Here is a 205,578-nt window from a genome sequence, read left to right as displayed (position 1 = left end):
GGCATTTATGAGGAGTTGGGCGTCGATGCCAGATAATTTTTTTGAAAAACATGACTTTTCTATCGGCATGTTCGTCGTCGGCATTGCAGTCATCATGTTCATTATGTTTGGTGCAGGGGTTCTATGCCCGCTGGTAATTTTAACGTTACAGACGCTTTGGGGTGAATTTACGCCAGAAGAGTTTGGTCTCCTGTTCGTCTCGAGTGCATTGATAATGACCCTGAGTATTGTTATTCCAAATATATTGATTATACGAGGTAGACCAAAAGCAGTGAAAGTAAACCAGATAAATATCTATTTCCAGCTTGTCTGTTACTCGCTGTTATTATTGACATTTGAACATGAAAATAAGTGGTTTTTCCTCTGTTTTGTGATTTTCCCGCTGTTGGCAAACTGGTTAATGGCATCGGCTAAGTATCAAGCGTTCCTTGCCTATTATGAGGCGATACGCAAAGATCCTGCAGGATTTCGACGAAGCATAGAAAAAATGCATGAGTAGGTTATAACAGTGATGAAATCGCGCCACCCATCTTAAATCACGCTTCGAAAACAATCATCGCCGAGCACTTCCCAAGCACTATGGATGGCTTACCTAGTCTGAAATACGCCATTTTTGAACGAATTAGCTCAATTTATTATCTCAGATGCACTTCTTGACACGTTTGCTGGCTCTCGTTTATGCAATTTTTGCCAGTACAGACGTAGGTAAGCCAAAAGTGCATTATGTTGTTGTTTTATCATGGGTGGCAATTTATTCGGCCAGAAATTTATTCCGGGCCAAAGTAATCATCACCACATGTTTTCTTTATTTTCTCTTGCCATTTAATATATTCATCAGTGAATTCGGTACCGTTATTTTTAAATTTAGGACGGTTCTTGTATAGAGTATCTATATAAATAATACCTCCAACTGTTGACACTGATTTAACAAATACCTTACTCATTCGATCATGGAAAATATGATTAGAGCCAATTCTGCCTAAGTAATGCACGCATGTTAATGAATCTTTCTCTTGCACTGCAGGTACGTTAATTATAGCTGACATTGTTTTATTTCTATAATCAGAGTCTGCTTGTATCATCAATGCCGCAAAAAATGCGTAGATAACAGAGATCGTGAACGCGAATAAAAATTGCAAAAATACTAGAAGGAGCGTTTTCCACCATTTTAAACGAATGTTTTTAACGCTGTTTAGCTTTTTTATAGAATAATGTTTTTTATCCATTTTGATTAAAATGAAAAATATCAAAGAAATTGTTGCTGCTGTAAAGATCGCGAAAGCTACAACATATCTTTGTGAAACAGTGTGCCTAGCAAAATCCGATAGTTCAGCTAACTCAATATAGTTTATGCCGAATTGCTCGTAGAATGATGAAGTTGCGATAACTCCAATACTAGTCAATATAAAACTGGTTATTGTAGAAATCATTACCCAGTGTGTTGATATCCACTCTAAAAAACTTTTTGTGTCTTCTTTGATCATTTATAAATTCGCCAGTGTTTTTTTTTGGGGTTATTGCGTCGTCCAGATGCTCGAGGGCGAAGTGGACATTGCTCTGATGTCGGCGTGTACATGGAATCAGAGTAAGCTTTAAAAAATTGCATTTTTACTCTGCCAATTGCCTGCTTTTACACAATTTCACCAGTGACTCGCCGTCCATGATTTAAACATTAGCGTCCTTGTAGATTCTTCTAAAACATCCATGTTTTAGAAGGTCACTGGTGCAACAATGCTGTATTTAGGACGTAACCGTTGAATTATTGTGCTACTTTAATGGAGTACTATTTATTATTAAATTGTGCAATTCCTTTTATTTTTTCAAGCTGCTCTAACGTTTTACCTAATCCAAGATGAATTGGAGTTTTTTCATCATGCTTCCCATCTAAAGCACTTGAAGCGTTAGCTGCGACAGCATCAATAGCGGCAGAAAGTAATTTTTCCAGTAATTGTTCTTTTTTTCCATCTTGAAGGTTATCAATTTGGTTTTTAAAACTTTGATAAGATTTGGCTAAAGCTTCCTTATGCGCATATTCTTGTTGTAGTCTTTGGGCTTCATTTCTTCGTTTGGATGCAAATAATGCAAGCCACAATACTGGTAAAATTACTGGTAACTTATGAGATAAATTACTAAGTAGGTTACTAATGTTTGTGACATCTACAAACTTAATTAATTCTGGGAAACCGATACTATCTATAGTGGAAATAAACGCTATAACAGCTAGAATTGCAATTGATATATAGAATAACTTTGAGTATTGCTTAATTGGTTCGCTAAAAGACTTTCTCATAGCGCGATAAGCCGTCGCCAAGCCTGCACTAGTGGCCCCTGGTAATAAGTTTTCTATCTGTTCATTAAGTGTTTTATATCTTAATTCCTGTTCTCGCTTGAAATTATCTAAAGCTAATTGACGATTGTTTAATTCTTCTTGTAATCCTCCTACCAATTTACCATCAACATCTTCTTTACCTACAACTCGAAGATGAAATGTTTTCAATTCTTTAAGTTGTTTTTCCGTTTCTGATAGAAGTACTGAAATTTCTTCAGCAGATGACTGTGATGACTCACTAGCTACATTTATTTGATTGGCTATAGAATCGCTACCATTATCTAACAATTTTCGATAATATTCACTGATTTGATCGTATAGATCATTTATGGATGACAATAACGTATTGACTCTTGCCTCTATGGCTATTTCATTTTCATCACCGTAAAAATAACGATTTCTTAACTCTGACATTTCTTGATGAAGATTGTTTATATTATCAAACTTCTCTATTATATTAGTTTTAATTTTTTCTATTTCATTTGACTGATTTTTGAAATTCTGTGAATACTCTAAAGTTTTGTTCTTTAATGACTCAATACTTTCAGATATGAATTTTGTGTATTCTCTAGTCGATTTAGCGGCAGCTTTTACTGCACTATCTGTATGTACTACATATGGACGTATATATGTTAGAAGATTGTCAAGGTGACTGTTGTTGGCATTTCGAATGTGTCCAATATTTCTATTTAATATATAAGAATTTATTTCATTTAAACATGGCTGGCATTGACTTTGGAAGTTTTGCCAAGTCGATACTGGAATAAGATCAGGATCGATAGATGCAATTAAGCTTGATAAAAATGATACGACCTTTTTTAAACGAGCAACTTCCTCAACATTTGTAATAACGGATTCGTCATCAACAGTTAATATTTCAGATTTAGAAATTATATCATTCCAAATAACTTGGAATGGGTGATTTTCAAACTGAGCTTGCCAGCGACTCATGATCAAACTTCCTTAGTGATTATTTTTACATTCTGTTTTAGAAAAAATTTTGCTGATTAGGAGAGAAGTAATAGGTTTTGAATAAAATTTCACTATCATCATTTCCCCACCTCGCTTTTACTTAGGCATCTTTGGGCGACTTGGTAGATGATGGAGTCGACTTGTTGCTGGGTAAGATCTTGAGTTTTCAGTTTCGGGATCGTTCCGACTAATTGTTTGTGGTTCAGCTCTTTATAACAAAGATGCGGGAACGGTGGTTTTGATTGACTCGTGACATACCAGCTGGGGAATACTAGGGCTGGGGTGGCGGCGACGGGGGAGCCTGTGGCTTTGGTTAACCATTGGCTGACCCGTTCTCTTAACAAGAGTACTTGGCGCTGCGCCTGTTCTATGGGTTTGGTTTCTGTCCACGAGGGGAAGTTTAAGCGCCCGTCTTTGCTCCGCGTATACATCACTCCAATCGTGACAAACATGCTGGAGAGGATGATCACTACCGATAAAATATTGTTAGTAAAATCTGCCATTTACATCCTTGCCGTAAAAAGGGGGTCGTTAATTCCATTACTTACACAGGCTTACCCTGCGCTGATTTAGCTGGGTGACAGAGGTGGCTTTTAAGAGGGTGAGGCAGATAACTGATTTGCTTCTTCATCCCTAAATAGCGTGCTCGATAATGATAATTGAGTTCAGATCTGCCCTGCATTTTCCTTAGTGGTCACACTTTAACCCGCTCTGTGCGGTTTAATCAATGCGTTTTATCACAAAACTGATTTTAAAGAATGACTTGTGGCAGGGGCTGTCTGAGTTTAAACGCAGTGTGTTAGTGACTAGATGCTAACGCGATACTGGGGGATTTATAAACAAATTGCTTGCTGCGATAGGGATGATTTGTTATTACTGGCCCATGAACAAAATATACCTAAGCGCAATTAACACCACCACTACCACCACGAGAATTCTCGGGGGGTAGTTTTTTGCGTCTTTAAAAAAACCCTCTGAGCGACATCGCCAGGGGGTTTTTTTATACCTTGGTTTTGTATTTCGCTCAGATTTAACTCAAATTTTACTCAGATTTAGCTCGGGAGAGAATGATGAAAACACATCGCGAAATTGCAGAACAACTTGACCTGTTTCACTCTGAACCACAGGCGCCAGGTATGATTTTTTGGCACCCGAATGGCTGGGCGTTATTCCGAGATATTCAAGAGCACATGAGGCGCGTGTATCGCCGCAATGGTTTTGAGGAGGTGAACACGCCTGTTTTTATGAAGAAGGAGTTATGGCAAACGTCTGGGCATATGGACATGTTTGCAGAGAACATGTTTTTCGGTGGTGGAAAGGAAAACATCGATGAATATGTGTTAAAACCCATGTCTTGTCCTGCCCATATTTTGCTGTTTAAGCGTGGGGTACATAGCCATAGAGATTTGCCACTGCGACTATTTGAGTTTGGCTTGGTTCACCGTAATGAATCCTCTGGCTCGTTAAATGGTTGCCTGCGCGCTCGCCAGTTCACTCAGGATGATGCCCATGTCTTTTGCTGTTGGTCCCAGGCAGAGGAGGAGATATGTGGTTTTCTCCAACGGGCAAAACAGGTTTATGGTGATTACGGCTACCATAATTTAGACGTAAAAATATCGACTAAACCTGAGAAGGCATTAGGCAGCGACGAGCAATGGTGCCGAGCACAAAAGCTATTGGATTCAGCCTGCCAGATTGAGGGCTTTGATGCCGAGTATCAAGCGGGTGAAGGGGCTTTTTATGGTCCTAAAATTGAACTGTCACTGACAGATTCTATGGGGCGACGCTGGTAGTGTGGCACTATCCAGTTTGATTTTAATTTGTCTGAAAGATTCGATGTTCACTACACCAATGAGCAAGGGGAATTCGAACGGCCAGTGATTATGCACCAAGCTATGTATGGCTCTATCGAGCGTTGGCTGGGGATTCTCTTGGAAGTCTCACAGGGTAACCTGCCAGATTGGTTACATCCCGTGCCTGTTGCTATCGCCTCTGTGAATGAGTCAAACAGCCAATTTGTCCGTCAGTTAGCCGCATTATGCTTAGCACGAGACATGCGAGTGTTGGTCGATATCAGTCAAAACTCAGTTGCCCGCAAAATGAAACGCTTTCACAAGCAAAAAGTGCCTTACATCTTAACGGTTGGGGATAAGGAAGAAGCCGAGAAGTGTGTGTCAGTTAAGTGCCGCAAAGACGGCGTTATGACTCACATCCCTCTTGCTGAATTAGCCGACTATCTCGCGGATAAACTAGAGCGCAAGCTATAACCTAAGGAAGATGGTGTTTGTTATCTAAGGCTAGCTAGGGTTCCCATGGCTAGCCTTTTACTTATTTTATGATCCCGCTCTTTGCGCTAAGGCTTACCGATAAAAGGCTTCAACTGTGCCTTTTATTGCCTCAGATGCGGTCCTTGCCACATTTGATAGCACTCGTTCAGACAATGTTAGTCAGTACAGACGAAGGTAAGCCAAAAGTGCATTATGTTGTTGATTTATTAAGGATGGCCATTTATTTATGGCCATTTATTGTTTCGGCACAACTGTCATTCGAACGTCAGGATCCGGCCCCATTTCGCGGGAATAGTCACTTCAAGTTTTCCTTGCTGTGGCTGGAACACCTCCTGACTCATAAGATCCCTCATACCTTTATCTGCCACTGCAGTCAGGGTCGCCAGACGCGCCACATTCGAATTATTCAGCAACACCCAGATGGTCTCCCCCCGATAATGGCGCGCAAATCCGTAGATGCCTTGCTTATCGTCGATTAACAGGCTGGCGAAATCACCCAGCCGCAAAGCTGCATATTGATTTCTGATGGCGATGAGGCGTTTATAGTGTGACAGCAAGTCTTGATCTATTGCGACAGTATCCCACTCATCGACGGCGCGCTCGGTGCCATCGGGCAAGTAACGCTCGGCTTGGTAGCCTATGTCCGGCCAAAGCATGGGTTTGCGGTTGTCGGGATCGTTCCCGCCCCACATACCGACTTCGTCACCGTAATAAATCATAGGTGCACCGACATAGGTCATCTGCAGAATCACAAATAGCTTTTGCAGCCGGATTTCATCGGCATTGGGCTTACGCACTCGGTACTCTGGGTTATTGGCCGCCTGCGACAGGTTAAAATACTTTCCCCAGTCACGGAAATGACCCAGCCCCCGGTTCACTATGTGCGATGCAAGGCGATTGGTGTCATGACTGCCAAACAAATTCTGATTAACATAGGCGACGCCAGCGGGGTAAAGTTCACGCAACTGTTTAAGTTTTGCATCGAATTGGGAAACTGAGATGCTCATCCCGGCGGGATTAAACAGGAACTCGGCCGCGGTGAAGGCGAAGTTATAGTTCATCTCCGCATCAAATTCGTCACCCTGAAAATAGGGGATGACTTTCTCTGGCTTATCGACTAATTCGGCTGTCATATAGGCCTCTGGATTGATGCTTCGGACCAAGGCTCGCCAATCCTTCCAGAATGCATGTTGGACTTCGAAGGCCACATCCAGACGCCAGCCATCTATGCCAAATTGCGTTCCCATGCCTTTGGGATTCATCCAACGCCTGGTGGCATTGAAAATATATTCTTTCGGGCCAGAGACTATGCCATGCTCATCCTCGCGCCACTCCGGCAGTGATTTAACCCCGAACCAGCCCTCGTAATCGAAGCTAGTACCTGCTGTTGCATCATCGAAGCTCTTCACACTGAACCAGTCTTTATAAGCAGAATCCTGCTGTTTGAGCTTGAGATCCTTAAAGGCAAAGCTGTTAACGCCCATATGGTTAAAGACACCATCGAAGATGATCTTCATTTTATACTTATGTGCTTTGTCTATGAGCTGCAGCGCCAGTTCGTCCGCTTTGGTCCATACCCAAGTATTTGGGTCCAGTGGATTTTCCTTTGCCATCAGGGCGCGATCACCTTGAGGGTCTGGGCCGAAGTTGGGGTCGATATGGTGATAGCTGGCGCCGTCATATTTATGCAGCGACGGCGAGTCGAAGACGGGATTGAGGTAAATGGCGGTGATCCCAAGTTCATGCAGATAGCCCAGTTTATCTATCACCCCTTGTAAGTCGCCGCCGTATCTGCGGCGCAATAGGTGTTTCCATAATTCGGTTTCACCGTTGGCCAACTCATAATCTTGTCGTTGGTACCAATCGCTGCCCCATGGATGCATGTGCCACTGTTTGGGTGGTTCGACTGGATCTGCGCCCAGGATATCGGCCAACTCGGGGTTATTGGTGGTGTCGCCATCACGAAAGCGTTCGGGAAATATCTGATACCAGACCACGGATTTGGCCCATTCAGGCACAAACTCGCCGGCTTGGGGGGCCGACTTAGGCATGACGTCATTATTTGTTGATGCCAATACTGAAAACGTTAGCAACAAGCTTAAATAACTGGCTTGCCTCAGGATGTATTGCATATTCATAGGGTTAATCACTCGCAGGCATTCTGCTGCTAGATAAGGACAGTTTACGCGGCTGGGTGTTGAAACATTGCACGCCTGGTCACCCAGGCGCCAAGGTTAAAACCATTATTGGAAATAGGTCTGTGGCAGATCTACGACTCCTGCGGCATCGGCAGATGAGGTCGCGGTACGGTTTGCGCCACCTTCCCATATCACATTGCCCTGATCATCCTTCAAGATATATTTATATTCGAAAGAGGTCGCTTTAGGCACACTCACAGGCAGAAACCAATTGTACCATTCGACGGGATCCGGATTATGGAAGGCATCCACAGCCTTAGCGGGATCCCAACTTCCCAATTCGGGTATGCTGCCGACCAGATAGACTTTTTGTCCTAGGGCCGTGCTTTTTTGCACATGAAAAATCATTTGATTTTGATCATCCGACAGCAGATTAAAGCTGAAGTTGTTGCTGGTAACCCCGGCTTTTTTGACCGTGACTATTTTCTCTCCGCCGGCCATGCCGGGTACTGTGACGTTAATTTCAGTGCCGCTGTTTGAGTTCACTTGCGCCTGCACTGTATCGAAATAAACCTGGACCGCACCGTCAAGACCCGTACCCAAGATGGTCACTTCGTTGCCTGCTCTCCCGGCGACAGACACCATGTCGCCTATGTGTGGGGCCGTGCCGAGATCGGCATTATAGCTCCAGACATTGACCTCCTGCTGGCTTAGTTGGAATGAGGCTATTTTCTGACCGGTCCCGGCGCTGATTACTGTGGCCGAGTCGCCGGACAACTCACCCGCCAACTTATCGGCATAACTGCCTGTGGGCAGACTGGTTGCCAGATCCGGCACTGTGTAGGCGTTGAATGGGCTGCGGTTTATCGCGACGACCACTTCCTTATCGTAAAATTTACGCGATAGGACAAGTACATCGGCTGTGGAATAGAGCACATTGGTTAAGCCATAGGCCAAGGCATCATTTTCCTGCCTCAATGCAGAGAGTTTCTGAATGATTTTATAGGCGGCAGTCGTTTGGCTGAATGGCTTATCGACCTGCAGGAACACCCGGCCACCATTTTCGCTCGCGTCATGGCCGTTAACATATTGTTCGGTACCATAATAAATGTTGGGAACCCCGCGGGAGACGAGTGATGTGGCCAGTGCAACATCCAGGCTGCGGTGATCGCTGTTAATTCTCAGGAATCGTGGCACATCATGGTTATCGATAAAGGTGACTGTCTGATTTTCATAGCGATAGTCATTGGCCGTGTATTGGTAAAAATTTGCCAGGGTGTTCATATCTTCGGAGCCATTGGCAAACACATTGGTCATGGTTCGGAAAAACTCGAAATCGAGATTATTGATGTTGGTCCTCGTTGGAAATGAGGTGTATTCGGCATATTTGGGATCCGGTTTCCCTATGAAAAACTCACCAAAATGCGTCACTGCACCACCCGGGGCGGAATCGATCGCGTCTCTGAAGCCCTTGGCAAAGGCCGGATTCATGTGCAGGGTGGCATCATGGCGATAGCCATCTATGCCTTTGCCCTTCCAAAAAATTGCCGCTTCTTCCAAATATTGTGCCACGGCAGGTAATTCCTGTGTGAAGTCTGCCAGTGAACCCAAGTCCCGATAACGATAGCCGAATCGGCTGCTGTCACTGCCTCTGTCACCTTTACGGTGAAACCAATCAGGATTCAAGGTTCCATTGGGATCGGCAATTAAATTATCGGAAGAGCCGTCATTATTAAGATCGACAGGATCGCCACCGGCGTCAAACACGAAGTGATTGTTGGCATCCCTATCCGGCTCGTATAAACGGCCATTCTCGGGCGTATTTCCATTGGTCGGATTCTGCCAACGACTCGTGTGGTTAGAGACAAAGTCAATCACGACTTTTATTCCATTGGCGTGCAGCGCTTCGACCATATCACTAAAGTCTTGCATAGTGCCGAAGTGCGAGTTGGTGCGATAATAATTGCTCACATGGTAGCCGTGATAACTGGACCAAATGACCTGACTGCCATCCGTCTGGTGATCGATAATGGTCTCATCTCTGTTGGCATAAGGTGCCGATATCCAAACTGCCGTGATTCCCATATTCTTTAAGTAGGGAATTTGGGCCACTATTCCTTTAAAGTCGCCACCTTGATACAGTTTCATGTCACTGCCTGTACCATCGAAGATCTGCGAAGGTGAACCTGCCGGTATGTTGTTTGTTGGGGCGCCGTCATAAAATCTGTCGGTCAGAATTTGGTAAACTGTGTCTTTAGCCGTGATGGGGCCCAGAGATCCGGCCGCATAACTCCCCGAGGCGGTTAGCGTAAATGCAATAAAACTGAACGTCTTCATCGTCCTGAATAAATGTTTGTTCATCATCGTCCCTTATTTTATTTATTGAGTGTCTAATGAGTTGCTATTGGAATACCTAATTAAACAACTCACTTGAACAAAAAATCGGCGGATGAACAAGTTCCTACATACGTATTCAATACTATCTTCAATAATGTCTTCAATTATTTTCAGTCGTTTCAATTTATAGCTTCAATGTTTATATCCGATAATGAATGAGTATGGTTTTCCCAAGAACTGAAGTTAATTGGCTCTTCCTGAATATGGTGGAGTAGGTATAGTTCTAGTCAAATTCCTCTTAAATTTCAATGATGAGTGAAGCTGCTTTATACCAACAAATTTTGGGGCTCACAAAAAGTCAGGGCACATCTTTTTCGATAAAAAGGCTGTATCAATAATAATCACCCTAAACTTCTCAATGAACTAGATATTGCCTCCGATGCTTAGTTGACGTCAGCCAAAGAATTTTGCCGTTAGTATGAGTGCTGACTCTTTAGCGGCGTGAGTTGTGGCTGGTAAGGCGGTGTGTATAGTGCTGCGAATAAGCTCTAGCTGATAGCTGCATTTGGCGTCGAAGCGGATTAATGGCAGTTTGGCGCTTTCGCAGGCTTGCTCGATGAGGAGGTCGCGTTGCTGAGTACGTGTTTGCTTATGGCTTTTATCGTCGAGTTCAATTGCGGCGATAACTTCAAGTGTGTTCTTGTCGCACTTCGGAGTTGAATTCGGGAGTAATCGAAGTGCTTGGCTGAAATTCTATTAAAGGCAATTTGCCAGTGTTTGCGGTTCATGCCTTTTTCTGGGGTGATAACATCTGCGATACGCACTTTGCCCAGTATTCGGAATTGTTCGCCTACAGCTTGATCTAATATCCCGAGAAAGGAGCGTTCAGTATTGGAAAATAGGGCGTCTTGTTTACGGTAGCGATAGTTATTATCTGAAGTTGGGATAAGCAAATTAGTGAAAATGCGTAAGAGTAGCGGCACGAAAATAATAATCGCCAAACCCAGCCCGATAAGTATTAATTGATTCGAATTCATCATTACATCCTTGTTTAGTATTGTCGTTGTGACTTGCTAAGCACCTATCCGTTAGTTGCTAGTACTTTAATGCCAAAAATAATGAGTCGTTGAGAGTAGTGACCACATCTTGTTAGTCACTACATCAACAGTCATACCGATATTATCGGTATGCAGACGTCTTAACGATAAAACGCTTCAACTGTGCCTTTTACTGTCAGCAAAAGAGGTTGGCCGCGGCGGTCCAAGGATTTAGAGGGGACTTTTACCCAACCTTCACTGATGCAATATTCTTCGACATCAAAACGCTCTTTGCCGTTGAGCTTAATACCGATGTCGTGCTCGAAAATCTCTGCCACATGGTGTGGGCTGCGTGGGTTAACGGAAAGGCGATCCGGTAAAGCGGGTAATGATGCTGTATCAGTCATGGTCGTTATCTGCGTTGTTTATAGTTAAAAATCGTGCGCTATTGTAGGCAATACGGCCGCCTTGCTCAAGGGGTGTTGTTGCCTAGCTGTGACGCCTACGTTTCTGGGCCTGACGAACGGCTCGTGGCTTTTAGGCAAAGCCTGTGTCGTCTTTTGCTCACTCGCGCTACGGGGTAAACTTTGGCCGCGAGGCCGATATCTAGTGCTTCACTCCCGATAGTGCACCTCCTTTGATTTGTATCAACACAGGCGCCTGCTAAAGCGGTCACTATATTAGCCAAATTCGATAAATAGCAGCGTAAACCATGACGGATACTAGGTTAGTTGCCCTCTTAAAAATCTGTATTAGCCTTGGGTTGTGCCTGATTGTGCTGGGCATTTATTTGCATAACTTTAATGAGACCGTTGAGGCTATGGGGGTTTCAGGGATTATTCTCAGCGCGTTATGTGTGGCCTTGGGCATGGTGCTATCTTTGCCGACTAAAATGTATCTCACCTTTTTACTGGTTAAGCGTGAGGCAGATAAGCAAAGCAACTCTTCGCATTAGGTCACTACAGGAGCACGATTAGACGGCTGCTAGTTGGGCGGTTTTATCTGCACCTCATAGCTTAAAAATCCCTCTGGTGTTTTTTTAACATAATTAACCCAAGACTAATGGGTGAAAAACACCGATAATTCCCCATTCTCACCCATGATCAATCCCTCAGGTGGTCTATGGGCTGCTCAGACTCGCATATTTAGTGGAAATCATATTCAATGGAAATCAAAGTTAATTTTCTCGACAATCTTAGACTTGAAGCCAAGTTTGATGATTTTACCGTCACCGCCGATCAGCCGATCCGTTATAAAGGTGATGGTTCTGCCCCTGGTCCCTTTGATTATTTCTTAGCGTCGTCAGCCCTGTGTGCGGCCTATTTCGTCAAGGTGTATTGCAACGCCCGTGACATCCCCACGGATAATATTCGCCTGTCGCAGAATAATATTGTCGATCCTGAGGACCGCTATAACCAGATTTTCCAAATCAATGTTGAGTTGCCTAGCGATATTTCGGACAAGGATCGTGAAGGTATTTTGCGCTCCATCGACCGCTGTACTGTGAAAAAAGTGGTACAAACTGGCCCAGAATTTAAGATCCAAATCGTTGAAAACCTCGATTCAGACGCTAATGCCATGCTGATGGGTCATCCCGGCGACGACAGCAGCACCTATATTTTGGGTAAAGATTTACCGCTCGAGCAGACCATAGCCAATATGACGGCCATGCTCGCCGAGCTTGGAATGAAGATTGAGATCTCATCCTGGCGCAACATAGTGCCGAACGTGTGGTCACTGCATATCCGCGACGCCGCTTCCCCCATGTGTTTCACCAATGGTAAAGGCGCAACCAAAGAGAGCGCACTGTGCTCGGCGCTCGGCGAGTTTATCGAGCGGTTAAACAATAACTTCTTCTATAACGATCAGTTCTTTGGGGTTGAGATCGCCAACAGCGAGTTTGTGCATTACCCTAATGAAAAATGGTTTGCCCTAGAGGAAGACGATGCCCTGCCAGCGGGTCTGTTAGACGACTACTGCCTCGAGATTTATAACCCCGATGAGGAGCTGTGCGGCTCGCATCTTATCGACACTAACTCGGGCAATAGTAAACGCGGTATTTGTGCGATCCCTTACACCCGCAAATCCGATGGCGAGACTGTGTACTTTCCATCGAACCTGATTGAAAACCTGTTCTTAAGCAATGGCATGAGTGCGGGCAACAATCTGAAAGAAGCCGAAGTACAGTGTTTATCTGAGATTTTCGAGCGGGCGGTAAAACGCCAAATTATCGAGCAGGAAATCGTCCTGCCGGACGTGCCTATGGCGGTGTTAGAAAAATACCCTAGCATTCTTGCGGGCATTAAAGGCTTAGAGGAGCAGGGCTTCCCCGTGGTAGTGAAAGACGCCTCATTAGGCGGTCAGTTCCCTGTGATGAGTGTGACCCTAATGAACCCGAAAACCGGCGGGGTATTCGCCTCATTCGGTGCCCACCCCAGCTTTGAAGTGGCACTGGAGCGCAGCTTAACTGAGCTGTTGCAAGGTCGCAGCTTCGAAGGTTTAAACGATGTGCCAAAACCGACCTTTAACAGCATGGCGGTGAGTGAGCCTGAAAACTTTGTCGAGCACTTTATCGACTCAACGGGGGTGATCTCCTGGCGCTTCTTTAGCAGCAAGCATGACTATGACTTCTGTGAATGGGATTTCTCCGGCACCAATGAAGAGGAAGCCGAGCGTTTATTCGGCATTTTAGAAGATCTGGGTAAAGAGGTGTATGTCGCCGAGTTTACCGAATTAGGCGCATCGGCTTGCCGTATTTTAGTACCTGATTACTCAGAGGTTTACCCCGTTGAAGACCTGATCTGGGATAACACTAACAAGGCGCTGACTTACCGTGAGGATATTCTGAATCTGCATTCCTTAAGCACTAAACAGTTGGTGAGTTTGGTCAATCGCTTAGAGGAAAGTCAGCTCGATAATTACACCGACATTCGCACCCTGATTGGCATAGTCTTCGATGAAAATACCGTCTGGGGCAAGTTGACGATTATCGAACTTAAGATCCTGATTTATCTAGCACTCAGTGAGCAGGAAGAAGCATTGGAGCTGGTCGGTGAATTCCTGCAATTTAACGACAATACAGTGAAACGCAATCTGTTCTACCAAGCAATGAGCGCCGTGTTAGAAGTGACACTCGATGAAGACCTAGCACTCGAAGACTTTAGCCATAACTTTACCCGTATGTTTGGCGAGGAAGTGATGGAGCAAGTCGTTGGCTCTGTTACGGGTAAAGTACGTTTCAGCGGCCTGACTAAGACCAGTATGCAGCTCGAAGGGATTGAGCCGCACCTGCGCTTAATCGAGAGCTATAAAAAATTGCATCAGGCTCGAAGGGCAAAACTGTAAACTAACGCAGTGGTTTGACTGAAATATTGTACTAAAAGCGGACCTAAGGGTTCGCTTTTTAATGGTTGAGTTTCGAGTACACTGAGAAACTCGTTCCTAGGATGTTATTTCTATTTAGGTTTTTAGTATGAAAACAGCCGATGATTTTATTAAGTTTTTAGAGTTAGAGCAGCATATCGAAGGGGGATATTATCGGTCTTCCTACCGCTCCGCTATGCAGTACGACTCGACTCGTGCCCTCTGGAGCAGCATTTATTTTTTACTGCGAACGGGTGAAGTGTCGCATTTTCATCGACTCACGGCCGACGAGATGTGGTATTTCCACGGGGGGCAATCACTGACTATCTATATGATTTCCCCCGAGGGTGAGCTAACAACGGCGCAATTAGGCTTGGATTTGGCCGCGGGTGAGCGGCCACAGTTTTTAGTGCCTAAGGGCTGTATTTTTGGCTCGGCGATGAATCAACCGGGGTTTTCGCTGGTGGGTTGTATGGTGTCACCCGGTTTTACCTTCGATGACTTTGAGTTATTCAGCCAAGAAAGTTTGTTGGCGCAATATCCCCAGCATAGGGATATTATTCTGCGCCTGAGTAAAAGTGAGCGTGATTAAACTTAATGCAGGTGCGTTAGCTTCGCCCTGCACAGTTGAATTATTAGGCGCACTTTGACAGCGCGGCTAAATGGGGCTTGTCTATTGGCGTTTAACCACGTAAAACAGGCCTTTTAGCGTACCTCTATGTACCAAGTGTTATGGAGTAATTGAATTTGGAACACTTAGTGTGGGAACTCGATCCTGTATTAGTCTCGTTTATGGGGCTCAAAATACATTGGTATGGAGTCTTGTTTGCCGTGGCGATCACCGCCGGTTTTCAGGTGATGAAGCGGATTTATATCAAGGAGGGTCTCGACCTTGAATCCCTTGATAATCTATTGATTTACTGCGTGGTTGGTATCATAGTTGGCGCCAGATTGGCCCACTGTATTTTTTATGATCCCGCTTATTACTTCGCCCATCCGCTTAAGATTTTGGCGATTTGGGAAGGCGGACTCGCCAGCCACGGTGGCGGTTTAGGGGCGATTTTGGCCCTTTACTATTATCAGCGCAAAGTGAAGCTCCCTTTCCTATTTCTATTGGATCGATTGGCGATTGCCACGGCCATTTTTGGCTTTTTTGTGCGTATGGCAAACTTTGCCAACTCAGAGATCTTAGGTGAGCCAACGACTCAGCCGTGGGGAATTATCTTTGCCCGTGTTGATATGTTGCCAAGGCATCCGGCGCAGCTCTATGAGGCTTTTGCCTATTTAGCTATCTTTATTGGCCTGTATGCTATTTATAGTCTTACCCAAGTTAAACAGAAGCATGGCGCAATCTTTGGGCTATTTCTGGTGTCGGTATTTAGTGCGCGCATTGCGATTGAATCGATTAAAGTCAGCCAAGCGGCTTATGCTGAAACCATCTTAAGTGCGGGGCAACTTCTCAGCCTGCCTTTCCTCGCCGTAGGGATAGTCTTGTTATTCTTGGCCTATCGAAACAAACGCGCTTAAGTCTTAGGTAAGTCTTAATACGATTGCTATAAGAGCAAGGCTTTCTATCCAGATAGAAAGCCTTTTTTATTTATACCAATAGTATTAAACGTAAGCCATCAAAGATATCGCTAAGGTGTTTTTACAATATTGGTTATTTGCACCATGGCATCCCGAGCGGAGCGGCTCACTCCTGCGAGTTGGAAGAAACCGTGGATAACGCCTAAATAGCGGCGGCAGTGGGCATTTACGCCGGCATCTAACAGATTGCGAAACAGCTGTTCACCTTCATCGACGAGCGGGTCAAATTCCGCCGTAATGATATGGGTTTCTGGTAGTCCCGCTAAATTATCGCTACGCAGTGGACTGGCTTCGGCATCGGTTCTGGGGTGCCAATCGAGGTACATATCGAACCCTGTAAGCAAAGTATCGCGGGTAATAATGTATTTCTCGCCATTGTCGCTATAGCTCTGGCTTTTGGCGGTCGCGTCGAGCATTGGATAGATAAGCACTTGTTTTTGCGGTAACCATTGCCCTTTGGCTTTTAAACGCAGGCAAGTGACTAGGGCTAAGTGGCCGCCGGCGCTGTCGCCCATCAGGGTAATCTTGTCCTTATCGCCGCCCCATAGGTGGCAATGTTGATGCACCACATTGGCGGCATGGAAGGCGTCATCATGGGCGGCGGGATAAACATGTTCAGGCGCGAGGCGGTAAGTTACCGCTATCACTAATGCGCCCGCATCATTGGCAAGTTTTCGCAGCTGCTGATTGTGGGTCTCAACGCCGCCACTGACAAAACAGCCGCCATGGTAGTAAATTACTACGGGTAAATCCTGTGCTGCCGAAGGTTTGAAGAGCATCAATTCTGCGCCATCGATTGAAACCGGGCGAACTTCAAACACTGCTTCAATCTCGCCCGCTAATACCGTGCTATTGATATATCCTTGGCGCCGTTCTTCTATGGTTTGTTCCCGTACCGATGGGCAACCCGCCGCGATAAACTCGCTGACCAATTGTTTAATTCCGTCTTCTAAATAGAGTTGGGCCATTTTTCCCCCTAAGATCGATGAGTACAGCCAAACTAGGCTATAGAGCGTGAGTAGCCGGAGTGTAGCTAGCATAGGATAAAATGGGTAGCGGTTCGGTTAGGAAATGTTGCTTGGATTCATTATGCCATGGGAGTTATGCCATTAAATGGCTTGCGACTCGGTACATGGCAGCCTTATCAAGGTATAGGGGCACAATGAATACGGTTGCAATAAAGGATTTGCCGATTGAGCAAAATCGCTAAAGGTAACAAAATGATTGATTAAGGCGATAGATCGTCCAGTGGCGTCGTTACTCTCTTCCCTAAGGTAGGATTTTCCGTGGTCAAAGCTCCTAAAACATTGCAACAACGGATGGGCATAGTCGCCCTGACTTGGCCGATTTTTATCGAAACTCTGCTGCAATCCTTACTGGGGATCAGCGACATTTTTATGCTCAGCCATTATTCCGATAATGCGGTTGCGGCTGTAGGACTCACGACTCAGCTGATGTTCTTTATGATGGTGATGTCCATGATGGTGAGCACAGGTGCGAGCATTTTGATCAGCCAAAATAACGGTGCTGGGCGAGCACAGCAGGCCGTCGATATCGGGGTGGCAAGTGTCGCATTGAGCTTAGGGCTCGCCTTGATCATGGGCGTCTCTATGTTCTTCGGCGCTAAGGGGATTATCGGCCTGTTTGCACTTGAACACGATGTGGCAGGTTTTGGATATGACTACTTAGTGATTTGCGGCAGTTTAAGTATAGGGCTAGTGATGAACATTGCCTTTGCCGCGATCTTGCGTAGCTATGGCTTTACCCGTTCGGCCATGTTAGTCACCTCAAGTACGGGTTTGATGAATGTGATCGGTAACTATATCGCCCTTTATTCTCCCTTTGATTTACCCGTTTATGGGGTGACAGGGGTGGCAGTATCGACTGTGACCAGCCAGATTATCGGTGCCTTGATTATGCTGGCGGTGATCCGCAGTAAACAGATCCCACTGCCGATGCCGCGGCTTAAACTGCTCCCCCGTAGCACCTATTGGAGCGTGATGCGTATCGGCCTGCTCAATGCTGGCGAGATGCTGTCCTACAATGTGGCGCAGATGACCATCATCTACTTTATCAGTCAGATGGGCACCTTATCGCTCACGGCCTACACCTATGGCTTGAACATTAGCCGTTTTATCTATTGTTTTGCGGTGGCGCTCGGGCAGGCGACACAAATTCAGACCGGATACTATGTCGGCAAACAATGGTTCGATGAGATAACGCTACGGGTGCAAAAGTATTGCCTCGTGGGGTTTATCGCCTCACTCGCCATAGTGTTAGCCTTCTATTGGCAGCGATTTACTATTGTGGGTTGGCTAAGTGAAAACGAGGACGTCATCCAACTAACGGCGTTATTGCTGGCGGGTTCTATCGCCCTTGAAACGGGACGGGTGTTTAATCTGGTCATTATTTCGGCGCTCAAAGGCGCCGGGGATGTGGCATTCCCCGTACGGGTAGGCCTCTTTAGTATGTGGGGCATAGGGGTATTATTTGCTTGGCTATTTGGCCTGCACTTAGGCTACGGGGTGCTCGCCGCTTGGCTTGCGGTCGCCGCAGATGAATGGATACGTGGCCTGATTATGGTATATCGCTGGCGCTCGCGCCGCTGGCAGCGCTTTACCCGAATTCCACCAGCGACGGTAGTGTAGTTTTGGGAATGAAGTGCTAGCACGGCCACTATCTAGTGAGTAGCTAGTCGCTGCGCTTTTTGCTCGCGAAGTTTAGCTTTGCTGCAACAGGGTGCGACACAGCTTAATAAAGTCCGATGAGGTGACGATACCGAGCACTTTTTTATCGTCATCGACGACGGGCAAACAGCCGAGTTTGTTTTCAATAAAATATTCCACCACCGCAGTTAAAGGCTCATCGGCGGTTAAGTGCTGGCAGTCTTTATCCATCACAGTGGCGATGGGGGTGTAACGTTCCTTGCGGTCGAGCGCCCCTTGGCCGTATTTGTTTAGCATGGATAAGACGCTGGCGATCATTTTTTTATGGGTGAGTACGCCAACCAGAGTGCCATCGATTTCGGATATCACAGGTAAGTGGCGCACACCGCGGGTTTGCATCAGATGGTGGGCATCTTTAAGGCTGGCGCCATCGCTAATGCAAATCACGCTCTGGCTCATAATATCGCTGACTTTCATCATATAAATTCCTTTCTTGCATCGCTCATCTGCTGGCTAGATTACCGCAATATGGGCAGAACTATTTGAGTCACCCTTGACCTTTTCGATGGTAGCAGTTTCCGATCCAACTGTGCCAGTTCTGGATAAATAAAGTACGCTGTTCAGTATAAGTTTTTGAATTAAAAGAAATCATAAAAGGCTGACAAAGATGTCACAAATATGTAACAGTGATATCTCACAATCTGGGTCTCATTAGACCTCATACCAGTGAAGCGAAATCTAACAAGGGAATAATAATAATGAATCGTACCGTGACTCGTCGTGATTTTTTGGCTATGTCGGCCAAAGGTGTTGGTGTTGCTGTGATCTCCTACGGCCTAATGGGCTGTAGCGACAGTGATGATGTGCAATCTGTGCCAGCGCAATTTTTGCATGGTATTGCCAGTGGCGATCCCGCCCCCGATGCGGTGATCCTCTGGACCCGTGTGACGCCTGAATCCGAGGGCGATGTGAAAGTGAGTTGGCAAGTGGCAACGGATGAGGCGTTTTCACAATTAGTGACTACTGGGGAGATGGTCACTAACGCGAACCGTGATTATACGGTCAAGATCGATGCCCGAGGTTTACGTGCGGGGCAAAGCTATTTCTACCGCTTTATGACGGGCGGTAAAACCTCGGTCGTGGGCAAAACCCGCACTCTACCCGAGGGGGATGTGAGTTCTGTGAAACTGGCCGTGATGTCCTGTGCTAACTTCCCTGCCGGTTATTTTAACGTCTATGAGTTAGCGGCAGCCCAGGATGATTTAGATGCCGTGGTGCACCTCGGGGATTACATCTATGAATATGCCCGCGGCGGCTATGCTAGTGAACATGCCGCTGAGCTTAACCGTGAGGTATTACCCGCCAATGAGTTGCTGAGTTTGAGCGACTATCGTACCCGTTATGGCCAGTACCATGGCGATGCGAGTCTGCAAAAGTTACACGCCAAAGTGCCTTTTATTACCGTATGGGATGACCACGAAGTGGCCAACGATACCTGGCGTGATGGTGCCGAGAACCATAACGAAGGTGAAGGGGATTTTGCGGCACGTAAAGAAGCGGCACTGCAGGCATACTTCGAGTGGCTGCCGATACGTCCATGGCGTGAGGGTAACCATGAGGAGATTTACCGCAGCTTCAGTTACGGTAATCTGGTCGATTTGCATATGCTCGATACCCGTGTATTGGCCCGCGATAAACAGCTCGATTATGCCGAATATATGGATGCCACCACAGGGTCATTCGATGGCGAGCGTTTCCTTGCCGATGTGACTTCGACCTCGCGTACTTTGCTTGGTTTGACCCAGCTATTATGGCTGCAGGGCTCCCTGTTACAGGCAACGGGCAAATGGCAGGTACTAGGACAACAGATTCTAATGGGTAAGATGTCCTTACCGGCGGCCATTGCAACCCAGCAATTGAGCATTCCCCAGTATGCCATGTTAGGGGCATTAGCTCAGTTAGCCGCGCGCGCGGCGGCGGGCGATCCCACCCTTACCGCACAAGAGCTGCAATACCTGCAAGCCAATCAAGCCCTGTTAACGCCGGAGGTCATTGCCCTGCTGCAATTACCTTCAATCCCATACAATTTAGATGCGTGGGATGGTTATGCCTATGAGCGTGAGGTGATTTTAGGCACGGCCAAATCGAAGAATCACAATTTAGTGGTGATCGCGGGTGATACCCATAATGCCTGGGCAAATGAGCTAAATGATGTCAATGGCGACACTGTGGGGGTGGAGTTTGCGACCAGTTCGGTTTCTTCACCCGGGCTCGAATATTACTTAAACCTGCCGGTGGAGCAAATTCCGGCGACAGAAGCGGCGATTGTGGAGTTAGTACCAGATCTTAAGTATGCCAACCTTAAGGATCGCGGCTTTATGACACTCACTTTTACTGCCGATGCCGTGCGCAGCGATTGGCATTATGTGGATACTATTTTATCTCAGGATTTCCAAGCGGCCACTGCCCGGAGTTATAGCGCCATGGCTAAAGCGGGTGAGCATAAAATTACGCCTATCGTCTAATCCATTACTGTGTATTGCTCCTTTTTGGCCACCCTAGGGTGGCCTTTTTTGTTAGTTTTGTCCTTAAAATGCAAAATAAACGGTTGTTACCCCGCAAGTTGTTACTATTACTGCAGCACTGTGGTTTTTTTTGGTATAAAATTCGCTCCCAAAATTCGGCTGCGTCTACACTTGCTAGGACTCTTGTGAAGAGAATGCTGTTCTCATGTTTTGGACGCCGAACAGATCTACTAGGTAAAAGCATTCGCTTTAGTCACCTAAAAATAACTATCACTATGGGGACGGTGTCATGTCAGAAAAGTATTTTGTTACCGCACAGCAACTGCTGGAAGATTCATTTCTATTAGCTTCGCAAGTGTACGAGAGTGGTTTCCGTCCGCAGTTTATCGTCGGAATTTGGCGTGGTGGCGCTCCAATCGGGATCGCGGTGCAAGAGTTTTTCGATTTTAAACAAGTCGAAACCGACCATATTTCCGTGCGCACTTCTTCCTATTACGGTATCGGCACCGATAAACAAAACAAAGAAATCAAAGTGCATGGTTTGCACTATATTGTTGAAAATGCCAATGCCAGTGATGCTCTGTTGATTGTGGATGATGTGTTTGATTCTGGTCGTAGTATCCATGCATTAAAGGAAAAATTAAGCCAACTGATGCGTTTAAATATGCCACAGGATATTCGTATCGCTTGCCCCTACTACAAGCCAAAAAATACCGCAGTGCCTTTAAAGCCTGATTACTATATCCATGCCTCTGAAGATTGGTTAGTGTTCCCCCACGAAGTGACGGGTTTAACCCCTGAAGAAATTGCCGAAGGTAAGGGTGATTTAAAAAATATCCAGCATCTTTTTAAGTAAAAATAAATGCTTAAGAAAAGCGTTAGTGGGGATTCCGCTAACGCTTTTTTGCTTTTAGGGCCTATAAATCCATGCAGTTCGCATAGTAAGTGACAGTGGCGGGCCAGTCGGAGAACACCCCGATTACGCCCACATCCTTAGCCAGTACATCGAGCAATTCAAAGGTATCGCCTTCATTATCTATGGCTTGGGTAATACTTTGATAATAAAAGCCGCCGCCCTGTATTAGTAATCCCGAACGCTCTAACGACCAAGTGATGATCTTAAGCCCTGCGTCTTTGGCGGCTTTAGCGTATTCAGATGGAATGATTTTCTTATCCGCATCTAAGGCGACTAAAACCCAGAGTGGCGGCGCAATAATCTCGACACCTTGGGTCTTTAAATCCGCCATTGATGGTGACCAAGTAGCCGAGTTTTGCGGATCGAAGGCGCTGTTATAATCGTATCTGTCATCGAGAAACACGGCTTGTTTCGCAAACTCAGGCGCGTTGGCGACCCAATATTTGATGTCATCTAAAATAAAGGATTGGGGAAAAACCTGCGAGGCATCGACGCCCGCTGCCGTGTATTCATCCAACATTTTTTGGGCGTAATCCTGCTGAGTAAAGCCATCGAAGGGCATGGCCACGCTGGCGGCCTTTAGCTCCGGCGTCATCTTTACCCCGGCTTTTTTAAACATCTCAATGCTTTCGGCGTGGGTCATTAGGGTGCCGTTAGCGGCATAGAGATCGGTGCGCCACTTGGGCGTGGCATTCATAAATTCCTCAACATTGGTCGCCTTGGGATTTTCACCCTCCATCTTACCCCTTAAGGTTTTAAATTCGGCGAGGGTGATATCGCTGGTGCAGCAAGTTGCAGTGGCGGCGACGCCATTGGCCGCATCGGCGGGGGTAAAGGGCACGGAGCATTTATTGGCAAGTTCGGGAATGGCCAAAATATTGGTCGTGCTGGCGAGATCGCATTGGGAGTGGCGACAGACTAAGGCTTTATCGGCGGTAAAAGTGACATCACACTCGACAATACCCGCGCCAGAGTCGATGGCGGCTTGATAGGATTCCTTCGTGTGTTCAGGGAATTGCATTGGCGCGCCACGGTGGCCGATGGAAAACTCGCTGCGGTAAAAGTTGTCGCTCGCACATTGTTCCAAGCGGGTTTTAAGTGTGCTGTCTTGCATTTGGCGCACGAGAAACAGTGGCCTTTCGCCCACTTGGGCCGGAACAGGGATTGCTGCGGGTGGTGTGACTTCTGGGGTGTTATCGTCACTATTACAACCGGCTAATAAAGCGCTCAAAGCGATTAATAGACAGGGTGGGAACGACAAAATAGGGCGTAGTTTCATCAGATTTACCTTTGACTAATGATATAACTTACTAATATTAATCAAAAACTCTAAAGTGTTAATGTGACTGAATAAGCCTACTTTTATGACATAAACAAGAATATATACCGTCATGGATACGATTATTTTTGACATTAGCTATCGCGCCATATTGGGATAAACTGACATAGGCGGCGAAGTGTTTGGCGGGTGTGATAAAGCGGGTTTAGGCGACTGCAAATGGCGCGGGAGGATCTACTTCCCTAGGCGAGCATGAATATTTTCACTCGAACGATCTTTCTTCGTCGAAATCAAGTAAACTGCGCTCCTTTTGTTTTATGATGAGCGTTTGGTTCGCTTGATAAGACAAACGTGACAAGCATCATTTAGGAAATAGAGCAGAATGAGCAAGGGCAAAAAATACGATTTTCGCGTGACACAGGGCGACAACGGTTGGAAGACGGAAATCACCCGTCGTATGACGTCGACTAAGACGGTAGTGTCGAAAAGCCACGATGGTTTTGCGACCGAGACAGAGGCACAGGCTTGGGGCCAAGCCGAACTGCAAGTGTTTTTAGGCACATTGGCTGAGCGCAACAAGCGTCGCTCAGAAAAACAAGCTAAGGCCAAATTAGCGGCGGCATTAGCGGCAGAAGCGGCAACCGATGCCGATGATTTTGATGATGAAGACGAATTCGACGAAGAATAAGTCGAGAGTGAAATGGCGTATCGGCCATAAGCTGTCAACAAAAAGCGGATCCTATGATCCGCTTTTTTGTTATTTGAACTTAGGACTTAGTTTTTAAACTAGCCTTTTACATTAGCCTTTTAACTTAAAGCTACCCTGCATAATCGCCCAGTGACCGGGGAAGCTGCAGAAGAATTGGTAAGCTTCGGCTGGGCTCATGCCCGCAGTGCTAAAGGTCACTGAGGTTGATTCACCACCACCGACTAAAGTGGTGTGAGCGATAACGCGACTATCATCGGCCTTTACATAGGCGGCATCGGCACCAGCGCTCATTCCATCGGTCGCAACGGCAGACATATCAGCGGCTTTGGTTAATACCCAGTTGTGGCCCATGGCAGCTTTTGGCAGGGTGCCAGCGTGCGTTAGCGTCAGTGTCACTTCTTTACAGCTTGCAGGAACAGACAGCTCTTTAGTGTCAAATTGCATTGCGTCAGTCGCTGCAATCTTGAGTTCACATTCACTAGCACTCGCTTGGCTGGCGACTAATAATCCTAGGCCGAGTAGGCTAGCGCTAGTCATGTTACGGAAAGTGGTGCTTTTCGCTTTCATCTGATACTTCCTTATTTTGAACAAGGGTAGCCGAACCATTTTGGCTCGACCGTGCGCTTACCAGCATAGGTAATCTTTATTAAATGGGAATGAATTCGGTATGTAAATTATGTATATGCAACTTTCGGCTGAAAGCTGCATCGTGTTGTTAGCAGTGAAATATTGCAGATTCTAGATTCTAGACGCTAGGTTTGACAGTTCGTGGCGGTAGGGAATAGCGCGCTGGGCGCCTTCTCGGGTAACGGTAATCGCCGATGCCGCATTGGCAAAGCCGACGGCGGCGGCAATCGATAGGCCTTCACTTAAGCCGACAACCAGCGCACCGTTGAAGGTATCGCCGGCGGCGACCGTGTCTATGGCTTGCACTTCAAGCGCGGGGATTAGCCCGGTAAAGCCTGGGCTGCTAATAAATGCGCCCTTGCTGCCTAAGGTAATCACCACAGTCGTCACGCCCTGTTGATGTAGCCATTGGGCGGCGAGTTCGGCATCTTCTTCATTATTGACCTCTATGCCCGATAACGCTTCGGCTTCGGTTTCATTGGGAGTAATAATATCCACCCACTTGAGGTAATCCAGCTCCTGAGTGGCCGCCGGTGCGGGATTAAGCACGGTTGTGATACCAAGGCGTTTGGCCATTTGCAGCGCATGGTTGACTGTCTCAGTTGGTGTTTCGAGTTGGATCAGCAAAAACTGTGCATTGGCAAACAGAGCGTAATGTTTTTCTAACTCGGCAGGCGTGAGATGGGCATTGGCACCTGCGGCGATCCCGATGGCATTTTCACCATTCTCGGCGACAAAAATCATCGCCGTACCTGTACTCATATTGGCGACTTGAGTGATGCCATCGGCTGGAATTCCATCCTTGAGCCAGCTACTGCGCATTTCATTACCGATACCGTCTTGGCCTAAATGGCAAATAAAATCCACGCGAGAAGCGGGAAGACACAGGCGGGCGCAGGCGACAGCCTGATTGGCACCCTTGCCACCATGTTCTAACCGATAGCTTCGGCTTTTTAAGGTTTGTCCGGGAACGGGCAAATACTCAAAATTCATCACATGATCGGCATTCGCACTGCCTATAACGAGAATATGGCTCATGGAAGGTTCACCTTAGTGTCATCTGCGGTTGAGATACGTTGGCGTGTAGGCGGCTAAGCTGTCAACCAACAAGTCAACAAAGCCTTGTCTATTGAGTCCAAGCAGCACAGTCGCATTAGCGGGTTTGCCCGTAAGTTGATAGCGATCGACGACCGTCATCCCCAGCGTTAACTCGCTCTGGGTCTCAATCCCTACCCAGCAATCTTGGGCTTCAAACAGTTCAGGTTTGAGTAGCCAAGCAATAGTGCAAGGGTCGTGCAGCGGTGCACCTATAAATCCCCATTTGGGGGCCCTATGGTAAATCATAAAGAAATCCAGCAATTCGGCGACACACTTAGCCACTGGGTTGGGAATAGCGCGAATACGCTCGATATCTTCATCCATGATTTGCGCTTGATGGGTGACATCGAGACCGCACATGGTAATAGGTATGCCGGATTTAAACACGATATCGGCGGCTTCTGGGTCGACAAAAATATTAAACTCGGCGGCAGGTGTCCAATTGCCGACACCGGCTGCGCCGCCCATCAGTACAATTCGCTCGATGTTGGCGTGTAATGCGTGGTGGCTTGCAAGTAAGAGCGCGATATTGGTGAGCGGCCCCGTGGGGACCAGTGTCACAGGTTTATCGCTTTGGCGAATTTGCTGCGCCATCAACTCGACGGCATTGAGTGTTTGTGGCTGAAAACTGGGTTGTGGTAGTGCAGGGCCATCGAGCCCGGTTTCACCGTGGACATTGTCGGCAATCATTAATTCCCGAGCTAATGGCTTGGCTGCGCCGCCCGCGACAGGAATATCACTGCGATTTAATAGGGTTAAGATCCGCAGGGCATTATTGAGGGTTTTATCCGGCGTTTGGTTACCGGCGCTAGTGGTCACGGCCAGTGGCATCAGTTCTGGATGGGCGAGGGCTAAAATGAGCGCGATAGCATCGTCATGGCCGGGATCGCAATCCAGAATAATAGGACGAGTCATACTGTTACTCCTTTAAACAGCTAGGATGGCGGCTTAGAATAGCACGCTGGCTATCGGCTGCTAGCCTACGCTTGGTTTTGAGGGCAAAGTGTGAGCTTTTTCTGATTTTTATCAATAGGCTGCTACAATAGCTCCGCTTAAGTTGTTGCTAAGATAAGTGTTCAGCAACGACTGTTTTCAACAATTATCGTTTTCAGCAATGACAGGGAAATAAGTTATGCAGCCTTATTCAATTCCTCGCCCTTTGGCACCAATTCCTCGCCCTTTAGCATTCGTGGCGGCGTTAATCGCCCTGCAATTAACGGCCTGTAGTCAGCCTAAACCCTTAACCGTATTCGAAAATGATAAGGGATCCTTATTGCAGTTTGATAACGGCAAACTGATCCAATTTAAGGAAAATCCGAGCCCACAGTATCGCCATATTCCCTGTGATTTACCCGCAGTCGAGACTGTAGTTACAAACAGTTCCGCCTTTGCGGCGTTAACGCCATCCGGAGAGGTGATCACTTGGGGCGACAGTTATGCTGGCGGTGATAGCCGCGAGGTGACGCAGCAGCTTAAGCAAGTTAAGCAAATTGTCCCGGTTAAGGACGGGTTTGCCGCGCTGCGTCAGGATGGCACTGTGGTGTACTGGGGCAATGCTGGGAAATTTAGCCTAGATAAAGCTCTGCAAGAGCGAATGACCAATATTACCAAACTATTTGCTAACCAGGAGGCCATTGCCGCCCTCGATGCTAACGGCAAGGTGCACACTTGGGGTTATGGCCCCTACGGCGGCAATAGCTTGCATGTGCAGGACCAATTGGTGGATGTGGTCGATATCTTCGCTAGGGGGCGCAGTTTTGTCGCCCTCAAAAAAGAGGGGAGCGCCGTGATTTGGGGGCAGGTTGAAGGCTCGACCAATATGAAGAAGTTGCTCCCGCAGCTCAAGGATGTGGTGCAGATCGAATATTTCCAAAACACCTATGCCGCCTTAAAAAAGGACGGCACTGTGGTGAGTTGGGGTTGGCGCAGTGATGCTTATCCGATCCGCAGCGCCTTAAAGGATGTGGCGAGTATTACTGCAAACAATTGTGCCTTCGCGATTTTAAGCCCCAAGGGAGATGCGCATTTTTGGGGCGATGGTATTAACTGTGGTGTCGATTGGATTAAAAAAACCGATATCACAGGGGTAAAGGAGATTATCAGCATTGGCTCAGGATTTTTATTACTGCGCGATAAAACCGTGCCGCAAATTGTGGCCGACGACACTGACTACGCTTATATGTTTGGCTTTCACTATGCCCAAGCAATCCTTGATAAATATTGGCAGGAAGGCAGCGTAATTACTCGAGGGCCAGCCTCCTTTGTGTTTACGCGTCCCGATGGCAAAGTGGTGCCCGTCGGTTATCGAGCAAACCGTGAAAATGTGGAGCAGTTGATTGCACGTATTCCGCGCCTCACTTGGTTAGGTCGCGGAGATGAGGGTTATGTTGGCATCAGTGAAAAGAGCGAATGGGTCTCTTGGTCGATGGATCTGGCGATGTTCGATAAGTCACCCGTACAACCTGCGGACTCCTTAGTGATTAAGCCGCTGGATTTTTCCCCCGCTGCCCAGTGTGAAACCCCAGAGCAACGTCAGGCGATTTTGAGCAAGGAAAGGCCACAGCGCAAAGTGACTTGGTCATTTGATTAAGGCATATTGTAGCTGGGCAAATTTACCGTCACCGCGTGGGTAAATGGCATATTCCCCTATTATTACTGGTGTCGCGGTGATTATTGCTGTTAAAGTTGTATTTAACCTGTGTTTTAACTATTTTCCCGTTAGATTCTTGGCTAGAATGCAGGGTGTCTTCTATTCAATTTCATAATTCGCTTAGGTTTAGCGATACAAGGATGATAAATATGAAATTAGCATTGAGTGCTCGGGTAGGTGTAATTCAAGGCATAAGTGTATTGCTGCTCTGTGGTTTAATGGGATCTGAGTCCGTACAAGCGACCTTAGATAAGCCCAGAGGCGAGGATTATGCCTCCCACAGCCACGTATTGCCGGTATTTGGTCAGCAGTTAGGATTTAATCTCCCCAGTGGTTGGAAGCAAGCCCACCATGAAGAGCGTGATGGCGTGTTTATGGCGGAATTTGTGCCTGAGCTGGAAGCGCTCAACCAATGGAGCACGCTGTTTTGTGTGCAGGGCTTTAAGGGCATGGCCGAAAGCGCCAGCCCCAAGCAGTTTTTAGATGCGATGGCCGAGGCTTATCAAGCCACCTGTGACGGTGAGGTGGTTTATCAAAAACTGGGTGATACTCAAGTGGATGGTCACGAAGGCTTTCAGGCCATTCTCGGGTGCACCACAATGCCGCATGTCCATGGCGCGACCCAGTTTAATCCGAGTGCCTTTACCTCAAATCCCCAGGGTGAAATTGGTTATTACACTGTAGTAAGTGGTAACAAAGACTTGTATTTACTGCATAAATCGATGCGTGGCGATGTTTTTTCTGCGGATAAACCACCGTTGCAGGCGGCCAATAGTGCAGACTTTATCTCCACCCTCGGGCCCTTTTCACTGAAGTAGCGGATGGCTTGAGTACGAGAGTCATGGACTTTCATCCGTATAGACGTCTATAATGCGCGCGCTCAGTACCTAATGGTGCTGAGCAACACCGCTCTTCAAAGTATGCTTATCTAGCTTGATTGGAGAGTGGGAGCAGATTCTTAGTCAACCTTCTGAGGTGCTTGCGTGCTAAGGCCGCGAGATAATCGGGAAGCCAGTGGAATTCTGGCACTGCCCCCGCAACGGTAAAAGGTGAGAAACGGCCGCATTCAATAGCTATGTTCACGATGAACCCAGTATACAGAGTGTGTAAAGGTCAGTTTCGCGTTCGTCCCTAAATAAGGATGGATATAGCCTAAGTCCGGAGACCGGCCCTAAAGGTGTTTTTGAGATTTCGGTGGGCAGATCTCAAAATGCGATAGTAGTGTCCGTATTTATACTGGAGCAACGGTATCGTGGCGCCAATGCCCCGTTTTCCTTCTGGAGTTAAAGGTAAAATGGGAACACATCCAACCAAAATTGCGCTGCTGATCGGCAGCCTCTGCAGTTTTTCTATTATCGCGCCCGCCGTGGCCGCCGATGAAACTCGCGCCGCTAACGTCGATGAGCATATTGTCGTGATTGGTCGCGCTGATAAGACCCCCTTAAATATTGCCGCCAATGTGAATGTGATTGATGCCGCCGCGATTGAAATGAGTGGCGCCACCAGTGTGACCGATGTTTTACGTGGTCAAAGCGGGATCCAAATTTCCGATAATAATATCGGCACTAGCTTTGCGATGCGTGGTTTTAGTGCTAGCACTGCCGTTAATAACACCTTGATTTTGCTCGATGGTCGCCGTTTAAATAATATCGATATCGCCGCCCCTAGCCTGAATGCGATCCCCTTAAATCTTGTTGAACGTATCGAGATTTTATCCGGCAGTGCGGGTGTGCTCTACGGCGATCAGGCTGTGGGTGGGGTGATCAACATTGTGACTAAATCACCTGAGAATACCGGCGGCAGTGTGCAATTATCCGGTGGTAGCTTTGATACCTACGAAGGCCGCGGCGATGTGTCCGGCGCTTTCAACAAGGATTGGCGTTATTTCTTGACCGGTAGCTACAACCAAGGTGACAACTATCGCCAGCATAATGCCAACGAAACGGGTTCAATTTTAGGACGCATTCAATATAAAACCGCGACTGACTCGTTTTTTGTTGAAACCAGCTATTACGACGATGACCGTGAAAATCCGGGCTCACTGACAGTCGATCAATTCAAACAAGACCCACGTCAGTCTTCCAAGAAAAGCGAATATGTCCATGAGATGACGACTGCGGCGCGCAGCGGTTATCAGCATCAGCTTAACCAGAACTGGGCGTTAGCGGCGGATCTGGATTACAGCGATACCTTAGTCAGTTCGCTTAATTGGGGGGCGGGTAGCCATAACACTCGCTCGCTGTTGATGTTTAGTCCCAAAGCTTTAGCTAATTACAACACTCGCCAAGGCGAGCTAAACCTAGTGACAGGGCTAGATATCAGTCGTGGTAAGGCCGATTACGATTCTATGGCACGTAGCAACGTGCAGGACATGCAGAGTGCTTACCTGCAAGCCACAGTGCCATTAAGCCATACCTTAAGTTATGTGGTGGGCGGACGTTATGCGCGGGTGACCGACGAGTTAGTCGATGGCAATGTCTATCCTAATGGCATAGATCTAGATGAAGACGCCACCGCATTCGAGTTTGGCCTAAACTATCGCCCGAGCGCGGAGCACAGGTTTTATCTGCGCGGCGATGAAAACTTCCGTTTTGCTAAGGTCGATGAGCAGGCCTACACATCGAAGGATGTTTTTGGCCTAAAGCCGCAGACGGGCCGCTCCTATGAGGCGGGTTGGGATTGGACGGCCGCGAGCCAAAGCCTGCGCGTGAGCTTATATCGCCTCGATTTAGAAGATGAAATAGTCTTCGATCCGAGCGCCGAAAAGCCTGAACTTGGCAGTTTCCAAGGGGCGAACGTGAATGCCGATGCCTCACGCCGTTATGGTGCGAGCGCCGATTGGGATTGGCAGGTGACTCAAGCGCTTCAGTTAGGGCTGGAATATAACTATATCGATGCCGAATTTACCGACGGGGTGAATGAGGGCAAAGCGCTGTCTTGGGTGGCGGAGCATACGGGACGCGGTTATGTCAGTATGGATTTTGCCGAGCATTTCCAAGTGTTTGCCGAAGCTATCTACACCGGCGAGCGTTTTGTCGAAGGCGATAACGGCAATGAAGGCGATAAACTGCCGAGCTATGTGCTAGGTAATCTTGCCCTTAACTATAACCGTGATGCTTGGCTTGCAAGCCTGCGTATCGATAACCTATTCGATAAGGATTATGTCAGTGCCGGCTATTATGCTGGTGGAATATATGATGGCTATTATTCTGGCCGAGGCCGTGATATTCGCTTTACGGTAGGTTACCGTTTCTAAGCTTGAGACTGATATTTAACCTTTGAAAGCCAGACTGAGTCTGGCTTTGTTATTTCTGGTGCCTGCCACAGAGAAAAATCAACATTCAGGGTGTATTTTTTGTCACTTAACCCTATATTTATGAGGGGAAAGCCACAGCTTGTGCTGTGAATCCCCCGCTCTTAAGGATTGTCACAACTATTCTGCGACTTAGGGCTGAAATTCTTTGTAGTTTGGGTATGATGTGAGCGGTGTTCTAATCATCTTATAGCTAATTAACAGGTGTAAAGTGTCTTATGACAGATCTTGAGCAACAGGTTTTTACTCAAGTGAGAGCCATCATAGCGAATGAAGAGCAAGTGATTGGTCGTCGTGGAATTTTGATCCCACTCAAAAAGGCGATCCTTGCCGAAGGCGATATTCGTAATGTGATCGATATTGTGTCGAGCGATCCCGCATTGTCGGCGCATATGTTGATGCGTAGCAATTCGGCTCAGGCCTCAGGCGTAGTGAACCCTAAATCACGTTCCTTAAAAGATGCCTTAATCCGTTTAGGCCAAGTGAATATTTATCGTTATGCCTTTACCTTCTATTTGAAAGAACGCCTCGATGAATTACCCCAACCCTATAAAAAATTGGTGCAAGGTTATTGGAAATTAACCGAAAATATTGCCGCCGATGCGGTCGATAGTTTAGTTGATATGCAGGGTATGGATGTCGATCCCGATGAAGTGCAAACCTTAGCACTCTTTAGCGTGTTCGGCCAAATGATTGCCTTAACGGCCTTTGCCTATCTGAATGCCAGTTCGGAGGAGTCGTTCCCGTTAAGTGTGATTAAGTCTTTGATTGATAATCAGCAGCAAACCTTAACCATAGAGGCTTTTGAGGCCTTAGATTTAGATCAGGATCTGCGCCAAGAGTTTATGATCGCCCATAATCTGCGCCAGACCCGCAATCCTAATTCGCCGGGGTTAATACTGCGCCGTGTATTGTCAATGCGCGGTTTATTGCTTAATCCGCTGTAAGTTCTTCTGATAAAAACAAAGCCTGCGATTGCAGGCTTTTTTATCAGAATGTCAAAAACTTAATTGGACTTTTGCTGGCGAGCTAAGCCTTCACTCGCAACTAGTTGCAGCCAGTTTTGCACTAGGTTGGAATTGGCACTGTTGCGACGATAGGCGCCAAATAAGGGGCGCTTTAAGCCTTCTTGCCCGAGTTTTACCGCGGTGAGGCTTAAGCCATGCCCTTCATTTATCGACCAATTAGGCAGTGCGGCGATACCGTCCTTACAGGCGATACGTTGCAGTAACATCATGGTCAAGTCACAGGTTTTTTGCTCTCCGGCTTCTACACCTGCGGGTTCTAAGAAGTGGCGGTAAATATCTAAACGCGCCAAGGGCACCGGGTAGCTGATAATGGGTAAACGCGCTAACTGCTTGGGCGTGACATAGGCTTCTTTGGCTAAGGGATGATCCTTGGCAACCACTAACTTCACTTCAAAATCAAACAAATGCTGATAGGCGAGCGAATGCCCCGGCACGGGATCTGAGGTGAGCACTATATCGAGTTCGCCCATCTCTAAGGCATTGAGCGAATCGAACAGATGACGGCTTGACAGATCTAACTCGGCCTGCGGATGATCTTGCCTAAATTGCTCCATCACTGGCATTAACCAGCGAAAACAGCTGTGACATTCAATCCCCACTCTGAGTTGATTGGTTTCTGTCTCCAGGCCATTTTTCAGATCCGTTTCGGTTTCTAACACCTTAGGCAGGATCTCTTCGGCGAGGTGTAACAGCCTCGCGCCTTCCTGGGTAAAGGAGAGGGGTTTGCTTTTACGCACAAAAATAGGCGAGTTGATTCGTTGCTCTAACTCCTTAATTTGATGGGAGAGAGCCGATTGAGTGACAAAACGTTTTTTGGCTGCGCCCGCTAAGCTGCCACTTTCCTTCAGGGCCATTAAGGTTCGCAGATGTCTTAGTTCGATCATGATCACTCCAAGTGAATTTCGCTCATGTTGTGCTTGAAATCAATTCGGTTGCTGGCATAGAGACTATCACAATAAACTTCTAGACGTCCAGACGCCCATTGTGATTTGTCCAGACTTAAATGCGAAAAGTTGCCCAGAAAACACTATCTGGTGGGTGCTAGTGCCGAATATGGCTTATCTCAAATAAAGGAAGATATGGTATGCAATTAAACAGTCTTGGTTTTCCCCGTATCGGGCGTCGTCGTGAACTGAAATTTGCCCTTGAAAAATACTGGCGTGGTGAGAGCACTCAAGCCGAGCTGCATGAGGTGGCCAAGGAGTTGCGTCGTACCCATTGGCAATGGCAAGTGGCCGCAGGTATTGAGCAGGTGCCAGTTGGGGATTTTGCCTTTTACGATCAAGTGTTGACCCTGAGTGCGACCCTGAATGCTATTCCTGATCGTCACCGTGGTGAGGGCGATGTCGACCTTGATACCTTATTCCGCGTTGCCCGTGGCCGTGCGCCAAGTGGCACCGATGCGCCAGCCTCGGAAATGACTAAGTATTTCAACACCAACTATCACTACTTAGTGCCAGAGCTTAAGCAAGACCAAGTGTTCTCTATCGCCTATGAGCAGTTCTTTGATGAAGTCAGCGAGGCGCAGGCGCTGGGTTATCGGGCCAAACCCGTATTGTTAGGCCCTGTGAGTTACTTGTATCTGGCCAAAACCGTGGGTCAGGATTTCGATAAACTCAGCCTATTGCCTAATCTGTTAAAAGCCTATGCCGAGATTCTTGCGCGTTTTGCCGCGCAGGGCGTGACTTGGGTGCAACTTGAAGAGCCGATTCTGGCACTCGAATTAGCCGCCGATTGGCAAGCGGCGATTAGCAAAGCTTATCAGTCACTTAAAGCGACTCAAGTGAAGATTCTACTCACGAGTTACTATGGCAGCATCAGCCATCATCAGGCGCTGGTATCCGCTCTACCGGTTGCGGGTCTGCATTTAGATTTAGTAACTGCACCCGAGCAATTGGCCTTGTTTGCCAATGCCTTAAGGCAAGATCAAATACTGTCCGTCGGTGTGGTCAATGGTCGCAATGTGTGGGCGGCGGAGGTGGATCAAATCGTTGAGCGTATCGGCAGTGTCGCTAGAGACTTATGCTCACAAGACGGATCGCGCCTATGGATTGGCACCTCATGCTCACTGCTTCACAGCCCTGTGGATTTAGAGGTGGAGACAACGCTCGCTCCGGCGCTGCGCCAGCAGCTCGCGTTTGCTAAGCAAAAGCTGCTAGAACTGGCCAATGTGCGTCAATTATTGCAGGCCCCTGAGTCTGTTGCGGCCAAAGCGATAGTGCAAACCTGTGTGGCTCGCCGTGAGGCCAAGGCGCTGGCGGCGGATAACAAGGTGATTGCCCGTGTTGCCGCGCTGACTCCAGTGGATTATGAGCGTGTGAGCGAATTTACTGAGCGCCAAGCGGTGCAGCAGCGCAAATATCGTTTGCCATTGCTGCCGACCACGACCATTGGTTCGTTTCCGCAAACGCCAGCTATCCGTGGCTTACGTAGCCGCTGGCGCAAAGGTGAACTTAACGATGCCCAATATACCGAGCAGTTGCAGCAAGTGACCCGGGATACCATAGACCGTCAGCTTAAACTCGGTATCGATGTACTAGTGCACGGTGAGGCCGAACGTAATGACATGGTGGAATACTTCGGCGAGCAGCTCGAAGGCGTGGGCTTTACCAAAAATGGTTGGGTGCAGAGTTATGGTTCTCGCTGCGTTAAGCCACCATTGATTTATGGTGATGTGAGCCGCCCGAAAGCCATGACGGTTGATTGGGCCGAATTCGCCCAGAGCCTGACGGACAAACCCGTCAAAGGTATGTTAACGGGTCCGGTGACGATTCTGCATTGGTCATTCGCCCGTGAAGATATCGGCCGCGATACCATAGCTACCCAATTAGCGCTGGCAATTCGTGATGAAGTGGTGGATTTACAGAATGCGGGCATTGGTATTATTCAAATCGATGAACCCGCCTTCCGTGAAGGGTTGCCATTAAAACAAAGCGAGTGGCAAGCGTACTTAAACTGGGCAGTGAATGCCTTTAAACTGAGTGCGGCGGGTGTTGTGGATGAAACCCAAATCCACACCCATATGTGCTACAGCGAGTTTAACGACACGATTGCGGCCATTGCCGCCATGGATGCGGATGTGATCACCATTGAGACCTCGCGTTCACGGATGGAACTGCTCAATGCCTTTGAAGATTTTGAATATCCAAATGAAATTGGCCCAGGCGTTTACGATATCCACTCGCCAAATACGCCAAGTGTTGAGGCCATGGTGCAGCTTATCGAAAAAGCCGCGCAAAAAGTGCCAGTGCGTCAGCTATGGGTTAACCCCGACTGTGGCCTTAAGACCCGCACTTGGGATGAGGTAGAACCCGCATTGAAAAACATGGTCGATGCTACCCGCGAACTGCGCCGTCGCTTAGGCTAATCAATAGGTTAATATTCAGATGGTAAGCTTGGTTTGATGACATCAGTAACGTATGCCGATCAGGCATACGTTTTTTGAGTTGATCCACTCTATATATCTAAACTACCTAAACATTCAGGATGTTGCGGAAATTTAATGCACTTTAGGCAAGGCGGCTATTTTACTTTACTCACGAAAAAAATTTATCTCATCTCCTTTCATTATCTGATTTGTCTACTAGGCTATTGGATGCAAGGACGCAAAACTTGCATCACGCTTGCTTGACCGCTGAGTGTGGTCAAGTAATAAATGTTTGATTAAGGAGAATTAACATGAGTGAAATCATAGATGTCATCATAAATGTCGATACTGATAACTTGATGAAAGCATACCCAAACCCAAGCACTAACCCCTCGGCCCCCACGGCAGTAGGCCATAATTTTGCTTATATGATAGCCCCTACAGCGTATGTTAAAAGCGGTCAGGCCACGGGGGATCTTTCTCTCTCTGCGGATGTCGGTGATACCATTCGCTGGCGTATGAACTCCATGTCTGGCAATACCAGTTACTCTGCCGACCTCATGAATTTACAACGCTTCAGCGGTTCGCAAGTGACATCGGCGGTAGAGGGGCGATTGAGTGAGCCCCAAACACCGATTCCCGAAGGTGCGCTGGGTAATATTTTGCTACCTCCTACATACATATGCACACCTCAGTATGATTTCTACCTATCGGCCGATGTGGTGACCTCTGGAACTGAGAATTACAACGTGTCCTTTGCTGTGCTTTACTACCATAGCGGTAGCTTAAATACCTTAGGTTACTTCGTCTGGGATCCAACAATCACAGCCTCATAAGCCTGTTATTGTATGAAAACTTGCGCTCCCCATCATGGGGAGCGCATTTTTTATGCGTTGATTTATGTATCCCTTGGTAATCTCTTCTTTGTTTAAAGGAACAATTAATTATTCGATTAATTAAACACCATCTCGGGCACATGCTCAGGCACCACAAGTTCACCTGCGGTGAGTTTAATGATCTCCTCTACACTCACGCCGGGCGCGCGTTCGAGCAGATGAAATTTTCCCGTTTTAATCTCGATAAAGGCTAGATCCGTCAGCACTTTTTTAATGCAGCCCTTACCCGTTAACGGCAGGGTACACTCGGTTAATAGCTTAGACTCACCGTGTTTTGAGGCATGGGTCATAGTGACGATAATATTGTCGGCACCGGCGACAAGATCCATGGCACCGCCCATGCCCTTAATCAGTTTTCCCGGGATCATATAGGAGGCGATATTGCCCTGAGTGTCGACCTCAAAGGCGCCTAATACGGTCAAATCCACATGGCCGCCGCGGATCATCGCAAAGGATTCGGCGGAGTCGAATACCGCCGCCCCCGTCGCCATAGTCACGGTTTGTTTACCGGCATTGATTAAGTCGGCATCGACCTCTTCCATCGTCGGAAAAGGTCCCATCCCTAGGAGGCCGTTTTCCGATTGCAGCATCACTTCAATGCCTTCGGGAATGTAGTTGGCCACCAGTGTGGGGATGCCGATGCCAAGATTCACGTAGTAGCCATCCTTGAGTTCTTGGGCGACGCGCTGGGCGAGTTGTTCTCTTGAAAGTGCCATAACCAAATCCTATTTGCTGGAGGAAGGGCGGGTAGTCAGTTGCTCGATACGTTTCTCGAAGCTGCCTTGGATAAGGCGGTCGACATAGATACCGGGCGTATGGATTTCATCGGGATCTAATTGACCCGGCTCGACAATTTCCTCCACTTCCACCACAGTTATCTTGCCCGCGGTGGCGGCAAGTGGGTTGAAGTTTCGAGCCGTTTTTCTAAAGACTAAATTGCCGAAGGTGTCGGCCTTCCAGGCTTTGACTAGGGCAAAGTCGCCTGTAATGGATTCTTCGAGGATGTAATGGCGGTCATTAAATTCTTTGACTTCCTTGCCAATCGCCACATCCGTGCCATAGCCGGTGGCGGTATAAAAAGCCGGAATACCTGCACCCGCCGCGCGCATTTTTTCCGCTAGTGTGCCCTGTGGCGTGAGTTCCACTTCCAGTTCGCCAGACATCATCTGCGCCTCGAAGTTGGCATTCTCACCCACGTAGGAGGCGATCATTTTTTTGATCTGTTTATCGAGCAGTAAGATCCCAAGCCCGTATTCCGTGGTGCCGCAGTTATTGGAGACGACGGTTAGGTTTTTGGTGCCCTTGTGTTTGATTTCTTTGATTAGATTTTCAGGAATACCGCAAAGGCCAAAGCCGCCCGCAATCACAGTCATCCCATCTTCGAGTCCCGCTAACGCATCGCTGTAGCTGGTAACCACCTTATTCAATCCAGACATGGAGTGCTCTCTTACGCTTGCTGAAAGTGTGGCGCTTACTATTACCCAATTTTTCGGGCGCTCCTATGGTACTAAGGTGCCAAATAAAACTGCGGCCAATTGCCATATTCTAATGGCATTGAGTCTGGGGCATTAAGGATATGCGCCTCGCCATGCCTGTGTTCAAGGCATGGATAAAGGACAGCGACTGGATTTTAAAGCATCGGGAGACAAGCAATATGGCGGTTGAACACTCAGGGTTAAAGGGTAAAGTGGGGCTGATCACCGGCTCCACCAGTGGCATTGGCTTAGCGACGGCCCATGTGTTGGCGGAGCAAGGTTGTCATCTGATCCTGCATGGCTTAATGCCAGAGGCTGAGGGACAACGTCTCGCGGCTGAGTTTGTTAAGCAATATCACATTCACACCTTCTTCAGTAATGCCGATCTGCGGGATCCTGAGAGCATCCATGCTTTTATGGATGCGGGGGTTAAGGCATTGGGCAGTATTGATATTTTGGTGAATAACGCCGGCATCCAGCACACCGAAAATGTCGCTCATTTCCCTATTGATAAATGGAACGACATTATTGCCATTAACCTGTCCTCCGCGTTTCATACCATTCAACAAGCCGTGCCTGCGATGGCCGAAAAGCGTTGGGGCCGGATTATCAATATCGCCTCGGTGCATGGTTTAGTGGCTTCGGTTAACAAAGCGGCCTATTGTGCGGCCAAGCATGGGATCGTCGGCTTAACCAAAGTGGTCGCTATCGAATGCGCCGAGCAGGGGATTACTGTCAATGCTATTTGCCCTGGGTGGGTGGATACGCCGCTGATCAACAAGCAGATTGAAGCCATCGCCAGCAATAAGGGCTTAAGTTACGACGAGGCTAAATATCAGTTAGTGACAGCCAAACAACCTTTGCCTGAGATGCTCGATCCGCGGCAGATTGGCGAGTTTGTGCTGTTTCTATGTAGCAATGCGGCGCGGGGCATTACGGGCGCATCGCTGGCAATGGACGGAGCTTGGACGGCGCAATAATATTGCCACCAGTGGGTTAGCTTTATATTAGCTTCTACTTCTAAAGACCCATATCCGTTTTTTGGGGATTCACCTAGGGTTAGTTTGATGTCTATTTTCAAACAAAAACAACCTTAAAGGTGATAACAATGAAATGGAACAAATCGTGTCTCGTCGCCCAATTTCTACTCCTTGTGATTGGGCTTTTTTCCTCCCTGACGTACGCCGGAAGTTGGCAACAAAATGTGGCCATTGGTGGTTTCAATAATGTGCATATCTATACCCCAGATACCGAGTCTAAGGTGGGCGATGGCAAAGCATTGATGTTAGTGCTGCATGGTTGCGTGCAACCCATCAACAATTATCTGACGGCAAACCTTGAACAGGCCGCCGAAGCCCATGGTATGGTGATCGCCGTACCCGATGCGATGAATAAGGCGGGCTATAGCTGTTGGTCCTATTGGCAGGGCACCATTAATCGGACATCGGGGGATTATAAAAATCTGATTAATTTGGCTAATGCGCTCTCTGGCGATCCCAGTCGTCATATCGACCCGACTCAGGTCTATATTGCGGGTCTCTCCTCGGGAGCGGCAATGGCGATGCAAACTGCCTGCGTGGCGCCCGATGTGTTTGCTGGGGTGGCATCGAGCGCGGGCCCAAGCATAGGGACGAGTTCGAATGGGGCGATCTCAACCTGTGAAACCGTATCTACATCGACCTTTAAATCACGCTGCGAATCCTATGCGGGCAGCTATAGGAGTCATTTTGCAACTCAGTTAGCCGTGATTGGCCATGGTAAGGCCGATACCACGGTCAACACTTGCTATAACCAGCAGAATGCCGATGGTTTTGCCACTGTCTATGGGGTGACTAAGTTAAGCGGCACCAATGCCTTGTCCGAGGGGGCGGGACACACGGCATCGGAAACCCTGTGGAGCAACAAACGTGTGGCTATGTTGTGGTTCGACGGCCTAGATCATTCATGGTCTGGAGGAACGGGCGCGTCGGGGGATTATGTGGCCGACGATAGCATTAACTTTGCCACTTATCTGGGGGAATTCTTCGCCGACAACAACATGAGGGTGAACCGCAATGCCTTGCCAACCCTAGCCAATGTGGCTGGCGTGGATAGCGCAGGCGTGCTGGCGATATCTGGGGTTGCCAGCGATAGCGACGGCAGTGTGGCACAGGTCACTGTGGGTATTTATTTGCTCGATGGTGCGGCTCAAACCTTTATCGGCAGCGTGAATACCACAAGCTTAGGTAGCGACGGCAGTTTTCAGTTATCGAGCCAAAGTTTAAGTGATGGTCTGTACAAGGTTGTCGTACAGGCGAGTGATGATCTGGCGGCAGTGAGTGTGCCTTTGGAACTGACGGTGCGTGTCGGCCCTGAGCCAGCCAATGTGGCGCCGCAGCTGAGTAATATTCAGGTGAGTGTCTCTGGCCAATGCGCGTCGGTGACGGGCTCGGTTGTCGATGCAAACCAAAATTTAGCCTCGGTGACCGTTGGTTTTAGTTCTGGTCAGCAAGTCAGCGCGAGCATTAATGGCACTCAATATTCGGCGCAGGGCTGCAGTTTACCGGGTGGTGCAAACCTTGCGACCGTGGTTGCTATGGATAGCACGCAACTCTCCAGCCAAGATAGCATTAACTTTACTATCGATGCGGGCGTGACGGGGGATTACAACACCCACATTAATCTTGGTCATATCACTTGGGGCGTGGGTTATTCAGCCTGTTATCTCGCCTTTGGTACGGGTCAATTCACTATGCGTGAATATGCGGTGGGCACATCCCAATGTCAGTGGGTGGCCGATGGTAATACAAGCTGTGCAGGGCCGCAGCAGGCGTGCTCTGGTAGTTCTGGCGGAACAACCGAGCCTGTAGATGCCGACAATGATGGTATTAACGACAGTGTCGATAACTGCCCAAATGTGGCCAATGCGGATCAGGCCGATAACGATGGTGATGGTATAGGTAATGCCTGCGATACCACACCGAATGGCGACACTTACACATGTACCCAAGTGACTGCAAGTAACTATGCCCATGTGGTTGCCGGCCGAGCAACAGCCAGTGGTGGTTATGCCTACGCTCTGGGTTCCGGCCAATTAATGGGACTCTATAACACTTTCTATAGCAGTGTGCTTGCCAATACCGCGGCGAATTACTATGTCGTTGGCAGTTGTCCTAATTAGGTTACCCGTTAGTGGGGCAAGTGAGTTTAGTCATACCGTTTTATCAGGCTTGAATGACAAAACGAACTCGATAGTGGTAAGCCCCTAGAACAGTATTATTAATCAAAAAAATAAAGCACCTACGGGGAAGTATTTTGCAGTAGGTGCTTTGATAGAGGGTAAGTGTGTTAGCGAGTGAACTATTTAGCTGTGACGGGAATAGACTCTGCTAAAAACATAGCAATCATCCGATAGGTTGCCAGACATTCTTCAGTCACTAAATCCTGCAGTAGCATATAGGCGTGGATCATATTCTCAAATTGATGGTGCAGAACCTGCACACCTGCGGCGCTTAAGGCATTAGCATAGGCAATACCTTCATCACGCAGCGGATCGCAGCCTGCGGTAACAATCAAGGTACTCGGCAGCTTTGCGTTTATTTCGCCATGCAATGGTGAGGCCGCTTTAACTAGCTTGGCATCATTGGCCGCCGCTTGAAAATACTGCTCGAAGTACCATTGTACCCTTGGGGTTTCGAGTAAAAAGCCTGCGCCATTACTCTGGTAGGAGGCGCTTGCCATAGTGTAATCCACACTCGGGTAAACCAAGATTTGCTTGGCTATCTTAAGTGTGCTGTCCGTTAAGCTACGTTGGCTGAGACTGGTGCACAGCGCGCCGCCGGCACTGTCTCCCATAATGTTTACACCTTCCTGATACTGTACCCCATCGAGCACGCTTTGATAGTGACGCAGGGCATATTCGCAGTCCTCAAGCCCAGCAGGATAGGGATATTCGGGCGCGAGGCGATATTCCACGCTAATCACGACACACTGGCCGATACTGGCAAGGTGTCGACAGATAGGATCATAGAGTTCTACGCTGCCGCACATATGGCCGCCGCCGTGAAGATGTAACACCACGGGCAGGGCTTGTGTTGGCGCCGGGCTATAGACACGGCAGCCGATTTCCCTATCGCCAAGTTGCCAGGCTTTATCGGCAATATAACTTACTTCTGGTTTGGCACTCATCAGCGCGGCGAGCTTATTCAGATTCTCCCGCAGCAACTGCGGGCTATATTGAATATTTTGCTGTTTAGCGAGGGCGATGTTTTGGTTCGCTAACGTCAGAAAATCCGTCAGTTTTGCTGAAGCGGTACCGCGGGGGGAGACTTGCATGCTTACTCCTTAGCTTGTCCAGTTTCTGGGAGGAAATAGCTGCCAACAAACACTGTGGCGCTTAACAGGGTGATCAACACAAAGGAGGCGAAGTAACTGCCTTGGTTAATATCCACGAGCTTGCCAAACAGCCACAGCACTAAGGTGGAGATCAAATAGCTGATTGACCAAAACAAACTGAAAATCACCGTGATTTTTTGACTCGTCATCTTAGGCAATTCATGGGGAATAGAGATGAGGGCGGTCACGGGTAAAAAGATACAAAAGCCCAAGACTATGGCACACAGGGTTTGAAACCAGGATACGCTACCAAAGGATAGCCCTAACACGGTTAAGAAAATTAGCAGGCCGCTTAGGCGAATGATCGGCAGTCGTAGGGGCTGTTTACGGCTGTAGAGAATGCCCGCTATGGTGCCAATAATCCCAAAGCCAATCACCCATTTACTTTGGCTGATACCCGCTTGGGGATAAAAAGTGAATAGGCAAATGTAAAAAGACAATAATCCTGAGTAAGTTAAGGCGTAGGCCCAGTTAAAACTGTCCTTTAAACCATCGAGATAAGTGTAAATGGCTTGCTCATTCGCCTTACTGCTATTGCTGCTTTGAACATGGTCAAACTGCACCAGTAACCACAGTAGGGCCAACACTAGACTGACCAATGAGAAGAGCAACAGGCTTTGCTGCCAGCCGCCACTAATGGCATTGATGCTCGGCATGCCCCACAGCACCATTGCCGTGCCCACATTAAAGGCAACGGCATTTAAGCCATTGATCACCGGGCGCTCTTCGGGGGCGAACCAGTGCATTACAATCGGGTTAAAGTAGACGATCATAAAGGCGCCACCGAGTCCCATTAAGAAACGACTCAGCAGCAGTAATTCATAGTTAGGGGCGTAGGGCGTCATTATGCCAGTCACAATCAGCAATGCCGCGACTAAAAAGGCATACTTAACCCCACACTTTAAGGTGAGATAAGCCGCGCCAAAGGTGCCGACAATTTTCGCTAAGGTTACTGCACCACTGATTAAACTGGCGGAGGCATAGCTCTCGATATGCATCGAAGCCATGATGTGATTCATACTCGCAGTGCCGCCAACCCATGCCATAGCAAATAATACGTAACTGGTAAAAACCAAGCCTTCTACTAGATATTTATGGGTTATTTTTATCGGCATAGTTGTTTAAAACCTCGAGTCAACAATGGGCGTAGGTTAGCCGATGGCGTGGGATAAATAAGTACTACCTTAGTGCACCGCACCGTTATCAAGTATTTAACAATTTGTTTGTCTAGTGTAGTTTGGCAGGGTGGACAAACCATTTTATTGGGGAATATCTTGTTGGCTTGGTTGTCAATTGACACTTGGTGGATCAGCGTTATCTCGATTACTTATTTGGCAGTGCTGTTTATTGTCGCCCAATGGGGGCAGAATCAAGCAAGAGCGCAATGGCATAAAAGACCTTGGGTGTATAGCTTGTCCTTGGGTGTCTGTTGCACCTCATGGGCTTTTTATGGCACGGTTGGGCAGGCGGCTACCACGGGCGCTTGGTTAGCACCCATCTATATAGGTTCGATTATTTGCCTAGTACTGGCGTGGCCCATGCTGATGCGAACCTTGCAGATCATCAAAAGCCAAAACTTGACCTCTATTGCTGACTTTATTGCCTGCCGCTTCGACCGCTCGCCCAAAATCGCCGCCAGTGTCGCCATGGTCTCTTTATTTGGCACTATTCCCTATATCGCGTTGCAGTTAAGGGCCATCAGCACCAGTTTCGATCTGTTAACTGGGACATTCCAATCTGGGATAAGTACCGCTTTTATCGTTACTATCGTATTGATTATTTTTAGTATTCTATTCGGTACTCGCCAGCTTTCGGCGAGTAAGCACAACCAAGGGCTAGTGTTAGCTATTGCCTTTAGTTCTATCGTTAAATTGTTTGCGCTCACCACAGTAGGGATCTTTGCGACTTTCTATGTGTTTGATGGCTTTAGTGATTTACTCACCCAGGGCCAAGATTTACCGCCAAGCAATGGGGGGAATTCGGTCTATTCTGTGTTGTCGCAAATTCTGCTGGGGGCTATTACCATCTATGCCCTACCGCAGGAATTCCACATGATGATGATTGAAAATCACCATGCTAAGGAGTTAAAAGCCGCCCGTTGGATGGTGCCCCTCTATTTGCTGCTGATTAATACCTTTGTATTGCCGATCGCCCTTGCGGGGCAACTGAGTTTCCCCGGTGGCAGTGTCGATGCCGATACCTATGTGCTGACCTTACCGCTGTTTTATCAGCAGGCTTGGTTAGGGGTTCTGGTTTATATCGGTGGGCTGGCTGCGGCAACGGCCATGGTGATTGTGGCCGCGATTGTACTGAGCACTATGATCTCGACCGAAATCCTGACCCCATTACTGCTCAGATTACCTAAGTTCAGCTCGCAGCAAACACCGCAACTCTCTGGAATATTGTTGAATTTAAGGCGGATATCGATAGCGGCCATTCTGCTATCTGCCTTTGCGTTCGAGCGTTATATCGATCAGCAGAATCACCTGGCCAGTATTGGGCTGTTGTCTTTTGTGCTGTTGTCGCAATTTTTCCCCGCTGCGGTTGGCGCGCTTTACTGGCGCAGGGCAACGACCCAAGGCGCATTTTGGGGCATGCTGATGGGCAGTCTCGTCTGGCTGTATACCTTGCTGCTGCCCGCAACCTTCCCCGATGCGGTTTGGGTGACGCAGGGGCTATGGCATATCCCATGGTTAACGCCGACGGCGCTCTTTGGTCTGAGTGGACTGGATAATATCAGCCATGGCCTGTTTTATAGCCTGCTGGTGAATATGGGTTGCTTTGTACTGATTTCCCTAATGAAAGATCAGAGTGTTGGCGAAGTTCTACAGGCCGATGTGTTTGTTAACCGCAAACAGGTAGCGTTGGAAAGGCACCTATCGGTCGAGGATCTGGCCAGCCTGCTGCATCGTTTTATCAATAAGGAAGAAGCCGATGCCTTGCTCGTGCGCGCTAAAGCCTTAGGCTCAGAATTACAGCTACACGCTCGCCGAGAGGAGCTGGTGGATTACACCCGTCTTAAGTTGTCGGGGATATTAGGCTCAGCCTCGACGCGGATGGTGATGAATGCCGCGTCACGCTCGCAGCAAGTGCCCTTAGAAGATGTGGTCAGCATTGTCGATGAGGCAAACCAGATCTTTGAGTTTAACCGCGAGTTATTGCAATCTGGGGTGGAAAACATCGAGCAGGGCATCAGTGTGGTCGATGCGGATATGCGCCTAGTGGCATGGAACAAACGCTATATTGAATTACTTGATTATCCAAAGAATTATGTCAAAGCCGGCATACCGATAGAGACGTTGCTTAGATTTAATATCGAGCGCGGTATTATTGTGGGGGATGAGGCCCATGAGCTGGTGGAGAAGCGCCTCGCCCATATGCGTAGTGGCAGTCCGCATCATTTTCTGCGTACTATGCTCGATGGCAAAGTGCTGGAGATCCGCGGTCAGGCCATGCCGGGTGGTGGTTTTGTCAGTACCTTTACCGATATCACCGCCCATATTCAGGCCGAAAAAGCCCTGCAACTGGCCAATGAAACCCTCGAAAAACGCGTCGAAAGCCGCACCCGAGAACTCGCTAAAGCTAAGGCCGAGGCCGAGGCTGCTAACAGCAGCAAGACGCGCTTTTTAGCGGCGGCGAGCCACGATTTAATGCAGCCCTTTAATGCCTTAACTCTATTTACTGAAATGCTGAAACAGCGGGTCACTTCCACCGAGCTTAAGGACTTAGCCACCCATATCGAAGCCTCATTAAATGTGGTCGAGAGCCTACTGTCCGACTTAGTGGAAATTTCTCGCCTCGATAGCAGCAATCTTAAAACCGAATTGAGTCAGTTTGCGCTGGATGATTTACTCTCGACCTTAGTCAATGAATTTAAAGCATTATCAACCGAGCAGGGGATAGATTTCTCCTATCAGTTTTCCTCCTGTTTAGTGCAAAGTGATCAGCGTTTGCTGCGGCGCATTATTCAAAACTTTCTCTCCAATGCGTTCCATTATTCCCCAGCGGGGGCGTTGAATCGGCAAACATCGCTGCCAGTGAATGCCAGCGCTGCTTTGCCTAAGTCTTCGATGCCTGCCTTTGTGCCTAAGGTGCTGCTCGGCGTGAGGCGGCTCGAGCAGAGCCTGCTTATTCAAGTATGGGATAATGGCCCCGGGATACCTAAAGATAAGCAGCAGGCAATTTTTGCGGAGTTTGAACGCCTAGAGCTGACACGGGAAATCCCCGGTTTAGGCCTTGGGCTCGCTATTTGCGATCGAATCGCTAAGTTGCTTGGCATAAACATTTATCTGCATTCCGAGGTGGGTGGAGGTACCTGCTTTAGCGTCGAAGTGCCGCGAGTCTCTGCCCTGAAAAAGCCAACTAATGTCGTTAAACTTCGTAGTGAAGAAGAGTCTGTTAGCGATAGCTTTAATATCAGCGTGTTAGTCATAGATAACGATGAGTTGATGCTAAAAGCCATCTCCTCTTTGTTGTTAGGCTGGGGCTGCCATGTACTCACCGCAAGGGATAAAACCAGTGCCGAGCAGCAATTGGCGCAGCAGGTGCAACCAAAACTGATCATTGCCGATTACCATTTGGATAATGATCAAAATGGGGTGGATCTGGTGCAAAGCCTGCTCGACAATCCATTGTTTAACTTACAGCGTCCGGCCTGTATTATTTGCTCGGCGGATCCCTCTGAGTCCGTACGCCAGCATACCAGCAGCGCACAGTTTAGCTTTGTACGTAAACCGGTGAAGGCCATTGCCCTAAAGCGGATAATTAAACAGTTATCTTAAAATAGACAGCTAACGGGGATTAGGCGGTGACGGGTTGATTTTCGTTTGCCGTGAGCATCAATTGCTGGAATACCAATCCCGCCTGAGTGCGGTTGTACACTTCGAGTTTAACCAGTATCGCCGACACATGCTTTTTAACCGTGGTTTCTTTGATATCGAGATCATAGGCGATTTGTTTGTTTAAGCGACCATTGGCAATGCTGGCGAGCACGGTATATTGTTGCGGTGTTAACTGAGCGAGCTGTTTCGCTAAGCGTTGGTACTCGGCGGCGGTTTGCTGATCGGCATTGATGTCCGTGTGTTCTGGCAGCCAGACTTCCCCTTCTAACACTGTGGCAATCGCGGTCGAGATCTGGGTTAAGCTGGCGGATTTAGGGATAAAGGCACTGGCCCCCAAGTTAATTGCCTTACGAATGATCTCTAGCTGATCGTCAGACGAGACCATAATTACCACTATATCGGGAAAATGATTTTGTAGCAGGGTTAAGCCCGTAAAACCATCGTTTCCTGGCATATGCAAGTCGAGAAAAATAATCTCAATGTCAGGATTGTTCTCAACAACTGAAATTAAATCTTGAAAGTTTTCAGCCTCTAATACTTCTACGCTATTTACATTTTTGAGCACAGCCTGAGTTAATGCTGCACGAAATAATGGATGATCATCTGCAATGGCTACTTTTATCTGAGACATAACCTGTTCCCTTAAAATTTCAACCTCAGTTTAATCCTATTAAAAATTAATGCTAGACAATCTTTTTAGATATTTAAACTAATAACCGACTCATGGGAGTCGGTTATTATTGGCGTGATGTGAAATTTTATTCTAGAAATTATAGCCAAGGGTGAGAGAGATTGTCTCTGGATCACCATAATAGCCAATTAATGTATTGTCACCACCTAATCCTGGAATATAGCCACCATTACCATCGGGTGTCACAAAGGCATAGTTACCGACCAGATATTCTTCATCGGTGATGTTTTTCCAATGTAAGCCCGCATTCCAGTGGCCATCATTGCTATACCAGTTCAGTCCGAGGTTGAGTAAACCATAGGCTTCTTGGCTTAAGAGATTATCGACGACGGCTAAGTCATAATCACTGCGGTAGTAGTAGTTGCCGTTGGCGACAAAGCTGCCGATATCCGTGTCGATATTATAGCTAAAACCGATGTTTGCCGTGGTATCTGGGGTATTGGTAATAGTGTAGGTATCGCTGATATCGATACGGTTTCCATCGGCATCGTAGGAAATCACTTCCTCAAAGCTGGCGTCGATTAAGCCTAAGGTGGCGAAGAGATCCAGTGATTCTGTTGCCGCGTATTCCACTTCGAGTTCTAGACCCGTCGCGGTTGATTTACCAATATTACCTAAGCGTTGGTTGAGATCGGCGGCATTTTCGCCGGGTAATACGGTGACAAACTGCCTGTCCTTATGGTTTAGGTAGAAGGCCGTGGCGTTGATACGCAGATTGTCATTCCACTCACTTTTTACACCCAGTTCATAGGAATCAACTGTTTCCGGGTCAACTGCGGGTTCAGGTCCCGTTGCCCTTGGGTTAAAGGTGCCTGACTTAAAGCCCTGTGAGTAGCTAGTAAAGAGCATCATATCATCGGTGAGTTGGTATTCTAAGCCGACCCTTGGGGTGAAACGCGACCAGGTTTCTTCATCATCCAGCACTTTAGGGATGCTCGCGGCGATTTGGTCTTCATCGCGCACAAAACCTGGATACCAGCCGGTTTCTGGATAAATACTGTCGAAAATCACCCCATTATAGACGGTGGCTTCCTTGGTCTCGCGGGTAAAACGCGCTCCTAAGGTTAGGGAGAATTGTTCGGTGATATCGTAGGAACCTTGTACATAGGCCGCATAACTTTCGCTGTTGTTACAGCCGCTGACTTCACGGGTCAGACCGCCATAGGCTTTAAAGGCTTCCTCAAGAATGGCATCGAACACGCCGCAGGAATCACCGGTAAAATAATATAAACCGGAGACGAGTTTGAGATTTTCACCATCGTAATTGGCTTGGAACTCTTGGCTGAATTGCTCATCATCATAAATAGCGGGCACATCAAAAATTCGCAGGCTGGTATTGTCAAAGTCGATGTTGGTTGGCGAATAACTCTCGCGGGATGAGGTGACGGACTTCAGTGTCCAGTAGTCGTTCAGGCCATATTCAATAGTCAATCCCCAACCTTCGGTTTCAACTTTATTCCACGTCGGCATGCTGGTGTAGGAATCATATTTGCTGTCGGGTACGGGGGCATCGGTAAGCAAACTTGGCAGTAAGCGGTAGCCGCCCTTGGCATTAGAATCGTCCTGGGTTTTGTCATAGGTTAAACGCATAAACAGGTCGTCTGTTGGCGTGTATTCTAGACTGATACGGCCAGCCATAACATCTTTGTTATAGTTTTCAGTGTCTTGGTCTGGGAGTGCCGAATCCACGAAATCACCGTAACCATCGCGGTTAAGGCTCGCCAAGGCAAAACCCAAGTAGAGTTTGTTATCGATCAGCGGATATTGGCCTGCAATCTTAAAGTCTTTTTGGGCGTAGCTACCGACGGTGGCATTTAAGCTCAGTTCGGCATCGCCACTCATTTTCTTAGTGACATATTTTACTGCGCCACCAATGGTATTTTTACCATAAAGCGTACCCTGCGGGCCGCGCAGCACTTCGATTCGTTGCACATCGAGGATATCGAGTACCGCGCCCTGTGGACGGGCAATATACACATCGTCGATATAGATGCCGACACCGGGCTCATAGCCCCAGAGTGGATCTTCTTGTCCTACACCGCGAATAAAGGCCGTGAGAGTTGAACTGGTGCCTCGACTGGCTTGCAGCGTAGTATTGGGTGAAAATTGTTGGATCTCAGTGATGACACTGATGCCATTTTCTGCCAAGTCTGCTGCGCTGACCGAGGTCACTGCAACAGGAACATTCTGGAGACTTTCAACCGTTTTACGGGCTGTCACTTCAATGTGTTCTAAGGTGGCTTGCTTCTCCCCTGTGCTATTTTCATCGGCAGCAACAGCATATTGTGTTGTTAATACAGATGAGATAGCTAAAGCAATACAACTCATTTTGATAGTATTCTGTTTCATACAGATTTCCCGTTGTAGTATTTATTTTTAAAGGTTGGTACTTACTACTATTTTTGTTCACCTTGACTCTATAGTAATTATTTAAAATTTAAATCGGTACTATAGTAGTATATGTTTTTAACTCATTGTTTTTATATTTATACTGGTGATTTCAATATCAATATTCAGGGTTTTAATTTTTATATACAACCTATATCCCCCAAATATTAATTATTTCTGACATGCTGCTTATCGGGGATTTCAGTAAGAAATTTCCTTCGATACCGCCATGTTTAATATCTGGGTTGACGGCAATGCCATGCCCCATATTATTTATCTCAACAAAAGAAATAAGACTTTGCCCACTGGCATCTGACCAAGTACTGATCCGATAATCCGCAAACTGTTCAACTTTAGGTGTTTTATTGGCCTGAGTGAGTGTGACCCACTGCGCCGTAAGCTGATGTGAATTTTCAGGATTAACGACGAGATCATTTTTCCCCGTCCACACGATTAACTTGGGCCAATATCTTTGTTCGGGATGGATTTGCTTGGCGAAATTAGCGAGTTCATCAATGGACTCAGACGGACCATTTTTCATGCATGAAATGGCTTTAGTTAAATTATCGGCGCAGGGATAGGGCAATCCCGCAATCACTGCACCAGCGTTGAATAAGTTGGGGTAATTGACGAGTGCGGCGCTGACCATAGCTCCGCCTGCTGAAAGGCCGATCAGGTAGACCCGCTTGGCTCCAGACTGGGATTGTATTGTGGTGATCATATTTTTGATCGACAGCATTTCACCACTATCGTATTGAGTATCTTGGTTTGAGAACCAATTAAAACAGCGTTTTACATTATTTTCGAAGCTTTGCTGTGGCACGAGTATGGCAAATTTTTTCTCAATTGCTAAAGCGGTTAGGCCACTATTATTGGCCAGTTCAACTCCGTCTTGCACACAGCCGTGAAGTAGCACGACAAGGGTGTTCAGCTCAGGAACGACGGCCTTGTGGTTGGGAATAAGATAAGAAGCGCTCAGATTTCCTGGGTTCTCGCCAAATTCTGTAAGGGCTTGATATGAAGTTGTCTCAGCTTGGGTCTGAAGTGAAAATATTGATGCCATGCACATTGAGAAGGCGAGTGCTTTGATGGCTAAGTGTTTATATCTGAGCATAGGGGGCGGATTCCAAGTTCGTCATAGTGAGAACTTGCGTAATTCCCACTCGATTTGCAATGGCACTTTAGATCCACTCTAGGGTTAGTATTTTGTTATACAGTGTCTTAATGGGAGAATTTTTAGGGCAAGCTTGGATTCTGTTCAAATGAATGGGGTGTTATTCAAGCATCCCGCGGTAAGCCTTTCTCGATAATGCGCACTATGCGATCGGTTTTACGGCGGGCTTTTTGTTGTGCGCTTGACTCGCTATCGGTCAGGCGCAATTGCTGGGCTTTGAGCGCCCATTCGATATGCTCACGCACTATCTCATCGATATCTTCGCAGTCATTGCGGGCCTTAAGTGCGGCAACAATGTTTGGATTGGCGGGGGCATTACCGAGTGCAACGGCGATATTTCTCAGCCAGCGCTTATGGCCAATCCGGCGGATGGCACTGCCCTCTGTGTGTTTGAGAAACTCTACTTCACTCCACGCAAAAAGGTTGAGAAGTTCAGGTTGCTGTAACTTAGGACGAATATGGAAGTCGGTTTCTTCCGTAAGTGGCGCTTGGCGATTGATGGGACACACGAGTTGGCAATCATCACAACCGTAGATGCGATTGCCCATCAGTGGCCGCAACTCCTCTGGGATCGCTCCCTGCAGTTCTATGGTGAGATAGGAAATACAACGTCGACCGTCGACCACATAGGGCTCGACAATCGCTCCCGTGGGGCAGGAGGTGATACAGGCGACACAAGTGTTGCAACCTTCTTGGATTGGAATATCCACAGGTAGTGGCAAATTAATCAGTAGCTCACCTAAAAAAAACCAACTGCCCGCGTCGTGGTTGAGTATCAGAGAGTGCTTACCCGTCCAGCCAATGCCGGCTTTTTCGGCTAAGGGTCGCTCGAGTATGGGGGCTGAATCGACAAAGGGACGAAAATCGGCCGCATCGAAACCGAGGTTAATTAATTCGGCGCTGATCTGATCCCCAAGCTTTTTCAGCCGAGCGCGGATTAATTTATGATAGTCGCGCCCCCCCGCGTAACGGGAGATGTAGCCTAGATTGGGGTCGGTGAGATGGGTCGCAAAGCCCGCTTCTGGGGGTAAGTAGTCCATGCGTGCCGTTATCACCCGCACTGTGCCTAGGTGCAATTCTTGCGGTCGCGCGCGCATCATGCCGTGGTTAGCCATATAGGCCATCTCACCGTGATAGCCCTTATCCAACCAAGCTTGGAGCCGGCTTTCTTGCGCTGTAAGGTCGGTGTCACAAATGCCTACCTGCGCAAACCCGAGTGCTTTACCCCATGCCTTTATCTGCAGTGCGAGCGTAGCGAGTTCGCGGGCATTGGGTGGGTTGGATGTGTGGTTGGTAACAATGGACATGAATAAATTGGAAAAATGCGCTAGGTTTGATGACCCTATGATAACAGTTTTCCTCCGTTGAGCACGATTTTCATCTGTCACAGCCAAGATAAACGCCCCTCCTCTGTAGCCATTGGTAGGGTATTGAATCTATGATTAGAGTAATTTCTGTCATTTTGGTAACCCTATGTTGAGAGTGTTGTCCTTAAGATTCGGCTTGTTGGCGATGAGTCTGCTGTGCTTGTTGTCCAGCGGTGAAGGCGTGGCAGCGGAAAAATTGAAATTGGTTACCGAAGTCTGGCCACCCATGAGTTATGAGCAAAATGGCATTCCCCAAGGTTTTGGTGTGGAGTTGGTTAATCAGCTACAGGCTAAATTAGGGCAGCAAGAGAAAATCGATGTACTCCCTTGGGCACGGGCTTATTCGATTGCCAGTGCTTCGCCCAATGTGTTGTTGTTTGCGACATCTATGGGTGATGAGCGTGAGAGGCTATTTGATTTTATTGGGCCTATAGCTACCAGTAAGATTGCTTTGTATGTCAGGGCCGACGATCCGATAACCATTAATCATTTATCTGAGGTTAAGACTGCGGGGATAGTGGGAGTGTACCGTGAGTCCGCTGGTGCCCAGTTATTAGCGTTCTCAGGGATTAATAACCTGCTTGTCGCCAGTTTTCCCCAACAGTCTGCCAAGCAACTATTGTTTTCCAGGGTGCGTTTTTGGTGTCAGGCCGATCTCGCCGTTAAACATCTATTAGAGGAAATAGGGGCTAAGGAGGCAGATGTACAGCAAGTGTATGTGGTTTCCGAAATCAAGCTGTATTTAGCTTTTTCTAGAGGTACTGCGGCCGACATCGTTTTAAGCTGGCAGGCTGAGCTTGAAAAAATGAAGGATTCTGGCGAGTTTAGCCGTTTATATCAACATTGGTTTGGGGCTTTACCACCACCGTTAGAACATCAGATTTTTTGGCATAAAAATACTTAAGCCTTAACTTAAGCACTAGCATTGTCAGGGTCATCGTTCGGCTTATCATCTAAGTCATCGGCTGATTTTATGCAGTTTCTCCCCGCATGCTTAGCCGCATAGAGGGCTTTATCTGCCCGTTTCAGTAAGCTTGCAAAATTTCTATCCTGCGATTTTCCCCCTAGGGTGGCGACCCCGGCGCTCACTGTCAGTGTGAGTTCATGGGGTAATGCTTGATTGCTGAGTTCGGTGATTTTGCTTTGCAATTGATGGGCAAGTTCCCAGGCTCGTTTAGCATCGGTATTGGGAAGTAGGATCAAAAACTCTTCACCACCGATACGACCTAGATGGTCTTTATTTCCCGTTAGGGCTTGGCCTGCATTGGCGATAGTGATCAGCGCACGATCGCCTATTTCATGGCCAAAGTTATCGTTGATTTTCTTGAAATGATCCGCATCGAAAATGATCACCGAGAATGGGTGTTGTTGTCTTAACGCTTGTTGGAAATATTTGGCTGCTTGAGCATAAATATGCCGCCGATTGGGCAATTGGGTTAGGTAATCGGTTAGGGCAATGACTTGCAGCTGGCGATTTCGATTAACCTGCTGATAGGCAAAGATAGAGACTATGGCGAGTATGCAGGCAGTTAGCAGTAAGATGGTGTATTGCAATGACTTATTCTGTTCAAGTAAGGCAAGTTCCTGCTCTTTAAGTGTTTGGTTTTCAATGAGCCTTTCGTTTTCTAATTTTATGCGGCTGGTATCGAATTTAACTTTTAATTCAGTGGTTTGTAAGTCGAGTGAATTACCATCCACTTTTTTAGTGAGCAGCATAAACTCCTGTAAGGCACGGTAGGCTGCGGGTAAATTATCCATGGCGGCATACACATCACTCTTTAACTGCAGGAGCTGAACCAGCCCCCGATCATTTTGAAGAGAACGAAAGGCTTCTTCTCCTTCAACGAGATCGATAAGGGCCTCGTCATAGCGACCCTGCTGAAATTTAATCTCCCCCATAAACAGTTTCATAAAACTGTAGCCAGTGGGTTCTTTTTCGGTGATAACCGTCCCAGCTTCGGCCAAATAACGCTCGGCTTCATCGAGGCGATTGAGCTTAATTAAGCTGTATGCAATATTCGTCGCGGCAATGGCGGCGGCAACCGTCTTTTTATGTTCCTTATAATAGCGGTAACTTATCAGAAATTGCTCTATCGCTTGCTGGTGCTCACCGAGTTCATCTAAGGCTAAGCCAATATCGGAGATGACAAAGATAACTTGGTCTTGGTTGTTGTTTTTTAAATAAATCTTTTTAAGTTTATTGTAATAACGTATGGCACTCTGGGGATCGCCGTAGCGCCTAAAGCTGGTAGCTACATCGGCAAGGTTGAAATTGGCCCAGCCAGTTAAATTCAATGATTCGTACAGATCCTGTGCTGTCACTAGGTCTTCTAAAGCCGAAGAAAAATCGCCAATATAAGAGTATAGGGCGCCACGAAGGCTACGTGAGTCGGCAATCAGTTTTAGATCTTCATGTTCATAGGCACGTTTCACGCTAAGATCGTAGCCTTCCATCGCGCCCTTTATATCGTCATTTAACTGTAAAAACCAAGCATGGCAGAGGGTTAGTTCTGTCACATAGTGAGGGGTAGCGCTTGGGGGAATATGGGCAAGGGCATGGGTCGTATAGGCAAGTGCTAATTTGATCTCCTGCTCAGTTGTAGAGGCCTGATTCCAGCATTTTAATAACTGTAGTTTTTCGGTTCGAATAACATCATCGGTGGGGATCAGTCTGCTTAACAGCGCAATATCCTCTTTGACCGCTTCAGGTGTCATAGTTTCACCTCGGTCATGCTTTGCAAATATTTTATCAACCAGTGTTTCTTCTTCGGCCACAGCAAAGTGTTGCGTAAAGTGTTGTGTAATGAGTAGCAGCAAAAGCAGTGATAAATAGCGCACTGGATGTGACAATGTGAATAATTCCTATCCGTGTTGAAATCAATAGCTAATCATCATCTTAGCATAGTCTTTTTTATTACTGTTGAGATAGATTCAGTACAACTTTGCATTCCCATGACTATCAAGGTATAAACGTCGCCTTGGAATTTACTCGAAAAGGAATCATCGTTGAAAAATTTACTCTGTGCACTGTTAGTCATTTTCAGTGGCACCAGTTGGGCCAGCTCAGATTTAGAAACTTCGGGTGATGTACTGCATTTAATGCTGCCTGCCACGGCGATGGGGGCCACCTTATTCTATGAGGACGGTTACGATGGCAGTTGGCAATTAATACAGGCGGCGGTATCGAGTCGCTTAGTGGTCGAAGGCCTAAAATATGGGGTGAGTAAAGACAGACCCGATGGCAGTGGTGATGACTCTTTTCCATCGGGCCACACCTCGGATAGTTTTATGGCGGCGACCTTTATTCAGCAGCGTTATGGCTGGCAATATGGCTTACCCGCCTATATCGCCGCATCCTACGTGGGCTATACCCGAGTGGCGAGTGACCAACATTATGTAGAAGATGTCCTCGCTGGTGCCGCCATTGGGGCATTAGCGGGTTGGTATTTTACTGACCCCTATAAAGGGATTACAGTGACGCCCTTAGCGGGCAATGGAATTTACGGTGTGTATATTAGTGGCCGGTTCTAGCCACTGTCATTAGCTAAGATTAGAGAGTGTTTATGAGCGAATTATCAGCCGCTTATCGTGAAACTGCCGAGCAGATTTCCCACAATGTTGCTAACAAAGTCTTACCTATGGCGAAATTGCCCGAGGGTTTATTAGCGGCCTATCAAGGGTTATGCGCCGAGCTGTTAGAAGACAGAGAAGCTAAATTTAGCCAAGCTTGGGATGCATTGCCCGCCAGTGCGCGTAATTTAATGTCACAGGCCGAATTCCACGGTTTCTATATTGCCAACGCTTGGTTGCAATTGAGTCGTGTTGCGCAGGAAATTTCCGAGCAGGCGGATACGGACGAGGCGATTAACGAGAAGGAATACAACGGGATATTTGCCCGTTTGGCCGATGAGTCACTCAAGGAAAGTCTGCGTAAATTAAAGAAGGCCCGTACCGATCGTTCTATGCTCAACAGCTTTAAACAAGTGATGGCGCCTTAAGGCAGAAACATCCGGAGTAAGATAGTAAAAGCCCGTCAGTTGACGGGCTTTTTGTTTAGCATTGAAGCTCGGAACTAGAACGACGTGCGCTTATAGCGGCGGTATTCTGGCTTCCAAAAGTTATCTTCAATCGCCTGCTTAAGTAGCTCATCACTTGCGGGTAAGGATAAACCTTGCTCAATCGCCACTTTACCGACGGCAAAGGCAATATGCTTACTGACGGAATGAATATCTTCAAGTTTTGGCAGTAATGGACCGCTGCCGTTAATGGCCAAAGGTGAGCATTCGGCGAGTGCGCGGCTCGAGGCCATTAGCATGGCGTCCGATACGTGGCGCGCACCAGAGGCGAGTACCCCTAGGCCAATACCTGGGAAGATAAAGCTATTGTTACATTGGGCGATTTCATAGGTTTCACCCTCGACAACCACAGGCTCAAATGGGCTACCTGTGGCGACTAAGGCTTGGCCTGAAGTCCAATGTAAAATGTCTTTTGGTGTTGCTTCGACGCGGCTTGTTGGGTTGGACAGCGGGAAAATAATCGGCCGAGCACAGTGGCTGTGCATGGCGCGGATAATTTCCTCGGTGAAGAGTCCTGGCGCACCAGACACACCAATCAGCACTGTGGGTTTAGCATTATTGACTACATCGAGCAGTGAAATATTGTCGCTAAAATTGTTCCAGTTGCTGATGTCGGTACATCTCTGTGCCAATTTTTGCTGGAAGGGCAACAGGTTAGGCATGTTGTCGAGCAGCAGACCCCAACGATCAACCATGCAGACTTGGCTGCGTGCTTGCTCATCGCTGATCCCCTCGGACACCATTTGCGCCACTATGGCTTCGGCGATACCACAACCCGCGCTGCCCGCACCTAAGAAGGCGATACGTTGTTGATTCAGTTCTGTGCCTGCGGCTTTACAGGCGGCGAGTAAAGAACCCACAGTCACTGCGGCAGTGCCTTGAATATCATCATTAAAGCAGCAGTATCTTTCCTTATAACGCTCAAGGATTGGCATCGCATTCTTTTGGGCGAAGTCTTCAAATTGGATCAGGGTATCTGGCCAGCGCACATGCACGGCTTGCATAAAGGCTTCGATAAACTCGGCATATTCTTCGCCGCCAATACGGGGATGACGCCAACCCATGTACATAGGATCTTCCAACAATTGTGGATTGTCGGTACCTACGTCTAAGGTGATGGGGAGGGTGTATGCGGGGCTGATCCCACCGCAGCTGGTATAGAGCGACAACTTACCAATTGGGATCCCCATGCCGCCAATGCCCTGATCGCCTAAACCTAAGATACGTTCACCGTCGGTTACAACGATGATCTTCACTTTTTGGCGAGTCGAGTTGTTGAGGATGTCGTCGATTCTGTCTTTATTCGGGTAGGATATGAACAGACCGCGGTTACGGCGATAGTTTTTCGAGAAGCGCTCACAGGCCAAACCTACCGTCGGGGTGTAGATAATTGGCATCATTTCACTGATGTGATTTTGCACTAAACGATAAAACAGCGTTTCGTTGGTGTCTTGGATATTGCGTAGGTAAATATGCTTGTCGAGATCGTTATTGAAACTTCTGAACTGATCGTAGGCGCGCGATGCTTGTTCTTCAATGGTTTCAATGGCGTAGGGGACTAAGCCTTCGAGGTTAAAGAAAATACGCTCTTCTTCAGAAAATGCACTGCCCTTGTTAATCAATGGGGCTTCAAGAATGGCAGGTCCTGCAAACGGAAGATAGAGGGGGCGTTTATTATCGTCCATGGGTAACCTTTGAGTTATTGTGTAAGTGGTTCGATACGTGCTGTAAGTCACGTAAGGTTATCATGAAATGTGATCTTTGTTGCCCGTGTCGTGAGGTATTTGTGGTTTTTTTTGCACCACAGCCAAGTACCTTTGTTTAAAACGAGATGCAGTAACGCGATTGGCGGTGACCTTTTAGGGTTTTAGGCCGCTTGTGGGCAGAGGATATAAATAAAAAACGCAGCCTAGGCTGCGTTTGATTTTATCGACGAAACTGTGGGTTACACGCCGCGATACTTAAGTGATAAGCCGCGGATAAAGTTACGCAGAATTTGATCGCCACACTCTTTGAAGTTTTTATGATCTGGGTTTCTAAAGAGGGCGCTCAGTTCTGATTTTGACATTTGCACTTCGGCAAGGGCTAGGGTTGCCACTATATCTTCTTCACGCATTTCGAGGGCGACTCTGAGCTTTTTGAAGATTAAGTTGTTATTTAAGCGTGAAACTGGCTTTGGAATTTCAGCCCCTTCACGTAAACCACGCTTCTCTATGATAAGGCCATCTAAAAACTGACATAGTGTCGTGTCGTTGCAAGCCTTATAACCTTCTTCCTCTTCTTTACGCAGAAGATTAATCATCTCTTCGACGGGCACTTCTTTTCCGGCTTTGGCAAAAATTTTAATCATTTTTGCATTGTTGAAATCAAACACGAAGCGCAAACGGCGCAAAATATCATTGTTAATCATGGTCATCTCTTGGCGCGGCTGCGCTGTCTGGTTTAAGAGCCGACATTATATACTCAAAGTAACAGAAAAGCAGGAAAGTCTAGTACGGATGATTTTGCGGCTGTGCGGCATGAGCCCTAGCTGAGAACTCATGCTCAAAAGAGTAGAACTAGACCTTAACTGCTAGATACCAGTAAATAAAAAGCACTGCAAAAATAAGTAAATAACTTAATCCTATCAAGGAAAGGCACTTCATTTTGGTACCATAACGATGGGCTTCAGGCAACTGGGTACTGGTCATTAAGCGATAGTTTAGCCATGCAAATACCACTGTGGTCATAAAGGCTAAAATCATCACAAATTCCAGCAGTGGCAGTAGGGCACCCTTAAAAAACAGGATTAACATTAATCCTAAGGTGCTAACGCTCAGCATGATACCTGTCAGGCGTTTGTCCGATTGCGCATCGGTTACTGTGGATTGAGAGAGTAGTTGCCAACCCATGTTCAAGGTTCTGCTGTAGCCGTCGATAACTGTGACTGTGGTGCTGAAGATACATAAAAACGCAACAATACCAATCAAATAGCGGCTCTCACCGCCCATCACTTGGCTATATAAGTTGATTAATTGATTCGCGAATTTCGCGCCAGAGTCGGAGAAATGTTCACCGCTACCGTGCATCACTAGGGCGCCTAAGGCCAGAAAAACTACGGCCAATAGGGCTGTGACTATATAACCTAAGTTAAAGTCTAATAGGGCCTGTGATGGGGTCACGGCTGAGGTCTTTTGTTTTTCTAATAACCACAGAGAGTTCCAAGCACTGACCTCAATTGGCGCCGGCATCCAGCCCATCATAGCGACTAAGAATCCCATATGAGCCCACTGCCAAGGTGAGGGTGACACGAACTGGCTAGCCAGTGGTTTTACGTGATCAAATGCTAAGGCGACCGCGATTAATGTGGTGAGTGTCAGGGCAAACATGATGATCTTAGTCAGCCTATCCAGCAAAGAATAATGCCCTAAAATTAATAACAACAACGAGCTTATCAGCACTAACAGCGCTAACACATCTATCGGTAAGGGAATAAACTGCGTCAGCATGGCGGCGGTCAGCATGCACACACCCGCCGTACTGGCGATGGAGGCGATCACATTCAGCCCAGTAAATAACCACAGATAGCCTCGGCCTTGCTTGAGATAGCCATGCAGCAAACTTTCTCCCGTGGCGGCGGTGTAATGTGCCCCTGCGGCAAAGAAGGGATACTTCAATAAATTCACCCCTAAAATAACCCAAGCGAGTTGCCAGCCAAATTCGGCCCCTGCACGGGTCGATGCAACTAAGTGGGATGCGCCAATGGCTGCGGCGGCCATAAGAACACCGGGACCCATGGCTCTGATACCGAGTGCAAGCTGTGTGGACCAATTGGCCATGGGAGTGGTTATTGAGGATTGAGTCATGTCGTTATCTAATTTGCCTGTTGAAAATCAATCTTGAAAATTGAATAAGAGAACCTACGTTCATGCTAAGTTAGTGATTCAACATTAAAGATAAAGTGATTGAATTAAAAGTTATTTTATTCAAATTATCCGTTTAATTTTTGGCTGAGTAAGGCTTCAATTCGTTTTAGACTTGCTGCCATCTCGACCACGTTTTGTAATAATGCATTATCGGGTAGCGCCGATGGGTTCATTGGCGACGAGGGTTGGGTAAGGCATTCTTTTTGCGCTAGCACTAAGGTTCTAAACTTCGGCGCATCGACGACACCAACTAAGCTAATCAAGGCTCCCGCTCCCGATTGGCCCGCCGTCTCAACGGTTAGCTTATGCAGGCCCATAAGTCGCATTATGGGGCCTTGGATCAGTGCCATATCGGTAATTTTATCTAAGGGAACCGTATTTTCGGTGCGGGTTAATATTCCCCTGCATACAATAAGCTTATTGTTCGTTAAGCGAGCGCTCATATTACTAATATAACGACGCGTTCCCCATAGTCCGATTGGAAACCATAGTAATAACAAAGGAATACCTATAATGCTTAGGCTGAAATAGGCCGCCCCAGAGAGTAGCCAATACCAGCCTAAATTGGCCTCAAATTCCGCTTCATAAATGATCTTGTCTTCCATAGGTATCTCTTCAGTCCAGCATGCACGCATCGCTATCTTGGAATATCTCACTAGGAAAATACATTGTTTTAATATGTAACAAAAGTTTAACTTTTTTCAGTCCCCCATTGACTTTGGTTGGTAAGTCATTACCTTGGTGTTTGTTAAATTTAGGTTTTAATTAAGTTGCTGTAATTTTAATAAAAACAATGATACTAGGGAATGTATATGAAAAGACCTCAAATTCTACCCAGTGCGTGTGCAATTGCGATTGCCATGGCATTTGCCCCAACCGTTGCCCATGCGGCCGACAATGGTGCAGAAAAAGTTGAACGTATTGAAGTGACGGGTTCGCGGATTAAGCGTACCGATATCGAAGGACCCTCTCCCATTCAATCGATCAGTAAAGATGATATTGCCAATATGGGTTTTGATAACCTACAGCAATTGCTTGAACGTATGCCAGCCAACGGTGCCGGTGCGTTCTCGACCCGTGGTAATAGCCAAGATTCGACCGCTAACGGTGGCGCATCGATCAGCTTACGTGGCTTAGGCCCTGATGCAACACTGGTGCTCATTAACGGCCGCCGTGTGGCGGCGAGCGCTTTTGCCGAAGGTATTACTAATTCCTTCGTCGATATCAACAATATTCCCGTTTCCGCCATTGAACGCATCGATATTCTTAAGGACGGTGCTTCGGCGATTTATGGTTCCGATGCGATTGCGGGTGTGGTTAACATTGTTCTGAAAAAAGACATTGAAGGTATTGAGGTTAACGTCGGCTACGGTGAGACCTCTGGCACGGGTTATGATGAAACCACGGCTAATTTAGTCTGGGGCATAAAGGCAGATAAGGGCAGCGCCTCGGTTATTCTCGATTATTTTAAAAATGATACGCTTTCAGCGACGGACTTAGGGCGTTTTGGCGTTGCAAATCAATCACCTTACGGTGGTGAAGATTTCCGTTCTTCACGCGGTTTTCCTGGTTATTTTTATGTCGATGGCGTGAAAACCATAGATCCTGCTTGTCCTGCTGATAGTGCAACCGCAAGCGGCAGTTGCCTATTTGAATACGGTCCGTACAATCTGGTTGCGCCTGCAGCGGAACGTATCGGCGCTATTGGTCAATTTGAATATCACTTTAATGATGATTTAACCGCTTTCCTCGAACTGGCTGCGCAGCACAACACTTCAATTGCGGGTGGTGCACCAACACCGCTCGATGAGGATGCAGGCTTAACGGTTCCTGGTACTCATCCGAATAACCCTTGGGGCAAAGATATTGAAATCGGTCGCTTCCGTACCGTGGATGCGGGTGCGCGTCGTTGGGATATTGAATCCGATACCCTACGCATAGTGGCTGGTTTACGTGGCACAGTAAAAGAATGGGATTGGGAGGCCACAGTACAACGAGGACGCAGCGAATCGACCCAAACGGGCGATCGTAGCCAAGGTTGGGTGAGAACCGATTATCTTCAGGCGGAAATCGATGCGGGTCGTTACAATCCATTCGGTGGCACTATGAATTCCCAGGAAGTGATTGATGCCATTACTACTAGCCTAGTGCGTCAAGGTTTATCCACCATGACCTCCTATGCGGCAAATATCACAGGCCAAGCTTTCACTCTGGCCGATCGCGATATTATGATGGCGGCTGGGGTGGAATACCGTGAAGAAAGCGTGAGTGATGTGCCCGATGAGCAATTCCAACGCGGGCTGATTTTCGGTACCGAAGCCGTATCTGCCGCTGCATCTCGCGATCAGTATGCGGGTTATGTGGAGTTTTCTATTCCGGTTACCGATAGCTTCGAATTACAACTCGCGGGCCGATATGATCACTACAGTGATTTTGGTTCAACCACAAACCCTAAGGTTGCTTTTCAATGGGGTATTACCGACGAACTCACCACCCGTGGTTCTTGGTCTACGGGATTCCGTGCTCCATCATTGGCGCAAATCGGTTTAGGCCCTTCACGTGAAAGTAGTTTCTTTATCGACACTTACCGCTGCGCTGCCGATGGTGTTGATTGTGAAGCATTGGATTACAACACTGAGTTCCAAGGTAACCCGGATTTAGATGCTGAAGAGTCAGAGACTTGGAACGTCGGTATGATCTGGGCTCCTAGCCAGCAGTTCGATATAGGTTTTGATATCTTCAGTATCACTCAAGATCATAAGATTGATAAGCAGCCATTGGGCGATATCTATACTGCGAACTGTAATGACCAAACCAGCACTGTGTGTGAGCGTTTAACGCCACAAGCGGGTCAAACCTTAGGTCCAATCAGTATTATCCACTCCAGCTTTATTAATTTAAGCTCACAGGATGTGCAGGGTATGGATGTTTCGACCCATTATGGTCTTGAGCTTGATAACTTTGGTGATTTGAAGTTTGGATTAGAATACAGCTACTTACATAATTTCGAGAAAGATGGGCTGGATTACACTGGCGAGTACAAGTTCCCTCAACACCGTTGGTTACTGACCAGTAATTGGATGATGGATAACTTTGCTGCCAACGTAAATTTAAGCTATATCGGCGAATTTGAAGATACACCCGATATTAACTTTGATGGCGTGCTTGACTTTGAAAGCAACACATCACGTACGATTGATGCGCAAATCCTAGTTGATATGTCAGGTAGTTACCGTTTCAATGATATGTTTAAGCTGACATTAGGCGTGAATAACGTATTTGATGAAGAGCCACCGTTTGCGATTGGTGACGGCGATACCGACCTCTATGGTTATGTGATTTCTGTACACAACCCAATGGGACGTTATATCTACACTAAACTGACGATGAACTTCTAATCTAAGGCTAACTTAGCTGACACTATGCTGTGTTACCTAAGAGTGTAGCGAGATCACAACGGCGCCTAGTGCGCCGTTTTTTATGGGAAGATTTGCACTCGTGTGAACTCAGTGTATCTTCGGGTTGACCACTATCAACAATGACTAAAAGGACGTTAATATGATCACTTTATATGGCATGCCCCGCAGCCGTGCATTACGGGTTGCTTGGGTGTTAGAAGAGTTAGGCGCCGAGTGGGCCTTTTCGTTTGTGGATATGAACAAGGGCGAGCACCATAGCGCCGCCTTCTTAGCGCTGAATCCCTGTGCTAAGGTGCCAGTGTTAACGGATGGTGAGTTAGTATTGTCAGAGTCGGCGGCCATTTGCCTGTATCTGGCGGAAAAATTTGGCCAGTTATTACCCCCTGCGGGAAGTGTGGCGTCCGGTCTGCATCATCAATGGGTGAGTTTTATCATCACTGAGCTTGAGCAGCCACTGTGGACCTTAGGTAAGCATAAATTTGCCTTGCCTGAGGCGCAGCGTCATCCGCAGATTATGCCCTGCGCGGTATGGGAATTTAATAAGGCGGCGACCTTGGCCGAAGCTATGTTGCCCGATACCGATTTTTTACTGGGGGACACACTTTCCGTTGCCGATATTTTGCTTGCTCATACATTGCTTTGGGGCACCTTATTCGAGCAACAGATCCCGCCTAAACTTGCGGCTTACCGGGATAGAATTGCTGCTCGTCCTTCTCGTCAATCGGCATTAGCCAAAATGGATGCCGTTGTCGCGGCATCGCAAACCTAAACTGCCTTTGGGGAGTAAAAAATCAAAAGGGCAGAAGTAACACTTCTGCCCTTTTGATTGAACTAAATCTAATTTATAACTGAGTCGCTGCCCATTTAGCGCGGCTTTCACGGCTTTCGCTCAAGCCGTTTTGTTCACGGTAAGCTTTGTAGGCTTCCACATTTAAGGCAACTAGGCTGACGTCCACTTCGAGCACTAGCTTACATTCTTTCTTAATGCGCCATGCTGCGGTGTTGTACAGCTCTGTCAGTGGCAGTGAGCTTAAAAATTCAGGATTATATTGGGTGTAAACGGCTTGGGTTGGATAAACCACAAAGGCCAGATGACGCTTAGGCTCTTTCTTAAACAGGGCTTCGATACCGTCTGTGGTATTGAGCACTTGCATCTCGATAATGTCGTCAATTTCTAATAGCTTCTTCTGTGCAAGCTCTGGCACGGGTGACTCGCCGTTTTCCCAAGACAATACTTCAGTTTCACTGTGATGGGTGAGTTGGCCCACCTGTGCCACACTAAGGCTAAGTGATTGGCGTAGGTAGCTCATTTCGATGGCATTCAAGCCAATATTTTTAGACATAATGCGGTTCTCAAGTTCGATATAAATAAATTTAGTATTTAATTTTTAACCAAATATCTTCGACCCACTCCCAGAAGGATTCCCAATAGATATCGGCAAAGTCGCCATTCTTCCAAAAATGCACTTGGCCATCCTGGTCGATGCAGTAAAAGTCATCGCCTAGCTGACAGATGGCAATCATGTCCCTCGGCATACCAATTGACCAAGCATAGCAGGTCACTTCGGGTAAATAGGTGTGGGAATAGGGATCGGCCACTGTGACGGGTTCGATGGCACCATAAATCACATTGCTGGCATAAAGCAGATATTCCTTTAACTCCCGCGGCAGTGGGATCAGTATTTGTTCCTCCACCTCCACTAACTGCTCGAATGTGGGTAACTCGAGTGGCACAGGCACAGTTTCGCTGCGTTCTTGGAGCTGCTCAATAATATCGTGCATAGGATTTCCTTAAGGGTCGCCTTATGGCGCGGGATTATATAGGGAAACGAGGTTGGATGCGAGGGACGGGTTTTGTGTACCTAACTGGTATGAGCCGTGTTTGGCCTAAGTGTTAATGGTATTGATCTATATCGCTCGGCGGGAATGTTTGCCAATTAAGTAAAAAAAACGCTGGTATCTTTACAGAAAACCAGCGCAAAAGTGGAAGAGAGGATGCGTTAAGCAACTGAGCTGTTAAGCAGGGTTCCGTCTGCGACGCGTTTATAGTTAAGCCACGCTTTATGGTAAAGCTTATGGGACTCTTGGCGCAGTTTAGTTATTTGCGCGGTTTCAAATTCACTTAAATGACGTTGCTGTTTAAGGGCATTGGCTTCAATTTGCTGTACTTGTTCGTAGACTTTATGTTCTGGGCCGCTTTTGATTTCGGCAATCTCCTTAAGGTGTAGTTGCACTTCGGCAATCATGCCGCTTTCAGGCAAACGTAGCAGCAAGTTGAGATCGCGATAGCCCGAGGCTTTTGGCTCGGCGAAACGGTTTTTTTGTTTCACTACCTGCGTTTGCTCACTTAAGGCGTAATAGGCTTGCATCAACTCCGAAATGCTGTCGGCCACAATACTGGCGCGGGCGAGGTCGGTAATTTGGCTGGCATCACCATTAAATTTGCTGGCGACCTTCTCGGCGGCGCGTTGATAACTTTTTACTTCTGGCAGAATCACTTGCACCTGTGAGCGCGCAGCGATCCGCTGCAGTAAACTTCCCAGCTCATATTGAGCCAGTTGGGCACTTGAATATAAGTTGTCTAAACAGCTTGAGGATTGGCGTGGGGTATCGAAGGTTTGAGTATTTAGCGCGTAAAGTCCGTGCAGATCATGGCTTTGTGCCTGTCTTGCGCTATAACTGCCACGTTCAGCTTCAGCATCATTGATATCGAGGGGATTGGCAACTGCGGCGCGGGTCGATAATAAGAGTAGAAAAATAAAAAAGGTACGAAATAACTTATTCATAACGGCCTACTTCCCTATTGAAGTGATACACATCACAGTGACCACCTTAGGCTGCTATGGCTTAATTAGAGCTGAATCGATGATGAAGCTTTATTCATCTTCTGCTTATCTCTTTCGGCCGAGCCAATAAAAATGGCGCCACCCATTACAGGTCGCGCCATTTTGTGGCTCAGCCAAGGTGGCAGAGCGATGACTTAATTTGGCTTACCAAATTTTTACGCGTTTTTCTGGGGCGATATACATAGCATCACCGGGTTTTACATCATAGGTAGTGTAAAACTCTGGCATGTTAGATAACGCACCTAAGGCGCGGAATTCCGCAGGTGAGTGTGGATCGGTCGCTACGCGGTTACGCAGTGCTTCTTCCTTGGCCTTGGCGCGCCAAATTTGGGTGAAGCCGATGAAGAAACGTTGATCGCCAGTCAAACCGTCGATGACTGGTGCTTCTTTACCGTTCAGAGACTTCTTGTATGCGCGGTAAGCGATAGTCACACCCGATAAGTCACCGATGTTCTCACCTAAGGTCAAACCACCATTAACGTGCAAGTCATCAAACACATAGTAACCGTCGTACTGGGCAATAAGTGCTTGGCCGCGGGCAGAAAACTCTTTTAAGTCCTGCGATGTCCACCAGTCACGCATATTGCCTTCGCCATCGAACTTGGCACCTTGGTCGTCGAAACCATGGCCCATCTCATGGCCGATCACGGCGCCAATACCACCGTAGTTCACCGCATCATCCGCTTCCATGTTAAAGAAAGGTGGCTGCAGAATAGCGGCAGGGAACACGATTTCGTTCATGGTTGGGTTGTAGTAAGCGTTGACCGTTTGTGGTGTCATATGCCATTCATCTTTATCGATTGGCGCACCTAGCTTAGCCAGAGACTTAGCATGCTCAACTTCACTGGCACGCATAGCGTTACCGATCAAGTCATCGGCTTTGATGGTTAGCTTGCTGTAATCTTCCCATTTGTTGGGGTAACCAATTTTAGGGTTAAATTTGGCTAACTTATCCGCCGCAGCCACTTTAGTGCTGTCGCTCATCCACGTTAAATCTTTGATACTGTCGCCGTAGGCGCCACGCAGATTTTCAACCAGTGCTTGCATGCGGTCTTTGGCTTCAGGCGTGAAATGACGCTTCACATATACTTTGCCGACGACTTCGCCTAAAACAGCGTTGACAGCGGCTACACCGCGTTTCCAGCGAGGCTCTTGTTCTTCTTGGCCGTTTAAGGTTTTAGCGAAGAAGGCAAAGTTTTCGTTATCGAGTTCTTCGCTTAAGTTGCTGGCGGCGTGGGTCAGTACCTGCCACTGCATGTAGGTCTTCCAGGTAGCGAGATCCGTTGTCTTGAGGATTTCGTTCAGACCTTGGATATAGCTAGGTTGATTAACGATAATATCGGTTTGCTTATCGGCACCTAAAACTGCTAAGTAACCAGCCCAATCGATATCCGGCGCTAAGGTCGGCAGATCTTTTACTTGGTATAGGTTGTATGTCTTAGTGCTGTCGCGGGTTTCTACGACATCCCAGTGCTTAGCGGCAATGGCGGTTTCTAGGGCTAGGATGGCTTCTGCGCTAGCCTTAGGATTAGCAAGGCCAGCTAGGGTAAACATTTTTTCGATGTGGGCGACATAAGCCTTACGAATATTAACGAAGCGCTCTGACTCGTTAAAGTAGTAGTCTTTTTCCGGCAGGCTTAAACCGTATTGCCATAGGTGGGTGGCATAGCGGCTCGAATTCTTGGCATCGATATCGATATAAAATGCCATCGGAGTCCCCGCGCCAGCGATTTGGCTGTGGGCGAAATATTTTACTAACTCATTTTTGTCTTTTAGGGCATTAATGGCATCCAATTCGCCTTGAATTGGGGTCACGCCCAGTTTGTTGAGTGTGGCAGTGTCCATAAATGAGCGATATAAATCGGCCACTTTCTGCTCGTCCGTGCCTTCGGCAAGATTAGGGGTTGCCGCCACTTCTTCAATAATGGCTTTCACATCGTCACGGGATTTTTCACGTAAGTCATAGAAAGCGCCAATACTAGTGCGATCGGCTGGGATCTCGGCCTTCTTCAACCAAGCTCCGTTGACATATTCATAAAAATCGTCCTGTGGACGAATGGATTTATCAAAGTTTGCAAATTCGATACCCGAGCCTAAGGCTTTAGAGACAGCGGCAGCAGTCGCGGTTTTACTGATTTCAGCGGCAGACGTTTTCACTTCGGCGGGTTTGTCATTACAGGCAGCCAGTCCTGCAATAAGTGAGGCACATAGTCCCCCAATGAGTACTTTTCTCATGTCGTTTCCTTCGAGTTTATTATAGTGCCCATAATTGGGGCTTTTGATTGGCAAAAACTGGGATTGCTCCAGGTGCAATGAAATGTATGTTAATGCTTTAATGGGAAGCTAAACAAGGTGATTGCAGTTTTAATCGCGGATTTATCTGCAGTCATATGTAACTAAAGGTTACCAGTTGTCGTATTCACCTCTTCAGTGCCAAAGTTACCGTATGCGAGCCTTTTCAGGTAAGCGAGCACTTAGTTTTATCATTTTATTAATGAGCTTAAATGAGTTGCCTAATGGGCTTTGCTGGATTACCTGCGACCACGGTTTTGGTTGCTACATTTTTTGTGACTAGGGCTCCTGCACCTATGATGGCGTCATCACCAATAGTGACACCTGGCATTATGATAGCGCCACCACCAACCCATACCCGTTTACCGACCTTAATGGTTTTGGCGGTTTCTAACCCTGAACAGCGTAGCTCGGCATCGAGTGGATGACTCGAAGTTGCTGTCAATGCCTAAGGGCTAAATAGGAACACATCTCGCGTTCTGCAGCAATTCTTTGCCCTTTGTTATGCTCGGCCCCATAATACGGCAGTTTTCATTTATCAAGTTGAGTAATAACGTGCGTTTAGACAAATTTATCTGTGAAAGTACCTCACTGACTCGCTCATTAGCGAAAAAAGCCCTACACCGTGGCGACATTACCTGTGATGGCATTGTTGTCAAAGACTCGGGTTTTAAGGTGACCGAGGGCATGCAGATTTGCCTCGAAGGCGAGCCTATTACCTTAGTGGGCGAGCGCTATTTGATGCTGAATAAGCCCGTCGATACTATTTGCTCAACCATAGATGAAACCTATCCCTCTGTCTTGAGTCTGTTGGATTTGGCAAAACCTGAAACACTGCATATTGCTGGCCGTTTAGATGCCGATACTACAGGGTTAGTGCTGATCACCAGTGATGGCCAGTGGTCGCACCGGATCACTTCTCCGAAAAAAGACTGCGGTAAGCGCTATTTAGTGCAATTAGCCGAACCCGTCGATGCGAGCTTAATTGAGGTTTTTGCTGCCGGTGTCGAGCTTAGAAATGAAGAGGGGCTGACCAAACCTGCGGTGCTTGAGATCATTGAACCGCAATGTGTACGCTTAACCATCACCGAAGGCAAATATCACCAAGTGAAGCGCATGTTCGCCGCGGTGGGAAACCATGTCGTTGGCTTACACCGTGAGAGTATTGGGCAAATCGAGTTAGACCCGGATTTAGCCCTAGGTGAGTGGCGTTACTTAACCGCCGAAGAGATCGCTTCAATCTGACGCCATCCATAAAAAATGCCGCCCAAGTTTGGGCGGCATTTTTGTTTCTAGGCCTTGATTAACCTTGCTTTAGGCTCAGGTTACCGCTGACGGTATTCATTCTGACATCCGCACTGCCTGTGCCCGTTTGGAAGCTGAGGGATTCATTTGATACGTATTTTTGCTTTTGTGGTACATCTTGGCTTAGGCCATTGTTAATTTTGCCACCTGGGCCACCGTTTAAATCAAAACTGGCATCAGGCATGGCCGCGAAGGTGACCGTGATATCGCCACTGACACTTTCGAGATTCGCTCTATCGAAGGTTTTTGCCAGTGATACTTGGCTGTCGCCGCTCACGGTTCTGAGTGTGATATCTTTTGCGGCACTAAAGTTGGCGGCCACTTCCCCCGACACTTGTTCGACTTTAACCTTCTCAGCTAGCGTTTGGCTGTTAAGATCGCCACTCACGAGGCGGTACTTGATTTCACCTTTACTTTCAGTGTCGTTAATTTCACCGGATACAGTGTCTAACAGGATTTTGCCAGCTAATCCTTTGGTGGTGATATCCCCGGATACAGAATGCAGCGATGGATTACCGCTAAGATCATCGGCGCTGATATTGCCACTGACGGTATTTAAATCCAGTTCACCTTGCGTCTGGGTTATCTGCAGATTTGCCGAGATAGTGTCGGCACTGAGTTTGACTGTTTTGGGGACCTTAATCGTTAGTTTTGAGCCGTTATTATCGCTACCGTTGTAATGGTTTGGCATTTTATCCTCGATATTCAGGCTATTGCCTTTTTGCTCGAAGATAAAACCTTCGCTCAGCTCATCGAGGGTGCCGGTCACGCTCACCTCATTTTTATCCCAACTTTGGATCTGTACTTCACCACGTTGGATCTTGATTTGCAGTTGAGTCCCACTGCTAATACTCAATTGTTTGTCCACACTCTCGGCGGCAAACGCACTGCCCATTAAACCGAGGTAGAAAGTTGACACTAATAGACTGGTCTTGGTCAGGTTCATGTTGCTCATAGGGTGTTTCCTTGTGTTGAGTTTTTGATGGGAAGTTTTTGGCCTTGCTGTAGCAGTTCGAGTTCACGCTGTTGCACCCAAAGCCAGAGCTGCCATAGTTGTTTATCGGTTGGATTGGCTTGTAATGCTTGGTAAATCTGCTCACCTGCGCGCCTAAGCTCTTCTAATCCTTGTTCTAGCGGGGCACTTAAATGACGGGTCTGCCATATAAGCGCATTGGGGGTGTGTTCGAGTGCATCGACTTGTCCTTGGTGCATAGTGGCAATTTGCGTCAATAGGGTTTGCAAAGCCTTATCGCTGTCCTTTGGCGACTGCTGCGCCGTGTTCTGTGCTGTGGGTGTTATCCCTTGGTATTGGTAGCCGAAAAATACCGCCAATAATATCGTTGCCGCCATCGCCCACTGCGGCCACAGTGGGCGGCCGAGTTTAGGGACATCAGCTTTAGGGCTCAATGGCTTATCCATACGCTTTTCGATCGCCGACCAAAGGTCTCGTTCTGGGGCTAAGTCTCTAGGCGCCTTTGCTACCAATTGCTCGAGTTGTTCTTCACGGGAACGCGGCGTTAACGTCATTACAGCATCTCCTGTAGTAATTGCTTGGCTCTGTGGTATTGCGTCTTACTGGTGCCGACGGCAATGCCGAGTAACTCGGCAATTTCCTCGTGTTGATAGCCTTCTATGGCACAAAGGACGAACACGATACGAGCCCGTTCTGGCAGCCTAAGGATCAATTTATCTAACCCTTGATAGTCTTCATCTGTGCCAGGGAACTCATTGTCGTTTTCCAGCGGTATAAAACGCGCCCAAAAGGATTTTTGCTTGCGAATACTGCTTAGAGCCTGATTTACACAAATACTGTGCAACCAAGTTGAAAACTGGCTATCTCCTCGAAACTGAGGCAACTTTTGCCACACAAGAATAAAACACTCCTGGGTGATTTCTTCAGCCTGGGCCGGCTGGCCACAAAGGCGCAAAGAGAGCGCATAAATACGTTGGTGATGGTTTAAGTACAGTTGCTTAAATGCTGAGCGATTTCCTTGTCCTGCTAAGGTAACAAGATCAAAGTCCGACGCTGTGCTATTGAGTGGGAGTATCCCTGCCGTCACTGTACTTTCCTGTCGTTATGGTTATTTGTTGTAGTTTTGACGCTATGGCAAGGCCAAAAGGTTTGGATCATTTTAAAAAATATTTATTTTGCATCAAATATGAACATTTAATGTACTGGAAAACTTTTGCTGTTAAAGGCCTAACTCCCAGCTATCTTTTTAAGAGACGTTATATTTATTAGGGACTTTCTATGTTAATCCGCTCTAAGTTGTTACTCAGTGCTGCTGTATCCATCACCGCATTGATTGGAATGTTTGGGCTGCAGCTCCATTCCAATTCTGTTAATTCGGAACTCTCCCATGCAGCCCAAAGTGTGCTCGAGTTAGAGCGCAATGTTTTGATGCTGCGTAAAAATGAGAAGGATTTCTTCGCCCGCAAAGATTTACAGTATGTTGAAAAGCATAAGGAAGTACATTCCCAAATCGATAAAATCATTCCGGTATTAGAGCAAACATTTAACAAATATGCCGTCGCTACTGGTTCGCTCGAAAGCTTTGACCGTAATTTAAACCAGTACCAATCTGCTTTTAATGAGGTTGTGAAATTGCAGCAAGAAATAGGGTTAACCCCTAAAACTGGGCTCTATGGCACCCTCAGAACCGCAGTGCATAATGTCGAATCACTGTTGAAGGAGTTCGACCAATTATCCTTAGAAGTCGCAATGCTGCAATTAAGGCGTAATGAAAAGGATTTTATGCTGCGCCGAGAGCTAAGTTATGTCGACACCTTCGATGCCAATATTGCGGTGTTTAATCGCAGTTTGCAGGCATCGAGCCTCGATAGCGGTACCCAAGCGAAAATAGCCACCTTGATAAACCAATATCAAAAGGACTTCAAAAGTTTAGTGAGCAAGGAGCAGCAGCTCGGACTCAGCGAAAAAGAGGGCACTATGGCGCAATTGATCGCGGCCAATGGGTTAACCGAATCGAGTGCCAATGAGCTGCATACCCTTGCGCTTGAAGCCATTGATGGGGCTGAGAGTGACAGTGTCAATATCGGCATTATGGTATTTATACTGATAGCCGTGCTGCTTAGCGTCATAACCTATTTTATTATTCGCAGTATTATCACCCCTGTCGAACGTATCACGCAGATCATTTCTCGCATCGAAGTCAGCAAAGATCTCACCCTAAGATGCGATGCCTCTACTCAGGATGAACTGGGGGAAATTGCACAGCACTTCAATAGTATGGTCGGTAGTTTTCAGCAGCTTATCGAACAAGTGATCGAGTCGGTCGCCACGATTAATACCTCCTGTAAACGTGTCTCAGAAAATGCACTCCAAGCATCCCAAGGGGTAACGCAGCAGCTCAATGAAACCGATATGGTGGCAACGGCGATTACTGAAATGGGCGCGACGATCGATGAAATTGCCAAGACCACTGAGCTTGCCGCCCTCAAGGCGGGCAAAACCCATGACAATGCGCAAATGGGGCAAACTGAGGTTATGCAGACCATTCAGAAAATTGAGCAATTGGCGCAGCAAATTAATGATAGTGCGTCTGTGGTAGATGAACTCGAGCGCGACAGTGAGACTATCGGTAGCGTGCTCGATGTGATCCGTGGCATTGCCGAGCAAACTAATCTCCTGGCACTTAATGCGGCGATTGAAGCGGCGCGTGCCGGTGAACAGGGTCGTGGTTTTGCCGTGGTGGCCGACGAAGTGCGTAACTTAGCGATGCGCACTCAATCGTCAACCCAAGAGATTGCCAATATTATTCAAACACTCCAGAGTCGTACCCGTTCTATCGTGCAATTGATGGATGCGAGTCAAAAGCAAGGATCAGAGAGTGCCGAACAGGCCGCCGCCGCGGGCGCATTACTTAAGCTTATCAATACCGATGTGCGTAATATTATGGATATGAGTACGCAGATCGCCGCCGCCATTGAGGAGCAGAGTATGGTGGCTGCCGAGGTGAATAAGAATGTGGTGGTGATTCGGGATATTGCCCAGGAATCGTCCCAAGCGGCGGACGCCAACGCATCGGCATCGGATGAGCTTAAGGCCCAGGCCGAGTATCTGCATCGTGCTGTCAGTAATTTTAAAATTTAAGTCTTTAAAATCTAAGCTCTTAAAACCTAAGTTTTTAAAATCTAAGCCGCCTTTGGCACAAATAAAAAACGCACTCAATCGAGTGCGTTTTTTTACCACTGCAAGCTAAGCTAATTAGTGGCTAAACATCGCAGAGATAGACTCTTCGTTGCTGACACGGCGAATCGCTTCAGCCAGTACCGCAGACATAGTTAACTGAGTCACTTTAGTTACTTTCAGCATTTCTGGGCTTAAAGGCACAGTGTCGGTGACTATAACTTCATCGATCACTGAGTTTTCGATATTTTCAGCCGCTTTGCCAGAGAACACTGGGTGAGTCGCGTAGGCGAATACGCGGTTTGCACCATGTTCTTTTAGGGCTTCAGCCGCTTTACACAGAGTGCCGCCTGTGTCGATCATATCGTCAACGATAATGCAGTCACGGCCTTGAACATCACCGATAATATGCATAACTTGGGCAACGTTCGCCTGTGGGCGACGTTTATCGATAATGGCCAGATCGGAATCATCTAATAATTTTGCTACTGCGCGAGCGCGAACAACACCACCGATATCCGGTGAAACGACCACAGGGTTATCGAGTTTCTTGGCTAACATATCTTCCAGTAGCACTGGGCTACCGAATACGTTATCCACAGGAACATCGAAGAAACCTTGGATTTGCTCAGCATGCAGGTCACAGGTCAGAACGCGGTCAACACCGACGCTTGACAGGAAATCGGCAACCACTTTGGCGGTAATAGGTACACGGGCGCTACGAACGCGACGGTCTTGACGTGCATAACCAAAGTAAGGGATCACTGCGGTGATACGACCCGCAGATGCACGGCGCAGAGCATCAACCATCACGATGAGTTCCATCAGATTGTCGTTGGTCGGCGCACAGGTGGATTGGATGATGAACACATCGGCTCCACGTACATTTTCGTTAATTTGGACACTGATTTCACCATCGCTGAAACGACCAACCACTGCGTCTCCGAGTTTGCAAAATAGACGATCGGCTATCTTCTTAGCGAGACTGGGGGTGGCGTTCCCAGCAAAGAGCTTGATGTCGGGCACTGTATGAACCTCAGGCGTTTGCTTTATATTTTAGTGGCTAGGGCAACGACGATATAGGGACGGGAGGACCCGAGGCGCTATCGTATATGAGCTACCCTAGAAGAATGTAGTTTATGGATGATTGAGTCGCGTGATGAGCGGCGAAATATTCATCCCTTTTGCAACAAATCCTTGCATATCAGACGGTAATTTCGCCAAGGCTGCGAGAGCTTGTTGCTGTTGTGTAAATTCCCCAAACACGCATGCGCCTGTTCCGGTCATTCTCGACGGCGCATATTCTAGCAGCCAGCCTAAGGCCTTGGCAACTTGAGGGTATTTAGATACGACCAGTTTTTGACAATCATTTGCCCAGGGTTGGCCTAGCAAAGTGTCGATGGCAAGCTTGGGGGTATTACGCGGCAACTGGGGATCTTGGAAGACGGCGGCGGTAGAAACGTGGGCGTCGGGTGCGATGACTAAATACCAAGGCTCACTCGGATTTACCGCTTGTAAGCGTTCACCTACGCCTTCGGCAAAAGCGGCGAAACCATGAATAAAAACAGGAATATCGGCACCAAGTTTCAGTCCAATTTTCGCTAAATCTTCGGTCGATAATTGGGTGTTCCACAGTTTGTTTAAGGCCACTAAGGTGGTCGCCGCATCGGAGGAACCGCCCCCTAAACCACCCCCCATAGGTAGACGCTTATCGAGCCAGATCTCTGCTCCGCCCTTAAAGCCTGTCACTTGTTGCAGTGATTTTGCGGCTCGCAGAATTAAGTTATCGCTATCTGCGACAACAGCCGACATATTGGAGTGCAAAATCAGTTCACGGCTATCGGTCACCTTGAAATCCAACATGTCGCAGCAATCGATAAATTGAAACAAGGTCTGCAATTCATGGTAGCCGTCGCTACGGCGGCCAGTGATGTGTAAAAATAAATTAAGCTTGGCTGGCGCGGGCCAGTGACGGGAAATGGCGTCTGACATGCTAAGGTTTTTCTCCTATCATCACTGCGGGTTTTCCGAGTGCCTGCCATTGATTCAGTTGTAGTTTCAGTTGTAAATCACCGCGTTCAAGCTTGAGTTGATGGGGGACAGTCGTCCCACTTTGGGATTGCCAACGTAAAAATGCGACCTGCCAAGCTGGTGGGGTTTGGGTATTGGTCAGCAGTTTAGGTTTGCCTTGGTTATCGCGTTCGATGAGCTGATCATGCGGGCCAATTTGGCCCGTTATCCATAAAGGTAAATCGTCGAGAGGTAGTGACCAACCACTGACCCGCTCGAGTAGACGCTGGGCGTTATCGTCCTTAAAATCTTTGCCATCAATATGCAAATGGGCCGCGTCTGGAGTTGCCTCTAGGGTTAACACTGTGGTGCCTAGCATGGTCGTGAGGGTTAACTTGTCGCGGGTTTCAGTATGGCGCCAATAAAGGTTGGCGCTGAGCTTGTCATCGGGGGTTTTAATGGCGAGTTTGCCCTGAAGCTCCCAGGCGCTCGCTTGCTTGACATTATTGACTGTGATGGGGCTTAAGTCGTCCAAGGGGGGCCTTGTTTGACAACCAGCTAAAAAGAGTAAGGCACTCAAGGCGATATAAGAGAAAATGGATTTTGTGAGGCGCTTCAAATTATTCATCTATGACTGATATACCAAAGTCCTTATGATACGAGGGCTTGGAAAGAATACCAATGCCATTCGTAAAATTTCCATCGGTGGTCACTTAGGTTTGCCTCGCAAAGACAATCCTTACTTAGCTAGATTGATAGAAAATTTAGGTAAGAAGTTAGACCTTTATTCGGTTTTGTTAAGCGTATTCTGTTTTTAGTTGGGCCAATTCAGTAGAATGCCCTTATTAAGATAGACGCCAAGAATCTAGAAAGAGTCAGATGAGCCTTGTAGCAATCGGTATTAACCATAAAACAGCCACGGTAGACCTGCGTGAGAAAGTTGCCTTCTCTCCGGACAAAATTCATGATGCCATGAAGAGTCTGGCCAGTCGTACACGCTCGGGTGAAGCCGTTATTGTCTCGACCTGTAATCGCACTGAGTTGTATTGCAACAATGGCGATGAGGCCGATATCATCGAGTGGCTTGAACAATATCACGGCCTAGATCATAAAGATGTGGCGCCTTGTCTCTACAATTACCACGGTCAAACTGCGGTCAAGCATTTGATGCGAGTCGCCTCTGGGCTCGACTCATTAATTTTAGGTGAGCCGCAAATTCTGGGGCAGGTGAAGCAAGCCTTCGCTAAAGCCAAAGAAGCTGGCACAGTTGCCTTAACCATAGACCGCTTATTCCAGAATACTTTTTCGGTGGCTAAAAAAGTGCGCACCGAAACGGAAATCGGCGCCGCCGCCGTGTCGGTGGCCTTTGCTGCCGTGAGCATGGCGAAGCATATCTTCTCATCACTGTCGACCACTAAGGTATTGTTGATTGGCGCCGGTGAAACCATCGAACTGGTGGCCAAGCATTTAAAAGACAATGGTGTGCTCTCCATGGTGGTGGCAAACCGTACTCTAGAACGCGCCCAGGGGATGTGTGAAGAATTTGGTGCGACCGCAATTACCTTGGAACAGATACCAGATTTTCTCCCTAAAGCCGATATCGTGATATCCTCTACCGCCAGCCCCTTGCCTATCCTAGGTAAAGGCATGGTCGAAAAAGCGCTAAAGCAGCGTCGCCATCAACCTATGTTATTGGTTGATATAGCAGTTCCCCGGGATATTGAACCGGAAGTCGCCGATTTGGATGACGCGTTTCTGTATACAGTGGACGACCTGCATAGCATTATTGAACAGAATATGGCTTCTCGAAAAGAAGCCGCCGAGCAAGCTGAATTAATTACTGAAGAACAATCTTACCTGTTTATGGATTGGGTGCGTTCTTTAGAGTCGGTCGACAGTATTCGTGAGTATCGCAATCAGAGCATGGCGATAAAAGATGAGTTAGTGGAACGCGCCCTGAATAAATTAGCCCAGGGGGGCGACACTGAGCAGGTATTGATTGAACTAGCCAATCGCCTGACCAACAAACTTATCCACGCACCCACCCAAGCCCTCACGGCGGCGAGCCGTCAGGGGGATTTGAATACACTAGGTCAGTTAAGAACAGCGCTTGGATTAGATAAAAACTAAGGTTAGCGAGTTAAATGAAGGAATCCGTTATCCGCAAGCTGGAAGGCTTGCTCGAGCGCAATGAAGAAGTATTGGCTTTGCTTGGTGATGCGTCGGTTATCGCAGATCAAGACAGGTTTCGCGCATTATCCAAAGAATATTCTCAGCTAGAAGAAGTGGTTGCAGGCTTTAAAGCCTATCAGCAAGCACAGGCCGATCTCGACTCCGCAAAGGAAATGTTGGAAGAAGATGACGCCGAAATGCGCGAGATGGCCCAAGAAGAAATGAAGGCCGCAAAAGCACAGCTTGAGCGACTCGAAGCTGAGCTGCAGATCCTGCTGCTGCCAAAGGATCCCAACGATGATACTAACGCCTTTATCGAAATCCGCGCCGGTGCGGGTGGCGATGAAGCGGCGATTTTTGCGGGCGATTTGTTCCGCATGTATAGCCGTTATGCCGAAGCGAATCGTTGGCAGTTAGAAATCATGAGCAGCAACGAAGGCGAACACGGCGGCTTTAAAGAAATCATCGTTAAAGTCAGCGGTGAAGGTGCCTACGGAAAGCTTAAATTCGAATCCGGTGGTCACCGGGTACAACGTGTGCCAGAAACCGAATCCCAAGGCCGCGTGCATACCTCGGCGGTGACTGTGGTTGTGATGCATGAAGTACCTGAGGCAGAAGCGATTTCTATTAACCCTGCGGATCTGAAGGTCGATACCTTCCGTTCATCGGGCGCCGGTGGTCAGCACGTAAACAAAACTGACTCGGCGATTCGTATTACCCATATTCCGACTGGGATTGTGGTGGAATGCCAAGATCAACGCTCGCAACATAAGAACCGCGCCCAGGCCATGAGCGTTTTGGCCGCCCGTATTCAAGCGGTTGAAGACGAAAAACGCCGTAGCGCCGAAGAATCGACCCGCCGTAGCCTTGTCGCCAGCGGTGATCGCTCCGAGCGCGTGCGCACCTACAACTTTCCCCAAGGCCGGGTGAGTGAACATCGTATCAACTTAACTTTGTATCGCTTAAATGAAGTGATGGAAGGGGACTTAGACGCGATTCTTGCTCCCTTGATGCAAGAGCATCAGGCCGATCTGTTGGCCGCACTGGCTGACGAGCAGGGGTAATTTTGTCACAACAATCTAGCATCGCCGAAGCCCTACAATGGGCTTATGTGCAGTTAGCGCCAACCTCTGAATCCGCCCATTTGGATGCAGAGGTTTTACTCCTGTATAGCCTCAATAAAAGCCGCGCATATTTATATACTTGGCCGGAAAAAGCCTTGACGGTTGAGCAGTGGAAACGCTTCGTACAAATGGTGCAAAAACGCCAAAAAGGCGTACCAGTTGCACATATTGTCGGGGAGCGAGAGTTTTGGTCACTGCCCTTTATCGTGAATGACACGACCTTGATCCCGCGGCCAGACACGGAAATCTTGGTTGAAACCGCGCTAAATCTCCCCCTATCGACCTATGCCAAAGTGCTCGATTTAGGCACAGGCACTGGCGCTATTGCCTTGGCACTGGCGTCTGAACGTGAGTCATGGGAAATCACCGCGGTCGATAAAGTTGATGATGCCGTGGCGCTGGCGATCGCCAACCGCGAAAACTTAAAGTTGCCGCAGGTTGAAATCCTCCAGAGCGATTGGTTTAGTGCAGTAAAGTCGCGGGATTTTGACTTAATCGTCTCAAACCCGCCCTATATCGATGAAGCGGATGAGCATTTGCACCAAGGCGATGTACGCTTCGAGCCACAGAGTGCATTAACCGCCGCCGAGGAAGGCTTTGCCGATCTCTACTATATCGCCAAAACCGCCCGGGATTATTTAAAACCTAACGGTTATATCCTGCTCGAACACGGTTTTGAACAGGCGGTCAAACTCAGGGCAAAGCTTATCGAACTGGGCTATGAGAATGTCGCTACAGTGCGGGATTTTGGTAGCAACGATAGATGCACTATGGGCAAATGGGCGGAGTAATCCGCCCTTGTTTTGAGTGACTATGGCCGCACCATGATCTGTGATTAACCTAGTCTCTTATGTTTATTGAGCCTATGTTTATCCACTATATTTATCGGTCTATTTCCAGCTGCAACGGGTAAGTCGCAGCTGTGTTTTATGAGCCGTCGCTGTCAGCTATACCGCTACTGCGCTGTGGGAGCTTGGTACACTGGCTTGCCATCAAAAATAGTGGTTAATACTTGGGTCTCTGACACATTGTAAACCTGAGTTGGATCGTCGCTTTCAGCCAATTCGACAATGTTGCGGTCGAGGATAATTAAATCGGCTCGCTTGCCCACTTCTATTGAACCGACGATATCATCCTGACGCATAGCCTTGGCACCATTGATGGTATAGGCCGCAATCAACTCATGGACGCTTAATGTTTGATTGGCATTTAAGGCAAAAACATCCTCCCCAACCAGATTATTACGGGTCATGCCTGTGGCTATGTGTGAAAAAGGTACGGGTTCTCTGGTATCCACAGGGGCATCACTGCCTGCGATCAATACCGCCCCGGCATTTTTGGCCGTTTTTGTCGGATAGGTTGCCTGAATATAGTAATTATCCTCCTTGTATAGGGTTTCAGGTTCAAGATTGGGCAGTTCCTCCACGAAGGGGATCACACTGAGATCATAGAAATAATCGGGAATCGCCCAACCATAAGTAAAGGCTAGGTAGATCCCAAGTTCACCTAGGCGCTGTTGATCATCAGGATGAACCACTTGCATATGGGCAATGGTGTGGGGTAGCGAACTATTTTTATTGCTCTTTTTGGCAATTTCAATGGCATCAATGGCCGATCTTACCGCTCCATCGCCAACGGCATGCATATGCACAACAAAGCCTGCGGTATCTAACTTAGTCACAAAGTTATTCAAAAATTCAACCGCCGATACACCTTCCTGATTGAGGGTTAGAGTATCACCGTTGGCGGCGAGCAGATCACCTTGCTTCATAAGGCACTGGGAAGGATGGTAATTATGGATGTCCATAAAGGCATTGATTTCATCTTGCCCATCATAATTGCTGGATTGTTCCCGAACCATTTGGCAGAGCTGACCTTGTAAATCCACATATCCATCGAGGGTGACTTGGCCTTCATCCAGCGTCGATAGGTTCACTATCGGTTGTTTGAAGTGGTCTATCATCACGGATGTCGGCAGTGTAGGAGGCACTTCAATTAGATTACCTTCCTGTACGCCGTCAATCATAATTTTGACCGCATCCGCTTTCATATAGGGATAATTGCCTAAGCTATCCCGAGTGGCTTCAGCCTTGGCGATTAACGCCGAATAATCTACCTTCCCATCATGTACATATCCTTCGGTGCTGTAGGCCTGAGCCGCCGTTAATCTAAAGCTCATTTGGCCACTGTCAGCCAGCGTCTTATACAGGGCTAACTCTGCCTCGCCAACCCAGGCATCTTGCACCGAAGTGATGCCGTATTTATTGAGTTTTTGGGCGATTTTGGGTAACTCTTGCGGATTTTGCTGCAATGGATAGAGAAAACTAGGCACGCCGACTAAGTGAACGGCAGACTCGGTCAGATTCCCATTGGGATTCCCTTCGGCATCAACGCCGACAAAGGGTTTAAATTGGTTAAATTCATTCGCGAGTGTGGTTTTATTGAGGCCCACTACTTTTCCTTGGGCATCTTTCACTTGGGCAAAGGCAAAGGAATTGGCCGCGGCTGAATGACCGTCTGGCCCCGCTAGGTAAACGGGTTGAGTCGTTGAAATAGTATCTAACGCCTTAATTAGGCTTGAATAGTTTGCTGTCGGTTCATTGCCGACATAGGAGTTCCACTGGAGAGCAAAAATGGTTTCTTTGTCATCGTATTGATATTTAACCTGACAGGCGGTTAATGCGGCGACCAGCTTATCGAGATCCATAGACTCAACGCCTAAATCACATACATCGACATCGACAATGCCTGTGGGATGAATATGTGCATCGTGTAGCCCGGGCAACATCATTTTTCTTTCTAAATCGTGTACTTTTGTATTTTCCCCGATAAACTTTTTCGCCCCTTGGGTATTACCAACGTAAATAATTTCACCTTCTTTAATTGCCACCGCTTCGGCAACGGACTGGTGACTATCAACTGTGTAGATATAGCCATTCTGATACACATCATCAGCGGCGATCTCTGTGTCATCGTCACATGCCGTCAGTAAACCTAAGATTGTAACAGCCATGACACTGGTTATTTTTTTCATCCTCGCCTCTCCATTTTTTCAGTAATTACTGAAATAACCTACAAGGTTTTGAATGTTTTTCAAGCTATTTGTTGTTAATATTTTACATTTTCAACATTAACGCTTAATTCTGTTCGATTTTATATACATAAAAGTGACGTCAAATCTTCAAATAAAATATGATAAAGTAGTTTTTTCTTGGAGGGGTTATCTTGATCGAATTAGCAGTTCCAGTGCATTTGCAATTACGCAAGCAGCCTAAGCAAAAACGCACCCAAGCGTTAATAGAACACATAAAAATCTGCACTGAGACCTTAGTGCAAGAGCTGGGTTATCAATCGGTTAACACTAATGCTATTGCTCAGCTTGCTAATATTAACGTCAAATCTCTCTATGAGTTTTTCCCCAATAAAGAATCGATCTTGTATCACATTGCCGATCAGTGGTTATTGTCGTTGCGTGAACTGTGTGTCGAATATGAATCGGAAAAATACTTGGCCTTAGATTGGCGCAGTTATTTTTTTCAACTCCATAAGGCCTGTCGAGCGGATGGCAATTACGAAAAAAATTACAACTCATTGCAGGGTTTATGGGATCTTATGCCTGAATTCATTGCACTAGATGAATTTCATCGCCGGTTCCTGATTGATTTCCACATAAGGCAATTTCGCCGCTTTGGCGCACATCAGTCAGATGAAGTGTTAACGACTTTATGCCATTTCTTGATGGGGATAGAAGATGGACTCGGGCTGATTTTGGCCCATGTGAGCGAGGAACAGGTATCGCAATTATCGCAATTGCATTTCGATACTATCTGCTTCCACCTCGAAAAAATTCTCGAGAATTAAATTGTTGAGTAGAAGTCACTCCCATACCAGTGCTAAATGACGTTTCTCGGGTGTTCCCCGTTAGCGAATCTTGCCACCCTAATGCCTAGGTTTAACAATGGGGCTATGGCTAATTCGCCGTAAAAACGGGTTCTTCACTGTTGGTAATAAGCCTCTATTTGGACAAATTATGTCTCCTTTCGCTTATTGGGGGTGATATTTTTCATGACACCATCCAAGAGATCCATTGGCATAGGAAAGAGTATGGTGGAATTGTTTTCCGCTGCAATTTCGGTCAGTGTCTGCAAATAACGCAGCAGTATGGCGTTGGGCTCAGTGGCGAGCTTGCTCGCCGCCTCGACCAGTTTTTCCGCCGCCTCCATTTCCCCTGAGGCATGGATAACCTTGGCCCGACGTACCCTCTCGGCCTCCGCTTGGCGGGCAATGGCACGGATCATGGTCTCGTTGAGATCGACATGCTTGATCTCGACATTTGAGACTTTAATACCCCAACCATCTGTCCTCGCATCCAAAATCCCCTGAATATCGGCATTGAGCATGTCTCGATTGGCCAGCATCTCATCCAATTCATGTTGCCCTAGCACAGATCTCAAGGTCGTCTGCGCCAGCTGCGAGGTGGCCTGCAGGTAATCTTCAACATTGATGATGGCTTTCTGGGCATCCACAACCCTGAAATAAAGCACGGCGTTGACTTTGACTGACACGTTATCGCGGCTGATTACATCCTGGCTCGGCACATCCATCACCACAGTTCGCAGATCGACTCGGACAATCTGTTGAATAAAAGGGATGACTATGATGAGTCCAGGCCCCTTGACCTTATAGAAACGTCCAAGTAGGAATATCACCCCTCGCTCGTATTCCCTAAGGATGCGAAAGGTGCTGATGAGCAGGACCAAGGTCAATAGAATCAAGGCTCCGAAGAGAAGAGTGCCCGCGTTAGAGATGGGATCCATCATAGGTCTCCTTAGGTTGTTCGGCGGCAACCCTGAGTGTCAGTCCGTCTATCTGGACTACCACCACAGACTCACCCTGTTTCAAAGGCTGCTGACTCACGGCAGCCCAACGTTCTCCGGCGAGTTCGACAAAGCCATGGCCGTCGAAATCATGCTCCACTATGGCGTAGGCACCAATGATGGCTTCTTGACCACTGACTATTCTGTTGCCTTGGGCGCGCCACAGGTAACCCAAGATAACCAGGACAAAGATGCCGGACACAGTTGCTACTCCCGCGATAAGCAAGGGATCGAGTTTTAATTCCGGCTGCTCGGTATCGATAAGGAACACTGAGCCGATAATAAAGGCGACTATGCCGCCAAAACCAAAGATCCCGAAGCTTGGCTGTAGTGATTCGACAACTAGCAGGCCAATGCCGAGCAGGAGCAGGCCTAGGCCAGCATAGTTGAGTGGCAACATCTGGAAAGCATAGAGGGCAATCAACAATGCGATGGCTCCCGCTATTCCGGCAACCCCAATTCCTGGACTGTAAAACTCCAGTAACAGACCGTAGACCCCTATGAGCATTAAGATGTAGGCAATATTGGGATTGGTAATAGTGCCGATGAAACGATTGCGCCAATCCGGCTGACGATAGTCCAGCCGAGTCTGGGCAAGGTGCAGTTGCAGTTGCTGTTCACCTATCTTGACCTTGTAGCCCTCGAGGTGTTTAAGCAATTCCTGAGGGCTGGCGGCAAGCATGTCGATCACTTGTTTTTCCAGCGCCTCCTCTGCCGTTAGCGTCGCCGCTTCTTTCACTGCCAGCTCGGCCCACTGGGCATTGCGACCGCGCAGTTGTGCTAAGGCACGTATGTAGGCAATCGCATCGTTGAGCACTTTCTGCTCCATTGCATCGCTCTTGGGTTTATCTTCTTTACCATCTTTATCCCCTGTCATGCTGATCTTCACTGGAGTGGCCGCACCAAGCGTGGTTGCAGGTGCCATGGCGGCAATATGGCAAGCATAGAGAATATAGGTGCCAGCACTGGCGGCCCGAGCCCCGCTGGGGTAAACCAAGCAGGCGATGGGAATAGTGGAATTCAGGATGCGTTGGTTGATGTCCCTCAAGCTGGAACTGAGTCCACCAGGAGTATCCATGACCAGCATGATGAGGGGGGGCTTAGTCACTTCGTTGGCTCGAGCTATTTCGCGTATAAGGTAATCGCTCAAGGCTGGGCCTATGGCGCCGTTGATTTCGAGTACAGGGATCTGAGTATCAGACTGGTTGGCAGGGGGATCCGCTATCGCTGACCCAGAGATCAGTGTAAGGGAGGACAACATAATAAAGGACAGTACCTTCACGGACAGCCTAGGTAGTAAGCCTCTGAATAACCAAGAACACATGACAATATCTCGCCGCATATACAGCTTAAGTCTAGTCGACTGTCTGTAAGCTTGCGCGATATTCCAGCGATGGCTTGCTATGCTTGGCGCTGTGAGTCAGATGAGCGTTCCGGAGATAACAGGATGATCGACGGAGAATGCCCAAAGCACTGAAGATGGTCACAGGAGGTCAAGATCACAACACTTTTACCATAAAAAATTTGCTGCCAGTTTCGGGGTAGGCTTGCTGTATCCATTGCACATGGTAGCCGTGGCGTTCGTAGAAGGGTTTGGCTTGAAAATCTAAGGTGTCGAGTAGGGCAAATTGGCAGCCACGCGCTTTTGCCTTGAGCTCTGCCTCCAATAATAACCGTGAACCGATTTTTTGCTGCCTTAGGGATTCATCGACCCAAAGATAATCAATCAAAAACCAGTTGCCGAAGGTTTTTCCGCTAATGCCCGCTAGCAGTTTACCCTCTGAGTCCTGCAATTTCAGCCCGAGGTTTTTACGGCTAAGCCCTTGCCATTGTACTTGATTAAAGGCGACGATTTTTTGTCTTACCGCTTCGGCAAAGTCGGTCGATTCATCGTCAATTAGCAGTAAATTCATTATTATTTCCTATCAATTTATGAATTGAATTGAGTGCGTTAATCTACAGCCTTAGGCATTGGTCTGGCGTAACGATTAGGGTAAACTAGCGCCTTTGTCACTGGCCATAAGTATCGCAATGGAAACTTTTTACAGTCTTTATCCTGCTGTTAAGCATCTGCATTTAACCTTAATTGCCCTAAGTGTGCTGTTTTTTATCGTTCGTTTTGTACTGCATTTACGTCAGTCTGCACTGATGGATAAGAAATTGGTCAAGGTCGCTCCCCATGTGATCGACACTTTCTTACTGCTTTCGGGCTTAACTTTATGTTTTATGATCAAGCAATATCCCTTTGTGGATCCTTGGTTGACCGAAAAAATTGGTGCGGTTGTGGCTTATATTGCCCTAGGCGTGATTGCGATAAAAGCGAATAGAAACAAACTTTTCAAAGTATTCGCCTTCCTCGGTGCTATAGGTTGGTTAGTCTACGCGGCTAAATTGGCGCATTTTAAACAAGCGGTATTATTGGGTTAATGGGTAAATACACTCTGCAAGATGGCATTTCATTGCCCGAGTCGGCATTGGATTTAGGTGCTCACCTTGGCTTTTCAAACCTTAAGGCGGCGAAGTGGGCCTGGTTTGAATTGGCGGGAGCCGTATTAAGTCACTACTTGGTTGATCAGCAGCAGCGGCTAAATGCACTATTGCATTGGTTTTATCACGATCTCGGTTTTTGTGTGCGAGACAATTACTTCAGTGTTGAGGCGGCGGACTTAGGTACTTGCCTTATCAGTAAGCAAGGCAATAGCACCACGCTAGCTACGGTATTGATGTTACTCGCAAAACAGCTCGATCTAGAACTGGAGCCGCTGTTATTACCGGGTAATACAGTGCTAAGAAGCAAGATTGCGGGGGAGGTGCGCTATCTCGACCCTTTAACGGGCAATGAACTGACAAAACACCAATTACATGTGTTAGTCCGCGGGGAGTTAGGTAACGCGGCCGAGTTAAAGCCGAGCTATTTAAAGGCGGCATCGGTCAAAAAGCTGATTTCCCGCATGTTGCACGAGCTTAAGGCGGGTTGCATCGTTTCCCATCAATTTGAGGCGGCGATGGAATGTTGTGGTTTGTTATTGCAGTGGCACCCCGATGATGTGCACCTCAATCGAGAGCGCGCTTTTATCGCCCAGCAACTCGGCTGTATCAATGTGGCTGCCGCCGATTTACAGCATTTTGTCGATAATAGCCCGCACGATCCGGTAATCGAAATTGTGAAGATGCAGCTCAAAGAGTTAAACGAGCATGCCGAAATCTATCATTAAAAGCAGAGCCTTTCGGGGCTCTTTCTTATTTATTATTGAATCCAATACAAAAATAACACTGGGCAGATGGGAAGTTTGACTCAGGGCTGCAACATGCAGTGATAACCATAAATACAATAAACTGTACTAAACAGGGAGACATTAGCATGACAGGCACAGCATTAGTTACTAATGACGCGGTGGCGCTCGGGATACTCGCCACAATATTAGGTTTTGTTTTTTATACCAGTAGCAGTCGTCATCCTTTCTGGCAAAAATTTTACCGTTTTATTCCGGCATTATTATTGTGTTATTTCTTGCCGTCACTATTAAATACCTTTGGGGTGATAGATGGCCATACATCGCAGTTGTACTTTGTCGCGTCCCGCTATCTATTGCCCGCTTGTCTAGTTTTACTGATTTTAAGCGTTGATTTAAAAGCTATTTTAGGTCTTGGCCCTAAAGCTGTTGTCATGTTTTTAACGGGAACCATAGGGATAGTTATCGGTGGGCCCATTGCACTGCTTGCTGTGTCATTTATCGAACCTTCTCTTATTGGCGTCGATGGCCCCAATGCGGTGTGGCGCGGCATGACAACGCTGGCGGGAAGCTGGATTGGCGGCGGCGCAAACCAAGCGGCGATGAAAGAAATTTATGAGGTGGGCGGCAATATTTTCTCAGTAATGGTGACAGTCGATGTGATTGTGGCCAATATTTGGATGGCGGTATTGCTGTTTATGGCATCGAAAGCCAAAGAGATAGACGCAAAGACTGGCGCCGATACCTCCGCTATCGAGACTTTAAAAAACAAAGTTGAAAAATATCATGCTGAAAATGCGCGTATTCCTAACCTACGGGACTTAATGCTCATTGTCGCTGTGGGTTTTGGCATTACGGGTGTCGCCCATATTGCCGCGGATTTTCTGGGGCCATTTTTCGAGGCCAACTACCCTTGGACTGAGGATTACAGTTTTACCTCTAAGTTCTTCTGGTTAGTGGTCATAGTGACAACCATAGGGTTAGCCATGTCCTTCAGCCCTGTGCGTCACTTAGAAGCGGCTGGGGCATCGAAGGTGGCATCGGCCTTCCTTTATATTCTGGTGGCAACCATAGGTTTGCATATGGATGTCAGTAAAGTGCTCGACACGCCCTTGTACTTTTTGGTGGGCATTATTTGGATGATAGTGCATGCAGGCTTTATGTTATTGGTGGCTAAACTGATTAAGGCCCCCTTGTTTTATATGGCGGTGGGCAGCCAAGCCAACGTCGGTGGTGCGGCATCGGCACCTGTGGTCGCTGCGGCATTTCACCCCGCATTAGCCCCCGTTGGGGTATTGTTAGCCGTATTTGGTTATGTGCTAGGCACTTATATGGCGTGGATTTGTGGTCAAATTTTACAGTTAGTTGCGGTATAGCCGCCTTAGCTCCTATTCACCGCTGGCAAGGTTCCAGCATTTTAGAGAGAAGTTGCGATGAGTAATAAAATCATAAACTTAGGTTCAATCGAAATTGCAAACGATAAACCTTTTGTGTTGTTTGGTGGCATGAACGTGCTTGAGTCTCGCGATCTCGCTATGTCGATTGCTGAAACCTACGCCGAAGTGACCCAAAAATTGGGGATCCCCTATGTATTTAAGGCATCCTTCGATAAGGCGAATCGCTCTTCTATTAATTCCTACCGTGGTCCAGGCATGGAGGAAGGGTTAAAGATTTTTGAAGAAATCAAGAAAACCTTTAACTTGCCACTGATCACCGATGTGCATGAAACCTATCAGTGTGCCCCCGTTGCCGAAGTGGTCGATATCATTCAGTTGCCAGCCTTCCTTGCCCGTCAAACGGATCTGGTTGTGGCCATGGCGAAGACCGGCGCCATCATTAACGTGAAAAAGCCGCAGTTTTTAGCGCCCCACGAGATGCGCCATATCATTACTAAATTTAATGAAGCGGGTAACGACGAAATCATCCTCTGCGAACGTGGCTCATGTTTTGGCTACAACAACTTAGTCGTCGATATGCTAGGTATGGATGAGATGAAGCAATCTGGCTATCCGGTGATTTTCGATGCGACCCATGCGCTGCAACGTCCCGGTGGCCGTACCGATTCCGCTGGCGGACGTCGTGCACAGGCGACAGAATTAGCCCGCAGTGGTATGGCGCTTGGCCTAGCGGGCCTGTTTATTGAAGCCCACCCCGATCCCGATAATGCTAAGTGTGATGGCCCCTGTGCGCTGCCTTTACATCAGTTAGAAAATTATCTGAAGCAAATGAAAGCGATGGATGATTTGGTTAAATCATTCGAACCCATTGACACTAGTAAGTAAGCATAAAAAAGAGAGGTTGAATAACCTCTCAAAAATAGCAGGGGAGTTTTTAATGCTCGGGCAATAAAGTAAATTGCCAATATTTACGATGAAAAAGACGAAGGATAAGATGTATTTACTTAAATGAGATCTTAAGAATACATCTAAGGTAATACATATAAGTACAGATAAAATGAGAGACCTGTTGATCTCTCATTTTAATATCACCACTACTTTTGGTTTAGTGCGTGTTTTGCTGCATTTGTACCCGCAATTTTGCCAAAAATTACAGTGTCAGCGACGGCATTACCACCTAAGCGATTATATCCATGCACACCACCTGTGACTTCGCCCGCTGCAAATAAGCCAACCAACGGTTTACTTTGAATATTCAGCACCTCGGCTTTGGTATCAATTGCGACACCACCCATAGTATGGTGAATACCGGGAGCCACTTTTACGGCATAAAAAGGGGCCTTTTCTAGTGGTAATGGCATTTGTTCGCGAGCAAAATCTTCATCCTTACCTTGTTTAAAATAGCGATTGTAGTTTGAAATCGTTTTTTCTAATGCGTTTTCTTTCATACCTGTGATTTTTGCAAGTTCAGAAACCGTATTTGCTTTTTCCAGCATATTTAAATGGTCATATCCTTGAACCATTTTTGCTTTTTTATAAAGCTCATTATCGAAGACTAACCAAGCATATTGTTCAGGTTGTTTGAGAATGGCATCGGATGCTTTATCGCGAGTAGTTAATTCGCTGATAAAACGATTGCCATCTTTATTGACCATAATAGCACCTACACCTCGTACGGTTTCCGAGATTAAAATGCGGCTATCTTTTCCCACAGTCGGATGAGCTTGTACCCAATCAATATCTGTCATACTCGCACCGATTGCCTTGGCAAGTTCAATACCATCACCTGTTGAAGTGATATTGTTTGAACTCGTCATACCTTTAAATGTGGGGCGATAAAATGCGACCATTTCTTTGTTAAAACCATATCCTCCCGTCGCAAGAACAACTGATTTTGCTGCAACCATATAATGGCCGGAGTGTTTACCGTGGACGACAACGCCGACAATTTTTTGGTCTTCATCAATAACCAGTTTGACGACTTTAGAGTTGAGTCTTGTATCAACACTTTCATTTACAGATGCTTTTCTAAGTACATCGATAATATGTGGACCAACACTTAAGCCTCCAGATGGTCGATGTGTCCTATCGACTCTAGCGCCGCCTGAACGTTTCAAATCGTCCATGTTTGCGCCCAAAGATTCTAGCCATTTAATGCCATCAGCTGATTGCTCCGCTAATATTTGCACCAATTTAGGATCGTTCGCATACCGTCCGCCTTTCATAGTGTCTTCGACATACCATTCGATTTTATCTTCAACCTTGTGGTCTTTTTGCTGAACAGTACCCACTGCATTATATCCACCAGCGGCGAGCATCGAATTTCCACCACTAAACGGTGCTTTATCAAGCAATATAACGTTGGCACCCGCTTTTTTGGCTGCTATTGCTGCATTAAACCCGGCACTACCGGCCCCAACAACAATCACATCCGTTGTTTCTTTAGGGCCCGCAGCAATTGCTTTATTTATTGCCTCATTATCCCAACCCTTATCCCACGGCTCTTTGGCTTTTGCTTTATTAAAAGGCATGTCGAGCCCTTCAAATGAATGGCATTCGTTACAATATAGCTTTGGTTGTTCATGCCCTTTATGGCAAGAGGTACAGTTAATATCGCCTAAATGTGAAGAGTGTGGATCGATTTCTAGTTTAGGGTTTGCTAGTTTTGCATAATCACCATGACAGGATTTACATTGTTGATTTTCAAAAGTTTCACTATCACTTACCTTGTTAGGTGTTGCATGACAGGTTTTGCAGCCATCGATACTTTTATGAAAAGAGGCTAAATCATTTTTATTATCCGTAGCAGCCCATGATGAAGCCGTTAGAATTGAACATATAAATATGCTCAAATATTTTATTTTCATACATTTCTCCAAGTGTGTCTTTATCAGTTTTATATCATGATAGTTATATTTCATCCTGAAATAGTGATGTTGCGCAATGAATCGATGTTGTTAAATATAATTTAATTGATTTTAAGTTATATTTAACTGTGTGAATTTGTTGGTTAGTTGTGATCTAAGGCTGAGATGTGTTGGATTAAATCACTAATATGGAATTGTTTTTATATTCTAAAAAGGTGATTTCAATGAAAACTGTTAAATATACTTGTCTTGGTGCAATTTTAATTTGTTCTACTCAAGTTGTATCTGAACCACTAGACTTTTATGGGCGATTATGGCTTGGTGTTGCAAACTCAAGTAATGGTCTTTCTGGTAATGAAAAGGTTGATGGTTTTTCCCTTGAAAATTATGCATCGTATTTAGGCGTTAAAGGAGAATATGGTGTATATGATAATTTTAGTTTGCTATATAAATTTGAAGCAGGGATAGAAAGTTTTGATAACGATGATACCAATATTTTTAAACCTAGAAACTCTTACTTAGGTTTTAAAACTAATTATGGGTCAGCTGTGTTCGGACGAAATGATACTGTCTTTAAAAGTGCTGAAGGAAAAGTGGATTTATTTAATATTACATCAAGCGATATGAATATGATCATTGCGGGTAACGATAGATTAGGTGATTCAGTAACATTGAATAGTGCTAAAGTTGCTGGTGTGACCATGGGTGTCAGTTATGTTTTTGATAAAGATTTTAATAAAAAAAATCCAGAACTATCTGAAAAACAAAATAATTATGCAGTTAGCTTAACCTTAGGTGATGCATCACTTAAGAAAAATAATCACTATGTTTCAATTGCTTATGCGGATGGTTTGAATCTGCTAGAGGCAACGAGATTGGTCGGTGGTCTTTCCATTGCATCGGTAAAATTGGGTGCTATGTACCAACATTCAGAATCTAATCTTTATGACAATATTAAAGGAAACTCTTATCTATTAAGTATGAGTGTTCCAATTGATAAATATGATATAAAGCTTCAATATTTAAAAGATGATGCAGGGCTTGGTAAAGTTACAAAAAATGCTGGAGCAGATCTAAAAACGTTGAAAGAAAGTGATGTAAGTCAATATTCGCTAGGTGTTGACTTTAAGGCTCAGAAGGATTTGACATTTGGGGTAGGTATTTCCTATTTTGATGGTGATTATACCGATGCCAAAGGACATACTGAGTTTGACGATACCCTTGTTTTTGTGTCTACAAAATATCTATTTTAATCACTATATAAAGCGGCCTAAATGGCCGCTTTATGAAAATTAGATACTTATCATGTTTACTTGTGAGGGTTTTGAACTATGATACTGCTAATAAATTGATTTTATCCCACGGAGTATATGATGCGGATAACACTAAGGCAGCTAATGATCTTTAAAGCCATACATTCTGAGAGGCAGATCTCAAAAGCGGCAAAAGTGCTTCATATGTCAACTCCTGCAGTAAGTATGGCGCTTAAAGAGTTAGAGAGCTCTTTAGGGTGTAGATTATTTGAGCGTGTTGCTGGTGGTTTGGTTGTGAATGCTCATGGTGAAATCATATTACCCTATGCAAATGAAATGCTCTGTAAAGGAAAGGAATTAGAGAATATATTTTCATTTTCTGAACATGGTATTAAGGGAACTCTAACTATTGGGAGCAGTAAAACTGCGGGTAACTATGTGTTATCTAAAAAAATCCCTTTATTTAAGAGTCAATATCCAGATGTAAAAATAAAACTAGTCATTGATAATAGCTTAGTTATTGAAAAAATGGTTTCAGAAAGGGAGCTTGATTTAGGCTTTATTGATGCAAAACCTGCGAGTAAAAATCTCATTTGTGAGCACTGGTTGCAAGATAATCTTTGTCTTGTGAGTGGTGCAACTCATCCTGCGGCTAGTGATGTAAATACAAAGGCATGGCTTAGTGAACAATTATGGATATTCGACCATGAGGCATCGCTTTCTCGAATTCGTGCAATTCAATTACTAAAAAGTTTAAATATTCATGTTCGTGATGAAATATGCATGTCAACAATAGGAGCAATTAAAAGGGCTATTGGAACTGGTATAGGTTTGAGTGTACTACCTATGTTAGCAATCGATGTTGAATTAGCTAGAGAGGACCTTATTTTATTGTCTGTGGATGGATGGGACTATAAAAGAACTTATTGGTCAATTCAGCGTGAAGGAGAAGAATTGTCTGCATTAAGCATGAGTTTTTTAGCTTTTAGTAAGCAGCAATATAACCCTTTGTGCTAATTATTCTAGTAGGTGAACTAATTTGCTGTCATCAGATCTTGAAATAGGAGTTTTTTTAGCGCTTTTACTATGGGGTGTTTTTTATACACATGCATCATCGATAAGTTTTTTTAAAAAATTTTATAAAATTTTTCCTTTAATGTTAGTATGTTATGCTTTACCTGCTATTTTTAGCTCGTCAAATATTATTAATGCTAGTAATAGTCAACTTAGTGACATGGCAAAAACACACTTTATGCCAAGTTGTTTATTTTTATTGATCTTAAGTACAGATTTTTTCGCTTTAAGCTTAGTAGGCAAAAAACTACTAGGTATGTTTGTGTTAGGCGCTGTGAGTATCTGCATTGGTGGGCCATTGAGTCTATGGCTTGGTTCTATATTTTTTCCGTATGAGCTTGCTTGGCAGGGAGATAATGCTGCATGGAAAGGCATGTCAACCTTGATGGCAAACTGGCTTGGTGGAACAGCTAATCAATTAGCAATAAAAGAAATTCATCATGTTGGTGATGCAATATTTGCAGTAATGATGGCTATTAATATTATTTTTTCCAGTATATGGATGGTTATATTACTTTTTATTGCAGAACGTCAGGATAAAATCGATGATTTTCTTAAAGCTGATAAAAGTTATAGACCGACATTTTGTTCTGATGTTGAGTATAAAGTCATAGATAAATGGGAAAGGTATTATTGGACACTGATATTGGGTTTGACTTTCTTTATGGTGATGTTCTTTAGTAAAGATCTGTCATCCATACTTGCCAACACAACGGCTTACTATTTTCCATATTTGTTCAAATACAATCTTACTTCTGATTTTTTTTGGTCAGTGTTAATAGCTACCTTTTTAGGACTGTTATTCTCTTTAACAAATGCAAGACATGTCTTAGTTAAGGAAACGCGTAAGGTTGCTCTTTTTTTTATCTACATTATGATTATGTTGATGGGGTTGAATTTTGATGTTAGTGCATTGGGTGCTGCTCCTTACTACGTTTGTATAGGACTTATTTGGTTTTCTATACATATTATTATTTTACTGATTTTTACCGTATTTTTTCGTTTACCTATCATGTATTTAGCGGTTGCGAGTCAATGTAATATTGGTGGTGCAGCTTCTGCACCCGTTATCGCTAGTGCTTTTCATCCAAGATTAGCTTCCGCAGCGGTATTGATGGCTGTTTGGGGCTACACTTGGGCTTCTTTATTTGCATGGTATATCGGCTTTTTAATGCAATTCATTCAACCATAATTGATTAAGATAGATTGTTTCTATCCTGATTTTAGTCATGTTGAACGTCTTTAATTTTGTTTTGAACATTTGCAAGATTCACGGTTAAAATACATATTGTTACAACAATTTAATAAGGGATTTGCTAGGATGCTGACCCGTTTAAACTTTATACAAAAAAGCATGCGCCAATTACTCACCACTTTTAGCCTGACATTCAAGCAATGGGGATTATTGCTGTCGCTGCCCATTTTGCTGTCCTTGGGGATAAGTTATGCCATCACTGGCTATGTTGTGCATGATAAAGCGCGGGAAGTGGGAAACTTTAATTTAGAGCGTCTTGATGAGTTGTTACTGCAGTCGGACAGTATTAGTGAATTTGCCATGACCCTCAAGGAGGGCGACTGTGGCAAACTCCGCGAGTATATGAGGTTTAGGCCCTATTACCGTGGCGTACTTTTATTTAACGATAAAACCTTTTATTGCTCTTCTATGACAGGGAATATCGAGTTACCGCTTAATTCACTCTTACCTGAGTATCAACTTAAGGACTCTGCTCGCTATATAGTGCCCGAAACTCCGGCTCGACTAGGGGTCCCTGCCATTATCGTTATCTCTAAGGATGCACAGACGCACCGCGGTGCAATTGTAGTGCTTGAAGGGCAGTATCTTATTGATAGTTTTATTCAACCTGAAGTCTCTCCCCGTCCCGTTGACACTGTCGTGCTTGGTTTGCATGGTGCAACTTTACCCAGTGAAACTCACTTCGGTGAGGGGGAAGTCGTTAGTGTATTGGCCGATGATAAGGAGTTTCTCATTTTATTGGAGATGTCTAATGCATTCTTTTGGCATTTCTTTTGGATTTACTTTGGGATATTACTGCCCATTCTCTTTATCTTCCTCTTGCTGTCTGGGTTACTGCTCTGGCGTAAAAAGAGCCGACATTCATTGGCGGACGATATTCGCAGTGGGATAGAAAATGAAGAGTTCTTCTTAGTTTACCAGCCAGTGATAAGCACTGGGGATGGTAAGGCGAAAGGGGTCGAGGCGTTAGTGCGTTGGCAACATCCACAAATGGGTTTAGTGCGGCCCGATTTGTTTATTCCCATAGCAGAAGATAGTCAACTTATTGTTCCTCTTACGAATTATATATTTGAACGGGCGCTGGTAGATTTTGCCGATATGGAAGTGGAAGCTGGGTTTAGAATTGGCTTCAACGTAGCCCCAGAACATTTTATCCAAAGCGATATTGAAGCTAAGTTTATACACTTGCGTGATTCGCTCGCGCGGATTGGCGTTAAACCTCTGGTTGAAATCACCGAGCGGCAGTTGCTGACAACCGATATTTGTCAACGTATTGAAGGGCTAAGGCAATTGGGGGTTCTAGTGGCAATCGATGACTTTGGGACTGGGCAAACCACTTTATCTTTGCTGCAAACCATGCCGCTAGATTACTTAAAAATTGATAAATGTTTTATCGATACCATAGGGCATGAGTCGGTGACCTCCCATGTGCTCGATACGATTATCGAACTCTCCCATAAGATGAATTATGTTGTGGTGGCCGAAGGGGTCGAGACCCAGGAGCAGGCGGACTATTTAACCCATCGCCAAGTGCATTTTTTACAGGGATATCTCTTTGCTAAACCAATGAAACTAGAAGATTTAAAACTGTGGTTAGTGAAAGATAGGCTCAACTAGTGTGTGCCAATATACAAGAGCATGGGGGCATCTTGGTGCCCCCATGTTTTATTACAGGCTATACCCCGTCTCTTCATGCTCGGATAGGTCTAAGCCGTTGACTTCTTGCTCAGCGCTTACCCTAAGCCCTCCGAGTAGTTTGCGGATAATCACAAACAATAACCAAGTCACTATGGCGGTATAAGTGAAGGTTGCTGCAACCCCTATAATTTGCACGCCAAGTTGGTCAATCATAGTGTCATTCACAGCGGCAAAGCCGTAACCGCTGAAAACGCCTAACTGTGTCGAGCTAAAGACCCCCGCCAATAGTGTGCCCAGTATGCCGCCGACGCCATGGACGGGGAAGACATCTAATGAGTCATCAATTTTAAGTTTCTGTTTGATATAAACCGTTGAATAAAAACACACGATCCCACCCAGTAGCCCTATCACTAGGGCGCCAGCCGGACCAACATAACCCGAGGCTGGGGTGATAGTGCCTAAACCCGCTACCATGCCCGTGACTATGCCAAGGGCACTGGGTTTACCAAATTTAAGCCACTCAATTGCCGCCCACGTCATGGCGCCCATGGAGGCTGCCAGATGAGTCGCAAGAATCGCCATGGCGGCAGTGCCATTGGCCCCGAGTGCACTGCCACCATTAAAACCGAACCAACCGACCCACAGCATGCCTGCACCTGTGACTGTCATGGTCAGGTTGTGGGGCATAATCGCCGAATTTAAAAATCCCTTGCGGGGTCCCAGTACCTTGGCTGCCACTAAAGCCGCAACACCAGCCGTGATATGTACTACGGTTCCGCCAGCAAAGTCATAGAGTCCTAGCTGGGCTAGCCAGCCACCACCCCAAACCCAGTGGGTAATGGGCGCATACACTAATAGTAACCAAGTGCTCGAAAAGAGCAGCACCGCCGAGAACTTCATCCGTTCGGCAAACCCGCCGATGATCAAGGCTGGTGTGATGATGGCAAAGGTCATCTGAAACAGCATAAACAGGGGTTCAGGAATATCACCGCTTAGGCTATCGCGGCCAATCCCTGCCAAGAAGGCTTTGCTGAGGCCACCGATAAAGCCATTACCCGTATCGAAGGCAATGGAATAGCCAACTACAAACCAGAGTACTGAGGCGATAGCGGCAATAGAAAAACACTGCATTAATATAGATAACACGTTCTTACTACGGACGAGTCCACCGTAAAATAGGGCGAGTCCTGGAAGTGTCATCAGTAATACTAGGGCCGAAGAGCTTAAGATCCATGCGGTATTGGCACCATTGACTTGCGCATCATCGGCCAGTGCCGTGGTAGCAAAAGTGCAGATAAGCAGTGTCAGTAGTGCTTTTAAGCCGAGTTTTAGCGGGGATAAACTCATATTGCATCCACTCCTTCTTCCGAGGTGCGGATCCGTATGACTTGCTCGAGGGCCGTCACGAAAATCTTACCATCGCCCACTTTACCCGTATGTGCGGCGGCGATAATGGCTTCAACTACCGCTTCTTCCTGTTCGGCGTGAATGGCAATTTCTAGCTTCATTTTAGGTAAAAAGTCGACGGCATATTCGGCGCCGCGATAGAGTTCAGTGTGACCCTTTTGGCGACCGAAGCCGCGGACTTCGGTGACTGTCATACCATGGACGCCAAGTTGAGTCAGGGCTTCACGTACATCGTCTAATTTGAAGGGCTTAATTATTGCGCTAACCAGTTTCAACATTATTCTCCAACAGACATTAGTCTCAAGTTGAACAGTTCAAGCAGGAATTGGGCCATAACCATAAAGTTTTTATTATCATAGTATTAACATTTTCACGCACCTAAATAGCCTTAGCTTTTGCTTTAAATGAGTGCAATCAGAAGTAGAAGCGCCCTGAATTGGTGCGCTTCGTTGGTGCAATCCTATCGGTTTTGACTTAGGCTAGTGCATTGGCAGAATCATGGGGGGCGGTGTTTAAATATGGGGGGATATTAGTGCGGTTATCGTCAAAATATGTTCAATAGATCTTTGTAAACAATAGATTGGCTATAATATTCCGCGGTGATATTCGGCCTCTAGCTGTTTAACTAATCCCCAGAGTTTTACATTGACTGGCGCACTTAAATTGTGCACTTTCGCTCGCTCACAGATATAGCCATTGATCTGATCTATTTCTGTTCGCCTTTGGTGTGCAATATCTTGGTGCATAGAAGAATAGTTTGTCGCCGTGAGTTCGATAACGCGGTAAACCCTTTCCTGTAAATTGCGTCTATCTAGGCTGATGCCATCATGGGCCGCTACATTCACTAGCTCATCGAGTATGTTGCTAATGGTGTCGCAAAATTCGGGTTGGGCAAGTGCGCCGTTATTGCAGTTATGGATGGCGGTCAAGGGGTTGATGGCGGCATTGACAGCGAGTTTTTGCCACAGGCAAGGAATGATAGCGTCCACCCATTCACTGCCGGGAATGGCATGTAGCAGGGCATGACGGTAATGCTCGTCGAGGGGAAATCCTGCAAAATGACCAAACTGAGTTAGCCCTTGTCCGGTCTGCTGAATCTGCCAAGGGGCTTGGCGTAATACCCCTTGGGAGGTTGTTCCTAGGCTTAGCCCGCTGCCGCCACCCGCTTGTCCATCAATCAGCTGTGCCAAGGCTAAGTGGGGACCCATACCATTATGTAGCAGTAAAATATGGCATTGGCTGGGTAGGTGCTTGAGTAAGGGCGAGAGCGCATCGAGCACTTGATAGGCTTTAACGCAGACAATCAGCAGACGAATATTGTCGAGCGCATCGGCCGCTAAGATAGGCACCGAATAATGAATGGCTTGGGCCTGCTGCTGATCGTCATGTTGATCGCTATGCTGATAGTCATTGGCTGACACTAATGGGCTGCAGCTTAGTAGCTGCTCACTAGAGCCGAGGGCATTGCGGCCGATAAAACCGACCTTCATACCCGCAGCAACCAGTTGGCGACAAATCAGTTGCCCAACGGCACCTGCACCTAAAATGGCAATATCCACAGCATGAGTCATATTTGCAGCCTTAAGATTTCTGTATCAGCGCCAATTTAAAGTGTTTGGATTAATCTTCCCGCAACTGCGCGGCGCGGAAATATTTGCCATAGGCCCAAAGGCAAAAGTAAAACAATGCAATACCCATAAAATCGGCGAGCACATCACCTATGGAAGCACTGCGGTAGGGTAAACGGGATTGTACCAATTCAATCAAGATGGCATAACCTGCAAGCACCAAGGATAACCAATACCAGCGAGGACGAAAGGCCAGGTAGGTGAGGTAAGAGAGGCAGAAGAAGCTGCCAAGATGCCCAACCTTATCGAGATTAGGGATGCTTTGCGAGTAGGTTGGTCTGGAAAACACCAGATAACTGATCACAACAACGGCTACGGCTAAAGCCAGTTTGAATAGGGTGTTTTTAGTTATCACAAATACGGTTTTATTGTCTTCGAGTGGGGCAATAATAGGAAAATGTGCAGTCAAAGTCACCCATAACCCGAGTTTTATCTTGCTAAGACAAAGTTAACCTTCAACTTGTAGTGGGGAGTCGGTAAACTATCGGCATTTATCATCACCTAAGGGGCGGCAACCATGCCTTCATTTGATATTGTGTCCGAAGTGGACGAAGTTGAGTTACGTAATGCGGTCGATAATTCTCGTCGTGAGCTCAGCAGCCGGTTTGATTTTCGCGGTAAAGATGCCAGCATCGAATATAAAGACCATGTGGTAACGCTAACGGCGGAAGACGACTTCCAATGCAAACAGCTAGTGGATATTTTACGCACTCAACTCTGCAAGCGTAATGTCGAACCCTCTGCGATGGATGTGGATGAAAAGTCGGTCCATAGCGGTAAAACCTTCTCCTTGAAGGTGCGTTTTAAGCAGGGTATTGAAACCGACATAGCGAAAAAAGTCGTTAAGATGATTAAAGACAGCAAGCTTAAAGTGCAGTCCTCTATCCAAGGTGACACTGTTCGGGTGACGGGTAAGGCCCGTGACGATTTGCAAGCGGTAATGGCGTTGATGCGTCAGTCCGAATTGGGTCAACCATTTCAATTCAATAACTTCCGCGATTAGTTCTGTTTGATGCTGGCTTAACTCTGGCATACAAATAAAGCCCCCAATGCTTAGCATTGGGGGCTTTTTGTTAGGCATGTGGTGCGTCAGTGACGGGCTAAATCTATGATTTATTAGGGTTGCGCTCTGCATCATCCATTAAAGATGTGCTTGGGTGTGGTGCATATTTATTGACTAAAGTAATCAAAAATAACACGGGAAACCCGATCACGCTGGCGGCGACAAAGAAGTTCACATAACCAAATGCATCGACATAGGCGCCAGAGAATCCGGCAATAAATTTAGGGAACAGTACCATAATCGAAGAGAGCAAAGCATATTGGGTCGCGCTGTAGCCGTTGCTAGTGAGACTCGATAGATAGGCCATAAAGGCAACCGTGGCTATCCCTGCGCTGAAATTATCGACCGAAATAGCAAAGGTTAAGAAGGGCACGTTATAGCCAATCACCGCCTGCCAAGCGAATAACAGATTGGTTACGGCGACCAGTAAAGCGCCGAGGAAGAGGATTTTCATAGTACCAAAGCGGGCTAGCAATACACCGCCGAAGGCGGCGCCGACTAAGGTCATGATCAGGCCGTAGATTTTACTGAGATAGGCAATTTCTTCCTTAGTGAATCCCATGTCCACATAGAAGACGTTCGCCATAATCCCCATCACAATATCCGAGATCCGGTAGCAGGAAATCAGCAAAAGGATGAGGATAGCACTATAGCCATAGCGTTTAAAAAAATCGATAAAGGGCAGCACACTGGCGGTATATATCCATGAAATACTGGCGGCAATAGCTTTGGGGTAGCTGGCGCTTAGACGTTGTTTTAACTCAAGTTCTGTTGCATCGACGGCGCGGGTGTCAACCTTGGGCTCGCGGCTAAAGAGGGTGGTTAATATTCCAATCGACATTAACCCCGCCATCACTAGGTAGGATGTTTGCCATGCGAGCAAGTTGTACTCAGTGTTACCGGGTTCAACCCAGGCCGCTATGGTAAGCGCACCTGCGGTGGCAACTATCATGGCGCTGCGGTAGCCCACTTGATAGGCGGCGGCTAATGCGGCTTGCATCTTCTCTGGGGCGGATTCAATCCGAAAGGCATCGATCACTATATCTTGGGTGGCTGAGGCAAAGGCAACCATAAGTGCGAAAATTGCGAGGCATTCGAGATCTTTTAAGGGGTCGCTAAAGGACATACCTAAAATAGCTCCAACCAGTAATAGCTGAGCCAACAGCATCCAACTGCGTCGTCGCCCTAGAAAGCGAGTTAGCAGTGGCAGAGAGAGCCTATCGACTAAGGGAGACCAAGCCCACTTAAGGCCGTAGGCTAATGTAATCCAGCTGAAATAACCAATAGCGGTGCGATCAACACCCGCCTCACGCAGCCAAAAGGATAGCGTCGAAAAAACTAACATGTACGGTAAACCAGCGGAAAACCCCAGCAATAGCAGAATCAAAACGCGCTTATGGTTGTAAACGCTTAAAGCATTGAGAGTGCGTTGAATAAAAACAGGTGCGGACATAAACATAAGCCGAAGAATCGAATCCGCCTAGCTTACGGGCAAGGTGCTATTGGATTCAAGGGCTAACTTTGGATTCAAGGACTAACTTTGGACTCACAGTAGCTTTTTATCCCTAAACAAACTGAAGACGCTGAAATTTGTATCTTCAGATAGCTTGGGTATAACGCCCCATCATTTTTGGGGCAAATGTCGCCAGAGCTATGCCACTTGGCATAAAAAAGACTCAGCAAGCTGAGTCTTTTTTAGGGTGATGTGATTTGAGTACTAAGGTCGAATACCGATACAACCCGCTGGCATTCGGCCCCCTAAACTGAGGAAATCACAACAGTCATCAATGTGTTTACGCAGATAATGATTGCCGCGGATCATCCAGTCTGGCCACTTGCTAAAACTGTGGAGCACGTGCCAAAACACTTTTTCCGTTTCCGTTTGCGCTTCGCCTGTCGGGACTAGCAGTTGCCATTCCTCTAGGGTATCCCATAGATAGAGCTGGACTTCATGGAAATCGAGTTCGTCGCTCAAAAACGCTTTTCCATACAGCGCAAGTTGGGGCGCCTTATTATCGATGAATTCTACCACAGTCATCGTTGCCTCCTTTCTATTGCTCCTTGAGTATAGGTGTACAATTAGCGCTTTTGCTCGAATTTTTGGGATTATTTTTTCGGGAGTAATTTTGCTGTTTTCAAGATAATGGGGGTGACTGGGACATCGGGCCAATTGAGTTTAGCATTGGTCGCCGTTTCGACCACGGCCATAGCTTCTAATACGGTTTTTCCTTCGATGATTTCACCAAATACAGCGTAACCCCAGCGGCGTTTCGATGGGTCGAGTTTAGTGTTGTCGGCCACGTTGAAATAAAACTGGCGAGTTGCCGAATGGGGTTCATTATCCCGAGCCATGGCAATAGTGCCCATGCTGTTGGTGAGGCCGTTTCCTGATTCGTTGACTATCGGTTTACCGTCTGGCAGCTCTTCATACTTAGGGGTGAGTCCGCCACCTTGCACCACAAAGTCACTGATCACGCGGTGGAAAATGGTGTTGTCGTATTCGCCTTTGACAACGTAAGTCAAAAAGTTATCTACGGTAATGGGCGCGCGGGTTCTATCTAGTTCGACCACTATTTTGCCTAAACTGGTATCAAACTCGACCTGGGGATAGAGAGTGTCGGGCTGAATGTCGATGGCCCAGCCGCTATGACTGGCACATAGGAGAAAGAGTGCAGATATCCAACGAAGCATTTTTATTTCCTTATTAATTACAGAATATTACTGTTATTGCTGTAAAAATTGATTCAGTTCAGGGTCGTTTAAAATTTCCCCTGTGAGCTGGCCGAGAAGCTTATTCATATCCAGTTCTAGGGTGGCAAAATCTGGGGTTAATGGGCCTTTTAACATGCCTTTTGCCTTATAACGTTTAACCAGTTCTTGGGTTGAGTTTTTGGCTTGCACTGCAATTATCACACTGTGTTTTGCCTCATAGCCAAAAGTCTTTTTAGTGACATCCATTTGCAATTCTTCTAATTGAATTTGCACTGAATTCGTCGCACTGGGATCGATTTGGTAACCCGCTTGTGTAAACCCATTGCGGAACACTTCATCGAGCAATAATTTAGGCGGTTCACTCGGACCGACTAAGCGTGTCTTAGTACCTTCTTCGATAAAACGTGCCACATAGTCGATATTGCGGGTATCAATAGTGTCGAGTGACATCAGAATAGGTCTGGATGTTTGTTGATTGATATCGGGCACTTGGGGACTGAAAGCCATATGGGTTGGATTTTGGCTTGCGCAGCCCACGAATAGCAGGGGAAAAGTTAAAGTCAGTAATAGCCGTTTCATGGGTTCTCTCGTGCAAATATAAAGTGGCTACAGCATACCAGAAATCACTTTTGATGCCACGGAGCACTTTCTTGGGAACTTAGGTTCAGTTTCGATACAGGGGGGCTGAGTATTATGAGGGCTTTTATCACTGCATAATTGGGAAGCTAATGATGAGAAAATGCTACTTATTGGGGGTTTTAGCGCTAGGGATGAATGTGGGGATGCTTAGCCTTAATGCCGATGCAAGCGAGTCCCCGCATATTCTGGGTGGGAGTTTAGGTTACGGTAGCCAAGAGTTTGAAACTAAGACTGGTAAATATGATGCAGGTGACACTGTGAATGGCGACTTATATTACCGTTATATGCTCAACGAGAATGTTGGGTTTGAAGCGGGTTATTTAGCCGGTTCCGGTGGGATTGTGAGTGCGATGGTCAGTACTATCAGCGAGATAAAGAACCTGAGTTATAACGGTGTTAGAACCACAGCCTATGGAGAGTATGCGCTGTCCCGCGGTAACAGTCTTTATGCCAAGCTGGGTGCTGCTTACACTCAAGTAAGCTATGAGATAAATAAGCAGGATATGGACTCGGACGATGTCGGCTTTTATGGTGCCGTTGGTTGGCAATATCGATTTAAGTCGGGATTCGGCTTGAATTTAGATTATCAATATATTCCGATGAAAGAGCTAGAGTTGCAGGGGATCAACTTTGGGATGAGCTATCGATTCTGAGCTTAATAGGGCCCAGTGCTTTGCTTTAAGCGCCTTTAAGGCGCGTTTTAGCTTACTTTGTAAGCGTGCGAGAATTAAATGGCATAACGTTCGATAACAAAGTTACAACAATTTGATGTTGCACTCTTTTAATGCAAAGGGGGACAGGTTAGAGTAAAAATTCGACGTTGAATTAGAGAGCATGAATGCTCCACATTACTTTTGCAAGCGCAGGGCGAAGCCATGTTACCTATCACCACTCAAATTGCTCCTGACAGTTTAATCAATCCTAAAGGTGTCCCGCATTTCGGTCATTTCGATGGCATAGTGAAATCCTTAGATGTCGCCCGTTTTGCCTATTTTGACACTATGGATAGACCCGCTTCCGCCTGGGCAAGACGCTTCGACTACAAGCAATTTCAGTTTGTTTCCTTAGTTACCCCGCGATACGTGATTGGCGTAGCGCTGGCCGATATTGCCTATCTCGGCAGCGCTTTTTGCTATGTATACGACATAAAAAACAATCGGTTAATCCAACAGCATTGGTTAAAACCCCTAAGGCTTGGCTATCGGATGACCACTTCTCCCGCTAATGGTAAGAGTCGCATTGGCCGCAAAGGGGCTGGGTTCAGTTTTGAGATAGTCGACGGTGGGTGGCGCTTGCTCCTCGATACTCAGCATATTCAAGCCGACCTTAAGTTGCAGCCAGCGCCACTCAGTTTACCCATGGCGATGTGTAGCCCAACGGGTTACAACGGCTGGACTTATACGCAGAAACACAATGGCTTAACCGTTAAAGGCAGTTTGACCGTTGAACATGAGCCACAGCCACTCAATCAAGCTTTAGCTGGCTATGATTTTTCGGCGGGTTTTATGCGCCGTGATACCAGTTGGCGCTGGGCTTCGATTAACGCCCAAATCGAGGCTGGCATTATGGGGCTTAACCTCGCAGCGGGAGTCAATGAAACTGGCGCCAACGAAAATGTCTTCTGGATTAATGGCGAACGGCATTTGCTTGGGCCAGTCCAGTTTGAATTTGACCGCCATGCCAGTCAAGGGGCTGAAGTGTGGCGTATCTATAGTCATAACGGGCAAGTCGAACTGCAGTTTTCAGCCAGAAACTGCCGTAGCGAAAAACGTAATTTACTGCTACTAAAGAGCAATTTTCGCCAGTATATCGGCCACTTTAGCGGCACTATTATCGATAATCAGGGACGACGCCATTCGTTGAATAATGTGCTTGGCTTAACCGAAGATCATTATGCTCGTTGGTAATAAATCCCGTAGACAATAAATAATAATAAAAATAGGAAAAATCATATGGATATCGCCGCGTTAATTCAGCACCCCGAAGTGCTGTTAATAGTGTTAGCACCGATTTTTTTCGTGTGTATTTTGCTGGAATGGTATTTGGGCGATAGGCAACAAAAGCTACCCCTGAGTGCGGGTTATCGTGGCCCTGAAGTACTCTGTAATTTTAGCCTTGCGGCCATGCACCAAGGCGCCGATCTGCTTACCGGGTTATTGATCGCTAAGCTATATCTCGCGGTCTTTGGTTGGAAACTCTTCGATATTGAAATGGGACTTTTCAGCTTTATTGCCCTAATGGTCGCGCAGGATTTTTGTTATTATTGGTTTCATCGCGCGAGCCACAGAGTGCGTTGGATGTGGGCGGCACACGTCGTCCACCATAGCTCTGAGAATATGAATTTTAGCACTGCGTTTCGCCAGAGTTTAATGTACCCCTTTGCCGGTATGTGGATCTTCTGGTTACCGCTGGTCATAGTCGGTTTCGATCCTAATTGGGTGGTTTTTGTGGTGTTACTCAATCTTGGCTTGCAATTTTTTGTGCATACCCAAGCCGTTAAGTCACTTGGCCCCTTGGAGTGGATCTTCAACACACCCTCCCACCATAGGGTTCACCATGGTCGCAACCCACAATATATCGATAAAAACTATGCGGGGATTTTGATCATTTGGGACAAGCTCTTCGGTACTTTTGAGCCTGAGGTTGACACTGTGATTTACGGTATCACTAAGCCGATCAACAGTTTTAACCCTCTAAAAGTCACTTTTAGCGAATGGCGCGACATGTTCAGTGAGGTGACCACGAAGGGATTAAGCCTTAAGCAGAGATTGCAGATCCTGTTTGCTCCCCCTGCGGCGAGTGCTAAACACGACGACTAAATTCTACTACGCCAAAGTTCAGCCACTAATCGACAATAAATAGTCTAAATGGCTAATAGTGCAAGAGCATTTGCACCGTTAGGCTAGGGTTCTTTTTGGTGATGAGAACAAAAAATGTACAGTGCCGGGCTTTGGTGGTAGTTTTTTGTATAAGTCTCTCGTTTTAGGTGATGGTCGTATGGTGGATGAGCCCCATTTATCCCTAGAGGAATTAGCTTGTTTTAGGGAGTTATTTACCCCTACGCGGCTCGATAGTGAGTTGAGCCAGGATACTTTCCCTCAAGAGCCGATGGTCAACCATGTGTTGACTGTATCGACTGAGGTTCCGCAGGTGATTGCCTCCATTTTAGGTAAGGCCAAATTGACCCTACTCGCTGAAGTTGGCCCCTATAAACTCTGGTTCCCCCTGTGCATGAAAATGGATGATTTTGGACAACTACAACCGACATTAGGTGTGCCAGAAGTGTTAGATGCATCGGGTGTCGAACGTAGCTGGCGTTTAACCCAGGCCGAAGATGTGTGGATATTTGACCATGATCAGGGCGAACAATGGTCCGTGGCATCCCTATCGAGTTCGGGGATGGCTATTCGGGCTAAGTCACAACAACAATTCGCCCAATTGCTCGGGAGTAAAGATTTACAATTACAGCTTCCCGATGGTGAGACCCTGCGAGTGGATATCGAGCCTATCCGCAGTGAGAAGGGGTTAGCCATAGTGAAATTTCAAGCTGAGGCCGAAGAGCGTGAGGCGCTACGTCAGTTCCTGTTTAATCGCCACCGCAGTCAACATGCCAAACTTTACGCCAGTGTACAAGCCAAGTGATTCGACGCTGTTAGAGAAAAATTATTGAATTGTAAAATATCCTCGCGCCCCTACAGATCTTTTCTTATTGAGCCGCTTTTCCGCGATCCTAACCTGCCAATCTCCTCTGTGATGGATTAGAATGGCCTTGAATTCAAAAACATCAGAGCGAGCGGTATGCACGTACATATTTTAGGAATTTGCGGAACCTTCATGGGCGGCTTAGCATTATTAGCTAGGGCAAAAGGGCATAGAGTGACGGGCTCGGATGCCAATGTCTATCCCCCAATGAGTACACAGCTTGAAGAGCAAGGCATTGAACTTATTCAAGGTTTTGACCCAAGCCAATTGGGTGATGCGGGGCACTATCCTGACCTAGTCGTCATTGGTAATGCCATGAGTCGTGGCAATCCCTGTGTCGAAGCCGTACTGAATCTTGGCATTCCTTATACCTCTGGCCCGCAGTTTTTAGCCGACCATATTTTACCTGAACGTTGGGTTTTGGCGGTTGCCGGCACCCATGGTAAGACCTCAACCTCGAGCATGCTCGCTTGGATTTTAGAAGATTGCGGTTATGAACCTGGGTTTTTAATCGGTGGCGTTCCGCAAAATTTCGGGGTTTCGGCCCGTCTAGGTCAATCCGCTTTCTTTGTGGTTGAGGCCGATGAATACGACAGTGCCTTCTTCGATAAGCGTTCCAAATTCGTGCACTATCATCCGCGTACCTTAGCCATTAATAACCTTGAGTTTGACCACGCCGATATTTTTGCCGATCTTGCTGCTATCCAAAAACAGTTTAATCACCTTATCCGCACCGTTCCCGGAGAAGGCAAAATCCTCTGGCCAGCCGATTCCCAAGCGGTAAAACAAACAATCGATATGGGTTGCTGGAGCGAGCAGGAAACCTTCCATGGCGGCGAATCGGCAACGGGTTGGTATGGCAAAGCGCTCAGTGATGATTGCCATCAATTTGAAGTGTTTTTTGATGGCGGATCCCAAGGGGTGCTCGAGTGGGATCTTATCGGGCAGCACAATATCGAAAATGCCATTATGGCCATTGCTGCGGCGCGCCATGTGGGTGTACAGCCGGGTGCTGCGATTGCGGCATTGGCAAAGTTTGTCCCGCCTAAGCGCCGTCTCGAATTGTTAGGGACTGTTAATGGTGTCAGTGTGTACGATGATTTTGCCCACCACCCAACGGCAATCGCAACGACCCTAAAGGGCATGCGTGCTAAGGTTGGTCAGAGCAAAATTACTGTGGTGTTAGAGCCGCGCTCGAATACGATGAAGAGTGGAGTGCATAAAGATACTTTGGCCTATTCTATGATGCAGGCCGATGAAGCCTTTTTATATCAAGCTGATACCATCGACTGGAACATGAAAGAAGCCATGGAAGCCGCGGTGATCCCTGTCACTGTGCTGCACCAGATTGATGATGTGGTCGCTAAAGTTGCGAGTACGGCAAAAGCGGGAGATACCATAGTGGTGATGAGCAACGGCGGGTTTGGTGGCCTACATAAAAAGCTCTTGGCTGCCCTCGAGGTGAGCCCACAATTGATGGAGCAGGTTTAATCCCATGGCCTATGTAAAGTCCGCTAAGGCGATAAGCTTAGCTTGGACAGGTGCCTCAGGCGCCCCCTATGGGTTGAAGCTACTCGAATGCTTATTGGCCTCGGGTTATCAAGTGTTTTTGATGATCTCCAGTGCCGCGCGCGTCGTGCTGGCTACCGAGCACGGGGTGCAGCTCAGCGCCAATAGCGATAAAGCTAAAACGCAATTGCTGGAACTGCTTGCCCAAAGAAATGTGGCGATAGCGGGTGAGCTGGTGGTGCTGGGTAAGGATGAATGGTTTTCACCACCAGCCTCGGGTAGTGCTGCACCTAAGCAAATGGTGATTTGCCCTTGTTCCACCGGGACATTAGCGGCGGTTGCCACGGGAATGAGCAATAATTTGCTCGAGAGGGCGGCGGATGTCGTCATCAAGGAACGTGGACAGCTTATCCTTGTTCCTCGGGAAACTCCCTTTAATTCCATCCATTTAGAGCATATGCTTAACCTTTCTCGCCTAGGCGTCACTATTATGCCTGCCGCGCCAGGTTTTTATCATAATCCCAAATCGGTGGAAGATCTGGTAGACTTCATGGTCGCTCGGATCTTAGATCATTTGGGCGTTGACCATGCATTAACGAGTCGCTGGGGTTACACCAAGATAACTGACCACGACATCGACAATTGAGACGAATATGAAACACACCACCGAAGTGATGATCTCTGCACAGGAGATCAGCCAAAAATTGGATCAAATGGCCGAGCTTATTAATGCCCATTATGCCAACAGCGAACGCCTGCTGATGGTTGGGTTGCTAAAGGGCTCTGTGGTCTTTATGGCGGATTTGTGCCGCCGTATCAAAGGCCATGTTGAAATCGACTTCATGTCGGTTTCCAGTTATGGCAATGCTATGACCAGTTCACGGGATGTGAAAGTGCTGAAAGATGTGCAATCGGATATCGCGGGTCGAGACGTATTGATTGTGGAAGATCTGATTGACTCGGGTAATACATTAAGCAAAGTACGCGAAATGTTGTTGCTACGCGAACCTAAGAGTCTAGCCCTGTGTACGTTGCTCGATAAACCCGAGCGCCGCGAAGTGGATGTTAAAGTAGACTTTATCGGCTTTACCATTCCCGATGAGTTTATTGTTGGTTACGGTATCGATTACGCCGAGCAGTATCGCAATCTGCCTTATATTGCCAAAGTGGTACCGCTCTAATTAAGGCCCCATTCGGTCCTAAACAAAACTCCCGCCCTGTGTGGGAGTTTTGCTTTTATCTATACGGCGGTTTGGGCCGTGACGCTACCAAGGTTCAAGTTGAGCATGTTTAATAAATTTAAGCGCTTACAGTTCAACTGATTAGCCCTAGCTTTGACTTTTAACCCTGTTAACGTATTGCATTTGGTTTTTTTGCCACCATCTTATAACTCTCGCTATTGAAAGATCAGGAATCACTATGGCCAATACAGCCCATGCTCTGGTACTCGAAGGACTTAAAAAAACCTATAAAGGCGGTGTCGAAGCGGTAAAAGGCATCAGTCTTGAGGTTAAACAGGGGGACTTTTTTGCCTTACTCGGCCCGAATGGGGCAGGAAAATCGACCACCATTGGGATTATCAGCTCCTTGGTGCAAAAGACTGAAGGGACGGTAAAAGTCTTTGGTTATGATATTGATAAGCAGCTAGAACACGCCAAGCTTTGCATAGGTTTAGTGCCGCAGGAGTTCAATTTCAACCAGTTTGAAACCGTATTGCAAATTGTGGTGAATCAGGCGGGCTACTATGGTGTGCCAAAAGCTGTGGCCCTCGAGCGTGCCGAAAAATATTTAAGTCAATTGGATCTATGGGAAAAACGCAACAGCCAGTCGCGGGAGTTATCCGGCGGTATGAAACGGCGTTTAATGATTGCCCGCGCCCTGATGCACGAGCCTAAATTACTGATTTTAGATGAGCCTACCGCTGGGGTGGATATAGAACTACGCCGTTCTATGTGGGCGTTTCTCAAGCAAATCAATCAACAGGGCGTGACGATTATCCTCACCACCCATTACCTCGAAGAAGCGGAAATGCTCTGCCGTAACATTGGCATTATCGATAAGGGGATACTGGTTGAGTGCACGAGTATGAAGGCGCTGCTCAGTAAGCTCAATATGGAAACCTTTATCCTCGATCTGCGCCGGGATATACCCGCAGCGCCTGCGCTCAATGGTATGGTCAGCCGTTTAACCGATCCCCATACCTTAGAGGTAGATGTAGCTAAAGAGCATAATCTGAATGATGTTTTTAGCCAGTTAACCGCCGCCAATGTGGAAGTGTTATCGATGCGCAATAAGTCGAATCGTTTAGAAGAACTCTTTGTTGAATTAGTGAAGAAAACGCCGGGGGCCAAGGCATGAAACAGCTCTATTTTATCGCCTTTAAAAGTATTTTAACGAAAGAAATTAATCGGTTTACAAGGATTTGGATCCAAACTTTAGTGCCACCAGCGATTACCATGACCTTGTATTTTTTGATTTTTGGTAATTTGGTAGGCAGCCGAATAGGGGAAATGGGCGGGGTGTCCTACATGGAGTTTATTGCCCCTGGCTTGATTATGATGTCGGTGATCACTAACTCCTACTCTAATGTAGCCAGCTCCTTTTACAGTGCTAAGTTTCAGCGCAACTTAGAAGAGCTTATGGTCGCGCCTGTGCCACATTATGTGATGATTGCGGGCTATGTTGGCGGTGGCGTCGCCCGAGGTTTATGTGTGGGGTTGATAGTGACACTCGTCGCGATGTTCTTTGTCGATATTAGCCTGCATCATGCTGGCTTAGTGGTGATGACTGTGTTTCTAACCTCAGTGCTATTTTCATTGGGGGGTCTTATCAATGCGGTATTTGCTAAAAGTTTTGACGATATCAGCATCATACCGACTTTTGTGCTCACACCATTAACTTACCTTGGCGGCGTGTTTTATTCCCTGTCACTCTTGCCATCCTTCTGGCAGGGCGTTTCATCCCTTAACCCCGTTGTGTATATGATCAACGTATTCCGCTACGGATTTTTAGGGTTTGCCGATATTAGCATTCCCTTATCCATCGCCATTATGGTGGGTTTCTGTGCCGTGCTATGGGGCCTCGCTTATTACCTGATCTCCCGAGGGATAGGATTGCGTACGTAGTTGATTGAAATTAAGATTGGGATTTTTGAAGGGCATAAATTTTTATGCCCTTTTTAATGCCTAAATATTGGTTAATGGATTATTTTACTTCATTTGTTATGGGAACTTGCTAAGGTAAATCTATGACTCAGTTCGTCGTTTTTAAGGATAAAAATATGAGAAATACTTTATATTTGCTTATTGTGAGTTGTTTATTTGGCTGTACTAATGCAAAAAATGACACTGTAGCGAGTGGCAACCTCTTAGATAACAGCGCTAAGGCTGCAGCTTCACCAGTACAAGAGGTTGTATCAAATCCACAGCCAAAGGTTACGCCAACACTCAAAGGTGTTAATCCATCTACTGAGAAAAATAAATTGTATCATTATCAATTTAATGGTCGTCAGTTTACCGCCTCAACGGGGCAATTAGTGAAAGGCGTTGTGGTTTACGATACGCAAATGTCTGTATTTGGAAGGCTAAAAGGCTCGCTGGTGCTTGTTACTCTGTCGCCATTATCAGCATTTTCCTCCGGTTTTAGCATTGATAACATTGCCGAGAATACCTATCGACTGACCCCGCTCGATAGCCATATTGTATTGCTTGATGCGCTTAAGCGTCTGCAAGCTTTTGGTCAGGTTGAATTGGAAATTGATTACAGTCCAACGGATGAAACACCCATTATTTAGTGAGTGACGGACGGGTCACAGATAATAAAAAAGCCGCTTATTGCGGCTTTTTTAATTTTGGTTACTTAATCTTATTATTTACGACGACGTAATGCTGCCAAAGGTAACAAGATAAATGATAACCATCCTAAGCTACCACCGGAAGATTTATGTGGAGTTGGTGGTACGACAGGGTCAGGAATGTTATTAACTTTCACTGAGGTTGTGCTTACAACGTCCGCAGTTCCATCATTTACCGTCAAAGTAAACTCAAGGGTTTCATTTGCACTAACTTGTGGTGCAGTAAAGCTGAGTGAGTTAGTGGCCGCTCCTGTTAGTGTCGCCGCTGTTCCTGAGGTTTGCACCCAAGTGTAAGTGAGTACATCACTGGCGTTGGCATCAATTGCAGTAGCATTGATACTAACAGCTTCACCTTCGTTAACTTCAGTAGCACTAGGCGCTAAAGTCACATTTGGTAAGCGGTTGTCGCACGGATTGACATCGCCAGCGGTCTGTTCATGGAACACACTCGTCACAATATTTGAGAAGGCTATATTATCGACAATCCAACCAAACTCGTTGGTATTTGTATCTGAAACTATGCGGAAGCGGAAGCGAACTTCGTTACCATTTAACTTAGTACCGAAGTTGACGGTTTCTGTGTCACCAGGGAAATCCATAAAGCCAGTAAAGGTCTTACGTCCTGGCAGTAAATCTTCCAGTTCTCCGGTGTAGCCTACCCCTTCAAACACCCCACCCATTTCAGTTACGTCGGCCCAATCGCCACCGTTGACGCTAATTTCGACTACACCACCATCATAATTTTCTTCAATTTCAAAATATTGGAACCAGCTAATTTTGAAATCGCCGCCATAACCAACGGTGACAGGTTTGGTCTCGTAAGCAACATCTGAAGCAAAGCCATTATTCGCAATTCGCAGATACTGTGTATCGACGGGGAAGTACTTCGCATAAGTAGTTTCAAGTTTTGCGGTGCCTTTGGCCATATCGCCGCCGCTGAGCACATTTTCTTTGAAATCGACCAGTCCTGCTTGATCTTCCATATTGCTGACTGACATGTTGCCAGTGAGGGCTTTATCTTTGAAGTCCATATTGACGATAGTGGTAAAGCTGTACTCATCAACCTCGGTACCTTCAGCTAAAGCCGGGAAGGTCAGTTTTAGCTCTATGGTATCGGCAGTTGTGGCTTCATTGAGTGTAAACTCTATGGGTGAACTCGTGGCTTCTGCATATAAGTCAATGGCGCTAAAGGTGATTTTGCCTTCATTAGCCAAGGTGATATCTTGACCACTGACTACCTCGACTTTACCCTCGAGCGCTTCAAATTTCTGAGTACCACGGTTCTTGATTGTGAAACTCAGCGTGCCAGTTTCACCTTTGTCCAAAATACCATCTTTACTACAGTAGCCTACAGTCAGTCCTTCGTAGTCAGCGTTGATAGTATGGTTAGCGACATTGAAAGTGGAAAGTTCAGTTTTATAGGATTCCACTACACCAGTGTGTTTCGCATCATAACGAGCAGGGGACTCGGCTCCCATGCCCATACCACGGCGTGCAAATGCTTTAAGGAATAGTTCATAGTCCTTTGGCTCATTCGCATAGGCAGTAGCTAGCAATGCATCACGGGCTTCGGTATATGTTGGCGCAATTGGCGTCATCTTATAAGCCGCAACCAGATAGTTCATCATCATACTGCGAGCTTCTGCAAAGCTATAACGTTCATCATTGATTAGCGAAACATAACAATCCCACAACATGGCGGCCCATGGCTCACCTGCATCGTGGACTTCGGCATTACCGTACTGATCAGCACTCGTTCCTTTATTTAATTCTACATTACCGAAGGTGAGCGGGTTAATCTCCATATTGGTGCTGTAAGGGTAATTACGAATGCCTTCGTAGAAAGATGCGACATAAGTAATTGCAGCATAAGGCGTTTGGAATAACTCGTTGCCAGGGATGAGTGCATCATCGGCTTCTGAGATAACTAATAATGCATGGAAATCCCCCCAACCTTCGCCCATAGAACGACCTTGTTGGTTGATAAGACCTGAAGAGTTGCCGATTAAACGGTTGCTGATATAGTGGCCCCATTCGTGTGCCACAATCGCATTATCCCAAGAACTGTCTTTGAATGGTTTTGTATTGAACATGGTTACTGTGACAGGTTTTGCTGCATCGAGTTGCGTATAAATCAATGCACCATCATTCTTTGATAAGCCAATGCTTGGGACTTTAACTGTATCGTCACTACCACCCATAGGTGCTGGTTCTACAGTACCTGAGTTGTTAGCAATGAGAACACCAATGGCCCCTGCTTCTTGGGCAAACTTAGCCTTAGCGGTAAACGCACATGTACCCCGGTCGATAATGGCGATCTTGCCTACTAATTCGGCCGCATTTGTTGGCGCGCTACAACCATCATTAACAGGAGCCGTACCATCGACGAAGCGTACTACATTACCACTGATGTTAAATTGACCTTGGCCAAAACTAGCGCGTTGTGTCGAATCGAGTAACCCGATAGTTGCATCAGAGGTCACTGTCACGCCATAGTCTTCACCATTTACAGCATCTTTACTATCCCACAGGTACATTTGCATTCTAGGTGAGCGACCATCGGCTGGCGTGCTCATGTTTGCGTTGTTAAAACCTGAGTTATCTTGGACTTCGGCTTTTATCGCATCACCTTCTTCGCCACCACGATCGTAGTTTTGAGCTTGAGCGTTACCCGCTGCTTCATCAAAACCGTGGTCGTAGAACATGTCATGCAAATAGTTGTTCATATAGAACAAGTTAACGATAGATGCTTTACGGTTGTTAACTGAGCTTTCAACCAGATCCGTGTTGTACTTATAGTCAAAAGTCTTATCACTCGTGATCTCTGCCGTAAAATCACCATTAGTGAAACCATCGGGTGCGAGAGCGTCAACATAGGCAAAAACGTTATTGCCCGATGTTGTCGTGGCATCTTCTGTAAGCCAAGGATCCATAGTGCTGATTGGGCCCGATGTGAGCGTTACCATTGGAGCGTCTAAATACTCAGTCGCATCCACTTGATCGGCGCTGGTCGCAGGGACGACATTGCCATGTGGTCCATCCCAAGGCACACCTTGTTCATCCGCATAAATTCGATAATTGAATGCAGCTTCCTGCGCAGTGAGATTATGTTTAAACAATACTTCATTATTTAAGTCATTAATCACAAAAGAGTAATACTCAGAATCTACACTGCCTGCATCGGCAACTTCGATTTCAACATAATGAGCAGGCACTAATGCGCCTTTTAATTCAAAAAATACAGGCTTGGAACGTGGCTCACCTTTTAGCACTTTTGAGCTATCAGAAGTTGTCACACTGAAAGACTGGTATTTGCCACTTGCTGTTGCTGCACTGATGCTTGCATTTGCAACACCCATGGCTTTTGATGCCGCTTTCACGGCATTTACTGGATCGTTAAATTCAGTTCTAATCCCCTTAAGTTCAGTTGCATTTGCCGCGCTTGAAGGTACAAGATTTCCTGAAGTGGCGACGAGATCAAACTCTCGGTTCATTAGTACGTTAAAGGTATGGTTAAATACCTCCACACCTTGATATTCCTGCTGATATTTTGCAATCATTGCACCGCGACCAGTATCGTGAATACTTGCTAATACTGGCTTTAAGCTGGTGTTTTTGCTTGTAGATAACCCTGCGATTTGATTGAGATAATAATCTGCAGCAAAAGTGAGTTTGTATTTCGCATCAAGGGCACCCATATCCGGTGTCATTTGGCCAGATTTTGCCCACTGGAAAGTGGCAACCCCTGTTTGTTGATCATACTGATCTTTCATGCCGCTGATGGTATTGGTGTTTTTTGATAGTTGAATATTATGTGGAGTAACAGATAGTTGATTAATGTTAAGTGTATTGTTGTTTGCATTGGCCGCACTTGATAGTAGAGCAGCAGATATAGCAATCGATAGTTTTGTCTTCACAACTTCTTCCTTGTCAATAAATGTACGAGCACTTTGTAAATTGCGCCCGTTAATGAATTGTTATAGTAATGCTGCGCTCTATTGGCGTTAGCAATGAAGTTGTAACACAAAAATGCTTTACGGTTAACACTTTTGGTTGAAAAAAGACTTAGGTCGCATTTTTACGGTATTTTGTTCTGATTGTAATAACTTAGCACATTACCATCTAAGGCTTCACCGCCCTGACAATCGGGTTTTGCAGGCTGATGAGTGTTTCAGTCGACTGAATTTCATCGATGGATTGAATGCGATTGATGAGCACGTGCTGCAGGCCATCGATGGATTGGCACATTACCTTTACAAAGATGCTGTAGTTACCTGTGGTGTAATAGGCTTCGACTACTTCTTCGAGGGCATTGAGTTTGGCTATTGCGGCGGGGTAATCTCCCGCGCTTTTTAGATTGATGCCGATAAAGCAACAAACATCATAGCCCAGTGCCTTAGGATTAACTGTGATCTGCGCGCCTGTGATTATGCCCGCTTGTTTCATCTTTTCTACCCGAACATGGATAGTGCCTGCACTCACTGCGAAACGTTTAGCGAGTTCGGCAAAGGGAGTACGCGCATCCTGCATTAGGGCTTCGAGTATATGATTATCCAGCTGATCACGTTGAAATGCGGTTTCCATAAACAAACTCTCTATAACATAATGAATTGTCATAAAGTTACGTTTTTTTATGGGGAATTGCTACTGCTTTTGCGGTTATCAGTTAATTTTAGTGATCATTGTTCGCCCTGTGGCTCACAAAATGGCGCTGCGGCACTAAAAGTCATACTGACGCCCGTGTACGGATGTTTAATCGTGAGTTCTGCAGCATGCAGGAGAAGTCGAGGGGCTAAGGATTTAGCGAGCGGATCGGCATAGAAACCGTCGCCGAGTATTGGGTGCCCAATCGCCATCATATGGACCCTTAATTGGTGTGAACGGCCGGTGATGGGGGTGAGTTTGACTAAGGTTGAGCGCTTGGCGCGGCTTAATACTTCATAGTGCGTCAATGAAGGTTTACCGACCAGATGATCGACCTTCTGTTTAGGGCGATTTGGCCAGTCACAGATCAGCGGGTAATCGACGCTGCCAGTGTGGTGTTTAATGTGGCCAGCCACCCGTGCGATATAGGTTTTGCTGGTTTCTCGGTCGTGGAATTGACGTTTTAGCTCACGCTCGGCACTGCGGATCAGGGCGACGACTATCACGCCCGAAGTCGCCATATCGAGGCGATGAACAATTTGGCAGTGGGGATGCTCGGCTTTTACACGGGCATAGACACTGTCGTAATGGGCGGGATCTCGACCGGGCACCGACAATAATCCCGAGGGTTTATTGATAACGATAATGTCTTTATCTTGATAAAGAATATCGAGCCAAGGTGTAGTCGGTGGTTGGTAAATAAAATCAGTCATCATAGTGCCTATTCGTCAATGCGGGGCAAAGATACCCTGCTAGGCTTGAGGGTGCAAGTGTGTGCCTTGAAAGATGCCTGCTCGAGAGTGAACTAAAGCGCATTAGTTGATGATTTGCTGATAGAGGTGTTTTTCAGTTCTTGCTATACTCCCGTCCTTTTCGTTACCGATTATGTTGAGCCTGTGAAGCCATGAGCCAGCCAGAAATTTACACACCAGAGAATCTTTCTCACGTCCATAACCGCCTTGAGTTATTGGCGCCAGCAAAGAATGCCGATTATGGTATTGAAGCCATTCGCCACGGTGCGGATGCGGTCTATATTGGTGGCCCTGCATTTGGGGCGCGGGCAACGGCTGGCAACAGTGTTGAAGATATCGCTCGCCTGTGTGCCTATGCCCATCAATACCATGCTCAAGTGTTTGTGGCGCTCAATACCATCCTGATGGACGATGAGCTGGATGCGGCCGAAAAACTGATTTGGGCGTTGTACGAAGCCGGTGCAGATGCATTGATTGTGCAGGATATGGGCGTGTTGCAACTCAATTTGCCGCCTATTGCCTTACATGCCAGTACTCAAATGGATAACCGTAATCCTGAAAAAGTCGCCTTCTTAGAGCAAGTTGGCTTCTCCCAGGTGGTGCTCGCCCGTGAGCTTGGCCTAAGCCAAATCCGTGAAGTGGCGGCGCACACCAATATGCAGCTCGAATTTTTTATTCACGGTGCACTTTGTGTGGCGTTTAGTGGTTTGTGTAACTTGAGCCATGCCTTTAGTAATCGCAGTGCTAACCGCGGTGAGTGCTCGCAAATGTGCCGTTTGCCGGGGAATTTAAAAACTCGCTCGGGGGATGTATTAGCGCAGAATGAACACTTATTGTCCCTCAAGGACAATAACCAAACCGATAACCTCGAAGCCTTAATCGATGCGGGTATTCGTTCATTTAAGATTGAAGGCCGCCTCAAGGATTTAAGCTACGTTAAAAACGTCACCGCCCATTATCGTCAAAAGCTCGATGCCATTATCGCGCGCCGCCCCGAGTTTAAGGCGTCATCCCACGGTCGCTGCGAACATACCTTCACCCCAGATCCCGAAAAAACCTTTAACCGTGGCAGCACCGATTATTTTGTCCATGAGCGTAGCCAAGGGATCAAGGATTTTCGCTCGCCAAAATATATTGGCCAAGATGTGGGCCAAGTGGTTGCCATTGGTAAAGATTTTATTCAAGTCAGTTCAAGCCATACATTCAACAATGGCGACGGTTTAGCCTACTTCCCGCCAAATTATGCGATGGCTAAACAATCCGATGATAAACTCCAAGGTCTGCGGGTTAACCGCGCCGAAGGCCATAAACTGCATGTGTTGCAGGTGCCAAAGGATTTAAAAGTCGGTATGACCTTATACCGTAACCACAATCAAGCCTTTGAAACCTTACTCTCTAAGGAATCATCTAAGCGGATTATTGGCGTGGATATGCGCTTAATCGATACCGCAGTTGGGGTAGCGCTGACGCTAACGGATGTGTATGGCTTGAGCGCAACGGTTGAACTTGAAGTTGAAAAGACGCCCGCAACCGATGCCGAAAAAACCTTGCAGACTATCCGTACACAACTTGCAAAATTGGGCAGTACAGACTTTGTTGCCCGCCAAATCAGTATTGAAACCGCTAAGCCATGGTTCTTACCTGCCTCTGTGCTGAATGGTCTGCGCCGTGATGCCGTCGCTGCACTCGAGCTTGCCCGTGTAGCAGGCTATCAACGTCCTAAACCGTGGAAATATAATCAAGATGCGGTCTATCCGGTTAAACATTTGAGTTACTTAGGTAACGTAGCCAATGAAAAGGCCAAGAGTTTTTATCAACGCCACGGTGTGATTGAAATTCAAGATACCTATGAGAAAAATGGTGTCACCGAAGATGTGCCTTTGATGATCACTAAGCACTGCCTGAGATTTAACTTCAATCTTTGTCCTAAGGAAGTGCCGGGTATCAAAGCCGATCCTATGGTGCTCGAAATCGGCAACGATGTGCTTAAGTTGGTCTTTGATTGTCCAAAATGTGAAATGATGGTAGTCGGTGAAAACCGCCAAGTTCGGGGTCAGAAGCATCTCTAAGTAGCGGCTTTATACTCAAGATGAGCTGATACTGAGCGAGTATTTCACGTTAAATCAGCCCGTTAAATCGATCTTTTAAGCCCAGTTTATGTCCGCCCATTAACTTGTGTTGCACAGGGGGTAATGAGCGGATATCTTATTGAAATAAAATTAATAATAGGGGATGTAACTATGGGATTATTAGACGGTTTACTGGGCAATGCCTCCGAGGTGGATTTACAGGAGCTTGCCGAGGAGTTAAGGCCGATTATGGGGATCCAGGAAGAACTCAAACTTGCCTATAAAGTGATCCGCGATCTGTTTATTTTTACCAATAAACGCCTGATCTTAATCGATAAGCAGGGCATGACGGGTAAAAAAGTCACTTATCATTCAGTGCCCTATAAATCTATTACCCATTTTGAAGTGGAAACCACAGGCCATTTCGATATGGATGCCGAGCTTAAAATTTGGATCTCAGGCCAGCGTGAGCCATTAGTCAAAGAGCTTAAACGCGGTACAGATGTGGTCGGCATTCAAAAAACGATCGCCACTTTTGCGCTTTAGTTTTCCGTTTATTGCGTTTCTACAATGATCTAAAGTAAGCCTTATTTTACTGAGGCTTACTTTAATTTTCCGCCCTAAAAACTCAACATTAATTAAACATAATCGAGCTAGAATTAGTGGTATGTTCTATTGGCTCACCTGCCATAGTGTAGGTTTCTGAGAGCTTAAGCTTACCTTGCTCATCATATTGATTATGAATGCCTACCCAGAATTTTTCTTGTCCTTGGATATTCAGATTACCCTCTTCAGCGAGGCGACCATTGGGGTGATAGCGTTTCATTCCATAGAGTTTGCTCGCGGGATCATATTTGAGCTGATAGGACAGAATGGCTGCCTCAGCCTGATCAGATCCATCTTCATTAGCATCAAAGTAGTGACGGCTTTCGATGAGCACACCTTGGTCATCTAGCCAGACTTCGCGGTTCACTTGGCCTTGGGCATTAAACCTCTGCCAATGGCCTATGTCTGTGTAGTTATCGTCAAGGATCTTGAGCGTGCCCGTTTCGAGTATCACGCCTTCCGGGGACAAGGTTTTAGCGCTAAAGATATCACCCAAGGTTCGGGTTAATAACCAACGAATTGCCCCATTTTCATAGTATTCGATACGGGTGTCAGCTATGCCCTCTTGATAATATTCCCTTTGATTATTCTCAAGAATATAACCACAGCGGGTGTTGGAATGGTGCTGATACGAGGTTAGCACGCCCTGCTCATTATAGAAGCTCGACTCCTTAAGATACCCTTGGCCCTCGCGGACTTCATATACCGAAATAGAACGAATAGTGCCGTCTTCATAGAACCAGCGAGCGGTGCCGTCGCGATTGCCCGCCGTGTGGGGCAGATACATTTGAATTTGCTGGTTTTCGTAGTATTCGATAAATGGGGCAATTGAAAGATTGTCTTTATATTGGCCCTCGGCCGAAAGCACTCCGCTCGGGAAGTAGCTTCTAAATTGGCCTTCCCTTAACCCATTTTCTAAGTCAATTTCTAGGGCGAGCTGGCCATTCTCATGGTACCAGAGGGCGGTACCTTGCTCTTTGCCGTTCTCAAAATAATTCTGCTCTTCGAGCTGACCATTAGGGTGCCATTTTAGGCTTTCGCCCTGTAACTTGCCGTTCGCATTAAATGATTCACGCCATGCGGGCTTGCCTGTGTCGTAAAACTCTTCAATGACTTTGCCCGAATGATCGGTAGACATTTTTTGCTTAATGACACCATTAGCATGGTACCAAGTGGCTCGATATTCACGGCCTTGGTCGTAGTGTCTTTCCGCTTCTAGCGAGCCATCCTGATAATATTGTTTTTCGATACCATGGAGCGTATCGGTCAACAAAGGGCGGATAAGCTGCACTTGGCCTGAAGGATAGTAACGGGTTAAGGTGTTGATATAGCGGCCATCGCTGTCAAGTTCTGCGGTTTCTTTGAGCTGACCATCTTCATAGTAGTGGCTGATATACATGCCATTGGGATGGCGGTCTTCCCTTTGATTGATCCTGCCATCATGGTCATACCAAGTTTGCACCCCAAGTTGCTGATCATTGACGAAGTGCCCCTCAAATAACAAAGTACCAAGGGCATCGAACTGGCGGGTCACCCCCTCTCGTTCACCAAAATAGTTTGAGTCAACGGCTTGGGTCAGATCCGGGGCTTGGGTGACAATTCTTAAGATCCTTAGGCCTTGCTCGGTATCAATTTGATGGAAAGTACGATGCAATTTTCCTGTGAGGCTAGCGTAGTCTTGAATATCGCCTTGCACTATATTGTCTGCATCTAGCGTAAAGTGGCTTCTCAATAAAGCCTCTAGATTGTTAAGCTCAACCTGTCGCAGCTCTTTTGTTTGGCCGTTTTGTTTGGGAATGATACTGCAGACTTTTTCCTTGCCGAGCCAAAAGTGTTGTTCGGGGAAAGGAGATGAGTTGTCGATTTCGAGGCGGTCGAATTCGGTATGGTGAAAGTCACAGCATTCATGCGCGTTTTCCCAGCCTAAGAGTTCTATGGCTTGGGGGGTGTCGTAGTGATAAAGCATTATGCCGTGAGTGGCATCCTCTTCCCGCGAGGTTGCGTCAGCCTCTGTTGCATGGATTTTTAAGCTGAAATGACGCTGGAATTGGAGTGCTGCTATCGGCGGTTCTTGCATTAGCGTTTGTGTTTGGCTGAGTGCTTGTGATTCAGTTTGAATCTGAATGTTTTTTGGCTCGTGGTGATTTTCTCGGGAATTAAACAACTTAGCTTTGAGTGCGCGAAACAACGACATCGGGCGAAATCTCCATATCCATATGTAAAACAATAAGCTTATCTGAGGGATACTCACAGTTGGTGAGTTTTCAGTGCGCATATCATAGCGGTTTATGGTTTCATTTCTCAATCTTGTATTCGTTAAAATACCCGAATATATGGGACGGAATGGCCCATAAATTGGAACAAGATAAGGATAAAAAATGGTTCACAATTTTTTTAGTGATATCCCCGTCGATCTTTCTGCGGAGGTATTTGAAAAATTGGCGGTGAGTTCCAATGTGACTATCGAGCGCATTATCTCCCATGGGCAATCGACCCCAGCCGGGCAATGGTACGACCAAACCCAACATGAGTTTGTGATCTTACTTAAGGGGGAGGCGGCCTTAGAATTTGCGCAGGGTGAGCTGGTGATATTAACCCCTGGGGACTACTTAACTATTTTGCCCCATCAAAAACACCGTGTCGCTTCGACTTCGACTCATAGCGAAACCCTCTGGCTCGCGGTATTTTACGATTGATCAGGGCGGCCCTTTGTCCTGTAAGTTAGCTCGTCAACATTAAAATCAAACGGGTCGATATAACTATGGCATTTACACTAGTACGTTATTAAGCACCCTTTGCCAGTTGCCGCCCATAAAGCGGTCGCGGTCGGTGGACTTAAAGCGTGCCTTGGCGAGGGCGTCATCGATACGACTCATTCGGTCGATATGATTTAGCTCGGGGATCACTACGTGTCTTGGTTCTGCATCGAAGCCTAATACTTTTTTGGCCCTTAGGCTGTACCACCATTCTTGATACTCTTTAATGCCCTGGGCGTTATCGTTATTCAGTGCTAACAGATTTTCTTGGCCGCGTAGCGGAAAATCGTTAGCGATGGCGACACTATCCACCCCACCAACCCGGGCGATATATTCTAGTTGTCGAATATAGTCATCGATAGTAGGCACGGGTTTATTGGTCAGCCAAAAGCTCATCATAAATACCCCAAACACCCCACCCGTATTGGCAATGGCGCGGATCACTTCATCGGGTGAACAGCGGGCATGATTGACTATGCCGCGGGCTGCGCCGTGGCTTTGCACTATGGGGGACTGAGTTATTTTCGCCACATCTAAGGCGGTTTGGGCGCTGGAGTGGCTCATATCGACAAGGATATTGGCATGGTTAAGCTTGGCAATCAGTGCTCGTCCGTGGGCGGTGAGTGGGTTATTGAGTCCACCGCTAGCACCACTGTCTAAGGCGCCTCCGGCGAAGGTATTGCCATAGTGGTGAGTGAGTTGCAGTGCCCGTAGCCCCTGCTGATGGAATTCATCGAGGCGTGCCCATTGGTTGGCATCGCTGTCTTCTTCGACACAATCCGCGCCTTGAATTTGAAAAAATACCGCCGTTCGTTGGCTCTCCCGTGCAAGCTGGATATCGCGCCCCGTCAGACCTTGCAGCAAACTATCCGGATGTTCGCTTACCCGTTTGGCGGCCTGCTTAATGCTTTCCATACAGGCCTTATAGGTGCGTTTGTAGTTTTGAGTACCATCGGCCTGTTCTATGGTTTCAATAGCGGAAATATCACAGAGATAGGCATCGAGTTTAGAAGCAGTTACATCACCTAAGTCATCGGGAAGAAACGATAAACCATCGATATAGAGCCGTCTGGGAGCGGCGGCTAAGCTTGGGAAACTGGCCATTTGGCTTAACAGTGTGGCTGCGCCAAGGCCTTTAAGCAGGGTTCGACGTGGGTGATTGACTGCCTTGTTGGGCATGCTCGGTTCCTATCCATTAACGCAAATGTAACTTCTTTATACCCTATAACGGCGGTTGAAGTCTTTGATTAAATCCCTTTTTTGGCTATCTAGGCTGTAAATTTGAATCTCTTCTGGTTATAGGGTGCAGTCTTTGATTGCCCTTGCAAGTGCATTAAGGCCGTTAGTGCGGGACGGGCTCAGTTGGCCTGCTAGCCCCAATTGCGTGAAATAGGCATTGGGGTCAAAATCTTGGATTTCCTGCGCGGTTTTACCTTGATAGGCACCGAGCAATAAGCCAATCAACCCCTTGACGATACGGGCGTCGCTATCGGCTAAATAGTAGTGTTTACCCGCTTGGGCTAAGTGGTAGAGCCAGGCATCACTTTCACAGCCCTGTACCTTTACCGCATCGAGGCGAAACTCAAGGCTTAAGCTAGGTAAATCTTTGCCAAGCAACATAATTTGGCGGTATCTTTCCTGCCAATTTGCCGCCTGTGTGAAGCGTGCGATAAGAGTGCCTGCATCCTGCACTGGATAGTGAAAATCGGCCTCGAGTGGCCTTGGCTGAGTTGTCATAGTGAATCCTGATTTTACGGGCCTGCTGATTTTATGCGTCTGTTGATTTTACGAGCTTAGAGATTGAGCCATAGTCGACTTAGCCATTATCAATCACAGCCATTATCAATCACAGCAATAGCGCTTTTACCGAGGTGAGGGCGCTAATAAAACGGTCGATATCCGCTTTGTTAGTGTAGATGCCAATAGAGGCACGGCAACAGCCCTTAAGGTGTAAGCTTTGCATCAATGGCATGGCGCAGTGGTGACCACAACGGACGGCAACCCCTTGTTGATCTAACAAAATGCCCACATCTTGATGGTGCTCATCGGCGAGGTTAAAGGCGACAACACCGATATTGTCATCGAAGGCGGCGTATAAATGCACCTCACCGAGTGCGCGCAATTGGCTTTGTAAATAGTGAAGTAGTTCGGCCTCATGGGCTCTAACTTGGGGTGTGAGTTCGGTTTGGAGGAAGCGAATCGCGGCGCCTAACCCTATCACTTCGGCAATCGGCGGCGTGCCCGCTTCTAAGCGATTCGGCAGACTGCCAAATTCCGTCGCCTCAAAGCTCACACGTTTGATCATCTCACCGCCCGTGAGTAGGGGCGTGAGACTCTCTAAAACCTCGAAACGGCCATAGAGCACGCCAACGCCAGTTGGACCATACATTTTATGTCCCGAGAAGACGTAAAAATCACAATCGATTTCAGTCACATCGATAGGTATATGGGCGATTGCCTGCGCGCCATCGACTAAGGTGATGGCCCCCTCCGCCTTGGCCAATTGCACTAGTTGTGCCACTGGGTTGACTGTGCCTAGGGCATTGGAAACATGGCACAGGGCAACGACTTTTGGCTTTAAAGCGAGCAAGGCTCGATAGGCGTTGATATCCAAACGGCAGTCTTGCGCGAGTGGAATGGGCTTAATCACCGCGCCGGTGCGTTTGGCCAGTTCCTGCCAGGGCACGATATTGGCGTGGTGGGCGGCGGTGTCGATTAATATCAGATCGCCCGCATTGAGCTGCGCCGTGAGCCCAAAGGCGACTAAGTTGATAGATTCGGTCGTGCCATGGGTGAAAATGATTTCTTCACGGCGTTTTGCCCGTAAAAATTGCTGTAATTGATCGCGCACCTTTTCATAGTTTACCGTCGAGCGCGCCGATAACTGGTGTGCAGCCCTGTGCACATTGGCATTGTCATTAATGTAATACTGCGCCATCGCATCCAATACGCTTTGCGGTTTTTGGCTGGTGGCCGCGGTATCGAGGTAGCAGAGCGGATAGCTATCAAGCATTTGATTCAATACGGGAAATTGCGAGCGGATCTGAGTGTTAAGCACTTCTGCCTGCGATATCGCTGCTCCCTTAGGATCTAAAGCCGCATTGGCAGTAGCTTGGACATTGGCAGGGTTAGGCGTTGGCGCGGCAGATTGAGTCATGGATAAGGCTAAGGGCAATGAAAAGGCCAAGGGATCTTCTGTGATCTTAAATCTGAATGCAAGTGTTAGCGATTTGAGCCATCAGCGGCAACTGGCTGAGATGCTTCATTGTTAAGCGCACAAGGGCCAAATCTATGGATTTTGGCCCTTGATGTTTATTGGAGCTAATGCTTATTTGAACTGATGATTATTGGAGCTAAAGAGAGCCCGTTAAATTATCCCCATGGCTTGACGTGCCTTGGATTTTTATCCTTAGGTTGATGGCCGCGGGCGACATCACCACTGCGCTGTCCATCTTTATGTTCGTGGTTTTTGGGTGTCGAGGCTTTTTGTTGACGTTGGCTATTGTCTTTATTGCCTTCGGCTTTTTGGGCATCACGGCCAGAACCCGCCCTTGGGGCTGGCTTACCCGCACTACGGTGATTGCGACGGCTGGGAATGGTCTTCACTGTGTTACTTTTGCCACTCGCATTTAAGCGTGATTCCGGCAAGGCGTGTACCGGGCTGAAACCTTCCACTATTTCACGCTCGAGTACGCGGTTAATTAAACGCTCGATATCGTTCAGCAGTTTGATTTCTTCACTGCTCACTAATGACACGGCTTGTCCGGAAGCGCCCGCGCGCCCAGTCCGGCCGATACGGTGCACATAATCCTCGGGTACATTGGGTAAGTCGAAGTTAACCACTTGAGGTAACTGATCTATATCTAACCCGCGGGCGGCAATATCGGTCGCGACTAATACGCGAACCTGGCCCGTTTTAAAATCGGCTAAGGCCTTAGTGCGCGCGGTTTGACTCTTGTTACCGTGGATGGCCGCCGCTTTAATACCGGCTTCTTCGAGATTTTTAGCTAAGCGGTTGGCGCCGTGTTTAGTGCGTGAGAATACCAGCACTTGTTGCCAATCGTGCTGTTTAATCAGTTGGATTAATAGCGCCGATTTTTGAGTTTTATCGACGGGGCAAACCCATTGTTTTACCGTAGTGGCCGCCGCGTTACGCGGTGTGACGGATATTTCAACCGGACTATTGACTAAGCCCTTAGCCAACTCACGAATTTCGTCGGAGAAAGTCGCCGAGAACATCAGGTTTTGGCGCTGCTTAGGTAATATGGCGAGGATCTTGCGGATATCACGAATAAAGCCCATATCGAGCATGCGATCCGCTTCATCTAAGACTAAGATCTCAAGCTGGTTGAACTTCACCGCTTTTTGATTGTACAGATCCATCAATCGACCAGGCGTGGCGACCAACACATCGACACCGTGGCGCAGCTTAGCGATTTGTGGATTGATAGGTACACCCCCAAATACGACGGCCGAGCGCAGCGGCAGATATTTGCCATAGGTTTCAACACTTTCAGCAACCTGTGCGGCTAACTCGCGAGTGGGCGTCAGCACTAAGGTGCGTACTTGACCCGCCTGAGCCCTTTGACCTTTGCTGAGTAATTCGAGCAGAGGCAAGGTGAAACCTGCCGTTTTACCTGTTCCTGTTTGGGCGGCCGCCATCACATCTTGGCCTTGAAGCACAGCAGGAATCGCTTGTGCTTGGATGGGCGAAGGTGTGTCGTAGCCCTGTTCGGCGACGGCTTTAAGTATCGGGGCGGATAGGCCCAGGGAGGTAAAACTCATAGATAGGTCTCTTGTGGCAACACTGTGCTGCATTTGTGGTCAATGGCCAGGTACGCTGGCGGGCGTGCAGCTTACAGGATCAGGCCCTTAAGTGCCATCGAATAAAGTTTATCTCCCCAGCTATGGCGTTATCGGCAGTATTAGGGCTGCCTAGGTCTATCCTGTAAATCTGTCACCCTTTAGTGTAGTCGCATTAGTGTAGCGGCATTTAGCGATAGCTAATTTATCTGCCTGTCAGTATCTTGTTCAGGAGTTAGCGAAAGATCACGCTTATGTTGATTTGTTTGCTTTGAAGTTATTGCTCTTGGAGTAAAATAATCAACAGGTTGTAATGGTTTTATCCTTAAGTTGAAAAACAGGCATTAGCTAAGATCCCCATGGAGAGAAAGCGATTTACGCTTGCCTACGGCCCGATTTCTTTTTTAGGATAAAATTTCAAGGGATTATTATGCACCTCATTACAGGTGGATTATGACAGCGATACAGCACATTGAACGCCTTGCACGTGAACGCAGTGAACAGGCCGTTGCCGTTATTAAAAACGTGCAGCAGATGTCAAACATTCCCATGCATGAGATGCAACTTGCCCTCAAGCAACTCTTGAGTTGTGGCCGTATCGCGTTGCATTTTCACCCCGATAGAATCGATAGCCGTGGGCTCACAGTGGCCGAAGGTTTGCTGCGCGATGGCCAGTATCGTAGCCAGTTCGAAACCCATATTTCCAATGGTCAGTTATCGCCTGAATTAGGTGGACCTCGGGATCACTGGGAAAATCAACTGTTTGGAAATGTCTACAAGGGGACTAAGTCGCGGCCTAAGTATGGCGCCTTAGATCTGGGCATGTGGCAGGATGGCCCCGCGCCACGTTTTGGTAGCTGTTATCTACTGACCCATCCCCATGTGATGGCACGCTCGACCTTTACCTATCTCGATTCCTATCGCAATCCCAAGGAAAAGGGCACACTGGCATGCTTCGACGATATTCTCGCCGCGCTGCTGACCGAGAGTTTTGAGCGCCACTATGCTTTGGGTAAAATCGATTTTAAACCGCTGAATATTATCCATTATTTAGGGCATCAGCTTAATGCTTCCGTGCATTCTCGCTTCGAACGCCCCCTATCGAGCAATCTTGACCATTACATTGAGGCGCAGATCCACGGGGATGTTACCCTCGATGAAGATATTGCCATGTTGGTCGCCGACGCCAGTTTTAAGGGCACAGATATTGGTGAAACCCTCGCAAAAATGTGCAGTAGATATGGCATTGAACTGCAATTCCATCAGGGGTTTAGGCTGCATACGGCGCAGATCCCCAGCGATTTTCGCGGGCCGACTATGCCATCTCTGGCGAGCCGGATTGCGATAGACGAGCAGGTGAATGCCTATCACCTTGGTGTGGCGGCAAGGGATCTATATCATTCCCCACAACATTGGCGCGACCGTGGTAACCGTGCTCAGGTGGCCCACGAGCTTAAATTGCTCTGGCATGTGTTAGTGAAATACGGTGCCCAGCCATAAAACGGATTGGTGACTTAAGATCCAGCCCAAGATTGTCCGCATTAAGTGCTATTACCATAGGAATTTATTGATCTTTGTCTCATTTTTGTGAGTCTGTTAGCAAAAGCCTGTGATGGGGTTTCATCTACCTTAGATGCCTGCGATACTGCGTCCCTATCGAAACTTCGAGCCCCTTGCAAGTTTATTGTGTTGAGTGAAGTTCGCGTGCATTTTGACTATCAATTGAGCCATTTTTTGTTGGAGCACCATGGATAAGTCGTTAGAAAAATCCCTTCTTGTGTGGCTTAAGGCGCAAAAAAAAGCCTGCGGCGGGTTCCTTAAATTATCGGTATGCTTGGGGATGCTAAGTGCTATCGCCATGGTGGCGCAGGCCTATATCATTGCTACTATTCTCGATGGTGTGATTCTCGGTAATAAACTTCTCCCCCTTGCAGATGCTGCGCCGTCCGTTGCCATTAATGCCAGCAGTTATATTCCCCATTTTATGGCCTTGATTGGCTTAATCTTGCTGCGATCATTACTTGCCTATGGCCGTGAAAGGGCAAGCTTTGAGGCCGGGAAACGACTACGTGAACATATTCGCAGCCAAGTGTTAGATAAATTGACTCGGCTGGGTCCAGCCTTTATTAAGGGTAAACCCGCGGGCAGTTGGGCCAGTATAGTGCTAGAGCAAGTTGAAGATTTACAAGACTTTTACGCTCGATATTACCCCCAAATCACCCTAGCGGGTTTTATTCCGATTTTGATCCTTGCGGCGGTATTCCCCATTAACTGGGCGGCGGGATTGATCCTGCTGCTGACGGCGCCCCTTATTCCCTTATTTATGATTTTGGTCGGTATGGGGGCAGCCGATGCTAATCGTAAAAACTTCAACGCGTTAGCTAGGTTAAGTGGCCATTTTATGGATAGGTTAAAGGGCTTAAGTACTTTGAAACTATTCCACCGTGGTGATGCCGAGCTTAAGGTGATCGCCGATGCTTCTGAGGAGTTTCGCAGTCGCACTATGGCGGTGCTGCGGATGGCATTTTTAAGTTCGGCGGTGCTGGAGTTTTTTGCGGCCGTATCGATTGCCGTGTTAGCCGTTTACTTTGGATTCAGTTACTTAGGTCACTTAGATTTTGGCTACTACGGCACACATGCTCAACTTGGGCCTAATGCGAATGAGGGATTACCTTTTAGTCTCTTTACTGGGCTATTTATTTTGATTTTAGCCCCGGAGTTTTATCAACCGCTGCGGGATATGGGCGCCCATTATCATGCTAAGGCGCAAGCCATTGGCGCCGCCGAGGCGCTGTTGATACTACTCGAGCACCCTGAGCCTGAAACCGTGGGGATAGTGCAGCTCGGGGCGTTAGACTGCTTGCGTGCAGAGGATCTTGAAGTATTTAGCCTCGATGGCACTCGCCTATTAGGCCCCTTAAGTTTTAGCCTCAAACAGGGCCAGCATTTGGCTTTAGTGGGGCCAAGCGGTGCGGGTAAGAGCAGTTTACTCAACGCCATTTTAGGTTTTTTACCCTACCAAGGCAGCTTACAGATCAACGGCCATGAACTGGCTTCACTCGATTTAGCCCATTGGCGTCGGCAATTGGCCTGGCTCGGGCAAGAGCCGCAATTATTCCATGGCACAGTGCGGGAAAACGTGGCCTTGGCCAATCCTTCAATGACCGATGAGCAAATTTGGCACTGGTTAGAGGCGGCCAATATCAAGGACTTTTTTAAGACGAAGCCACAGGGCTTAGCGTCCGCCGTTGGCGAACAATCCTCAGGGTTATCCGTCGGCCAAGCCCAGCGTATCGCCCTTGCACGGGCTTTGGGGCAGGAGGCGCGTTTATTTGTCCTCGATGAGCCTACCGCCAGCTTAGATAACCAGAGTGAACAACTGGTGAGTTCGGCCCTCAATGCCGCCATGAAGAACAGCATGTGCCTGATGGTTACCCATAGATTAGACTTGTTAGATCAAATGGATAGCATTCTAGTGCTGGATAAGGGCGAGATAGTGCAGCGGGGGGATTTTATGGCCCTATCCAGTAGCCCTGGATTGTTCCACACCATGCTAAGGGAAAATGTGGCATCGGTGGCGGATATTGACCTGCTAGCCCCCTTGCCGGCGGAGGAAGACAGTTTGCCGCACGATGGGACATCAGTTGTGACTCAGTTTGAGCATCGCTCAGATAGCAACGCTTATGGCACAGATAGTGATGGCCGCAAAGGAGAGGCGCAATGAGAGTGTTAATCCCCTTTATCCGTTTGTTCTCCCGCCAATGGCTAATGATGTCCCTAGGGTTAGTGTTAACCCTGATCACCCTGATGGCGGGCATAGGTTTATTGTCACTTTCTGGCTGGTTTCTTTCCGCTACGGCGGTTGCGGGTTTGACAATAGTCACGGCGCAGTCCTTTAACTTTTTCACCCCCGCGGGCGGGGTACGCTTTTTATCTATCGCCCGCACCGCCAGCCGTTATGGCGAGCGTTTAACGACCCACGAGGCGACCTTTAAACTGCTGACCGAGCTGCGGGTCTGGGCGTGGCGAAAGCTTTTTCCCTTAAGTGCTAAGGATTTACAGGGGTTACGCCGCGGGGATATGCTCAATCGGTTAGTGGCCGATATTGATACTCTCGACCATTTGTACCTACGACTGCTGACTCCTATGGCGACATCGCTGTTGATGACGGGGCTGTTGTATCTCTTTCTCGCTTGGTTTGATGCCAAGCTTGCCTTGAGCCTGTGTTTATTCTTAGTCGCCGTTTGGCTAGTGATGCCCTTGCTATTTTATCGTCTCGGCCATGGGCCGAGCCGGACTATGCTCGAAACTAAGCGCCAGTATCGGGTGCTATTATTGGATATCTTGCAAGGCCAAGCCGAACTGAGTTTATTTGGTGCAAATGACAGATATAGGCAAAAACTGAGCGACGCCGAAGTCGCGCTCTATCGCAGCCAAAGTGCAATGGCCAAGATCACCGCGCTGAGCCAAGCCATGCTGATCATTGCCACGGGTTCGGCGCTGATCATTATGCTGTATCTTGCGGCAAATGGGGTGGGTGATGCTAGGCCGCCCGGACCTATGTTTGCCCTTATGGTGTTTGCCGCTATGGCCTGTGTTGAGATGATGATGCCGATTGCGGGGGCATTTCAGCATTTATCGGGTTGTGTGCTTGCGGCAACACGGATTAATGGGATCACAGAACAAGCATCTAGCATCTTATTCTCGGCGGATCATTCCCTTAGGGCGACAACGGGAGCCCTGCAAATCGAAGATATTCATTTTGCTTACAATGAGAATCAAACCGTGCTGCTGGGCTTGTCACTCGAAATAAAGGCGGGGCAGAAGGTTGCGCTGCTTGGTCCTACTGGATGTGGTAAATCGAGTCTATTGGCACTGATTACCCGCGAATGGCAGGCGCAGCGGGGGGAAATTCGCCTCGATGGACAGTTAATCACTGAATACAGCGAGCGCGCGCTGCGGGAGTCTATGGCTGTGGTGAGCCAGCGGATTTATTTGTTTGCTGGCACTCTGAGGGATAATTTGGCCCTCGCACTGCCAGTGGTTCAAGGTCAAAAACGCACCGCCCATGATGCGCGCTTTATGGATGTACTTAAACGCGTGGGATTGGGGGCCTTACTCACGGCTGATAAACCGCTGGATATGTGGATTGGCGAAGGTGGCAGGCAATTATCCGGTGGTGAGCAGCGCCGTATCGGGGTGGCAAGGGCGCTACTGCGTGATGCTCCACTTCTATTGTTAGATGAGCCAACCGAAGGGCTAGATAAACGCACCGAACGGGAAATCTTAAGTTTACTGTTTGAATTTGCTAAGGATAAAACCATGCTTATGATTAGCCACCGTTTAACGGCTATGGCCAAGATGGACCAAATCCATCTGCTCGATGGCGGCAGGATTATGGCATCGGGAAATCATCAGCAGTTACTTCAAGAGTGTCCCGTCTATCAGGTGCTCTATCGTCGCTTGGGCTGAACCTGACTTTAGAAAGAGTGAAAACCTTTGATGAATAACTTAATGCCCACAGAGCTTGCTCCGCAAATTAACGCCCATTTTAACGGTAAGTTTGAGGTGGAGCTTAAATATCGACTCACGGATCGTGAAGCCTTTTGCGCGCGCCTAAGTGCTAAATCCCCCGAGGTGATGCTCGAGGATAACCTTGAGCATGATTGCTATTTCGACTCGCCTTCAGCGTCTTTAACATCTGAACGCAAGAGCTTATGCATCCGTGAGATGCAGCCTTCTGGCATTATGCTGTGGATAGTTAAAGGCCCGGAAAAGGATCGCTGTGAGGCGGTGAATATTAGCGATGCGGCTAAAGCTAAGAGTATGTTGCGTACCTTAGGCTATGAGTGTGTACTCGAGATCAACAAGCGGCGCAGCGTATATTTTCTCGGGGAATTTCATTTAACCTTAGACTGGCTCGAAGGCCTAGGTGATTTTGCGGAGCTTGCGATTATGACCGATGATGAAGCCAAGTTGCCTATCTATGAGGTGCAGCTCCTCACCTTAGCCGCAGAACTTGGGCTAGGTGAATCACAGCGGGAGTTTTTATCCTATCGCCAACTGCAGGAAACACTAAAGGCTTAAATTGTTAAGGTAGGATAAAGTGGCACCAAGTCCTTTTGGTCAGGTGTCCAGATTAACTTATTGATAGTATTGCGAGATCGCTAGGCTATTCGCTTTAACTAGCCTAAGCGTTGTGAAAAGGCTAAATAACGTTTTACTTCATCCTCTGGGAAACGTAATTCTTCCCCATCTTTAATACTGCTAAGTAAATTTTCCCGCGCGTAACGTTTAATGGTGGCGGGGGATTTATCGAGCAACTTACAAACTTCATCTAAGGTAAGTAAATTATCACTCATAGCAAGCTCCCAAGGGTTGGTTGGAATATAACTAGATGAGTATAGAACAAGAATGAGACTGCAATCCCAAGAGACTGCAGTCTTAACGGGGCTAAGCTTGTCGGCGTTTAGCTTCACGGGTTTGATATTCAATACCTAAGTGTGCTTTGGCCGCAGTGATCGCCAAAACGGCGCGGGATTTAAACTCGCGGCGATACAGGGTTACCACCACAAACAGGCTGGCCGAAATAAAGAGGATGGGATGGACAAACCAACAGAGGACCGCCATCGAGAAATAATAAGCCCGCAGACCATAGTTATAGGAGTGAGCCGCTTGATCTTGTACCGTGGCCATCTGTCTGGCATAGGCTTTGAGATTGTCATTTGAGCCATCCGCGTCCAATGGGCCAGCGCCTATCATCACATTGACAAAGCCGTATTGGCGCATCGACCAAGTAAACTGGAAGAAGGCCATCACAAAGATCACCACCAATAGCGCTAACTTCACTTGCACTAGTGAATGATTGGGTGGCGTAGCATAGGGAATAGTGGCTATCACGGCTTCGAGGCGCTCGACTTGGGCAAATAAGGTTAACACCCCCGCGAGCACAAACAGCGTGGTCGAAGCAAAAAAGGCAATATTGCGCTCAAGGTTCGCCAGCAGCGCCGCATCACCCACGCGCACGCCGCGGGTCATCACCTCAAGCATCCAGTAAATTCTATGCTTATGCAGACCACGGGCAATACAGTCGGTATCTCTCGCCTTACGCCGGGCAAAGGCGGTATAGCCAGCCCAAGAAACGATAAACCACACCAATGCAGAAATATCTAACAACGAAAATTCCATAGTTACCTTATGAAAGTGACCTTGAGAAAGTGACCTTTGATAAAATGAAAAACCAATCGATTGATTGAAAGCTGATTATGAAGGTTTTTATCTCTTAGGCGCAATCCCCTAGCATCACTTTGAAATCCATCCTATTCACAATTTGAAGCCGTTCTGATTAGTTTTGAAGCCTCTTGCTGGGTGAGGCTTATTGGTGGAAGAGTATTGAGGAATTACAGCCAAGCGGCAAGGATGGTTGGGTGCTTAACGTTTGCTGATATTCACTGGCAGCGGCTCGCCATGGCATTCACTCACCGACACGGTGAATAGAAACCTAGGGGTTCTGAGCTTATGAACTAGAGCCATGGACGGCGAACTGGCCGTTAAACAAGGATGTTGTTCAAGTCCGTGTGTAGATCCGCCTCGTCTGATGTGAAAGGCATTCATAAATGCCGCGAATGGTCACTTTATGACAAAACTCAATTACCCTAAATCCTTCATAAACCTGAAAGTGAGCAATTAATAACTGAATATCTAAATATTTAACTATTTAACTATGGGTGTTTCAATAAATTATTGAAAAAGCCGGTTTCAGAAAGTTGCCAGTGTTAGATCGATATAATATGACCTGTAGTGATGTGATGAAAATCTCCAGAGCTATTTGTCAGCTTCAAGCTTGGCATAATACTGTAAGCCTAGGTAATACAGCGCGACTTTTGGACGTTTTTAATAGCGGATATTGGAGTGATAGCTTCTTTGTTAACCGCTTTATCTACATCGGGGCTATGACCATATCCGTGAGCTGCTAGTCATCAGTAAAAATTGGCGATAAAGGAACAAGTGAACCAGTTGATTTTTTTGTTGTGTGTTAGTTGCTTACTTGTTGTCGACTGAATACACTATGCAGCGCAAAATATCGACACCCATAATCATAAAAAACACAACTTTTTGAATTAGCATTTTATTAGGGATGAACAATGTTATTAAACTTCAAATTTGGGTTAGCTTGTGTGCTAGCGCTGTCACTAACAGCTTGTGGTGGTGGGTCGTCTGACTCAGACTCCAGCAACAATAATCCAATTCCCCCCAGTGGCAACACAGATCCCGATTCAAAAATAATTATCAATGCCAGTGACTACACACCTTCTCAGCTAAAAACGGCAGCCAAGTCATTAGTGACTAAAAAGTACACTGGTAGCAAACAACCAGCGCAGCTTGATATCAGTCTATCTCAATCCACTTTTAAGCAAGTGTTTAATGCGGAAGGAATGCTATTACCTAACCTTTACCTTGAAAAAATTCCGGACAACACCTCAGATAAAGATGGCATTAACGCCAAGGTTGCCTGTGATGTAAGCGGGAGCATTAACTATAAGGGTAAGCTCAATGGCGATGGTTTAGGAAATGTGTCGATTGAGTTTGATCGTTGTAAAAGCAGAGATAACAGCCTCACCACTGGTAATTTTGCCATTGCGATAAAAAGCGTGCTCGAGAATGATTTTAAATTGGATATTTACTTTGACAATGTCACTTGGACCCAAGGAGGTTCGCCAATATCAGTAACTGGTTTTTATGGCATAAAAGAATCGATTGACAACGTTGATGGCTACAAATACACCTTTGATGTTGAGTTAGTTTATAACGTCGTAGGTCAACAGTACCTTTATCAACTGGTTAGAACGGCTCAAAATAGTGAACAGACAGCTTCAGAAAGCTTACAAGGCGATTACTTTGTCAGTGATATTGGTAAAGTTGCTATTAAAACAGAATTGGTTGGCACTAACTTTTTCGGTGGAAAAATTATCTTTAGTGGCAGCAATCAAACCGCGTTAGAGTTTAATCATGACGTTGGTAGCGTGTTAATCAAATACACCCAAGATAACGATAATGACGGCGTGTATGATGTAGGCACGTACTTTTATGATCTTTATGACTTAATCTCGGGTGATGTGTCAAAAAAATTACTGGTTAGTTTAGACACTCTATCTTTACCTCCTGTAGCGTCTTCACCGTGGGGAAACACATATAATGTTTATACCTACACCCCTTTAATGGTGACTGCAGGAAGTTATAGTGACCCTGATACCCCAATTGAACAGTTACAAATTAGCTATCGCTGGTACATTAATGGTGTATTAGTAGAGGGCCAAAATAGCAATATTTTACCCGCTTATATTGCCGTTTATGGTGATGACGTAAAAGTCAGCATGGTGGTATTTGATGGCAGCAATTTTGTTGAAAGTAGCTTTTTTAATTTTACTCTCGGTGATGCACCGCTCGAAATTGAACTCACAAATTTACCAAGCAACATACACGCTGGTGATACTATTGAGTTTACTGCATCATTTATCGACCCAGATAACCAAAATGGCCAATCAAGCAGTAAATTGCTTGCCGCACCAAGTGGCGCAACCATAAACAGTGATGGTTTAGTCACTTGGAATGTTGGCAATGACTTTTTATTCCCACTGCAAACATTTGATTTTACCTTTGCAATAACCGATGCCAACGGCAACATTACCAACCAGCAAGTAGTTAGCATTGAAGCCACGTCAGATAAACCTTTCCCTGTTACTCGTTCGGGAATTGAAGCGCCATCAAACAACCAATCTATGCTAATTGGTGATTTTGATCATGATGGTCGCAATGAAGTGCTGGCAACAGACAACTTACATAGACTATTTTTACTCGCAGAATCAAACGGCAACTATAGCCAAAAGTGGCTATATCCATTTAATCTGCCAACTCGCGGTAATATTGTTCAACTACTTACCTTTGACCTTGATAATGATGATGTAGATGAAATACTAGTGGTGACTCAGCATGGTATCAGTGTGATTGATGGCATGAATTCACTGGCTACATCACTATTTGACACAGAGCACTACATTAGCTCTGCAGCCATCACAGATACCAATAGTGATGGCATAGCAGAAATCGGCTATTTACATGCTGAATCAGACTACAACAGCGACACAAGCCTCAGCGTTATTAGCTACAATGCGCCAAACACAAACTTATTATCATTTGATGTAGAGCAAGCCAAACAGGTTATTTTTGCTGATGTTGATAACCAAGCAGGCCTTGAAATTATCATGAACAACGGCCTTGTTTATGATGCCGTATCAGGCGCCAACAAATGGATAAATAGCACCCAATTTGGTGATGCCTATATTGCCGCAGGTGACGTTAATAACGATGGCATTAATGAAATTGTTGGGGCTAATTCTTGGGGCAACATTACGGTGTTCTCGGCACAAAACAAGTCACAGTTGGCTAGCCTTGAAGTTTTTAATACTTGTTCAATCAATGTAAGTAATATTGATAACGATGCTGCTGATGAAATTATTATTGGTGATTGTCAGTGGGGTGATATTCATGCCTACAACTTAGTGGGTGCCGATTTAGTGCAACTGTGGTCGGTCAACATGCAAGACCATGGTTCAAAATCAGTGGTCATCGGTGACTCTGATAACGACGGCAAAGATGAGATACACTGGAGCACGGGTACTAGTTCATCTGGTGAAGACTCGTTTATTGTTGCAGATTTAACTGCTTCATCAGTGACGATTAAACCAAACGTTTCATCCGTTCAGCTAAACACATTTTCAAGTGCGGGTTGGTCACATATTACAGAAGACAATGAGCAAGCGGTTTTCTTCGTGCCTGAATCAAGCAGCGGTTATGGCGGTAGCCGTATTGTCACCATGAACACACAGGGGCAATATGATATCAGTGATGAAATATCATCAAACTGGGATCGCAGTTCAATGGCCGTCACGACAGACTACAACCAAGATGGCTTTGGCGACATATTTCTACCTACCACAAATCTTTATGATGGTTCTTTTGGGGTCATGCAATTGTTTGATCACAGCATACAGTGGCAAACAACTGGCGACTATGATGTAAATATCAACACTATCAAAGCTGAAGATATTAATGCTGATGGTTTTATTGATGCCATCTATAGTGATAGTAATAAGTTAAATTTGGTTGATATTGAGAATGAAAAAATTATTGCTAAATATACCTTTGACTCAAATATTGATGATGTTGAGATAAATCTAGACAATATTATTGTTGCCCGATATGATGCCTTATCAGTGCTGATATTAGGTAATGGTCAACTATCAGAAAAGTCATTTATCAGCCAAAGCTGTAACCGTATTCAGTTAATTAACTATGATACAGATGCCGCTAAAGAATTGCTGTGTATTAAAAGTGACAGTTACAGAACTGATAAAAGTGATATCTATATTTACGATATCATAGATAATACACTCATTGAAAAAGCACATTATGAATATAAAAATAGAATTATTGATGTTGCCGTTGACCCCTCAACAAACAATCAACAAGCATTTTATCTAACCACCCAGCAAGGAACCGCTAGCAATTGGGATGATGATAATATCTATCTATTAGAAAAGCTTAATGCTTCTGGTCATACGATTTGGCGTAGCCCACGTTTAATTGGTCAACCAAGTGAACATAGTTTAAAAGTACGCCTAAATCCTGAGCGGAAAACCCAAATTATGCTGGCTACCAGTGATGCAATGTACCTTATCAATTAATCTGTTAATTACGACCTAATTTCAAAAATCTAGCACCTGCTGAATGCCGTTCACTTAATGTGAACGGCATTTTTTCACCGGATATCCGTTGTAGTATGTGTTGAAAGCCCTTTGGGCATAAAGCATTCCTATGCTATCGCGTCAGACGCTTGACCCTGATTCGACTGACGCTATCTCGGCATCCATGCCTCGCTCACGCAACGATCGCAAATGCCCTGCGGCAACTCCGAGGGGAAGGTGAACTTCTGTCGCAACTGTGCGAGCTATTCATTCCCAAAGAGCTGTGCCTGTCCTGTCTTTGGTCTTTGCGACTGTTAAATTTTTTAAAAACAAAGTCAAAGTCGTGGGGCTTCACCCCACACCCGACCAAGGAGGACTGCTCGTCCTATCCTCCTTGGATGCTCCAAGACGCCCCTACGGAGTTGAAAGCCCCTTGGGCATTAAGCGTTCTAATGCTATCGCGTCAGACGCTCGTCCCTGATTCGACTGACGCTATCTCGGCATCCATGCCTCGCTCACGCAACGATCGCAAATGCCCTGCGGCAACTCCGAGGGGAGGGTGAACTTCTGTCGCAACTGTGCGAGCTATTAATCCCCAAAGATCTGTGCCTGTCTTTTCAGCCACTGAGTAGGCCGTAAATCCTGTATAGAGTTGTGCCTGTCCGATCTTTCATTCGCTGTCTTTTTTTCGCCCATTTAATTCCGTATTTTTCGTTGCAATTTTATCTGAATTCAATTAGATTCGAACCATACCTCGCGACTAGGAGTATCTCCAGTCATTAAGCAGGTCACTACGGGTCATGAACCATTTTACTGAATGCACTCGTATCTTGATTAAGTGCTATTACTTATTCAGATACAGTGCATGAAAGTAAGCCAATTCCTCGAACTATCTAAACTATCCAATGTAAACAGTCTGCATTGCGAAACGCTTGCATAACCTCTATTTTATAATGTCGTTATATTTAGTTTGATTATATTTAAATATACATAAATCTATTGCTAGATTATAACAGCGATTAATTATAATATAACTCTATAATTTCATCGTTAAGTTGGTCTTTCATTATGGAAAAAAGAAGTTTAGATAAAGTCTTTTTGTCGATTTTTCATGATAAATTTTCTTTCAATGACTTTATTGGTTTTGATCTGTCAAGTAATTATAAAAAGTTGATGGTTAACAACAGAGAAGTTTTTTCGGCATCAAAAGAGTTGAAGGATATCCATAAATTTATCAATAGTTCTATCCTTGCTTACGCTAAATATAATAAAGATGTTGTGTACTCATACACGAAAGGTGTAAGTATAAGAGATGCTATCGAGAAACACTCTGGGAGTAAGTTTTTTCTTCAGACGGACATATCTAATTTCTATGGTAGTTTGAACAGGGATAATATTGAAATTTCATTACGCTATCAGATTGATAACTTCCCAATTTCAGATATAGAAGACTATATTGATTTAATAGTTTATCTTACTGTTGTTGAGGATAAATTACCAGCTGGTTTTTCAACGTCTCCTCTTTTGAGTAATTTGTGTCTTTTAGATTTTGACATTGCATTGCTAAAATATGCAAATGAAAATGAATTAGTATACACTCGATATTCTGATGACCTTATCATATCAAGTGTGAACGATAGGCTTGATAATGACATTGTATTAAAAATAGAAAGTTTACTATGTGAACATGTAAATGATAGTATTTCGTTAAATCAGTCTAAAACAAAATTTAATCATATTGGAAATTCATTTAAACTATTAGGGTTGAATATATTACCTAATGGTACGGTTACAATTCCTAGTTCAGAAAAGAAAAAGTTAGAAACACTAATATATCTTTATTTTACAGATAAAGATAAATTTATTGATTTTACAAAGAATAACATTAAATATAACAAGGAAAGTAAAGAGAGAACTGTTGTAGAGGTAGGTGCTAGATATATTACGAATAAATTAGTTGCATTTAACTCAATGGATCCTGAATATGTTAATAAGTTGAGGCGTAAGTACGGGAATACAGTGATTGAAATGTTTGTTAGACAGTCGGTAAATTAAGATGAAATTTACAGTAACACTTAAGGAAGTTCAGCATATTAGCAATTTGACTGTTGAAGTTGATTTAACTAAGAACAAAATAATTTGCATTGCAGGTAAGAATAGTGTTGGGAAAACTACATTAGTTCGTGCAATCAGAAATTTGTCTATAAATAATACTTTCCAGGAAACTGCTGCCCCTTACATTTTTAATCGCGACAGTTCAATTACTTATAGCTTCGATGATGGGCGTGAACCGATAGTTTTTTCGTATAGCAAATTTGTAAATTCGATCGATACGAAACAGAATATTCCTAGTGATATTAGAGGGTTAATTACTGTAGAGCTACCTATACCACACGGGGAGAGATTTAACCACTTTCAGCGGCTTGCTGGAATGGATGAGCAGTTAAGAGCTAGGATTTCTGTTGGTGACTATAATACACCCAATGATCTGATTATATTTTTAAACTCGATTTATGGTGGGAATAGATTTGACAGTTTAAAAGAAATATTAATTGGAAGGGAATTATATTATTTTATTATTAAAGATGATGAGCAAAGGTATTACATTAGGGAGGATTATCTTAGCTCAGGTGAATACTTTTTGATAAATCTTTACAAACAGTTTAGGAAAAGAACAAAGCTTATAGTTGTCGATGAAATTGACATATCTCTAGATGCAAGTGCACAAGTTAAATTGGTTGAAATGCTTAGGAAATATTGCCATCAATACCAGGTTAATATCCTTTTTACTACTCACTCTTTAGCTTTAATAAAAACGTTATTAGAAGAAGAGTTGTACTATGCTGAGGCAGAAGAACTCGAGGTGAAAATATTTCAGAGGTCATATAATTATATCAAAAGCATAATGTATGGTTTTAAAGGGTGGGATAGATATATTCTTACTGAGGATGTATGTCTTCAAGACTATATTGAGTACCTAGTGTCAAATGAAACTTGTTTTTACAAGTTTCAAGTCATATACATTGGTGGGGCTACTCAAGTAATAGACCTTAAAAATAGAAATATAGAAATGAATTATTTTGGTGAACAACAACATGTCTTAGCTGTTTTGGATGGAGATCAAGTCGGTAAAGGTTATCTTTCTGATATTGACAATGTAGTTTTTCTACCATTTGATAATATTGAGATGGAAATTTTTAGAGCCTATAATGAGTCGCCAGACTTTCCATTTTTAAAGCCAATTGAGTTTCATGGTGGTTCTGATCCAAAACGAGCAAAAAGTCTATTCAAAATGTTGTTAAGAACTCAATATGATGGTAGGAATATAACATTTGGCGATATTTATTCTTATTTGGAAACTAGATCAGAAGATGGGGTTAGGCTTTTTAAAAATGAGATTTTGACATTTCTAAATGTCCCTAAATAGAATTTATTTAATATTCACTAATGATTATAAATAGATAAGTCTATATTATCTAAGGAAAAAGAAGATTCAAGTTCGGCTCCATAACTTATCTTTTTCTCAAATCAAATTACATCCCAAAAAAGCCAGACTCAGTCTGGCTTTTGTTTAATACTCACTGACGCACGATATTATTCTTCGCTATCACCCAGTGACAGTAGGGTCGCATTACCACCGATGGCGGTGATGTTATTGGTGCGAGTCTTTTCGGTCACGAAGCGAGTTAAGTAGTGTGTAAAAATGGGACAGACACATATCTTTGAGGATTAACGGCAAACATCGAGATCACAGAAGTTCACCTCCCCTGCGAAGTTGCTGAAGGGCGTTGAAGAAAATCGTGTGAGCGAGGCATGGATGCCGAGTTAGCTTTCGGGGTACAGGATGTACCATCGGAAGCGTTAGCGATTTTCGAATAAGCACGAAGCCACTAACTAATGCATGTAACTTCGCTAGGGACGCCGGGGGATTTCCAAAAGGGGAACAGGCGCTTTTCCCCTTTTGGTCGGGTGTGGGGTGAAGCCCCACGACTTTGATTTTGATTAATGTAATAAAAAAGCCAGACTCAGTCTGGCTTTTTTCAACTCTCACAGGTGAGAGAGCTTATTCGTCGCTATCACCCAGTGACAGCAGAGTCGCATTACCACCGATGGCGGTGATGTTGTTGGTGCGGGTCTTTTCGGTCACGAAGCGGGTTAAGTAGTGTGGGCCACCGGCTTTAGGGCCAGTACCTGACAGACCTTGACCGCCGAAAGGCTGCACGCCAACCACAGCGCCGATTTGGTTACGGTTGATGTAGACGTTACCCACATTCACTTTATCTGCCACTTCGAGGGCATGGCCTTCGTTACGGCTGTGGATGCCTAAGGTTAAACCAAAGCCTGTGCTGTTGATTTCATCGATCACTTTACCAAGATCCGCTGCTTTATAACGGATCACGTGCAGAATTGGGCCAAAGTGTTCTTTCTCAAGCACTTTTATTGAATCGATTTCAACCGCAGTTGGCGACACAAAGTGGCCGTTTGCAGTGCCCGCTGGCAGTGGCATCTGCTTGATAAGCTTACCGACTTGCTTGATATGGTCGATATGCGCATCAAGATTCGCTTTTGCGGTAGCATCAATCACTGGGCCTACGTCAGTTTTTACTGAACTTGGGTTGCCAATCACTAACTCATCCATCGCGCCCTGCAGCACTTCGATCACGCGATCGGCGATGTCTTCTTGGAGGAAGAGCACCCGCAATGCCGAGCAACGTTGACCCGCGCTGGTGAAAGACGATGAAACCACATCGTTCACTACTTGCTCAGGTTGAGAGGTAGAGTCCACCACCATGGCATTTTGACCGCCGGTTTCGGCAATCAAAGGAATGATCGCGCCTTCACGGTTAGCTAGCGTGCGGTTAATCAGTTTTGCCGTGCCAGTTGAACCGGTAAAACACACTCCGCCGATACGTTCATCGGCCGTAATTGCGCTACCGACAGTTGCACCCGTACCGGGTAGGAATTGCAGCACCTCAACAGGAATACCGGCTTGGTGAGCGAGTTGCACCGCACGGTAACCAATAATCGAGGTTTGCTCCGCGGGTTTTGCGATAACTGTGTTACCCGCCGCTAATGCCGCAGATACTTGACCTAAGAAGATAGCCAATGGGAAGTTCCATGGGCTGATACACACAAATACGCCGCGGCCTTGGAGGAAGAGTTCGTTCAGCTCTCCCGTTGGGCCAGGAAGTAGTTCAGGTTTTGCCATCATCTTCTTGGCTTGTACAGCATAGTAACGACAGAAATCAACGGCTTCACGGACTTCATCGATACCGTCTTGAATGCTCTTGCCCGCTTCACGGGTACAAAGTGCAATCAATTCTTCACGGTTTTCTTCTAATAAATCCGCTAGCTTCTGCAGTGCTGATGCACGGGTTTCAACTGGCGTACGTGCCCAAGAGGCAAATGCCGCTTCGGCGGAAGACACCGCTTGTTCTATGGCTGCGTCATCGGCAAAGGCCACTTGACCCACGGTTTGAGTTGTATCGAATGGGCTAACAACCGTTTTATGTTCGCCAGTTAAGGTTTTACCGTTAACCAGAGGGCCCGCTTGCCATTGGGTATTTTTGAATTTGTCTAAGGCCGCGAAAAATGGCTCAGATTCGGAAATGATGTTCATATTGAGTCCCTTGGAATTTTTGCGATCGCTACCGAAGATATCGGTAGGTAAAACGATTTTGTTGTTAGCCAGGGTTTTATAGCCCGTCAGCGTTTTTAGCGGATGCACCACTAAAGACTCGATTGGGGTTTTTGGATCGACCAGTTTATGGACGAACGACGTGTTCGCGCCGTTTTCCAGCAGACGGCGCACTAAATAGGGCAGTAGATCCTTATGGGCACCGATAGGCGCATAGATACGCACAGCTTTTGCGCCAGCTTCCGACAGAATAGTGTCGTACAGCTCTTGTCCCATGCCGTGTAGGCGTTGGAATTCATGGTTACGATCGCCCGCCATATCGGAAATCGCCGCCACAGTTTGCGCGTTATGGCTGGCAAATTGTGGGTAGATAGCACCGCGAGTCGCATCCGATAACAAGTAACGGGCGCAGGCGAGGTAAGAAACGTCAGTACCAGCTTTGCGAGTGTAGAGTGGGTAAGCGGCTTCACCTGCTTGTTGTGCCCATTTAAGTTCGCTATCCCAGTAGGCGCCTTTCACTAAGCGAACTGGGATTTCATCCCCTTGCTCTTTCGCCAGACGAGTCAACCAAACTAGCACGGGTAGAGCACGCTTAGAGTAGGCTTGCACGACTATGCCGAGTAATCCCCAGCCTTTTGTCGTTTCAGAATTAAACAGTTTTTGGAATAATTTTAGCGATAACTCGAGGCGATCAACTTCTTCAGCATCGATAGAGATACCGATATTTAAGCCGCGCGCCAGTTTAATTAGGCGGATAACGGTATCGTACAGCTCAGTCAGCACGCGGTCTTCGTTGGCGACTTCGTAACGCGGGTGCAGCGCCGATAATTTGATGGAGATTGTTGGGCGCGGTGACTCGTTTTCATTATAGTTTTGAGCGCCTAACTCTGTGATTGCATTGGCGTAATCGGTAAAGTATTTTTCGGCATCTTTACGGGTTAACGCCGCTTCGCCCAGCATGTCGTAGGAATGGGTATAACCCAGTTTACGCTTGTCTTCGCTGTTCTTGAGCGCTTCTTTCATAGTGCGGCCCAGCACGAACTGCTTACCCATGATCTTCATCGCCGCCATCATGGCCTGACGGATAACGGGCTCACCAAGGCGATTAACCAAGCGATTCAACAGGTTGCTTGGGGTGCCATCGATTTTTTTATCTAAGCTGACAATTTTACCCGTGAGCATTAGGCCCCAGGTCGATGCGTTAACGAGCACAGAATCACTCTTGCTCATATGCTCATCCCACTTAGCGCCTGATAGTTTATCTTCAATCAGCGCATCTGCGGTGGCGGCATCGGGAATACGTAACAGGGCTTCGGCTAAACACATCAGGATAATGCCTTCCTGTGTTTCTAAGCTGTACTGCTGTAGGAAGGCGTCGATGCCGACCATTAAGCCTTTTTTCTCGAATTGACGAACCTTGTTGACCAGTTCGTGGGCACGACGAGTGACGCGCTCTATGGCTTCATCACTGGAGGGTACTAGTTTGATTAACTCTGACAAGTATTGTTCTTCATCGACAATGTAGTTGTCGGTGACGGCTCTGAACAGTTCGTCGAGATTGGCAGAATCGTATCGGCCTGCCAGCACTTCACTCGCTTTGAACATAGTAATCGCTTCCATCTTGGCCAATTATCTCGGCGCTATTGTTGAAACAAAAATGGGGGGCGCGAAACGCATTTGATATTTTGTATACAATATGAAGGTTTGCGCGCGCAGATTATACAACCAAAATGTGACGGACAACACTCTAGCGAGGAAGAATGTGAAGAATGTTTAACTCAGGCGTAAATGAGCCGATGTAACGCTTAATTGACAAAAAAGCCAGTGTTTGAAAACACTGGCTTTTTAGAGGAATAAATCACGCTGTGGCGCTAAATAATTACATCCAGCGTTTCTTGTTACGGCGCTGTGGTCTTGGCAGGTAAACTAAAATCACTCCAACCACTAAACCTGCGGCGGCGATAAGTCCCCCTTCACGCCATAGGGCAAATTGAGCATCTTGGGCGCTACGGTCAACGGTCACTTTGAGACTATCACGTTCCTGCGTGGTCTTGCTCAGCATAGTTTCGGCTTCGTTTAACTTGGCTTTTAACTCTGCTACTTCATCGGTATGGTTATCCGTAGAACTTAACACTTCTGCCAATTTCGCTTTTGCTTCGTTTAGCTCATTGGTCAGCGTTGACACTTGCTCACGAAAACTTGGGGTTGAACTGATCAAGTTGGTCTGCACCCAACCTTCGCGACCCTTATGGTCGACGATTTTGGAATAATCGCCTTGGGTTTCGCCCAGCAGTGTAATGGGTTGTCCCGCTTCAATTGAACCCAAAATACGATAATCAGTACCTGGGCCATTGAGAATATAAAGAAACACGTTATCCGAGATATAGCGGGGTTGGCCTTCGGCCAGCAGGTTGGGGGAGAGTAACATCATTCCCACTAGAGTCAGCATTCTTAACACTTTTGTATTCTCATCAACGAAATAGTGACCACATGCTAGGGATTTGAGGCCTGCAATGCAAGAGGGAAGTCATAGACTTCCCTCAACTTTGCCGCATCCATGCCTGCTTTCCCATATGAGTCATACTTTTCTATGGCGAGCTGCCATAGAAGCTCTCATTCTTCTTAGTTAAAGATGCCTTTAATCATAAAGAAGAAGATGATGGATAAACCTGCACCCGCAGGTAAGGTGACCACCCAAGAGACAACGATATTACGCACTACACCGATGTTAATCGCTGCGATACCACGGGCCATACCCACACCTAATACCGCACCGACTAAGGTTTGCGTAGTAGAGATTGGTAAGCCTGTACCCGAGGCGATAACCACGGTAGAAGCCGCTGCTAACTCAGCCGCAAAGCCACGGCTTGGGGTTAAGTGAGTGATGTTCTTACCAATGGTTTGCATCACGCGCTTACCGAAAATCGCCAGACCCATGACAATACCTACGGCGCCCAAGGGTAAAATCCACCAGACTAAAGCGGATTTAGAGGCAATTTCACCGCCACTGCTTACCACTGAGACCACAGCGGCTAAAGGACCAATGGCGTTAGCCACGTCGTTTGAACCGTGGGCGAACGCCATACAACAGGCGGTGACGACCATGAGGATCGCAAACACTTTTTCTACGTTGGCGAACATGGTTTGGCGATTGGCTTTTTCACTCATTTTCAAACGCGAAATGGCGATTCTGCCGAAAATACCTACGGCTAATGCCACTGCACCCGCGAGCATATAAGCATCAAAACCTTTGATATTGATGCCGACATGGCTTAAGCCCTTCAAAATAGTGACCAATGCCATGATAAAACCCGCAAATGCCATGTAGAAAGGGACATAGCGTTTCGCGTTGCTCAATGGATCGTCGGTATTGAAGATTAACTTTTGCGTGCTCTGGAATATGGTAAAGGCAATAAAACCAGAAATAGCAGGGGTAATAATCCAAGAGCCAACGATGCCGCCGACTTTATCCCATGAAACTGATTCAGTATCTACACCCACTGCGGCAAAGCCGATAATCGCCCCCACAATAGAGTGGGTGGTAGACACTGGCCAACCTAAGGCCGATGCTACGACTAACCAAATCCCTGCGGCTAACAGTGAGCCAATCATACCGTAAACCAGCAATTCTGGGGTTTCGGTGAAATAACTAGGATCAATAATCCCGTTACGGATTGTACTGGTGACTTCGCCACCCGCTAAATAAGCGCCTGCAAATTCAAAAATCATAGCGATAATAATCGCTTGTTTAATTGTTATTGCATTTGAACCTACAGAGGTTCCCATCGCATTGGCGACGTCATTCGCGCCAATACCCCACGCCATGAGAAAACCAAATGCGGCCGCAACGGCAATAAGCCACGGGCCGTTGGTGACTAAGACGTTAGCCACCTCAATACCTGCATCAACCATATTGATACCTTGATAACCTTATTTATTAAACGCGAGCCAGCATAAGCTCAAGACGTGACCCGACGCGTTCGGCGAGATCCGCAAGACCACCGACCCATTCAATCGTTTTGTAGAGGAACATCACATCGACAGGATTCAATTCAGATTCCAGGGCGAACAGCTGACGGCGTAACTGAATTTGTAGATCGTCAGTATCTTCTTCGATGATATCGAGCTCGTTGATCATTTTGGCCACTAAGTCGACTTCGCGACCGCGGAAACCCGTTTCTAACAGATCTTCTAGCTCGTTAATGACTTGTTGTGCAAGACCTACCGCATCAATACAGCGTTGTAGATAGGCAATAAAAGGCACTTGCATAACCTGAGGGATAAGCAATTGACGGCCGATAACACGACCAGAGATATCTTTTGCTTTATTAGCGATTTTATCTTGTTGAGTTAATAGTTCCAATAAATCAGTACGTTCTACCGGCATAAACAAACCGCTTGGCAGAGTAAGGCGAATTTCACGCTTGAGTGAATCTGCTTGTTTTTCGGCTAAACTGATTTGCTTACGTAGCTGAACTGCATTATCCCAGTTACCTGTGATAGTGGCTTCGAAAAAGGGGACCAGTAACGATGCGCAATCGTAGACCTTGTCCATGTGCTCTTGAAGAGGCTTAATTGGCGATTTTGCAAACACGCCCAAAATAGAGTTTACTGGCATTGCCGTTTACCTATTTAGATTGTTCCATGATTGGAAAAAGCGGGCGCATGTTAACCTATGCGTCCGCGTATTGAAACTGTGTTTTTTGAGAAAAAATCACAGCTATATTCTAACGGGTTCTATACCAACTTCAAAACCAAATCCTAAGGGATTTTTATGACACATTTGTGACATTATGAATTAAAAATGACACAGAGGTGAATGTTTGATGACAAAGTGAGCGATCGTGCAATGAATGCTGAGATTGAATTAAAGCTGTTTTTCCTGCCACAATACCAAGAATCCCTGATAAATAAGTTAGATAGCCTCGATAGTTCCGTACCTCAAGGCAAGCGTCGTTTAGCAAATGGTTATTTTGATACACCCGACCTCCAGTTACGTCGCTGGGACATGGGATTGCGGGTGCGTGGTTACGATGAGCATAAAGAACAGACCATAAAAACCGCAGGACAAGTTGTGGGAGGGATCCATTCCCGGCCTGAATATAATGTAACCATTCAAGCGGATAGCCCAGATTTAAGCCTATTTCCAGCCACAATTTGGCCAGAGGCTGCAGATATTGCCGCCGTCCAAGCTCAGTTGAGTTGTGTCTTTCACACGGATTTTAATCGCCGTACTTGGCATGTTGAAATTGACAAAAGTGTGATCGAAGTCGCGTTGGATATCGGGGAGATCACCGCTAACGGTCAGCATCAAGCCCTATGCGAGTTAGAGTTTGAATTGCTCAGTGGTGACACCCAAGCACTGTTGACCCTAGCGCTACAAGTGGCGAATGCCGTTCCCGTGCGTTTAGGTAAAGCCAGTAAGGCACAGCGCGGTTATCTACTTGCGGGTAAACAGAAGCCTATAGCGCTCAGTGCGCTCGAATTTCTACCGCTGCCAACGCCGGTGGATATGAATCTACACCAGCCCCATCAGCAAGAACTCACGGCCACCTGTCAGGTGCTACTCGAAACCGCGCTCGAACGCTGGCAACTGCTTGAAAGCATGATAACTGAGGAGGTTGATAACGAAGCGTGTATCGCACTTTGGTGGCGGATGCGGGCCTGTATTCGTTTACTGCGTATGACCTTAATCCAGTTTGGTTTACTCGATACCAGCTTGTCACAGTGGTTTATGAATATTGAACATCAGTTAGATTTTATTGAGGAGGCTCAGGCGCTTACGGCTTTATTTGGCAGCCAAAAGGGCTTAGTGAATAGACTTGTTGAAGGTAGTACATTAACGCGGCAGTTGCAGGTTCAGTTTGATGAACTTAAGCTAACCGAGCAGCTACCTTCCCTTTGGCGACAAGTGGAATATGGTCAACTGCAACTGGCGATCGTCGACATTCTACTCAATATCAGTGCGGGCAATATTCCCTTAAATAATGAACTGGGATTGCAGCAACATGCAGATAGGGCTCAACAAGCCTCTTGGCAGGCTATTCTCGATGCTATGCCTTTAGATAAACCTATGGGAGGCGAAGATTACTTAGGATGTGCAAGACTACTGGATGAAAGCATTCAAGTGGGTCAAGCCTATGGCGCGTTATATGAGGCGAAACCCCGTGATGCTTTTCGTGCTCCTTGGCAGGATATAGTGCTTGGGATCAAAACCTTAGCCTGCTATCGCACCTTAAATGGGACGGCTCAGCAACTGGGGATTGATGTAAGTGAATGGCTTGAGGAAAAACAGCAAAGCTTATTGTTCGCCATGGAGTCCTCCAGACAAAATGCGCTGCAGCAAACAGTCTATTGGTAGTTTTATGGTGATGATTAGGGCCTAAGGAGCGGGCTCTAGTCTTTTCTATCTTCTAATGCCTGCTTTAGCTCGGCAATTTTAGTCAACATTTGTGCCTGATTTTGCTCCATTTGCCGCTGACTCGCCTCCATTCTCGTTAGTGCAACTTCTAGCTCTGACTTGATTTCAGCCTTATGGGCGTCTTGGCGTTCCTGTCTCTCGGTTTCATCGGGAGCGACAAATACCGATGCCATATAACCAGAGATCACCCCGAAGAAGCTGACGCCACTCACGATAACTATGCCGCCAACGATATGACCTGCGGTGCTAACAGGGTAATAATCCCCATAGCCAACGGTTGAAATAGTGACTAAGGCCCACCAAATGGCTTGTTCGGCGGTTTGAATATTAGCGCCTTCGGTGCCGCTTTCGACGATTAAAATAATGATCGAGGCAAAGGTAAGGATAGTCACCATGGCGACCAATAGGCTGGCTAAAGTGGTTTGTTTACGCTGCTTTATCAGTGGTAGGAGTAGGGAGCGGCTCATGCGGATCAGCCGGATAACCCTTAGGATCTGGAACACACGGGCGATACGTAGGGCTTCAATTGCCGGAATGCTGGCAATAAAATCAATCCAATGGTGGCGTAGGTAATAGGTTTTATCCCGGGCACGAAACAGACCAATAAAAAAATTAATCATGAAAATCAAGCAAATGGTCGTATCAATAAAAAACAGTAACCGATAGGTTTCACCATCGAGGCGACCAAAGGTCATGACCAGCACTATGATCACAGATAGCAATGATAACAACATCATAGCTAACTCGAAGGGTGAAGGGCTACCGAGCGTACGGAGTGACCAAGGGGTTTTATCAGTCATGCTTAACAGGATCCCTGTTTTGTGCGGCAAATAGTTAAGGTAAAAGAGTTTACGCTATGAGTAAATTAACTTTGTGACAAATAATGGGCTATCACTTGGGTGTTAACTGCGCTAAATAATGACCATAGCTTGACATTGCAGGGGCTCACTTTTTATCGACGAAGTGCACTAAATCATCGAGCACACGACGCTTAATTTCCAATTGCGCATCGGCACTGAGGCCGTATTTTTCGGCGAGTTGTACATAGTCTTCGGCATTGAGGGATACAGTTAAGCGTGGACGAGTCGGGCGTTTTGATACACTGAGACCTAAAATGGTACGGATTTGATCCGAAGGACTCACACCCGCATCCAGTGCCGCTTTGCGGATAGAGTATTGAAATTTTTCATCGAGATCGAATGCCACTTGTGTCGCCTTGGCGGCCTGTTGATTCTTCAACCATTGCTCTGGAAGTGGATTTTTCGTTTTACTCATTACGTATTACCTATTGCTATCAACCATATATATCGCTAACTATAGCGAGACTACACCCTGATATTGTATTTCGCTTAGTGGTAAAGTGTGAGCTTCGCACTTTATCTTATTCTAGCCACTACTTACCAGGCCAGTAATCTCTAATGTCTGTGATTGGTCTATATAGCGTTAATACCACATCGGTATCGCCACCTTCGTAAACTTCAACCTCCAGCGCGCGACTCTCGTCATCATCGAGTAAGAGATAATATTCAAAGGGTTCTCCCGTGGCACCATTGGCATCTTGGGGCGGCTTAATATTGCGATAATCTTCGCGGTGAAAGTAACCAAAGGCGGCAAACGTCACTTGATGGTATTGTTTTCCTAGCCATTGCTCAAGTTGATTGGCGAGTTCTGCGGGTAATTCCTGAGTCAGTAACGTTGCATGGCCTGGCTCATCAAACAGCGTGCTAAATTGCTCCAAATCGAAAATCTGTTCTACCTGGGAGCGAGAAATTTTTAAGGAAAAGGCGAGGTAGGTTTCATCGTCCTCTTCAATGCTTAAATAAATGGTATCGCTACCATGGCCTTTGAGCACCCATTCTGCCTGCTGACGGCGTTCAAACTCATAGGTGTTAACGGCTTCAACCTTAAGTTGCTGGCCGCGTAATTGTGTGGGTAAAGCAAAGCTGTTATCGATGGAGATCATATCGCCCACATTGAGCGCTGATGGGTGATTGAGCTCACGCTGTGGCGGTGCTTTCTTGCCAAAAATACTGTTGAAAAATCCCATATTCACTCCTACTGACGGCGTCCGTGTGCGGTAAAATCCAATACGGCCTAGTTAGCCAGAACGGCATAGTTAGTCATAACGATATAGTTAGCCATAGGCTGCAAAATCTCACTGGCTAAGGTTCAATCGCGAATAAAGCAAAAAAATGCCGAGGTCAGTAGGGGGTGATATCCCACTGAGACTCGGCATTCGGTCAATCATTGCTTAGCTTTTACGTGCTTTGATACGGTCAAGCACGGCATTAGCATTAGACTTTTGCTCGCCTATCCCCGCTTCGGCTAACTTAGCTTGCAGTGATTTATCACTGTTTTCATCGGCTAAGGTTTCTGCCGCTTTCAGACGGTCGTCAAACTGTTGCTGACGTGCCTTGATGCGCTCGAGTGAATCTTTAGCATTCAGCAGCTTAGAGTTGCTAGACGCGAACGAGTCAGTAATGGTTGCCGTGGCTTTTTGCACGCTTTCAGTGGTTTTAACCATGCTTAACTGGCGCTGATAATCAGACAGTTGACGCTCGGTTTTCTTCACTAAATCCTTCAAACGTGCTGCATGGGCGCTAAAGCTATCGTTGGCACTTTGCTGCTCAGCAAGCTCTTGATCGAGCTGGGCAATTTTTTCTGCCACTTCAATGGCTAAGGCTTCATTACCTTTGTCCAATGCTTGAGTCGCATAACCTTCGTGTTCGGCAATCGAACGTTTCAGGCGATCGATTTCGCGGCTGGCTTGCATTTCTTTTGCCATTACATCGGTCAGTTCGCGCTTAGCGTTGGTTAAATGTTTCTCGGCGTCACGGATTTCCTGTTCGAAAATACGGGTTGAGTTTGCGTCAACGATGCTTTGGCCAACTTCGGTGGCACCACCGCGAAACGCTGTCAAAATTTTATTCAGAATGCCCATTTTGTGGCTCCTTATTTCAGATAGTCGACCATTTCATCGATAACTTCTAAGCAGTTATCGGATAAAACTGCTAATTCTTGCTCGATTTCGAGCATGCTAGATTGCAGTGATAGCGCACCGTAAACCACGTATTTGTCATCAATTTTCGCAAAGGCTGACAGGGGCATTGGAATGTTGAGTTCTAGCATGGTCTCAAACATTTCACTGCGACGTTCTTGGTTTACTTCGTTCTCGCCCCACAGGTAACTGATGCAGAGAATCTGGTTATCCGTCACCGATACGAATACCGGGATTTCTTCACGGCCAACCACATTCACTTGCAATACTTCGACTTCGCCATCAATAGGATAACAATCGAATTGAAAGCCTGTTTGGCTGTTGTTGCCAAGACTGTTGAGGTGATTGGCAAGGGTATGGATATTCATATTTGTCCTTATTGACATATTATGTCTGTGTTCAAAGATAGCACTAAGACATAATATGTCAAGTACTATCTTTATCCGTTAAAAAAGTTCCAGTCCTTGGGTTTCGGACCAAGCCTGTAGATGGTAGTGATACAACTGCAAGGAGCCGAGTTCATTAGGTTTGATATTGGCGGCATCCCGGTAAAAATTAGCCGGAAACTCAAAGGCCCCGCTCACTAAACCTAAGGTCAACCAATTATCCTGTACAGGCAGAGTCTTAAGCTCGGCCAGCCTATGTTGGGCATCTTTGCCGCTTAATGTTGCAATACTCCAGCCCCATTCACCGAAACTAGGCACATTATGATGGTACTGTTTGACGTCAAATCCCGCTAATGCCAAGGTTTTTGCGACCGATATAAATGCCATTTGGGCATGGTAAGGCGAGGTTGACTGTACTGTCAGAGCGCCATCATGACTCATTAGTTCCTTTAATTTACGGTAGAAATAATCCGAATACAGCTTATTAAGATCGGGGTGGCTCGGATCGGGCAGGTCCACAATAATGGCATCGTATTTCACACCAGTGGCAATCAGTTTATCGACACCATTAAAGGCATCATCGTTGATTACTGTGACGCGGGGATCGTTAAAGGCATCGCCATTGAGCGCTAACATGGCACGGCTCAATCTGTCGGGCATATCGGTATCGGGGGACTTAAACAGTTGCACCAGCGCCGCATCAAGATCGAGCAGGGTCACTTGCTCAGGCTGCCAGCGCAGCACTTGTTTGAGACCCAGTCCGTCACCGCCGCCAATAATCAACACTTTGTTATGGCGAGCACTGGCCGCGAGTGTGGGGTGCACCAGAAACGCATGGTAGATATGCTCATCAATACTGGAAAACTGCAGACGGCCATTGATATATAAAGCATAAACGGGCGGCAGACCGTTCCCGCGTAAGCGCTCAGTAAAGGTAAGCTGTTGAAACCGAGTCGCTTTACTGTAAATTACTTTGTCTTTATAGAGCAGATTATTGAAGTGTTGCTCCCATTGTGGCCCCTGGGTTGCGAGTATCAACAAGACGCCTGTGACCATAAAGTGCCCGGTTAATAGGAGCTTAGGGCGATGGATTTTAGGCCAGAATCGCCAGATAAACACAAAGCCCGCGAGCAGATTGAAACTGGCGGTTAAGGCCGCGGCGAGTTGGATATCGATGGCAAGCATAAAGCCCACCCAAATGGCAGCGCCTATGCCTGCACCTATGTAATCGGCACCGTAAATCGTCCCTGCGTTATGCAGCAAATGCTCGTCCGAAAGGGATTGGCGAACCCTAGCGATCAGTGGGATTTCCATACCTATCATCAACCCGAGCAATACTCCCCACAGATAGGGTAAGTATTCACTGAGTTTCTGTAGTTGACCAATCACACCGCCCTCGGGCAGTTGATCCGGTGGTAAGCCTAAGGTGCTGGCGATCAGCATAGGTAGCTGCTGGCCAAAACCTATCACGGCGGCGGTGATAAGAATGGCCAATGAGCCACAGAGTGCGACCGTGAGTTCTAAAACGACAAAACCGGTAAAGGCATCACGGATCTTACGGGCGGCAAAGGCACCTAAACCCATGGAGACTATCATCAGGCCGATCATAGTGTAGATGGCGGCTTCTAACGCCCCTAAAATGCGCCCCGCATAATGGGATAACAGATATTCGTAAATCAGGCCGCAGCCTGCTAACACGGCCATAATGCCCAGTAATAGGGCATCGTCGAACCAACCTAGGCGGCTAGGTTTAGCCGCTAAGGGGGTTAAGCTGGTTTCTTGCATTCGGTTACGCCATCAGTGCCGTGAGGATAAGCGCGATAGCGATACTGATCGCCATTTCAACGGCGGCGATGCCAATATTGTGCTGTCTTTCTACTTCATCGGCTAAATTGATACGGGCTAATACCAGTTTTTTCACAATAAACAGCAGCAAAGTCAGTGCGATCAGCATGATAACGGAGAACACTAACCAGCCGATCACGTTCGTGACATAGGCCGTTGGATTATAAATGATAAAGTGACTGGCGGCGTTAAAGCTCAGCGCCATCGCAATCATATAACCCGCGTGACGTATGGCCACAGCCGTGTGCCCCTGCACCAAAGCCTGCTGCATTGAGGAGTCTTGATTGCGACTAGCGAAACGATTTTCACGCCAGCGAGTCAGTAGCACTAACATCAACTGCGAAATCGCAAAGGCACTGAAGATAGCGATAAAAGTATCGAGGGTTAAATCTTCCGCCCATAACAGCACGGAGCGGATGATGATGGCTGTCGCTATGGCAACGCTGGCATCGACAATGGCGACGGACACATTTCCTTTGATGATTTGTTCATTCTTATCAAACTCATTTAAGGCAATCTTATCGTGGAGGAAACGGCCGAGTTTAATCAGCACTAAACCGAATAGACCATAGGCGCTCATGCCAATGGCTTCAGTAAGATAGGAATGTGCCGCTGCGCCCGTGATAGCGCCCGTGAGCACTATGCCTAGTGCGGCAACGGCGCCCGCGGTACTGATGCCAAAGGCAAAGTTATCCCGCTCCGCTAATTCGTTACGGCTGTTGACTTTCACGCTCCAGCCTTGCAAATAACGCATTAATGTCAGCAAGATAACCGCAATAGTGAGGTCGATTGCCAGTATAGTGGCTAGCTCTGGTGTGATACCGAAATCCTGAAATAGTGTCATTGGAAATCCTTAGTTACTTGCCCCGGCGCACACTGCGGGTCGTGCGATTACTGGAATTGCGAAAGCTGCTGTCTTTAGAATAGTTTGAACGGAACTTGCTGCTCGAACTTTTACTGGCACTGGTGGTATTGGCCTTAGGCGCACTGGTGCTTTCACGGGAGAGTGCTGTGGCTCCGGTGCGCGGCTTAGCGTAGGGGCTATCGAAGCGTTTACCCTGGGAGTCGAAACGTTTTTTCGTTTGTTCGAAGGTTTTAGCCTGGGCATTTGCTTGTTTTGGTGAAGTATAGCGATAGCGGCCTACATCATTGTAATAGCTATAGCCGCGATTGCCGGACCACCTGTCGTAATAAATTGGTCGATTGAAAACATTCGAAAACATCGAATACATGCCATACCAGGCCCAAAACGAAGTGCCGCTCGAGTCGGTTTGCCAGCTACCATAGGACGGATTGCCGACCAATTGACTGCCGGGGCCAAAATCTTCGGCGCTATTGGCTAGTGCGGCGGCTTCGCGGCTAATTGCATTCACGCGGGCAAGCTTACCGTCGGACATATCGGCGACCACGTTCACGGGATCAGACAACATATCGTTGTACAAACTGGGATCGGCGGCCTGATAGAGGTTCTCGGCTTCGGCTAACTGTTGATCCAAATCGGCAAAGTTTGCTGAATTTTTAGACTCTGCTAAACGACGCTTTAGGGAGGAATACATAGGCCCTTGGGTGCCTGAATCCTTGGCTAACTCACCGAGAAGGGGCGCAAAATCGGGTTTTTGCTGTGTTAACAGTGCGCTGTACTGTTTTAGTAGATTAGCGTTACGTAGTTGGCCATCATCAAGCATGGTACTCAATGTGGTGAGGCGTTGCTCTGTGAGTTGTTGATACTTTTCGATTTTTGCCGGCCTATCATCGCCACATCCCGTGAGTGATAGCATGACGGCTAAACAGAGTATCGATGCGAGAACACGCATTAGCATTCCTGCCATGTTTTCTCCAAAAGTGTTGAAATAAAACTCAAATACTTGCGGACAATAATAATCCACTTACCCAATATGCCTGCCGTGCAGGTTATAGTACCCTTAAATGCCACGGAGAAAAGGAAGTCTTTTCGTATTTTGTCATCCTGCATCTTCAGGTTGTTTGGGTATATACCATTTGCGACATAATATGTCGATAGTTAAATTTGTTAGGGATTATTATGACCATGCAAAAAGACAGTAATAAGTCATTGTCTATTCTTATCACTCAAACGGCCGAGCGCCATTGGCAACGGTTAGAGGAAGTGTGGTCCGAAGGACTCTCGCAACTGACGCCCAGCCAGCAGCAAGAGTTAAAAACTGTGCTTGGGCTCAGTGATTATGTGGCGGCGCAGTTGAGCCGTCACCCCGAATGGATTGCATCCTTGTTTGCTGGTGATGTGCGGTTGGTCGAACGCCAATACTTCGATGCAAAATTGCATGCCAAGCTGGCCAGTGTCACATCCGAAGACATGGCAAAATCTGTGCTGCGACGCTTTCGTAATTACCAAATGGTGCGCTTAGCCTGGCGTGACTTTTTAGATTACGCCAGCTTAGAAGAATCCTTACTCGATTTGTCGGCGCTTGCCGAAGCCTTAGTGATTTGCGCCCGTGATTGGCTCTATAGGGATATGTGTACTCAGTATGGCACGCCGATGGATAAAGAAGGCAACCCACAACCATTGCTTGTCTTAGGTATGGGAAAATTGGGCGGCCGTGAGCTTAATTTCTCCTCAGATATCGATTTGATTTTTACCTTCCCCGAACATGGTGAAACCGTCGGTGGCCGTCGCAGTCTTGATAATCAACAGTTTTTTATCCGTATGGGGCAGAGGCTGGTTAATCTGCTCGATCAAATTAGCGTCGATGGCTTTGTATTTCGTGTGGATATGCGTCTGCGCCCCTATGGTGAGAGTGGCCCGCTGGTGGTGAGTTTTAGTGGTCTTGAGGATTATTACCAAGAACAGGGTCGAGATTGGGAGCGTTATGCCATGGTCAAGGCGCGAGCGCTAGGACCTTGGAGCCACTTCAGTGATGAATTGCATTCAATGCTCAGGCCCTTTGTGTATCGCCGCTATATCGATTTTTCGGCGATTGAATCCCTGCGAAAAATGAAACAACTTATCGCCCAAGAGGTGCGCCGTCGCCAATTGACCGACAATATTAAACTCGGTGCGGGCGGTATTCGTGAGGTGGAGTTCGTGGTGCAGAGTTTTCAACTGATCCGTGGCGGCCGCGAGCCCGCCCTGCGCCAGCAGAGTTTATTTGGCGCTATGGATACTCTCTACAGTCTTGGACAGTTTGAGTATTTGGCGGTGGATGAACTGAAACACAGCTATTTACTGCTACGTCGGGTCGAAAACCTATTGCAGGCCATCGATGATAAACAGACTCAAACCTTGCCGAATAACCCGCTCGATTGGGCGCGATTGTGTTATGTGCTCGATATGGCTAATGAAACCGACCTTAGAACCCATATTGAGGCCGCGATGGCGAAAATTCATCGTCACTTTAAAGCGACCGTAGGCGGGGAAGAAGGTGAAGAAAAAGCCGAGCATTGGACGGCGCAGCTGTGGAACGTGCAACAGGATGACCACGCCATTGCCCTGCTCGCCGAGCAACATATCGACGATCCGCAGTTATGGCCTTTGCTCAGTCGTTGGCGTGAAACTGTGACTAAGCGCTCCATCGGCCCCCGTGGCCGGGAAACCCTCGATAAGTTAATGCCAAGATTGCTGGAAGAATTGCTCAATCAACCGAGTCCGTCGGCGGCCTTTGAACCCGTGTCTAAGGTATTGGAGCAGATTTTAACGCGTACCACTTACCTTGAATTGCTATGTGAAAACCCCGGTGCGCGCCAACAGTTGGTGAGCCTATGCTGTGCCAGCCCTTGGATTGCCGCGCAATTGGCTAAGTTTCCCATGTTGCTCGATGAACTTATCGATCCTGCGCACTTATATGATACGACCTCGCTCGATGATTACCCCAGCGAGCTGCGCCAGTATTTGCTGCGCGTGCCTGAGGATGATATGGAGCAGCAGATGGAAGCGCTGCGCCAATTTAAATTATCACAACAGCTTAAGATTGCCGCCGCCGATGTGACTGGGGTTCTCCCTGTGATGCAGGTGAGCGATCACTTAACCTTTTTAGCCGAGGCCATTATCGAGCAAGTGGTGATGCAGGCATGGCAACAGGTGGCCCAGCGTCACGGTGTTCCCACTTACCTTGAGGGTAATGATACTGGTTTTGCCGTCATTGGTTATGGCAAGTTAGGGGGTATCGAACTGGGCTATGGATCGGATCTGGATCTGGTGTTTCTGTATGAGGCACATGCTAGCATGGCCAACAGCTTGACGAATGGCGACAGGCCCATTGAGGTCGGGCATTTTTATCTGAAACTGGCGCAGCGGATTTTGCATTTATTTTCGACTCGTACTACGTCGGGCGAGTTGTATGAGGTGGACATGCGATTGCGTCCGTCGGGGACATCGGGGTTGATGGTGAGTGAAATCACCCGTTTTGGCGAATACCAAGCCGATGAAGCTTGGACTTGGGAGCATCAAGCCTTAGTACGTTCACGTTTTGTATTTGGTGATAACAGTCTGGCGGTGAAATTCAGTCGTATCCGAGCCTCGGTGCTGGAAAAACCGCGGGATAAAGATGAACTTAAAAAAGCGGTGCGCGAGATGCGCCAGAAGATGCGCGATCACTTGCTTAAGGCCGGTGAGGGGATATTCGATTTAAAACAGAGCCCAGGTGGCATCGCCGATATTGAATTTATTGCCCAATATCTAGTGCTGGCCAATGCCCATGAATATCCCGAGTTGTCGATTTGGTCCGACAATGTGCGTATTTTTGGTGTATTGGCCGAGCTTGAGCTTTTGCCTATGATGAGCGCCCAGTATTTAACCCAGAGTTATTGTTGGTTAAGGGATGAAAATCATCGGCTTACATTGCAGCAAAAGCCAGGGCAACTGCCTTATATTGAGGTGGCTGAACATGCCGAGCGGGTGCTCAGCATTTATCGAACCGTGCTCGATTAGCATTGCCTTTATTTCCCTAATTTGTGCTTCGGGCAAGATTATTTCCATTAAAATGATGGCGCTCATCTACAGGACGTTCCGATTAACTTGGTCTAAAGTTTAATAAGGGCAGCAAGTAGAGAGCGCCATGCAATTACCGCCAATTCCTGAGAATGAGCTACAACGTTTAGCCACATTACGTTCACTCAATGTGTTAGATACCGATGCCGAAGAACGTTTCGATCGTATTACTCGGCTCACTCGGCGAATTTTTTCGTTGCCCTATTGTGTCGTTACCCTTGTCGATGCAAATCGTCAATGGTTTAAGTCTCGCCAAGGATTAGAAGTAACTGAAACCTCTAGGGATATTTCTTTCTGCGCCCATGCCATCAATCATGAAGAAATTTTTATTGTTAATGACACCCTAAAGGATACACGCTTTAGTGATAACCCCCTCGTTGTTCAGCCTCCCCGTATTCGCTTTTACGCAGGTTATCCCTTAACTATTCATGGCCAATTTCGGGTCGGAACCCTGTGCCTAATCGGTACTGAGCCGCGTAGGTTTAGTGATGAAGATATTGAGACCTTAACGGATTTAGGCCAAATGGTAGAGGCTGAGTTGCTCTCCATTGCCCAAAATACCTTAGACCCACTCACGGCGATTTCTAATCGTCGTGGTTTTGAATTGCTGGCACATCAAGCCTTAGCCAGTTGTCGTCGCACTAATGCCGAAGCTGCCTTGGTATTTTTCGATCTAGACTTTTTTAAGGAAGTGAACGACAACTTTGGCCACCTTAGGGGGGATCAAGTGCTATATGATTTTGCCCATATTTTGATGTCGGCCTTTAGGGAATCGGATGTGATCGCACGCCTCGGCGGTGATGAATTTGTGGTGCTGTTAAGTTTTGTACACAGGGAGACGGTTAACCTCGCTATAAATCGTTTTAAATTATTACTTGAACAATACAATCAACGACATCCACAGCAACATAAAATTGCCACCAGTATTGGTGTTGCCCATTGGGCTCCGGATGCAGATATTAGCTTAGAAGAATTGTTTGATTCCGCCGATAAAGCCATGTATCAGGATAAAGCGACCCACCATGGTGATAAGTTCTAGGGGGATTTTGCTTTAGCTATAGAAGGGATTTGGCATCGCTGCTTATCCTAGTAGGGTAATAAAAATGGAAAATTGGGTTTCAATAAATCTTGGCGATGCGTTACTCACTGATTATCAGCTAATCAAATTGCAAAAAAACTTAGTTGATTTATATCATCTGCATGGACGGCCCAATTCTTTTGCCGCCTATTATCGACACGAGTCAAATGGACTCAATTGTTATATCCGCGTCTTTTTAACTCTCGAATTTCAGCATGTCACTAAGCTTGAAAATACGGCTCAATGTGAATTGCCAGAATTTAATGATCTGAGTTTTCTGGCCGGTAATCCAGATTATTTAGGGCATAGTCGTTAAGAGCTTTTGGTCCAAAGCAATTAAGGCCTCCTATTCCTATTGCTGAATTTGACTAGGCTATTCTCAGGGCGTTAACGACCAAAATGTTAGGCGCTGCGGCTCATTTCAATTAAACGACTATAGGTACGGCGAAACTCAAAGCTAAGGGCGCCGCCTTGATAGAGTTCCTTAAGTGGCACCTCACAACTTAAATATAGGATTACGTTCTGATCGTATAACTCATCGATAAGGCTGATAAAACGCCGTGCAGGATCGTCATTGGCGGCATAGGAGAGTTTACGCTCACCCGTGGTTTCCGCTTGGTTTTCACCCGTGCCATCCTCGGTGCCGCGGGCGCGGATCCAACCTTTCACTTCACCGCCGAGTCTGGGCACATTGCTTAGCATTAAGATATTAAATTTGCTGGCAATTTCTATATAGTCCAATTGGGATCTGGGGCCATCACACAGGGCATTAAAATCAAACCAAGCGACCGACGGCTGTTGAGTGTTAAGAGTCGCACGGATAATGGGGATGTTACGCTGACAGATGCGAATATGGCTCTGTCCTATACTGGGAGCATTTGGGGTTAATTTATTGAATATACTGTCGAAATCAAGTACGTCTATAGGGGCTATATTTTGCGACGTTGAGGCCAATGCCTCCTCTGACACCCCATCAGCCAAAGTGTGCATTCTATGATCTTGACTACCATTGAGGTGCAGCATTTGCGTGTGCTTTTGTAGCAGTGCGATACAGGGCAAAAACTTGTGTCTAGCCAGCCCATTTTCATATAGGCGGTCGATGGGAATATTTGAAGTGGCGACGAGTACTACACCTTGTTCGAATAGTTGTTCAAATAGGCCTGCAAGTATCATGGCATCACCAATGTCAGAGACAAAAAACTCATCGAAACACAGCACCTTACATTCCTTTGCAAGATTGTTCGCAATCAGTTTTAAGGGATTTCGTTGCCCCGAATGTTCCCGCAATGCTTGGTGGATCCGCGCCATAAAGCGATGGAAATGCAGCCTTAACTTACCTTCACTCGGTAAACAATCGAAGAATAAATCCATCAGAAAGGTTTTGCCCCGACCGACATCGCCCCACAGATACAACCCTTTGATGGATTGTGAATGGGACAGGCGTGCTGAATAGGGTTGTGGCATCAACTGTTTAAATAACATATCGAGCGCCAACACCGCCTGTTGCTGCGCCGGATCGTCAAGCAGATTTTCGCTCACTTTGGCGCGATACACTTCCAGTGGCGTCATCATTGGCGTTATCGATTGCGAGCTAGCGGAGTTTGAATGAGCCATTCGGGGTCTCGTTGGCGGTTGTTTTAGGTGTTTGCTGCAGTCAGTGTGCGCTTTAGCTTTGATTAAGCGCTCGTCTTTGCCACTCATACTCTTACTCAGGTACTCAGGTACTCAGAAGCCATATTGTAAGGTGCTCAGGGTAACATAGTCGCTGGCGTGACTTAAATCCCGCTCTGAGGCTTAGGTCAAATACTAAACGAAACCAGTGCTTTATTCTCGGGGCATTTTACCTTAACATCTTTGTCACAAAAATAATGATATGGAATGAATCCAATGGCTAGCAAAGGCAATGGCATTACTTTTATCAGTGCGCAAACCTCAATTGAGGGCGATATTCAGTTAGATAACTCGGCATTAATTGCGGGTAAATTGCAGGGTAAGATTGGTTCTGCGGGGCAAATTAAGATCGAGCTTGGTGGCGAGATCTCCGGTGAAGTCAGCTGTGATGAGTTGCGGGTTTGCGGTGTATTTAGTGGTCGAGTCTGTTGTAATAAGTTGATTATTACCAGTTCTGGTGTGGTTGAAGGTGAAGTTGCCAGCCATCAGATGGAAATTTATGAAGGCGGCCAGTTTATTGGTCAGCGTATTAAAGGCCCTGAGCTGGATGCCTTGCCAGACATATTAAAAGCGATAGCGCCACCGACTCAACGCTCGGATGCGCATTTATATGCCAATGAAAGTGGTTCTATAAGCGGCGGTAATCGTGCGATTCGTCCTTGGCTGTATGCTGCTGCGGCAACGGTCGTCATCGCCTTGGGCTTTAGTTTTGGACCCGAGCAATTGCGTGACTGGTTACCGAATGTGAGTGATAGCCCGCTCAACACTGAAGTGTCTCCCGTGGCTCAGGGGTTAGATGCTGCTCCATTACTGACAGAACAAACGACTGCGCCAGATACCGCGAATGCCGACAATATGGCGGCGTTATCCGCAGATCCCGATCCGCTGGCTTTATCGCAGGATTCGGCGATGGAAGATTTACAGCAAATGGAACAAGGCCATGCACAGATGGCGCAGGGTGATAATGGCACCGCGCCCACCAGCGAGAGTGCAGGCAATAAGCTCTGATTGCTAAGCACTTATATTTAAGTGCTTATATCTAAGTTCTAATCTTTAATTTCTAGGTGATAAGCTCGGCCCAATCCAACTCAGGTTCCGCTTCAAGTATTGGTCCAAGTTCCCTCCGAAGCGCTTAACGGCGCTTTGTTTTTATGAATGGCTTCTAGCTTGGTTCTACCTCTTAAGGGCAAATTCAGCCTCTTTTTATGCTATTTCACTCATCTGTTAACATTCAGCGCTCGCTAATATTCCTGTCATATTTTCATTGAGTTACCTCTCATTTTTACCTGTTTTGTGCACTTCAAGCCGTTTCCCTTGAGTTAAGTTCATTTTGTTCATGAACTTTATGATTTTTAGTCACCTTAAGTCCCTTAATGAAGATTAAGTGCGTTAAATATCTTTGACGAAATGTTAACGATACATTGCACCCTCTGGGCGAGGAAGTAGTCCGTACAGACCTGACACAACTCAAATAACACAGGCATTCCCATTGGGAATGACAGACTGCAATACAGGAGGCATTGATGCCTAAATTGACCTTACTTGCCGCGGCAACCGCTGTGGCTTTTACTGGTTTTGCGCATGCGCAAGACTTAACGCCACAAGAGCTTCAAGCACAACTTACCCAATTGACTCAAGAAGTTAACCAGCTAAAACAACGGCAGGCAGCGAATACCACTGCGACTTCATCTGAGCCTAGCGCGCCAGCCTTTGAGATCGGTGGCCGCATTCAACTCGATTACAACCTCTTCAATGGTGCCTATAACGCCGAACATAATGGCAGTAGCGCGCAGGATATTTTCCCACGCCGAGTACGTACCTTTGTTGAAGGTGAATTACAGGATTGGGATTACAAGCTGTTGCTCGAATTTGCTGAAAATACTGCTGAAATCGTCATGGCTCGGATGCGTTATTCGGGTTTTGAGAATGGCCCTAAACTGCAATTTGGTAAGTTGCGTGAAGACATCAGCCTCGATGCGCTCACTAGCAGTAAGCACATTGCGCTGATCGAACGTTCTAGCCTTGCCGATACTATGTCGCCGTACTTCCGCTGGGGTGTTTCTGCCTATCAATATTTCCCCAGCACAGGTTTACGTTACGCCTTGGGTGTTTATAAAAACGATGCCTTTGGAAGCGATGGCAAAGATGAACCCGATGATTTGAACTATGCCCTTAGCTCGCGAGTGACTTGGTCACAGGCCAAAGAACCGGGCCAAGTGCTGCATGCAGGCTTGTGGTACTCGGCGCGTCAAATGGGCGGCGATGACTTGTCTGCCAGCTTTGCCCGCGGCGAACTGCGCGAGACCAATACTCGGCTGATTAACTATGTCGCGGGTGGGGAAACTGCGGCCATTGATGATGTAAATCAAGCGGGTTTAGAGCTGGCATTCCAACATAATGCCTTGTTGTTGCAGGGCGAATACGCCCAGCGCAATTTAACGACCCAAGATCCTCAGTCAGTGCTCGATGGTGAGCGTTATCAAGGGTACTACCTGCAGGCGAGTTATTTCTTAACGGGTGAACAGCGCAGCTATTCCAAGGGCAGCGCGGTGTTTTCCCAGCCTAAGGGCGTAACCGATGCATGGGAATTGGCGGCACGTTTCTCCAGCATGGATGCGAGCTCCGAGTTCCAAGGCACTCGAGCTCAGACCTATACCTTAGGCGTGTCTTACTACTTTAATCCAAAAATCAAAGTGATGGCTAACTACATCCATTCTTCCGTCGATGGCGCTGGCACGATTGCCTTAGTCGGCAATGAAGATGTGGGCGATGCCTTTGCTGCCCGTTTGCAATACGTGTTTTAGGAGTAACGAATCATGTTGAAAATGAAATCTTTAGTCATGAGTGCGCTGTTACTGAGTGTCTCTGGCATGGCGAGTGCTGATATCCACTTTATCATTCCTGGCGGTCCAGGTGGTGGTTGGGATACCACGGCGCGCGGCGTCGGTGAAGCCTTAGTGAAGTCGAAAATCGATGGTAATGCCTCCTTTGAGAATCTCTCGGGCGGCGGTGGCGGCCGTGCGATTGCCTCTATGATCAAATCGAAAAATAAACAGGGCGATATTTTACTGGTTAACTCGACTCCGATTGTGCTGCGTGCACTCTCTGGGCAAATCCCGTTTAGTTATCGTGATTTAACGCCGGTTGCAGGCATAGTCGCCGATTACGGTGCCTTTGTGGTACGTAACGATTCACCGTTGAAAACCTGGGATGATGTGTTGGCGGCCTTTAAGGCGGATCCACAAAGATTCAATATCGCTGGCGGCTCAGCGCGCGGCAGTATGGATCACTTAGTTGCGGCGCAAGCGATTGCGGCGGCGGGTTTAGATGGCGGTCGTTTACGTTATGTTCCCTACGATGCGGGTGGTCAAGCTAAGGCTGGCTTACTCTCGGGCGAAGTCGATTTATTGTCGACGGGATTCAGTGAAGCGTTAGAAATTGCAGGCAGTGGTCAAGGTCGGATCCTTGCGATGACAGCACCTGAAATCGTTGCCGAGCATCCAGAGGTTCCGACGATTAAATCCCTCGGTTATGACATGACGTTTACTAACTGGCGCGGTTTTTTTGCGGCGCCTAATACGCCTAAAGCCAAAGTTGATGAGTATGTGGCCAAGTTTGCGGCGCTGATTAAGACGCCAGAATGGGAACTAGTGCGTGCCCGTAACGGTTGGATCAATCTGTTTGAACCCCAAGCCGAATTCATTAAGTCATTGGAAGCACAGGAGCAACAGCTTAAAGCCACTATGTTGCAACTGGGCTTTATTAAGTAAGGAGTGACAGATGTTGAATCGTGATCTGCTTGGTTCCTTGCTATTTGTCGCCGTGTTTACCGGATATGGCGTGCTGGCATGGCAAATTCCCTTATTGCCGTTTGAAGAATTTGAAGTCGTGACGTCTTCCACTATGCCGAAGATTTATGCTGCCATGGGGCTGATGTTTAGTCTGTTCTCTCTGGTTGCCGTCTTGCTGAAAGGAAACACGGTTCAACAGCGAGGGGCGCTGCTGACGAAAGCCGCCTTACAACAAACGGCGGCGCTGATTGTGCTTATGGTCTTGTATGCCGCCGGACTCGAACCGTTGGGGTTTGTTGTCGCTACTTTATTGTTTTTAGTCGCTGGATTTTGGTTGATGGGAGAGCGCCGCTTTAAGATTTTGCTGCTCGCCTCTGTGCCCGTGGTGTTGGTGTTCTGGGTGTTGATGACGCAAGTCTTAGGTATCTACTTGGCCTCAGGTTCTCTTTGGAGTTAACTATGTTCGATGCAATGTTTATTGGTCTATCGACCGCGTTTGAATTGCAAAACCTCATGTATGTGGTCTTAGGCTGCTTGGTCGGCACAGTGATCGGTATGCTGCCGGGATTAGGGCCGATCACGGCGATCGCCCTGATGATCCCTGTGACTTACAGCATTGGCCCCAGTTCAGGCATGATCTTAATGGCGGGCGTGTACTACGGCGCTATTTTTGGTGGGTCGACTTCGTCAATTTTGATCAACGCCCCGGGCGTGGCAGGAACGGTTGCGACCTCATTCGACGGTTATCCGATGGCGCAAAAAGGCATGGCGGGTAAGGCATTAGCGATTGCCGCCTATGCTTCGTTTACCGGCGGCACTATCGGCGCCATCATGTTGATGGTGGCGGCGCCGTTATTAGCGCAAGTATCACTGAGCTTTCAATCGGGCGATTATGTGGTCTTGATGTTCCTCGGTTTAACGGCCATCGCGGCATTTTCGAATCGTGGCGATTTCCTCAAGGCCATGATGATGACTCACTTAGGGTTGTTACTCTCGTCAGTGGGGATCGATCCTTTCTCGGGGATGGAACGTTTCACCTTCGGTCAGCCAGATTTACTCGATGGCATCAGTTTTCTGTTAATCGCCATGGCGACCTTTGCCCTATCGGAAGCCTTAATGAATGTGATTAAGCCGCCTAAGGCGACCGAAAACATCAATTTTTCGGCGCAGCCCATTGGCAGCACTCGCTTAACCAAAGAGGAGGTGAAAGAGATAGCACCTGTGATTGGTCGCTCATCGATTTTCGGTTTCTTGATTGGGGTATTACCGGGCGCGGGAGCGACAATAGCCAGTTTTATGGCCTATGGCACTGAGCGTAATTTATCCCGCGGCGCGAAACGCGATGAGTTTGGTAAAGGCTCGATTCGCGGTGTTGCGGCGCCAGAGTCGGCTAACAATGCGGCCTGTACGGGCTCATTTGTGCCATTACTGACCTTAGGTATTCCAGGGTCGGGCACGACGGCCATCATGCTCGGTGCATTGATTGCTTATGGTATTCAACCTGGTCCTATGTTGATGCAAGAGCGTCCAGACGTGTTTTGGTCTGTGATTATCTCTATGTATTTTGGCAATATTATTCTGCTGGTACTGAATTTACCGCTGATCCCTTATTTTGCCAAAGTGCTGGCTTTGCCTAAGTCCATCTTGACTGTGATGATCCTATTCTTCAGTTTGATTGGGGTGTATTTAGTCTCGTTTAATACCTTCGATCTGTTCTTGATGATAGGTTTTGCGATGATCGCTGTGGTGCTACGTTTGCTGGCATTTCCGATGGCGCCGCTGCTACTGGGCTTTATCCTAGGTGATATGATTGAGCGTAACTTCCGCCGTGCTATGATCGCCTCCGATGGTTCTTTGAGCTTCCTGTGGGAACGCCCACTGACACTGACTATCTTGATTGTGGCAATTGCTATGCTGGCTGTGCCATTGCTCGGTTTTATTCGTAGTCATAGTAGAAATGCTAAATTGGCGAAAGCCTCTTAATCTAAAGGTACGCTAATGAGACGCCCTAAGCGCTTAGAAACTTGGTTAATCAGTGTGGTGACTTGCCTGAGTTTGTTGCTGTGCGCCCTCTTTGGCGGTATCAGCTATCAAATTTTGAGTCGTAGCATTACTGAGCAATTGGGTGCTAAGGCATTAGGTCTCGCCCATGCAGTTGCGACCCGCGGTGATGTGATTACATCGTTGGAGAAGGGGATTTCGAGTCCGCAATTGCTGGCTGCGATTGAGGGGATCCGTTTAGCCTCTAAGGCCGATTTTATTGTGGTGGGCGATACCCATAAACACCGTATTGTGCATCCCGATCCTAATAAAATTGGCAAAATGATGGAGGGCGGTGACAGCCAAGCGGCCCTGCAAGGGGAAGCTTATATCTCCGAGGCGCAGGGCAGTTTAGGCCGCTCTATTCGCGGCAAAGTACCTGTCTACGGTGAACAAGGTCATATTATCGGGCTGGTCTCCGTGGGTTTCTTGAGTCAGTCCGTGGGCGTGTTAATCGATAAACGTATTCCTGAAATCATCATTACTGTCCTTGGTGTGTTGTGGATGGGCGTGCTGGTGGCTTTTTGGATGGGTCGGCAAGTGCGGGAAATGTTGTTCGGCTTACAACCTGCTGAAATTGGTCGATTATTTGTCGAGCAGGACGCGATTCTTAACACAGTGCGAATGGGCGTGGTGGCATTGGATGCCGATGGACGTATCCGCAAGTTGAATCAACGGGCGCGGGAGATCTTAGCTTTATCTCCTACCTGCCAACCTAATGATCTGATGCTGAGTGATTTATTGCCGCAGCACGCCGATTTTCTACTGACGAATCAAAACAAAACCATCAGGGGATTCGAGTTATTTGCCAATGAGCAATGGCTGGTGATGTCGCGGGTGCCGTTTCAGGTGCGGGATCAAAATGATGGCTTGCTGCTGACGATGCGCCCCGCCGATGAAATTGAGCGCTTGAGTCAGCAACTCGCCAAAGTGCAGGAGTTTGCCGAAATGCTCAGAGTTCAAACCCATGATTACTCGAACAAACTCCATACACTAGGCGCCTTGTTGCAACTCAAAGCCTACGACAAAGCGGTCGAATTTATCGGCCAAGAAAGCCAAGGTTGGCAGGCTCAAATCCATTTATTACTGTCGCAAATCCATGAGCCTACGATCGCCGGATTGCTATTGGGTAAGTACCACAAGGCGAAAGAGCTTAATATTGAATTTCAAATCAGTCCAGATAGTCAGCTCAGCGATGTGCAAGACGCCATTATGCTAGAGCGGATGGTGTCGATTATGGGCAACCTTATCGACAATGCTATCGAGGCTGTTCAGCGGGCGAACAATCATAAGCCCCGCCGGGTGGTCGTGACCTTAGATGAAACCACCTCGAACCTGATTTTTGATGTGGAAGACAGTGGCGATGGGATTTCTAAAACCGAGTACAGCACGATATTCGATCCAGATTACAGCTCTAAGCAGGGGGCGCAGCACGGTGTGGGCATGTATATAGTCAATACCTACCTCTGTGCTTGCCATGGCAGTTTAGAGTTCGCCGACTCAGATTTAGGTGGCGCGCGTTTTTCTGTGTATATTCCCACTAAACCTTTACCTGAAGTAGGTACTGTTTAATGCATACAGTGATCATCGTTGAGGATGAAGTTGGTATTGCTGCACTCTGTTGGTGTTTTCATTTTAGCCGCTTGCCTGATATAGGTATCGTTTAATGCATACTGTGATAATTGTTGAGGATGAAGTCGAAGTTGCGCACTTGGTCGCACAATATTTGTTCTCGACCAATCGTTATAAAGTGATTGGCATGGCCAGCGATATCAGTACGGCGCGGTCTTTACTGGGCGCAATCACGCCGGATCTCTTGTTGTTAGACGTGTATTTACCCGACGGCAATGGTTTGAATTTACTGGCAGAATTACGCAGCCAAGGGATCCGCAGTGAAGTGGTATTGCTCACCGCGGCCAAGGAAGTACAGATTTTAGAAAAAGCCATGCAGCTCGGCGTGTTCGATTTTCTGGTAAAACCTGTACTCTTGAGCCGATTAGATCAAGCCCTGAGCCGGTTCGAGAGCCGTCAGCTCAAACTGTCTGCCACAGAAGAGTTGACTCAATCTGTGGTCGATGCCTTTATGGAAGTGCCGACAGGGATGACCAAGGCCGCCGCCCGTTTGCCAAAGGGGGTCGACCAATTGACCCTACAGAAAATCCGCGAAGTGTTTGATGCCAAGCCACAGGATAAACTCACGGCGCAAATGGTGGGTGAGAAACTAGGCGTTAGCCGTTCTACCGCGCGGCGTTATTTAGAGTTTTTGTTGGAATGCAATGAGTTAGCGGCGGATCAAAGCTATGGTTCCATCGGCCGCCCCGAACGTTGTTACCATAAGTTGAGATAGCGAGCTTTCTACATTAGGAGCTAGTCCACCTTGACTCTTTCCAACTGCCACTCCGGCAGTTTAGAGGCTAAGTCGGGGATTATTCTGTCGATATCCCCCCGTAAAATAATCAATGGCTCACCGCTAAACGCCCCGTTGGCTAACTGCTGCAGCCTTGCGGGCGTTAGCGCCTGCAACTCGGCATTCAGCTTTTGCACATCAACTTGAGTTAAGCCTGTGGCGACTTGGTGGATATATTGGCTTTCACGCTGGATGTCGTTGTCTTGGCTGAGTAAATCCTCACCCATCAAATAGGTTTTGAGGGCATCGATTTCGCCTTGGCTGGCGCTTTGTGTCTTAACGAGCGCGAGGTGATCGAGTATGCCCACCACAAAGGCGCCCGTATGTTCTATGGCTGTGCTGCCGTAAAACTTGATGCTGCTGGACAGCGGTGCATTGGCGCATTGGCCGTAAATGCCGTAGGTGAGGCCGCGTTTTTCCCGCAAATCATAATAGAGTCTGCCCGAAAAGCTGCGGCCCATCAGTGCGGCCAAACTGCGGCAACTTAAGGCAATGTCCTGTGGGCTGAGTGGTTGTGGGTTAGCTACATCATTCATCTCATTGACGCTAGGGCTTGGGGCATCATCGAGTGCATAACCGATGCGGACTTGGGTTTGCACGCTGCCCGGCGCATCGATAAGGTAAATCCTCTTGGTTTGTTTAGGTTTTGCCATCTCGGGCTTATCTGCTAGTAGCAACGATTTATCCAATGTTGGCCATTGATTTATGCTGGCTTGAAGATCAAATTCGGCATTTTTTGCCTGTGCGCTGGGGAGAAACAGATGCCACCGCGCCTGCATTGCCACCTGTTGCTGGATTTGCTGCAGTTGTTTTAGGTTGAGGGAATCGAACAACGCATCGTTATTAAGCACTTTATTGTAGGGATGTTCTGGCCCGAGCAGTTTTTCACGCCACAGTTTATCTATTTCGGCGCCACTAAAAGCATTTAAGTGCTTATTGAGCTTGAGTTGGCGGCGAATATTATCAATGTCGACGGCGGCGGTTGTCGTTCCATCGAAGGTATCTGGCTGCCAAAATAGCAGTAGCAAATTGTAGAGATGATTAACATAGTCAGGGCAGGCGAGGCTTAAATTAATGCTGTGCAAGGTGACGCGAATACTGAAGGTTTCAAGGCAGGGGTCTGCGCTGCTAATGGCCAGAGCGCGGGCTTTCTCTTGCAGGGCAATCTGCAAAATGTCAGGATTATCAAAGGGAATGTGCGGACTTATTGCGGCTAAACTGACTCTGTTGTTCAGATTGTTATGGGCTTGAGTCGCGACTTCCCTATGTAACTGGTAGGGTAAATTCAATGATGCAGGGACTTCATCCGTAAAAGCCTGCTCCGTAGCGGGGATGATAACCCCACTCTTAGGTAAAGCAGAGGATAGGGATGCGGGCGTTTCAAAATTGGCTAAACTCGGCGGCTTGGTCGGGGTAAAGACGATGTGTGTTTGCTGACAGGCACTCAGCAATAACGCCACAGCACAGCATATCAAGTTTTGTAGTCGCTTTGACATTGTATGAGTCATCCCTGATTGATTCATCCCTGATTGATTCATCACAGTACCGCCTCCTCTAGGCTATCGCTTGCCCCATCTGGCAGCCATTCCAGCAGGGTTTTCCCCCAGCGAATATACCAAGGTGGCAGTAGGTCGACTCTTACATAGTCTTGATTAAAATATTGTTTTGCGACTCTTTGGAACTCTTCGGCCGTGACTGCATTGATCCGTTGCCACGGCGCGGTCAATGGATGATCTGTATCTTGAACTGAGGTCGCCGAAAGCTGCGTGGCTAATGCTTGGGTGTCACTGAGTTGTTGTAATCGATTGTTTAACCACACTTGCTTAAGTGTGCACAGGCGGGTTTCATCCAGAGCCTGTTGCTGGGTTTGTGCGATAAGCCCCTGTACTTTTTCCACTAAGGTATCCAGTGAAGTGCGAGCGCGAGGAACCAAGACAATATTGGCAATCCCATGATTTTCTAGCTCAAAGGGCAGGGAATAACTGAGCATTTGGTCAGGATTATGCTGGCTTATTTTGGCCAAGGCGCTGGCGGTATTCTGGAATAAATGGGCCTCAAGTAAACGGATTGCCGCGGCATCGGGGTGGTCTTTGCCCACAGTATGCCAAGCGAGTAATAATCCAGACCAAGGGCCACGTTCATCGACTAGTTCGGCATGCACTTGTTTAGGTTCGATGTTCAGCTCAGTGAATCTAGGCTCAGTCGTCGTTGGTTTAGGCCAAGTCGCAAAATTTTGCTCGATCCATTGCCGGGTTTGTGGACTTAACTTGCCGACAAGGGAAAGCTGCATGGCGTCTGGGCGATAATAGGCACGGTGAAAGGCGGTTAGGCTTTCTGGCGTGGCTTGCAAGATATCTTCGCGACTGCCAATAATACCGTGGCCGTAGGGCGTGCCTTGCACTTGATCGAGTAAGAACTCCATCGCACTGCGAACATAGGGCTGATTATCTATGGTCTGTGCCATTTCCTGCAGCACGGTTTCCTGCTGATTTTTCACTGTGGTCGCATTCAAGCTTGGGCGAATAAAACGGTCCGCTTCGAGATACAAAGCTAGTTCTAACGCTTGGCTAGGCAGAGTCACAAAATAATTCGTGTAATCAAAATGCGTGCTGGCATTGAAACGTGCCCCAAGGGCGCTAAATTGCTGGGCATAGGTGTCGCCGGGGGCGTTTTCGCTGCCCTTGAATAGCATATGTTCGAATAAGTGGGCGTAACCGCTTTGGCCCTTGGCTTCGTTTCTGGCGCCGACATTGAATTGGCTGGCAATGGTCAGGGTTTGTTTATCTTCTAATGGCAATAAACGGACTCTTAGCCCATTGGCTAAGGTATAGGTTTCGATGCGTGACTCTAGTTGGTACAGGGTTTGTGCACCAACAACATGACATTGGGCCTTTAGCGCTGGGCTGAAAATACTCGCTATAAAGGCAATATAGAAGCTGACTTGGGTTTTCATTTCATATCCCGTCTCAATGGCGTGCCTACCCTAATCCTGTGGCTGTGTTTTTGACGACAGCATTTGTGGCTCATCGGATTTCATCTAAATCAGTTGAATAGCATTCAGTTTTTGAAAAGAACTGCTATGATGGCACAGTTCTTTTTCTGGCATAAGTACAAGATATGGTTAGCAGATCTCCGTTCGAATCCTTTCAGTGGAAAAGTGATATTTTTAACTGTGACAGCACTGATATTGACAATTTTTATCTATTGCTTGAACAGGAAATGTCCCGTTTGGGCATGGTTGAGAAGAAATTGGGGGAAGTGAGTAAATACAGCGTCAGTTTGTATCAATCTCCCGCCGCTAAGTCAGGCTTACCCTCATTACTGATCAGCGCAGGTTTCCATGGCGAAGAGTCTGCTGGTCCTTGGGGATTACTGCACTTTTTAAGCGAGGCTTCCCCCGAATTATTCGAGCGAGTGAATTTAAGTTTATTGCCCCTAGTCAATCCTACGGGATTTAGCCGTGGCCATAGATTCAATAAGTTTGGTGAAAACCCTAACCGTGGGTTTGTGTTTGAAAATGGTAAACCTAAGGCGAATGAAACGACCTCGGTTGAGGGCAAGTTGTTGTTAGAACATGCCCAGCTGCTGATTGCCGCGAGCCGCGATGGCATTTTAACCTGCCATGAAGATGTATTGAGTCGTGAGGCCTATGTGTATTCATTCGAGCCAAGCCAAGTCCCCGGGCGTTTTAGCCTAGATTTGCGCGATACCTTAGGCGGATACTTCCCGATTGCCGTAGACGGTGAGATTGATGGGTGCCCAGTGAAGGATGGCTTGATCTTCAATCACTTCGACACCTCCTTCGAGGCATGCTTAGTGCGCAGTGGCGCCCGTGTCGGTGCCTGTACTGAAACGCCGGCGCTACAAAACTTCGATCAAAGGGTGTTGGCCAATAGTGCGGCGATGACGCACTTTTTGGCCCTTTGTGCGCCATTATGTGATTGAAAAGTCTGTTTATAGATAAAAAAATACCCGCCTATTCGCGGGTATTTTTTTATCTGCGTCATATTACTGATTGATAACCGTTGGTACGCCAGTGCGCTCGTCAAGCAGCTTCTTGATCACCGAAGAGTCGGTATCGGCCTTAGCGATAAATTTAGCGACATCCTTGGGTAAGGATATTGAGACTGGCTCATTAGATTCAAATTCAGCCACAGTGCGCGACAGCGGCTGATGTACGGCTAAGTAGCGCTTACCGTCAGGCTCTTCGGTGGCTTTAATCGGTTGGTTCACAAATTGTACACGGGTTCCCACAGGGACATTCTTGAACAAATGTTCGATATCATCGTGGCGTAAACGCACGCACCCTTGACTGACGCGTAAGCCTATGCCGAAACTCGCGTTAGTCCCGTGGATCGCATATAAGTTGCCAATATACAACGCATATAATCCCATTGGGTTATCTGGGCCCGCTGGCCATACCGCAGGTAGGATCTCGCCCTTAGCGGCGTATTCTTTGCGGATGCGTGGTGTGGGTGTCCAAGTTGGATTAGCGCGTTTACGCTGTACGCTGGTTACCCAATTTTCGGGTGTGTCTTTACCGATTTGGCCTATGCCAATGGGTAGGACTTCAACGGTTTTCTTGCCCTTAGGATAGTAGTATAAGCGCATTTCTGCGACGTTAATCACTATGCCTTCGCGAGGTGCATTGGGCAGTATTAACTGCTGAGGAATTAATAGCTTGCTACCGGGTGTTGGCAGAAAAGGATCGACACCAGGGTTTGCTTCTAGCAAGTTACTCAGGCCGAGTTGGAATTGGGCGGCAATATCTTCGAGGGTATGTTTGCCCTCTGGTACTGTGTAATACAGGTTTTCGCCAACTAACCGACTCTTTGGAGACGGTAGGGGATATTCCGTTGCTAAAGCGGAAAGACTTGGGAAAGCCAAAGTCAGTAATAAAGCTGTGGTGCGAAGCATACTCATAAGCGGATACTACGATTCCTGTTAATGAAAAAGCGTGTTTAGCGCAGCTTTCTCTACCGAAAATAGAGTGGCAATTTGACAGACAAAATGCACTGGCGCGCGAAGCTCGCATCCTTCCTTATTTTGAACATTATTTCAACTGAAATATGGTCCATAAAGCGTATTTATACCTTATTTTAGCTTTAAGCGTTTCGCTAGGCGATGAAGATTACCAGGGTCGAGCCCTAGGGTTCTGGCCGTGGCGGCCCAATTGCCATTTTGTGCCCTAAATACCTGTTTGATGTAGTCACTCTGAAATGTGTCAGTTGCTAGGGTTAGGTTGACAAACTCCCGCTGGGTGCCTGCGCCATCGCCCGCGGAATAAATCGCCGCTTGGCCCATTGCTAAGGGGCTGAGTTTAAGCGGCAAATCAAAATGTTGTGGCTCTATGGTGCAACAGCCGTCCTCTGCGGATACGCGGGCGAGGACAGTTGCCCTATGGATAGCGTGTTCTAACTCACGCACATTGCCTGGCCAAGTATATTGATTAAGTAACATTAAACTGCTGGGGCTGAAGTTAAGTTGTTTCATCCCGAGTTTTTGTCTGTAGCGTTCGGCAAAGAAACCGCTCAATAGGGTGATATCCTGTTCCCGTTCTCGCAGTGGCGGTACCAGTAGGGGAAACACGCTTAACCTATGGTAGAGATCCGCCCTAAAGCGGCCGGCGAGCACTTCTGTCTTAAGCACTTTATTGGTTGCGGCAATGATGCGTACATCGACTTTAAGGCTGCGGTCATCGCCCACTTTTTGTAGGTCCCCATACTGCAATACCCGCAGCAATTTGGCCTGTAGCGTGAGGGGCAGTTCGCCAATCTCGTCTAGGAAGAGTGTCCCCTTGTCGGCCATTTCAAACTTGCCACTACGATGGCTGATTGCCCCCGTAAAAGCGCCTTTGATATGGCCAAAGAGTTCGCTCTCGGCAACCGATTCGGGGAGTGCCGCGCAATTTAGATAGACCAACGCTTTGTTTGATCTCGCCGATTTTTGATGTATTGCCTGTGCGACTAACTCTTTGCCTGTGCCTGTCTCGCCTAGGATCAACACGTTAAGATCGCTATGGGCAACGACTTCAATTTCTCGATCTAAGCTTTGCATTAAGGGCGAGTGGCCGATGATTTCGGCATCCTGGCTCAGGTTAGGGCTATTCTCCTGCGCATTGGTTGAATGGCTGTTGAGTGCCATGCGTTCAAGTTTTTCAACGAGCAGAGCATTACTTAAGGATGCGGCGGCGATGGCACTTAAGCTACGCAGTTCGGCATTGCTGAATTGATCGAACTGCAGGGGATTAAGGGCATCGATAGTCACTGCACCGATAAGACGTTCATCGGCAAATAACGGCAGTCCGATGCAGGCATGGACTTTTAACGCCCCAGTTTGATTGGGGATCAAACCATCGTAGGGATCGGCAAGCTCACTGTCGGCAGGGAAACGCACTATATCCCCCGCCCTTGCAATCGCCTCAAGCCTTGGATGTTCATTGAGGATAAAACGTCTGCCGAGCACATCATCATTTAGACCATCGATGGCTAGTGGCGTAAAATATTGACCGTGGAAGGTGAGTAGGGCCGCGGCATCACAGTGTAGATTTTGCCTCACTGTGTTGAGTAAACGCGAAAAGCGATCCCTATGGGCTAAACCAGAGGTGATATCGAGGGCGATACGGGTGAGATCGGTTTGGCTAAGGGTCATAAAAACTCCAGCAATGACTAAGTTACCCCGATTTATACCATTGATTGTTATATTGACACATGTAGTTTAGACAATACTAACGGTAAAAAGGTGTACAGGCATGGGCAACACTGGCCGATTATCCATGGCTCTTGGCCCTAAATATCCAAGGTGTCAGTGACGACACCTTGGAAGTGGCTAGAATGGTTTTAGTCGAGCGTATTTAGTTATTGGGTTGTAATACTTCCTCCTGTAGTTTGGGGGATTTATTCAAGGCTCTTCTGATCAAATCGAGCAAGAAGGCTCCCATCAATAGGCCTCCAACACTGAAGATCACATCCCCAAACATACGCATCCATACCAGTCGTTCAACCAGTGGGCTATGAATAACCTCGGGCGAACGAGCGTACCAATAACCATGGTCGATTACGGCAAAAAATTGTGTAATACCAACGGGTAACAATGACATAAACACCATGGCAGCCAGTCCAATATTGAGGCTCCAGAAGGCTCCTTTAAGCATTTTATTATTCCACTGCATATTGCCCGTGAGACCGCGCAGGCAGAAGAGCATTAGCCCCATGCCTAGCATGCCATATACTCCCATAAAGGCTGCATGACCGTGGGTGGCAGTGGTATTTAACCCTTGAATGTAATAGAGCGAAATCGGTGGGTTGATTAAAAAGCCCAGCATGCCAGCACCGACTAAGTTCCAAAATGCGGTGGCTACAAAGAACATAATGGCCCAGTGGTATCTTTGCATCCATGGACTGGCTTTACGCAAGCGGTAGGTTTCCATCGCCTCAAAACCTATGATGGCTAAAGGCACGACTTCTAAGGCCGAGAAAATTGCGCCCCAGGCGATAACCGAGGTAGGGGTGCCGGTAAAATAGAGGTGATGTAAGGTGCCAATTAAGCCACCCGTTAAGAAGATCACCGTTGTAAACAACACCGCACCGTTGGCACTGCGGCCACGGATCAAGCCTAAGCGAACTAACATCAGCGCAATCACTGCGGTGGCAAAGGTTTCGAAGAAGCCCTCAACCCACAGGTGCACTACCCACCAACGCCAGTATTCGGCGATGGCTAAATTGGAATGTTTGCCCATAAAGAGGCCTGCACCATAGAACAAACCAATGGCGACACAGGAAGCATACAGAACCCAGATAACGGGGCGCATTTCGCCTTGCACCTTGAGGGCGGGTTTAATGGCGGCCGTGACTAAAGCGAGCCAGATCAGTAATCCCACGAGGAGCAGTATTTGCCATACTCGGCCTAGGTCTATGTATTCATACCCTTGATGACCAAAGAGGAAGTTCATATCGAGGTCAAAATACTGCTGCACCCCAATCCATTCCCCCGCCATTGAACCTAGCACAACGACCACTAAGGCTACCCAAAGTACATTAACGCCTAGACGTTGGTATTTAGGCTCATAGCCCGATAATGCGGGGGCAATATATAGACCCGTGCCTAACCAAGCCGTGGCGATCCAAAATACCGCTAATTGGGTGTGCCAGGTACGAGTTACTGAGTAAGGAAGTATCTCAGCAAGAGGGAAACCGTAAAACTCTTGGCCTTCCACCGCGTAGTGAGCGGTAATGCCCCCGAGTAAAATTTGCAGTAAAAAGAGACCTATCGCCGTGATGAAGTATTTCCCGACAGCCTTTTGTGAGGCGGTAGGTTTAGTAAAAAACAGCGGATCTTGTTCCGATGGCTTAGGCAGACTTTCATGCTTACCGCTGGCATGGTGCCAGAGCAATCCGCCAATACCCGCTATCAGGGTCACGATACTGAGTATCGACCAGACAATATTATCCGAGGTGGGAGTGTTGCCCAGTTGAGGATCGAAGGGCCAGTTATTGGTGTAAGTATAGGGTGCATCAGGGCGTTCAGTGATTGCAGCCCAAGCACCCCAAAAGAGGAAAGCATTAAGTTGCTCACGGCGGGCGAGATCGGGCACTGTGCCCTCTTTCATGGCGTATTGTTCGCGCAGTGAACTGAGTTTAGGGTCATCACCAAACAAGGATAAATAATGTTGAGTAACCCTGTTGATCGTTTCTACCCGCGTGGAGGACAGTTTAATCAGGCTAGTGCCATCGGCCTGTTGTTCGACGCTGTTATGGCGTAAATCATCCCTCAATGCTTGCTCAAGGCCTGCTTTTTCTTGGGAGTTTAATTGGGCGAATGGCATCTGGTATTGCTGCTCGGCGCGCAGATCGAGCCAAGCCTCGGCTTCCCTGTGTAACCAGTCTGCTGTCCAATCGGGGGCAACATAGGAGCCATGTCCCCAAATCGAACCGAGTTGATGGCCGCCCATTGAACGCCATACTAATTGGCCCTGTTCTATATCATTTTCGCTAAAAACAACTTGGCCATTCACATCGATAAAAGCGGTGGGTATGGGTGGTTTTTCCCGATAAATTTCACTGCCTACGCTCAGTAGTACAGTAAATGAAGCAATCAACACTAATAGTAGTGCGATGGCGGTGAGTTTTTGTTTGCTCATAAGTCCCCTTAATGCAACGTCATTTTGATACCTTTTGTTGGCTATTGCGCAAAATGTGCCAATTTTTTTGTTGTTGAAAATAAAGGAATATTTTTATTTGGCGTCTATTTGCATTGTCTTTTTGATACTATTTTTTGGTGTCGCAATGACACTGATTGTTTTTATGACAATGGGTAGTGAACAGATGTCGATAAAACAATAACCGTAGTCTGGTTACCTAGGGGAGGTGACGTTTAATGGTTATTTTTGCAACAAAACTTAATCTCCGAATGACAACACCCTCTAGCATTTTTAAGATACTGCTAGACTTAATTGGTTTTAAGGCTGGTTTGTAGTGATATAGTGTATTTCTATAAGGTTATTGCAATAATTCCAGTTTAAATTATAAAGTTTGTGTTGGGTGTGTTTTTTTAACATTATGATATTTATTGTTTTTACATAAATAATTGTTTAATTTTTATTGTTTGTGGATTTTTAAGTTTTTATGGTTTTTTATGTGAAAGTTAATTAAAGGTTACTATTGAGGGCGTTTGACCGTAGCTAATTGAAATTTAATATTTAACGTTCTAATATTTTGTGTTTTATGTGCTAATATAAAACCACAAAAATTGTCAGTTGAGTCATTTTTAACCTCGGTGATTTGTCTATCGGATAGCTAAACAAGCGGTATTTAAGGAGGCATGTGTGGATGCAGATTCCATCAATAGTTTTTTTCTGATCGGTGCCTTACTTACAGCAGTGAGTGTTTTACTCAGCCCCATGTCTTCCCGCCTCGGCATCCCTATTTTATTGATTTTTCTCGCCGTAGGCATTCTTGCCGGTGAAGATGGCCCTGGCGGAATATTGTTTGATGATTATTCCACCGCTTATTTAGTCAGTAACTTAGCGTTAGCTATCATCTTACTCGATGGCGGTATGCGCACACGCGTCGCCAGTTTTAGGGTGGCGCTGTGGCCTGCATTATCGTTGGCAACCTTTGGTGTTGCCATTACCACGAGTATCACTGGCATGATGGCCGCTTGGCTGTTTGACTTGCATTGGTTGCAAGGTTTGCTGGTGGGCGCGATTGTGGGCTCGACCGATGCCGCTGCGGTATTCTCCTTACTGAAAGGGCGCAGTCTTAACGAGCGTGTTGGGGCAACCTTAGAAATCGAATCCGGTAGTAACGACCCTATGGCGGTGTTTTTAACCGTGACGCTGATTGCGATTCTCGCCAATGTGGACACTGAGCTGTCCTTCAGCTTTATGTTTATCAGCTTTATTAAGCAATTTGGTCTGGGGATTTGTTTAGGTTTAGGCGGCGGCTGGATGCTGTGGAAGTTGGTTAATTTGAGCAAATTAGCCGACGGTCTGTACTCGATTTTAGTCCTAAGCGGTGGTCTGATTATTTATGCGGCTTCTAACAAACTGGGTGGGAGTGGCATTTTATCGATTTACTTAGTTGGGCTTTTCCTCGGCAATAAGCCGACCCGTGGCCGCCATGCGATTTTAAATGTACTGGATGGCATGACTTGGGTTAGCCAAATCGGTATGTTCCTGGTATTAGGGTTATTACTTACCCCTTCCGATTTAATCGATATCCTGATCCCAGGTTTTGCACTGGCATTCGGCATGATTCTATTCGCCCGTCCTGTCGCAGTGTGGATCAGTCTATTGCCCTTTAAGAGCTTCAGCAGTCGCGACCGCTGGTTTATTTCGTGGGTAGGATTACGCGGCGCTGTACCTATCATCTTGGCGGTATTTCCAATGATGGCGGGCTTACCGGGTGCTCAGTTGTACTTCAACTTGGCCTTCTTCGTCGTATTAGTCTCGTTACTGGTTCAAGGTGCGTCTTTGACCACTGCGGCGCGTTTAGCTAAGGTGGAATTGCCCCCAAAGCCGTTGCCCGTTTCGCGTTCGGGGGTTGAAATTTACCCAAGCAGCGAATGGGAAGTGTTTGTCTATCGTTTAAGTGAGAATAAGTGGTGTATTGGTGAGCCGCTAAAACGCTTAGCTATGCCAGATGGAACACGGATTGCGGCGGTATTTAGGAATGACACTTTATTGCATCCCTCGGGGAGTACCAGATTAGAGGCGGGGGATATTCTCTGCGTGCTTGGGCAGGAGAGAAGTCTTGAGGCCCTGAGCACTCTCTTTAGCCAAGCGCCTGAAACTAAAGAAGTACAACGCTTCTTTGGTGATTTCTTTATTGAAACCGACGTTAAGCTTGCGGATCTCGCGCCCATTTATGGCTTGAGCTTAGATAATCTCGCCGACGATATGACGGTCGCCGATCTAGTGGTCGCTGAGCTTGGCAGCAATCCTGTGCTGGGCGATCAGTTCCAATGGCAGTCGCTACATTGGGTCGTGGCTGGGTTGTACGAAGGCAAAGTCACTAACGTGGGTATTCGTTTGCCGACCGAGAATTCGCTCTGATTAGCTTGCTAATCGCAAGTCATTATAAAAAATGCCAGCTTATTTGCTGGCATTTTTGTATTCACAGCTAATTGAGCTTATTGATATAAAGATTTGTCCGTTGGGTCTGGACGAGTCTTAAAACGGCGATGTAACCACATATATTGGGCGCGGTTTTTATCTATGATGGATTCGATAATCTGGTTACCGCGAATCGCATCGGCTAATTCATCTTCGCCGGGAAAGTTCTCCAGCGGTGGCATAATTTCGATTTGATAACCCTCATCACCTTCAGTACGTTCCACAAAGAAGGGCAAGACCTTAGCTTTACCGAGTTTGGCTAATGTGGTGGCCCCCGTAATCGTTGCCGCATCTGGCATAGCATAAAAGGGGATAAATACCGCGCTAGAGCGGCCAAAGTCTTGATCGGCCGTGTACCAAATTACATCGGGATTACGCAGGCAGCGCACCATTTGGCGCAGATCCCGCTTAGAGACTAAACCTTTGTTAGAACGTAAACGCCCCTTCACCTGCAGATATTCCATCACAGGATTATTGTGTGGGCGATAAACCCCCACGCCGGGTTGGAATTGGCCGAAGATACGTGCGCCCATTTCCAGCGGTAAGCAATGCACGGCAAAGAGGATGACTCCGTGGCCAGCATCGAGTGTGTCTTGCACCTGTTCTTGGCCTGTGATCTGCATATGCTGCTGCACTTTGGCATCGGACCACCACCATGCATTGATGGTATCGAAAATGGCTTTGCCCGTTTCTTCAAAGTTACGGGTAAGCAGTTGTTCTCGCTCACTCTCTGGCATGTCAGGGAAGCATAGCGTTAAATTGCGGCGCGCGGTATGGGTGCGACTCCCCGCAACCGTCATGACTAAACGGCCTATCCACTTACCTAATTTCATCTGCCAAGACAGGGGCAAGAGTTGGGTTAAACGCATTAATAATACGCCAAACCACATGGGCCAATGTTTAGGATGGTATAACGAAGATGAAAACTCGGCTTTCTCGACCACGAAAATACTCACTACTTTTGAAAATTACTGCTTATTCTAACTCAATTTTTGCCGAAAATTAGGTACAATCACGGTTTAATTTCTGCAAAAGATAAGAGCACTATGAAGGTTTCTCTGCCAGCATTTGAAAAAGCCAGAGTGTTAGTCGTCGGCGATGTGATGTTAGACCGCTATTGGGTTGGCCCAACGGGACGTATCTCCCCCGAAGCCCCCGTACCTGTGGTGAAGATTAATCAAGTCGAAGACAGACCCGGCGGCGCGGCCAACGTGGCGCTCAATATCGCGACCTTAGGCGGGCAAGTCCAACTCGCTGGGCTCGTCGGCCAGGACGATACTGCCCATGCCTTAACGCTCGGCGTGCAAACCTTAGGGGTTGAACCCCAATGGTTAACCATTGCAGACAAGCCAACCATCACTAAGTTGCGGGTGTTATCACGTAACCAGCAGTTGATCCGCCTCGATTTCGAAGAAGCCTTCGACAAGGCCGACAGCGTGCGTTTACTCAAGCAATCTGAGGCTTTACTCGATTCCGTCGATGTGGTGGTGTTGTCTGACTATGCGAAGGGCGCTATCGATCAGCCGCGGGATTTCATTGCTTTAGCGCGTTCAAAAGGTGTGATGGTGCTAGTCGATCCTAAGGGCAGTGACTTTGGCCGTTATCAGGGCGCATCATTGATTACCCCGAACATGAGCGAGTTTGAGGCGGTTGTGGGCACTGTGACCTCAGAAGCGGATCTGCTGGAAAAAGCCCGTGGCTTACTCAAGCAACATCATTTTGATGCCATCTTAGTCACCCGCTCCGAAAAGGGCATGACCTTAGTGACCGCTAATGCGCCTGAATTGCATATTCCCACCGTTGCCCGTGAAGTCTATGACGTGACAGGCGCCGGCGATACTGTGATTTCGGCCTTAGCGACCTCATTAGCCGCGGGCGCCGATTTACCCCAAGCCTGTGCAATTGCGAACACTGCCGCTGGCGTGGTGGTCGGTAAACTCGGCACTTCTACCGTGAGCCGCATTGAGCTGATTGAAGCCCTTGCACTGCACCATGGAGAATCCGGTTTTGGTGTGGTGAGTGAAGATCAACTCGCCTATGCATTAGAGCAAGCCAAATTGCGTGGTGAGCGTGTGGTGATGACCAATGGCTGCTTCGATATTTTGCATGCGGGCCACGTGAGCTACCTTAAACAGGCGAAAGCTTTGGGGGATCGTTTGATTGTGGCGGTCAACGATGATGCTTCGGTTAAACGCCTTAAGGGTGAGGGTCGTCCTGTCAATCAAGTCGACAGACGCATGGCGGTATTGGCTGGTTTAGCCTCGGTCGATTGGGTGGTGCCTTTTAGTGAAGATACGCCGCAGCGCATTATCGCTCGACTGTTGCCGGATCTCTTGGTTAAAGGCGGCGACTATAAGCTTGAGGATATCGCAGGCGGTGCTGAAGTGATGGCCGCTGGCGGTCAAGTACAAGTGCTGGGCTTTGAAGACGGTATTTCAACCACGGCGATTATTCAAAATATCATGGCGAATCAGTGAGCCTTATTGCACTGACCTTGATGACTAGCCTGTCTTGGGTGCCTATCGCCGATAAGCAGGCTTTAATCTGTCCTTTAGCCGAATTAAAGGAATGCCTCAAAACACTCCCCGCATCTGTACGGCTCCAATTGCCGAGCACTCCTGCACAATTTAAGCATGACATGGGCCTGCGCAGCGCTATGGTTATGCCAGTAGCCGATAGTCATTTATCCGGTTTAATACTGATTAATGAGCGAGAAACACTAAAGGTTCAATTTGCCAATATCGATCGGGTGACCTATCAATTAGATTTGCAAGAACAGGCCCAGCTGACCCTCTGGCACGAGCTAGGGCATCTTGAGAATCTAGCCCTGCAAGGCAGTTTATTGCCTGAAAACTTAACTGCTTATCAGCATGAATGCTTAGCCGACATCTACTTAATTTGGCGTATAGCGAGGGAAAAGGGCAGTTATCATCTCGCCTGGCAGCAATACCATAGGCGAAACCTTGCGGCATTAACAAATGCGCAATATATGTCTCATTGGAGCGTGCCTATGATGATGCAAATGTTAAATGACTACCAGGTATTGCAAGTTGCACATTACAACCAATATCGTGACTTTCTGGCCGATTTTTACCCCACAGTAACACAAATAGACCCCCGCACCTTGGGTGAATATTCGAGTTTAATGCAGCGCACCTTCGGTGGGAGTGTCATACAACCCCTTCCTGAATATCTCTTTTGGCGAAAAGCAGAACTTGGGAACTATTTAAAGCCCACCTTTGATTTGTTAATGGGACGAGAAAAAGCCCGTGACTGGCTGCTTCAAAATGCAATGTTATAGGTCTGTAAATAAAACCGACAACACACCCTGTTTAAAACTGAACCCTAGCTGAACAAAAGCGAAATACACTTGTTTAACGGGCTTCAACAGCAGTAATCCCTGAGATGCTTTGGTAAGCTCTTTTCCCAGAAAAAGAAGAATGGGAGACTTTACTATGGCTAAGCGCTCGCGGATACAAACTGAGCAAACCATAAATCAGATTATGGATGAAGCGTTAAGACAAATTTTGACTATTGGCTTTGAGACTATGTCTTATACCACGCTGTCTGAGGCAACGGGTATTAGCCGTACAGGTATTAGTCATCATTTTCCGCGCAAAAGCGATTTTCTGGTTCGTTTAGATAGCCGTATTGGCAATCTATTTGTTGCTGCACTCGATTTTTCGAGCCAAGAGGCATTAGAAACCTCGTGGATGCAAGCGATGCAAGAAGAACATTACCGCGCAGTATTGAGACTGTTTTTTAGTCTTTGCGGTGGTGCAAATAATGATATTACGCTCTTCAGAGCTGTGAGTACGGCGCGTCAGCAAGCGATTGCCGAGTTAGGTTTAGCGGGTGATCGCACGATCAACCACTTATTAGGCCGTACAGCTGTGATGCTATTATCCAATTTTGATGTGGCCAAAGCGGCATAATAGGCTGACTAATGAAGATAAAAATGGAGCCTTATGGCTCCTTTTTTATGGGGGATTGACCCAAAGTTTAATATCAAAACAAAGGGAGCCATTGGCTCCCTTTCGTTCATCTATTTGCGGTCAGCTATCCCGAGGTTAAAGCGCTTTTAAAATCGCTTCGACACTGGCTTTTGCATCCCCAAACAGCATTTGGGTATTTTCTTTGAAGAACAGTGGGTTTTGCACACCGGCATAACCTGTGTTCATCGAGCGCTTAAAGCCGATGACATTTTGTGCTTTCCACACTTCGAGCACTGGCATGCCCGCGATTGGGCTACCTGGATCTTCCATGGCCGCAGGGTTAACGGTATCGTTGGCACCTATGACTAGCACTACGTCGGTGTCATTAAAGTCTTCGTTGATTTCGTCCATTTCCAGCACGATATCGTAGGGGACTTTCGCTTCCGCCAGCAGTACGTTCATATGGCCAGGTAAACGGCCCGCCACTGGGTGGATACCAAAACGCACTTTCACGCCGCGATCGCGCAGCTTTTGAGTGATTTCAGCCACAGGATATTGCGCCTGCGCCACTGCCATACCGTAACCCGGAGTGATGATGACAGACGTTGCGTTTTTCAGCATATCCGCCACATCTTCGGCGTTGGTTTCACGGTATTCGCCCATTTCTTCATCGCCGCTAGAGGCCACACCATCGGTACCAAAGCCACCTGCGATAACAGAGATAAACGAGCGGTTCATCGCCTTACACATGATGTAAGACAGAATCGCACCCGATGAGCCCACGAGCGCGCCTGTCACGATCAGCAGATCGTTTGACAGCATAAAGCCCGCCGCCGCTGCCGCCCAACCCGAGTAGGAGTTCAGCATAGACACCACCACTGGCATATCCGCGCCGCCAATCGAGGCCACTAAATGCCAGCCAAAGGCGAAGGCGATCAGCGTCATCAACAGCAGAGCCGGCATAGTGCCGCCCGTTTGGACGAAGTACACCAACAGGGCAAAAGACACTAATACCGCAACAAGGTTGAGTTTATGGCGATGTGGCAACATCAAAGGCTTAGATGAAATCAGCCCGCGTAACTTACCAAAGGCCACGATAGAACCCGTGAAGGTCACCGCACCGATAAAGATCCCGAGGAAGACTTCGACCAAGTGAATGTTAAGCATAGCGCCAGTGAGATGCTCTTTGCTGGCAGCTTTTGCTGCTTCACTTAGTGCATCGTGCACTGCAGCGAGAGTGGTATTGATATCACCACCGACAGCCACCACGACTTGTGATACTTCCTGCGGGTGCAAGTCGATAAAGCTATTAAAGCCCACTAATACCGCGGCCATACCGACAAAGCTGTGCAATATGGCAACCAGTTCAGGCATTTCAGTCATTTCGACTTTTAATGCTAAACGGATACCAATCGCGCCACCAATCACCATGGCGATTAAGATCCACGCAATACCGTTAGTATCAGGGTTGAAAATGGTCGCCAGTAGGGCGATTGCCATACCAGCGATTCCGAATAAATTGCCGTGTTTTGCCGTCTCTTGCTTCGACAGTCCCGCGAGACTGAAGATGAAGAGAATGGCGGCAATAATGTAAGCTGCTGTTACCAGTCCTTGAGACACGTTAAACCCCCTTAATCCTTACGGAACATCTTCAGCATGCGCTGAGTGACGGTAAAGCCACCGAAGATGTTAATACTGGCGATCAGCACGGCGATAAACGCCAGTACAGTGACCAAAGTTGAACCCTGACCGATTTGCAGTAGGGCGCCGACCACGATAATGCCCGAAATCGCGTTAGTGACTGACATTAAAGGCGTATGCAGTGAGTGGGATACGTTCCACACCACGTAATAGCCGACGACGCAGGACAACAAGAATACGGTGAAATGGGACAGAAACTCTGGCGGTGCAACCGATGCCACGGCGGCAAATCCGGCGACGCCTAAGGCGGCGAGCACGTATTTGAGCTTAGATGGCGCCTTCGGGGTCGTGTCTTTAGGTGCGATTTTTGCGGCAGGTTTTACCGGCGCCGCAGAAACCGAAATCGGTGGTGGCGGGAAGGTGATTTCGCCTTCTTTGATCACAGTCATATTGCGCATGACCACATCATCGAAGTTGATGCTGGCTGTGCCGTCCTTTTCTTTACACATTAACTTCATCAGGTTGACTAAGTTAGTGCCATAAAGCTGTGACGATTGCGCGGGCAAGCGGCCGGGAAGGTCAGTATAACCAATCACTTTGACGCCGTTAGGAGTAACAAATAGCTCTCCAGATTGGGTGTATTCACAGTTACCGCCCGTCGCTGCGGCTAAGTCGACGATCACAGAGCCGCTCTTCATGCTATCGACCATGGCTTTGGTGATGAGCTTAGGTGCGGGACGACCTGGGATCAGCGCCGTAGTGATGATGATATCGACTTCTTTGGCTTGCTCGGCAAATAGCGCCATTTCGGCGGCGATAAATTCATCCGACATGGTTTTAGCGTAACCGTCCGATGAGCTGCCATCTTCGTTGGTGAAGTCCAGTTTTAGGAACTGGCCGCCCATTGACTCAATCTGCTCGGCCACTTCTAAGCGGGTATCGAAGGCGCGCACTATGGCGCCAAGTGAACCCGCAGTACCAATGGCGGCAAGACCGGCCACACCAGCACCAATCACTAGCACTTTTGCGGGCGGCACTTTACCGGCAGCGGTAATTTGGCCAGTAAAGAAACGGCCAAATTGATGCGCGGCTTCGACAACGGCGCGATAACCACCGATATTTGCCATAGAGGAGAGGGCATCGAGTGACTGGGCGCGGGAGATGCGCGGCACCATGTCCATCGCCATCACGTTGATCTTGCGTTGAGATAGTTTCTCAACCAACTCAGGGTTTTGTGCGGGCCAAATAAAGCTGACTAAGGTAGTGCCCTCTTTAATCTGCTCAATTTCTGCATCGCTTGGGGCGTTGACCTTAAAAATCAGCTCCGCTTGCCAAACGTCAGTTGTCACCTTCGCGCCCGCCGCCTCAAAGGCTGCATCATCGAAGCTTGACAGTAGACCCGCATTGGCCTCAATAACAACTTCAAAGCCGAGTTTTTTAAGCTGCTCGACGGTGGCTGGGGTTGCGGCGACCCGAGTCTCACCGGCGAGACTCTCTCTCGGTATTCCAATTTGCATGATTACTCCCTGGTGGTTTGTATAATCGTTCCGCCTGAGCGCTTCCCCTGAGCTAAACCTAGGTAGGGCTAGGTCGCAGTAAGAATTAACTCGTCTATTCAATCGCGGTAAGTTAGCGCATTAAATCTAGGCATGAAATTTGTGCTTTAAAAACAAACTTCTCTGCGAGCAACAAAAGGTCACTGTACAGCAGGCTCTTCACCATTGTGGCAATACTTTGGTTTGACACAAGCGCATATTGCTCAAGCTGGTCGTTTCTATACTGGTCGGATCAAAAACTTTTAACCAGTGCACACTTTTGTAGCCTAAATTTTGCACTTTGTATATTCCAAAATGGAATTAAAAATCAAATTTTATTCTTTTTTGCTTTTCTTAAACCGCGATAAGCTTGTGGACATTACACTGTCATAGGGCCATCTCATGCTGTTAAAAGAACTTTCATCGCTGGCTTCGCCATTGTCTCAAGGACAAGTCGATAAGCTAAAACAACTCACTTCTGAGTTAAGTGCAGTACAGCTGGCTTGGGTGAGTGGCTATCTTGCTGCAACGGCTAATGCGGGCCAACTCGCGCCAGTGGCTGACGCTCAAACCGCGCAGACTGTGACGATTCTCTATGGCAGCCAAACCGGTAATGGCCGTGGCATTGCCAAGGCGCTCGCCGATAAGGCGCAGGCCCAAGGTTATGCGGTCAATCTGGCCTCTATGGGCGAATACAATGTCCGCCAATTGAAGCAAGAAACCTTGCTCTTGCTGGTGGTCAGCACCCATGGTGAAGGTGAAGCGCCGGATGATGCGATTGAATTACATAAGTTTTTAGCCTCTAAACGCGCGCCTAAGTTAGACAATCTACATTACTCAGTGCTGGCGCTGGGTGATTCTAGTTATGAGTTCTTCTGCCAAACCGGTAAAGACTTCGATGCCCGCCTAGCAGCATTGGGTGCTAAGTCATTGTTACCTTTGATTGAATGCGATGTGGACTATGAAGTTGCCGCTGGCCAGTGGCACGCCGATGTCTTAGAGGCCGTAAAACCATTCATTGAAACCTCGTCCGCCAGTGTGGTATCTATCGGTACCGCTAAAGCGCTGGGCGAAAGCGAATTTACTAAACAAAACCCCTATAGCGCCGAAGTGTTAGTGAGCCAGAAAATTACCGGCCGCGGATCAGACCGAGATGTACGCCATGTTGAAATTGACCTAGGAGACTCAGGGTTAAGCTATCAAGCGGGCGATGCCCTCGGTGTGTGGTTTAGCAATGATCAAGCCTTAGTTGAAGAGATTTTAACTGCTCTGTCACTCTCAGGTGATGAGCAAGTGGTTGTTGGGACTGAGTCCTTGACCCTTAAGCAAGCCTTGGTCGATAAGAAAGAATTGACCCAGTTGTACCCTGGATTAGTCAAAGCCTGGGCCGAACTGAGCGGCAACGCTGATCTGTTGGCATTGAGCGAAGATAAAGAACAGGTACGTCAGTTTATCCTTAAGCATCAATTTGCGGACTTAGTTGCCTTATATCCATTAGCAAGCTCTACGGCTTTGACTGCGGCAAGACTGCTTGAATTACTGCGTCCATTAACCCCAAGACTCTACTCTATCGCCTCAAGCCAAAGCGAAGTAGAAACTGAAGTGCATTTAACCGTGGCCTTAGTGGAAGATGAGCGCCATGGCGCGGCCCGTTTTGGCGGCGCGTCACACTTCTTAGCGTCCGCAGAGGAAGGAACACAGGTTAAGGTTTATGTTGAGCCGAACAAGCATTTCCGTTTACCCGAAAACCCAGAAACGCCAGTGATCATGGTTGGCCCTGGTACGGGCGTTGCGCCGTTCCGCGCCTTTATGCAGGAACGTGTGGCCCAAGGGATTCAAGGTGATAGCTGGTTATTCTTCGGCAATCCACACTTTGAGCAGGATTTCCTGTATCAAACCGAGTGGCAACAGTATCTGAAAAATGGCGATTTAAGCCGTATCGACGTGGCATTCTCGCGGGATCAGGCCCATAAGATCTATGTGCAGCACCGCATTAAAGAGCAAGGCCAAGCCCTGTGGCAGTGGTTGCAAAATGGCGCGCATCTCTATATTTGTGGTGATGCTGAACGTATGGCAAAGGATGTTCACCAAGCCTTGATTGAGGTGGCAGTTGAAGTCGGTGGTTTGAATACCGAAACTGCAGAAGCTTATTTTGAAACCCTGCGCAGCGATAAACGTTACCAAAAAGACGTGTATTAATCTCAACCGTTGCGCATATAAGAATGACCAAAACTGCACCGGTGATGATCCGTGCAGTCGCGAAATGAATTTTAAGAGGCCGTTGTCATGAGTGAGCAAAAGTTAGCATTAAACGAATATCTAAAGACCGACAGTGATTACCTGCGCGGGACGATTAAAGAAGGTTTAGACTCTTCGGTGACCGGCAGTTTTAGTGACGGCGATCAGCAGTTAATTAAATTCCATGGTTTTTACCAGCAGGATGACCGTGATTTACGTAACGAACGTAAAGAGCAAAAACTCGAGCCTTTATACAGCTTTATGTTGCGTGCACGCGTACCTGGTGGTGTTTGTACGCCTAAGCAATGGTTAGGTGTAGACAAAATTGCCTCGACCTTAACCAGTTCGAACAGCATTCGGTTGACGACCCGTCAAACCTTCCAATACCACGGTATTCCTAAGCGTAACTTGAAGACCATTATTCAAGACTTAGACCGAGAAGCGCTCGATTCGATTGCCGCCTGTGGTGACGTTAATCGCAACGTGATGTGTAACCCCAATCCGGTGGAATCGAAACTGCATCAGCAAGCCTATGCGGTGGCGAAAAAGCTCTCCGATCATCTGCTGCCACACACACGCGCCTATGCCGAAATTTGGTTAGATGAAGAAAAGTTACTTTCGACCGAAGATGAAACCGTTGAACCTGTGTATGGTAAAACCTATCTGCCACGTAAGTTTAAGATGGCGGTTGCGGTGCCTCCCGACAACGATGTCGATGTTTACACCAACGATTTAGGTTTTATCGCCGTTGCCGAAAACGGCGAACTGGTTGGCTTCAACTTGACTGCGGGGGGCGGCATGGGCTCGACCCATGGCGAAGTGGAAACCTTCCCACGTCTGGCGGACGACTTTGGCTTTATCAAAACCGAAGATGTGATGAAGTTTGCCGAAGCTGTCATGACAGTGCAACGTGACTGGGGTAATCGCTCTAACCGTAAGCGCTCGCGCCTTAAGTACACTATCGTCGACCATGGCTATGAGCAGTTTAAAGCCGAAGTCGAACTGCGCGCTGGGGTGAAGTTTGAACCTAAGCGTGATGTCGTCATCGGCGATCGCGGCGATCGTTATGGTTGGGTCGAAGGTGTTGATGGTAACTGGCATTTAACCTTATTTATCGAAAGCGGTCGTATTAAGGATTTACCGGGCCAAACCCTGCAAACGGGACTGCGTGAAATCGCTAAGATCCACAAAGGTGATTTCCGTATGACCTCGAATCAAAACATGATCATCGCAGGCGTCGCGGCGGAAGATAAAGCCACGATTGAAGGTTTAGCCCGTAAACATGGTCTGCTGGGGCAAGTGCTGACGCAAACCCGCGGTCACTCGATTGCCTGTGTGGCCTTGCCAACCTGTCCATTAGCGATGGCGGAAGCCGAGCGTTATTTCCCTGAGTTTATCGATCATATCGATGCGCTACAGGCAAAACACGGCATCAGTGAACAAGCTATTGTGGTGCGGATGACGGGTTGCCCTAACGGTTGTGCGCGCCCATTTGCCGCTGAAATTGGGCTTGTGGGTAAGGCACCGGGTCGTTACAACTTGTACTTAGGCGCAAGCTTTGAAGGGACGCGCCTGAACAAGATGCACAGAGAAAATATCCAAGAAGCGGAAATTCTCGCCGAGTTGGATGCCCTGTTTGGCCGCTACGCTGTAGAGCGTGATGCTGGCGAGACCTTTGGTAACTTCACCGTCCGCGTGGGCGTAGTGAAGGCGGTGATCGATGCCGCTAAGGATTTTCATGGCTGATCTTGAGCAAAAAACCACTGATACAGTGCCGACTGTGATCAGCGCTGCCGAACTTAAGGCGCTATTGAGTGCGCCTAAGGCCGAACAAACGATAGAGCTTGAGCGCATCAATCAGTTCTTAGCCGGATTGAGCGCGCAGGAGCGGGTGTTATGGGGTTTAACCTATTTGCCCGGTAATCATGCGCTATCCTCAAGCTTTGGGATCCAAGCCGCAGTGATGCTGCATATGGTGAGTCAGGCTCAGGCAAATATTCCGGTTATTCTCACTGATACGGGGTATTTGTTCCCTGAAACCTATCAGTTTATCGATGAGCTGACCGAGCGTTTGTCACTGAATTTAAAAGTGTATCAAGCGCCGATGACAGCCGCATGGCAAGAGGCTCGTTTTGGTAAGTTGTGGGAACAAGGGTTAGACGGACTAGAGCAATACAACCGTTTAAACAAAGTCGAGCCTATGCAACGCGCCTTAGCCGAGCTTGACGTCGGTACCTGGTTTGCTGGGCTGAGACGCAGCCAAGCCAGCACCCGTGAGGCGCTGCCGATACTGGCGATTCATGGCACGCGCTTTAAGCTACTGCCGATTATCGAATGGTCCAATAAAGATGTTCACCTCTATTTGACTCAATTTGACTTGCCGTACCATCCACTTTGGGACCAAGGCTATGTTTCTGTGGGGGATACTCATTCGAGTAAACCCCTCGAATTAGGCATGACTGAGGAAGAAACTCGCTTTAATGGCTTAAAACGTGAGTGTGGTCTGCACTACGATATTTAGCTATCTTATTGATTTAAATATTAAACACCTCAATTTTGTTTGGGGTGTTTTTGTTTGTAGCCTAAACATTTTGCGATTGCTCGATTTTGAAGCGAACGAATTGCTTAAAAATCTTAGCTGTCATTCCGTTGTCATTAAAATAAGATAGAGTTAATTTTCATATGGTTATCTTATGTATTGCTGTTGCTGAGAAAAATACTGTACATTTTTACTCACAGAGTTATGCACATTAATCCTATTTGAGCTATATTTCGAAGTTCCCGTAGATAGTCTTGAGGGATTTTACTGCGCAAATTCGATTTAATCGGTATTTTGCAGTGTTAAGTTGTTGAATATTGTTATTTATGGGCTTAGTTTGCTGTGTAACGATATAACGAGACTACACGCAGTGAATGTTCCAAAGGACCTCGCTCGCACCTGCGAGTATCAAGCAGTTTGATTGACTTGCTAGCCCTCGTTAATCAGTCATCTTCGCCTCGGTCGGCTGTCGTCAAAGCTGCCGAGGTTGAGTTAAGCCAGCTTCAATCATGTTTGCACTATCCCTTATTTAATCTTTTGTTCCTATTGCCGTTTTTGCTCGGTTTATGGCTTAATTTATGACAAAATACTGACCGCATACCTAGCTATAAATGGTTTGATAACTATCACAATGCATATGATTAATAAGAAAAATAATGAATTCATTCCAATGGGAATATATGAATGAGCGCACCTCTGTATGCGATGCCCGATCATGTCAAACGTCCCCCTACTGGCAAGGTCAATCCACCTGTGCCTAAATCGGGAAAGCGAGGCCTTAAGCGATTGTTTGCTTGGATAGGCAAAATCATATTCGGCTTATGGTTAAGCTCAATTCTGATCGTGGTGTTATTTCGTTTTGTCGATCCTCCAATATGGACCTGGCGCATCGAACGAGCCTTATTTCCACCCGCGCCAATTACCGAAGTGCGACATCAGTGGCGTGGGCTTGAGCAAATCTCCCCCGAGTTACAATTAGCCGTGATTGCCGCCGAGGATCAGAAGTTTGCTAACCATAGTGGTTTTGATCTTGCCGCAATAAGCTCTGCACTCGAATACAACCAAAAAGGAAGTAAAGTGCGCGGCGCCAGCACTTTGAGTCAACAGGCGGCAAAGAATCTGTTTATGTGGTCGAGTCGCAGTTTTTTACGTAAGGGCATAGAGGCTTGGTTTACGCTGTTAATGGAGCTGATTTGGGATAAGTCCCGCATCCTTGAGGTGTATTTAAATATTGTCGAATTTGGCCCTGGAGTTTACGGCGCCGAAGCCGCATCTAAGTATTATTTTGGAAAGCCTGCGACCAAGCTGACCCGATATGAAGCTTCTTTACTCGCCGCCATCTTACCCAACCCTTGGCGTTATAAGATGTCACCACCGTCGCCCTATGTGCAGCAGCGCTCCGCTTGGATCCGCAAGCAAATGCGCCAGCTAGGTGATATTACCCTTAAACGAGTCCATGGGGCGGAATAGGACTCGGTTGAGTAAAGTGAGTTTATTCATTGAATGCCTTGCTTACTCGTCGGCGACTTAGGGAACTTTTATTACCGGGTTGAAATAAGATGAGGAATATGTTGAGTAAAGGTTGGTACTAATAGGCATTAATGGTTTGAGTCCCTATCCAGTTCGCTTCTGTGTCGGTTTAATGTTAAATTGTCGGGCAAATTTTACACCTTAGTTTTCTGATTTTGCATTATCTGCGTAAGAGGTATAAGTGCGGATAAATATTTAAATACCTAGGACGAATACGTTAGGTATTGTTTTTATAAAATTGAATTGTCATAAAATGGAGTTTTTTAGATGAAAAAGATGGTCATTGCTGCGGCGATAATTGCAGCGGGTGCGGGCGCGTATTGGTACACACAGCATGGAACAAGCTCGAGTGCCTCAGCCAATCCTTTACTAGATTATGTGCCTGCCGATACCCCCGTGTTTTCTGGTCAGTTGAAGCCATTTCCGTTAAAAGCGTATCTACAGTCGATTTCTGGTAATTACCAGCAATACCCAACGGATGCCCTCGCTGAATTGAGCGAGCTCGATAGTCCTATGGGTAAGTTCTTTGTGAGTATCTATCAGCAATATATGGAAGGTATTAAAGAGCCTGCCGTATTACTAAAAACCTTCGGTTTAGCCGATGAAGTTAAATCATATTTCTATACACTCGGTGCTTTGCCAGTTTTAAAAATCGAGATGAATCAAGTTGCCGCTTTTTGGGCCGTGCTTGATAAAGCCGAAAAGGATGGTGGTGTCACCCATGAAATGCGTCAAGTTGGCGGTGTAGATTATCGTGCTTACGCTTTATCCGATGCGGATTCTACTGAAAAAGCAGATCTTTTATTCTCCCACAAGGACGGTATTTTAACTGTGACTTTCAGCACTTCGGTGACTGAGCCTGAATTGTTAGAAATGGCGCTCGGTTTGAAGAAAGCGCCGCAATCACTCGCCTCTTCCGGCATACTGCAAGAGATCATCAAGACCCATGGTTTTATGGAAGATAGCATCAGCTTTATCAACCATGTTGAAATTATTAAGGCCTTAACTTCCCCAGATAGCAATATGTTGTCGAAGCAACTGACCAAGTTCTTTGCCGATGGGAATAATGGTGAAGATCCATTAGCCGAGATTAGAACACCTGAATGTCGTAGCGAGTTGACTGCCATTGCCGCAAACTGGCCACGTACAGTGGCCGGATTAACCGCCTTCTCTGCGACGGAAAAAGAGAGCCATATGGCGGCTTCTTTTGTGGTTGAAACTAAGAACCAGCCAATCCTCGCGGCATTGCAAAAGATGCGTGGTTTCATTCCGGCTCACTTAGCCAATATCGATAGCACTATCTTCTCTATGGGGTTAGGCCTCGATGTTAATGAAGTGACTCCTTCACTCACGTCGATTTGGGACGATCTGCAAAAACCGCAATTGACCTGCGCGCCACTGGCAGAATGGCAAGCTGAGTTGAGCCAACAGAGTCCTGCCATGCTTGGCATGTTTACGGGCATGGCAAATGGCGTGAAGGGCATGAGTGTCTCATTACTCGATTATAAGATGAGTTCACAGGATCAAGAGCCAAAGCTTGAAAGCTTAGATGCCTTAGTTAGCCTGAGTGCCGATAATCCATCGATGTTATTTAATATGGTGAAACCCTTCGCACCTATGCTTGCCGAAGTACAGTTGGCCGAAAATGGCGATGCAACGGATTTATCACCCGTATTTATGTTGCCACCCGAGTTAGGTATCAAGCCAATGTTGGCGATTAAAGGCCAACACTTAGTGGTTTACAGTGGTGATAAAGGGCTAGCCTTGGCCAATAAGTTAGCGGCTGAAAAGATAGCGGCAAATGGCCTCTATAGCATGTCGGCGGATTACGGCAAAATGTTTACCCCAGTGCTGACACTGTTAGAAATGAGTGGCGAACCCATCCCCGAGGAATTGCAAATGTTGAAGGATTACAACATGCGCGTTCAAATGAGTTTCGATGTCAATAAGCAAGGATTAGTCTTCGGCTCTGTGATGAATGCTAAGGCTGGCGATAACAAGTAAGCCTTTATCTGTGATAAAAAAGCCCGCAATTGCGGGCTTTTTTATGATTAATGCATTTGAGCAAGTTTAAGCTGCGACTTAAAAGGACTGGCCGACTTAGGGGGCGCTGATTTAACCAGACTCACTAAGCCCTGCCATTCGATATCACTATTTTGAGGTAACCAAATGTCGGGTTCAGTACCATTTCCCGATAGCAGTTGTCCCTGGGTATCGTAGGTGAGTGAGCTGCTAAAACGTATCTCTAAGCCACTATTTGGTAAAATAAAATGGTATTGCCTTGCAAAATCTCCCGAGGTTTTCTCCCCGATCAAATTCACCCTCGACCAGGCTTTAGTCCGGTAAGCTATCCATTCACATTCCTGCCGGCACCGTGGGCTTACGAGTAGTGCGAGGCGATTATTCCCCTCGGGAAGCACTTCGGGTTTAGTGCGGACATACCAAGGGCTAAATTTGTTCGCATCTATATCCGGTAGGTGCTGAGTCAGCATTTTCAGCTTTGGTGAGCTGAAGTCGAGCGCAGCTAAGGGCTTAAAATTGAGGGGTTGTAGGTAATCGTTTCTCAATTCTGGAGAGCGGCGGTAATGGGCAAATCCCATTATTTGGCGAAGCGGTCGACTATCTAATGAAACATCCTGATAGCGGGATAGCATACTGAGCAATTTAGGGCTAAAACCATGGGCTTCCCGCAGATCGACAATCAGTAACGGTTGCTTCATGCCTTGAATAAGCGCTTGTTGTTGTGTCTTATCCTGCTCGAAGGCATAGATATCGTCGATCCTTAGTCTCACTGTGGTGTTGTTGATGGTTTCTAATGGGTAAGCTGCTGTTGGCGATATTTCAGGTTCTAATTGGGCGAGTTGAGTTAATCGCCCGTTAACACTGAGTGTTAAGTCCTTTGTATTGGTCGTCATTGCTTGGTGATTACGTTGAGACTTTGGGGCTAAGGCTATCGTCACCTGCTGGGTTTGCAGCTCGTCGTTAATTAAGGTTATCTGCACATAGGGCTTGAGGCTGAGTCCTAAATCTTCCCGCAATAGATTGAGTTTTTTAAGCCAAGGCAATTGCATCTCTTGGCTCTCTTTTGCCGGTTCTGGGAGGTAGGCTTGACTCGCCGTGACCCATTTACTCATAGGCAAACCGTCGATATGGGTAACGAAGGGAAAATCAGGATTAATAGGGCTATTTTTAGTATCTAATGCGAGCCATTGCTCGTTTATCGGCCTGAGAGTGAGGGGCAAGTCACCACTCTTATCTTCAAACTTGCTGACTTGGGAGCCAGGATCTTTCATGGTATTGAGTAACTTAGTCACCTCTGCGGCGAATCTGTCATTGGGCGTGAGATCTTGGTATTGCTCGGCAATGAGCGTTGCCATATGGGTTAGTTGCTCGGTGTTTTTAAGTGGATTCAAGGCATAAAATGCCGAGTGTTGCTCGATTTTGGCGAGTAATACATAGAGATCCTGACGTATATCCTGTGCACTTAATTCAGGACTAGGTTCTTCATCAGGCAGAGCAAAAAACGCGAGCTTAATTAAACTCGCGAGGATAATGGCAGTGAGCAATGTGACTATGCTGCGGTAGCTAAAACGCATATTCCTCCATGGTGCTGGTTGAGCTAGCATAGAATTATGGCTGATTTTCATACACTTTTATCTTAAAGAATATCATTGAGTGACACTCCGATCCCAATGCGTTGGTTATGGTAGTTGTAGTCGATCAGGCTCTCGCCATATCCATTAAAATATTGAGTATAAAAGCGTAGGTTACCTGCAATCGGATAACTCCAAGTCAATTCTGCCGAGCCTCTGTCGATATCCTGTAGATTGGTTTTGAGGGTGAGGGTCAATCTATGTTCATCTATGCCATAGACACCGACAAATTCAGCCCTGCCTATGTACTCTTCGATATCAGGATTGTCGTCACCTTGGGCTTGATTGGGATCGGTTTTTTCATCTTCTGGAATTCGCCACCATATTTTAGTGGAGAAGGCGAGCGGGCCCGCATCGAAAATCATAGTGCCATAGAGTCGGTTCCAACTCCGGGAAAGGCTACCCGACTTGCCATTGGATTGATGGACGGCACCAAAGCCCCAGAAAGAGTTAGTGATGCTACCGATTTTCCAATCGTTATTAAACAGCATAAAGACTTCGGGTTCGTGGTTAGTTTCACGGAAGGGGGATGAGATATCCTTGTTATACACTTGCCAATAGGATTGGTTGGTATAGGCAAAAAACAGATGACCATTGTCACCAAATACATTGTACCAAATAGGAAATTTGAAACTTATCTGAAACTTAGCTTCAACATTATCCAAAGTGTAATGGTTTTCGGCCGCATCTTCGGTGAAGGGCTCCATATTAGGGTCGGGACTGTAGGTGACAGGCAATAGGTAATTGACTTTATGCGGTGTAATAACAAAGGGAAGTTCTGATGTGGCCAGTTCATCCTTTACTCTGTCTTTCACTAGGGACTCTTCGGCATGCAGCCCTGCACAAGTGAATAGCCCTACTAACGCGATCGCTTTATAAAATGGGAACATCCGCTCTCCTTGATGTGTCTGTCAGTCTTATGCTTTCTACAATGAATTTTCCAGCTTAACACTAGTTAATGTATTCACTGTTACGAAAATGCTGGAACCTATGGTTGCATTTCACTTGCTTAAATGTAGATTTAGCTCAAATAATTTGGCTTTCGAGTAGAATTTTTGGCAATAACATAGTGCCAGAATAGCAGTCCTTGTATGTCCCTAACGAGCCAAAATATAAGCATTATTATTTAAAAGTCTAATAAATTTAGTCTGTTATAATATTTTGTCATCGATTTATTGCATCTGTTTAACACTTTTTTGTGCTCATTTTTGTCACTAAGTACATTGTTATATCTAAAAGGTATAAAAACTAATAATTATCTATTTATTATGGAATATAAGAGGCGCTATATTTCTACCAGACTAACGTGATCTTGGGGAATGTGATGGAAGTTTTATCTTTACCTGGCCAAATGGCCAAAGGCAAAGTCTGGCTGGTTGGCGCAGGCCCTGGAGATGTTGAGCTGTTAACGTTAAAGGCGTGGCGCGTTCTTAAGGCCGC

Annotated in this window: 163 protein-coding genes, 4 pseudogenes and 1 riboswitch (1 of these 168 cut by a window edge); of the genes and pseudogenes, 82 read left to right on the top strand and 85 right to left on the bottom strand. The window is 46.9% G+C overall.

Annotation, left to right across the window (positions count from 1 at the left end):
* On the top strand, positions 1-499 hold a 499-nt coding region (locus COW15_RS05880), incomplete at its 5' end, for a hypothetical protein (protein ID WP_293630880.1).
* Positions 500-767: 268 nt separating this feature from the next.
* On the opposite strand, the gene COW15_RS05875 is transcribed toward COW15_RS05880, so the two are convergent.
* The 3 genes and pseudogenes from COW15_RS05875 to COW15_RS05865 all read right to left on the bottom strand — a co-directional run.
* Entirely contained in the window at positions 768-1,484 is a 717-nt protein-coding gene (locus tag COW15_RS05875) for a hypothetical protein (RefSeq protein ID WP_293630879.1), read from the bottom strand.
* 299 nt (positions 1,485-1,783) lie between these two features.
* The gene (locus COW15_RS05870) at positions 1,784-3,280 is read right to left on the bottom strand and encodes a hypothetical protein (protein WP_293630877.1); all 1,497 of its coding nucleotides are present in this window, start codon (positions 3,278-3,280) and stop codon (positions 1,784-1,786) included.
* 98 nt (positions 3,281-3,378) lie between these two features.
* Positions 3,379-3,717 (bottom strand): annotated as a pseudogene (locus COW15_RS05865) (hypothetical protein); the annotation flags it as partial.
* Positions 3,718-4,368: 651 nt separating this feature from the next.
* Between COW15_RS05865 and COW15_RS05860 the strand changes: the two are divergent.
* Positions 4,369-5,229 (top strand): annotated as a pseudogene (locus tag COW15_RS05860) (aminoacyl--tRNA ligase-related protein); the annotation flags it as partial.
* Between the two features lie 45 nt (positions 5,230-5,274).
* On the top strand, positions 5,275-5,568 hold the full coding sequence (locus COW15_RS05855) for a His/Gly/Thr/Pro-type tRNA ligase C-terminal domain-containing protein (protein WP_363699902.1): 294 nt from the start codon (positions 5,275-5,277) through the stop codon (positions 5,566-5,568).
* A 275-nt stretch (positions 5,569-5,843) separates the two neighbouring features.
* Here COW15_RS05855 and COW15_RS05850 read toward each other — a convergent pair whose 3' ends face one another.
* The 5 genes from COW15_RS05850 to COW15_RS05830 form a co-directional block, all read right to left on the bottom strand.
* Entirely contained in the window at positions 5,844-7,727 is a 1,884-nt protein-coding gene (locus tag COW15_RS05850) for a glycoside hydrolase family 13 protein (RefSeq protein ID WP_293630871.1), read from the bottom strand.
* A gap of 105 nt (positions 7,728-7,832) precedes the next feature.
* Entirely contained in the window at positions 7,833-10,088 is a 2,256-nt protein-coding gene (locus COW15_RS05845) for an alpha-amylase family glycosyl hydrolase (RefSeq protein ID WP_293630869.1), read from the bottom strand.
* A gap of 429 nt (positions 10,089-10,517) precedes the next feature.
* The gene (locus COW15_RS05840; RefSeq protein ID WP_293630905.1) at positions 10,518-10,739 is read right to left on the bottom strand and encodes a DUF2726 domain-containing protein; all 222 of its coding nucleotides are present in this window, start codon (positions 10,737-10,739) and stop codon (positions 10,518-10,520) included.
* Positions 10,646-11,101, bottom strand: a complete 456-nt coding sequence (locus COW15_RS05835; RefSeq protein ID WP_293630867.1) for a DUF2726 domain-containing protein — start codon at positions 11,099-11,101, stop codon at positions 10,646-10,648. The genes COW15_RS05840 and COW15_RS05835 overlap by 94 nt, the downstream gene beginning before the upstream one ends.
* A 161-nt stretch (positions 11,102-11,262) precedes the next feature.
* Positions 11,263-11,508 (bottom strand): DUF3297 family protein, encoded by a 246-nt coding sequence (locus COW15_RS05830; RefSeq protein ID WP_293630865.1) that lies wholly within the window; start codon positions 11,506-11,508, stop codon positions 11,263-11,265.
* Between the two features lie 305 nt (positions 11,509-11,813).
* On the opposite strand from COW15_RS05830, the gene COW15_RS05825 reads away from it, so the two are divergent.
* The 4 genes from COW15_RS05825 (at position 11,814) to lgt (ending at position 15,991) form a co-directional block, all read left to right on the top strand.
* Positions 11,814-12,056: a hypothetical protein gene (locus tag COW15_RS05825; RefSeq protein WP_293630863.1), complete on the top strand. Its 243-nt coding sequence runs from the start codon at positions 11,814-11,816 to the stop codon at positions 12,054-12,056.
* A gap of 209 nt (positions 12,057-12,265) precedes the next feature.
* Positions 12,266-14,446: an OsmC domain/YcaO domain-containing protein gene (locus tag COW15_RS05820; RefSeq protein WP_293630861.1), complete on the top strand. Its 2,181-nt coding sequence runs from the start codon at positions 12,266-12,268 to the stop codon at positions 14,444-14,446.
* Positions 14,447-14,573: 127 nt separating this feature from the next.
* Entirely contained in the window at positions 14,574-15,056 is a 483-nt protein-coding gene (locus COW15_RS05815) for a cupin domain-containing protein (RefSeq protein ID WP_293630859.1), read from the top strand.
* Positions 15,057-15,211: 155 nt separating this feature from the next.
* Entirely contained in the window at positions 15,212-15,991 is a 780-nt protein-coding gene (gene lgt, locus COW15_RS05810) for a prolipoprotein diacylglyceryl transferase (protein ID WP_293630857.1), read from the top strand.
* A 110-nt stretch (positions 15,992-16,101) separates the two neighbouring features.
* Here lgt and COW15_RS05805 read toward each other — a convergent pair whose 3' ends face one another.
* Positions 16,102-17,019: an alpha/beta hydrolase gene (locus tag COW15_RS05805; RefSeq protein ID WP_293630855.1), complete on the bottom strand. Its 918-nt coding sequence runs from the start codon at positions 17,017-17,019 to the stop codon at positions 16,102-16,104.
* A gap of 318 nt (positions 17,020-17,337) precedes the next feature.
* Here COW15_RS05805 and COW15_RS05800 point away from each other — a divergent pair, with 318 nt between their 5' ends.
* Positions 17,338-18,699, top strand: coding sequence for an MATE family efflux transporter (locus COW15_RS05800; protein ID WP_293630854.1), 1,362 nt, complete (start codon positions 17,338-17,340; stop codon positions 18,697-18,699).
* A 72-nt stretch (positions 18,700-18,771) separates the two neighbouring features.
* Here the strand turns inward: COW15_RS05800 and COW15_RS05795 are convergent, their stop codons facing one another.
* Positions 18,772-19,194, bottom strand: coding sequence for a CBS domain-containing protein (locus COW15_RS05795; protein WP_293630903.1), 423 nt, complete (start codon positions 19,192-19,194; stop codon positions 18,772-18,774).
* Positions 19,195-19,475: 281 nt separating this feature from the next.
* Here COW15_RS05795 and COW15_RS05790 point away from each other — a divergent pair, with 281 nt between their 5' ends.
* Both COW15_RS05790 and COW15_RS05785 read left to right on the top strand, forming a co-directional pair.
* Positions 19,476-21,242: an alkaline phosphatase D family protein gene (locus COW15_RS05790; protein WP_293630853.1), complete on the top strand. Its 1,767-nt coding sequence runs from the start codon at positions 19,476-19,478 to the stop codon at positions 21,240-21,242.
* A gap of 289 nt (positions 21,243-21,531) precedes the next feature.
* Positions 21,532-22,098, top strand: coding sequence for a phosphoribosyltransferase family protein (locus COW15_RS05785; RefSeq protein ID WP_007645330.1), 567 nt, complete (start codon positions 21,532-21,534; stop codon positions 22,096-22,098).
* 61 nt (positions 22,099-22,159) lie between these two features.
* Here the strand turns inward: COW15_RS05785 and COW15_RS05780 are convergent, their stop codons facing one another.
* The gene (locus tag COW15_RS05780) at positions 22,160-23,437 is read right to left on the bottom strand and encodes a glycerophosphodiester phosphodiesterase family protein (RefSeq protein ID WP_293630849.1); all 1,278 of its coding nucleotides are present in this window, start codon (positions 23,435-23,437) and stop codon (positions 22,160-22,162) included.
* A gap of 382 nt (positions 23,438-23,819) precedes the next feature.
* Here COW15_RS05780 and COW15_RS05775 point away from each other — a divergent pair, with 382 nt between their 5' ends.
* Positions 23,820-24,125, top strand: coding sequence for a DUF3622 domain-containing protein (locus COW15_RS05775; protein WP_293630847.1), 306 nt, complete (start codon positions 23,820-23,822; stop codon positions 24,123-24,125).
* Between the two features lie 111 nt (positions 24,126-24,236).
* On the opposite strand, the gene azu is transcribed toward COW15_RS05775, so the two are convergent.
* The 3 genes from azu to rihA all read right to left on the bottom strand — a co-directional run bounded on the left by azu (position 24,237) and on the right by rihA (position 26,786).
* Positions 24,237-24,713 carry an azurin gene (gene azu, locus COW15_RS05770; RefSeq protein ID WP_293630846.1) on the bottom strand — a complete coding sequence of 159 codons (477 nt, stop codon included), beginning with the start codon at positions 24,711-24,713 and terminating at the stop codon, positions 24,237-24,239.
* Between the two features lie 171 nt (positions 24,714-24,884).
* Entirely contained in the window at positions 24,885-25,811 is a 927-nt protein-coding gene (gene rbsK / locus COW15_RS05765; RefSeq protein ID WP_293630845.1) for a ribokinase, read from the bottom strand.
* An 18-nt stretch (positions 25,812-25,829) separates the two neighbouring features.
* On the bottom strand, positions 25,830-26,786 hold the full coding sequence (rihA, locus tag COW15_RS05760) for a pyrimidine-specific ribonucleoside hydrolase RihA (RefSeq protein ID WP_293630843.1): 957 nt from the start codon (positions 26,784-26,786) through the stop codon (positions 25,830-25,832).
* Between the two features lie 217 nt (positions 26,787-27,003).
* Here rihA and COW15_RS05755 point away from each other — a divergent pair, with 217 nt between their 5' ends.
* The 4 genes from COW15_RS05755 to COW15_RS05740 all read left to right on the top strand — a co-directional run bounded on the left by COW15_RS05755 (position 27,004) and on the right by COW15_RS05740 (position 32,781).
* Complete coding sequence (locus COW15_RS05755) at positions 27,004-28,461, top strand: hypothetical protein (RefSeq protein WP_293630841.1); 1,458 nt, start codon at positions 27,004-27,006, stop codon at positions 28,459-28,461.
* Positions 28,462-28,670: 209 nt separating this feature from the next.
* Positions 28,671-29,339 carry a hypothetical protein gene (locus tag COW15_RS05750; RefSeq protein ID WP_293630839.1) on the top strand — a complete coding sequence of 223 codons (669 nt, stop codon included), beginning with the start codon at positions 28,671-28,673 and terminating at the stop codon, positions 29,337-29,339.
* 138 nt (positions 29,340-29,477) lie between these two features.
* Positions 29,478-29,710: riboswitch (cobalamin riboswitch) on the top strand.
* A 105-nt stretch (positions 29,711-29,815) separates the two neighbouring features.
* A complete protein-coding gene (locus tag COW15_RS05745; RefSeq protein WP_293630837.1) occupies positions 29,816-31,777 on the top strand; it encodes a TonB-dependent receptor in 1,962 nt (653 codons plus the stop codon).
* A 275-nt stretch (positions 31,778-32,052) separates the two neighbouring features.
* A complete protein-coding gene (locus tag COW15_RS05740) occupies positions 32,053-32,781 on the top strand; it encodes an HDOD domain-containing protein (protein WP_293630836.1) in 729 nt (242 codons plus the stop codon).
* A 59-nt stretch (positions 32,782-32,840) separates the two neighbouring features.
* Here the strand turns inward: COW15_RS05740 and COW15_RS05735 are convergent, their stop codons facing one another.
* Entirely contained in the window at positions 32,841-33,746 is a 906-nt protein-coding gene (locus COW15_RS05735) for a LysR family transcriptional regulator (protein WP_293630835.1), read from the bottom strand.
* A gap of 200 nt (positions 33,747-33,946) precedes the next feature.
* On the opposite strand from COW15_RS05735, the gene metE reads away from it, so the two are divergent.
* Entirely contained in the window at positions 33,947-36,229 is a 2,283-nt protein-coding gene (metE, locus tag COW15_RS05730; RefSeq protein ID WP_293630834.1) for a 5-methyltetrahydropteroyltriglutamate--homocysteine S-methyltransferase, read from the top strand.
* 311 nt (positions 36,230-36,540) lie between these two features.
* A complete protein-coding gene (locus COW15_RS05725; protein WP_293630832.1) occupies positions 36,541-37,065 on the top strand; it encodes an inclusion body family protein in 525 nt (174 codons plus the stop codon).
* A gap of 116 nt (positions 37,066-37,181) precedes the next feature.
* Here COW15_RS05725 and COW15_RS05720 read toward each other — a convergent pair whose 3' ends face one another.
* Entirely contained in the window at positions 37,182-37,841 is a 660-nt protein-coding gene (locus COW15_RS05720; RefSeq protein WP_293630830.1) for a 3-oxoacid CoA-transferase subunit B, read from the bottom strand.
* A gap of 9 nt (positions 37,842-37,850) precedes the next feature.
* A complete protein-coding gene (locus tag COW15_RS05715) occupies positions 37,851-38,561 on the bottom strand; it encodes a CoA transferase subunit A (protein WP_293630828.1) in 711 nt (236 codons plus the stop codon).
* A 140-nt stretch (positions 38,562-38,701) separates the two neighbouring features.
* Between COW15_RS05715 and COW15_RS05710 the strand changes: the two genes are divergently transcribed.
* Together COW15_RS05710 and COW15_RS05705 are read left to right on the top strand one after the other, a co-directional pair.
* Positions 38,702-39,580 carry a 3-hydroxybutyrate dehydrogenase gene (locus tag COW15_RS05710; protein ID WP_293630826.1) on the top strand — a complete coding sequence of 293 codons (879 nt, stop codon included), beginning with the start codon at positions 38,702-38,704 and terminating at the stop codon, positions 39,578-39,580.
* A 128-nt stretch (positions 39,581-39,708) separates the two neighbouring features.
* The gene (locus COW15_RS05705; RefSeq protein WP_293630824.1) at positions 39,709-41,760 is read left to right on the top strand and encodes a PHB depolymerase family esterase; all 2,052 of its coding nucleotides are present in this window, start codon (positions 39,709-39,711) and stop codon (positions 41,758-41,760) included.
* Positions 41,761-41,939: 179 nt separating this feature from the next.
* Here COW15_RS05705 and COW15_RS05700 read toward each other — a convergent pair whose 3' ends face one another.
* Both COW15_RS05700 and COW15_RS05695 read right to left on the bottom strand, forming a co-directional pair.
* The gene (locus tag COW15_RS05700; RefSeq protein ID WP_293630822.1) at positions 41,940-42,914 is read right to left on the bottom strand and encodes an alpha/beta hydrolase; all 975 of its coding nucleotides are present in this window, start codon (positions 42,912-42,914) and stop codon (positions 41,940-41,942) included.
* Between the two features lie 2 nt (positions 42,915-42,916).
* A complete protein-coding gene (locus tag COW15_RS05695; RefSeq protein ID WP_293630820.1) occupies positions 42,917-44,089 on the bottom strand; it encodes an MFS transporter in 1,173 nt (390 codons plus the stop codon).
* Positions 44,090-44,248: 159 nt separating this feature from the next.
* On the opposite strand from COW15_RS05695, the gene COW15_RS05690 reads away from it, so the two are divergent.
* Positions 44,249-47,755 (top strand): PAS domain-containing hybrid sensor histidine kinase/response regulator, encoded by a 3,507-nt coding sequence (locus tag COW15_RS05690; protein WP_293630901.1) that lies wholly within the window; start codon positions 44,249-44,251, stop codon positions 47,753-47,755.
* A 19-nt stretch (positions 47,756-47,774) separates the two neighbouring features.
* Here the strand turns inward: COW15_RS05690 and COW15_RS05685 are convergent, their stop codons facing one another.
* The 4 genes from COW15_RS05685 to queG all read right to left on the bottom strand — a co-directional run bounded on the left by COW15_RS05685 (position 47,775) and on the right by queG (position 53,375).
* Positions 47,775-48,446 carry a response regulator transcription factor gene (locus COW15_RS05685; protein WP_293630818.1) on the bottom strand — a complete coding sequence of 224 codons (672 nt, stop codon included), beginning with the start codon at positions 48,444-48,446 and terminating at the stop codon, positions 47,775-47,777.
* A gap of 132 nt (positions 48,447-48,578) precedes the next feature.
* Positions 48,579-50,855 (bottom strand): TonB-dependent receptor, encoded by a 2,277-nt coding sequence (locus tag COW15_RS05680; protein WP_293630816.1) that lies wholly within the window; start codon positions 50,853-50,855, stop codon positions 48,579-48,581.
* Positions 50,856-51,045: 190 nt separating this feature from the next.
* Positions 51,046-52,008 carry a PHB depolymerase family esterase gene (locus tag COW15_RS05675; RefSeq protein WP_293630814.1) on the bottom strand — a complete coding sequence of 321 codons (963 nt, stop codon included), beginning with the start codon at positions 52,006-52,008 and terminating at the stop codon, positions 51,046-51,048.
* Positions 52,009-52,172: 164 nt separating this feature from the next.
* A complete protein-coding gene (queG, locus tag COW15_RS05670; protein ID WP_293630813.1) occupies positions 52,173-53,375 on the bottom strand; it encodes a tRNA epoxyqueuosine(34) reductase QueG in 1,203 nt (400 codons plus the stop codon).
* A 166-nt stretch (positions 53,376-53,541) separates the two neighbouring features.
* Here queG and COW15_RS05665 point away from each other — a divergent pair, with 166 nt between their 5' ends.
* Positions 53,542-54,339 (top strand): transporter substrate-binding domain-containing protein, encoded by a 798-nt coding sequence (locus COW15_RS05665; RefSeq protein ID WP_293630811.1) that lies wholly within the window; start codon positions 53,542-53,544, stop codon positions 54,337-54,339.
* Between the two features lie 8 nt (positions 54,340-54,347).
* Here COW15_RS05665 and COW15_RS05660 read toward each other — a convergent pair whose 3' ends face one another.
* The gene (locus tag COW15_RS05660; protein WP_293630809.1) at positions 54,348-56,285 is read right to left on the bottom strand and encodes a GGDEF domain-containing protein; all 1,938 of its coding nucleotides are present in this window, start codon (positions 56,283-56,285) and stop codon (positions 54,348-54,350) included.
* 156 nt (positions 56,286-56,441) lie between these two features.
* On the opposite strand from COW15_RS05660, the gene COW15_RS05655 reads away from it, so the two are divergent.
* Positions 56,442-56,966 carry a phosphatase PAP2 family protein gene (locus COW15_RS05655; RefSeq protein ID WP_293630807.1) on the top strand — a complete coding sequence of 175 codons (525 nt, stop codon included), beginning with the start codon at positions 56,442-56,444 and terminating at the stop codon, positions 56,964-56,966.
* Positions 56,967-56,998: 32 nt separating this feature from the next.
* Positions 56,999-57,433 (top strand): DUF3069 domain-containing protein, encoded by a 435-nt coding sequence (locus COW15_RS05650; protein ID WP_293630806.1) that lies wholly within the window; start codon positions 56,999-57,001, stop codon positions 57,431-57,433.
* Positions 57,434-57,507: 74 nt separating this feature from the next.
* Here the strand turns inward: COW15_RS05650 and COW15_RS05645 are convergent, their stop codons facing one another.
* The 4 genes from COW15_RS05645 to COW15_RS05630 all read right to left on the bottom strand — a co-directional run bounded on the left by COW15_RS05645 (position 57,508) and on the right by COW15_RS05630 (position 62,021).
* A complete protein-coding gene (locus COW15_RS05645; RefSeq protein WP_293630804.1) occupies positions 57,508-59,196 on the bottom strand; it encodes an NAD-dependent malic enzyme in 1,689 nt (562 codons plus the stop codon).
* Between the two features lie 260 nt (positions 59,197-59,456).
* Entirely contained in the window at positions 59,457-59,921 is a 465-nt protein-coding gene (locus COW15_RS05640; protein WP_293630802.1) for a DUF1456 family protein, read from the bottom strand.
* 148 nt (positions 59,922-60,069) lie between these two features.
* Positions 60,070-61,356, bottom strand: coding sequence for a divalent metal cation transporter (locus tag COW15_RS05635; protein ID WP_293630800.1), 1,287 nt, complete (start codon positions 61,354-61,356; stop codon positions 60,070-60,072).
* Positions 61,357-61,481: 125 nt separating this feature from the next.
* Positions 61,482-62,021 carry a PH domain-containing protein gene (locus COW15_RS05630; protein WP_293630798.1) on the bottom strand — a complete coding sequence of 180 codons (540 nt, stop codon included), beginning with the start codon at positions 62,019-62,021 and terminating at the stop codon, positions 61,482-61,484.
* A 207-nt stretch (positions 62,022-62,228) separates the two neighbouring features.
* Between COW15_RS05630 and COW15_RS05625 the strand changes: the two genes are divergently transcribed.
* A complete protein-coding gene (locus COW15_RS05625; protein ID WP_293630796.1) occupies positions 62,229-64,814 on the top strand; it encodes a TonB-dependent receptor in 2,586 nt (861 codons plus the stop codon).
* A gap of 160 nt (positions 64,815-64,974) precedes the next feature.
* Positions 64,975-65,604 (top strand): glutathione S-transferase family protein, encoded by a 630-nt coding sequence (locus COW15_RS05620; protein ID WP_293630794.1) that lies wholly within the window; start codon positions 64,975-64,977, stop codon positions 65,602-65,604.
* Positions 65,605-65,677: 73 nt separating this feature from the next.
* Here the strand turns inward: COW15_RS05620 and COW15_RS05615 are convergent, their stop codons facing one another.
* The 5 genes and pseudogenes from COW15_RS05615 to COW15_RS05595 all read right to left on the bottom strand — a co-directional run.
* Positions 65,678-66,178, bottom strand: a complete 501-nt coding sequence (locus COW15_RS05615) for a DUF4447 family protein (RefSeq protein ID WP_293630792.1) — start codon at positions 66,176-66,178, stop codon at positions 65,678-65,680.
* Between the two features lie 31 nt (positions 66,179-66,209).
* Entirely contained in the window at positions 66,210-66,617 is a 408-nt protein-coding gene (locus COW15_RS05610) for an SMI1/KNR4 family protein (RefSeq protein ID WP_293630790.1), read from the bottom strand.
* Positions 66,618-66,835: 218 nt separating this feature from the next.
* The gene (locus COW15_RS05605) at positions 66,836-67,621 is read right to left on the bottom strand and encodes a RelA/SpoT domain-containing protein (protein WP_293630788.1); all 786 of its coding nucleotides are present in this window, start codon (positions 67,619-67,621) and stop codon (positions 66,836-66,838) included.
* Positions 67,622-67,825: 204 nt separating this feature from the next.
* Positions 67,826-69,916, bottom strand: coding sequence for a M13-type metalloendopeptidase (locus COW15_RS05600; RefSeq protein ID WP_293630787.1), 2,091 nt, complete (start codon positions 69,914-69,916; stop codon positions 67,826-67,828).
* A gap of 265 nt (positions 69,917-70,181) precedes the next feature.
* Positions 70,182-70,409, bottom strand: a pseudogene (locus COW15_RS05595) (DapH/DapD/GlmU-related protein); the annotation flags it as partial.
* Positions 70,410-70,477: 68 nt separating this feature from the next.
* Between COW15_RS05595 and rsuA the strand changes: the two are divergent.
* Complete coding sequence (gene rsuA / locus COW15_RS05590; RefSeq protein ID WP_293630899.1) at positions 70,478-71,218, top strand: 16S rRNA pseudouridine(516) synthase RsuA; 741 nt, start codon at positions 70,478-70,480, stop codon at positions 71,216-71,218.
* A 58-nt stretch (positions 71,219-71,276) separates the two neighbouring features.
* On the opposite strand, the gene COW15_RS05585 is transcribed toward rsuA, so the two are convergent.
* The 3 genes from COW15_RS05585 to COW15_RS05575 are packed head-to-tail and all read right to left on the bottom strand — an operon-like array spanning position 71,277 to position 73,338.
* A complete protein-coding gene (locus tag COW15_RS05585; RefSeq protein WP_293630785.1) occupies positions 71,277-72,233 on the bottom strand; it encodes a DUF4097 family beta strand repeat-containing protein in 957 nt (318 codons plus the stop codon).
* Entirely contained in the window at positions 72,230-72,805 is a 576-nt protein-coding gene (locus COW15_RS05580) for an anti-sigma factor (protein ID WP_293630784.1), read from the bottom strand. The genes COW15_RS05585 and COW15_RS05580 overlap by 4 nt, the downstream gene beginning before the upstream one ends.
* Complete coding sequence (locus tag COW15_RS05575; protein WP_293630783.1) at positions 72,805-73,338, bottom strand: RNA polymerase sigma factor; 534 nt, start codon at positions 73,336-73,338, stop codon at positions 72,805-72,807. The genes COW15_RS05580 and COW15_RS05575 overlap by 1 nt, the downstream gene beginning before the upstream one ends.
* Positions 73,339-73,529: 191 nt before the next feature.
* Here COW15_RS05575 and COW15_RS05570 point away from each other — a divergent pair, with 191 nt between their 5' ends.
* Positions 73,530-75,392 carry a methyl-accepting chemotaxis protein gene (locus COW15_RS05570; RefSeq protein ID WP_293630782.1) on the top strand — a complete coding sequence of 621 codons (1,863 nt, stop codon included), beginning with the start codon at positions 73,530-73,532 and terminating at the stop codon, positions 75,390-75,392.
* 114 nt (positions 75,393-75,506) lie between these two features.
* Here the strand turns inward: COW15_RS05570 and COW15_RS05565 are convergent, their stop codons facing one another.
* The 3 genes from COW15_RS05565 to lolB form a co-directional block, all read right to left on the bottom strand.
* Positions 75,507-76,454, bottom strand: a complete 948-nt coding sequence (locus COW15_RS05565; RefSeq protein ID WP_293630780.1) for a ribose-phosphate pyrophosphokinase — start codon at positions 76,452-76,454, stop codon at positions 75,507-75,509.
* Between the two features lie 111 nt (positions 76,455-76,565).
* Positions 76,566-77,420, bottom strand: coding sequence for a 4-(cytidine 5'-diphospho)-2-C-methyl-D-erythritol kinase (gene ispE / locus COW15_RS05560; protein ID WP_293630778.1), 855 nt, complete (start codon positions 77,418-77,420; stop codon positions 76,566-76,568).
* A gap of 1 nt (position 77,421) precedes the next feature.
* Entirely contained in the window at positions 77,422-78,066 is a 645-nt protein-coding gene (gene lolB / locus COW15_RS05555) for a lipoprotein insertase outer membrane protein LolB (protein ID WP_293630776.1), read from the bottom strand.
* 251 nt (positions 78,067-78,317) lie between these two features.
* On the opposite strand from lolB, the gene hemA reads away from it, so the two are divergent.
* Genes hemA through prmC form a run of 3 tightly spaced genes read left to right on the top strand, consistent with a single transcriptional unit; the run spans position 78,318 to position 81,525 of the window.
* Positions 78,318-79,568, top strand: a complete 1,251-nt coding sequence (gene hemA, locus COW15_RS05550) for a glutamyl-tRNA reductase (RefSeq protein ID WP_293630774.1) — start codon at positions 78,318-78,320, stop codon at positions 79,566-79,568.
* Between the two features lie 14 nt (positions 79,569-79,582).
* Positions 79,583-80,674: a peptide chain release factor 1 gene (gene prfA, locus COW15_RS05545; RefSeq protein WP_293630772.1), complete on the top strand. Its 1,092-nt coding sequence runs from the start codon at positions 79,583-79,585 to the stop codon at positions 80,672-80,674.
* A gap of 2 nt (positions 80,675-80,676) precedes the next feature.
* On the top strand, positions 80,677-81,525 hold the full coding sequence (prmC, locus tag COW15_RS05540) for a peptide chain release factor N(5)-glutamine methyltransferase (RefSeq protein WP_198780977.1): 849 nt from the start codon (positions 80,677-80,679) through the stop codon (positions 81,523-81,525).
* A 164-nt stretch (positions 81,526-81,689) separates the two neighbouring features.
* Here prmC and COW15_RS05535 read toward each other — a convergent pair whose 3' ends face one another.
* Positions 81,690-83,768, bottom strand: a complete 2,079-nt coding sequence (locus COW15_RS05535) for an amidohydrolase family protein (protein WP_293630768.1) — start codon at positions 83,766-83,768, stop codon at positions 81,690-81,692.
* Positions 83,769-83,959: 191 nt separating this feature from the next.
* On the opposite strand from COW15_RS05535, the gene COW15_RS05530 reads away from it, so the two are divergent.
* Complete coding sequence (locus tag COW15_RS05530; RefSeq protein WP_293630767.1) at positions 83,960-84,595, top strand: TetR/AcrR family transcriptional regulator; 636 nt, start codon at positions 83,960-83,962, stop codon at positions 84,593-84,595.
* 167 nt (positions 84,596-84,762) lie between these two features.
* Here the strand turns inward: COW15_RS05530 and COW15_RS05525 are convergent, their stop codons facing one another.
* The 3 genes from COW15_RS05525 to COW15_RS05515 all read right to left on the bottom strand — a co-directional run bounded on the left by COW15_RS05525 (position 84,763) and on the right by COW15_RS05515 (position 87,524).
* A complete protein-coding gene (locus COW15_RS05525) occupies positions 84,763-85,551 on the bottom strand; it encodes a slipin family protein (RefSeq protein ID WP_293630897.1) in 789 nt (262 codons plus the stop codon).
* Positions 85,535-86,872: a nodulation protein NfeD gene (locus COW15_RS05520; protein ID WP_293630766.1), complete on the bottom strand. Its 1,338-nt coding sequence runs from the start codon at positions 86,870-86,872 to the stop codon at positions 85,535-85,537. Before COW15_RS05520 ends, COW15_RS05525 begins: the two co-directional genes overlap by 17 nt.
* Before the next feature lie 238 nt (positions 86,873-87,110).
* Entirely contained in the window at positions 87,111-87,524 is a 414-nt protein-coding gene (locus COW15_RS05515; RefSeq protein WP_293630765.1) for a GNAT family N-acetyltransferase, read from the bottom strand.
* A 118-nt stretch (positions 87,525-87,642) separates the two neighbouring features.
* On the opposite strand from COW15_RS05515, the gene COW15_RS05510 reads away from it, so the two are divergent.
* The 4 genes from COW15_RS05510 to kdsA all read left to right on the top strand — a co-directional run bounded on the left by COW15_RS05510 (position 87,643) and on the right by kdsA (position 91,126).
* Positions 87,643-88,038: a SirB2 family protein gene (locus COW15_RS05510; RefSeq protein WP_293630764.1), complete on the top strand. Its 396-nt coding sequence runs from the start codon at positions 87,643-87,645 to the stop codon at positions 88,036-88,038.
* Positions 88,038-88,826: a tetratricopeptide repeat protein gene (locus COW15_RS05505; protein ID WP_293630762.1), complete on the top strand. Its 789-nt coding sequence runs from the start codon at positions 88,038-88,040 to the stop codon at positions 88,824-88,826. The genes COW15_RS05510 and COW15_RS05505 overlap by 1 nt, the downstream gene beginning before the upstream one ends.
* Positions 88,827-88,972: 146 nt before the next feature.
* Positions 88,973-90,220, top strand: coding sequence for a DUF819 family protein (locus COW15_RS05500; RefSeq protein WP_293630761.1), 1,248 nt, complete (start codon positions 88,973-88,975; stop codon positions 90,218-90,220).
* 57 nt (positions 90,221-90,277) lie between these two features.
* Positions 90,278-91,126 carry a 3-deoxy-8-phosphooctulonate synthase gene (kdsA, locus tag COW15_RS05495; RefSeq protein WP_293630759.1) on the top strand — a complete coding sequence of 283 codons (849 nt, stop codon included), beginning with the start codon at positions 90,278-90,280 and terminating at the stop codon, positions 91,124-91,126.
* 209 nt (positions 91,127-91,335) lie between these two features.
* Here the strand turns inward: kdsA and COW15_RS05490 are convergent, their stop codons facing one another.
* On the bottom strand, positions 91,336-93,108 hold the full coding sequence (locus tag COW15_RS05490) for a flavocytochrome c (RefSeq protein WP_293630758.1): 1,773 nt from the start codon (positions 93,106-93,108) through the stop codon (positions 91,336-91,338).
* 224 nt (positions 93,109-93,332) lie between these two features.
* Between COW15_RS05490 and COW15_RS05485 the strand changes: the two genes are divergently transcribed.
* The 4 genes from COW15_RS05485 to COW15_RS05470 all read left to right on the top strand — a co-directional run bounded on the left by COW15_RS05485 (position 93,333) and on the right by COW15_RS05470 (position 98,307).
* Complete coding sequence (locus COW15_RS05485) at positions 93,333-94,361, top strand: porin (protein ID WP_293630756.1); 1,029 nt, start codon at positions 93,333-93,335, stop codon at positions 94,359-94,361.
* A gap of 144 nt (positions 94,362-94,505) precedes the next feature.
* Entirely contained in the window at positions 94,506-95,378 is an 873-nt protein-coding gene (locus COW15_RS05480; RefSeq protein ID WP_293630755.1) for a LysR family transcriptional regulator, read from the top strand.
* Between the two features lie 22 nt (positions 95,379-95,400).
* Positions 95,401-96,627, top strand: a complete 1,227-nt coding sequence (locus COW15_RS05475; RefSeq protein ID WP_293630753.1) for a DUF819 family protein — start codon at positions 95,401-95,403, stop codon at positions 96,625-96,627.
* A gap of 129 nt (positions 96,628-96,756) precedes the next feature.
* Entirely contained in the window at positions 96,757-98,307 is a 1,551-nt protein-coding gene (locus COW15_RS05470) for an EAL domain-containing protein (RefSeq protein WP_293630751.1), read from the top strand.
* A 51-nt stretch (positions 98,308-98,358) separates the two neighbouring features.
* Here COW15_RS05470 and COW15_RS05465 read toward each other — a convergent pair whose 3' ends face one another.
* From COW15_RS05465 to COW15_RS05450, 4 genes are all read right to left on the bottom strand, one after another.
* Entirely contained in the window at positions 98,359-99,675 is a 1,317-nt protein-coding gene (locus COW15_RS05465; RefSeq protein ID WP_293630750.1) for an ammonium transporter, read from the bottom strand.
* Entirely contained in the window at positions 99,672-100,010 is a 339-nt protein-coding gene (locus COW15_RS05460) for a P-II family nitrogen regulator (RefSeq protein ID WP_293630895.1), read from the bottom strand. Before COW15_RS05460 ends, COW15_RS05465 begins: the two co-directional genes overlap by 4 nt.
* Before the next feature lie 309 nt (positions 100,011-100,319).
* On the bottom strand, positions 100,320-101,306 hold the full coding sequence (locus tag COW15_RS05455; RefSeq protein ID WP_293630748.1) for a 2-dehydropantoate 2-reductase: 987 nt from the start codon (positions 101,304-101,306) through the stop codon (positions 100,320-100,322).
* Positions 101,307-101,355: 49 nt separating this feature from the next.
* On the bottom strand, positions 101,356-101,718 hold the full coding sequence (locus tag COW15_RS05450) for a VanZ family protein (RefSeq protein WP_293630893.1): 363 nt from the start codon (positions 101,716-101,718) through the stop codon (positions 101,356-101,358).
* Between the two features lie 162 nt (positions 101,719-101,880).
* Here COW15_RS05450 and COW15_RS05445 point away from each other — a divergent pair, with 162 nt between their 5' ends.
* Positions 101,881-102,366 carry a YajQ family cyclic di-GMP-binding protein gene (locus tag COW15_RS05445; RefSeq protein WP_293630746.1) on the top strand — a complete coding sequence of 162 codons (486 nt, stop codon included), beginning with the start codon at positions 101,881-101,883 and terminating at the stop codon, positions 102,364-102,366.
* Positions 102,367-102,469: 103 nt separating this feature from the next.
* Here the strand turns inward: COW15_RS05445 and COW15_RS05440 are convergent, their stop codons facing one another.
* The 4 genes from COW15_RS05440 to COW15_RS05425 all read right to left on the bottom strand — a co-directional run bounded on the left by COW15_RS05440 (position 102,470) and on the right by COW15_RS05425 (position 105,717).
* Complete coding sequence (locus tag COW15_RS05440; RefSeq protein ID WP_293630744.1) at positions 102,470-103,879, bottom strand: MFS transporter; 1,410 nt, start codon at positions 103,877-103,879, stop codon at positions 102,470-102,472.
* 264 nt (positions 103,880-104,143) lie between these two features.
* Positions 104,144-104,464 carry a hypothetical protein gene (locus tag COW15_RS05435; protein WP_293630742.1) on the bottom strand — a complete coding sequence of 107 codons (321 nt, stop codon included), beginning with the start codon at positions 104,462-104,464 and terminating at the stop codon, positions 104,144-104,146.
* A gap of 68 nt (positions 104,465-104,532) precedes the next feature.
* The gene (locus COW15_RS05430) at positions 104,533-105,117 is read right to left on the bottom strand and encodes a peptidylprolyl isomerase (RefSeq protein WP_293630740.1); all 585 of its coding nucleotides are present in this window, start codon (positions 105,115-105,117) and stop codon (positions 104,533-104,535) included.
* Between the two features lie 33 nt (positions 105,118-105,150).
* A complete protein-coding gene (locus COW15_RS05425; RefSeq protein WP_293630738.1) occupies positions 105,151-105,717 on the bottom strand; it encodes a YajG family lipoprotein in 567 nt (188 codons plus the stop codon).
* A 152-nt stretch (positions 105,718-105,869) separates the two neighbouring features.
* Here COW15_RS05425 and COW15_RS05420 point away from each other — a divergent pair, with 152 nt between their 5' ends.
* The 10 genes from COW15_RS05420 (at position 105,870) to COW15_RS05375 (ending at position 114,781) form a co-directional block, all read left to right on the top strand.
* Complete coding sequence (locus COW15_RS05420; protein ID WP_293630891.1) at positions 105,870-106,430, top strand: porin family protein; 561 nt, start codon at positions 105,870-105,872, stop codon at positions 106,428-106,430.
* A 222-nt stretch (positions 106,431-106,652) separates the two neighbouring features.
* Positions 106,653-107,684: a DUF2804 domain-containing protein gene (locus COW15_RS05415; protein WP_293630737.1), complete on the top strand. Its 1,032-nt coding sequence runs from the start codon at positions 106,653-106,655 to the stop codon at positions 107,682-107,684.
* A 45-nt stretch (positions 107,685-107,729) separates the two neighbouring features.
* Complete coding sequence (locus COW15_RS05410) at positions 107,730-108,596, top strand: sterol desaturase family protein (RefSeq protein ID WP_293630735.1); 867 nt, start codon at positions 107,730-107,732, stop codon at positions 108,594-108,596.
* A gap of 178 nt (positions 108,597-108,774) precedes the next feature.
* Positions 108,775-109,419, top strand: coding sequence for a hypothetical protein (locus COW15_RS05405; protein ID WP_363699897.1), 645 nt, complete (start codon positions 108,775-108,777; stop codon positions 109,417-109,419).
* 156 nt (positions 109,420-109,575) lie between these two features.
* A complete protein-coding gene (gene mpl / locus COW15_RS05400) occupies positions 109,576-110,970 on the top strand; it encodes a UDP-N-acetylmuramate:L-alanyl-gamma-D-glutamyl-meso-diaminopimelate ligase (RefSeq protein WP_293630731.1) in 1,395 nt (464 codons plus the stop codon).
* A 4-nt stretch (positions 110,971-110,974) separates the two neighbouring features.
* The gene (locus tag COW15_RS05395; protein ID WP_293630729.1) at positions 110,975-111,634 is read left to right on the top strand and encodes a flavin prenyltransferase UbiX; all 660 of its coding nucleotides are present in this window, start codon (positions 110,975-110,977) and stop codon (positions 111,632-111,634) included.
* A gap of 7 nt (positions 111,635-111,641) precedes the next feature.
* A complete protein-coding gene (hpt, locus tag COW15_RS05390; RefSeq protein ID WP_293630727.1) occupies positions 111,642-112,169 on the top strand; it encodes a hypoxanthine phosphoribosyltransferase in 528 nt (175 codons plus the stop codon).
* A 238-nt stretch (positions 112,170-112,407) separates the two neighbouring features.
* On the top strand, positions 112,408-113,346 hold the full coding sequence (locus COW15_RS05385) for an ABC transporter ATP-binding protein (RefSeq protein ID WP_293630726.1): 939 nt from the start codon (positions 112,408-112,410) through the stop codon (positions 113,344-113,346).
* Complete coding sequence (locus tag COW15_RS05380) at positions 113,343-114,113, top strand: ABC transporter permease (RefSeq protein WP_293630724.1); 771 nt, start codon at positions 113,343-113,345, stop codon at positions 114,111-114,113. Before COW15_RS05385 ends, COW15_RS05380 begins: the two co-directional genes overlap by 4 nt.
* Before the next feature lie 155 nt (positions 114,114-114,268).
* Positions 114,269-114,781 (top strand): hypothetical protein, encoded by a 513-nt coding sequence (locus COW15_RS05375; protein ID WP_293630722.1) that lies wholly within the window; start codon positions 114,269-114,271, stop codon positions 114,779-114,781.
* 74 nt (positions 114,782-114,855) lie between these two features.
* Here the strand turns inward: COW15_RS05375 and COW15_RS05370 are convergent, their stop codons facing one another.
* The 3 genes from COW15_RS05370 to rluA all read right to left on the bottom strand — a co-directional run bounded on the left by COW15_RS05370 (position 114,856) and on the right by rluA (position 120,198).
* Positions 114,856-118,758 (bottom strand): rhombosortase-dependent M36 family metallopeptidase, encoded by a 3,903-nt coding sequence (locus COW15_RS05370; RefSeq protein WP_293630721.1) that lies wholly within the window; start codon positions 118,756-118,758, stop codon positions 114,856-114,858.
* A gap of 205 nt (positions 118,759-118,963) precedes the next feature.
* Positions 118,964-119,425, bottom strand: coding sequence for a transcriptional regulator AsnC (gene asnC, locus COW15_RS05365; protein WP_007645479.1), 462 nt, complete (start codon positions 119,423-119,425; stop codon positions 118,964-118,966).
* 95 nt (positions 119,426-119,520) lie between these two features.
* On the bottom strand, positions 119,521-120,198 hold the full coding sequence (rluA, locus tag COW15_RS05360; RefSeq protein WP_293630720.1) for a bifunctional tRNA pseudouridine(32) synthase/23S rRNA pseudouridine(746) synthase RluA: 678 nt from the start codon (positions 120,196-120,198) through the stop codon (positions 119,521-119,523).
* Between the two features lie 191 nt (positions 120,199-120,389).
* Here rluA and COW15_RS05355 point away from each other — a divergent pair, with 191 nt between their 5' ends.
* Both COW15_RS05355 and COW15_RS05350 read left to right on the top strand, forming a co-directional pair.
* Positions 120,390-122,306: a U32 family peptidase gene (locus COW15_RS05355; protein WP_293630718.1), complete on the top strand. Its 1,917-nt coding sequence runs from the start codon at positions 120,390-120,392 to the stop codon at positions 122,304-122,306.
* Between the two features lie 171 nt (positions 122,307-122,477).
* Positions 122,478-122,852: a PH domain-containing protein gene (locus tag COW15_RS05350; RefSeq protein WP_293630716.1), complete on the top strand. Its 375-nt coding sequence runs from the start codon at positions 122,478-122,480 to the stop codon at positions 122,850-122,852.
* Between the two features lie 88 nt (positions 122,853-122,940).
* Here COW15_RS05350 and COW15_RS05345 read toward each other — a convergent pair whose 3' ends face one another.
* Positions 122,941-125,106, bottom strand: coding sequence for a toxin-antitoxin system YwqK family antitoxin (locus COW15_RS05345; protein ID WP_293630715.1), 2,166 nt, complete (start codon positions 125,104-125,106; stop codon positions 122,941-122,943).
* 184 nt (positions 125,107-125,290) lie between these two features.
* Here COW15_RS05345 and COW15_RS05340 point away from each other — a divergent pair, with 184 nt between their 5' ends.
* Positions 125,291-125,608, top strand: coding sequence for a cupin domain-containing protein (locus COW15_RS05340; RefSeq protein ID WP_293630714.1), 318 nt, complete (start codon positions 125,291-125,293; stop codon positions 125,606-125,608).
* 72 nt (positions 125,609-125,680) lie between these two features.
* On the opposite strand, the gene COW15_RS05335 is transcribed toward COW15_RS05340, so the two are convergent.
* The 4 genes and pseudogenes from COW15_RS05335 to COW15_RS05320 all read right to left on the bottom strand — a co-directional run.
* The gene (locus tag COW15_RS05335; protein WP_293630713.1) at positions 125,681-126,847 is read right to left on the bottom strand and encodes a membrane dipeptidase; all 1,167 of its coding nucleotides are present in this window, start codon (positions 126,845-126,847) and stop codon (positions 125,681-125,683) included.
* 117 nt (positions 126,848-126,964) lie between these two features.
* On the bottom strand, positions 126,965-127,405 hold the full coding sequence (locus COW15_RS05330) for a SufE family protein (protein ID WP_293630712.1): 441 nt from the start codon (positions 127,403-127,405) through the stop codon (positions 126,965-126,967).
* A 109-nt stretch (positions 127,406-127,514) separates the two neighbouring features.
* Positions 127,515-128,825, bottom strand: coding sequence for a cysteine desulfurase (locus COW15_RS05325; protein ID WP_293630889.1), 1,311 nt, complete (start codon positions 128,823-128,825; stop codon positions 127,515-127,517).
* Positions 128,826-129,058: 233 nt separating this feature from the next.
* Positions 129,059-130,453: pseudogene (locus COW15_RS05320) on the bottom strand (DEAD/DEAH box helicase); the annotation flags it as partial.
* Between the two features lie 471 nt (positions 130,454-130,924).
* On the opposite strand from COW15_RS05320, the gene COW15_RS05315 reads away from it, so the two are divergent.
* From COW15_RS05315 to cyaB, 4 genes are all read left to right on the top strand, one after another.
* The gene (locus tag COW15_RS05315) at positions 130,925-131,971 is read left to right on the top strand and encodes a DUF3626 domain-containing protein (protein WP_293630710.1); all 1,047 of its coding nucleotides are present in this window, start codon (positions 130,925-130,927) and stop codon (positions 131,969-131,971) included.
* Positions 131,972-132,218: 247 nt separating this feature from the next.
* Positions 132,219-134,195, top strand: coding sequence for a cysteine/glutathione ABC transporter permease/ATP-binding protein CydD (cydD, locus tag COW15_RS05310; RefSeq protein ID WP_293630709.1), 1,977 nt, complete (start codon positions 132,219-132,221; stop codon positions 134,193-134,195).
* Positions 134,192-135,943 carry a cysteine/glutathione ABC transporter ATP-binding protein/permease CydC gene (gene cydC, locus COW15_RS05305; protein WP_293630708.1) on the top strand — a complete coding sequence of 584 codons (1,752 nt, stop codon included), beginning with the start codon at positions 134,192-134,194 and terminating at the stop codon, positions 135,941-135,943. The genes cydD and cydC overlap by 4 nt, the downstream gene beginning before the upstream one ends.
* A 30-nt stretch (positions 135,944-135,973) precedes the next feature.
* Entirely contained in the window at positions 135,974-136,558 is a 585-nt protein-coding gene (gene cyaB, locus COW15_RS05300) for a class IV adenylate cyclase (protein WP_293630707.1), read from the top strand.
* Between the two features lie 98 nt (positions 136,559-136,656).
* Here cyaB and COW15_RS05295 read toward each other — a convergent pair whose 3' ends face one another.
* Positions 136,657-136,833, bottom strand: a complete 177-nt coding sequence (locus COW15_RS05295; protein ID WP_293630706.1) for a helix-turn-helix domain-containing protein — start codon at positions 136,831-136,833, stop codon at positions 136,657-136,659.
* A gap of 91 nt (positions 136,834-136,924) precedes the next feature.
* Positions 136,925-137,659, bottom strand: a complete 735-nt coding sequence (locus COW15_RS05290; protein WP_293630705.1) for a DUF599 domain-containing protein — start codon at positions 137,657-137,659, stop codon at positions 136,925-136,927.
* 956 nt (positions 137,660-138,615) lie between these two features.
* Between COW15_RS05290 and COW15_RS05285 the strand changes: the two genes are divergently transcribed.
* The 3 genes from COW15_RS05285 to COW15_RS05275 all read left to right on the top strand — a co-directional run bounded on the left by COW15_RS05285 (position 138,616) and on the right by COW15_RS05275 (position 145,642).
* Positions 138,616-142,215: a VCBS repeat-containing protein gene (locus COW15_RS05285; RefSeq protein ID WP_293630704.1), complete on the top strand. Its 3,600-nt coding sequence runs from the start codon at positions 138,616-138,618 to the stop codon at positions 142,213-142,215.
* Between the two features lie 1,068 nt (positions 142,216-143,283).
* Entirely contained in the window at positions 143,284-144,270 is a 987-nt protein-coding gene (locus COW15_RS05280; protein ID WP_293630703.1) for a reverse transcriptase family protein, read from the top strand.
* 1 nt (position 144,271) lies between these two features.
* Positions 144,272-145,642, top strand: coding sequence for an AAA family ATPase (locus COW15_RS05275; RefSeq protein ID WP_293630702.1), 1,371 nt, complete (start codon positions 144,272-144,274; stop codon positions 145,640-145,642).
* 636 nt (positions 145,643-146,278) lie between these two features.
* On the opposite strand, the gene putA is transcribed toward COW15_RS05275, so the two are convergent.
* The 4 genes from putA to COW15_RS05255 all read right to left on the bottom strand — a co-directional run bounded on the left by putA (position 146,279) and on the right by COW15_RS05255 (position 152,471).
* Positions 146,279-149,473, bottom strand: a complete 3,195-nt coding sequence (putA, locus tag COW15_RS05270; RefSeq protein ID WP_293630701.1) for a bifunctional proline dehydrogenase/L-glutamate gamma-semialdehyde dehydrogenase PutA — start codon at positions 149,471-149,473, stop codon at positions 146,279-146,281.
* A gap of 259 nt (positions 149,474-149,732) precedes the next feature.
* The gene (locus COW15_RS05265) at positions 149,733-150,281 is read right to left on the bottom strand and encodes a TIGR04211 family SH3 domain-containing protein (protein WP_293630887.1); all 549 of its coding nucleotides are present in this window, start codon (positions 150,279-150,281) and stop codon (positions 149,733-149,735) included.
* A 194-nt stretch (positions 150,282-150,475) separates the two neighbouring features.
* Complete coding sequence (locus COW15_RS05260) at positions 150,476-151,765, bottom strand: inorganic phosphate transporter (RefSeq protein ID WP_293630700.1); 1,290 nt, start codon at positions 151,763-151,765, stop codon at positions 150,476-150,478.
* 25 nt (positions 151,766-151,790) lie between these two features.
* The gene (locus COW15_RS05255; RefSeq protein ID WP_293630699.1) at positions 151,791-152,471 is read right to left on the bottom strand and encodes a TIGR00153 family protein; all 681 of its coding nucleotides are present in this window, start codon (positions 152,469-152,471) and stop codon (positions 151,791-151,793) included.
* A gap of 231 nt (positions 152,472-152,702) precedes the next feature.
* On the opposite strand from COW15_RS05255, the gene COW15_RS05250 reads away from it, so the two are divergent.
* Entirely contained in the window at positions 152,703-154,214 is a 1,512-nt protein-coding gene (locus tag COW15_RS05250) for a CYTH and CHAD domain-containing protein (RefSeq protein WP_293630886.1), read from the top strand.
* Between the two features lie 35 nt (positions 154,215-154,249).
* Here the strand turns inward: COW15_RS05250 and COW15_RS05245 are convergent, their stop codons facing one another.
* The 8 genes from COW15_RS05245 to COW15_RS05210 all read right to left on the bottom strand — a co-directional run bounded on the left by COW15_RS05245 (position 154,250) and on the right by COW15_RS05210 (position 161,332).
* A complete protein-coding gene (locus COW15_RS05245) occupies positions 154,250-155,074 on the bottom strand; it encodes an ion transporter (protein WP_293630698.1) in 825 nt (274 codons plus the stop codon).
* A 145-nt stretch (positions 155,075-155,219) separates the two neighbouring features.
* On the bottom strand, positions 155,220-155,549 hold the full coding sequence (locus tag COW15_RS05240; RefSeq protein WP_007645538.1) for a hypothetical protein: 330 nt from the start codon (positions 155,547-155,549) through the stop codon (positions 155,220-155,222).
* A 118-nt stretch (positions 155,550-155,667) separates the two neighbouring features.
* Positions 155,668-156,321, bottom strand: a complete 654-nt coding sequence (locus tag COW15_RS05235) for a hypothetical protein (RefSeq protein WP_293630697.1) — start codon at positions 156,319-156,321, stop codon at positions 155,668-155,670.
* A 204-nt stretch (positions 156,322-156,525) separates the two neighbouring features.
* Positions 156,526-157,215: a PspA/IM30 family protein gene (locus COW15_RS05230; protein WP_293630696.1), complete on the bottom strand. Its 690-nt coding sequence runs from the start codon at positions 157,213-157,215 to the stop codon at positions 156,526-156,528.
* Positions 157,216-157,226: 11 nt separating this feature from the next.
* Complete coding sequence (locus COW15_RS05225; RefSeq protein ID WP_007645549.1) at positions 157,227-157,640, bottom strand: DUF2170 family protein; 414 nt, start codon at positions 157,638-157,640, stop codon at positions 157,227-157,229.
* A gap of 78 nt (positions 157,641-157,718) precedes the next feature.
* On the bottom strand, positions 157,719-159,443 hold the full coding sequence (locus COW15_RS05220; protein WP_293630652.1) for a polyamine aminopropyltransferase: 1,725 nt from the start codon (positions 159,441-159,443) through the stop codon (positions 157,719-157,721).
* Positions 159,444-159,447: 4 nt separating this feature from the next.
* On the bottom strand, positions 159,448-160,347 hold the full coding sequence (locus COW15_RS05215; RefSeq protein ID WP_293630651.1) for a DUF350 domain-containing protein: 900 nt from the start codon (positions 160,345-160,347) through the stop codon (positions 159,448-159,450).
* A 13-nt stretch (positions 160,348-160,360) separates the two neighbouring features.
* Positions 160,361-161,332 (bottom strand): hypothetical protein, encoded by a 972-nt coding sequence (locus tag COW15_RS05210; RefSeq protein ID WP_293630649.1) that lies wholly within the window; start codon positions 161,330-161,332, stop codon positions 160,361-160,363.
* Positions 161,333-161,544: 212 nt separating this feature from the next.
* On the opposite strand from COW15_RS05210, the gene glnE reads away from it, so the two are divergent.
* From glnE to COW15_RS05195, 3 genes are all read left to right on the top strand, one after another.
* Entirely contained in the window at positions 161,545-164,406 is a 2,862-nt protein-coding gene (gene glnE / locus COW15_RS05205; RefSeq protein ID WP_293630648.1) for a bifunctional [glutamate--ammonia ligase]-adenylyl-L-tyrosine phosphorylase/[glutamate--ammonia-ligase] adenylyltransferase, read from the top strand.
* A gap of 127 nt (positions 164,407-164,533) precedes the next feature.
* Complete coding sequence (locus COW15_RS05200) at positions 164,534-165,505, top strand: sensor domain-containing diguanylate cyclase (RefSeq protein WP_293630647.1); 972 nt, start codon at positions 164,534-164,536, stop codon at positions 165,503-165,505.
* 64 nt (positions 165,506-165,569) lie between these two features.
* The gene (locus COW15_RS05195) at positions 165,570-165,860 is read left to right on the top strand and encodes a hypothetical protein (protein ID WP_293630645.1); all 291 of its coding nucleotides are present in this window, start codon (positions 165,570-165,572) and stop codon (positions 165,858-165,860) included.
* Between the two features lie 86 nt (positions 165,861-165,946).
* Here the strand turns inward: COW15_RS05195 and zapE are convergent, their stop codons facing one another.
* Positions 165,947-167,158 (bottom strand): cell division protein ZapE, encoded by a 1,212-nt coding sequence (gene zapE, locus COW15_RS05190; protein WP_293630643.1) that lies wholly within the window; start codon positions 167,156-167,158, stop codon positions 165,947-165,949.
* 273 nt (positions 167,159-167,431) lie between these two features.
* Here zapE and COW15_RS05185 point away from each other — a divergent pair, with 273 nt between their 5' ends.
* The 7 genes from COW15_RS05185 to COW15_RS05155 all read left to right on the top strand — a co-directional run bounded on the left by COW15_RS05185 (position 167,432) and on the right by COW15_RS05155 (position 175,393).
* Entirely contained in the window at positions 167,432-168,223 is a 792-nt protein-coding gene (locus COW15_RS05185) for a polymer-forming cytoskeletal protein (RefSeq protein WP_293630642.1), read from the top strand.
* A gap of 515 nt (positions 168,224-168,738) precedes the next feature.
* Entirely contained in the window at positions 168,739-170,019 is a 1,281-nt protein-coding gene (locus COW15_RS05180; RefSeq protein WP_293630641.1) for a porin, read from the top strand.
* A gap of 12 nt (positions 170,020-170,031) precedes the next feature.
* A complete protein-coding gene (locus tag COW15_RS05175) occupies positions 170,032-170,985 on the top strand; it encodes a tripartite tricarboxylate transporter substrate-binding protein (RefSeq protein ID WP_293630640.1) in 954 nt (317 codons plus the stop codon).
* 10 nt (positions 170,986-170,995) lie between these two features.
* A complete protein-coding gene (locus COW15_RS05170; protein WP_006085948.1) occupies positions 170,996-171,463 on the top strand; it encodes a tripartite tricarboxylate transporter TctB family protein in 468 nt (155 codons plus the stop codon).
* 2 nt (positions 171,464-171,465) lie between these two features.
* Complete coding sequence (locus COW15_RS05165) at positions 171,466-172,989, top strand: tripartite tricarboxylate transporter permease (RefSeq protein ID WP_293630625.1); 1,524 nt, start codon at positions 171,466-171,468, stop codon at positions 172,987-172,989.
* A gap of 15 nt (positions 172,990-173,004) precedes the next feature.
* Positions 173,005-174,618 (top strand): sensor histidine kinase, encoded by a 1,614-nt coding sequence (locus COW15_RS05160; RefSeq protein ID WP_293630623.1) that lies wholly within the window; start codon positions 173,005-173,007, stop codon positions 174,616-174,618.
* 94 nt (positions 174,619-174,712) lie between these two features.
* Positions 174,713-175,393 carry a response regulator gene (locus COW15_RS05155; protein WP_293630621.1) on the top strand — a complete coding sequence of 227 codons (681 nt, stop codon included), beginning with the start codon at positions 174,713-174,715 and terminating at the stop codon, positions 175,391-175,393.
* A 20-nt stretch (positions 175,394-175,413) separates the two neighbouring features.
* On the opposite strand, the gene COW15_RS05150 is transcribed toward COW15_RS05155, so the two are convergent.
* Both COW15_RS05150 and COW15_RS05145 read right to left on the bottom strand, forming a co-directional pair.
* Positions 175,414-176,949 (bottom strand): insulinase family protein, encoded by a 1,536-nt coding sequence (locus COW15_RS05150; RefSeq protein WP_293630619.1) that lies wholly within the window; start codon positions 176,947-176,949, stop codon positions 175,414-175,416.
* A 41-nt stretch (positions 176,950-176,990) separates the two neighbouring features.
* Positions 176,991-178,406 carry a pitrilysin family protein gene (locus COW15_RS05145; RefSeq protein WP_293630617.1) on the bottom strand — a complete coding sequence of 472 codons (1,416 nt, stop codon included), beginning with the start codon at positions 178,404-178,406 and terminating at the stop codon, positions 176,991-176,993.
* Positions 178,407-178,570: 164 nt separating this feature from the next.
* On the opposite strand from COW15_RS05145, the gene COW15_RS05140 reads away from it, so the two are divergent.
* Complete coding sequence (locus tag COW15_RS05140) at positions 178,571-179,398, top strand: M14 family metallocarboxypeptidase (protein WP_293630615.1); 828 nt, start codon at positions 178,571-178,573, stop codon at positions 179,396-179,398.
* Between the two features lie 63 nt (positions 179,399-179,461).
* On the opposite strand, the gene COW15_RS05135 is transcribed toward COW15_RS05140, so the two are convergent.
* From COW15_RS05135 to COW15_RS05125, 3 genes are all read right to left on the bottom strand, one after another.
* Positions 179,462-180,376 carry a L,D-transpeptidase family protein gene (locus tag COW15_RS05135; RefSeq protein WP_293630613.1) on the bottom strand — a complete coding sequence of 305 codons (915 nt, stop codon included), beginning with the start codon at positions 180,374-180,376 and terminating at the stop codon, positions 179,462-179,464.
* 171 nt (positions 180,377-180,547) lie between these two features.
* Positions 180,548-182,104, bottom strand: coding sequence for a nitric oxide reductase transcriptional regulator NorR (gene norR / locus COW15_RS05130; protein WP_293630611.1), 1,557 nt, complete (start codon positions 182,102-182,104; stop codon positions 180,548-180,550).
* 202 nt (positions 182,105-182,306) lie between these two features.
* Complete coding sequence (locus COW15_RS05125) at positions 182,307-184,592, bottom strand: nitric-oxide reductase large subunit (RefSeq protein WP_293630610.1); 2,286 nt, start codon at positions 184,590-184,592, stop codon at positions 182,307-182,309.
* Positions 184,593-185,276: 684 nt separating this feature from the next.
* Here COW15_RS05125 and COW15_RS05120 point away from each other — a divergent pair.
* Positions 185,277-187,007 (top strand): potassium/proton antiporter, encoded by a 1,731-nt coding sequence (locus COW15_RS05120; protein WP_293630609.1) that lies wholly within the window; start codon positions 185,277-185,279, stop codon positions 187,005-187,007.
* Between the two features lie 77 nt (positions 187,008-187,084).
* Here the strand turns inward: COW15_RS05120 and COW15_RS05115 are convergent, their stop codons facing one another.
* A complete protein-coding gene (locus tag COW15_RS05115) occupies positions 187,085-188,011 on the bottom strand; it encodes an LpxL/LpxP family Kdo(2)-lipid IV(A) lauroyl/palmitoleoyl acyltransferase (protein ID WP_293630608.1) in 927 nt (308 codons plus the stop codon).
* A gap of 102 nt (positions 188,012-188,113) precedes the next feature.
* Between COW15_RS05115 and hldE the strand changes: the two genes are divergently transcribed.
* The 3 genes from hldE (at position 188,114) to COW15_RS05100 (ending at position 191,002) form a co-directional block, all read left to right on the top strand.
* Positions 188,114-189,544, top strand: a complete 1,431-nt coding sequence (hldE, locus tag COW15_RS05110) for a bifunctional D-glycero-beta-D-manno-heptose-7-phosphate kinase/D-glycero-beta-D-manno-heptose 1-phosphate adenylyltransferase HldE (RefSeq protein WP_293630607.1) — start codon at positions 188,114-188,116, stop codon at positions 189,542-189,544.
* Positions 189,541-190,368, top strand: a complete 828-nt coding sequence (locus COW15_RS05105) for a hypothetical protein (RefSeq protein WP_293630606.1) — start codon at positions 189,541-189,543, stop codon at positions 190,366-190,368. Before hldE ends, COW15_RS05105 begins: the two co-directional genes overlap by 4 nt.
* A gap of 154 nt (positions 190,369-190,522) precedes the next feature.
* Complete coding sequence (locus tag COW15_RS05100; protein ID WP_293630605.1) at positions 190,523-191,002, top strand: TetR family transcriptional regulator; 480 nt, start codon at positions 190,523-190,525, stop codon at positions 191,000-191,002.
* Positions 191,003-191,137: 135 nt separating this feature from the next.
* Here COW15_RS05100 and pntB read toward each other — a convergent pair whose 3' ends face one another.
* Positions 191,138-192,622 carry a Re/Si-specific NAD(P)(+) transhydrogenase subunit beta gene (gene pntB / locus COW15_RS05095; RefSeq protein WP_293630603.1) on the bottom strand — a complete coding sequence of 495 codons (1,485 nt, stop codon included), beginning with the start codon at positions 192,620-192,622 and terminating at the stop codon, positions 191,138-191,140.
* A gap of 11 nt (positions 192,623-192,633) precedes the next feature.
* Positions 192,634-194,160 carry a Re/Si-specific NAD(P)(+) transhydrogenase subunit alpha gene (locus tag COW15_RS05090; RefSeq protein ID WP_293630602.1) on the bottom strand — a complete coding sequence of 509 codons (1,527 nt, stop codon included), beginning with the start codon at positions 194,158-194,160 and terminating at the stop codon, positions 192,634-192,636.
* Positions 194,161-194,580: 420 nt separating this feature from the next.
* On the opposite strand from COW15_RS05090, the gene COW15_RS05085 reads away from it, so the two are divergent.
* From COW15_RS05085 to COW15_RS05065, 5 genes are all read left to right on the top strand, one after another.
* Complete coding sequence (locus COW15_RS05085; protein WP_293630600.1) at positions 194,581-196,377, top strand: assimilatory sulfite reductase (NADPH) flavoprotein subunit; 1,797 nt, start codon at positions 194,581-194,583, stop codon at positions 196,375-196,377.
* An 87-nt stretch (positions 196,378-196,464) separates the two neighbouring features.
* Entirely contained in the window at positions 196,465-198,162 is a 1,698-nt protein-coding gene (gene cysI / locus COW15_RS05080) for an assimilatory sulfite reductase (NADPH) hemoprotein subunit (RefSeq protein ID WP_293630599.1), read from the top strand.
* Positions 198,155-198,937, top strand: coding sequence for a phosphoadenylyl-sulfate reductase (locus COW15_RS05075; RefSeq protein ID WP_293630597.1), 783 nt, complete (start codon positions 198,155-198,157; stop codon positions 198,935-198,937). The genes cysI and COW15_RS05075 overlap by 8 nt, the downstream gene beginning before the upstream one ends.
* A gap of 702 nt (positions 198,938-199,639) precedes the next feature.
* The gene (mtgA, locus tag COW15_RS05070) at positions 199,640-200,425 is read left to right on the top strand and encodes a monofunctional biosynthetic peptidoglycan transglycosylase (RefSeq protein ID WP_293630595.1); all 786 of its coding nucleotides are present in this window, start codon (positions 199,640-199,642) and stop codon (positions 200,423-200,425) included.
* Positions 200,426-200,752: 327 nt separating this feature from the next.
* Positions 200,753-202,489, top strand: coding sequence for a hypothetical protein (locus tag COW15_RS05065; protein WP_293630593.1), 1,737 nt, complete (start codon positions 200,753-200,755; stop codon positions 202,487-202,489).
* A gap of 47 nt (positions 202,490-202,536) precedes the next feature.
* Here COW15_RS05065 and COW15_RS05060 read toward each other — a convergent pair whose 3' ends face one another.
* Both COW15_RS05060 and COW15_RS05055 read right to left on the bottom strand, forming a co-directional pair.
* A complete protein-coding gene (locus COW15_RS05060) occupies positions 202,537-204,081 on the bottom strand; it encodes a S41 family peptidase (protein WP_293630592.1) in 1,545 nt (514 codons plus the stop codon).
* Between the two features lie 62 nt (positions 204,082-204,143).
* Entirely contained in the window at positions 204,144-205,028 is an 885-nt protein-coding gene (locus COW15_RS05055; RefSeq protein WP_293630591.1) for a phospholipase A, read from the bottom strand.
* 434 nt (positions 205,029-205,462) lie between these two features.
* Between COW15_RS05055 and cobA the strand changes: the two genes are divergently transcribed.
* Positions 205,463-205,578, top strand: the 5' end (the start) of a protein-coding gene (gene cobA / locus COW15_RS05050; RefSeq protein WP_293630590.1) for a uroporphyrinogen-III C-methyltransferase. The gene runs 718 nt beyond the window's last position; the window shows 116 of its 834 coding nt (coding positions 1-116); the start codon lies at positions 205,463-205,465; its stop codon lies beyond the right edge, outside the window.

Source organism: Shewanella sp. CG12_big_fil_rev_8_21_14_0_65_47_15 (genome assembly GCF_002783505.1).
Lineage (GTDB): Bacteria > Pseudomonadota > Gammaproteobacteria > Enterobacterales > Shewanellaceae > Shewanella.
The sequence above is the reverse complement of the archived record's forward strand: the minus strand, read 5'-3'. Positions and strand labels throughout refer to the sequence as shown.

What these genes read in the sequence shown, in the direction of transcription:
- COW15_RS05140 (WP_293630615.1), top strand. Translation starts at nt 178,571, where the DNA reads ATGGTTAGCAGATCTCCGTTCGAATCCTTTCAGTGGAAAAGTGATATT.
- COW15_RS05710 (WP_293630826.1), top strand. Translation starts at nt 38,702, where the DNA reads ATGCGCCTCGCCATGCCTGTGTTCAAGGCATGGATAAAGGACAGCGAC.
- COW15_RS05600 (WP_293630787.1), bottom strand. Translation starts at nt 69,916, where the DNA reads ATGAGAAAAGTACTCATTGGGGGACTATGTGCCTCACTTATTGCAGGA.
- lolB (WP_293630776.1), bottom strand. Translation starts at nt 78,066, where the DNA reads ATGAATAATTTGAAGCGCCTCACAAAATCCATTTTCTCTTATATCGCC.
- COW15_RS05355 (WP_293630718.1), top strand. Translation starts at nt 120,390, where the DNA reads ATGAGCCAGCCAGAAATTTACACACCAGAGAATCTTTCTCACGTCCAT.
- COW15_RS05850 (WP_293630871.1), bottom strand. Translation starts at nt 7,727, where the DNA reads ATGAATATGCAATACATCCTGAGGCAAGCCAGTTATTTAAGCTTGTTG.
- COW15_RS05100 (WP_293630605.1), top strand. Translation starts at nt 190,523, where the DNA reads ATGGCTAAGCGCTCGCGGATACAAACTGAGCAAACCATAAATCAGATT.
- COW15_RS05180 (WP_293630641.1), top strand. Translation starts at nt 168,739, where the DNA reads ATGCCTAAATTGACCTTACTTGCCGCGGCAACCGCTGTGGCTTTTACT.
- COW15_RS05635 (WP_293630800.1), bottom strand. Translation starts at nt 61,356, where the DNA reads ATGACTCAATCCTCAATAACCACTCCCATGGCCAATTGGTCCACACAG.
- COW15_RS05665 (WP_293630811.1), top strand. Translation starts at nt 53,542, where the DNA reads ATGTTGAGAGTGTTGTCCTTAAGATTCGGCTTGTTGGCGATGAGTCTG.
- COW15_RS05470 (WP_293630751.1), top strand. Translation starts at nt 96,757, where the DNA reads ATGCTGACCCGTTTAAACTTTATACAAAAAAGCATGCGCCAATTACTC.
- COW15_RS05705 (WP_293630824.1), top strand. Translation starts at nt 39,709, where the DNA reads ATGAAATGGAACAAATCGTGTCTCGTCGCCCAATTTCTACTCCTTGTG.
- rsuA (WP_293630899.1), top strand. Translation starts at nt 70,478, where the DNA reads ATGCTCGGCCCCATAATACGGCAGTTTTCATTTATCAAGTTGAGTAAT.
- COW15_RS05170 (WP_006085948.1), top strand. Translation starts at nt 170,996, where the DNA reads ATGTTGAATCGTGATCTGCTTGGTTCCTTGCTATTTGTCGCCGTGTTT.
- COW15_RS05720 (WP_293630830.1), bottom strand. Translation starts at nt 37,841, where the DNA reads ATGGCACTTTCAAGAGAACAACTCGCCCAGCGCGTCGCCCAAGAACTC.
- COW15_RS05610 (WP_293630790.1), bottom strand. Translation starts at nt 66,617, where the DNA reads ATGCACGATATTATTGAGCAGCTCCAAGAACGCAGCGAAACTGTGCCT.
- COW15_RS05245 (WP_293630698.1), bottom strand. Translation starts at nt 155,074, where the DNA reads ATGACTGATAAAACCCCTTGGTCACTCCGTACGCTCGGTAGCCCTTCA.
- COW15_RS05135 (WP_293630613.1), bottom strand. Translation starts at nt 180,376, where the DNA reads ATGAGTATGCTTCGCACCACAGCTTTATTACTGACTTTGGCTTTCCCA.
- COW15_RS05480 (WP_293630755.1), top strand. Translation starts at nt 94,506, where the DNA reads ATGATCTTTAAAGCCATACATTCTGAGAGGCAGATCTCAAAAGCGGCA.
- COW15_RS05145 (WP_293630617.1), bottom strand. Translation starts at nt 178,406, where the DNA reads ATGAAAACCCAAGTCAGCTTCTATATTGCCTTTATAGCGAGTATTTTC.
- norR (WP_293630611.1), bottom strand. Translation starts at nt 182,104, where the DNA reads ATGACCCTTAGCCAAACCGATCTCACCCGTATCGCCCTCGATATCACC.
- COW15_RS05715 (WP_293630828.1), bottom strand. Translation starts at nt 38,561, where the DNA reads ATGTCTGGATTGAATAAGGTGGTTACCAGCTACAGCGATGCGTTAGCG.
- COW15_RS05350 (WP_293630716.1), top strand. Translation starts at nt 122,478, where the DNA reads ATGGGATTATTAGACGGTTTACTGGGCAATGCCTCCGAGGTGGATTTA.
- glnE (WP_293630648.1), top strand. Translation starts at nt 161,545, where the DNA reads ATGACCATGCAAAAAGACAGTAATAAGTCATTGTCTATTCTTATCACT.
- COW15_RS05090 (WP_293630602.1), bottom strand. Translation starts at nt 194,160, where the DNA reads ATGCAAATTGGAATACCGAGAGAGAGTCTCGCCGGTGAGACTCGGGTC.
- COW15_RS05640 (WP_293630802.1), bottom strand. Translation starts at nt 59,921, where the DNA reads ATGATTAACAATGATATTTTGCGCCGTTTGCGCTTCGTGTTTGATTTC.
- COW15_RS05260 (WP_293630700.1), bottom strand. Translation starts at nt 151,765, where the DNA reads ATGGTTGATGCAGGTATTGAGGTGGCTAACGTCTTAGTCACCAACGGC.
- COW15_RS05750 (WP_293630839.1), top strand. Translation starts at nt 28,671, where the DNA reads ATGAAATTAGCATTGAGTGCTCGGGTAGGTGTAATTCAAGGCATAAGT.
- COW15_RS05250 (WP_293630886.1), top strand. Translation starts at nt 152,703, where the DNA reads ATGAATGCTGAGATTGAATTAAAGCTGTTTTTCCTGCCACAATACCAA.
- COW15_RS05125 (WP_293630610.1), bottom strand. Translation starts at nt 184,592, where the DNA reads ATGAGCAAACAAAAACTCACCGCCATCGCACTACTATTAGTGTTGATT.
- COW15_RS05265 (WP_293630887.1), bottom strand. Translation starts at nt 150,281, where the DNA reads ATGTTACTCTCCCCCAACCTGCTGGCCGAAGGCCAACCCCGCTATATC.
- COW15_RS05680 (WP_293630816.1), bottom strand. Translation starts at nt 50,855, where the DNA reads ATGAAACAGAATACTATCAAAATGAGTTGTATTGCTTTAGCTATCTCA.
- COW15_RS05650 (WP_293630806.1), top strand. Translation starts at nt 56,999, where the DNA reads ATGAGCGAATTATCAGCCGCTTATCGTGAAACTGCCGAGCAGATTTCC.
- COW15_RS05415 (WP_293630737.1), top strand. Translation starts at nt 106,653, where the DNA reads ATGTTACCTATCACCACTCAAATTGCTCCTGACAGTTTAATCAATCCT.
- COW15_RS05515 (WP_293630765.1), bottom strand. Translation starts at nt 87,524, where the DNA reads ATGAATTTACTGCTAATTGACGATGAATCGACCGACTTTGCCGAAGCG.
- COW15_RS05435 (WP_293630742.1), bottom strand. Translation starts at nt 104,464, where the DNA reads ATGACTGTGGTAGAATTCATCGATAATAAGGCGCCCCAACTTGCGCTG.
- putA (WP_293630701.1), bottom strand. Translation starts at nt 149,473, where the DNA reads ATGGAAGCGATTACTATGTTCAAAGCGAGTGAAGTGCTGGCAGGCCGA.
- mpl (WP_293630731.1), top strand. Translation starts at nt 109,576, where the DNA reads ATGCACGTACATATTTTAGGAATTTGCGGAACCTTCATGGGCGGCTTA.
- COW15_RS05340 (WP_293630714.1), top strand. Translation starts at nt 125,291, where the DNA reads ATGGTTCACAATTTTTTTAGTGATATCCCCGTCGATCTTTCTGCGGAG.
- COW15_RS05425 (WP_293630738.1), bottom strand. Translation starts at nt 105,717, where the DNA reads ATGAAACGGCTATTACTGACTTTAACTTTTCCCCTGCTATTCGTGGGC.
- zapE (WP_293630643.1), bottom strand. Translation starts at nt 167,158, where the DNA reads ATGGCTCATTCAAACTCCGCTAGCTCGCAATCGATAACGCCAATGATG.
- queG (WP_293630813.1), bottom strand. Translation starts at nt 53,375, where the DNA reads ATGTCCATTGTTACCAACCACACATCCAACCCACCCAATGCCCGCGAA.
- COW15_RS05275 (WP_293630702.1), top strand. Translation starts at nt 144,272, where the DNA reads ATGAAATTTACAGTAACACTTAAGGAAGTTCAGCATATTAGCAATTTG.
- rihA (WP_293630843.1), bottom strand. Translation starts at nt 26,786, where the DNA reads ATGACTCGTCCTATTATTCTGGATTGCGATCCCGGCCATGACGATGCT.
- azu (WP_293630846.1), bottom strand. Translation starts at nt 24,713, where the DNA reads ATGAAAGCGAAAAGCACCACTTTCCGTAACATGACTAGCGCTAGCCTA.
- COW15_RS05200 (WP_293630647.1), top strand. Translation starts at nt 164,534, where the DNA reads ATGCAATTACCGCCAATTCCTGAGAATGAGCTACAACGTTTAGCCACA.
- cysI (WP_293630599.1), top strand. Translation starts at nt 196,465, where the DNA reads ATGAGTGAGCAAAAGTTAGCATTAAACGAATATCTAAAGACCGACAGT.
- COW15_RS05230 (WP_293630696.1), bottom strand. Translation starts at nt 157,215, where the DNA reads ATGGGCATTCTGAATAAAATTTTGACAGCGTTTCGCGGTGGTGCCACC.
- COW15_RS05620 (WP_293630794.1), top strand. Translation starts at nt 64,975, where the DNA reads ATGATCACTTTATATGGCATGCCCCGCAGCCGTGCATTACGGGTTGCT.
- rluA (WP_293630720.1), bottom strand. Translation starts at nt 120,198, where the DNA reads ATGACTGATTTTATTTACCAACCACCGACTACACCTTGGCTCGATATT.
- COW15_RS05585 (WP_293630785.1), bottom strand. Translation starts at nt 72,233, where the DNA reads ATGAGCAACATGAACCTGACCAAGACCAGTCTATTAGTGTCAACTTTC.
- COW15_RS05405 (WP_363699897.1), top strand. Translation starts at nt 108,775, where the DNA reads ATGGTGGATGAGCCCCATTTATCCCTAGAGGAATTAGCTTGTTTTAGG.
- COW15_RS05825 (WP_293630863.1), top strand. Translation starts at nt 11,814, where the DNA reads ATGACGGATACTAGGTTAGTTGCCCTCTTAAAAATCTGTATTAGCCTT.
- COW15_RS05175 (WP_293630640.1), top strand. Translation starts at nt 170,032, where the DNA reads ATGTTGAAAATGAAATCTTTAGTCATGAGTGCGCTGTTACTGAGTGTC.
- COW15_RS05795 (WP_293630903.1), bottom strand. Translation starts at nt 19,194, where the DNA reads ATGAAAGTCAGCGATATTATGAGCCAGAGCGTGATTTGCATTAGCGAT.
- COW15_RS05195 (WP_293630645.1), top strand. Translation starts at nt 165,570, where the DNA reads ATGGAAAATTGGGTTTCAATAAATCTTGGCGATGCGTTACTCACTGAT.
- COW15_RS05505 (WP_293630762.1), top strand. Translation starts at nt 88,038, where the DNA reads ATGGGTAAATACACTCTGCAAGATGGCATTTCATTGCCCGAGTCGGCA.
- COW15_RS05870 (WP_293630877.1), bottom strand. Translation starts at nt 3,280, where the DNA reads ATGAGTCGCTGGCAAGCTCAGTTTGAAAATCACCCATTCCAAGTTATT.
- hldE (WP_293630607.1), top strand. Translation starts at nt 188,114, where the DNA reads ATGAAGGTTTCTCTGCCAGCATTTGAAAAAGCCAGAGTGTTAGTCGTC.
- COW15_RS05085 (WP_293630600.1), top strand. Translation starts at nt 194,581, where the DNA reads ATGCTGTTAAAAGAACTTTCATCGCTGGCTTCGCCATTGTCTCAAGGA.
- COW15_RS05500 (WP_293630761.1), top strand. Translation starts at nt 88,973, where the DNA reads ATGACAGGCACAGCATTAGTTACTAATGACGCGGTGGCGCTCGGGATA.
- COW15_RS05580 (WP_293630784.1), bottom strand. Translation starts at nt 72,805, where the DNA reads ATGACGTTAACGCCGCGTTCCCGTGAAGAACAACTCGAGCAATTGGTA.
- COW15_RS05285 (WP_293630704.1), top strand. Translation starts at nt 138,616, where the DNA reads ATGTTATTAAACTTCAAATTTGGGTTAGCTTGTGTGCTAGCGCTGTCA.
- COW15_RS05725 (WP_293630832.1), top strand. Translation starts at nt 36,541, where the DNA reads ATGAGTGAAATCATAGATGTCATCATAAATGTCGATACTGATAACTTG.
- COW15_RS05335 (WP_293630713.1), bottom strand. Translation starts at nt 126,847, where the DNA reads ATGCCCAACAAGGCAGTCAATCACCCACGTCGAACCCTGCTTAAAGGC.
- COW15_RS05735 (WP_293630835.1), bottom strand. Translation starts at nt 33,746, where the DNA reads ATGATCGAACTAAGACATCTGCGAACCTTAATGGCCCTGAAGGAAAGT.
- COW15_RS05465 (WP_293630750.1), bottom strand. Translation starts at nt 99,675, where the DNA reads ATGAGTTTATCCCCGCTAAAACTCGGCTTAAAAGCACTACTGACACTG.
- kdsA (WP_293630759.1), top strand. Translation starts at nt 90,278, where the DNA reads ATGAGTAATAAAATCATAAACTTAGGTTCAATCGAAATTGCAAACGAT.
- COW15_RS05455 (WP_293630748.1), bottom strand. Translation starts at nt 101,306, where the DNA reads ATGACTCATGCTGTGGATATTGCCATTTTAGGTGCAGGTGCCGTTGGG.
- COW15_RS05420 (WP_293630891.1), top strand. Translation starts at nt 105,870, where the DNA reads ATGAGAAAATGCTACTTATTGGGGGTTTTAGCGCTAGGGATGAATGTG.
- hpt (WP_293630727.1), top strand. Translation starts at nt 111,642, where the DNA reads ATGAAACACACCACCGAAGTGATGATCTCTGCACAGGAGATCAGCCAA.
- COW15_RS05700 (WP_293630822.1), bottom strand. Translation starts at nt 42,914, where the DNA reads ATGCAAGTCTCCCCCCGCGGTACCGCTTCAGCAAAACTGACGGATTTT.
- COW15_RS05160 (WP_293630623.1), top strand. Translation starts at nt 173,005, where the DNA reads ATGAGACGCCCTAAGCGCTTAGAAACTTGGTTAATCAGTGTGGTGACT.
- COW15_RS05280 (WP_293630703.1), top strand. Translation starts at nt 143,284, where the DNA reads ATGGAAAAAAGAAGTTTAGATAAAGTCTTTTTGTCGATTTTTCATGAT.
- COW15_RS05165 (WP_293630625.1), top strand. Translation starts at nt 171,466, where the DNA reads ATGTTCGATGCAATGTTTATTGGTCTATCGACCGCGTTTGAATTGCAA.
- COW15_RS05295 (WP_293630706.1), bottom strand. Translation starts at nt 136,833, where the DNA reads ATGAGTGATAATTTACTTACCTTAGATGAAGTTTGTAAGTTGCTCGAT.
- COW15_RS05630 (WP_293630798.1), bottom strand. Translation starts at nt 62,021, where the DNA reads ATGGAAGACAAGATCATTTATGAAGCGGAATTTGAGGCCAATTTAGGC.
- COW15_RS05535 (WP_293630768.1), bottom strand. Translation starts at nt 83,768, where the DNA reads ATGAAAAAAATAACCAGTGTCATGGCTGTTACAATCTTAGGTTTACTG.
- COW15_RS05570 (WP_293630782.1), top strand. Translation starts at nt 73,530, where the DNA reads ATGTTAATCCGCTCTAAGTTGTTACTCAGTGCTGCTGTATCCATCACC.
- COW15_RS05430 (WP_293630740.1), bottom strand. Translation starts at nt 105,117, where the DNA reads ATGCTTCGTTGGATATCTGCACTCTTTCTCCTATGTGCCAGTCATAGC.
- COW15_RS05790 (WP_293630853.1), top strand. Translation starts at nt 19,476, where the DNA reads ATGAATCGTACCGTGACTCGTCGTGATTTTTTGGCTATGTCGGCCAAA.
- COW15_RS05225 (WP_007645549.1), bottom strand. Translation starts at nt 157,640, where the DNA reads ATGAATATCCATACCCTTGCCAATCACCTCAACAGTCTTGGCAACAAC.
- COW15_RS05695 (WP_293630820.1), bottom strand. Translation starts at nt 44,089, where the DNA reads ATGCCGATAAAAATAACCCATAAATATCTAGTAGAAGGCTTGGTTTTT.
- COW15_RS05525 (WP_293630897.1), bottom strand. Translation starts at nt 85,551, where the DNA reads ATGGATCCCATCTCTAACGCGGGCACTCTTCTCTTCGGAGCCTTGATT.
- COW15_RS05060 (WP_293630592.1), bottom strand. Translation starts at nt 204,081, where the DNA reads ATGCGTTTTAGCTACCGCAGCATAGTCACATTGCTCACTGCCATTATC.
- prfA (WP_293630772.1), top strand. Translation starts at nt 79,583, where the DNA reads ATGAAGGAATCCGTTATCCGCAAGCTGGAAGGCTTGCTCGAGCGCAAT.
- COW15_RS05740 (WP_293630836.1), top strand. Translation starts at nt 32,053, where the DNA reads ATGACAGATCTTGAGCAACAGGTTTTTACTCAAGTGAGAGCCATCATA.
- mtgA (WP_293630595.1), top strand. Translation starts at nt 199,640, where the DNA reads ATGAGCGCACCTCTGTATGCGATGCCCGATCATGTCAAACGTCCCCCT.
- COW15_RS05775 (WP_293630847.1), top strand. Translation starts at nt 23,820, where the DNA reads ATGAGCAAGGGCAAAAAATACGATTTTCGCGTGACACAGGGCGACAAC.
- metE (WP_293630834.1), top strand. Translation starts at nt 33,947, where the DNA reads ATGCAATTAAACAGTCTTGGTTTTCCCCGTATCGGGCGTCGTCGTGAA.
- COW15_RS05155 (WP_293630621.1), top strand. Translation starts at nt 174,713, where the DNA reads ATGCATACTGTGATAATTGTTGAGGATGAAGTCGAAGTTGCGCACTTG.
- COW15_RS05395 (WP_293630729.1), top strand. Translation starts at nt 110,975, where the DNA reads ATGGCCTATGTAAAGTCCGCTAAGGCGATAAGCTTAGCTTGGACAGGT.
- COW15_RS05210 (WP_293630649.1), bottom strand. Translation starts at nt 161,332, where the DNA reads ATGGCAGGAATGCTAATGCGTGTTCTCGCATCGATACTCTGTTTAGCC.
- cydC (WP_293630708.1), top strand. Translation starts at nt 134,192, where the DNA reads ATGAGAGTGTTAATCCCCTTTATCCGTTTGTTCTCCCGCCAATGGCTA.
- COW15_RS05330 (WP_293630712.1), bottom strand. Translation starts at nt 127,405, where the DNA reads ATGACAACTCAGCCAAGGCCACTCGAGGCCGATTTTCACTATCCAGTG.
- COW15_RS05835 (WP_293630867.1), bottom strand. Translation starts at nt 11,101, where the DNA reads ATGAATTCGAATCAATTAATACTTATCGGGCTGGGTTTGGCGATTATT.
- COW15_RS05755 (WP_293630841.1), top strand. Translation starts at nt 27,004, where the DNA reads ATGCAGCCTTATTCAATTCCTCGCCCTTTGGCACCAATTCCTCGCCCT.
- COW15_RS05510 (WP_293630764.1), top strand. Translation starts at nt 87,643, where the DNA reads ATGGAAACTTTTTACAGTCTTTATCCTGCTGTTAAGCATCTGCATTTA.
- rbsK (WP_293630845.1), bottom strand. Translation starts at nt 25,811, where the DNA reads ATGAGCCATATTCTCGTTATAGGCAGTGCGAATGCCGATCATGTGATG.
- COW15_RS05875 (WP_293630879.1), bottom strand. Translation starts at nt 1,484, where the DNA reads ATGATCAAAGAAGACACAAAAAGTTTTTTAGAGTGGATATCAACACAC.
- COW15_RS05445 (WP_293630746.1), top strand. Translation starts at nt 101,881, where the DNA reads ATGCCTTCATTTGATATTGTGTCCGAAGTGGACGAAGTTGAGTTACGT.
- COW15_RS05780 (WP_293630849.1), bottom strand. Translation starts at nt 23,437, where the DNA reads ATGAAACTACGCCCTATTTTGTCGTTCCCACCCTGTCTATTAATCGCT.
- COW15_RS05315 (WP_293630710.1), top strand. Translation starts at nt 130,925, where the DNA reads ATGACAGCGATACAGCACATTGAACGCCTTGCACGTGAACGCAGTGAA.
- COW15_RS05520 (WP_293630766.1), bottom strand. Translation starts at nt 86,872, where the DNA reads ATGTTGTCCTCCCTTACACTGATCTCTGGGTCAGCGATAGCGGATCCC.
- COW15_RS05075 (WP_293630597.1), top strand. Translation starts at nt 198,155, where the DNA reads ATGGCTGATCTTGAGCAAAAAACCACTGATACAGTGCCGACTGTGATC.
- COW15_RS05830 (WP_293630865.1), bottom strand. Translation starts at nt 11,508, where the DNA reads ATGACTGATACAGCATCATTACCCGCTTTACCGGATCGCCTTTCCGTT.
- COW15_RS05185 (WP_293630642.1), top strand. Translation starts at nt 167,432, where the DNA reads ATGGCTAGCAAAGGCAATGGCATTACTTTTATCAGTGCGCAAACCTCA.
- COW15_RS05785 (WP_007645330.1), top strand. Translation starts at nt 21,532, where the DNA reads ATGTCAGAAAAGTATTTTGTTACCGCACAGCAACTGCTGGAAGATTCA.
- cydD (WP_293630709.1), top strand. Translation starts at nt 132,219, where the DNA reads ATGGATAAGTCGTTAGAAAAATCCCTTCTTGTGTGGCTTAAGGCGCAA.
- COW15_RS05215 (WP_293630651.1), bottom strand. Translation starts at nt 160,347, where the DNA reads ATGACACTATTTCAGGATTTCGGTATCACACCAGAGCTAGCCACTATA.
- COW15_RS05820 (WP_293630861.1), top strand. Translation starts at nt 12,266, where the DNA reads ATGGAAATCAAAGTTAATTTTCTCGACAATCTTAGACTTGAAGCCAAG.
- COW15_RS05065 (WP_293630593.1), top strand. Translation starts at nt 200,753, where the DNA reads ATGAAAAAGATGGTCATTGCTGCGGCGATAATTGCAGCGGGTGCGGGC.
- COW15_RS05615 (WP_293630792.1), bottom strand. Translation starts at nt 66,178, where the DNA reads ATGTCTAAAAATATTGGCTTGAATGCCATCGAAATGAGCTACCTACGC.
- COW15_RS05240 (WP_007645538.1), bottom strand. Translation starts at nt 155,549, where the DNA reads ATGAGTAAAACGAAAAATCCACTTCCAGAGCAATGGTTGAAGAATCAA.
- asnC (WP_007645479.1), bottom strand. Translation starts at nt 119,425, where the DNA reads ATGGAAACCGCATTTCAACGTGATCAGCTGGATAATCATATACTCGAA.
- COW15_RS05380 (WP_293630724.1), top strand. Translation starts at nt 113,343, where the DNA reads ATGAAACAGCTCTATTTTATCGCCTTTAAAAGTATTTTAACGAAAGAA.
- COW15_RS05490 (WP_293630758.1), bottom strand. Translation starts at nt 93,108, where the DNA reads ATGAAAATAAAATATTTGAGCATATTTATATGTTCAATTCTAACGGCT.
- COW15_RS05290 (WP_293630705.1), bottom strand. Translation starts at nt 137,659, where the DNA reads ATGGAATTTTCGTTGTTAGATATTTCTGCATTGGTGTGGTTTATCGTT.
- COW15_RS05055 (WP_293630591.1), bottom strand. Translation starts at nt 205,028, where the DNA reads ATGTTCCCATTTTATAAAGCGATCGCGTTAGTAGGGCTATTCACTTGT.
- COW15_RS05845 (WP_293630869.1), bottom strand. Translation starts at nt 10,088, where the DNA reads ATGAACAAACATTTATTCAGGACGATGAAGACGTTCAGTTTTATTGCA.
- COW15_RS05675 (WP_293630814.1), bottom strand. Translation starts at nt 52,008, where the DNA reads ATGCTCAGATATAAACACTTAGCCATCAAAGCACTCGCCTTCTCAATG.
- COW15_RS05150 (WP_293630619.1), bottom strand. Translation starts at nt 176,949, where the DNA reads ATGTCAAAGCGACTACAAAACTTGATATGCTGTGCTGTGGCGTTATTG.
- COW15_RS05220 (WP_293630652.1), bottom strand. Translation starts at nt 159,443, where the DNA reads ATGCAAGAAACCAGCTTAACCCCCTTAGCGGCTAAACCTAGCCGCCTA.
- cyaB (WP_293630707.1), top strand. Translation starts at nt 135,974, where the DNA reads ATGAATAACTTAATGCCCACAGAGCTTGCTCCGCAAATTAACGCCCAT.
- COW15_RS05325 (WP_293630889.1), bottom strand. Translation starts at nt 128,825, where the DNA reads ATGACTCAATCTGCCGCGCCAACGCCTAACCCTGCCAATGTCCAAGCT.
- COW15_RS05255 (WP_293630699.1), bottom strand. Translation starts at nt 152,471, where the DNA reads ATGCCAGTAAACTCTATTTTGGGCGTGTTTGCAAAATCGCCAATTAAG.
- COW15_RS05605 (WP_293630788.1), bottom strand. Translation starts at nt 67,621, where the DNA reads ATGAATAAGTTATTTCGTACCTTTTTTATTTTTCTACTCTTATTATCG.
- COW15_RS05815 (WP_293630859.1), top strand. Translation starts at nt 14,574, where the DNA reads ATGAAAACAGCCGATGATTTTATTAAGTTTTTAGAGTTAGAGCAGCAT.
- COW15_RS05805 (WP_293630855.1), bottom strand. Translation starts at nt 17,019, where the DNA reads ATGGCCCAACTCTATTTAGAAGACGGAATTAAACAATTGGTCAGCGAG.
- COW15_RS05625 (WP_293630796.1), top strand. Translation starts at nt 62,229, where the DNA reads ATGAAAAGACCTCAAATTCTACCCAGTGCGTGTGCAATTGCGATTGCC.
- COW15_RS05685 (WP_293630818.1), bottom strand. Translation starts at nt 48,446, where the DNA reads ATGTCTCAGATAAAAGTAGCCATTGCAGATGATCATCCATTATTTCGT.
- COW15_RS05745 (WP_293630837.1), top strand. Translation starts at nt 29,816, where the DNA reads ATGGGAACACATCCAACCAAAATTGCGCTGCTGATCGGCAGCCTCTGC.
- COW15_RS05645 (WP_293630804.1), bottom strand. Translation starts at nt 59,196, where the DNA reads ATGGACGATAATAAACGCCCCCTCTATCTTCCGTTTGCAGGACCTGCC.
- COW15_RS05410 (WP_293630735.1), top strand. Translation starts at nt 107,730, where the DNA reads ATGGATATCGCCGCGTTAATTCAGCACCCCGAAGTGCTGTTAATAGTG.
- COW15_RS05345 (WP_293630715.1), bottom strand. Translation starts at nt 125,106, where the DNA reads ATGTCGTTGTTTCGCGCACTCAAAGCTAAGTTGTTTAATTCCCGAGAA.
- COW15_RS05440 (WP_293630744.1), bottom strand. Translation starts at nt 103,879, where the DNA reads ATGTCCGCACCTGTTTTTATTCAACGCACTCTCAATGCTTTAAGCGTT.
- COW15_RS05385 (WP_293630726.1), top strand. Translation starts at nt 112,408, where the DNA reads ATGGCCAATACAGCCCATGCTCTGGTACTCGAAGGACTTAAAAAAACC.
- COW15_RS05235 (WP_293630697.1), bottom strand. Translation starts at nt 156,321, where the DNA reads ATGGGATTTTTCAACAGTATTTTTGGCAAGAAAGCACCGCCACAGCGT.
- COW15_RS05375 (WP_293630722.1), top strand. Translation starts at nt 114,269, where the DNA reads ATGAGAAATACTTTATATTTGCTTATTGTGAGTTGTTTATTTGGCTGT.
- COW15_RS05485 (WP_293630756.1), top strand. Translation starts at nt 93,333, where the DNA reads ATGAAAACTGTTAAATATACTTGTCTTGGTGCAATTTTAATTTGTTCT.
- ispE (WP_293630778.1), bottom strand. Translation starts at nt 77,420, where the DNA reads ATGTCAGACGCCATTTCCCGTCACTGGCCCGCGCCAGCCAAGCTTAAT.
- hemA (WP_293630774.1), top strand. Translation starts at nt 78,318, where the DNA reads ATGAGCCTTGTAGCAATCGGTATTAACCATAAAACAGCCACGGTAGAC.